This is a genomic window from Nitratireductor aquibiodomus, from assembly GCF_900105565.1.
Taxonomy (GTDB): Bacteria; Pseudomonadota; Alphaproteobacteria; order Rhizobiales; family Rhizobiaceae; genus Nitratireductor; species Nitratireductor aquibiodomus.
The window spans coordinates 1,826,417-2,054,365 of the sequence record NZ_FNSL01000001.1 but is presented as its reverse complement, the minus strand read 5'-3'; the positions used below and the strand labels follow the sequence as shown (position 1 = coordinate 2,054,365).

Below are 227,949 nucleotides of genomic sequence, written 5' to 3'. Positions count from 1 at the left end.
GTAATGCGTCGGCGTGGCGCTGTCGAGCGCATCGGAGGACATCTGCCATCCGTCACGGCGCGGGTGCTCGATCAGAACCGTGCGTTTCGCATCCGCAGCGCCCTTGATCGCATAGGTCGTGGTGATCCGCGAAACCGTCGTCGTGCGCAGGATGCCATCGGTGATGGCCGCCTTTCCGAGGATCTCGTGCGGTTTCGTTTCGGTTGTGATCTCGACCTTGCGGTCGCTGGCGAAGCTCGCCATTCGGCTTTCTCCGGCGGGAATGCCCAGAAGCTGTGCATCGCCCACATAGCCGCTCGCCCCGTCATAGACCGTGACGATGCCGGGCGGCAGGCTTGCCTCGGTGTCGTTTCTCAGAAACACGGCTGCGACCGGGTGGATCCCGCCGTTTTCAGGCTGGAAGACCGAGACCCGCTCTGCCCGGACCTTGGCGTCCACGAACGGCACGGAAAGGCTTTGCCCTGCTGCGAGGTCGATGGCATTCGGCAGTTGGTAAGTGGCGCTCGTCTCGCCCTCGTGCGCCTGGCTGCCATTGGTCGGTGCCGAAGGCTCCATAATGGCCATATCCGCAATCGGGGCGGGTGCGGCTGCTCCTCCCAGGGCGCGCATGCGCCGGGGGGCGGTGTTCATTTCGGCCATCTCGATGCCCGCTGCATCGTCCGGCCGCGGCGGCGCGGCGTTGCCCACGGCAACGGGAATGTCCGGGCGTTCGCTCCAGTAGCGCTGATGCAGCTTCTGGGCGAGCGTTACCGGTGCGCCAGAGGAAAGCGTCAACCCGATGCCTTCCCAGTCTTCGCCGGTCGCGTTTTCGATCACCGCCCAGGCCTGCAGGCGGGCGGTCTCCTCTCCGGCCGAAACCAGCCGGTAGGCGGTCTTCCACACGGGCGCCGGCACCACATAGGAGAGGGCGATGTCGCGCGCGCCCGTTCCCGATAGTGTGACCGCCACGGAGCGGATGGCATCGGTGCGCCCGCGTCCGCTCACCTTTGCGGCCTCCCGCAGCCGCTCCCGCATCGCCTCGTCGCGGATATCGAGCTGGGTGTCGGTTCCAAGCTTGAGAATTTCAACCGTTCCATCCGCCGTCATCACCGAGAGAACCCGCTCGATGCGGGGATCAGTATCGCTGCCCGTCTGTTGCGTGTCGACACCGAGAATCATGCCTTCGACGGTGCGTCCGCCCGAGGTGGCCCGCACGGAGACGCCCTGAAGCGCAGCCGCCAGCGCCGGAACGGATCCCATTTCACCGGGGCTGAAGGGCAGCCGCCGGAACGTCTCCTCGACCGGCGAGAGCCCGTCGAGTGTGACGGCATCGATCGTGCCTGCGGGATCGCTCACTACGAGGCTTTTCAGAAAATCATCCACCTGGTCGAGCGGAATGTCGATGCGCAGCGTGCCGTCTCCGTCGATGCGGGCAGAGCGCCTGACCTCGGCCAGCCCGCCGGATGAGAGCGTGATTCTTTCTATTCTCCCGCTATCGATGATGTCGGCAAGGGCCGGTGGCACAGCCTGAGCAAATGCAAAACAGGCGCCGAACAGGGCGGTGCGGGCAATTTTCCGGTTCACGCCGGGGAAAGGTTTCGCTGTCACGTCATGTCTCCACGCTGCCTTGAGAAAGTCCTGAACGCACCTTCGTTATCAGTGTATCTGGATTGGATCGTGGCGTGTTTGGGGAAAAGTGCGCATCGCAGGCCGGCAGGGCAGCGTCATCGGGCTGGGCGCAGCAACAATGGCGATCCCGACAGGATTCGAACCTGTGACCCTCAGATTAGGAATCTGATGCTCTATCCTGCTGAGCTACGGGACCGCTGAGCCCTCTCATAACGCGATGAAGCCGGTTCGCCAAGATCAAATGGGACGGCGTGCAGGGCGCCGTCCCCTCCGTCATGCCGCCAGGGCGGTCTCGGCCAGGCGCACCCAGTAGCTCACCCCGTGCGGGATCGCATCATCGTTGAAATCGTAGGCCGTGTTGTGCAGTGCGGCGCTGTCGCCATTGCCGATGAAGATGAAGGCGCCCGGACGGGCTTCCAGCATGTAGGAGAAATCCTCGCCGCCCATCGTTGGCGTGATGTCGGTGTCCACATTGGCCGCGCCGGCGATCTCGCTTGCTATCGCGCTCGCAAAGGCGGTCTCGTCGGCATGGTTGAACGTCACCGGATAGTTGGAATCGTAGTCCACCTCCACCGTGGCGCCATTGGCGGCTGCCACGCCTGCGCAGATCGCGCGCATGCGGCTTTCGGCATCGGCGTTCACGTCCTTCTTCAGGGTGCGCACGGTGCCGGCAAGCTCCACGGAATCGGGAATGACGTTGAAGGCGTCGCCGGCGTGGAACTTTGTGACCGAAACCACCACCGAATCGAGCGGATGCACATTGCGCGAAGCGATGCTCTGTAGAGCCGTCACGATCTGGCTTGCAGCGAGAATCGGATCGACCACCGTATGCGGCATGGCGGCGTGGCCGCCGCGCCCTTTCACGGTGATCACGAACTCAGCCGTGGCCGCCATGATCGGCCCGGGGCGGATGGCGAACTGGCCGACGGGCAGGCCCGGCAGATTGTGCATGCCGAACACACGCTCGATGGCGAAGCGCTCCATCATCCCATCCTTGACCATCTCGTTGCCACCACCGCCGCCTTCCTCGGCGGGCTGGAAGATTACCGCGACACGGCCCCTGAAATTGCGCGTTTCGCAGAGATATTTCGCTGCGCCGAGCAGCATGGCCGTGTGCCCGTCATGGCCGCAGGCATGCATCCTACCGGGGATGGTGGAGGCCCAGGGCCTGCCCGTCATCTCCGTCATCGGCAGAGCGTCCATGTCGGCGCGCAGGCCAATGGTCGGCCCGTCGCCGAGATTGCCTTCGATGATGCCCACCACACCGGTCTTGCCGAGCCCGGTCACAACCTCTCCGCAACCGAATTCCGTGAGTTTCTCCGTCACGAAGCCGGCGGTGCGGTGCACATCGAAGAGAAGCTCGGGATGACGGTGGATGTCACGGCGCCATTCGGCGATTTCGGCCTGCAATTCCGCAGAACGATTCAAAATCGGCATGTTTTGCTGTTCCCTTCAAATTTTTGCCGGCATTTTGGCCTTCATGACGAGGCGGGTTTCGCGCAGGTACCGGAGGGGCCGCATTTATCCCGTGGTCATCTTCCTGAAGTCAGCAATAGGTAAGATGTGATCACGCGTGATTGCAAGCTGATCCGGTTGGACCAGCTTGGGCTTTTGTTCGCCCCGCATCGGTATTCTGGAGCGCGAAGCAGGCGCCGGCTTTGTGGTTTTTTGCTATAAGTGCCCGGTTCGCGTTAAATGCACCCGGACGCGCCGATATGGAGCGAACGGGGCTTGAGGCCGGTCGTTGACCATCTGTCGCAGGCACAGGTGACAATAACCGGTATACGGGTCAACAACAGAGCCTGATACTTCAGGCGGACATGAAATTCGGATAATGCGCATGTTTTTCGCAAGGTTTGCCGCGCCGATGGTGGCCGGGGCAGTGATGGGGATGGTCGCGGCAGTCATGCCGGCGTCGGCAGGGCCGACAATCGTTCTCGACGTCAACAGCGGCAGGGTTCTGTCGCATGAAGACGCATTCCAGCGCTGGTATCCGGCATCGCTCACAAAGCTGATGACGGCCTATGTGGCGTTCGAGGCGGTCAGGGATGGCGAATTGCAGTTCAACTCTCCGGTGACGATCTCCAAACGTGCGACGCGGGAGCCGCCAAGCAAGATGGGCTATCCGGCAGGCTCGGTGCTGACGCTCGACAACGCCATCAAGCTGATCATGGTCAAGTCCGCCAACGATGTCTCTACGGCGATTGCCGAGAATGTCGGCGGTTCGGTCGGTGCGTTTGCAAAGCGCATGAATGCGGCCGCCCGCAAGCTTGGCATGTCCGGCACGCACTATGTAAACCCGCACGGTCTCTTCTCGACCGAGCAATACACCACCGCCCGTGATCTGGCGCTTCTCGTGCGGGCCATCCGCACCGAGTTCCCGCAGCACGCGCATTATTTCTCTATGGAGGCCATCCGCACCGGCGACAGGGTTCTGCCGAATTACAACTGGCTGATCGGCCGTTTTCCCGGCGCGGACGGCATGAAGACGGGTTATGTGTGCTCGTCCGGCTTCAATCTCGCCGCCACGGCCACGCGCAACGGCCGCACGCTTGCGACGATCGTGCTGGGTGCTCCATCGCAGGTGGAGCGCGGCGAGGAAGCCGCACGCCTGCTTGCCGAGGGCTTCAAGATTCAAGGGGCGGTCTCGCCCTCCATCACCGCGTTCGCGCCTTATGGCGAAGGTCGCAATGTGGCGGTCGACCTGCGCCCCGAGGTCTGTTCCGAAGCGGCGGTCAAGGCCCGGTTCGAGCGCGGTGATGACGACGGTCTCCTGGTTCAGCGCTCGCCTTACCTGTCGGCGATGGACCACGAGCCGCGCGCCGTAACGATCGCTCTGGGAGGCGCCACCGGCCCGGCACCGTCGGTGCCGCGCTATGCCGATGTTCCGATCCCCACGCCGCGGCCGGACTATCCGCTGAAAAGCGCCACCGCCGACACCGCGCAGGGTGGCTGATCACCATGTCCCGCACCATCGCGTTGACCCTCGTCACGGGCTTTCTCGGCGCCGGCAAGACAACCCTGATCAATCGGCTGCTGCGCGATCCGGCACTTTCGGACACCGCCGTGATCGTTAACGAGTTCGGTGCCGTGGGCATCGACCACCTGCTGGTGGAAGAGGCATCCGACGGCATCATCGAACTGTCGGATGGCTGTCTGTGCTGCACGGTTCGCGGCGCGCTGGTGGACACGCTTCTCGGGCTGGATGAGCGCCTCGCGGATGGCCGTGCAGACAGTCTCAAACGTGTCGTCATCGAAACCACCGGCCTTGCCGACCCGGTGCCGGTTCTGCAGGCTCTCGCCGCGCATCCGGCACTGGCTGCGCGTTACCGGCTGGACGGCGTTGTCACGCTGGTTGACGCGATGCACGGGCGTGAGACGCTCGAAGCGCACGAAGAGGCGCGGCATCAGGTGGCGGTGGCCGACCGGCTTCTCCTCACCAAGACCGATGCTGTTGTGGCGGACGCGCTCTCCGGTCTGGAATCGTACCTCGCAAAGCTTGCACCGGGTCTCCAGCCGGTCGTGGCAGAGGGGATGGAGGCTGCTGCCATCATTGACTGCAGTGCGCTCGACATCGGCGCACGCGCCGCCGGGGTGCTGCGTGATGCCCCGCCATATCATCATCACGATCACGATCACGATCACGACCATGGGCACGACCATCACAATGACCACGGACACAGTGCAGCCTACGACACGATCCTGCTGACGCACGACCGGCCCATTTCAGGCTCGGCGCTCGATAATTTTCTGGACCTTCTGCGCAGCCAGTGCGGACCGCAGATCCTGCGGCTGAAAGGCATTGTCGAACTGCAGGGGCAGCCGGATCGTCCGCTTGTCGTGCAGGGGGTTCGACAGGTTCTGCACGAACCGCGCCTTCTGGCGAAATGGCCTGACGATACGCGCGGCGTGCGTATCGTCATCATCGGCACCGGGCTCGACGAAGCCTATGTGAAGGGGCTGTTCTCGGCGTTCATGGGCGATGCGGCGGTCGACACGCCCGACAGGGCTGCGCTTGAGGACAATCCGCTCGCCATAGCGGGCTTTCGCCGTTGAACCGCGCGCCTCTCGCGTATCAACGCAACGGAGCGTTGCACGTCGTGTTTCGGAAGGGTGCGGGACGGATGGTGATCCGCTTTCCGCGCTTATTTGAATGTCAGGTCATTCAACGCGACTGCTGACCGCCAGCTTGGATCGCCGTGCGTCCATGCGGACGCACAAAGGACGATCTAAACTATAAATGGAGCATCGGAATAATCCGAAAACCGGATTCCACTTTTCGGTCCGATGCTCTAACCGCGTTCCACGAGAAAGCGATGCCCGTCGCTTGTCGCTTCCGTCTCCACGAGCAGATGTCCGTTCTCGTTGCAGAAGGCGGGAATGTCGATCACCGCCAGCGGGTCGGTGGTTTCAAGCCAAAGCCGGCCGCCGCGCGGCATGCCGGCAAGGCGCTTGCGCGCTTTCAGCACCGGCAAGGGGCAGTTTAGCCCCTTGAGGTCGTATGTCTGCGGTGCAACCGTCACGGTCAGCGGCTGAAGATGTTCTGAATGCGGCGCCGCAACGAAGGGGCCTGGCCACCCGTGGCCGGAGCAGGGACGGATGCCGTGCGTTCTGCGCTCGTATCCGGTCGCGCTGTCGGACTCGGAACGACGCCCTCTGCCGGCACCGGTGCCACGGCCGCGGCGGTGCTTTCCGCCGGTTGCTGCTGTTCGGGCTGGCCAGCGACGGCTTCCAGCGCATTCTGAAGGCGTGAGGCAGGCTCTGCCGTATAGGCCGAAGCCGTTGCTGCAACAGCAGGTGTCGATGCCGGCTGAGGCGCCTCGGCGACCGCGGTCGGCGAGGGAATGTTGGGCGGCAGGCGCGAAACCTTTTCGCCCCGCGCGCGGCGTTTGCTCCAATCCGCCACCAGGCGTGCTTCCTCATGCCCGGCGATGGTCTCGGAGCGTGTAGCAGTCGACTGCGCCTTAAGGGCCTTGTTGAAAGCGATGTCGTATTGCGCCTGGTATTGCCGGTAGGCCGTAAGCAGCGATTCGGGCTGGCTCATCGGCGGGCATGCAGCGGTCGGCGAAAGACGCTCTCCGTCCACGGCCTCGCGGTTGAACACATAGCGCTTGCCGCACACATCTACCTTCGGCGGGATCTTGGTCAGCTCGAAGTGGTCGTAACCTTCCTTGAGCATTTTCCAGAAATCGTAATTCGGGTCGCTCCGGTAGCGGGCCATGTTTTCGGCCGTCATGCGGAACGGAAAGGCCTGAACCTGGAACTCGCGCTGCCCGCCCTTGAAGGAGTCGCGGGCGAAGGCGTAGATCTCCGAGATCTGTTCGTCGGTCATCGAGTAGCAGCCGGCGGAGGAGCAGGCGCCATGCACCATGAGGTGCTTGCCGGTGCGGCCATTGGCCTGATCGTAGGCGTTCGGAAAACCGATGTTGAAGGCGAGGTAATAGCTCGACTTCGGGTTCATCTGGCCGGGGCGGACCGTGTAGAAACCTTCCGGCGCCTGGCGGTCGCCCTCAGTGAATTTCGGCCCGAGCTGGCCCGACCATTTGCAAATGTCATAGCTGGCTATGATGTCGTAGCGGCCATTGGTCTTGGCCTTCCAGACTTCCAGCTTTCCCTCTTCCTTGAAGATGCGCATCATCACGGGAGAGGTCTTGCTCATCCCCTTGGCCTTCATCGTCTGCACGACGCGCGCCGGCAACTGACGCTCGGCCTTCGGCGCGATGTCTTCAAGTGTTTCGTTGCATGCAGCCAGCGCAAGCGCTGTCGACAGCAAGAAGGCGTATTTGATCAGGCGTGTCATGGATGGTTGTCGTGTCCCGCCTATTTGGCCCCCGTGCGGAGAATCTAAAATGCCACTCCGCTTATAGAAAATGAACCCTTATGCTTTCGAAAAGATTACCCGGCTCGTTAGGCATTGCAGTCATGCCGTGACCATTTTGTGGCATTTTGTCGGGCTTTGTGGCCTTTTCGCGGCTTATAGAGCATCGGACCGAAAAGTGGAAACCGGTTTTCGGATTATTCCGATGCTCCATTTATAGTCTGGATCGTCCCTTGTGCGTCCGGATGGACGCACGGCGATCGAGGGGAGGAATGTTGTGCGCGCAAGAGGCTGAAGCGTGTTCGCGAGTTGGCTTTCTGCCCGGTAGTTCGCCTTCGTGCCTATGACAAAGCGGTTAAATCATACTCAAACAATCCCTCTTCTTGGCATCCGATACGCTTCCATGTGTCAGAAGTATAAGAATTTTGCTTTTTAAATAAGGAAAACGGCGGGCCTATAGAAAATTTTTCTATACTGACTATTTGTGCCGCACCAAGCAACACGCAGGCGCAGGGGCGCCGCTGGAGATTACAATGCGCAAACTGGCACTAGCAGCAGCAATTTTCGCCGCCACCGTTTCGGCATCCCAGGCAGAGACCATTCGTGTCGGCATGTCGGGAGGCTATTTCCCGTTCACCTTCGTCAAGCAGGACAAGCTTCAGGGTTTCGAGGTGGATTTCATCGATGCCGTGGTCAAGGAGACGGGTGATGACGTGGAATATGTCACCATGAGCTTTTCCGGCCTTGTCGGCGCGCTCGAATCCAACCGCATCGACACGATCGCCAACCAGATCACCATCACGCCCGAGCGCGAGGCGAAGTTCGCCTTCTCGCAGCCCTATGTGATCGACGGTGCGCAGGTGGTCGTGAAGAAGGGCAATGAGGGTGAGATCACCGGACCTGAAAGCCTCAAGGGCCGCTCGGTCGCGGTTAATCTCGGCTCCAATTTCGAGCAGCTTCTGCGCGAACTGCCCTATGCCGACGAGATCGAAATCAAGACCTATGAGAGCAATCTCGAGCAGGACACGGCGCTCGGCCGCGTTGACGCTTTCGTCATGGACCGCGTCAGCGCCAGCCAGGTGATCAAGGAAACGCCGCTGCCGCTGGCGCTCGCCGGCCAGCCCTTCTCCGAGATCCGCAACGCGCTCCCGTTCCGCAACGACGATGAAGGCAAGGCGCTGCGCGACCGCGTGGACGCGGCTATCACCACGCTGAAGGAAAACGGGACGCTGACCGAAATCTCGCAGAAATGGTTCGGCACCGACATTACCCAGTAAACACGTAACACCGATGAGAGCCGGGGACGATGAGACCGCTTGATCTCGACTACATGCTGGGGCTCGTCCCTGTGCTTCTCAAATATGTGCCGCTGACGCTCGCCATGGCGTCGGTGGCCATGGTTTTTGCGCTGTTGCTCGCCTCGCTGATGGCCATTGTGCGCGTCATGCGGGTGCCCCTGCTCGATGGTTTCACACAGATCTTCATCAGCTTCTTTCGCGGTACGCCGCTTCTGGTGCAGCTCTTCCTGTTCTATTATGGCCTGCCGCAGGTGTTTTCGTTCCTGACAGCCATCAATGGCGTCACTGCGGCCATCATGGGGATCACCCTGCATTTCGCGGCCTACATGGCCGAAAGCATTCGCGCCGCGATCCTCGGCGTTGATCGCTCACAGTGGGAGGCGGCGCGCTCAGTCGGCATGACGACATCGCAGATGATGCGACGCATTATCCTGCCGCAGGCGGCCCGCATCGCTGCCCCCACGCTGGTCAACTATTTCGTCGACATCATCAAGAGCACCTCGCTTGCATTCACGCTGGGTGTGACCGAACTGATGGGCGCGGCACAGAAGGAAGCGGCCGGCAGCTTTCTCTATTTCGAGGCCTTCATTCTCGTCGCCATTGTCTACTGGGTCATCGTCGAGGCGCTGACGGTCGTCCAGCGCCAGCTCGAAGCACGGCTCGGAAAGGCGGTGGCGCGATGATCTCGGTCAAGGGGCTCACCAAGCACTTCGGCGCTAATACCGTGCTTGACGGCATCGACCTCGACATTCGTTCCGGCGAGCGGGTGGCGATCATTGGACCCTCCGGCACCGGCAAGTCGACTTTGCTGCGCTCGCTCAACTTTCTCGAAAGGCCGGACGAGGGAACCATCACCATCGGCCCCGTCACCGTCGACGCGCGCAGGGCAGGTTCGGCGGACGAACTGGCGCTCAGGCGGCAGACCTCCTTCGTGTTCCAGAACTACGCGCTCTTTGCCAACAAGACCGCGCGCGACAACATCGCCGAGGGTCTCATCACCGTCCGGGGTTGGGAGAAGGCCAGGGCGCACGCCCGCGCCGAGGAGATTCTTGCAACGATCGGTCTCGCCGACAAGGCGCAGAGCTATCCCGCCGCGCTTTCCGGCGGCCAGCAGCAGCGTGTCGGTATCGGCCGCGCCATGGCGGCAGAGGCCGAGATCATGCTGATCGACGAGCCCACCTCGGCGCTCGATCCCGAATGGGTGGACGAGGTGCTGCAATTGCTCAAGCGTATCGCGGATGCGCGCCAGACCATGCTGATCGTCACCCACGAGATGCAGTTCGCCCGCGACATTGCCGACCGCATCCTGTTCATGGATGGCGGGAAGATCGTCGAGCAGGGGCCGCCCGACACGATGTTCACCGAGCCCAGGGACCCGCGCACGCGCGCATTTCTGCGCAAGGTGCTTTGACCGGGCTGATGAGCCTTACACGGCTGGTATGAGCCCCGGCACGTATCCCGGTCGTGTGCACAGTCATGATTTTCTCCTTAGCATGACCGCATTTCATCCGCGTCTTGTCGGTGGGCGGCTGTCCGGTAGAGTAGGGACCGGTTTTCGGGGGCGGGGGAGTGAGACAATCGTGGCGCGATTTAGATGGACGCTCTGATTACGGCAGCGGGCCGTGCCCTAGCGGCGGGTGACCCTCTGGGCGCGCTCAATCGCATTGCCCTGCGCAGTGATGCGCCGGCACTCGCATTGCGCGGTATTGCCATGGCGCAACTCGGCGATCTGGAACTGGCCAAGGCGCTTCTGCGCCGCGCGGCCCGCGCTTTCAGTCCGCGCGAACACAGGGCCCGGGCACGCTGTATTGTGGCTGAAGCCGAGATTGCCCTTGTCTCGCGCGATCTCGGCTGGCCGGAGAAGGCGCTTCAACGGGCACGCGATACGCTGGAACGTCACGGCGACACCATCAACGCCGCCTATGCCCGCTACCTCTCCGCGCGGCATCTCCTGCTGATCGGTCGTCTGGATGAGGCCGAGCGGGAACTCGATATGCTCGAACCGGGCTTGCTGCCACTGCAGGCGCAGGCCGGCTGCGACATGGTGGTCGCTGGCATCGCCATGCGTCGGATCGAAGCCGCGAAGGCGAAAAGGGCTTTGGAGCGCGCTGCTTCTTCTGCAGGGCAGGCTGGTATTCCAGCGCTGTTAAGCGAGGTCGACGACGCCACTCGGGCGCTGGCGGCGCCGGTGGCGAGGCTGGTGGCGAGCGAGCGGGACGAACTGCTCCTGCTCGAACAGGTGGAGGTGCTTCTTGCGGGGAACATGTTCGTGGTGGATGCCTGCCGGCATGTGGTCCGCAGCGAAGGCGCGATCATCGGGCTTGAGACGCGTCCGGTTCTCTTCGCCCTTGCGCGTGCGCTTGCCGAAGCATGGCCGTCGGACGCGTCACGCGAGACGCTGGTGGCAAAAGCGTTCAGAGGCCGCGTTGCGGACGAGTCCCACCGTGCACGTTTGCGGGTCGAGATCGGCAGGTTGCGCGCGCTTCTCAAGGACCATGCAGGTCTGCGCGCCACGGATGCCGGTTTCGTTCTGACCGTTCCGGAGGGGCGGAACGTGGTTGTTCTGGCGCAGCCTGTGGAAGACAGCCATGCCGATTTGCTTGCCCTGCTTGGCGATGGCGAGGCGTGGTCCAGCGCTGCGCTTGCTCTGGCGCTTGGCGTCAGCTCCCGCACTGTCCAGCGGGCGCTTGAGCGGCTGCGGGAGGGGGGCAAGGTGCGGTCTTTCGGGAGCGGCCGTGCCTGTCGCTGGGTCGTGCCCACACTGCCCGGTTTCCCGACAAACTTGTTACTCCCGGCCAAAATCACCGACGGATAGGCTCGATCCATGATCAATCGGAAAGGAAATGGATCATGACCAGATCAAAAGCAGACATCATCCAGGAACTCGGCCCCTTCCCGGAGGTGGAGGCCGTTCACGGCGTCACCCATGACGGACAGAATGTGTGGTTTGCTTCGGGAGACAGGTTGAACGCCGTCGATCCCGGAACAGAGAAGATCGTTCGCTCGATCGAAATGACGGCAATGGCGGGCACGGCTTTCGACGGCACGCACATGTTTCAGATCGCGGAAGACCGGATCCAGAAAATCGATCCGAAAACGGGTTCGGTTCTGGCAAGCATTCCGGCACCGCAGGACGGAGGCAGCTCCGGTCTGGCCTGGGCCGATGGCGCGCTTTGGGTCGGGCAGTATCGTGAGCGGAAGATTCACAAGATCGACCCGGAAACCGGTGCGATCCTGCGCACGATCGAGTCCACCCGGTTTGTTACGGGCGTCACCTGGGTGGACGGAGAGCTATGGCACGGTACGTGGGAAGGTGACGAAAGCGAATTGAGGCGCATCGACCCCGAAACCGGGGCAGTGCTGACCCAACTGGACATGCCGTCCGGTATGGGCATTTCGGGTCTCGAATCCGATGGTGGAGACCGCTTTTTCTGCGGTGGCGGAAACAGCGGTACCGTCCGCGTTGTCCGCAGACCGCAGCGCGCTTCCGCCGCCTGATCGGGGCCTACAATGTCCGGCCGATGGCGAGGAACTTCTCGCGGCGATGCTCGCGGTAATCCATCTTGCCGTCGGCCATTTCGGCAAAACCCTTCTCGATCTGGTCGCCGGCCGCCGCAATCACCTTTTCCGGTGCCCGGTGCGCGCCGCCGATGGGCTCGGGGATAATACCGTCGATCACCTTGAGGCCCATCAGGTCCTGTGCGGTGATCTTCATGTTGGTGGCCGCATCCTTGGCGCGCGCTGAGTCGCGCCACAGGATGGAGGCGGCACCCTCCGGCGAGATCACCGAATAGATGGCGTGTTCCAGCATGTAGACCTGGTTGGCCGTGGCGATGGCAATTGCACCGCCCGAGCCGCCTTCGCCGATGACCACGGCGATGTTCGGAACTTTCAGACCAAGGCAGCGGGAGGTCGACTGGGCGATGGCTTCCGCCTGTCCGCGCTCTTCCGCGCCAATGCCGGGATAGGCGCCGGTCGTGTCGACGATGCTGATCAGTGGGATGCCGAAACGGTCTGCCAGATCCATCACACGCACCGCCTTGCGGTAGCCTTCGGGCCGGGCCATGCCGAAATTGTGCTTCAGCCGGCTCTGCGTGTCATTGCCTTTTTCCTGCCCGATCACCGCAACGGATTCGCCATTGAAGCGTGCAAAGCCGGCGATCACCGCATTGTCTTCGCCATAGGCACGGTCGCCGGCCAGTGGCGTGAAGTCGGTAAAGAGCCCGCGCACATAATCGAGGCAGTGCGGGCGGTCGGGATGGCGGGCGACCTGTGCCTTCTGCCAGGGCGTCAGCGACCTGTAGATTTCGATAAGCGCGTCCTTGGAGCGCTTCTCAAGGCGTGCGATCTCGTCGGCAACGTCCACCGCTTCGCCGCTTTCGGCGAGCTTTTTCAGTTCAAGGATCTGGCCTTCGAGATCGGCAACGGGCTTTTCAAAATCGAGATAGTTGTACATTCACTCGCCAAATCGAACACGAGACACTGCGATAGAGGCATCTCTTGGTTGAACACGGCCTGCCGCCGGTAATGTGACGCTCCACATAACGTTGATGAAGCTAATCGGCAAGCGGATGGTGCTTTTGAACCAGCTCGGCAAGGCGTTTTTCAAGCACATGCGTATAGATTTGCGTCGTGGAGATGTCCGAATGGCCGAGCAGTTCCTGCACGGCGCGCAGGTCCGCGCCGTTCTGCAGAAGATGGCTTGCAAAGGCGTGGCGCAGCACATGCGGCGAGATTTTTGCCGTGTCGATCCCCGCCCGCGCGGCGACCCCCTTCAATTCCCGTGCAAAGACCTGGCGTGGCAGGTGACCACTCTCGGAACCGGCGGGAAAGAGCCAGGTGCTTTCTGCCCGGGAGGGGCTCGCCTTCCGCACCGCGAGCCAGGCCTGCATGGCCGCGCGTGCCTTGCCCGAAAGCGGCACGATGCGCTCCTTGCCGCCCTTGCCGCGCACAGCAAAGAAACGCTCATCCCGCAGCGCAACCGTCACCGGCAGGCTCACCAGTTCCGAAACGCGCAGCCCCGAAGCATAAAGCACTTCGAGCAGTGCGTGGAGCCGTAACGCGGTAACGTGCTCCGGGGCGCCCGGAGCGGCCTCGCGGGCCTCCGTTTCGGCCCGTTCAAGCAGGCTTCCGGTCTCTTCCTCGCTCAGCGTCTTCGGCAGGCCGCGCCCCTTCTTCGGGCTGTCGAGCACGCCCGTCGGGTCGTCGCCGCGCAGTCCTTCGGCATAGAGAAACTGGAAAAACTGCCTGAGTGCCGAGAGCTTGCGGGTCTGGGTCGTCGCCGCAAAACCCTGAGCCGAGAGGGCGGTGAGGAAATCGCGCAGATCGTCAGCGCCGGCATCCTGCAGGGCCTGTCCCTTTGCCGCCACGTGCTGGGCGGCGTCTTCCAGATCGCGGCGATAGGAGGCAAGCGTGTTGTCGCTGGCGCCGCGCTCGGCGGCCATCATCTCCAGAAAGGCCTCGATCCGCGCGCCGCTGCCGATCCGGGAGGTCATTGTGACGGGTTCAGTTTATCTGCCGGGATCCGCACGCTCATCTCGCCGGTCTGCGGTTCCACGAAGGTCACGAGGGCGACCATCGCACCATAAACCAGCCCGGCCAGCACCGCGATGATCATCAATAGCCGAAAAAGTGTCGGCATGCCTTCAATGCCCCATTCTGACTTCCCCTGCCCAGCCCGTTTATGGGATGCCGGTCTGTCGATTGCAAGCGGGTAACTGCGTTGCCTGCCTGTCAAGCGCTTGACGGATCATGGCTTTTGTGTCGAAACCGGCAGGCAGAGGCGCGAGCATGACAGTCACCGAAAACCTATCCGTTCCAGATATCGAAAATCTCGCCCACCGGCTTGGCAGGCGCTCGCTTGTGTTCGTCGGCCTGATGGGTGCCGGCAAGACGGTGATTGGCCGGCGTGTGGCCGATGCACTGAAGCTGCCATTCATCGACAGCGATCACGAGATCGAGACCGTTTCGCGCATGACGGTGCCGGACCTGTTCGCGGCCTATGGAGAGAGCGAATTCCGCTCGCTGGAGCGTCGGGTGATCGCGCGTCTGCTTAAAAGCGGGCCGCGTGTCGTCTCCACCGGCGGCGGTGCGTTCATGAGCGCGCAGACACGGCGGGCCGTCGCGCGCCGCGGCATCTCGGTCTGGCTGAAGGCCGACCTGCCGACCCTGATGGAACGCGTCGGCCGCCGCTCCAACCGGCCGCTCCTGAACAATGACGATCCCGAAGGGGTCATGCGTCGCCTGATGGACGAGCGCTACCCGCTTTATGCCGAGGCCGACATCGTTGTTCACTCGCGCAACGAGGCCAAGGAGGTCATCGTCGCCGAAGTGATTGCCGCTCTTGACGACCATCTGCAGAACCAGGCCCCGAAAGGGGAGGACGAACACCGGAAGGACACCCGATCATGAACGATGTGAATGCCGCGCCCGCCAAAGTGCGTGTTTCGCTTGGCGCGCGCTCCTACGACATCCTGATCGGGCCGGACCTGCTTCGGCGGGCGGGTGCGGAGATCGCGCGCCGCCTTCCGGGCGTGCGCGCCGCCATCGTCACCGACGCCAATGTCGCGGAAAATCATCTGGCGACACTTCAGGGCAGTCTCGCTGATGCCGGCATCGAGGCGAGCGCCATCATAGTTGCCCCCGGCGAGCGCTCGAAAAGTTTCGCAACGCTTGAAGAGGTGGTGTCCGGCATTCTCGATGCCCGGCTTGAGCGCGGCGACATCGTCATTCCGCTTGGCGGCGGCGTGGTGGGCGATCTGGCTGGCTTCGCGTCCGGCATCGTGCGGCGCGGCATGCACTTCGTGCAGGCACCCACGTCGCTGCTCGCCCAGGTGGACTCCTCCGTTGGCGGCAAAACCGGCATCAACACCGCCCATGGCAAGAACCTCGTCGGCGTGTTCCATCAGCCGCAGCTTGTCATTGCCGATACGGCGGTGCTCGACACGCTCTCGCCGCGCGAGTTCCGCGCGGGCTATGCCGAAGTCGCCAAATACGGCCTCATTGACCGGCCAGAGTTCTTTGCCTGGCTGGAGAAAAACTGGCAGGCGGTGTTTGCCGGCGGGTCCGAGCGGGTTGAGGCGATCGCGCAGTCCTGTCAGGCCAAGGCCGATGTGGTGGCCCGCGACGAGCTGGAAAAGGGTGACCGCGCGCTGCTCAATCTCGGCCACACATTCGGTCACGCGCTGGAGGCAGCCACCGGTTATGACAGCGCGCGTCTTGTGCATGGCGAGGGCGTTGCGATCGGGATGGCTCTGGCGCACCGCTTCTCCACGCAGCTCAATCTGGCAAGTCCCGACGATGCCGAGCGCGTCGAGGCGCATCTCGCCGCTGTCGGCCTGCCGACCCGGCTTTCCGATGTGCCGGGCGGTCTGCCTGGCGCAGAGCAGCTTTTGACCTATATCGCGCAGGACAAAAAGGTGTCGCGCGGCGCGCTCACCTTCATTCTCACCCGCGGCGTCGGCCAGTCTTTCGTTGCGAAAGACGTGCCGACCAGCCAGGTTCTTTCCTTTCTTGAGGGAGCTCTTTCGCAATGACAGCCGAGATGTGGATCACCGGTGGTATCATTCTGGGCCTGATCGCGCTCTCCTTTCTCTTTTCGGGAACCGAGACCGGCATGACGGCTGTCTCACGGGCCAGGCTCCATACGATGGAGGCCAATGGCGACGCGCGCGCCGGCCTGGTCGACCGGCTGATCCAGCGGCGCGACAGGCTCGTCGGCGCGCTGCTGATCGGCAACAATCTGGTCAACATCCTTGCCTCGGCGCTGACAACCAGTCTGTTCCTGAAACTCTTCGGCGATGCCGGCGTGCTCTACGCCACCGTCATCATGACTGTTCTGCTGGTCATCTTCGCCGAGATCCTGCCGAAATCCTGGGCGCTGGCAAAGCCGGAGCTCTTCGCCCTCACCGTATCGCCCTTCGCCCGTGTTGTGGTGCTTCTGTTCGGGTTCCTGTCATCGCTCGCCAATGCGATTGTCCGGCTTCTTCTGGCAATCTTCGGTGTCGACCTGCAAAGCCGCGAATCGATGCTTTCCGCGCATGAGGAGCTGCGCGGCACCGTGGAGGTCCTGCACCGTGAGGGCGCCGTGGTCAAACAGGACCGCGACCGCGTCGGTGGTCTGCTCGACCTGCATGAACTGGAAGTTTCGGACGTCATGATCCACCGCACCAACATGCGCTCGGTCAATGCGGATGAGGCGCCCGAAGTCGTGGTGCGCGAGATCCTTCAAAGCCCCTATACCCGCATCCCGATCTGGAAGGGCTCGACGGAAAACATTGTCGGCGTGGTCCACGCGAAGGATCTGCTGCGCGCGCTGGGCGATGTGCAGAACGACTATACCAGGATCGACATCGCCAAAGTGGCCTCGAAACCATGGTTCGTGCCCGACACGACCACGCTGCAGGATCAGCTCAACGCCTTTCTGCGCCGCAAGGCGCACATCGCCATCGTGGTCGATGAGTATGGCGAGGTGGAGGGCCTGGTAACGCTTGAGGACATCATCGAGGAAATCGTCGGCGATATCGCCGACGAACACGATGTGGAGGTGCAGGGCGTCAAGCAGGAAGCAGACGGCTCCATCGTCGTGGAAGGTTCCGTGCCGATCCGCGACCTGAATCGCGCACTCGACTGGGACCTGCCGGATGAGGAAGCGACGACGATCGCGGGTCTCGTCATCCACGAAACCCAGACCATTCCGGATGAGAAGCAGGCGTTCACCTTCTTCGGCAAGCGCTTCATCGTCATGAAGCGCGACAAGAACCGCATCACAAGGCTGCGGATCAGGCCGCTGGGGTAACCGCCCGGTACTGCCGTATCACCAGCGCGTCGGCTCTCCCGGCGCTGTCGGCTCGATCGCCAGTGCGTGCACGGGGTCCTTGAGCTCTTCGGCAAGCAGTTCGTTGACGGCACGGTGCCGCTCGACGCGGCTCATGCCGGCAAAGGCTTCTGCGACAATCCGCACACGAAAATGCGTTTCGCCGGTTCCGTCGAAATGCTCCTGATGGCCCGCGTGCAGGTGGCTTTCATTGATCACGGCTAGCCGTTCTGGCGAAAATGCGCTGGTCAGCTTGCTTTCTATCGTTGACTGGATGGACAATCGCGTCTCCTCACACCATATGGGGGACATCCCCAAATTCACGTTCGATTCAAGCGCTAGGTCGAACTTTGGCCAAAAGTCAATTCTTGTATCCCGGCGCTGAGCGGCCATACTTCCACACTGATTTGGTGACACGCAGTCCGATATGAAACCCTACTCGAAATATTTCGAGAAAATTCGCATTCGACCCGACCCGCAGGCGGAGGCGAAATCTCGCGCGCCGCGCTGCCAGTGGGATGGCTGTGATGAGCCGGGCATGCACCGTGCGCCTGTGGGGCGTCACGCGGAGGGCCAGTATTTCCGCTTCTGCGTCGATCACGCGCGGCAATACAACAAGGGTTATAACTATTTCTCCGGTCTCAGCGACACGGAAGTCGCGCGCTACCAGAAGGAAGCGCTGACCGGGCATCGCCCGACCTGGAAGATGGGCGGCAGTGGCGAGACCCGAGCGGCGGCCGATTTTTCGACTTATCGCTCCGGCCGCGCTGCCTATCACAACCGGATGGGCGACCCTTTCAACATGTTCGGCGAGCAGCAGGCCGCGCGCAAGCCGCGCGAAAAGCGGCTGAAGCCGCTTGAGGCCAAGGCGCTCGAAACACTGGGCCTGGGCGCACAAGCGACTGGCGAACAGATCAAGTCGCGGTATAAGGATCTGGTGAAGCAGCACCATCCCGATGCGAATGGTGGCGACCGGGGTTCTGAAGACCGGCTCAGAAGCGTGCTTGAAGCATACCGTCTGTTGAAACAGGCGGGTTTCTGTTAAAGCGGGCGTCTGATAAGACGCGTTGAACAAAGTCTGATGAGACGCTCCGGAAAAACGAACAGTTCAAGCGATGCAGGCGAGGGCCTGGCCGCTGGAGGCATGATGAACAAGATTGACCGCGATATCGCCAATTTGCCCGACACGACCGTTTCGGTGAAAGACACGTTCGGCTTTGAGTCCGACATGGTTGTGCCGGCCTATTCCGTGGCCGATTCCCACGTGCCGGATGTCGATCCCGACTATCTGTTCGACAAGCAGACGACGCTCGCGATTCTGGCAGGTTTTGCGCACAATCGCCGCGTGATGGTTTCCGGCTATCACGGCACCGGCAAATCGACCCACATTGAGCAGGTCGCCGCGCGTCTCAACTGGCCCTGCGTGCGCATCAACCTCGATAGCCATGTCAGCCGTATCGACCTCGTCGGCAAGGACGCCATCGTGGTCAAGGAAGGCAAGCAGATCACCGAATTCAAGGACGGCATCCTGCCCTGGGCCTACCAGCACAATGTCGCGCTCGTCTTCGACGAGTATGACGCCGGCCGCCCGGACGTGATGTTCGTCATCCAGCGCGTTCTGGAATCCTCGGGCCGCCTGACCCTGCTCGACCAGAGCCGCGTCATCCGTCCGCATCCCGCTTTCCGCCTGTTCGCCACCGCCAATACGGTCGGCCTGGGCGACACGACCGGCCTCTACCACGGCACGCAGCAGATCAACCAGGCGCAGATGGACCGCTGGTCCATCGTCACCACGCTCAACTATCTGCCGCATGACGATGAAGTCGCCATCGTTCAGGCCAAGAACAAGCACTTCCAGACCGAGAAGGGCCGCGAGACGATCTCGCGCATGGTCCGCGTTGCCGATTTGACGCGCTCGGCGTTCATGAATGGCGACCTGTCGACCGTCATGAGCCCGCGTACGGTGATCATGTGGGCCGAAAACGCCGAGATCTTCGGCGATGTCGGCTTCGCCTTCCGCTTGACCTTCCTGAACAAGTGCGACGAGTTGGAGCGGGCGCTGGTCGCCGAGTTCTACCAGCGCGCTTTCGGTGAGGAACTGCCGGAGAGCGCTGCCAACGTTGCGCTGAGCTAAAGCATTTTGCAGTCAGGTGGAAACACCTGACGTCCGCAGAAATGCGGAAAAACACACAGTTCCAGGAGGAACGGATGCGTTATCAGGGTGGATGTCATTGCGGCGCCGTGCGCTACAGCGTCGAAGTTGATCTCGAGAATCCGATCACCTGCAATTGCTCCTATTGCAGCAAGCGCGGCAGCATTCTCGCCTTTACGCCGCTCGACAATTTCACTCTGGAAAAGGGTGACGAAAGCCTGACGGAGTATCGCTTCAACACCAACACGATCGAGCATCTCTTCTGCTCAGGTTGCGGTATGGAATCCTTCGCCCGAGGCGCGATGCCGGACGGCACGAAAATAGCGGCGGTGAATGTACGCTGCCTCGACGGTGTCGACCTCAACGGTCTCAAACCCCAGGAATATGACGGCCGCGCCCACTGAGCCGATCCCGAGAAAAAGACGACCCGTGAGCCAGACCAACCGAAAGCCCGGACAACCCACCGACGCACCGCTCGACCCGTTCAAGCGGGCCACCACCGCCTGCATGCGCGCCGTTGCGGGCGATCACGAGCTTGAGGTGTCCTTTTCCAAGGACAAGCCGTCGCTCACGGGCAGCCGCGCCCGCCTTCCGGATCTGCCCAAGCGGGCGACCGCCGAGGCGCTCACCGTCACGCGCGGCATCGGCGATTCCATGGCGCTGCGCCGCGCCTGCCACGACACCGATCTGCACCGCCGCCTTGCGCCGGAAGGCAATGAAGCGCGTGCCATTTACGACGCCGTCGAGCAGGCTCGCGTCGAGGCCATCGGTTCGCGCGCCATGCAGGGCATGGGCGACAACATCGCCGCCATGCTTCAGGACAAATATGAGCGCGCCAACCTCGCGGAAGTTTCCGAGAAAGCCGATGCGCCGCTTGAGGAGGCCATCGCGCTGATGGTGCGCGAAAAGCTGACCGGTCGCCCCGCGCCGAAGAGCGGCGAAAAGCTCGTGTCGCTCTGGCGCGACTGGGTCGAGGACAAGGCGGCAGCGGACATGGAAGTGCTTGCCAGCCAGATCGACGATCAGAACGGCTTTGCCCGTGCCGTGCGCGATCTCCTTTCTTCCATCGATCTTGGCGAGGACCTTGCCGAGGAAGAGCAGACCGAGGAAAGCGAGGAAGACAGCGACGCGCCCGAGGCTCAGGAACAGGCAGAGCAGAGCGAAGAGGACGAATCCGGCGGCGAAGACAGCGAGGGCGAGGAATCCAGCGGCGAGAGCGAGGATACCGAGACCGGCGAGAGCGAAGCCGGCGATACCACTGCCGACGATGTGTCCGAAGATGACGAGCTCGATTCGGAAACGCCTGGCGAGGCGCGCCGTCCCGACAGCCCGTTCGACCAGGCCGCCCGCGACATAGACTACAAGGTGTTCACCACCGAGTTCGACGAGACCATCGGTGCCGAAGAGCTTTGCGACGAGGAAGAGCTCGACCGTCTGCGCGCCTTCCTCGACAAGCAGCTTGCCAATCTGCAGGGCGTGGTCGGGCGTCTCGCAAACCGCTTGCAGCGCCGCCTGATGGCACAGCAGAACCGCTCCTGGGATTTCGATCTGGAAGAGGGCGTGCTCGACACGGCGCGCCTCGTGCGCCTCGTGATCGATCCCATGCAACCGCTCTCCTTCAAGCAGGAGCGCGACACCAATTTCCGCGACACGGTGGTGACGCTGGTGCTCGACAATTCGGGCTCCATGCGCGGCCGGCCGATCACGGTGGCCGCCACCTGCGCCGACATTCTGGCCCGCACGCTTGAGCGCTGCGGCGTGCGCGTCGAGATCCTCGGCTTCACCACGCGTGCGTGGAAGGGCGGGCAGGCGCGCGAGAAATGGCTCAAGGAAGGCAAGCCCGCCAATCCCGGCCGTTTGAACGATTTGCGCCACATCATCTACAAGAGCGCCGATGCCCCCTGGCGTCGCGCCCGCCGCAATCTCGGCCTGATGATGCGCGAGGGGCTCTTGAAGGAAAACATCGACGGCGAGGCGCTTCTGTGGGCGCACCAGCGCCTGATGGCGCGGCCCGAGCAGCGCAAGATCATGATGATGATTTCCGATGGCGCGCCGGTCGACGATTCGACCCTGTCGGTCAATCCCGGCAATTATCTGGAGCGGCATCTGCGCGGTGTCATCGAATTGATCGAGACCCGTTCGCCGGTCGAGCTTCTGGCCATCGGTATCGGCCATGACGTCACGCGCTACTATCGCCGCGCCGTCACCATTGTCGATGCGGAGGAATTGGCCGGCGCCATGACCGAGCAGCTTGCCTCGCTCTTCGAGGAAGAGGGCGCGCGCCGCGGCGGCGGCGCGATGCGGCGTGCGGGCTGATCTGCGTCCCTTGGGTCTGCGCCTGTTGCTTGTGGCGCTCACCCTTGCGATCGCCATCCCGGTAAAGGCCCAGGAACCGTCCATCCCCATGGCGGTCAATGCGGTGCCCATCCGCCATTTTGCGGTCGGTTCTCACGATAAGCGCTTCGGACCGCTGGAGTTCGTCGGCGGTCTGTCCATGACCTCGCCGGTCGATCATTTCGGGGCGTTTTCGTCTTTTCGTTTCATCTCGCCCGGCACTGAATTCATCGGCGTTTCCGACACGGGTTTCTGGTTTTTCGGGACTGTGACCCGGGATGCCGAAGGTCGGCCTGCCGGCTTTGCCGAGTTCTCCATGCAGCCCATGGTGGACGGCGACGGCAACTCCACCCGCGAGAAATGGACCACGGATGCCGAAGGCATCGCCGTCCGGGGCGACCTGGCGACCGTAAGCTTCGAACGCGTCCAGCGCATTGCCGAGTTCGAGATCGAGCGCGATGCGATGGGGGCTGCCATCCGCGATCTCGATTATCTGGTGCCGCGAGAGGAGTTGCGCAGCAATCGCGGCTTCGAGACCATCGCCTATGCGCCGCCGGGCGGGCGGCTGGAAGGTGCGCGGGTCATCGTTGCCGAACGCAGCATCGATGAGGATGGCAATTGCTTTGCCGCCATTCTCGAAGGGCCGATGAAGGGCGTTTTCACCGTCGCGCGCTCCGAGGGTTTCGACATTACCGATGGTGCATTTCTGCCGGATGGCGACCTGCTTCTGCTGGAGCGCCGCTTCACCTTCGCCAGCGGTGTCGCCTTGCGCATTCGCCGGATCGACGGCGCAACCATCGCGCCGGGCAGTGTGGCCGACGGCCCGGTGCTCTTTACCGCTGGCATGGATCACCAGATCGACAATATGGAAGCGCTCGATGTCTGGCAGCGCGCCGATGGCGCGACCATGGTCTCGCTCATGTCCGACGACAACCACTCGCTCCTGCAGCGCAATCTCTATCTGGAGTTTCGGCTGCTTGGGGAGTGAGTGGCGAGGGCGCCTGGCTCAACCCTCTCAGCCGCCACGCTTGGCCTGACCATCCGCGCCGAGCACCACGCCAAACAGCGCTTCGGCCTCGTCCGCCGTGTAATACCCCAGCGCCACATCGCGCAAAACCTTTTCCGGCGCACGCTTCAGCGGATCGCCATAGCCGCCGCCGCCCGGTGTTCCGACACAAACCCGGTCACCGGCTTTCAGCGGAATATCCTGTTCCTTGGAAAGATGCGGCGGCACATGCGCTTTGCCATCGCGCCACACCGTCACCTCGTTCACCCTGCCGTCCCTGCCGCCGAGCACGCCCTGCGGGCCGGTGCGACCGTGATCCATGACGAAGGAGGCGCGGGCATCGCCGCGCAGAAGCTCCACCTCATAGGAAAGGCCGAACCCGCCGCGGTGCTCGCCGGCCCCGCCGGAGCCTTCGCGCAGCGCATAGCGCCGGTAGAGCACGGGGAAGGCCTGTTCCATCACCTCCACCGGAGGGGATTTGGAAATGCCGATGGTCGAGCAGCCATTGGTCAGCCCGTCATGGTCGGCATTGCCGCCATAGCCGCCGCCGGAAATCTGGTACATCACGAAATCGCGGCCCCGCGCCGGGTCATGCCCGCCAAGCGCGAAATTGCCGCTGGAGCCGGCAGGGGCCGCCGTCACCTTTTCCGGAAGCGCCTTCACCATGGCCGCGAACACGGCCTCCGCAATGCGCTGCGAGACCTCTGCCGCGCAGCCTGAAACCGGGCGCGGATAGCGCGCGTCGAGAAACGTGCCTTCCGGCTTCTTGATGATCAGCGGCTCGAACGCGCCCGCGCTCAGCGGCACTTCGGGAAAGATGTGGCGCATGGCCAGATAGACGGAGGAGAGCGTTGTGGCGAGCACGCTGTTCATCGGCCCCATGCAGGGCGGGCTCGATCCTTCGAAATCGAAGGTCAGCGTGTCGCCCTTCTTTTCGATGGCGAGCGCGATGGTCAGCGGTTCGTCCACCACGCCGTCGGAATCCACGAAAGCCTCGCCGCGATAGACCCCGTCGGGGATCGGCGCGATCAGCGTGCGCATTTGTGTCGCCGCGCGGGTGCGCAGTTCGGCAATGGCGTGGCGCACCGTCTCGTCGCCATAGCGGTCGAGCACCTGCGCCAGCCGCTCCGCACCCACTTCCAAAGCCGCGCCCTGCGCACGGATATCGCCGATGCGCTGGTCGGCAACGCGGATATTGGAGCAGATGATGGCGTAGATTTCAGGATCCAGTTCGCCCTTTTTAAAAAGCTTCACTGGCGGCAGGCGCAGCCCTTCCTGTTCCACCGCCGTGGCGGAGGCGGAAAAGCCGCCTGGAACCGCGCCACCAATATCGGGCCAATGGCCGGTGTTGGAAAGCCAGCAGAAGATCTTCCCATCGCGCCAGACCGGCATAGCAAAGCGCACATCCATGAGATGCGTGCCGCCCAGATAAGGGTCGTTGACGATGTAGATGTCGCCGGGCTCGGGTGCAGCCGTCTCGCCGCCCGCGATGCGCTCGATGAGCGTGCGCGTGGAATACTGCATCACGCCGACAAAGACCGGCAGACCGGCCGAGCCCTGCGCGATCAGCGCGCCATCCTCGGCGGCGTAGATGCCGTCCGAACGGTCGTTGGCTTCCGCGATGACGGGCGAGAAGGCGGCGCGCGAGAAGGTCAGGTCCATCTCGTCGCACACCTGCTGGAGCGCCGCCTGAATGACGGAAAGCGTGATGGGATCGAGAGAAGAGGTGTTGTTCATCGGCCCGCTCCCACCGTGATGATGATGTTTCCATCGGCATCGGATGCCGCCCGGTCGCCGGGTTCGATCACCGTTGTCGTGTCGAGCTGTTCGAGGATCGCCGGCCCCTCGATCACCGCATCGAGCGGCAGCTTTTCGCGGGCGTAAACCGGCGTGTCGTGCCAGGCACCCGCAAACCAGACCTGCCGGCGCTCGTTCAGCGCTTTGGCCAGCGTTGCCACACGTCCCGCCGGGTCGATCAGGCTGGCAAGATCGATATCCGCGCGCACGCCGATCACCGAGGTGTTGAGATTGACGAGATTGGCGCGGATCTCCGGCAGCCGCACCTTGAAGCGCTTGAAATAAGCCTCTTCGAAGAGCGCCTGCAGCGTATCGCGATCGACCTCGGGGCCGGGCAGCGGCACGTTGATGAGATGCGTCTGGCCGACAAACTGCATGTCCGCCGTGTGCACCAACTCAATGCGTTCCGGCTGGACGGTCTCTTCCGCGATCAGCGCCGCGCCCTCGGCGCGCTGCTCTTCGAGCACGCTTTTGACGAGCGCCACGTCGAGGCTCGCCACGGGGCGGTTCACCGTGCGCACGAAATCGTGCCGGAGGTCTGCCACCACGCAGCCAAGCGCGTTGGTGATGCCAGGACGCGCCGGCACCATCACGCGCGGAATGCCCAACTCGCGGGCAAGGGCCGCCGCGTGTAGCGGTCCCGCGCCGCCAAAGGCAAACAGCGCAAAATCGCGCGGATCGTGCCCCTTGCCGAGCGAAACCATGCGGATCGCGCCCGCCATTTTGATATTGGCGATCTGCAGCACAGCACCCGCCGCTTCCACGCCGGAAAGTCCGAGACGGCTTCCAAGCCTGTCTGCAAAAATCGCCTCCACATCGGAAACGGAAACCGGATTGTCGACGGAGAGAAGTTTTTTCGAGTTCAATCTGCCCAGAAGAAGATTGGCGTCGGAGATGGTCGGCTCCATGCCGCCGCGGCCATAGCAGATCGGGCCGGGCTTTGCGCCCGCGCTCTGGGGCCCCACTTCCAGAAGACCCGCATCGTTGACGCGTGCAATCGATCCGCCGCCGGCACCCACAGTGTGCACGTCCACCATGGGCACGTGGATCGGCATCGCATACTCCACCTCGATCTCGTTGGAGACCGCAGGCCGCGCCCCGCGCACAAGCGCCACATCGGTGGATGTGCCGCCCATATCGTAGGTGATGAGATTGTCGACGCCCGCCCGCCGCGCGGTAAAGGCGGCGGCCATCACGCCCGAGGCCGGGCCGGACATCACCGTCTTGGCGGCCTCACGGGCCACGTGGGCAGCGGAGATCATGCCGCCATTTCCGTTCATCACCAGAAAGTCGCGCGCATAGCCGAGGCCTTGCAACTCGTTCGAAAGCCGGGCGATGTAGCGCTCCAGGATCGGCTGCACCGAGGCGTTGACCGCAGCCGTTACGCCGCGCTCGAACTCGCGCGCTTCGGAAAGCAGCGCATGTCCAGTGGTGATGTAATTGTTGGGCCAGAGTTCGGCGGCGATTTCGGCAGCGCGCTTTTCGTGCGCCGGGTTGGCATAGGCATGGAGAAAATGGATCACCAGTGAAACGCAGCCCTGATCGAGCAGCGCCTTTACCGCCGCGCGCACGCCATCCTCATCGAGCGGTGTGATCACGTTTCCGGCGGCGTCCATGCGCTCATCCACTTCGAGCCGCAGATTGCGCGGCACCACCGGAGTGAAGGTTCCTGTCATGCCATAGGCCTGTGGCCGTGTGCGGCGGCCAAGCTCGATGATGTCGCGGAAGCCGGCGGTGGTGATCATGCCGGTTCTGGCAAGCTGCCGCTCCAGAACCGCATTGGTCGTGGTGGTGGTGCCATGCACGATCAGGCCGATTTCGGAGGCCGGAACCCCGGTCTCGCGTATCGCGTTGACCACGCCAAAAGCCTGGTTTTCGATGGTGGTTGGGGTCTTGGCGACCCGCACTCGCGGACCCATATCAGATCCTTCGCGGGAATCGATCAGGATCAGGTCGGTGAAGGTGCCGCCCACATCGATGCCGACGACGACAGAACCCGAATTGATGCCTTTTTTCTCATTCATGGGTGAAATCCGGAATGTGAAACCTTTGTTGACCCGACGAATTGAAATAGGTGTCGAACGTACGAAACTTGCGTCAAATTCATTTGTATACTAATAAATTTGACAGGCAAGAGCAGCCATTGATACCGCGATTTGGGTTTGCATCCGGACCGGAAACAGGCATAGAGACTTCCGACCGAACGAGGATAGTATTCATGGACAGCGCTGCGCTCCGCGAGAACGACGCCGAAAAGACCCCTGAATTCCCGATTCCCGCCGGCTGCTTTGCCGAGCGCGTGACATCGGTAAAACATTACACGGACAATCTCTTTGCCTTCCGCATCACGCGGCCGCAAAGCTTCCGTTTTCGCTCCGGCGAGTTCGTGATGATCGGCCTGCCCAATGCGGAAAAGCCGGTGTTTCGCGCCTATTCCATCGCCAGCCCCGCCTGGGACGAGGAAGTGGAGTTTTTCTCCATCAAGGTGCCGGATGGCCCGCTGACCCAGCACTTGCAGAAGATCCAGCCGGGCGACACGGTGCTGATGCGCCAGAAGTCCACGGGCACGCTGGTCAATGATGCGCTGACGCCGGCGAAAAACCTCTACATGATCTCCACCGGCACGGGCATCGCGCCCTTCGCGAGCCTGATCCGCGATCCGGAGACCTATGAGAAGTTCGGCAACATTATCCTCACCCACACCTGCCGCGACGTGGCCGAGCTTGAATACGGCAAGGAACTGGTGACTGCTCTTAAAGACGATCCGCTGATTGGTGAGCTGGTCCAGGGGCGCCTGACCCATTTCACCTCCACCACGCGCGAGACCTCGCCCGTCATGGGGCGCATCACGACGCTGATCGAGAATGGAGAGTTGTTCAAGGCGCTCGGCACCGAGCCCTTCGACCGCGAGAACGACCGCGTCATGATCTGCGGCTCCATGGCCATGCTCAAGGATGTGAAGGCACTGGTCGAGAAAGCGGGTCTCGAGGAAGGTTCCAACGCTGAGCCGGCGGATTTCGTCGTCGAACGCGCCTTCGTGGGCTGATTGCTCCTCCGCTGAGTTCGCGAGGGGGAATGCCGTGCTCCCCCTTTGCTCTACTGGTTGACGCGCCTGCGCAGCTCGATGCAAAGCCCTGCTTTGTTGTCTGATGGCTTGACCACAGGATTCATGCCGGCCGGCAGGTGTCAGGAGGCAGGCACGACAGAGACGGGTGTTCTTCAGAAGTTGCGGTTTATGCTGATGTTCTGGCATGGACCCTTGGATCAGGTCCAAGGATCACGAGGGCGTGGGTGAAGGGGGCATAAACGTCTGTGACATGCGCTTCGCCAAAAGAAAACGGCCCGGCATCGCTGCCGGGCCGCAGACCCCACACCGAGCAGTGGCTTACTGCTCGAGGTAATCGTATTTGCCGTCTTTCCACTCGTAGAAGACATAGCCGGGCAGCGTCACGTCGCCCTTGTCGTCGAAGGACAGGTCGCCAAGAACGGTCGAGAAATTGCCGTCATTGAGTGCGGTAACGACCGGATCGTAATCGGTGGAACCGGCTGCCTCGACGGCATCCTTCCAAGCCTGGATGGCGGCATAGGTGTAGAGTGCGTAGCCTTCAGCCGTCTTGCCGGCAGCGAGCAGCTTGTCGACGACTGGCTTTGCGATCTCGTTCTTGCGCGGATCGGGCGAGAAGGTCATCAGCGTGCCCTCGCCGGCATCGCCGGTGATGGCCCAATACTCGTCGGTGACGAGGGCGTCACCCGAGACAAGCACCGTGTCCATGCCCTGCTCGCGCATCTGACGTGCCATGAGGCCAGCTTCCGTGTGGTAGCCGCCGACATAGAGAACGCCAATACCTTCCTGCTTCAGCTTGGAGACGAGCGCGGTGTAGTCCTTCTCACCGGCGGTGTAGGCTTCGTAGAGAGCCGGGGTGCCCCCGGCAGCTTCGTAGGCAGCCATCGTCGCATCGGCAAGGCCTTTGCCATAAGCGGTCTTGTCGTGAACGAAGGCCACTTTCTTGTCGCCGAAATTCTCGACGAGGAACTTGCCGGCGACATCGCCCTGCTGATCGTCACGGCCGCAGACGCGATAGACGCCGGGGCCGGGGCGGTTGTCGGTGAAAGCCGGGTTCGTGGAAGCCGGCGAGATCTGGATGATGCCTTCCTCGGCGTAGACCGACGATGCCGGGATGGACGAACCCGAGCAGAAGTGACCTGCAACGAAGGAAACGCCGGAGCCTGCGAACTGGTTGGCAACAGCGACAGCCTGCTTGGGATCGCAGGCGTCATCGCCCACTTCCAGCTTCAGCATTTCGCCGTTGACGCCACCTGCCTCGTTGATGTCAGCCACGGCCTGCTCGGCACCGGCTTTCATCTGCTCACCGAAGGAAGCATATTGACCCGTCATGGGGCCAGCAACTGCAATCGTGATGTCCGCCCAGGCGGAACCGGTCATCATCAGGCTGAGTGCTGCGCCAGCCATAAGTGCCTTTTTCATGACTTCTCCCTTTAAAACACCAGAAGTTCCCTTGGCTCTCCGGAAATGGTGTTTGGCTTTCCGGTTTGGCCTTTGCGGACCGCAGCGGCCCGCTTAAACGGCATGAAACCCCAATTCAAACAAGAAATAAAGGCTTCATACCGGTTAATCATGAATCCGTTTAGCCTGAACGTTGCCAGCCCAGTGGTCCACTGCGCCGATACTGGAAGCTATACTGTGTCGCCATCTGCCCGGCGCGCGTAATACGCTTGCCGACAAAAGCGATAATCAGCAACACGATCAGGTCGACGATGTAGTAGTGAAGCGAGAGCAGCGTGCCGCTGAACAGCGCGAAATGGATGAAGCGCGTCGCTGCCGCCAGAAGCACGATGTAGAAGGCAAGCTGAGCATCGGCCTGCCAGGTGCGCGCCATGGCGCGGCCCGTAAGGTAGGCGGCACCGCCTGCAAGAAGGATTGTGACGAAGAAGAACTCCCAGAAAGTGACTTCCCAGATCGGTCCATTTGCGTGTTCCATCAGTGCCTCCCGCCTTCGAGATACGCCGCGCGCACTTCTTCCTTCTTGAGAAGCTCCGCGCCGGTGCCGCTCATGGTCACATTGCCGTTGACCATGACATAGCCGCGATGAGCAAGCTTCAGCGCGTGGAAGGCATTCTGCTCGACCAGGAAGACCGTCAGCCCCTCCTTCTCGTTCAATTCGCGGATGGCATCGAAGATCTGCTTCACGATCAGCGGTGCAAGGCCGAGCGACGGTTCGTCCAGTAGCAGAAGCTTGGGCCGGCTCATCAGCGCTCGCGCGATGGCAAGCATCTGCTGCTCACCACCCGACAGCGTGCCGCCGCGCTGGCTGATGCGTTCCTTGAGGCGCGGGAACAGCTTGAAGACCTTGGCGATGTCCTCGTCGAAATACTTCGGATCGACGAGAGCTGCGCCCATTTGCAGGTTCTCCATCACCGTCATGCGCGGGAAGATGCGGCGCCCTTCCGGCGACTGGGCGATGCCGAGACTGACAATGTCGTGCGTCGGCATCATGGTAATGTCGACGCCGTCATAGACGATCTGGCCGTTGCGGGCGCGGGGATCGCCGCAGATGGTCATCATCAGCGTCGACTTGCCGGCACCATTGGCGCCGATCATGGTAACGATTTCGCCGCGATGGACATCCATATCAACACCACGCAGGGCGACGATGTTGCCGTAATAGGTCTCGACGCCGCGCACCGAGAGCAAGGGTTCGTTCTGAGCGCTCATGCCTTGCCTCCCTTACCGGTGGTCTTCTTTTTGGGCTGTGCGCCCCGCTTGCCGGGCACGCTGCTGGCCACCTCGCCCTTGTCAACGCGTTTGGAGAACTCGGTTTCGCCGCCCTTGGCGAGAACTCTGGCCTGCTTGACCCACTCTTCACGCTCGATGCGACCGGGGAAGGCGAGATAGGAACCGACCCATTGAACCTCGGCCTTTTTCCACGCGGCGATCTGGTCGAAATGCCAGACGCCGAGCGCATTCAGCTTCTTTTCGCTGGCGGGGCCGATTCCCTTGACGCGGGTGAGGTTGTTTGCACCGCCCGCGCGCGGCTTTTTGGTGCCGTGCGGCTGGCTGCCGGGATAATCCCCGGCATTGGCGATCTTCACCTCGCTGGCGGCTGGAGCGGGTTTCGGCTTCGCAGCGGTCCTGGCGGCAGTTTTCGGCTTCGCTGCGGTGGATGCAGCACTCGAAGCCTTTGCAGAGGACGCCTTTGTTGCCGTGGATCTGGCTGTCGATGTCTTCGCAGTCGAGGCCTTTGACGAGGGTTTTGCCTTTGCTGCCGTCTTCTTCGCGGCGGGGGCCGCCTTTGATTTAGCAGTCGGCTTTTTCTTTGCGGGCCCGTCGCCTGCAACCTTTTCGATGTCCTCGCGCACTTCGGGCATATCGATCTCGGCCTCGTCGTCGACACCCAGATAGGCGGCGATGACCTTGGGATCGTTCTTGACGAAATCCGCCGGCCCGTCGGAGATCTTCACACCGTAATCGAGCACGATCACATGGTCGGAGATTTCCATCACTACGCCCATGTCATGCTCGATCAGCAGCACCGACACATCGTGCTCGTCGCGGATATATTTCAGCAACTCGTTGAGCTCGGCGGATTCGCGCGGGTTGAGGCCGGCGGCCGGCTCATCGAGGCACAGAAGCTGCGGCTTCGTGCACATGGCGCGCGCGATCTCCAGACGACGCTGCGCTCCATAGGGCAGATCGGCCGCCGGATCGTCGGCGCGATCGATGAGATGCGTGCGCTCCAGCCAGTAGACAGCCCTGTCGACAGCCTCCTTTTGCGCCTTCTTGTAGCTCGGAAGGCCCAGAATCCCCCCGATCGAGAAGCCGGAAGCAACCATCAGCGGGTTGTGCTGGGCGACAAGCAGGTTTTCCAGAACCGTCATACCGCCGAACAGGCGGATGTTCTGGAAGGTGCGCGCCACCTTGGCCTTGTGCGAGATCTCGTGATCCGGCATGCGCTCGAGAAGATAGACCGCACCGTTTCCGGTGGTCTTCCAGCGCTGGCCGCTATCGGTCAGCGTTTCCACATCATCCTGCTGCCGGCCCGGCCCGTGGCGCATCACGATGCGCCCCTCGGTGGGTTTGTAGAAGCCGGTAACGCAGTTGAAGACCGTGGTCTTACCCGCACCGTTGGGGCCGATCAGGGCGGTGATGTCGCCCCGGCCGACATTGAAGGAGAGGTCTCCGACGGCCACGAGGCCGCCGAAGCGCATGGTCAGATGCTCGACGCTCAGGACCGGATCGCGATCCCAGCCGGGCGTCGACTGATCAGAGTTTTTCATGGTCGTTGCCGCGTCCATCAGTGTCCCTCACCCTGAGCCACCATATCGGCGCCGATACGTTTCTTTTCCTTCAGAACCACGGAAGGTTCGCGGGTCGAAATCAGGCCGCGCGGCTTCCACACCATGATGAGCACCATGGCGAGGCCGAAGATCAGCATGCGGTACTGCACCGGATCGAAGCCTGAGCCGAAGACCTGCTGGAGGAAGCCGAGATTGCGCAGCATCTCGATGCCGCCGATCATCACGATCGACGCGATCACCACGCCCACCTGCGAGCCGAGACCGCCCAGAACCACGATGGCGAGAATGATCGCCGATTCCAGGAAGGTGAAGCTCTCCGGCGAGATGAAGCCCTGCCGCGTGGCAAAGAAGGAGCCTGCAAAGCCGCCGAACATGGCGCCGATGGAGAAGGCCGTCAGCTTGGTGTTGCGTGTGTTGATGCCGAGCGAACGGCACGCGATTTCATCCTCACGCAGCGCCTCCCAGGCACGCCCGATGGGCAGGCGGCGCAGACGCATGGTCACGAAATTGGTGATCAGCGCCAGAATGAAGATGATGTAGTAGAGGAAGATGAAGCGCTGGATCGGGTCATAAGCAATGCCGAAGAAATCGGCAAAACCGCCTTCGCCACGTTTCAGTTCCAGACCGAAGAATGTGGGCTTGGGAATGCCCGAGATGCCGTCCGGCCCATTGGTGAACTCGTACCAGTTCAGGAGAACGACGCGAATGATCTCACCGAAGGCGAGCGTGACGATCGCCAGATAGTCACCACGCAGGCGTAGCACCGGGAAGCCAAGCACGATGCCCCAGCACGCTGCGAGAATGCCCGCCAGCGGCAGCGCGAACCAGAAACCCATATCGAGATACTGCGCGAGCAGCGCGAAGGAATAGGCGCCAACCGCATAGAAGGCGACGTATCCCAGATCGAGCAGGCCTGCGAGCCCCACCACAATGTTCAGGCCCCAGCCGAGCATGATGTAGGTCATGATCAGGATGGCCAGGTCGATAAACTGGCGGTCCTTGCCGGGAAAGAAGGTGGTGAAGAAGAAGGGCAGCACGAGCGCAAAGGCAAAGAGCGCCCGCATGAGCCATTTGCCCGTTCCGGCAAAGCGCGAGCCGCTCGGCATCGCGCCGGCAATCTTCCGCGTGATTGGACTGTCGGTCTTGAGCACGAAGAGATTGAGGAGGAGCCGGCCCACAAAGACGACGAGGATCGAGACGATCCATGCGCCCCAGCGCATCTTGAGATCAAGTCCGCCGGGCGCGATGTCCGTGCGGATGCCGATGAAGAAGAAGCCGAGAACGGCGACCAGAAAGCCGGCAGTGGCGGCATCCTTGACCGAAGCGGCAAAGGAATTGGGATCGTTCTGCGGCGCAGCGACCGCCCTGTTAGAACCGTTCGTCGCCATCAGACCTTCTCCACTTCAGGCTGCCCCAGAAGGCCGGACGGCAGGAAGATCAACACGATTGCCAGGATCGAGAACGCCGCGACGTCTTTGTATTCGACCGAGAAATAACCCGACCAGAACACCTCGATAAGGCCGATCAGAAGACCACCCAGCATGGCGCCGGGGAGGGAGCCGATACCACCCAGAACGGCCGCGGTGAACGCCTTAACCCCGGCCAGGAAGCCGATGTAGAAGTCGATCACGCCATAGAGCAGCACAAACATCAGGCCGGCCACGGCGGCCAGCGCGGCCCCCATGACGAAGGTCAGCGAAATGGTGCGGTCGACATTGATGCCGAGCAGCGCCGCCATCTTTCGGTCCTGTTCGCAGGCGCGCTGTGCGCGACCGAGCGGCGTGCGGGTGATCAGCAGCGTGAATCCCGCCATCAGCGCGATGGTCGTCAGGATGATGATGATCTGCATGTAGGAAAGCTGAACCGAAATGCCGGTCGCACTGCCTTCCATCAGCGTGATGCCACCCTGGATCTGCGGCGGCAGCGGCTTGACGCGTGCGCCCTGCGTGATCTGCACGAAGTTCTGCAGAACGATCGACATGCCGATTGCGGTGATCAACGGAGCGAGGCGGAAGGACCCACGCAGGGGTCGGTAAGCGAGCCGCTCGACCGTCCACCCCCAGGCGGACGTGAAGATCATGGCCACGATGAGCACGATGAGCAACACCACGGGCAGAAATGCAAAGCCGAGCACGGTCGTCAGGATGAGGAACATCGCCAGAGCGATGAACGCACCGATCATGAAGACGTCGCCATGCGCGAAATTGATCATTCCGATGATGCCATAGACCATGGTGTAGCCAATGGCGATCAGCCCATAGATGGAACCCAGCGTCAGCCCGTTGATAAGCTGCTGGACGAAATATTCCATGTGATATGCAACTCCCCTGAAATGTCGCCATTCAGGCGCATTTCTTATTCTTTCCCCTTGATAGTCGTAGAGGAATGACGCCCGATTGCAACGGCAAACTTCCCACGACCGGCTCCAGACCGAAGGCCGGTTTCTCCGGCTCTTGTTGACGCGGGAAGCTAGCACTGGACCAATGCAATGTCATTGCATTGACAGGAAAAATTTGAGCGTATCGCGCAGATTCCCTCGGAATTTACGGTAAAGGCGCACCAATATTGCAAGTTTTAGACAAAAAAGAACAAAACAGCGCTACGGAGACCGAAAAGCAAAAAGCCCGCATCGAGTGTCGATGCGGGCCTGGCGAAACACTGGAGAAAACAGGCGGAAATCCGCCTAATTCATTGTCGGAATGACGAATTCCGCACCATCCTTCACACCTGAAGGCCAGCGTGAGGTGACCGTCTTGGTCTTGGTGTAGAAGCGGAATGCATCCGGTCCGTGCTGGTTCAGATCGCCGAAAGCGGACGCCTTCCACCCTCCGAAAGTATAATACGCGATCGGCACTGGAATGGGGACATTCACACCCACCATGCCGACATCCACGCGGGCAGCGAAATCACGCGCCGCGTCACCGTCACGGGTGAAGATGGCAACGCCATTGCCGAATTCATGATCATTGGGCAGCGCCAGGGCTTCCTCATAGGTGTTGGCACGCACAACCGAGAGCACCGGGCCGAAGATTTCTTCCTTGTAGATGCGCATGTCTTTCGTGACGTTGTCGAACAGACAGCCGCCCATATAGTAGCCGTTCTCATAGCCCTGCATTTTGAAATCGCGGCCATCGACGACAAGTTTCGCGCCTTCCTTCACGCCAAGGTCGACATAGCCCTTCACGCGCTCCAGCGCCTGCTGGGTGACGAGGGGCCCGAAATCCGCCGAACCATCGGTCGAGGGGCCGACCTTGAGGCTCTCGACACGCGGGATGAGCTTCTCAACCAGCCTGTCGGCCGTCTCCTGGCCCACGGGTACGGCCACCGAAACGGCCATGCACCGCTCGCCGGCGGAGCCGTAACCGGCACCGATCAATGCATCCACCGTCTGATCCATGTCGGCATCCGGCATGATGATGAGATGGTTCTTCGCACCGCCAAAGCACTGCGCGCGCTTTCCATTGGCGGTGGCGCGGCTGTAGATGTATTGCGCGATCGGCGTGGAGCCCACGAAGCCGACAGCCTTGATGTCCGGATCGTCGAGGATGGCATCAACCGCTTCCTTGTCGCCGTTGACGACATTGAGAACCCCCTCGGGCAAACCCGCCTCAAGGAAGAGTTCGGCAATGCGCATCGGCACGCCCGGATCGCGCTCGGAAGGCTTCAGCACATAGGTGTTGCCGCAGGCGATGGCCGGCGCGATTTTCCAGAGCGGAATCATGGCCGGGAAGTTGAAGGGCGTGATGCCCGCCACCACGCCGAGCGGCTGGCGCATGGAATAGACGTCGATGCCCGGGCCCGCGCCCTCGGTGTATTCGCCCTTCATCATGTGCGGCGCACCGATGCACACCTCGACCACTTCGAGTCCGCGCTGAATATCGCCCCTGGCATCCGGAATGGTCTTGCCGTGTTCGCGGGCGAGAAGCTCGGCAAGCTCGTCATAGTCGCGGTGCACGAGTTCAAGGAACTTCATGAGCACGCGCACGCGGCGCTGTGGATTGGTCTTCGCCCATCCGGGCTGTGCGGCCTTCGCATTCTCGACCGCAGCGCGCACTTCGGCGGCGCTGGCAAGGGCAACCTTGCAGCGCACCGTGCCATCCATGGGCTGCATGACGTCCTGGCTGCGCCCGCTCGTTCCGGCAACATGCCTGCCGCCGATGAAGTGACCGAAATCCTCCATAAGACTTCTCCCTGATTTTGAAGTTGGCGTCATTCTCTCCACTCCCTCCCGGATTTGCAACGTGACACGCACAGCAACCGTTGTGCAAAAAATAAAGTCGAAATAAAATGTCGCGTGCGAAAAATATCGAGCATGGGAGAGCCGATTGAATTGGGACGATGTGCGCGTTTTTCTGGCCGTCGCGCGGGCCGGGCAGATTCTTGGCGCGGCGAAGCGGCTCGGGCTCAACCATGCGACGGTCTCACGCCGGGTGGCTGCACTGGAGGAGTCCATAGGGGCAAAGCTCTTTCACCGGTTGACGACCGGAACCGAACTCACGGCCGCGGGCGAGCAGTTGCTGGCAACCGCCGAGCGCATGGAAGCCGACATGATCGCCGCGCGGGCCGAAATCGCCGGCGAAAGCGAGGATGTGACCGGCACGGTGCGGATCGGCGCGCCGGACGGTTTCGGCGTGGCTTTCCTCGCTTCGCGGCTCGGCGCCCTGACCGAGCGGCACCCGGGACTTTCCGTACAGCTTGTGCCCGTTCCCCGTTCGCTCTCGCTATCGCGCCGTGAGGCCGACATCGCCGTAACGGTGGACCGCCCGACGGAAGGTCGGCTTGTGGCCGCCAAGCTGGTGGATTACACGCTCGGGCTCTATGCTTCCCGTGCCTATGCCAGGAAGCACGATCTTCCGAAGCGCGCTGCCGACCTCGGCCGTCACAGGCTTGTCGGCTACGTGCCCGATCTCGTGTTCAGCCCGACGCTAGATTACGCCGCTGAAATCTCGGAAAACTGGACTGCCGACTTTGCCGTTTCCTCAGCGATGGGCCAGGTGGAAGCGGTGCGCTCCGGTGCCGGCATCGGCATATTGCACACCTTCATCGCGCGCGGGGATGAAGAGCTGATCGCACTCGACTGGGTCGAACCGATCCGTCGCAGCTACTGGACGGTCTATCACGAATCCATGCGCCCGACGCGCCGCATTCAGGTGACGTCAGCCTTCATCGGTGAACTGGTGGACAGGGAGCGGCATCTCTTCTGCTGAGCTGGCGTTTTACTTTCGTTAAAGACTTCCTTCCAGAACGGTCGGTGCAATCGGTTCATACTGGAGGTTTAAACATGGCGCCCCGCATTCTTGCAGCCGCCGCCGCGCTGGCTCTGACTGCCGCAACGGCAGCCGCTCTGGCCAATGACCTGCCGCCACCCGCACAGACTGCGGGGGTAGCCATTCCGGAGGGGCAGATCGGCAAAGCCGTTGAAGCGCTCGACGGCATTATCGAGAAGTCGATGAAGGAACATGGCGTTCCGGGTCTGGCGGTCGCGGTGGTTCGCAAGGACGAAGTTCTGTTTGCCAGAGGCTATGGCGTGCGCAAGGCCGGCGAGGAAGCAGTGGTCGACACCGACACGGCATTCCAGCTCGCCTCGCTTTCCAAACCGGTGGGTGCGACCGTGGTTGCCCAGCAAGTCAGTCAAGGCACAGTTGGCTGGGACACGCCGATGACCGACATCCTGCCCTGGTTCAAACTTTCCAATCCCCAAAGCACGGCGCTCCTGACCATTGGCGACCTTTATGCGCATCGATCGGGCCTGCCCGACCACGCGGGCGACGATCTTGAGGATCTGGGCTACCCGCAAAAGGTGATTCTGGAGCAGCTCCGATACCTGAAGCTTGGCGCGTTCCGGCTCCAGTATGCTTATACGAATTTTGGCCTTACGGCCGCCGCCGAGGCAGTGGCGAGCGTTGCCGGCAAGGACTGGGCCACGCTCAGCGAAGACGCAATCTACAGGCCGCTCGGCATGAACAGTACATCCTCGCGGCTGAGTGACTTTCTGGCGCGGGATAACCGCGCTTTCGGCCACATGCGCAATGGTAATCACTGGGAGGTGCTCTACCAGCGCGATCCCGACGCACAATCGCCCGCCGGCGGGGTGAGCGCCAGCGTGAACGACATGGCGACCTGGCTCCGTATGGTGCTTGGCAACGGTGAATACGATGGGCGCCGGATCGTCGATGCTGCTGCGCTCATGCCGGCACTCAGCCCACAGTCGGTGTCCGGCAGGCCCGAAACACCCGCCGCTCGCGCCAGCTTCTACGGATACGGCTTTGGCGTAGGCGTCTCGCCTGCGGGCCGCGTGATGATCAGCCACTCGGGCGCGTTCGCCCTGGGAGCAGCCACCAACTTCATCATGATCCCGTCGGCTGATATCGGCATTGTTGTCCTGACCAATGCGCAACCGATCGGCCTCGCCGAAGGTATCTCCATGAGCTTCATGGATCTTGTGCAATACGGTGAAATCCAGCGCGACTGGCTGGCCATGTATCCCGTCGCCTTTGCGCCGATGCTGGCGCCGTTTGGCGAATATGCCGGAAAGGAAGCGCCCGCAGACGCGAAGCCCGCACGCACGCTTGCCAGCTACACCGGCACTTTCGCCAATGATTATTTCGGCAACCTCGTTGTCGAAGAAGCGGACGGCGGGCTCGTGATGAAGGTTGAAGGCACATCGAGCAGCTTCCCGCTGCAACACTGGTCGGGCGATGAGTTTGTCTTCTATCCGCTGAACGAGAACGCCATGTCGGGCTCGATCTCGTCGGTCCAGTTCTCCGTTGATGGCGCGCTGGCGAAAGACGTTCGTGTGGAGTATTTCGACCAGTTGAAGGACGGCACGTTCGTTCGGAAATAGTCCGAGCAACCATGACACCTGTTTGAGAAAGCGGCGGGCTCTTTGCCCGGAGCAAAGAAGACGCGATATGACCGACAGTGACGACGAGTATGTGTATGACGAGGTAACCGGCGAATGGATGCCAGCCTCGGAAATGAAAGCGCTTGAGGCGCAGCGAGGCGCGGTCGTCGACGCTGAAGGCAATCCGCTGGCGGATGGCGATTCCGTAACGCTGATCAAGGACCTGAAAGTGAAGGGCGCCGGTCAGACGCTGAAACGCGGCACCGTGATCAAGACCATCCGCCTGACGGACAACAGGGAAGAGATCGATTGCCGTCACGAAGGCATCAAGGGTCTTGTGCTGCGCACGGAATTCGTGCGTAAGCGCTAGCACAGGTTGCGCCTTCCGGACTTCAGCCTGGAGGTCCGGGATGGCCCGCATGGTGTTTTAAATCATCTCGTTTGCACCACGATGCGCGTACTCCGCTGCACCGTGTCGGATATCACCCCGTACGTTCGTCTTGCAGACACAGCGTTCCCGCTGATGTTCAGTTTCACGCAAGTCGGCGGCAGGCCGCCCTGGGAGATATCCATGTCCAGAAAGATCATTGTCACACAGTACATGTCGCTCGACGGGGTTATCGAAGACCCCGTCGGCATGGAAGGTTCCGGCCTTGGAGACTGGACCGGGCCGTTCAGCCGTGGCCCGGACGGAGACGCCTTCAAGCATGAGGAACTGATGGGCTGCGACGCCATGATCTATGGCCGAAAAACCTATGACGGTTTTGCTGCTGTCTGGCCCAGGGTCGATGACGAGGCGGGTTATGCGCGCCGGATGAATGCGCTGCCGAAATATCTCGCATCAACGACGATCGAAGACCCGCAATGGAACAACACGTCGCTGCTCCGCGGCGATCTGGTGGAAGCGGTGCGCGCGCTCAAGGAAACCCCGGGAGGCGACATCCTGATCTTCGGCAGCGGCTCGGTGGCGCATACGCTGATGCCGCACGGGCTGATCGACGAATTCCGGTTGATGGTCTATCCGACCGTGCTCGGCCGTGGCAAGCGGCTCTTCCCTGAAGGGACCGCCACCATGCTGGAACTCGCCGAATGCCGCACTTTCAACGACGGGATCGTGCTCCTGCGCTACACGATGCGCAACAGCTAGTCACACGCCGGCAGGCTTCATACAAAAGGCGTCGCCGGATCGTAGCGGCGCGGCAGGAGGCGGTGGAGATAGGCGAGGCCCTCGTCTGACAGACGGTTTTCATCCGGCCTGAGATAGGTCTCGGGCATGTGGCGGGTCTTGCCGGCTACGGCGTCGAGATCGACCAGACGGCACACCGTCTTTTCGCCATCGAACTGAAGCGCGACGGATCCGTCGCCTTTTTCCACCGAACGGATCGCGAAGGCACCGGCATCGAACGCCTCGCGCGCGTCGATCTCGCTGGTGGTGGCGATGTTGCCGCGCGGCAGATAACCGAACGTGTCGACGCGGGCGCGCTGGCCGGCGAGATCTTCGGCCAGAATGCGCTCGATGGCTTGGCCAAGATCGCTACCGGAGAGCTTGAGATTGCCGTGGGCATCACGCTCCTGCATCTCGGCTGGCACCAGCGTTTCAACGAGCGAGCGACCGTCGGCATCGGCCACGCCCTCCGACATGGCCACGACACAGCGCCCGTGGCGGGCGACCGTCGCCTTCACATCCTCGATGAAGCGACCACGCTCGAAGGCGCGCTCGGGCACATAGACGAGGTGCGGGCCGCTTTCTTCATCGAGCGCCCAGGCGGCAGCGGCGGCCGTGAGAAAGCCCGCATGGCGGCCCATGACGATGCCCACATAGACGCCGGGCAGAGCGCGGAAATCGAGATCGACGCTCAGGAAAGCGCCGGCCACCATTTCACCCGCCGAGATGAAGCCCGGTGTGTGGTCGTTTTCCATCAGGTCGTTGTCGATGGTCTTTGGCGCGTGCATGAAGGTCATGCCACCGCCAGAAGCATCGCGCAGGATTGCCTGCGTGCCGGAGGTGTCGTTGCCACCAATGTTGATGAAGGCATCCGCGCCGACGTCCTTGAGACCTTTCATAATCTCTTCGCAATAGGCCGCGTCGGGCTTGTCGCGGGTGGAGCCGAGCGCCGCACTCGGCGTGGCGGCGATGCGCAGCAACTCGGTCTCGGAGAGATCGGACAGGGTGACGAAGCGGCCATCGCGAATGCCCCGCACGCCATGCAGCGCACCGAGCACCCGGCAGCCGGGATAGAGCTTCATGGCTTCCAGCGTCGCACCGGCAACGGTCTGGTTGATGACGGCGGTGGGACCGCCGCCCTGGGCGATGACGAAGATTTCGGCCATGGTTCGCTCTTTCCTTGCAATCCGGGTCTGCCATTCATGGCATGGCGGGCGCGGGACTGAAAAGAGCAACCGTCCCCACCATGCAGGATTAGCGGAACAGCATGACCGGAATCTTGCAGGAGCGCAGCATCGCCTCCGTCGTGGAGCCGATGATCAGGCTGCGGATGCGCGAGTGGCCATAGGCGCCCATGACGAGCAGACCGAAATTCTCGCTCTCGACGCGCTCGGAGATGACCGTCTCGGGCTGGCCGGGCAGCACTTCGCTTGTCGCTTCGATGCCACCACCGCGCAACACGGCCTCGGCATCGGCGAGCCGGTTGCGCGCCTCGCTGGTGTCGCTTCCCACCGTGAGAAGCTTGACGGCGAGGCCGGCAAAAAGCGGCGAGCGCGCCATGGCATCCACCGCCTTCATGCTGCTTGCTCCACCATCATAGGCGACGAGCACTTTGTCGATCGGCTTGAAGGCGCGATTTGCGACGAAGACGGGACGGTGGCTCGACCGCACCACGCGCTCAAGGTTTGAGCCGAGATGCAGTTTTGCAAAATCCGCCGCCTCGCCGCGCTTGCCGATCACCAGAAGGTCGGAATCCTCCTCCACTTCGGCCACCGTCTCCACCACATCGCCATGGCGAATGCGGCCAGAGACCTTTTCGATACCGGCGGCACGCACGGCAGCCTCGCCATCTTCGAGGATGGCACGGCCGCGCTTCATGGCAAGGCGCGCGCGTTGCTCGTCAAGCTCGGATAGCTCCTTCAGAAGCGATGACCGCGCGCCAAGCGCGATGTTGCCGGAGAGATCGGACGGGGCGCTGCCCGTCTCACGGCGACCAAGGACGTGGAGAAGCTCCACGGATGCTTCAAGCCTGCCGGCGATCCATGCCGCGTGTTCGCACACGCTCTGCGAATAGATGGAGCCGTCGATGAATGCGGTGATCTTTGACATCTATTTCCCCTGTAGCATCGGGCCGAAAAGTGGAATCCGGTTTTCGGGAATACCGATGCTCAATTAAAAATCTAGATCGTCCCTTGTGCATCCGAAAGGACGCACGGCGATCTAGTGGCCCATCAGCTTTTCAAGCGCGCCCGGCTTGTCGTGAATGCCAAGCTTGTCGACGATCGTTTCGCTGGCCTCGTTCATGCCGATGATTTCCACCTCGGCACCGTCGCGGCGGAACTTGAGCACGATCATGTCCAGTGCGCCAACACTGGAAATGTCCCAGATATGCGCGCGCGAAACATCGATGGTGACCTTGTCCAGCCCTTCCTTGAAATCGAAGGCGGCGTTGAAATCCTCAACCGAAGCGAAGAAAAGCTGACCTTCGACGCGATAGGTGCGCTCGCGCCCGTCTTCCGACAGGGTGGAGGTGACGCGGAAGATCTGCGCGATCTTGCCGGCGAAGAAGATGCCGGAGAGAAGCACGCCGACCAGCACGCCGATGGCGAGATTGTGGGTGGCCACCACACAGACGACCGTGGCGAGCATGACCACGGAGGACGACAGCGGATGCTCGCGCAGGTTCTTGATCGACGACCATGAGAAGGTGCCGATCGAGACCATGATCATGATGGCGACAAGTGCGGGCATCGGGATCTGCCGCACCCAGTCGCCCAGAAGCACGATCATGAACAGGAGAAAGACACCGGCGACAAAGCAGGAAAGACGTCCGCGCCCGCCGGATTTCACATTGATCATCGACTGGCCGATCATGGCGCAGCCGGCCATGCCGCCGATAAAACCGGTGGCGGTGTTGGCAAGACCCTGACCGATGCATTCCTGGTTCTTGTTGCTCTGCGTGTCGGTGAGCTCGTCCACCAGCGAGGCGGTCATGAGCGATTCCAGAAGGCCAACCGCTGCCACCGCCGCCGAGTAGGGCAGGATGATCTGGAGCGTTTCCAGATTGAGCGGAATGTCTGGAATGAGGAAGACCGGGAAGGTGGAGGGAAGCTCGCCCATGTCGCCCACCGTGCGCACATCGAGGCCGAAGGCGATGGACACCGTGGTGAGCACGATGATGCAGATGAGCGGCGACGGAATCGCCTTGGTCAGACGCGGAAACAGATAGATGATGGCAAGGCCTGCGGCGACCATCACATAGGTGAGGTTCGGCACGCCGATCAGCTCGGGCAGCTGCGCCATGAAGATCAGGATCGCCAGAGCGTTAACGAAGCCTGTCATGACCGAGCGCGATACGAAACGCATCAAATGGCCGAGCTTCAGGAGGCCTGCCCCGATCTGCAACAGGCCGGCCAGCACCGTGGCGGCGAGCAGATATTGCAGCCCATGCTCCTTCACCAGTGTGACCATGAGCACGGCGGTGGCGGCTGTCGCCGCCGAGATCATGCCCGGCCGGCCACCGGCGATGGCGGTGATGACCGCGATGGAGAAGGAGGCGTAGAGCCCGACCTTGGGATCGACACCGGCAATGATGGAAAAGGCGATGGCTTCGGGGATGAGCGCAAGCGCGACCACGAGGCCGGAAAGGAGATCGGCGCGAATATTGCCGAACCATTCGTCACGGTAATGGGAAAGCGAGAACATGGAACCTTCAGGAGACATGACCTCCCAACCGCCGACAGGCTTCTGCGGCCGGGAAAGACAGAAACGATCGAGGTTGCGCCGGCGGATCAGCGGCCGGCAGAGCCACCCGGAGTTTCACCGGGTCCTAAGCGGATGCGCGGTGTTTAACCCGGATGATGCTGCGGCGCAACACGTGCGGCACAGCCCTTCGCGCATTCGAATGGTCAGCGCGGGTGCAGGCCGCCCTCGTCGGCATCGATGTCGATGGTCAGGGAGACATGCCTGGGTCTGGTGAGCGCAAAAATCACGGCTTCAATCACATCGCGGCCAGTCCCCCTCTGCCCTTTCCGCCTTTGACCGGCGGCCTTCCAGTCGGGGTGGTCTGGCTGGACATCATCGAGATAGGGGGGATTGACGAGGATCGAGCGAAAGTCCGTGCCCGCGAAGGTCTGCCGGAGGCCTTCGGCCAGCGCTGTCTGACCGTGCTTGGCGGCGTAGAACGGCACGGAGACCGACTGCAATGCCGCATTCGGGAGGCCGCTTATGGAACCGATGGTCACAACGTCCGGTGCTTCGGATGCTTCCATCAGGGAACGTAGGCCCTGGGTGAACAGGAAAGTTCCGGCCATGGCAGAGTTGATCACCTGTAGCACGGCGTTATCCTCATAAGGCTCCGTGCTGCTTTCAAGCCACATGGCCGCGTTGTTGATCAGGATGTCGACATGAGACAGGCGCGCTTCAATCTGCTTTACGGCATCCCGCACGCTCGGTGCGTCCGCCAGGTCGAGGGTTACGAGGTCGGGGTGATGCCCGGACAGCCGGGTCACGGCGCGACCAACCGTCTCGAGATCACCCATGCGTCTCCCGCAAAGGATTAAGCGGCACCCGGCCATGGCGAGGCTCGTGGCAAAGGCCGCACCTAGCCCGCGACCAGCACCCGTAACCACGACAATCTTGTCCTCAAGTCCACTCATCGCAGTCCCTCATGCCCATATTCAACCGGCTTCAGATGGCTGATTTGGGCATGCGAGGGGAGAGCGACAAGCTCCCAGAAACGACTAGTCCTTGGGCCTGCGGGCGGGCTTCTTCTTGCCGCCTGCGGGCTTGGCGAATTTCGGCTTGCCGGGTTTGCCATCCTTCTTCGCCCAAGGCTTGGCATCGTCGCGCCAGTCGCCGCCCTTGCGGTGCGGCTTGCCGGCCGGCCTGCGCTTGCCGGCGAAGGGTTTTGGCCCGCTGTTGCGCGACGCGAATTCGGGCGTGCCCTCCAGCTGGACCACGCGAATGCTGCGCTCCAGAACGGCCTGCGGGCCGATGGCCGCAAGGAAGCGGTCGACACAGGCGGCATCGAGCTGAACGAAGGTCTCGTCCTGCTGCATCTTGATAGCGCCGATCTCGCGCTTGGTGATATCGCCGGCACGGCACAGAAGCGGGATGAGCCAGCGCGGCTCGGCATTCTGCTTGCGGCCAACCGACAGGGAGAACCAGACGCTCTCGTCGAATTCCTCACGGCGCGGCGCGCGTTCCTCGCGCATGCCGCCACCATCCTGGATGGTCACTTCCGTGACATCCTCCGGCGCGGAGAGCTTTGCGCGGTGAAGCCTGACAAAGGCCGCCGCGATCTGCTCGGCCCCGTGCTTCTCAAGAAGCGCTTTGACGAAGTCTGCCTCGTTTTCCTGAATGGGATCTTCGAGATGCGGGTCGGCCATCAGGCGTTCGTCATCACGCTGAAGAACCTCGTCGGCGGAAGGCGGGCTGGTCCACTCAAGCCGCACCTTGGCATCGCGCAGAAGGCGCTCGGCCCGGCGGCGGCCATTGGGCGCGACGATGAGCGCGCTGACACCCTTGCGCCCTGCCCGCCCGGTGCGGCCAGAGCGGTGCAAAAGCGTTTCGGCATTGGTGGGCAGATCCGCATGAACCACGAGCTCAAGATTGGGCAGGTCGATGCCGCGGGCTGCAACATCGGTCGCCACGCAGACACGGGCGCGCCCGTCGCGCATGGCCTGAAGCGCATGGGTGCGCTCGCTCTGGCTGAGCTCGCCCGAAAGGGCTACGACCGAGAAGCCGCGATTGTTGAACCGCGCGGTCAGATGGTTGACGGTGGCGCGCGTGTTGCAGAACACCAGCGCATTGCGCGCCTCATGGTAGCGCAGCACGTTGATGATGGCGTTTTCGCGCTCCTGCGGAATGGCGAGGAAGCCGCGATACTCGATATCGCCGTGCTGCTTCTGCTCGGCAGCCGTTGTGATGCGGACTGCATCGCGCTGATAATTCTTCGCCAGATTGGCGATGGTGCGCGAGACAGTCGCCGAAAACATCAGCGTGCGGCGCTCGGCGGGTGCGGCATCCAGAATGAACTCCAGATCCTCGCGGAAACCGAGATCGAGCATCTCGTCGGCCTCGTCCAGCACGACAGCGCGCAGGTCCGACATGTCGAGCGCGTTGCGGCGGATGTGGTCGCACAGGCGGCCGGGTGTGCCGACGACGATATGCGCACCGCGCTCAAGCGCGCGGCGCTCGGTGCGGATGTCCATGCCGCCGACACAGGAGGCGATCACGGCGCCGGTCTCGGCATAGAGCCATTCGAGCTCACGCTTGACCTGGAGTGCCAGTTCACGCGTCGGTGCGACAGCAAGGCCCAGCGGGGCGGCAGCACGATCAAAACGCTCCTCGCCATCAAGCAGGCTCGGCGCCAGCGCGATGCCGAAGGCAACGGTCTTGCCGGAACCGGTCTGCGCGGAAACGAGCGCATCGGCGCCCGCGGGTTCCAGCTCCAGAACGGCCTTCTGTACCTGGGTCAATTCGGTATAGCCGCGCTTGTCCAACGCCCGGCCAAGCGCTGGCACAATGCCTTCGAACTCGGTCATTCATCTTCTTTCGGAAATGAGCGCGCTTTGTGAGATCGTCTGTGGCAGATGGTCTGGAGGGCGCGCAGCGCGGCCATTTCGCCAACGCTTTTGCGCCCTACTACGCGTGTCGGAGGCAAATGTACAGCGTGGTGAAATAAATTCCGCTCACTTCGAACGCTCATCCGGCAGTGGCTTCGTGCTGGTCCCGCGCGGTCAGGCGCATCATGACCAAAGCGAGGAGCATGGTGAGCGCCGAGATGATCGAGAGCGTCACGAACGCATTGAAATACCCCCCGGCACCATCCGCATGGGCGAGAAGGACGACGATCAGGACAGCACCGATTGCGCCGCCGACACGCTGAACGATGTTCACCAGCGTTGCCGCATCGCCCATTTCCTCTTTATGCGCGGCGGCGTAGGCAGCCGTCATGGCCGGCATCTGGCCAAGCGCCATGCCGATGCCCCTGACGACGAGAAGCGGTGCCAGCCACAGGGCCGGGAGCGGCGTGGGCAGAAGGAAGGGCAAGGTGCTCAAGAGGAGCGCAAGTGCGCCGACGAGCGTTACCCGACCGGCACCGAAACGGTCTGTCAGCGCGCCGCCGACCGGCAGGGCCAGAGCGCTGCCGAGCCCCATGGCCAAAAGCAGAAATCCGGTCTCCACCGTGTCGCGGGCCGCGATCACCTGAAGGTAGAGCGGCAGGAGCAGGAGCCCGCCATACATGTTGGCACCGGTCAGGCCGGTTGTAAGCGTGGCCGTGGCAAAGACCGGTCTCCGCAGAAGTGCGAGGTCGATAAGGGGTGGCTGCGCACGTGTGGCGTTTGCAACGAAGCCGGCGACGAGGACGAGGCCGGCGATGACACAGACTAGGTTGGTGCGTGTGAGGCCTTCGGCACCGAATTCGGTCGCGCCATAGAGGAAGAGCGGCAGCCCGGCACCAAGCAGAAGCAGACCCGCAATATCGAGACGCCGCGTCTCGTCCCGGTCGCCGGCTGGCACAAGCCCCTTTGCGAGAAGAAGAGCCGCAACGCCGACCGGAACGTTGATCCAGAACAGCCAGCGCCATGAAGCATGATCGAGCAGGAGTCCGCCAATTGCCGGGCCGACGGCCGGCCCCAGTGCAACGACAAGCCCAAGCGCGCCTATGATGCGGCCAAGCTGCCTGGGACCTGCGGTCGCGCCGATGATCGCCTGTCCCGCCGGTACCATGAGTCCACCGGCCAGCCCCTGAAGGAAGCGGGCCGCGATCAGCGACCACGGCCCGGGCGCGATGGCGCAGAGCACCGATGCTCCCGTAAACCCCGCAAGGCCGAACGCCCACAGGCGGCCATAGCCGAAACGGTTTCCGAGCCAGGCGGCGGCAGGAAGGGAGATTGCCAGCGCGACCAGATACCCAGTGGCAATCCACTGGATCAAAGGCAGCGTGGTGGTGAGATCTTCCCGTATCGTTTCGAGGGCGAGATTGACGACCGTGGAATCGAGCATCGCCATGAACGCGCCGACGCCGGTGACGGCGGCGATCTTCCATATCCGCGCGGGGATGGCCGGCGGCGGTGTCTTGCGATCCGTGCTCACGGGCCGGAACTCTCAACCGGCCCGGAGCTGAAGTCAACGCGCGATCACGTCGCAGCCTGTGCTACCGCACCACTTCGCCGTCTTCCTTGGTGAACGCTTTCACCGCGTCTTCCGGCAGGAGCTCCAGCACGGTCTCGGACGGGCGGCAGAGTTTCGTGCCGAGCGGTGTCTCCACGATGGGGCGGTTCATCAGGATCGGGTGCTCGACCATGAAGTCGATCAGCTCGTCATCGCTCCATTTGTCTTCGCCAAGGCCCAGCTCGTCATAAGGCGTGCCCTTCTGGCGCAGGATCGCGCGGGGCGACACGCCCATGGCGGCGATCAGCGACACCAGTTTTTCGCGGCCGGGCGGGGTCTTGAGATATTCGATCACCTGCGGCTCTTCACCGGCTTCGCGGAGCATGGCCAGCACATTGCGCGAGGTGCCGCATTTCGGGTTGTGATAGATGGTGACGGTCATGATTGTCTCGCTCAGCTCGTGGGAAACCAGTCTCGGGTGCGGTTGGCGAAGGCTACCAGCGACAGCATCACCGGGACCTCGACCAGAACGCCGACCACCGTGGCAAGGGCAGCGCCGGAATTCAAGCCGAACAGGCTGATGGCGACGGCGACGGCAAGCTCGAAGAAGTTCGACGTGCCGATCAGGGCGCAGGGTGCAGCGACATTGAACGGCACCTTCCAGAGGCGGGCCGCGAAATAAGTCAGGAAGAAGATACCGTAGGACTGGATCAGGAGCGGCACCGCGATCAGCACGATCAGGATCGGCCGTTCGACGATGACATGCCCCTGGAAACCGAAGAGAAGCACCACCGTGACCAGAAGCCCGATGACGGAGACGGGTTTGAGCGAAGCAGTGAAATCCGCAACCGCCTTCTGCGCCTCCGCACCCGAGGCGCGGCCGGTCAGCCATTTGCGGGTCAGGAACCCGGCGACGAGCGGGATGACCACATAGAGGCCGGTGGCCAGAAGCAGCGTCTCCCACGGCACGGCGATGTCGGTCACGCCGAGCAGAAGCGCGACGATGGGGGCGAAGGCGAAGATCATCACCACATCGTTGAGCGAGACCTGCACGAGCGTGTAGGTGGCGTCGCCCCGGGTGAGCTGGCTCCACACGAAAACCATGGCCGTGCAGGGTGCAGCACCCAGAAGGATGAGGCCGGCAATGTATTGCTGGGCGTCGGCAGGCTCGATCCATGACGCGAAGACATATTCGAAGAACAGAACGCCAAGGGCTGCCATGGTGAAGGGCTTGATGAGCCAGTTGACGGCGAGTGTCAGGACGAGGCCCTTGGGCCGGTCGCCGATATGGCTGAGGCTCGCGAAGTCGACATTGACCATCATCGGGAAAACCATGGCCCAGATGAGCACGGCAACGACCAGATTGACCGAGGCGTATTCGAGCGAGGCGAGGAAGCCGAACAGGCCGGGCATGAGGTTGCCAAGAGCGATGCCGGCGATGATGCACAGCGCCACCCAGATGGAGAGGTATTTTTCGAAGAAGCCGATGCCGCCCGCCTGGGCTTCATCGCGGTTCAGAATATGGTCGGTCATCAAATGGTTCCTATTGCGAATGGGCCGGCGTACGGCCGATCTCGTCGAGACGGCGCTGCAGGGAAAGCCGGTCGAGCGAGGCGAGCGGCAGCGCCGTAAATACTGAGATGCGGTTGTTGAGCATCCGATAGGTGTCGGCGAAAGCGAGATGCTTCTCGGCCTCGGTGCCCGTCACCGCCGCCGGGTCGGGCAGCCCCCAGTGCGTCGTCATCGGCTGGCCGGGCCAGACCGGACAGGCTTCCTGCGCAGCACTGTCGCAAAGCGTGAAGACGAAATCGAGCTTCGGTGCATCCGGTGTTGCGAACTCTGCCCAATCCTTCGAGCGGGCGAAGGAAATGTCGTGTTTCATGTTTTCGAGCAGTTCCAGCGCGTAGGGATGCACAGAACCCCTAGGCTGGGAGCCAGCCGAAAAAGCTTTGAAACGCTGGGTGCCAACCCGATTCAAAATTGCTTCTGCAAGAATGGAGCGGGCCGAGTTTCCGGTGCACAGAAAAAGCACATTGAACGTTTTATCACTCATGGCGCAGGCCTCCTAGCAGTGACAGGTCGCAGCCTCGATGGCGGGGCGGCACAGGTCAGGGTTTCCGTTGCAGCAATCTTCAAGGAGGAAGGCGAGAAGATCGCGAAAGCCAGTCATGTCGGCCGTGTAGCGAATGATGCGTCCTTCCCGCTCGGCGCGGATCATGCCCGACTGTGAAAGAACCTTCAGGTGCGCGGAGGCGGTGTTCTGGACAACGCCCAGTCTGGCCGCGACCTCCCCCGCCGGCAGACCCTGCGGCCCGGCTTGAACGAGTAGGCGGAACACATCAAGCCGGGTCTCCTGGCCGAGCGCGGCGAGCGCGTCTATGGCTTCGGTTTTCTGCATTATCGAAATATCCGGATTTATCGATATATTGAGCTTGCTTTTCGCATGGTTGCGGAATGGCGTCAAGAGGGATCGGGAATGCGGGGGCGGCTGGGGCCGAGCGTCTACGCATTCTGCCGATGGGTCCAGGGGCAAGCCCGGGACGACGACCTCCCGCTCCCCGCCTGTCGGGAGAAGGTCCCGGCAGGGGGAAGGGGCAGGCGGCGCTTTGCGATCTTCTCCACCTCTGTCGGTATCCCTGTCATTGATTGCGCTCGCCCTCATTTTCACCTGCTCCCCACAAACGGGGAGAAGGGGACGTTCGATGCTGGCCTGCACTCTTCAAACGGAGCATGAGCGAGCACCTGGCCGCGTTCCTGCGCACTCTGCGGCATCTGGAGCCACCGCTCAATGGACCCAGCCTCTCGCTCCCGTCCGCCGGAACGACGAAGATGGAGCCGTCCATCAGGTTGAAGCAGGGGGCGGTACCATGCGAAACGGAAAATCGCCGCGTCAAAATCTGCCAATCTTCCTTCGCGTCAAGAAAGTTTGCACCGCAGCATCGTCCACGCTAATCATACGCGTCGTTTTGGCGCGGAGGGGAGTTTCGCGCCGGGCAATCCCGCACCATCCTTCTCTTCCCGGAGTTCTTGCCAGTGCAGATTAAGAAGATTCTTGTCGCAAACCGTTCTGAAATCGCCATCCGCGTCTTCCGCGCAGCCAATGAACTCGATATCCGAACGGTGGCCATCTGGGCCGAGGAGGACAAGTATTCGCTGCACCGGTTCAAGGCGGACGAATCCTATCAGGTCGGGCGTGGGCCGCACCTTGAACGCGATCTCGGCCCCATCGAGAGTTATCTGTCGATCGATGAGGTGATCCGCGTTGCCAAACTGTCGGGCGCGGACGCTATTCATCCTGGCTACGGCCTTCTGTCGGAGAGCCCGGAATTCGCCGAAGCCTGCGCGGAAAACGGTATTGTCTTCATCGGGCCAAAGCCCGAGACCATGCGCCGCCTTGGCAACAAGGTCGCTGCCCGCAACCTGGCCATCGAGGTCGGTGTGCCGGTGGTTCCGGCCACGGAGCCGCTGCCGGACGATATGACCAGGGTTGCCGAGATGGCCGAGGAGGTGGGCTTCCCGGTCATGCTCAAGGCTTCCTGGGGCGGTGGCGGGCGCGGCATGCGCGTCATCCGCAGCCGCGAGGACCTGGAGCATGAAGTCACCGAGGCGAAGCGCGAGGCCAAGGCCGCTTTCGGCAAGGACGAGGTCTATCTGGAAAAGCTGGTCGAGCGCGCGCGCCATGTGGAGGTGCAGGTGCTGGGCGACACGCATGGCAATGCCGTGCATCTGTTCGAGCGCGATTGTTCCATCCAGCGCCGCAACCAGAAGGTCGTGGAGCGCGCACCGGCACCGTATCTGAACGATGAGAAGCGCGCCGAGCTTTGTGGCTATGCGCTGAAGATCGCCGAGGCGACCGACTATGTGGGCGCCGGCACAGTCGAATTCCTCATGGATGCCGATACGGGCGCATTCTATTTCATCGAGGTCAATCCGCGTATTCAGGTGGAGCATACGGTCACCGAGGAGGTGACCGGCGTCGACATCGTGAAGGCGCAGATCCACATTCTGGAAGGCAAGAAGATCGGCGACAAGGCGTCGGGCGTGCCTGCGCAGGCCGATATCCGCCTCAATGGCGATGCCCTCCAGTGCCGCATTACCACCGAGGATCCGGAGCAGAATTTCATTCCCGACTACGGCCGCATCACCGCCTATCGCGGCGCGACCGGTTTCGGCATCCGGCTCGATGGCGGTACGGCTTATTCCGGCGCCGTCATCACGCGGTTCTACGATCCGCTCCTGGAAAAGGTCACGGCCTGGGCGCCGACGCCCGAAGAGGCAATCGCCCGGATGGACCGCGCGCTGCGCGAGTTCCGCATTCGCGGCGTGGCGACCAACCTGACCTTCCTGGAAGCGATCATCAGCCATCCGGATTTCCGCAACGCTTCCTATACGACCCGGTTCATCGATGAGACGCCTGAACTCTTCACGCAAGTCAGGCGGCAGGATCGCGCTACCAAGCTTCTGAACTATCTGGCCGATGTTACGGTGAACGGCCATCCCGAGGCGCGGGGTCGGGCACTGCCCAATGCCGAGGCGGCCGCACCGCATGTGCCCTATGTGGATATGCCGGTGCCGGATGGCAGTAAGCAGACTTTCGACAGTCTGGGCGCCGATGGGTTCGCCAAATGGATGCGCGAGCAGGAGCGCGTGCTCGTCACCGACACAACAATGCGCGATGCGCATCAGTCGCTGCTCGCCACACGCATGCGCACATTTGATATGGCTCGGATTGCCGGCGTCTATGCCCGCGCGCTGCCAGAGCTTCTGTCGCTGGAATGCTGGGGTGGGGCGACCTTCGATGTCGCCATGCGCTTCCTGACGGAGGACCCGTGGGAGCGTCTTTCACGCATCCGCGAGGGCGCTCCGAACCTGCTTCTGCAGATGCTTTTGCGCGGGGCGAATGGCGTCGGTTACACCAACTATCCCGACAATGTCGTGCAGCATTTCGTCAAGCAGGCGGCCGCAGGCGGCATTGATCTCTTCCGTGTATTCGACTGCCTGAACTGGGTGGAGAACATGCGCGTGGCGATGGACGCGGTGCGCTCCGAAGGCAAACTGTGTGAAGCCACGATCTGCTATACGGGCGATCTCCTCGACCCGGACCGCGCCAAATACGACCTCAAATATTATGTCGGTCTTGCCGGTGAACTTGAGGCTGCCGGTGCCAACATCATCGCCATCAAGGACATGGCGGGCCTCCTTAAACCCGGTGCTGCGCGTGTGCTGTTCAAGGCGCTGCGCGAGGCGACCGACCTGCCGCTCCACTTCCACACGCATGATACGTCCGGCATTTCCGCCGCGACGGTGCTTGCTGCCGTGGAAAGCGGTGTCGACGCGGTGGATGCGGCCATGGATGCCCTTTCCGGCAACACCTCGCAGCCCTGTCTCGGCTCCATCGTCGAGGCGCTCAAGGGGGATGCCCGCGATACCGGGCTCGACCGTGAGTGGGTGCGCCGTATCTCCTTCTACTGGGAGGCCGTGCGCAACCAGTACGCGGCCTTTGAGAGCGATCTGAAAGGACCGGCTTCCGAGGTCTATCTGCACGAAATGCCTGGCGGCCAGTTCACCAATCTAAAGGAGCAGGCCCGCTCGCTGGGGCTGGAAACCCGCTGGCACGAGGTTGCGCGCGCCTATCATGACGTCAATATGATGTTCGGCGACATCGTCAAGGTCACGCCCTCCTCCAAGGTCGTGGGCGACATGGCGCTGATGATGGTCTCGCAGGATCTGACGGTCGCCGATGTCGAGAACCCGGAGAAGGATATCGCCTTCCCGGATTCGGTTGTCTCCATGTTGCATGGCGACCTCGGTCAACCGCCTGCGGGCTGGCCGGCGGCCCTTCAGAAGAAGGTTCTGAAGGGTGGCAAGCCGATCACCGTGCGCCCGGGCTCCCTGCTTGAACCTGCAGACCTTGAGGCCGATCGGACGGCGCTGGAAGAGAAGCTTGACCGCAAGGTCAACGAGTATGAGTTCTCGTCCTGGCTTATGTATCCGAAAGTTTTCACCGACTTTGCCGCAGCATCGGAAAGCTACGGCCCTGTCAGCGTTCTGCCAACGCCGGTCTATTTCTACGGGATGGAGCCGGAGGATGAGATTTTTGTCGACATCGAGCGCGGCAAGACGCTCGTCATCCGCTGTCTTGCCGTCGGCGAGGTGGACGAAAAGGGCATGGTCACCGTCTTCTTCGAGCTCAATGGCCAGCCTCGCCGCGTCAAGGTTCCCGATAGGGTTCACGGTGCATCCGCTTCCGCCGCCCGCCGCAAGGCGGAGGCCGGAAACGAGGCGCATGTGGGGGCGCCGATGCCGGGCGTGGTTTCCACGCTCGCCGTCAAGCCGGGGCAGAGCGTGCAGTCCGGCGATGTGCTCCTGTCAATCGAAGCCATGAAGATGGAAACGGCGCTTCACGCCGAACGCGACGGCACGATTGCCGAGGTTCTTGTGGGCGCCGGCGATCAGATCGACGCCAAGGACCTTCTCGTCGTGTTCGAGAATGGTGATTGACGCCATGGATTGACGTGCTCGATTAAACCGATTTAGATGCGGCGCATCAGGTGGTTTTCCTGATGCGCCGTTTCCTTTTGGAGCCCCACATGTCTTTCCGGAATGCGTCCATCGGGCGCTGGGCCGTAGCGGCCTCATTCTTTGTCAACGGTTTCATGGTGGGTAGCTGGGCACCGCAGATTCCCGTGGTTGCTTCGCGTTTCGATCTGAGTGAGACGGCACTCGGGCTGTTGATCCTCGTTTTCGGCTGCGGCGCGGTGTCGGTTATGCCGCTCTGCGGTTATCTGATCGGTCGTTTTGGTTCCCGCGCCATCCTGCGGATCGCCGCTTTCATATGCACGCTGTCCTTTGCCGGTTTGGTCGCGGCAACGCAGATCTGGCAGATGGTTGCGGCGCTGGTCTTTTTTGGTGCGTTTCTTGGAGCGATGGACATTTCCATGAACGCCAATGCCGTGGCGGTGGAGCGGTCGCTCGGGCGGGCGGTGATGTCCTCTTCGCACGGTTTCTGGAGCCTCGGCGGCTTTGTCGGCGCCGGTGTCGGCGGTCTGCTTCTCGAGCGCTACGGCTACATGGCGCATGCGGGCATGGTGGTTGCATTTGCCTTTGCGCTTGTGCTGATTACGCTCCCCTTTTTGATTGTCGAAGCGCGCCCCGTGGCGGGGCAGGCGGGCCATGGGCGCGGCAGGCTGCCGCGCAACCCCATGATCTATGTAACGGGGCTGGTCGCCCTCATCTGCATGCTGCCGGAAGGCGCGGTGCTCGACTGGGCCGCACTCTACCTGCGGCAGGAAATGGGCGCCGGCATTGCCGAGGCGAGCCTCGCCTTCACGGCGTTTTCAGGCACGATGGCGATGATGCGGTTTGCCGGCGACCGGCTGCGCAACCGTTTCGGTGCCGTGCGCACATTGCGTTATTCGGGGGTCGTTGCGACTGTCGGCATGCTCGGGGCAGGGCTTGCTCCGACGCCCATGCTGGCGACGATCGCCTTTGCGTTAAGCGGGATGGGGATCGCCAACATGGTGCCCATCGTCTTTTCGGCGGCCGGCAATCAACCGGGACTTTCACCCGGAGCAGGCATGAGCGTTGCGACCACGATCGGCTATTCCGGCATGCTTGTTGCCCCCTCGCTTGTGGGGTTCATTGCCGAGCGCACCGGTTTCGCACCGATCTTCATCGCGTTTTCGGTTCTGCTCGCCTGCGTCCTGATGCTGGCCAATCTCGTGAGCTCCGCTGACACGATCGTCGTCCAGCCAGCCGGCGAAGCCTGATCTAAACTATTGATTGAGCATCGGAATAACCCGAAAACCGATATTCACTTTTCGGTCCGATACTCTAGATATTGCCCATCAGCATCAGGATCAGGACGATGACAAGGATCAGGCCAAGTATGCCTGACGGTCCGTAACCCCATCCACGCGAATGCGGCCATGCGGGGATGGCGCCGAGCAGAATGAGGATGAGAATTATGATGAGGATTGTGCCGAGCGACATCGCGTTCTCCTCGCTGTCTTGAAAGCCTTGCAATTCAACGCTTCAGATGGCTTCAGGTTCCCTCAAAACAAAAACGGGCCGGCGCGCTGCGAGGAGCGCGCCGGCCCGCAAATCTGACAGGCTGGGCCTGTTATTCAGCCGGCTTGGGGAAGGGGTCCTCCGGAATGTCGGAAGTCTTCGTCGAAGCCTCCTGTTTTTTACCGCGCCGGAAGAGACGCGCGAACAGGCCGCGCCGCTTCTGTCCGGCCGGAAGGGTTTCTCGCGTGAACACCATCAGGGCCGAAGGGGTCACGATGAGGGTCAGAGCCGTTGCGAAGGTCAGGCCGTAGACGATGGCGCCGGACAGCGAAATCCACCATTGAGTGGAGGGTGCGCCGATGGTGATCTCCTGGTGGAACAGTTCGAGGCCCAGACCAAAGGCGATCGGCAGAACGCCAAGCACGGCAGAGATGGCCGTCAGCATCACCGGACGCGCGCGCTCACGGCAGGTCTGGAGGATGGCCTCCCGCTTTTTCCAGCCCTCGTGCCGCAGCCTGTCATAAGTGTCGATCAGCACGATGTTGTTGTTCACCACCACGCCGGCGAGCGCGATCACGCCGATGCCGGACATGACGATGCCAAAGGGCTGGCCGGTGATGAGCAGGCCGAGGAACACGCCGATAGTGGCCATGACAACGGTCATCAGCACAAGGAAGACGCTGGTGAACTTGTTGAACTGGGCAAGGAGCACCACGAAGATCAGGAAGATCGCCGCGCCAAACGCTTTTGACAAGAAGGCACTTGCCTCCTCGCTTTCCTCGTTCGAGCCGGCGAGCTTCCAGCGCGTTGCGCCGAGATCCATGTCGCTCAACGTCTGGGTGACCTCGGCCTGAACGGCGGAGACCTGATAGCCGCTTGCAATATTGGCGCTGACCACGATGGTGCGCTGACCGTCGATGCGGTTCAGGATGCCGGTCGAGCGCTCGGGTTCGCGTGAGACGAAGTTGGCAATCGGCACCGGCCCCTGCGAAGTCTGCACACGCAGTTGGTCGAGTGCGGATAGGGTGCGTCGGTCCTCGGGCAGGCGCAGGCGGATATCGACAGCGTCGTCGACGCCGGCAGGCCGGTATTCCGAGAGCTTCAGGCCGTTGGTCACGAGTTGAACCACGGTACCCACGGAGACAGGGCTGATCCCGTACTGCGCGGCCCGGGCGCGGTCCACCTTGATCGCCCAGTCGATACCGGGCGGGGGAAGACCATCAGAGATATCGATGACTCCCGGAACATTCGCGATCGCCCGCGCCACATCCGCAGCCTGATCGTTCAGGTTTGCCGGATCCGCTGCCGAAAGGCGAATCTGGATCGGCTGTCCCGTCGGCGGCCCTGCATCGGGCACGCGAACCTCGATTTCAACGCCCGGCGTGCCAGCGAGTTCACGCCGCAGATCGTCGAGAATCTTGCTGGCCGGCTCACGTTCGCGCCAGTCGATGAACTCATACTGGATGACGCCGATGACATCTTCATCGATATCCTGCCCGCCGCCGCGGGTCTTGCCGACGCGGGTGTAGACGGATTCGATGCCCGGCCAGTTGAGCAGCTTTTCCTCGGCGGGCTTTGTCAGCCGGTCCATCTCTTCGAGAGAGAGATTGCCGCGGGCATGCACATACATCAGGCCGTATTCCGGCTCGACATTGGGGAAGAATTCAACGCCGGCGCCGTATTGCGAGTAGGAATAGATGATGCCGCCGAGAAGGCCGACCGTGAGAAGCAGAACGGTTTTCGGGAAGCGGACGGCCTGCTTCACGAGCTTCATATACCAGCCATCCGGCTTCTGTTCTTCCTCGACATGCGCCTTGGCGAAAATCGCGCCGAGAGTCGGGGTGAAGATCAAGGCGTAGATCATGGATGCGCTGAGCGTGACGATCAGCGTGATCGGCAGGTATTTCATGAACTCGCCGACAATGCCCGGCCAGAAGAGGAGTGGCGAGAAGGCGGCGATGCGGGTCATGGTGGCGGCAATGACGGGACCGGCCATGCGTTTGGCCGCCAGTTCGAAGGCCTGCGCCTTGTCCATGCCTTCGGTCATGCGGCGTTCGGCGAATTCGGTCACGATGATCGCGTCGTCCACCAGCATGCCGACTGCCAGAATGAGGCTGAAGAGCACCACCATGTTGACGGTGAAGCCACCGAGCGAGAGCGCATAAATGCCCATCAGGAAGGATGCGGGAACCGCAAGGCCGATCAGCAGGGAGGCGCGGCCGGAAAGGGTGTAAAGGACAACGATGAAGACCAGGATCACGGCGATCAGGACGTGGTTCTGAAGGTCCTTCAGCATATCGCGGATCATCACCGACTTGTCCTGGCTGTAGGACACGGTGATGTTGCCATCGGCGGCCTGCTCGAATTCGGCGGCCGCGGCCTTAACCGAGTCGACCGTTTCGACGAGATTGGCGCCGACGCGCTTCTTGACCTCGATGGCGATCGCGTTTCTGCCATTCAGGCGGGTGATGGTCTCGGCGTCCTTGAACGTGGAGCGGATCGCGGCCAGATCGCGGGCGCGCACAACGGCATCCGGGCTGGAGACGATCGGAAGGTTGGCCACGTCTTCGACCGTTTCGATCAGCGAAGGCACCTTGACTGCATAGCGTCCGGCTTCGCCTTCCAGCGAGCCGGCTGCCACCAGGCTGTTTGAAGCGTTGACACCATTGATCATCTGGTCGAGCTGCAGGCCGTAGGACGACAGTTTCATCGGATCGATGAGAATCTCGACCAGTTCGTCCCGAGAGCCCTGAAGCGTGCCCTCGAGTACGCCGGGAATTTCCTCGATCCGGTCCCTGAGCTCCCGCGCGGCGGTGGACAGGACTCGCTCCGGCACATTGCCGGCCAGCGTTACGACCAGGATCGGGAATTCCGAGATATTGACCTCATGCACCGAAGGTTCGTCGGCGCCCTGCGGCAACTCGCGCCGGGCATCGGCCACTTTGGCGCGCACATCCTCGATGGCGTTAGAGAAATCGTAGCCGGCCTGGAACTCGACAAGGACAAAGCCGCCGCCCTGATAGGCGGAGGAGCGCATTTCCTTGACACCCTCCAGGCTTTTCAGCCGGGTTTCGATGGGGCGAAGCAGGAGCCGTTCCGAATCTTCGGGCGAGATGCCCTGATAGGTCAGGCTCACATAGATGATCGGGATCGGAACATCCGGCTCGGCTTCCTTCGGAATGCTGACATAGGCCAGCGACCCGGCGATCACGAAGAAGAGCAGGATGGATAAGGTCAGCCTGGCGTTCTGAATTGCAATACGGACGATGTCCATCGGGCAGGTCCTGTCTTGTCCCGTCAGCGCGCTGCCGTCGTTCTCCTGATAACGGAGGCGCTCTGTTTCGTTGTCTTGCAGCCTCCCGGGCGGAAACGGGTTCCGCCGTTACGGACTGCCTCAGCGGCTGGTCATTTCGGAGGCGAGGACGCCGGCCAGTTCCCGTATCAGCTTCTGATCGGCAACCTCGGTCTTCACCGCATCGCCCTCGGTCACCAGATCCTGCCCGGAAACGATCACCCGGGCGTCGGCCGGGATGCCCGCAAGAAAGAGGGCGCGCGGCGTGTCGTCGACCAGATCGATGGGGTAGAACACGACCTTGCTGTCGTCATCGACGGCGCGGACGCCGAGTTCACCGTCCTCGTTCAGCGTAACCACGGAGCGCGGCAGGGCTACAGCCTCCACCGGCTCGGCATGGATGTTGATCTCCGCGGTCATGCCCGCTGGAATGTCGCCGTCCGGATTGGGTACCGCCACTTCGATGCGGAAGGTGCGGGTCTGTTCCGATGCTTCACGGCTGACGAAGCGCACTTCGCCTCTGACACTGGAGCCGTTGACAAGCCGAACCTCCGCACCGTCGCCGACATCGACGGAACCGAGATCGTGTTCGCTGACCTCGCCCACGGCAATCACCGGGTCGAGTTTGATCAGCGTGGCGACTTCCTGGCCCTGCATGGCGGAGGAACCGAGCTCCACATCGACTTTATCTATGATGCCGTCGAAGGGCGCGCGAACCGTAATGCGTGCAAGGTCGGCTTCGGCCGCTTCAAGCTGTGAGCGGGCGGTGGCCAACGCAGAACGGGCGCTGTCGAGTTGCAGCCGTGCCAGATTTCCGGACTTGGCCAGACGGTCAGCGGCTTCGGATTCAGCCTCGCGCTGTGCCAGGACCTGGCGCGCGGTTTCGACCGCAGCTTCCTTGCCTTCGGTCTCAAGCCTCAGGATCAGGTCGCCAGCGGAGACATTGTCACCTTTGGAAACCGGCAGTTCTGAAACGACGCCACCGGCACGTAGTGCCAGGGCGGAGCGCTTGTCTGCAGCAGTCTTGCCGGAAACGCGGATGGTGCGTGAATGATCGATGCGCGGCGGCGTGGCGACGGTTACCGTCTGCGCTTCCGCAGGCTTGTTCTCCGGACGCTGCGCAACGGTCTCTGTTTCCTCGCTGGCGCTGCCGACGGAGGAGAATTCCCCCGTAGCGATCCAGGCGGTTGTCGCGACCAGAACGGCAATCGCGGCAAGTTTATGCAACCTTATCTTCGGCATGTCGTTTTCCGATGCGATAGAGCCGGCCGGTCAAGTAAGGACTGGCCCGATATGGGGACTGCCCGCGCAGAATTCAATTCGCCTGGGCGCAAGGGCACGAAGCCCGTATCTTGCGACAAAAGCACGCTCCTATATCGCACGCGCGGGCTTTACAAAAGCCAAAGGCCTATTGCTCCTGACATCAACGAACGTTGGCCTGGAGCCAGAGTGCGGGCGAATAAAGGCAGCCTCTGCGCGCTTGTTGCGCGAGGGTTGGGACATATTGACAAAATCCGTTATTTTGTCAATGGTCATTGAAAGAAAGTGCGTGCAATGAATCTGATCGCCAGATGTACCGATGATCCGAAGCGGGAGCGTATCCTCGATGGCGCCATGAAGGTGTTCCTCGCCTATGGCTTCGCGCGGACCACGATGGACGACATTGCCCGCTCGGCCGAGGTCTCCCGGCCCGCGCTGTACCTTCAGTTCCGCAACAAGGCCGATATTTTTCGCGCCATCGGCGCGTGTGTTCTCGAGCAGTCGCTCGAGGGTGCGCGGCAGGGACTGGCCGAAGACGGCACTTTTGGCGAGCGAATGATGACGGCGCTCGATCGCGCCCTGTTCGGACTGATTGAAACCATCGACCAGTCGGCGCACGGGCAGGAGATTCTCGATATGGAGAACAAGATCGCCGCCGACATCATCGCCGAGTGGCGTGACGGGCTCACCACCATCGTTGAGGCGGCGGTGGCGGACGAGGCAGCCCGGACGCATGCCGATCTTGAGGGGCAAGGGCTCTCAGCGCGCGGGCTGGCGGAGATCCTGCTTGACGGTCTCGAAGGCATGCGCATGCGCGGACTGTGCGGCAAGCCGGCGATAGAAGGCGCGCGACGGCTGGTACGCATTCTCGAGATTTCCATGGCCGCGGCGCAGCCGGGGCGCGGCTGAGGCCTTGATCCGGGACGTTTGCATTCCTGGAATTTCTCTACTGTGCCGTCCAGCCGCCATCCATGGGCAAGGCTGTGCCGGTCATCTGGGCCGCATGGCTGGAGCACAGGAAGATCACCAGTCCACCCAGTTCCTTGATGGTGACAAATTCGCGGGTCGGCTGTCTGGCGAGCATCACTTCGCGTACGACCGTCTCACGATCCATGCCATGCACTTTCATCTGGTCGGGAATCTGCGCTTCCACCAGAGGCGTGAGCACATAGCCGGGACAGATAGCGTTGCAGGTGATGCCGGTCTCAGCCAGTTCCAGAGCGACTGTCTTGGTCAGGCCCACGACGCCATGCTTTGCGGCCACATAGGCGGATTTGAAGGGCGAGGCGCGCAAGCCGTGCGCCGACGCTATGTTGACGATGCGACCGCTGCCGGCCTTCTTCATGTGCGGGATCGCAGCGGCGATGGTGTGGAAGGATGACGAAAGATTGATCGCCAGAATGGCGTTCCACTTTTCGACGGGAAACTCCTCGACCGGAGCGACATGCTGGATGCCGGCGTTGTTGACGAGAATATCGACGCCACCGAAGCGCTTTGCGGCCTGTTCGACAAGATCGCGACAGGCGTTCGCGTCCGACATGTCGGCGCTCGCGTAGGCCGCTTCCACGCCGTGATCATCGGCAAGCTTCTTTGCGAGAGCGTGGTCGTCGGCGCTGTCGGTGAACGAGTTCAGCACGATGTTGCAGCCGCTGGCTGCCAGCGCTTCGGCAACACCGAGGCCGATGCCGGAGGTTGAGCCGGTGATGACAGCCGTCCGATTGTGATTGCCCGGTTCGTCCTGCATGGCATGGCCCTTCGTTGAAGCTGGGGAAACTGAAGTGATGCTGCAACGCAGCAAAGCGACGGATGCAGACGCTGTCAAGCGAGCCGATCTGCGCAAATGCGCTTCTGCGCCATTGACATTCGGGCCGGTCTCGGCCACCTCAAGCCCGATACGGCTGAAAACGGGACAGTTCCCCCATGACCGGAACATTCACGGCCAGCAAATCTGTGAGCGGCTATTTCTCTTCGCCATTCCCGCGGCGTGATGCGGTGGGTGTTGCCGTCGGCAACGTTATTGTCGGCGGGGATGCGCCCGTGGTCGTCCAGTCGATGACGAACACCGACACGGCGGATGTGGACCGCACGGTTGCACAGGTGGCGGCGCTTCACCGTGCGGGCTCCGAGCTGGTGCGCATCACGGTTGATCGCGACGAAGCTGCGGCTGCCGTCCCGCGTATCCGCGAGCGGCTGGAGCGTGTCGGCATTTTCGTCCCGCTGGTCGGCGATTTCCACTATATCGGCCACAAGCTGCTGGCCGATCATCCGGCTTGTGCAGAGGCGCTGGCGAAATATCGCATCAACCCCGGCAATGTCGGCTTCAAGGACAAGAAGGACCGCCAGTTCGCTGCGATCATCGAGACGGCGATCAAATACGACAAGCCGGTCCGCATCGGCGTCAACTGGGGGTCGCTCGACCAGGAGCTGCTGACGCGTCTGATGGACGAGAACCAGAACAATGGCTCGCCCATGACGGCGCAGGAGGTGACGCGCGAGGCCATCGTGCAGTCGGCGCTGCTTTCGGCGGAACTTGCCGAGGAGATCGGCCTCGGCCGTGACCGGATCATCTTGTCGGCCAAGGTGAGCCAGGTGCAGGACCTGATCGCGGTCTATACCGAGCTCGCACGGCGCTCCAACCATTCGCTGCATCTCGGGCTCACGGAAGCCGGGATGGGCACGAAGGGTATCGTTGCCTCGTCGGCGGCGATGGGCATCCTGCTGCAGCAGGGTATTGGCGACACGATCCGCATTTCCCTGACGCCGGAGCCCGGTGGCGACCGCACCCGCGAGGTGCAGGTGGCACAGGAGCTTCTGCAGACCATGGGCTTCCGCCAGTTTCTGCCGGTGGTTGCCGCATGCCCCGGTTGCGGCCGTACGACGTCGACCGTCTTTCAGGAGCTGGCCCAGAAGATCGAAGGCGATCTGCGCAAGAACATGCCGGTCTGGCGCAAGAAGTATCCGGGGGTGGAAAGCCTCAAGGTTGCGGTGATGGGCTGCATCGTCAACGGGCCGGGCGAATCCAAACATGCCGATATCGGCATTTCGCTGCCTGGCACGGGCGAAACTCCGGCTGCGCCGGTCTTCGTCGACGGCAGGAAGGCCGCGACGCTGCGGGGCGAGGACATCGCCGCGGAGTTTGAAAAAATGGTCGGCGACTATATCGAAAAGCGTTTCGGACCCCGCGAGGCGGCGGAATAAAGTTTAGTTTTCCCGGTCCGCCAGGTTTGACGTCACATTCTCGGTGAGCTCGCGCAACAGCTCCGCCAGAAGTTCACGGCGCGCGGCTGGCATTGACGCGAAGAGGGCAAGCTCGCTTTCCATGTCTGCCCGGAAGGCCTCTTCCGCACGCTTTATCCCGGTGCCCGTCAGACCGACGATCATGCTGCGCCCGTCCTCAGGCGAGGGGATACGCTCGACCAGGCCGGCCTTTTCAAGGCGTTTCAGCCTGTGTGTCAGGCCGCCCGAAGTGATCATCAGGGATTTGTAGAGTTCGGTTGGCGTCAGCCGGTAGGGCGGCCCCGCGCGGCGCAGGGTGGCGATGACGTCGAACTCGCCGCGATCAAGATCGAAGGCGGCGAAGGTTTCCTCGATACCGGGGCGGACGAGCATTGAAAGCCGGTAGATGCGGCCGAGAATGCTCATGGGGCTCGTGTCCAGATCGGGAAGCTCGCGCGCCCACTGCGCGCGCAGGCGATCGACATGATCCCCGCCGGTTTTCTCAATGCTCATGAAGGCCCTCAATCGTCTGCGACTCCGAATGGCTCACTATATATCTTGACACAAAGATATATTGCAACTATCTTTGCGTTAAGATACTTGCTCTCAGGCCATCGCCTGCGGACGCTCAAGGAGGAAGGGAGAGACAGCCATGTTTGAGATCATCCGACGCTCACAGCAGAAGCCAAGCCCGAAGGGAACCGTGACGTTCGAGGGAGAACCCTATGGCGGACAGGTTTCGATGTTTGTCATGAACAGTCCGCCCGGCCACGCCACCGGCCTGCACAAGCATCCCTATTCGGAAACCTGGGTGCTGCATTCGGGGGAGGCGGAGTTCACAGTGGGCGATGAGACTGTGCGGGCACATGCCGGCGATATTGTCGTCGTCCCGGCCGACACGCCGCACAGCTTTGCCAATGTCGGATCGGAACGTCTCGACATTGTGTGCATCCATGCGTCGGGGCGCATCGAGCAGGAGAACCTTTAAAGCATGCAGGCGGGGCCGGTGGGACAGGGGGTCACCGGTCTGTCTCAGGCGCTTGCGGTAAGCTGCTCCGGATCGTTGCGCCAGTGCGTGATCTTTTCGGCGAGTTTTTGCGGGGAGATCGGCTTGGGCAGATAATCGTCCATGCCCGCGCCCAGGCATTTTTCGCGGTCGCCCCTCAGAGCGTGCGCGGTGATGCCTATGATCGGTGTATGCGTGCCGCTGGCGGCTTCATGCTCCCGGATCGCGGCCGTTGCCTCGAAGCCGTTCATTTCCGGCATGGAAACGTCCATGAGAACGAGCCGGGGTTTCAGCGTGCGCAGCATCTCCACTGCCGTCTTGCCGTTGCCTGCAATTCTGTATTTCAAGCCCATTCCATCAAGAATCTGGCTGAACACCAGCTGGTTGACCTCGTTGTCCTCGGCGACCAGGACGTCGAGCGGCCCGTTGGCGCCGCGCGACCCCGAGAGACCGCGCTCGAGCGGTGTCGAGGCGTGAATCTGGATTGGCTTCGCCGGCGCAGGGGCATCGCCCTGCGGCTGGTCCGGGAGGGCTCGGCTTACCTGCATCACGGAGACGAGTGTTTCGAGAAGCATGGATGAGCGCGTCGGCTTGTTGAGATGGGCGGCGATGCCACATTCGCTGACGAGACGCGCGGTGTCGGTCTGATCGACCGATGTCAGGAGGACAAGCGGGATGCCAGCGAGTGCCGGATCGGTCTTGATCTTCTTGGCGACGTCGGCGCCGTTCATGTCGGGCATCTGGTAATCGAGGATCACGCAGTCCACGCGGGCGTCGAGCTGGGCAGAGCGCTGAAGGAAGGCAAGGCCAACGGCACCACTTTCCGCGGCTGCGCACTCGAACCCCCAGCTGTTCAGCTGTTCCAGAAGGATCTCGCGGTTGATCGCATTGTCGTCGATCACGAAAACACGGGCCCCGGAAACGTCGACGGGTGCTGTCACCTGTGTCGCGTTTGCCGTGTCGATGGCGAACGGCAGGGTGAAAACGAAGGTCGAGCCTTTTCCGACCTCGCTTGTTGCTTCAATCGAACCACCCATCAGTTCGGCGAGCTTCACGGCGATGGCGAGCCCGAGACCCGTTCCTTCGTGACGGCGGGTGGATGAGGAGTCGACCTGTGCGAACTTGTCGAAAACCGCTTCCAGCTTGTCCGGCGGGATGCCGATGCCGGTGTCTTCTACACGAACCGTAACCTGTGCAGTGTTGCCTTTGGTTTTCCCCGAAACGTCGATCAGTACGTGCCCCCGTTCGGTGAATTTTACGGCATTGCCGACGAGGTTCGTGGCGATCTGCCTGAAACGCCCGACATCGCCGATGAAAGACGCGGAGAGCTCCGGGTCGACCCGAACGATGAGTTCCAGATTCTTTTCGGCCACGCGGGAGGAGACGAGAGCTGCCACATCCTCAATCGCTTCCCTGATCCGGAAGGGCGCCTCGTCCAGTTTGAGCTGACCGGCATCGATTTTGGAGAAATCGAGAATGTCGTTGATGATCGTCAGAAGAGCGGTGCCGGACTTGACGATCACGTCGACGAACATCGCCTGACGCTGGTCGAGATTGGTGCGGGCGAGCAGTTCCGCCATGCCCATGACGCCATTCATCGGCGTGCGGATCTCGTGGCTCATATTGGCCAGGAACTCCGATTTCGTGCGGTCGGCGGATTGCGCTTTTATCTTCTCGGCGGCGAGCGAAATGTTAGCGCTGTGTAGCTCCTGGTGCGCTTTGGAAATGCGGCGGATCATTGGCTCAAAGATGCGAAGCGCAAGCAGGAGGCTTGCGCCAACCATGGCCCCGGCAACGCCGAAGAGACCCCACTGGAGGGTGCCATGGCTTTCGATCATCCCCGCATTGAGCAGATCGGAGATGCGTTTAAGCTCCGGGCGCACCTGCGTGTTGGCCAGTGTCTGCAGTTCTTTGAAAACGCGACGTGCCGTGGCGTTCTCATAGTCGGTGAACACCTCCAGCCTGTTGGCGAGCGAGATGATGTCGCGGATCTGGCTGCGGAGCGCCGGTTCCCCATTCTGGCCAAGCCAGATACGCCGCACCGAAGCCGGGACGGCATGGCCGGTGATGTCGGTAGCGGTCGGGGTGGTTTGCGGAACCGGTGCGCCAGCGTTTCCGCCGACCTGAAGGTTGCTGAGGCGCTGGCTTTCCAGCGTGGTTATTTGCCCGCTGATGGCGAATTCGAGCGCCTGATAGGCGTCCTTCAATCTGGCCAGAGCCATCTCAAGTTCGCTGTGGCTCGCTTCGGTCTCGGCTGCGCCGCCGTTTGAGAGGAGCTCGGCCTGCTCCAGTCGCAGCGCATTGTGAATCACGTCGTTGGTGGCATCGGCCATATGGCTGATGAACGCACCGAAGCGCACCTGGTTCTTGGTGACCTGTGTCTGCCAAAGCAGGAACCCCGTTCCCATGGCAACCGCGACCACGAAGCCAATCAGAAGCACGAACAGGCGCCCGCGCATATACTGCTGTGTACCCACGGTAGGCATTACTCTTCCCAAGACATCCCCATCCCCGTAAGAATTGAATATCCGGATTAATGCCCGATTAACGCTAAAAGAATTTGTTTTTACATGGCCTTCCAAGATCGAAGGCAGCGCAGCGAAATGAAATACGCCGCGCAGAGAAGCAAGGCGAAGCTCACTTTTTCCGGTCAGAAGATAAAGATGCGGTGCGGTCGGGTTATTTCTGCCGGTCGGCCACAAATCGCGCGGTCTGCCGCAGGGTTTCGGCGCGCTCGCCGAATGGCTCCAGAATATCCTCTGCCTGGGCGACAAGCCCATTCAGCTGACGGCGCGTCCAGTCGACGCCGTGCAGGCCTGCCAGTGTCGCCTTGCCGGCAGCGGCGTCTTTGCCGGTCGCTTTGCCCATTGTCTCGCTGCTGGATGTGAGGTCCAGAAGATCGTCGGCCAACTGGAAGGCCAGTCCGATGGCTGCGCCGAATTCACCGAGACGTTCTATATCTGCCGGTTGTGCGCCTCCGATCACGCCGCCGGCCTCGCAGGCGTAGCGAATCAGGGCTCCCGTCTTCATGGCCTGAAGGCGAAGTATTTCTTCTTCACTGAGCCTCGAGCCTTCCGCGGCCAGGTCCAGCGCCTGCCCACCCGCCATGCCGCCGATACCGGAAGCGCGGGCAAGCCGGTTGACGAGCGCGAGCCGCGCTTCTGCTGGCAAGGGCGTCTCGGGGGCGCTCACAATGTCGAATGCGTAGGTCAACAGGCTGTCGCCAGCAAGGATCGCCGCGGCTTCGTCAAATGCGCGATGCACGGTCGGCTGGCCCCGCCGCAGATCGTCATCATCCATCGCCGGCAGGTCGTCGTGGACGAGGGAGTAGCAATGCACGCATTCCAGCGCTGCCGCCACGCGCAGCGCCGCCACGTCGTCGCTTGCATCGAAAAGCGCGGCTGTTTCAAGAATGAGGAAGGGGCGGAGACGCTTGCCGCCGTTCAGCACGCCGTGGCGCATGGCCCTGAGCAGCCGTTCGGGCCTATAAAGCTCACCCTCAAGCGGGCGTGCATCGAGCAGATCGCGCAGGGTGTTCTCCACCAGACTTGCGCCGGCGGCCAGTTTCACCTCGAAGGGGAGTATCATTGTCTCTTCCATGCCCGGAGCGATGCCGCTAATGGGCGCCCGGGTCAAGCCCGATTGCCGGTGCCATTGCGCCGCAGGCATTGGACCGCTATGCGAAAAGCTGTTTTTTAGAGGCGTACATGACACCGGGGGAACAGGTTTGAGCGGCCCGACAGTCGATCCCGAGAAAAAGCCGTCGACCAGAGGCGGCAGACGTCGTGGCCGCAGCGGCAAAACACGGACGGGGGCTGCGCGTCGCTGGCGGGGATGGCTTCTTCGCCGTGTTGTGATTGTCCTTGCCGTTCTGGCACTGACTCCCGCCGGGTTGACCATTCTCTACAAGGTCCCGTTCATTCATCCTGTCTCTACATTGATGCTGCGGGATCTGGCGACGCTTGAGGGGTATGACCGACGCTGGAAATCGCTCGAGGAAATGGGCCCGCTGATCCAGTACTCCGTGATGATGTCGGAGGACGGGCAGTTCTGCGCCCATGACGGCATAGACTGGGCGGCGCTGAACCTTGTCATCAATGATGCGCTTTCCGGGGAAAAGGCCCGCGGCGCTTCCACCATTCCGATGCAGGCGGTGAAGAACCTCTATCTGTGGCAGGGCCGTTCCTTCGTTCGCAAGGGGCTGGAACTGCCCCTGGCCGTCTATCTGGACCTTATGCTTTCCAAGCGGCGCATCCTTGAAATCTATCTGAACATCGTCGAGTGGGGACCGAACATCTATGGTGCTGAAGCTGCGGCGCAGCACTATTTCGGCCGACCGGCTTCCGAGCTTACCCGCCGGCAGGCGGCCCTTCTGGCGGTGACGCTGCCCAACCCGCTGGAGCGCAATCCGGCAAAGCCATCGGGCGGCCTCAACCGGCTCGCCGCAAACATCGAGCAGCGGGCGCGCAAGGCGGGCGGTTATGTGGGCTGCCTGAAACCCTGATTATGGCGATTCTCCAAAAAAATGCGCTGCGCCCCACTGGCCAAAACCCGTTTGGAGGTGTATAGGCACGCCGACTTCCAATTCCCGGCCGAAATGCTGGGCCCTGGATCAAGGGGCCGCAACGGCCTTTGACCGATTAGCGGAGCAGGACAATGGCTGTACCAAAAAGGAAAACGACGCCTTCGAAGCGCGGCATGCGCCGCTCGGCCGATGCCATCAAGGCACCGACCTATGTCGAAGACAAGAATTCGGGCGAGCTGCGTCGTCCGCACCACATCGACCTGAAGACCGGCATGTATCGCGGCCGTCAGGTTCTGGAGCCGAAGGACGCATAAGCGCCTACTCTCCACTGGATTGCGAAAAGACCGGTCTCTGGCCGGTCTTTTTTCGTTTGGGCTATTTGGTAGACTGTGCACGCTTCTGAACGCCCTGAAGCACAGAGAGCGCCTTTTCGGCCTGATTCCCGGGCACGAAGATGTGGTCGTGGTGGAAAGCGGCGATCACATTGCAGGGGATGTCTTCCTCCGCCAGAGCCGTGGCGATGGCCGCGGTGAGCCCGACACCGTCGAGTGCGGAATGGACCATAAGAACGATCCGGCGCATCGGCATGCCGGTGTCGAAGCCAAGCGCCTCTGCGCGCTCAAGGGAAAGCACCAGCGTCGTGCCTTCCTCTTCGATGAAGATGCCCTTTGCATCGCTGAACAGTGTCTGCGCGACGTCCGGTCTGACGCTGCAAAAGATACAAGTGTCTTCACCCAGAACCGGCGTCATACCGGAAAGCATGGCCAGCCTGTCGCGAATGGGGGAGGACATTTGGTGTTTCCCGGGAGGTGGTTTCGGTCCGCGGGTGTATCCGCCGGATCAGGTATCGCCCATTGAATCGATCTTGCGCTGCATTGCCGCGATCTGCTCCCGTAAGTCCTTCAGGTCATCGGACCGGGGGTTGTCGTCACCCGTTTCCGTGTCCGCGGCAGCGGGCTGTTCGGGTGCGCCGGGCATCGGCGTGAACATGCGCATGGCGTTCTGAAACATCTCGATGTTGCGGCGGGTCTGCTCCTCGACCATTTTCATGGGCGCCGACATGCCCATCATGTCCATGGAAGATGTGCCGAACGCTTTGTTCATCTGCTCGCGCATGCGCTCCTGTTCTTTCGAGAAGGCCATCATGGACTGTTCAAGAAAGCTCGGGACGACCATCTGCATCTGGTCGCCATAGAATGCGATGAGCTGGCGCAGGAACGACACCGGCAGCATGTTCTGGCCATTGCGGTCGTTCTCCAGTTCGAAAATGATCTGGGTCAGCACCGAATGGGTGATGTCGTCGCCGGACTTGGCGTCCTGAACGACGAAATTCTCATCGCGCTTCACCATTTCGGCGAGGTCTTCCAGCGTCACGTAGGTGCTGGTGCCTGTGTTGTAGAGGCGGCGATTGGCATATTTCTTGATGACGATCGGGTCGTCCTTGGCTGGCATTACTGACCTCCCCGTAGCACGGTGTCTATGGCGTCGCGTCCGGCCGTCTCTTTGCGTCGACCTGGAAAAACGATGCCCTGGATTCAAGGACCAGGGGCAGGATATGCGCAAAATCCGGTCGAATGAAAGCGGTTTTCGCAGTGGCGAAGACGCGGGCGCTTTCGTTCGGCACTGCGCATGGGTTGCTGCGCTGCACACATCCGTTTGACTCGGCCCTGATTAGCCGCGACAAATGCGGATAAGGACAGTCCGTCACATGGGCTGCACATTTTCGCGTGTATGCCTTTTCCAAGGGAGAACCTTCCATGTCGTCAGCCGAAGCCATTGTCGTCGCCAGCGCCGCCCGCACACCGGTCGGTTCCTTCAACGGGTCGTTCGCCACGGTGCCGGCGCATGAGCTGGGCGCTACCGCGATCCGCGAGGCGCTTTCGCGCGCCGGGGTGGCGCCGGAAGAGGTGAACGAGGTGATACTCGGTCAGGTGCTGACCGCGGGCCAGGGGCAGAACCCGGCGCGTCAGGCGTCGATCGCCGCCGGCCTGCCGAAAGAGACAACCGCCTGGGTGCTCAACCAGGTCTGCGGTTCGGGCCTTCGCACCATCGCCATCGGCATGCAGCAGATTGCAACCGGCGATGCCGACATCATCGTTGCCGGCGGGCAGGAATCGATGACCCTCTCGCCGCATTGCGCCTATCTGCGTGCCGGCGTGAAAATGGGCGATTACTCTATGATCGACACGATGATCCGCGATGGTCTGTGGGATGCCTTCAACGGCTACCATATGGGCATCACGGCGGAAAATGTGGCGCGGCAGTTCCAGATCACGCGCGACGAGCAGGATGCGTTCGCGCTCGCCTCGCAGAACAAGGCGGAGGCCGCGCAGAAGGCCGGGCGTTTCAAGGACGAGATCGTGCCGGTGACCGTCAAGAGCCGCAAGGGTGAGACGGTCGTCTCCGACGACGAATATATCCGCCATGGCGCGACGCTGGAGGGGATGCAGAAACTGCGCCCGGCCTTCGACAAGGAAGGCACCGTGACGGCGGCCAACGCGTCTGGCATCAATGATGGAGCCGCCGCTGTCGTGCTGATGCGTGAAAGCGAGGCGGAGCGCCGGGGCCTGACACCGCTCGTCCGCATCGCTTCGTGGGCAACGGCGGGTGTCGACCCGGCGATCATGGGCACCGGGCCGATCCCCGCGTCTCGCCGTGCTCTGGAGAAGGCTGGCTGGAAGGCGGAAGATCTCGATCTGGTCGAGGCCAACGAGGCTTTTGCCGCGCAGGCCTGCGCCGTCAATAAGGATATGGGCTGGAACCCGGAGATCGTGAACGTCAATGGCGGAGCGATTGCCATCGGGCATCCGATCGGAGCTTCTGGCACTCGCGTTTTCAACACGCTCGCCTTCGAAATGCGCCGCCGGGGCGCGAAGAAGGGGCTGGCGACACTTTGCATCGGTGGCGGGATGGGCGTCGCCATGTGCGTGGAAGCGCTGTAGGCTGGTTGGCGGCGCGCCGCGGGAGACCGTTGCGCGCCAGCCGGATTATCGCTCAGGCACAATAGGGCGAAGGCGGCGGGGAAGATTCATCTCAAGGGAGGCGATCTGCATGAAGACGGCACTTGTTACCGGGGGAACCCGTGGTATCGGCGCGGCGATAGCGACAGCTCTCAAAGAGGCGGGCTATCAGGTTGCGGCGAACTATGCGGGCAATGACGAGGCGGCGTCCCGGTTTACCGAGGAAACCGGCATCGCCACCTATAAATGGTCGATCGCCGACTATGACGCCTGTGCCGAGGGTGTGGCGAAGATCGAAGCCGATCTCGGGCCCGTAGATGTTCTGGTCAACAATGCCGGGATCACGCGCGATGTGATGTTTCACAAGATGACGCCGGAAGACTGGCGCGCGGTGGTCGATGTCAATCTCAACGGCGTCTTCAATATGACGCATCAGGTTTTCGCCGGCATGCGCTCGCGCAAGTTCGGCCGGATCATCAGTATTTCCTCGATCAACGGTCAGAAAGGCCAGATGGGCCAGGCCAATTACTCGGCCGCCAAGGCCGGCGAGATCGGTTTCACCAAGGCGCTGGCCCAGGAGGGGGCGCGTTTCAATGTGACGGTGAATGCGATCTGCCCGGGCTATATCGCCACCGACATGGTGATGGCCGTGCCGGAAGCGGTGCGCGAGAAGATCGTCGCGCAGATCCCGGTGGGGCGGCTGGGCGAGGCGTCGGAAATCGCACGGTCGGTGCTCTTCCTGGCGTCCGACGATGCAGGCTTCGTGACTGGCTCGACGCTGACCGTCAATGGCGGACAATACTTCATCTGATGAAAATCAGGCGTGCCGCGCCGTAAATTTTCGGGACGCTGTGGATCGATCGTGGCGTTCCGGGCCCTCGATTCTGTATCAATTTGAAGCAATTCGGTTAACGGAGCATTCATCCTGCCGGAGCCGAGCTGTGGATAAGGCGTGCGCTATCTGTCGACAGGCAGTGGAAAACACCAGATGTAGCGGTGAACGTACCGGGAACATTGCGATATCACTGATTCGTCTCTGATTCGTTCCGGGTTTGGTCGAAGTGTTAATGCCAGGTCTCCATCTGCACGGTGCGGCTGTTAACAGACGGTCAAATTTTCCTAACAAAATCTTATGCTTGTGCAGGGAAGAACGGACCTGCGTCTCCGCTGCCTGCAAAAGGTTAACGGTCACCCTTCCTTTGCGGCACTTCCCGTTTGGCACAGATTCAGCATCTAGTTCCGCTTCCTCTGCGTCATACAGTATGTTGGGGTGAACAAAACGGGAAATCTGCAAAGTCAGTGATTCGTCGCCGATTCGTTCCAGACTCGTTCCAAACCTTAACGGATGCATGGATATGCGAAGGCATATGGCAGTCATTGTCGGGGGAATGACAGTCTTGCCTTGGAATGCGGAGGCAAAGCGTGCTAACCCGTGTGCTCGCCTTTTTTCGCTGAGGTAGACGGCTTTCCGGGCCCTATGAATTTCCAGAATCAGAACGCCAGCCCCCGGGTGCTTTCGGGGCGTAACGTCACAGCCATCCTCGGCCCTACCAACACGGGCAAGACGCATCTCGCCATCGAGCGCATGGTTGCGCATTCCAGCGGCATTATCGGCTTGCCGCTGCGCCTGCTTGCGCGCGAGGTCTATTCGCGCGTGGTCGCCAAGGTGGGCGAGCATCATGTGGCACTGATAACCGGCGAGGAAAAGATAGCGCCGCCGGGGGCACGCTTTTCGGTGTGCACTGTGGAAGCGATGCCGCGTGAGGCCGATGTGGCCTTCGTTGCGATCGACGAGGTCCAGCTTGCCGCGGATCTCGAACGCGGCCACATTTTCACCGACCGTATCCTGCATCTGCGGGGCCGCGAGGAAACGTTGCTGCTCGGGGCCGGCACGATGCGTGGCATACTGGAAAAGCTCCTGCCGGGCCTCTCCGTCATCACCCGGCCGCGCATGTCGGTGCTCACCTATTCCGGCTCGCGCAAGATCACGCGGCTGCCGCGTCGCTCGGCCATCGTGGCGTTTTCCTCCGACGAGGTTTATGCCATTGGCGAACTGATCCGCCGCCAGCGCGGCGGGGTGGCCGTGGTGCTCGGCGCGCTGAGCCCCCGCACGCGCAACGCACAGGTCGCGCTCTATCAGTCCGGCGATGTCGACTATCTGGTGGCGACGGATGCGATCGGCATGGGGCTCAACCTCGATGTCGATCACGTGGCCTTCGCGCAGAACCGCAAATTCGACGGTTTCCAGTATCGCGATCTTAATCCGGCGGAGCTCGGGCAGATTGCAGGCCGCGCCGGCCGGCACCTGCGCGACGGCACGTTTGGCGTTACCGGCCAGGTCGACCCCTTCGCCGATGAACTGGTCCACCGCATCGAGGCGCATGAGTTCGATCCCGTGAAGGTGCTGCAATGGCGCACCGCCTCATTTGATCTTTCCAGTGTCGATGCGCTCAAGGCGTCGCTCGATACGCCGCCGCCCGTGGACGGCCTGACGCGCGCGCTGCCGGCCGCCGATGCGAAAGTGCTCGAATTCCTTTCGCGTGAAGGGGATGTCCGGGCGCTGGCCGAGGGACGCGAGCGTGTCGGGCTCCTGTGGGAGGCCTGTGTGCTGCCCGATTACCGGCGCATCGCACCGGCCCAGCACGCGGAAATTGTTGGTGCAGTCTTTTCTGATCTGGCGCGAATGGGCCATGTCGATGAAGACTACATGGCCGAACAGGTCAAGCGTGCCTCGTCCACCGAGGGGGACATCGACACGTTATCACAGCGGATCGCGCAGATTCGCACATGGACATTTGTCTCGCACAGGCCCGGATGGCTGGCCGATGCGACACACTGGCAGGAAAAAACACGAGAGATTGAGGACAGTTTGTCCGATGCGTTGCATGAGCGATTGACGAAACGCTTTGTGGACCGCAGGACTTCCGTGCTCATGAAGCGCCTGAGAGAGAATGCAATGCCGGAAGCAGAAATCAGCCCCGTTGGCGAAGTCCTTGTCGAGGGGCATCACGTTGGTGAGATGCTAGGGTTCCGCTTTACCGCCGACCGTTCGGCGGAAGGAGAGGACGCGCGCGCCGTCAAGGCTGCCGCCCAGAAAGCGCTTGCCGCCGAGTTTGAAACCCGCGCGGACCGTTTTGCCGCGTCGGGCAATGGGGACCTGGCGCTCGATTCCGACGGCCTGCTGCGCTGGCTCGGCCAGCCGATTGCCACTCTGGTGGCCGGTGAGGATGCGCTGAAGCCGCGCATCGTGCTCCTGGCCGACGAGCAGTTGACTGGACCGGCGCGCGACAAGGTCGCCGCCCGCGCCGAGCGCTTTGTGACCTATCAGGTCGAATCTCTCCTGAAGCCGCTGGTGGACCTGCGCGATACGGAAAGCCTGTCGGGCATGGCGCGTGGCATCGCCTTCCAGCTCGCCGAGAATTTTGGCGTTCTGAACCGCCGCACTGTGGCTGAAGACGTTCGGGCGCTGGACCAGGACGCGCGTGCATCGCTGCGTCGCCTCGGCGTGCGCTTCGGCGCGTATCACATCTTTGTCCCCGCGCTGATCAAGCCGGCACCGGCCGGTCTCCTGTCGCTTCTCTGGGCGCTCAAGAACGACGCAAAGGACAAGCCGGGCTATGGCGATGTGGTGACCGCGCTTGCCGCCGGCCGCACGTCCATCGTGACCGACCCGGCCTTTGAGAAGGCCTTTTACGGTCTTGCGGGGTATCGCAATCTCGGCCGCCGTGCCGTGCGCGTCGACATCCTGGAACGCCTTGCGGACCTCATCCGTCCCGCGCTTTCCTGGAAGCCGGGAACGGGAGCACGTCCGGAGGGTGGTTATGACGGTGCGGCCTTTGTGGTCACGCCGGCGATGATGTCCATTCTTGGTGCGACTGCCGACGACATGGAGGCGATCCTCAAGGGGCTGGGCTATCGCGGGGAGCCGAAACCGGCCGAAGAGGTGGCGGCGCATCTGAAGGCGCTGGATGAGGCGGCTGCGGAAAAGGATGCCACGCAGAAGGCCGAGGAGGCCAAACCCGCCGAGCCTGTGGCTGAGGGCGCGGACGCTGCCACGCAGACCGAGGCTGCTGCTACGCAGCCGAATGAGGAAGTGGCAGTGGAACCCGCCGTAGCGGAGACACCTGAAGAGCCCTCGGCGCCTGAGGCAGAGATCGAACCGGATGCGACGCCCGAGACGGCGGCTGAAGCACCTGCTTCCGAAACCCCGGCCGAAAAGCCAGCCGGCGAAGAAGAAGAAGAAGAAGAAGAGCCCAAGCCGGTCCTCATCTGGCGGCAGGCCCGTTTTGACGGGCGCAAGCGCCATGGTGCAGGCAAGGGGAACCCGCGTCAGCAGGCGCGCGGGCGTCAGGAGCGTGACGGGGCCCAGAAGCGAGGCAAGCCGCACCGCAAGGATGGCGAAAAGCCGGGCTTCAAGCGCAAGGGCGCACCGCACCGCCCGCGTGAGGAGCGCCCGGCGCGCATTGATCCGGATTCACCCTTTGCGAAGCTCGCTGCCCTGAAGGACCAGCTGAAGAAGTAGCGCCATGCAATGAGCGGAACGGCTTTAGAACGGCAGCGCATCGACAAGTGGCTGTTCTTCGCGCGGGTGGTGAAATCACGCTCGCTCGCCGCCAGGCTCGCCCAGGCCGGGCGGGTTCGCGTCAACCGCAACAAGATCGAGCAGGCCGCCTACCAGATCAAGGTGGGCGACGTGCTCACCATTTCCCTCGACCGGCGGATACTCGTCTACCGTGTCCTCGCGCCGGGCGCGCGGCGCGGTCCTGCAGAAGAAGCGCGGACGCTTTACGAGGACATGACCCCGCCAGCTCCGCCGAAGGAGGCCGTGACCGCGGCGGTGCCGCCAAAGCGCGATATGGGGGCCGGGCGCCCGACCAAGAAGGAACGTCGTGCCCTCGACCGATGGCGCGACGATGGGTGATGCTGAATTGCGGTCTGTGAAGGCTGGAATGGGATTCCGCCTGCGACGATTGCGGCGCAACAACGGGCCTTGCAACGGCTCTTCAAAGGGGATACCTCACCTCTCGACATTCGAAGAAGCTGTCAGCCGAGAGCACCAATGACCTATATCGTCACCGACAACTGCATCAAGTGCAAGTACATGGACTGTATAGAAGTCTGTCCGGTAGACTGTTTCTATGAAGGTGAGAACATGCTCGTCATCCATCCGGATGAGTGCATTGACTGCGGTGTCTGTGAGCCGGAATGCCCGGCAGAGGCGATCAAGCCCGACACGGAGCCGGGGCTGGACAGCTGGCTTCAGCTCAACTCCGAATATGCCGAAAAATGGCCCAACATCACCGCTAAGAAAGAGCCTCCGGCCGACGCCAAGGAATTCGATGGCGTCGAAAACAAGCTGGAACAGTATTTTTCGCCGGAGCCCGGCGAAGGAGACTGAACCCACTTTTTGACCGTGGGGCATAACGCTAAAAGACGGGGCGATCGCGCAGGATTCTGCCGCGACATCTTCGCACATGCGTCAAATTCTTGATTCTTTCGGCTTTTTGTGGTAGCTTCACAAAATCATGCCGGTGACAACACGTCTTTTGATGGCGCACACAGACTAATCACTGAAAGGTGGGGCTCAAAATCCGGACCGGGGCTATCTGGGTCAGGGTGTATTGGTTTGCGTGGCGGGCCTTAGGTGCAGGCGCTGTCACCATCTTCCAGAGCTTTCAATTTTCTATGCGTCCGAGAAGCCGGCAGGCGTATGGGCACGGGGTATCGTCGAGGCGAGACGAAACCTGCATGTCCCACTAGAACAGGAGTGTTAGGCGGATGACCACCCAGCAGAAGAAATCGGCGCAGCGCCAGGGATTCAAGACTGGCGAATATATTGTGTATCCGGCGCATGGCGTCGGGCAGATCGTTACGATCGAAGAGCAGGAAGTCGCCGGTCACAAGCTGGAATTGTTCGTCATCGATTTCCAGAAGGACAAGATGCGCCTCAAGGTGCCGGTCGCCAAGGCGACGTCTATCGGCATGCGCAAGCTTTCCGAAACCGACTATGTTGATCGCGCGCTCAAGGTTGTGCAGGGCCGCGCCCGCGTGAAGCGCACCATGTGGTCGCGCCGCGCCCAGGAATATGATGCAAAAATCAATTCGGGTGACCTGATCTCGATTTCGGAAGTCGTGCGCGATCTCTACCGCGCCGACAACCAGCCGGAGCAGTCCTACTCGGAGCGTCAGCTTTATGAAGCCGCGCTCGACCGCATGGCGCGCGAGATCGCGGCCGTTAACCGCATGTCGGAGACGGAGGCCGTGCGCCTGATTGAGACCAACCTCAACAAGGGCCCGCGTCGCGGTGCGAAGGCCGACAATGAGGAAGGCGAGAAGGAAGAGGCGGCATAAGCTTCCCCTTCAACTGGTTTCAGGGCATCGAACCGAAAGGTGAAATCCGGTTTTCGGATTGTTTCGATGCTCCATCAATCCTCTAGATCGTCCTTTGTGCGTCCGGATGGACGCATGGTGAACTAGAAAACCCGGCTGGCTTCAGCCGGGTTTTTTGTTGCCGGCTTCAATTTTGCCGCTGCTGGAACTTTTCCTGTTTACGACTCGTTACTTTAGGTGATGTCTCGTTGCTTCGGTCGAGATCACCGCAGTTTGCGAAGCCTTGTGACGGCTCTTGTCGGGGTTTTCGGGATATCCGCCATTGGCGTGGCCGCGCGTGTTTGGACGGTGCGTCAACGACGCTCTGACAGAACGAACCGCGCATTGGCCAGAGCCGGTGCGTTTGGGCTTGGAGGTCCGCGAAGCCTTTGTTTAAGGGGGGCGGGCCGTAACGCGGGAGTGCATCATGCAAGACCGGGCGGAACGCAAACTGATTGAAAGTGCCATGAAGGCGCCGTATCTGGCGCTGGAAGAAGAACAGGATCTGGCGAAGCGCTGGTACAGGAAGCACGATCAGCAGGCGCTTCACCAGTTAACCGTGGCCCATATGCGGCTGGTTATTGCCATGGCCGCCCGCTTCCGGAACTTCGGACTGCCGGTGGGTGATCTCATTCAGGAAGGCCATATCGGCCTTCTGGAAGCCGCCGCGCGCTTTGACCCGGAGCGGGGCGTGCGCTTCTCGACATACGCAACCTGGTGGATACGCGCTTCGATGCAGGACTATGTTCTGCGCAACTGGTCCATCGTGCGCGGCGGAACGAGTTCTGCGCAGAAGGCGCTGTTCTTCAAGTTTCGCCGGCTGCGGGCGAAGCTGCAGAAGAGCATGGGAACCTCCAGCGAGATCCACGAGGAAGCGGCCAGGCTTCTCGGTGTGTCGCCGGCAGACGTGGCCATGATGGATGCAAGACTTTCCGGTCCCGATCTTTCCCTCAATGCCCCGATGCGCGATGAAGGGGAGGCGTCCGCAGAGCGGATGGATTTTATTCCTTCCGATGACGATCCAATCGACGAAACGGTTGAGCAGATGATCGATGGCGAACGCCGGGCGCTCTGGCTTACCGATGCGCTCGATGTTCTCGACAAACGCGAACTGAAGATCATCCGCGAGCGTCGCCTGTCGGATGAGGGGGCCACGCTGGAGGCGCTTGGCACGGCGCTCGGAATATCGAAGGAACGCGTCCGCCAGATCGAGAGCAGGGCGATCGAGAAGCTGCGCAGCGTGCTTTCGCGCGAACATCCCGCGCTTGCAGGTGGCGCAGTCTGAGAGACTGTTCGGTAGTGCTGCTGCGTGGCCCGCTTCGGCGTTTCACGCAGTTCCGGACAAACAACCGGTTTCAGCTTTCCCTGGAATTGCCCTACTGGTCGGTGACGATCTTCACCCTGGTCCCCGCTGACGGCGTGGCGCCCGGGCTGAGCGCATTCAGGAGGCGGAACAGTTCGACTTTCCGATCGACGCCGCGCATTTGTGCGGCCAGCGAACCCAGTGTTTCGCCGGGCTGAACCGTAACCACGCGAATGCGCAGGGGCTTGAGGGCCGCACGCTCGGTCTGGTCGAGAACACGGAAGCTCTGGCTGACCGAATCGGCGACTCTTTCAAGATCACCGCTCGTCGCCGGCGCGGCTGTCAGCAGACGATAAACCTGCCCGCCGGAGCGGATCACCGTCACGTCGAACTGCCAGCCGTCGGCACTGGCGCGGCCTTTTGCAGCCGGGTAGCCATTGATGGTGAGCGTGCGGATGGTCTCAGGTTCCAGTCCGGCCACCCAGCCGCTGGTCAGATAGTCGGACAGGGACGTGCCCTGGGGCACCGTTGCGCCATCGAAACGGACCGCGATGTCGTCGGGCCCGACGGCGGTGACCGCCTTTGCGGAATTGTCGATGACGAATCCCTGGGGGACGCGGAACGCGACGCCGAGGCCCGGATGCAGAAAATCGCGCCCGCGCACAAAGCCTTCTTCCGGCGAATCGCCGTAGATCATCCCGTCAATGCCGGCGAGGAAAGACTCGCGGTCGCGCTTGCCTGCCGCGTCCGGCTGTTGCAGTTCGCGGGCATGGCGCTGTGCGAGTTCGATACGGCGCGGCGCATTGGGGTGGCTGGCCAGAAAGTCGAGGCTAGCGTCAGTCGCGCCGCTGACGCTGCGAAAGCCCTGATAGGCGTCCATCGCCTGAAGGAAACGTGCCGCCGCGAAAGCGTCATACCCCGCATGGGAGGTGGTGCGGATGCCGATACGGTCGGCTTCAAGCTCCTGATTGCGGGAGAACTGCGCAAGCCGGAGCTTGCCGCGCACCAGAGCGGCCTGGGCCGCCTGATCGCGTCCGCCGACCACTTCATTGACCACTTTCGACGCGAATTTTTCTTCCGCTTCAAGCTTCTGCCGCTCGATGCCGTGATTGGCGGTCACATGCGCCATTTCATGCGCGAGCACGGCAGCAAGTTCCGCCGAATCGTTGGCGAGCGCGAGAAGGCCGCGTGTGACGTAGAGGTAGCCACCGGGCAGGGCGAACGCATTGACGTTCGGCGAGTTGAGGATGGTGATCCTGTAGGCGGCGCCGGTGTTCTGTTCGTCGAGCGTGAGCGAGCCGACGACCTTGGCCACCATGCGCTCGAGCTTCGGATCGGAGTATTCGCCGCCGTAAGTCTGCAGGATGCGCGGGTGCTGCTGGCGGGCAAGGCGCGCCAGGCGGTTGCCGCGTGTTACCGTGTCCACCGTGACCGGATTGGACGAGGGCATGAAGCTGCCTGTGTCGGTCGGAATCATCTGGCAGCCGGACAGGAGCGCGGTGAGCGTCAGGGCCAGGACAGTTTTGCGCGGCAAGGAACGCGCTGACGGCAGGAAGTTCATGGTAGCGGGCGCTCGATTGGACAGGTGAATGTCCTTCCGGTTGATCTTGTCCAAAGCATGACCGCCATTAATGTGCGAGCCACGCGTTTGGTTCCCTCAGCATTTCGTCATGTCCGATCCGGGGCACGGTCTAGCGTATAAGCTGCAAAAGGGGAATCCATTTCTTGGAGCTTAATTGATTTCCCGGCGTGCGCCTATATAGCGGTTGAAGGCTTCCGACGCTGTGCCTGAAACAAACGCCCCGGTTGTACCCGTCGCCGAGATTCTTCCATCTTCCACGAAGATCATGGTTTTGCAGAGCCGCTCCGCATCGCGCGGATCGTGCGTGGCCATAAGGACCGTCATTTTCTGTTCTGCGTGCAGCGCGGCTATGAGCGCGAGCATTTCGTCGCGCAGCGCCGGTCCAAGCGAGGCGAAGGGTTCATCCATCAGGAGAACCGGACGTTTGCGAATCAGAACGCGGGCAAGTGCCACGCGCTGGCGCTCGCCGCCCGAAAGCGCCTGCGGCAGCCGGTCTTCCTTGCCGGCGAGGCCGGTTCTCGCAAGAGCGTCCGAGACGGCCGCGCGGTCTTCTTCCGTCAGTTTCAGAGAGGGTGAGCGGCCAAGCCCTACATTCTGGGCGACGGTGAGATGCGCGAAGAGATTGTTTTCCTGAAACACCATGGAGACCGGCCGGCGGTGGGGAGTAAGCGCAGAGACATCCTGGCCATCGATGAGGATTCGGCCCGATGCGGGTCGCTCAAAGCCGGCAATCAGGCTGAGCAGGGTCGACTTGCCCGAGCCGCTCGGGCCCATGACGGCGACGATGTCTGACGCAGCGATGGTCGCGTCGAACGCCATCGGACTCCCGCCCGGGTAAGCGAATTGCAACGCCTCCAGAGCGATTCGGGCGCCATGTCCAGCGGCGGTCTTGATCATGTCTTCTCCCTGCCGAGGCGATCGGCGATAAACATCAATCCCAGACACAGCAGCCCGAGAAAAAGGGCAATGCCGGCGGCATCCGCCGTGCGATAGCTGCCCATGCGCTGCAGCAGGAGATATGGCAGGGTCTGCACCTGATCGGAGCCGAACAGGGCAATGACGCCAAGATCGCCCAGCGAAAGGGCCGCGGCAAAGGCGAGTGCGGTGGCGGCGGGGCGTGTGAGCGCCGGCCAGTCGACAAGGCGCAGCCGGGTCCAGCCGGTGATGCCGAGCGACAGGCACAGCCTTTCATGACGGGCGCTCGCGGCATCATAAGCCGGACGGATGGCGCGTATGGCGAAGGGCATGGCCATCACTGCATTGACCGTAACGACCATGGCCGGCGCGAAAGCGAAGACATTGCCCACATGACGCAGGAGAATAAACCAGCCCGCGCCGATGACCAGCGGCGGCACGATCAACACCATGGCGGCGCCGCTGTCCGTTGCGCGCTCCAGCAGGGTTGCGGGCAGGGCGCCGCGCTTCATTTCCAGCGCGCGCCGGGCGGCGACCAGCGCCAGAGAAAGGATGAGGCAGAGAAGCGACGAAAGGCCCGCGAAGACAAGGCTGGTCGTCGTGGCGGAGAAGACCGCGCTTTCGGTCGCAAGGCGCCCGAGATCGGCCCTGAGGCCGGCAATCACGGTCGCGCCCATCGGGCCGGCGACGAAGAACAGGCCGATGAGAATGAGGGTCGCGTTGAGACCGGTTTCGGCGGGTGTGTGCCAGACGATCCGGCGGGGCGCGACAGGCAGGTTCGCGTCGCCGCTGAAGGAAGCGCCGAGACGGCTCATCGCCAGAACGATGCTGCCCGCGAGCGCCACCTGAATGAGGGTGAGCACCAGTGCGCGCGCGGGGTCGAAGTCGAAGCGCAAGGCCTGATAGATTGCCACTTCCAGCGTGGTGGCGCGCGGCCCGCCGCCAAGCAGCAAGACGATGGTGAAGGATGTGACGCATAGCATGAAGACGAGCCCGGCGATGCCGGGCAGGGCAGCGCGCATGGCCGGCCATTCGAGAAACCGGAACGAGGCGCGCGCGCCCATGCCAAGCTGGGCCGAAAGACGCCACTGGTCTGCCGGCACGCTTTCAAGCGCGTTCAGGAAGAGCCGCGTTGCGAGCGGCAGGTTGAAGAAGACATGGGCGACCAGAATGCCCGAAAGGCCATAAATACCGGGCCAGTGCTCGTTGAAGGCGACCGACAGGAACGGTGCAAAGAAGCCTGCACGGCCATAGAGCGCGAGCACGCCAAGGGCTGCCACGATGGCCGGTAGCGCAAGCGGCACGGCGAACAGGCGCAGGATGAAGGCACGTCCCGGAAAGGCAGGGTGCCGTGCCAGCGCCCGCGCCAGAAGGATCGCTGGTAAAACAGAAAGCAGTGTTGACAGCAGCGCCTGCCAGAGCGTGAAGCGCGCAATGCGCAACAGCCAGGCATCGAACGCCTCCAGCGCGCCGGCACCCTGGCCTGCTGCCTCCACGGCGAGACCGATGAAGGCCCCGCCGATCAGCAGGCCGATGGCGGTAAGCGCGAAGCGCCCCGCTGTTATGCGTCTGTCCATGGCGGGCGCGTGTGGGATGGTCAGCGGCTCATCACCGAAAGCCACTCATCGACCCATGCCCTGCGGTTCTTTGCAACCTCCTCAGGTGAAAATTCGAGCGTCTTTTCCGGTTTCACAAGGTCATCGAAGACCGGGTTCAGCGGGCCGGAGATTTCTCCGGCCGGGAACATCCAGTTGGTTTCGGGAATGGCGTCCTGAAAGCCGGGACCGGTCATGAAGGCGAGGAACTTTTGCGCCAGCGGGTTCTTCGCTCCCGCAATCGTCTGTGCTGCCACTTCCACCTGCAGGTAATGGCCTTCCGCGAAGCTGGCTGCCTTGTAGCGCTCCGTATCCTCGGCGATGCGGTGATAGGCGGGCGAGGTGGTGTAGGAGAGCACCATGGGAACCTCACCGCTGGTGAACAGCCCATAGGCCTCGCTCCAGCCGGGCGTCACCGTTAGCACCTTGTCCTGTAGCCGGCTCCAGGCGGTGGCCGCCTCGTCGCCATAGACGGCCTTGACCCAGAGCAGAAGACCAAGCCCTGGCGTGGAGGTGCGCGGGTCCTGAATGGCGATCTTCAGATCACCCTCGCTCTCCACCAGATCCTTCAGACTTTCCGGCGGCGTCTCGATGGCTTCGGTGTCGTAGACGAAAGCGAAATAGCCATAGTCGAAGGGCACGAAAACGTCGTTCTCAAAGTCGCCCGGCACGCTCACTTTCGCCATGTCGATGCCATGGGGCGCGAAGAGGCCGGTCTCCTGCGCCTCATGGATCAGGTTGTTGTCAAGGCCAAGCACGATGTCGGCCCTGGTGGATGCACCCTCAAGCCGGACACGGTTGAGCAGTGCCACGCCATCGGCGACCGAAACGAATTCCACGTCGCAGGCGCATTCCGCCTCAAACGCCTTTTCCACCTGTGGGCCTGGGCCCCAGTCGGACGTGAAGCTCTCATAGGTGTAGACGGTGAGCTTTTCCTGGGCGAATGCCTGGCCGGAAAGAACCAGCGCGCCGAGCGCCAGAGTGGAAAGCAGGGTGGTGGTGCGCATTTGCGCCTCCTCTTTTCTGGTCTGGGAATGAGGCGCTGTCCGAAAAGCGTCTAATCCCTCCGCCGGTATCAACCGGATCAGGTTCCGCGGGTTGGTTGGGTTCTTCCCAAGCCTCTCAGCCGACAATGCGTCGGCACCCCGTTAGAGCGACCGGGAAAATAGGGCGCGGTGCGCAGCTCCGCAAGGGGGGTGAATGGCGCAAACGCCGTTGGCGCTGGCCCGCCGGCATGATATGGGCCTCGCCCATGAGCCGATTTACCCTTCTCCTTGGCGGAGACCTCACCCGGACACCGGCCCTCGATGCCGAAATCGCCGACAGCCGCATCATCGCAGCGGATTCGGGCATGCGCCATGCTGCGCTTCTGGATGTGAAGCCCGAGCTCTGGGTGGGGGATTTCGATTCCGTGCCCGACGGGTTTGAGGATGCCTATGCCGACGTGGCGCGCCGCACCTTCCCCTCCGAGAAGGACAAGACCGACGGCGAGATCGCGATTGCGGCAGCTCTGGAGGCAGGGGCGACAAGCCTTCTGCTGGCCGGCGCCTTCGGAGGCGAACGGGCCGACCACATGTTCCTGCATTTCGCTCAGGCATTGCAGCTCTCCGAGCGCGGCATTGCCGCGAAGCTGACGAGCGGGCATCAGGAAGGCGTGCCGCTCGTCTCCGGGCAGCGCCACAGCTTCGCCTATGCTGATGGCACACTGTTTTCGATCCTCGGCTTTTCGGAGCTTTCCGGCCTCACGGTCGAAGGCGCGAAATGGCCGCTCGATGCCGTGGAGGTGCCGTTCGGATCATCGCTCACGCTTTCCAATGTGGCGGATGGCGGCCTTTCCATCACGCTCATGAAGGGCCGGGCGCTGTTCATGGCGCATCTACTGAATGACGGAGAACGCTGAACCATGGCGCCGCCCCTTTTAAAGCTGGATGACATTCGTTTGACCTTCGGTGGCACGCCGCTGCTTGCCGGTGCCTCGCTGATGGTCGGCCCCGGCGAGCGGCTTGCGCTGGTGGGGCGCAATGGCTCCGGCAAATCGACACTGTTGAAAATTGCCGCCGGGATCGTGGAGTCGCAGGATGGCGAGATTTTTCGCCAGCCGACGGCAACCATACGGTATCTGCCGCAGACGCCCGACTGGCAGGGCTTTGCGACCGTGCGCGCCTATGTGGAGGCGGGGCTTGGGCCTGCCGACGACATCAACCGGGTGGCGCTTGTCATCGACCGGCTGGGTCTCACGGGCGATGAAGACCCGGCGACGCTTTCTGGCGGTGAGGCGCGGCGGGCGGCACTTGCGCGCGTGCTTGCACCGGAGCCGGATCTGCTACTGCTCGATGAGCCGACAAACCATCTCGACCTTGCCACCATCGAGTGGCTTGAGGAAGAGTTGCAACGGACCTCTTCCGCTTTGGTCACGATCTCGCATGACCGCCGATTTCTGGAAAAGGTAAGCCGCGCAACCGTGTGGCTCGACCGGGGTGTGACGCGCCGGCTCGACAAGGGGTTCGCCCATTTCGAGGACTGGCGCGATCAGGTGCTCGAAGAGGAAGAACGCGAGCAGCACAAGCTCGCCCGCAAGATCGAGCGTGAAGAGCACTGGCTGCGCTATGGCGTGACCGCGCGCCGCAAGCGCAATGTGCGCCGTCTGGGAGAGTTGCAGGCGCTGCGCGAGAAACACCGCAGCCACCGCGGCGCGGAAGGCGTGGCGACCATGGCGGCGAGCGACGCTGCCGAATCCGGCAAACTCGTCATCGAGGCGAAGGGGCTCGCCAAATCCTATGACGGGTTGCAGGTGGTCAAGGACTTCTCCACGCGCATTCTGCGTGGCGACCGGGTTGGTCTTGTCGGGCCCAATGGCGCCGGCAAAACGACGCTGATCAACCTTTTGACAGGCAAGCTTGAGCCCGATGAGGGATCGCTGCGGCTCGGTGCCAATCTGGAAATCGCCATTCTGGACCAGAAGCGAGCGCTCGATCCGCTGGAGACGCTTTCTCACTTCCTGACCGACGGGCGCGGCGACAGCGTCGTCGTCAACGGGCAGGAGCGGCACGTCGTTTCCTACATGAAGGACTTCTTGTTCAAACCGGAGCAGGCGCGCACGCCGATCCGCGAGCTTTCGGGCGGTGAGCGCGCGCGGCTGGTTCTGGCCCGGCTCCTCGCACGGCCGGCCAATCTGCTGGTTCTCGATGAGCCGACAAACGATCTCGATATGGAGACGCTCGACCTTCTGCAGGAGCTTGTCGAGGACTTTCCCGGCACGGTGCTGCTCGTCAGCCATGACCGCGATTTCCTCGACCGTACGGTGACGAGCACCATTGCGCCTGCGGGCGATGGCCGCTGGATCGAGTATGCGGGCGGCTATTCCGACATGATGGCGCAGCGCAAGGGCGAGGAGCTGGAGCGGCGCAAGGCGCGCGGCGCCGAGCAGCAGAAGGCGAAGCCCGCCGGCAATGCGGGCGCGCCCAAATCGGCTGCCAAGAAGCTCTCCTACAAGCAGAAGTTTGCGCTGGAGACACTGCCCAAGAAGATTGATGAGCTGGCGGATGAGATCGCGGCATTGGAAGAGAAACTCGCCGATCCGAACCTCTACACGCGGGATGCAGCCGCTTTTCAGCGCTTTTCCAAAGAGCTGGACACCGCGCGCGCCAGCCGTGAGAAGATGGAAGAAGAGTGGCTGGAACTTGAAATGCTGCGCGAGGAGGTCGAGGGCGCATAGCAGCTCTTGCTTTTTTGGACGCCGACTTCAAAGCCCCCTTCTCCCCGCAGGCGGGGAGAAGGAAGCCGTCATTCGCCCGCCTTCACCGCTCGCTAACCGGACTGGTTCAGAATGCCGCGTATGGACCAGGATTTCCTCATTTCCGCAAAGCCCGACCTCCAGAAGGCCCGTACCAGGTGGCTTGCCTCGCTGGCCGATGAGCGGCGTCTTTCGGCGCTGACCGTCGATGCCTATGAGCGCGACACGCGGCAGTTTCTGCAGTTTCTCACAGGGCATTGCGGCGAGGCACCAGGTCTCGCTGACATTGCCGAGCTGCGCCCGGCGGACCTGCGCGCCTTTCTGGCCTTTCGGCGGGGCAGGGGGGCGGGAGCGCGCACGCTCGGGCGCGGGCTTGCCGGGGTTCGCTCGTTTCTGCGTTATCTGGAGCGTCGGGGGCTGGTGAACGCAGCGGCTGCGGCTGCGCTGAAGGCGCCGCGTGCTCCGCGCGCGCTGCCCAAGCCGCTAACGGCCGCCGATGCACGCAAGGTTGCCTCGGGCGAGGGGCAACTTGCCGAAGAGCCATGGATCGCGGCGCGGAATGCCGCCGTATTCACGCTGCTTTATGGAGCCGGACTTCGCATTTCCGAGGCGCTTGGGCTTCTGGGCGGCCAGGTCGGGGAACTGCGCCAGGGCGCGCTCAGGATCACCGGCAAGGGCGGCAAGACACGGCTTGTGCCGGTGCTGTCGGTATCTGCCGAGGCGGTCGCCGAGTATCAGCGTCTTTGCCCTTATCATCTGGAGGCAGACGGGCCGCTTTTTCGCGGCGCGCGTGGCGGCGCCTTGCAACCGGCCATCATTCAGCGCGAGATGAAGCGCATGCGCTCCGCGCTCAACCTGCCGGAGACGGCAACGCCGCATGCGCTCAGGCATTCCTTTGCCACGCATCTTCTTGGGCGCGGCGGCGATCTGCGCGCGATCCAGGAGCTTCTGGGCCATGCGAGCCTCTCCACGACGCAGGTCTATACGGGCGTGGACACGGCGCGGCTTCTCGAAATCTACGATGCCGCCCATCCGCGGGCCTGAAGCCATTGCACGCAATTTATGGTGGCGGATTAACGGTTTCGCCGGGATTTGCCGCTAGCGTGGCACCATGAAAACGCATGCAAAAGCTACCACCGCGACCGAGCGGCTTGTTGACCGCCTTTTTCTGTGCGCTGCTGCCTTTCCGCTTTTCCTGCTTCTGGCGCTGGTCCTCGGCCTGTCGATGGCGAAGCCGGCAAAGGCGGATGAGATTGTCTGTTCGGGCACAAACCTCCTGACGGAACTCGCTGCCGAGAACCCGGCCGCGCTTGAAGAGGTGCGACGACAGGCGGCGGAGACGCCGAATGGCAGCGGACTCCTTTGGCGGGTCGGGAAGGAGGGCGTTGCGCCCTCTTATCTTTTCGGCACCATGCATATGAGCGACCCGCGCGTGGTCACGCTCCCCAGGGATGCCCGCGAGGCTTTCGACGGGGCGGAGCGTGTCGTTATCGAAACCACCGACATTCTCGATCAGTCTAAGATGGCCGCGGCGATGTTCAAACGGCCGGACCTGATGATGTTCACGGGCAAGGAGACGCTGGGCGATCACCTCGATGAGGCGGAGCGTGAGGCGGTGGCGGATGCACTCAAGGCGCGCGGCATACCGTTTGCCAGCGTCAAGAAGATGAAGCCCTGGATGCTGATCTCGCTGGTGGCGCTGCCGGTGTGCGAGATCGAGCGCAAGGAAGCTGGTATGCCGATCCTGGATATCAAGCTCGCAGAGGATGCCCAGAACGCCGGCAAAGAGCTTCTGGGTCTTGAGACGGCGGTTGAGCAACTGGACGCCATGGCCTCCCTGCCCATGGAAATGCATGTGCGCGGCCTGGTAGAGACGCTGGCGCTTGGCGACGGCCTGAACGACGTGATGGAAACCATGGTGTCGCTCTATGCCGAAGGCGAGACCGGCATGTTCTGGCCGCTGATCCGCGTTGCGATCCCCGAACAGCAGGGTGCATCAGGGGATTACGCCGCTTTCGATCGGGCCATGGTCAAGGCGCGCAACGGCACGATGGCCGAGCGGGCGCGGCCTATTTTGAATGAGGGCAATGCCTTCATTGCGGTCGGGGCACTGCATCTGCCCGGTGAGGAAGGGCTCATCGAACTCCTGCGTGCGGACGGTTATACCGTCGAGGGTGTCCGGTAAATTTGGGGTTCCGGCTAACTAATTGCATGTTATCTTTCCGTCGGCGTTGGGGAGCGTCATTTGGAGCGCTGTCATGCAGGACGAAAACCACAAAAAGAAACCCCAACATCGTTCTGCCGGTTCGGAGGGAACACGGGGTTTTGTGATTGGCGCCGTTGGAGCGGCGATCATGATCCTCGCTTTCATGGCGATTTCAGGAAGCGGCTTTTTCGGCGAGGACGTCACCGGGACGTCCGACACCGTCTCCGACAGTGTACCCATGGGCGACGACGGATAGAAAAAGGCCCCGAAGCTTTCGCGCCGGGGCCCTGTTGTCTGTAAATTCCTGTCGGATCACATGTGGATCGGCTTGGCGAAGGTGGCGAGAGCCGCTTCCTTGACCGTTTCCGACATGGTGGGGTGCGCGTGGCAGGTGCGGGCCAGGTCTTCCGACGAGCCGCCGAACTCCATCAGAACCGCTGCCTCGTGGATCATTTCGCCGGCGCCGAAGCCGACGATATGAACGCCCAGCACGCGATCCGTCTTCTTGTCGGCGAGCACCTTCACGAAGCCGTCCGTCTTGAGCATGGAGCGGGCGCGACCGTTGGCCGAGAAGGGGAATTTGCCGGCGTTGTATTCTACGCCGGCCTTCTTCAGCTCTTCCTCGGTCTTGCCGACGGAGGCGACTTCCGGGCTGGTGTAGACCACGCCGGGGATCACATCATAGTTCACGTGCCCGGCCTGGCCGGCGAGGATCTCGGCCACGGCGACGCCTTCATCCTCGGCCTTGTGCGCCAGCATCGGACCGGCAATCACGTCGCCGATGGCGTAGATGCCATCGACATTCGTCTTGAAATGCCCGTCGGTCTTTACGCGTCCGCGCTCATCCAGCTCCACGCCCACGGCATCAAGGCCAAGGCCCTCTGTGTACGGCTTGCGGCCGGTCGCAACGAGAACCACATCCGCTTCGACGGTTTCCGCATCACCGCCCTTTGCCGGCTCAAAAGTGACCTTCGCGCCCTTGCCGGCCTTGGTCACGTCCGTGACCTTTGCGCCGAGCTTGAACTCGAAGCTCTGCTTGCCGAGCATGCGCTGGAACTGCTTGGCGACCTCGCCGTCCATGCCGCCGAGAATCGTGTCGAGATATTCGACCACGGTCACCCTGGCGCCAAGGCGGGCCCAGACGGAGCCGAGCTCCAGCCCGATTACGCCGCCACCGACAACGATCATGTGCTCAGGAACCTTGGAAAGCTCCAGAGCGCCGGTGGAGGAGACGATCACCTTTTCGTCGAACTTCACGTCGACGCCGGGAATGCCGGCGACGTCGGAACCCGTGGCGATGACGATGTTTTTCGTCTCGACGGTCTGTTCCTTGCCGTCGTCGCCCTTAACGCTGACCTTGCCTTTGCCGGCGATGCTGCCAAAGCCGCGAAGGACATCGATCTTGTTCTTCTTCATCAGGAAGTCGAGACCCTTGGTGTTCTGCTCGACCGTCTTGACGCGATGCTCCATCATCTTCTTGAGATTGAGCTTGGGTTTGCTCACCTCAACGCCGAGATCGGCAAGGCCATGGCCGGCTTCCGCGAACATCTCCGTGGCGTGCAGCAGCGCCTTGGAGGGGATGCAGCCGACATTGACGCAGGTGCCGCCATGGGTGGGCAGTTTCTCGACCACTGCCGTCCTTAGGCCGAGCTGGGCCGCCTTGATGGCGCAGACATAACCGCCGGGGCCGGTGCCGATCACGACGAGATCATAGGACATGTTCGTGCCTTTCCTGAATTCCTTTGCGTCGGCTATCGACCGCCGCTGACATTGAGAATGGCGCCCGTGGAATAGGACGCCTCATCGGAGAGAAGCCAGAGCGCGGCGCGGGCAATTTCCTCTGCCGTGCCAGGCCTTTTCATTGGGATCAGACCCGAAAGCCGCTGCGCCCTGTCAGGCTGGCCGCCGGAGGCGTGGATTTCGGTGTCTGTAATGCCGGGCCGCACGGCGTTGACGCGGATGCCTTCCTCAGCAACTTCGCGGGCAAGCCCCATTGTGAAGGTGTCGACTGCAGCCTTGGAGGCTGCGTAATCGACATATTCGCCGGCTGAGCCCAGCACGGCGGCGATGGAAGAGATGTTGACGATGGCACCGCCCTTGCCGCCATGGCGTGTCGACATGCGCTTCACCGCCTCGCGGGCGCACAGCATCGTGCCGATCACATTGATGCGCATCATGCGCTCGAAGCGGGCGAGGTCCATTTCGTCGACGCGCGCCTTGCGGTCGACAATGCCTGCATTGTTGACGAGTGCATCAAGCCGCCCAAAGCGCTGATCGACCATCTCGTACATGGCGAGGATGTCGCTTTCCTCGGCCATGTCGGCCTGAACAGCGAAGGCTTCGCCGCCCGCCTGTTCGATGTCGCGGACGACCGTTTCGGCTGCGTCAGGGTTGGCGACATAGTTGACCGCGACGCGGTAGCCCGCATCTGCGGCAAGCCGGCAGATCGCGGCGCCGATGCCGCGGCTTCCGCCTGTCACCAGAAGTGTTTTCGCTGCCTGCATCATCTCTGTTCCTGAGGCTGGCGGATGCGGAAAGGCGCGAAAGACATCCGCCTTCCGCGCCCCGCCGTTTTCTAGAGGTCGAGGACCAGACGTTCGGGATCCTCAAGCACGTCCTTGATGCGCACGAGGAAGGTCACGGCTTCCTTGCCGTCCACGATGCGGTGATCGTAGGAGAGGGCGAGATACATCATCGGGCGGATGACGATCTGGCCGCCGACCACCATGGGCCGCTCCTGAATCTTGTGCATGCCCAGAATGCCCGACTGCGGGGCGTTCAGGATCGGGGTCGACATCAGCGAGCCGTAGACACCGCCATTGGAGATGGTGAAAGTGCCGCCCTGCATGTCAGCCATGGAGAGCTTGCCATCGCGGGCCGCGAGACCCAGACGACCGATTTCCTTCTCCACCTCGGCGATCGACATCTGGTCGGCATCGCGCACCACCGGCACGACGAGACCACGGTCGGTGCCGACCGCTACGCCAATATGGCAGAAGTTCTTGTAGATGATGTCCGTGCCGTCGATCTCGGCATTCACAGCCGGGATTTCCTTCAGCGCATGGCACACCGCCTTGGTGAAGAAGCCCATGAAGCCGAGCTTCACGCCGTGCTTCTTCTCGAAGAGCTCCTTATACTTCTTGCGCATCTCCATGACCGCCGTCATGTCCACCTCGTTGAAGGTGGTCAGCATGGCCGCGGTGTCCTGCGCGTCTTTGAGACGGCGGGCGATGGTCTGGCGCAAACGCGTCATCTTCACGCGCTCTTCGCGCTCGCCATCCTCGGCCGGAGAGGCCGGGCGGGCTGCTTTGGGCTTTTCAGCCGGAGAGCTTGGAGCGCCTCCTTCGATGGCCGCCAGCACGTCGCCCTTCAGCACCTGGCCGTCCTTGCCGGAACCGGCAACGTCAGAGGCTTTCATGCCCTTTTCGGTCATCATCTTCTGCGCGGAGGGTGCGGGCGGACGTCCGCCATCGTCATCCTTCTTCGCCGCAGGAGCTTCCTTCTCGGCAGGCTTCTCAGCCTTGGGTGCTGTGGTTCCGGCGGACGCACCCTGCTCGATACGCAGAAGTAGTGCGCCGACCTCAACCTCATCACCCGACGAAATCACCATTTCGGTGATCACGCCGTCGACCGGCGACATCACTTCCTGGGCTGCCTTGTCGGTCTCGAGCTCGAGAAGCGCTTCGTCGGTTTTCACCGCGTCGCCGACCTTCTTGTAGATCTCGCCGACCTGGGCTTCGGTGACGGACTCGCCCGCCGATGGAACATTCACCTCGACGATTTTTCCGCCGCCGGCCATGGTTGCCTCCTGGGTTTCTTTGCTGCCGGATGATTTCTCGCCGGCCTGACTGGTCTCTGATTTTGCTTTGCCGGTGCCACTGCCCGCGGCAATCATGCCGAGCAGCGCGCCAACTTCGACGGTTTCGCCTTCCTGAACGGCGATCTCGTCGAGCGTGCCGGCAGCGGGCGCGGGCACTTCAATGGAAACCTTGTCGGTTTCCAACTCGACGAGCGGCTCGTCGGTGGCGATCGTGTCGCCCACCGATTTCATCCAGCGGGCGATGGTTGCCTCGGTAACGGACTCGCCCAGTGTGGGAACCCGAATCTCGGTCGCCATGTCGTTTTTCTCCGTCGCGTTCTATTCGCCGAGCGCGTCTTCGAGGAAAGCCTCGAGCTGCGCCAGATGCTTCGACATAAGGCCGGTTGCGGGCGATGCCGCGGCCGGCCGGCCGGTGTAGCGCACGCGCGTGTTCTTGGCCTCGATGTGCTGCAGGACCCATTCCAGATACGGGTCGATGAAGGACCAGGCACCCATGTTCTTGGGCTCTTCCTGGCACCACACCATCTCCGCATTCTTGAAGCGCGAAAGCTCGTTGATGAGAGCCTTGGCCGGGAAGGGGTAAAGCTGCTCGACACGCAGGAGATAGACATCGTCGATGCCACGCTTCTCGCGCTCTTCGTAAAGATCGTAGTAGACCTTGCCGGAACACATCACCACACGGCGGATCTTCGAATCCTTCACCAGCTTGATCTTCTCGCCGTCCAGATGCTCCGCATCGTCCCACAGGAGACGGTGGAAGGCGCTTTCGCCCGAAAGCTCGGCAAGCGTCGAGACGCAGCGCTTGTGACGCAGCAGAGATTTCGGCGTCATCAGGATGAGCGGCTTGCGGAAGTCGCGCTTCAGCTGGCGGCGCAGGATGTGGAAGTAGTTCGCAGGCGTCGAACAATAGGCGACCTGCATGTTGTCCTCGGCGCACATTTGCAGCCAGCGCTCGAGGCGGGCGGAGGAGTGCTCCGGACCCTGACCCTCATAGCCATGCGGCAGCAGGCAGACGAGGCCCGACATTCTGAGCCACTTGCGCTCGCCTGAGGAGATGAACTGGTCGAACACCACCTGCGCGCCATTGGCGAAGTCGCCGAACTGGGCTTCCCACAGCGTCAGCGCGCGCGGTTCTGCAAGCGAGAAGCCATATTCGAAGCCGAGAACGGCTTCTTCCGAAAGCATCGAGTTGATGACTTCGTAATAGGCCTGCTGCGGTCCCAGATTGTTGAGCGGGATGTAGCGATTCTCGTCGCTCTGATCGTAGAGCACCGAATGGCGCTGCGAGAAGGTGCCGCGCTCGGAGTCCTGACCGGAGAGGCGAACCGGGTTGCCTTCGAGAAGGATCGAACCGAAGGCAAGTGCCTCGGCCGTTGCCCAGTCGATGCCGGCGCCCTCGTCGATCATCGTCTTGCGGTTCTTCAGGAAACGCTGGATCGTGCGGTGCGCCTCGAAGTCTTCCGGGGTTTCGGTCAGTTTTTTGCCGATTTCCTTGAGCGTCTTGACCGGAACCGCAGTCTTGCCACGGCGCTGCTCGTCCGCATGATCGGCCTTCTTCAGGCCCGACCAGACACCGTCCAGCCAGTCAGCCTTGTTGGGCCTGTAGGCCTGCCCGGCTTCGAACTCGGCTTCAAGGTGCGAGCGCCAGTCGGCGCGCATCTTCTCGATGTCAGCCTCGGTGACCAGACCTTCTTCGAGCATCTTTTTCGCGTAGATCTCGCTGGTCGTCGTGTGCTTGCGGATCTTGCGGTACATGATCGGCTGCGTGAATGCCGGCTCGTCACCCTCATTGTGGCCGTAGCGGCGGTAGCAGAACATGTCGATGACGACCGGCTTGTGGAAGGTCATGCGGAATTCGGTCGCAACCTTCGCCGCATAGACCACCGCTTCCGGGTCGTCACCATTCACGTGGAAGATCGGTGCCTCGATCATTTTCGCCACATCGGAAGGATAGGGCGAGGAGCGCGAGAAGCGCGGATTGGTCGTGAAGCCGATCTGGTTGTTGATGATGAAATGCACGGTGCCGGCAACGCGGTGACCGCGCAGGCCCGACAGGCCGAAGCACTCGGCCACAACGCCCTGACCGGCGAAGGCGGCATCGCCATGCAGCAGCAACGGCATGACACGCGCCCGCTCTTCCGGCGGCACCACTTCCTCGCGCTTGCGGCCGAATACCTGGTCCTGTTTGGCGCGGGCCTTGCCCATCACCACCGGGTTCACGATTTCCAGGTGTGACGGATTCGCCGTCAGCGAGAGGTGGACATTGTTGCCATCGAAGGCGCGGTCGGAGGAGGCGCCGAGATGGTATTTCACGTCGCCTGAACCTTCCACATCGTCGGGGGCGAAGGAGCCGCCCTTGAATTCGTGGAAGATGGCGCGGTGAGGCTTTTCCATGACCTGCGAAAGCACGTTCAGGCGACCGCGGTGGGCCATGCCGAGAACGATTTCCTTCAGGCCCATCTGGCCGCCGCGCTTGATGATCTGTTCGAGCGCCGGGATCAGCGCTTCACCGCCGTCGAGGCCGAAGCGCTTGGTGCCCTTGTATTTGACATCGATGAACTGCTCGAAGCCTTCCGCCTCGACCAGCTTCTGGAGGATCGCCTTCTTGCCGTTGGCGGTGAACTCGACACCCTTGTCGGGTCCTTCGATGCGCTCCTGAATCCAGGCCTTTTCGGCCGGGTTGGAGATGTGCATGAACTCGACGCCCAGCGTCGAGCAATAGGTCCGCTTCAGAATGTCGAGCATTTGGCGGATCGTGGCCGTCTCCAGACCGAGCACATGATCGATGAAGATCGGGCGGTCGTAGTCGGCTTCCGTGAAGCCGTAGGCCTCCGGCGACAGCTCGTTGTAATCTTCCAGCGGCTTGGCAATGCCCAGCGGGTCAAGGTCGGCATGCAGATGGCCACGCATGCGGTAGGCGCGGATCATCATGATGGCACGGACGGAATCGCGGGTTGCCTGCAACGTCTCTTCGGGAGAGAGCTTGGTCCCGGCCTTCGCAGCCTTATCCTTGATCTTGCCGTCCAAGTGTTTTTCGACCGCGCCCCAGTCGCCGTCGAGTGCGGAGACAAGCTCGCCATTGGCAGCCTGCGGCCAGTTCTTTTTCTTCCAGGACGCGCCGGCAGCGTTCTTCTTCACATCGGCGGCATCATCCTTGAGTGCGCCGAAGAAGTCGCGCCAGTCTTCGCTGACGGAAGCCGGATTGTCCTGATAGCTGGCGTAGAGTTCCTCGATATAGGCGGCGTTGCCACCATACAGGAACGAGGTGAGCGACATTTGGTCGTTGGCCTGATCTTGCCGTGCCATTTTGATTTCCGGAACCCGCGTTCCGGCTCCTTGGTCGCCGGCAAACAAGGCCGGACAGTCACATTGTTCCCGGCTGCCACGGATGTGGCAAGCCGGGCTTATCGTTCTTCCTCAACCCTTGATCGCTTCGACGAGCGTCTGGCCAAGGCGCGCCGGGGAGGGCGAAACCTTGATGCCGGCTGCTTCCATCGCCGCGATCTTGTCTTCTGCGCCACCCTTGCCGCCGGAAATCACGGCGCCTGCGTGGCCCATGGTGCGTCCGGGAGGGGCGGTGCGGCCCGCGATGAAGCCGGCCATCGGCTTCTTGCGACCCTTTTTGGCCTCGTCGCGCAGGAACTCGGCAGCTTCCTCTTCCGCCGAACCGCCGATCTCACCGATCATCACGATGGACTTCGTCTCGTCGTCGGCAAGGAACATCTCCAGCACGTCGATGAACTCGGTGCCCTTGACGGGATCGCCGCCAATGCCGACCGCGGTTGACTGGCCGAGACCTTCATTGGTGGTCTGGAACACGGCTTCATAGGTCAGTGTGCCCGAGCGCGAAAGGATACCGACGGAACCCTTCTGGAAGATGTTGCCCGGCATGATGCCGATCTTGCACTCGTTCGGCGTCAGGACGCCGGGGCAGTTCGGGCCGATGAGGCGCGAGTTCGATTTCTCGAGCTTCGCCTTCACGTGGACCATGTCCATCACCGGAATGCCTTCCGTGATGCAGACGATGAGCGGGATTTCCGCCTCGATGGCCTCGATGATGGCCGCGCCTGCGCCTGCCGGCGGAACGTAGATCACGGACGCGTTTGCGCCGGTCTTGTCCTTGCCTTCGGCGACGGATGCGAAGATCGGGAGCTCTTCACCGCCCTGGCCGGTCCAGGTGGAGCCGCCCTTCTTGGGGTGAATGCCGCCGACCATCTGCGTACCGTGATAGGCGAGCGCCTGCTCGGTGTGGAAGGTGCCGGTCTTGCCGGTCAGGCCCTGCACCAGGACCTTGGTGTCTTTGTTGACGAGAATGGACATCTTGGCTCAGCTTCCCTTAACGGCTGCAACGATCTTCTTGGCGGCGTCGTCGAGATCATCGGCGGCGATCACGTTGAGACCGCTTTCGTTGATGATCTTCTTGCCAAGATCGACATTGGTGCCCTCGAGGCGAACCACCAGCGGAACCTTCAGGCCCACTTCCTTGACGGCAGCGACAACGCCTTCAGCGATAACGTCGCAGCGCATGATGCCGCCGAAGATGTTGACCAGAATGCCTTCCACTGCCGGATCGGCGGTGATGATCTTGAACGCTGCCGTCACCTTCTCCTTGGTGGCGCCGCCGCCGACATCGAGGAAGTTGGCAGGCTCGGCTCCATAGAGCTTGATGATGTCCATCGTGGCCATGGCGAGGCCGGCGCCATTGACCATGCAGCCGATATTGCCGTCGAGAGCGACATAGGCGAGGTCGTATTTGGAGGCCTCGATTTCCTTCTCGTCTTCCTCGGTCGTGTCGCGCAGGGCGACCACGTCCTCGTGACGGAACAGCGCGTTGCCGTCGAAGGAGACCTTGGCGTCGAGAACGCGCAGACGGCCACTGTCCATGACGATCAGCGGGTTCACTTCCAGAAGGCTCATGTCCTTCTCGGTGAAGGCCTTGTAGAGGATCGGGAACAGCGTCTCGCCGTCCTTCGCCGCGTCGCCCTCGAGCTTCAGCGCCTCGTTGAGCTTCTTCACGTCGTCAGCCGTAACGCCCGTCTCCGGGTCGATGGCGAGTGTGAGGATCTTCTCCGGCGTCTCTTCTGCAACGGCCTCAATGTCCATGCCGCCTTCGGTGGAGACGACGAATGCAGGACGGCCGACCGTGCGGTCGATGAGGATCGAGAGGTAGAGCTCGCGGTCGATGTCCGCACCGTCCTCGATATAGAGGCGGTTCACCTGCTTGCCGGCCGGGCCGGTCTGCTTGGTGACCAGCGTGTTGCCCAGCATCTCGTTCGTGTGCGCGACAACTTCCTCGACGCTTTTCGCAAGCCGCACGCCGCCCTTGGCGTCGGCGCCGAGTTCGGTGAACTTGCCCTTGCCGCGTCCACCGGCGTGGATCTGGCTCTTCACCACATAGAGCGGACCGGGAAGCTGCTTTGCAGCCGCTTCGGCCTCGCCCTTCTCGAACACCGGCACGCCATCGGCCACCGGTGCGCCATAGCTTTTGAGAAGCTCTTTGGCTTGATACTCGTGAATGTTCATTGGAGGCCTACTCCTACTTCTTCAGGTTGGGCGCGATGTTGGCGCAGGCCTCGCAAAGACCGGCAACGGCCTCCACGGACTGTTCGAACATCTTCTGCTCAGACTTGTTGAGATCGATCTCGATGACGCGCTCGACACCGCCGGCGCCGATGACCGTGGGCACGCCCACATACATATCCTTGACGCCATACTGGCCGGCAAGATGCGCCGCGCAGGGCAGGACACGCTTCTTGTCCTTGAGGTAGCTCTCGGCCATGGCGATCGCCGAGGAGGCCGGGGCGTAATAGGCGGAACCGGTCTTCAGCAGGCCGACGATCTCCGCGCCGCCGTCGCGGGTGCGCTGCACGATCTCGTCGATCTTTTCCTTGGAGGTCCAGCCCATCTTCACCAGATCCGGGATCGGAATGCCGGCAACGGTGGAGTAGCGCGTCAGCGGAACCATGGAATCGCCGTGGCCGCCCAGCACGAAAGCCGTCACGTCTTCGACGGAGACCTTGAACTCTTCCGACAGGAAATAGCGGAAGCGAGCCGAGTCCAGCACGCCGGCCATGCCGACCACATGGCTCTTCGGCAGGCCGGAGAACTTCTGCAGCGCCCAGACCATGGCGTCGAGCGGGTTGGTGATGCAGATCACGAAAGCGTTGGGGGCGTATTTCTTGATGCCCGCGCCGACCTGCTCCATGACCTTCAGGTTGATGCCCAGCAGGTCGTCGCGGCTCATGCCCGGCTTGCGGGCAACGCCGGCGGTGACGATGCAGACATCCGCGCCTTCAATGGCTGCGTAGTCGTTGGCGCCAACCATTTTGGCGTCGAAGCCCTCGACCGGCGAGGATTCGGCGATATCCAGTCCCTTGCCCTGGGGGATGCCCTCGGCAATGTCGAACAGGACGACGTCGCCCAGTTCCTTCAAGCCCGCCAGATGTGCGAGCGTTCCACCGATCATGCCGGAGCCGATGAGAGCGATCTTGTCGCGTGCCATGTGGTTAGAATTCCCCCTTGTGTCGAAAGGATAGGTGGTGAGATGGATGTGTGAAGAAAAATCCGCGCGTCGCGTCTTGCCTGTGTCGTGTCACACCGATGCATTCGGGTCCACATCCCGCCGCACTCCTTCAACGAAAGGCGCGGCAAATGCGTGGCGTGGCCCGCTTCATAAGCCTCTTTGGAATAAGCATACTGGCAGGAAAATTCAACCGGTTCTTACACGGTCAGGAATTTCAATCGTTTAGACATTTGTGGGCTTACGTAAAAGTAAGAATTTTGCCTCAATAATGTGCACCGACAAGAGACTCGCTGGCGCTTGTGGTGGTTTGGGCAGCTCTCTGGCTGGTGAGTATCAGCCCGTCTGTCCTGTCCGTTCTCCCGCCGGAGCGGGTTTTTCTTCGTTTCGTGCGTCTGTGCGTTCCAGCCAGTCCCGGCTCTGCATCTCGATGAGGCGCGAGACCGTGCGGTCGAATTCGAAGGCTTCCGTGCCGTTTGCGGCCGTGTAGAGCGCATCGGGGGCAGCTTCTGCGGACAGGAACAGCCGCGCCTCGGCATCGTAAAGCGTGTCGATCAGAAGAATGAAACGTTTCGCTTCGTTGCGCCGCCGCAGGTCCATGGTCGGGACATGGTCGATGAAGATCGTGTCGAAAGCGCCGGCAATAGCCAGATAATCTCGCGCGCCGAGCGGTTTCTCACAAAGATCGGAGAAGGAGAAGCGGGCGGCTGAGCCTGACGCCTGCGGCACGGGCACGGTGCGGCCCTTGACGGTCAGCGCGGCGGGCTCGACGGGGCGACCATCCACCACCGTCTCCCAGGCCTCGTCCATCTGCTTTTTGGCCGAGGCATCGTCCGGTGTCATATAGACGGGAATGCGGTTGAGCTTTCGCATCCGGTAGTCTGTGTCGATGTCCAGCTCCAGAATGCGGGTATGCTGCTTGAGAATGCCGACGAAGGGCAGAAACAGACCGCGGTTGAGCCCATCGCGGTAGAGATCGTCCGGCGCGACGTTGGAGGTGGCGACCAGCACGACTCCCTGGTCGAACAGTGCCGAGAAGAGGCGCGAGAGTATCATCGCGTCGGCGATGTCCGTTACGGTGAATTCGTCGAAGCACAGAACCCATGCTTCCTTCGCCAGCGCCGCCGCCACAGGCGGGATCGGGTCGGTTTCCTGCGTCTCGCCTGCCTTCAGCGCCGCGCGGTGCTGGCCGATACGATCATGCACGTCCGCCATGAAGTCGTTGAAATGCGCGCGTCGCTTGTGCTCGACCGGGACCAGCTCATGAAAGAGGTCCATGAGCATGGTCTTGCCGCGCCCGACACCGCCGTGAACATAAAGCCCGCGTACCGGCTCCCGCGTCTTGTTGCGCTTGGCAAACAGCCAGCCGAGCGCGCTCGACTTGCGCGCCAGGCGCTTGTCGCTGATGTCGGCGATCAGCCGGTCCAGCGCCGTCGCGATCTTCTCCTGTGCGGGATCGTGCGCGATCCTGCCTGTCTCGACCATGTGGCCATAGCGCTGCGTGACGGAAGGATGGGTTACGAGTCCGTCACGCAATGTCATGTCAGGCTTTCACGCTTGGCCGTTCGGCCGAATGATGTTGATGGTCGAGAGTCAGCGCGACAGCGAAATGGGCTGGCCCGATGTGGTCTGGCCGTCGAAGCGGCCTGCGCCGGACGCGTAAAGGCGTGCGAGCACGCCGCCGTTCGCATCGTAGAAGGCAAGCTGCTTGCCTTCGACATTCCACGATTTCACACCGTCGATGGGAGCGGGGCAGCGCAGCGGGCCGGCGCGGTAGCCCGAGCCGAACTTGGTCTGCGGCGTGGCGACCCGGCACGACTGGCCGGCGACATTGACGCTCCATACGCCAGCAACGGCGCCGGTTGAAACGTCGGGTGCATTGGCAGCCGCGTTCGGATCAAGAGCTGCCACCTGCGTTTCCTGCTGGGGCGCTTCAGGGAACTGCGACGGATTTGCGGTCGGGCTCGACGGAGGCGGGAGCTGGTTCGACGTCACCGTGCCGGAGGGCGCGGAGGGCAGTGGGTCAGGGGCCCGCGTGGCCATCGGTGAGAAGCGGTCGCTCTGACAGCCGGCCAGGCCCGCAGCCAGAAGCGTTACAGCCAGAATTGCAAACTTGTTGTGTGGCATGCCGTCTCTCCGTTACAGCGTCCAATGCACTGAAATACAAATGAGTTCCATTTGAAGCGCCAGATCGTGGCGAACTTTTGCAATTATAACAGCCCAGCCATGGTTAAGAACCGGTTTCAGCCACATGGGTCCGCGACTGTTTCTTATTGGCAACACTCCTGAGCGGTGCTCAGCGGGTGTACTGGAACCGGAGACCGCTTTCCGCGTTGAAGCTTCTCAACCGGCGCTGGAGCACCGAATCGGAACGTGGAATCCGGTTTTCGGATTATTCCGATGCTCCATCAACAGCTTCGATCATCCTTTGTGCGTCCGGGTGGACGCACGGCGATCGAGCGCCTTAACGGAGGGCAAACAATGCTGAAATGGATTCTCATTCTTTTGATCGTCGCCGCAGTCGCGGGTCTTCTGGGCATGAACAGCCTTGCAGGAGCGGCAATGACCGGCGCGAAAGTTCTGATCGCCGTGGTTCTGGTTCTCTTCCTTCTCGCGGTCCTCGGTATTGTGGCGATAGCCTGACATCGCGCCGGATCTGATGCACGATTGATGGGGCCGTTCGTCTGGTAATTTTGCCTGTCATCAGCCATATAGGCGCCTGAGACATAAGGTTTTGGAGCCGCAATGGCGCTTGAGGCAGCATTCGCGAAGATGAACGGCCTCGGCAACGCAATCATCGTTGCCGACATGCGTGGCCGTGCGGATCGGGTGACGCCCGAGGCCGCGCGCGCGCTCAACGCCGATCCCGCGACCCGGTTCGACCAGATCATGGCGATCCATGATCCGCGCGTAGCCGGCACCCACAACTATATCGAAATCATCAATTCCGATGGCAGCCAGGCCCAGGCCTGCGGCAATGGTACACGCTGTGTCGTGCAGGCGCTCGCCGCCGAAACGGGGCAGAAAGTCTTCACCTTCCAGACTGTCGCCGGCATCCTCAATGCCGAGGAGCATGAAGACGGCCTGATCTCGGTCGATATGGGCAAGCCACGGTTGGGCTGGCAGGACATTCCGTTGGCCGAAGAGTTCCGCGACACGCGCATGATCGAGTTGCAGGCCGGGCCCATCGATGCGCCGGTGCTGCATTCGCCCTCGGTTGCCTCCATGGGCAATCCGCATGCGATTTTCTGGGTCGAGGGCGATGTCAACGCCTACGATCTGGAGCGCTTCGGACCGCTGCTCGAAAACCATCCGATCTTTCCCGAGCGCGCCAACATCTCCATCGCGCATGTGACGACCGACAATGCGCTGATGCTGCGCACATGGGAGCGCGGGGCGGGCCTGACGCTCGCTTGCGGCTCGGCCGCCTGCGCGGCCGCCGTTTCCGCTGCGCGAACCGGGCGCACGGGCCGTCATGTGACGGTTACCGTTCCGGGCGGACCGCTCGACATTCTCTGGCGGGAAGACGATCACGTCATCATGACCGGCCCCGCCGAATGGGAGTTCTCCGGCCGCTTCGACCCGGCCACCGGCGCGTGGGAGCGTGAAACCGAGGGAGCGGCCTGAAATGGCGGTGGATGTTCTGACATTCGGTTGTCGGCTCAACGCCTACGAATCCGAGGTCATCAAGCGTGAGGCCAAGGATGCCGGGCTTGAGGAACTGGCGGGCGGGGCGGTCGTCGTCAACACCTGCGCCGTCACCGGCGAGGCGGTGCGCCAGGCGCGTCAGGCGATCCGCAAGGCGCGTCGCGAGAACCCGGACGCCCGCATCATCGTCACCGGCTGCGCGGCGCAGACTGAGCCCGGCACCTTCGATGCCATGAACGAGGTGGATCTCGTTCTCGGCAATGAGGAAAAGCTCAAGGCCCACAATTACCGCGCCCTGCCGGATTTCGGCGTGAACCAGTTCGAGAAGGTGCGCGTCAACGACATCATGGAGGTGCGCGAGACCGCATCGCACATGGTCGAATCCATTGAGGGCCGCGCCCGCGCCTTCGTGCAGGTGCAGAATGGCTGCGACCACCGTTGCACCTTCTGCATCATCCCCTATGGCCGGGGCAATTCGCGCTCCGTGCCGATGGGTGCCGTTGTCGATCAGGTGCGCCAGCTCGTCGGCAATGGCTATGGCGAAGTGGTGCTCACCGGCGTGGACCTGACAAGCTTCGGAGCCGATCTGCCGGGCAGCCCGCGCCTTGGGCGTCTAGTGGCAACCATTCTGCGCGAAGTGCCGGAGCTGAAGCGCCTGCGCCTTTCCTCCATCGATTCCATCGAGGCGGATGACGAGCTGATGCGCGCGCTGGCGGAGGAAGAGCGGCTGATGCCGCATCTCCATTTGTCGCTACAGCATGGCGACGACATGATCCTGAAGCGCATGAAGCGCCGCCATCTGCGCGCCGATGCCATCGAATTCTGCGAGCAGGTGCGTGCGCTCCGGCCCGATGCGGTGTTCGGCGCCGACATTATTGCCGGTTTCCCGACCGAAACCGATGCCATGTTCGAGAATTCGCTGAAGATCGTCGAGGAATGCGGGCTCACGCATCTCCACGTCTTCCCCTTCAGCCCGCGCGAGGGCACGCCGGCAGCGCGCATGCCGCAGCTCGACCGCGCGCTGGTCAAGGAGCGCGCCGCGCGTCTGCGCGCCGTGGGTGACGCCGCCTATGCGCGGCATCTCGCATCGCTTGACGGCACCCGTCAGCGCATTTTGATCGAGCGGCCCGGGCTTGGCCGTACGGAGGGATTCACGCTGGCCGCGCTTGAAGGCGGTCAGCCGGGGCAGATTGTCGGGGCGCGGATCACCGGCCATGACGGGGAGCGGCTCACTGCGGTCGCTGTCACACAGGAAGCGGCTTAGCAGGCATGGCGTTCGGATTTATCAAAAAGGTCTTCTCGTTCGGCAAGAAAGAGGTTGAGGAGACCCCGCCCGACGAGGTCACCGAAACCGAAGCGCCGGAGGCAATTCCCGCTTCCGAACCGTCTGAACCCTTGACGGAAGAACCGCCGACCCCTGAAATCGTTCCAGAGCCAGAGCCAGAGCCAGAGCCAGAGCCAGAGCCAGAGCCAGAGCCAGAGCCAGAGCCAGAGCCAGAGCCAGAGCCAGAGCCAGAGCCAGAGCCAGAGCCAGAGCCAGAGCCAGAGCCAGAGCCAGAGCCAGAGCCAGAGCCAGAGCCAGAGCCAGAGCCAGAGCCAGAGCCAGAGCCAGAGCCAGAGCCAGAGCCAGAGCCAGAGCCAGAGCCAGAGCCAGAGCCAGAGCCAGAGTCGAAGGCCGAAATTTCAGACGCGACGCCCCCGCCCCCTTCTCCCCGCGAGCGGGGAGAAGGTCAGGATGAGGGGCAGCGCGACGCCGACGACATCACGCCTGCAGCCGAAGCCGCGCCGACACCGTCCACCGACGACGCTCGCCCGTCATCCGGCCCTTCGGGCCACGTTCTCCCCGCCCCTTCGACGGGCTCAGGAGGTGAGAAGGAAGCGGAGCACGTCGCCGAGGCCGCAACTGCCGCTGCCGCCGGCAAGATCGCCGTCTCCAAAGCAGTCGAGCGCGTGGAAGAGAAGGCTCCCGAGCCGGAAGCGCCGCAGCCGCGCAAGCCATGGTTCCAGCGCCTCCGCGAGGGGCTGTCGCGTTCATCGCGCGAACTGCGCGATTCCATCGCCGGTGTCTTCACCAAGCGCAAGCTGGACGATGACACGCTTCAGGATCTGGAAGACGTTCTGCTGCGTGCCGATCTCGGTCTTGAGACGGCCATGCGCGTCACCGACGCGCTGGCGTCGGGCCGTTACGGCAAGGATGTTTCCGGTGAAGAAGTGCAGGCCGTCATGGCCGAGGAAATCGAGAAGGTGCTGGCGCCGGTCGCCATGCCGCTCGAACTCGACCTGTCGCACAAGCCGCATGTCATCCTCGTGGTCGGCGTCAACGGCACCGGCAAGACAACCACCATCGGCAAGCTGGCCGCAAAGCTCACCGAGGGCGGGCTCAAGGTCACGCTGGGGGCCGGCGACACGTTCCGCGCCGCCGCGATCGAACAGCTCAAGATCTGGGGCGAGCGCACCGGCTCGCCTGTCGTTTCCTCAAAACTCGGCGCGGATGCGGCGGGTCTTGCCTATGATGCCTATGAAAAGGCGAAGGAAGCCGGCTCGGACGTGCTGATCATCGACACCGCCGGTCGTCTCCAGAACAAGGCGGAGCTGATGGCCGAGCTTGAGAAGATCGTGCGTGTGCTCGGCAAGCACGATCCCGATGCGCCGCACACCGTCCTCCAGACGGTGGATGCGACCACCGGGCAGAACGCCCTTAATCAGGTCGAAATCTTCCGCAATGTTGCCGGCGTCAACGGTCTGGTCATGACCAAGCTCGATGGCACGGCGCGCGGCGGTATCCTTGTTTCCATCGCCGCCAAACACAAGCTGCCGGTCTATTTCATCGGCGTCGGCGAGCAGGTCGACGATCTCGAGCCCTTCTCGGCGAGTGATTTCGCCAAGGCGATTGCAGGAGTTCAGTGAGCGTGAGCGAAAAACCCGTCTTTGAACGCGACCCCGCCGACCCGAAGCGCAAGGAGATCAACCCGCTCTTAAAGCTGGTGCTGGAGCTGGGGCCGCTTATGGTCTTCTTCTTTGCCAATTCGCGTGGCGAATGGCTGGTGGAGCGTTTTCCCGCACTGGGCAATCTCGGCGGTCCTCTCTTCGTTGCGACCGCGCTTTTTATGGCCGCCACGGCCATTGCGCTTACAGCCTCCTGGGTTCTCACCCGCACCCTGCCCATCATGCCGCTCGTTTCGGGCGTGGTGGTGTTCGTGTTCGGCGCGCTGACGCTCTATCTGCACAGCGAAATCTTCATCAAGATGAAGCCGACCATCGTCAACACGCTGTTCGGCGTGGTGCTTCTGGGCGGTCTCGCCTTCGGCAAATCGCTGCTTGGCTATGTGTTCGATTCCGCCTTCAAGCTGGATGCGGAAGGCTGGCGCAAGCTCACCCTGCGCTGGGGCCTGTTCTTCATTTTCCTGGCGGTGGTCAATGAGGTGGTGTGGCGGATGTTCTCCACCGACACCTGGGTCGCCTTCAAGGTGTGGGGCATCATGCCGATCACCATCCTCTTCACGATGAGCCAGATGCCGCTCATCATGAAGCACTCGCTGGAAGAGCCCTCGAAGTAAGCCAGAGCATCGGCCCGAAAAACGGAATCGATTATCGGGAAGCACGGCGCTCTAGTTGGCGGCATCCCGCCTTGCGGCGGTGATGGCGTCGTCCAGCCGGCTGTAGAACCGGAGTGCGGGTGGCCGCATCCCGTGGGTGCGCAGCAATTTGCGCACCGGCTGGCTTGCCCCCGCGAGATAGACATTCGTTCCCTGCTGGCGCGCCTTGCGCACGAAACCTTCAATGGTCGCGGCCGCCGTGGAATCGAGAAAGCTCACCGAGCCGATGTCGATGACACAGGCTTTCGGCTGGCCGCCAATCCGGTCGAGTGCAGCCCCCACCGCAGCCGCTGCGCCGAAGAAGAACGCGCCGGCAATGCGATAGACAACCACATCGTCATCCGTCGCGTTCGCCGCCGAATAGGGGCCTTCGCCGCTGTCTGGCTGGTCGGTCAGCGATGAAACGCCATGCTCCACGCGCACCGCTTCCGACATGCGGTGCAGAAAGAGCAGCGCGCCGAGACCGAAGCCCACCAGAATGCCCTCCGTCAGGTCGCGGAAAACCACCAGCAGGAACGTCACCAGAAGCACTACCGCATCGCCCCATGAGGAGCGCAGCAGTGCTGCGAACTGGTGCTTCTCCGCCATGTTCCAGGCCACCACTGCCAGAATGGCGGCAAGGGCTGCAAGCGGGATGAAGCGCGCCAGCGGCGCAGCCACCAGCATGAACGCCAGAAGAAACAGCGAATGCAGCATGCCCGAAACCGGCCCGCGTGCGCCGGCCCGCACATTGGCTGCCGTGCGTGCGATGGTTCCGGTCACACAGAAACCGCCAAACAGCGCCGAACCGATATTGGCCGCGCCCTGCGCCACCAGCTCGCTGTTGGAGCGGTGCCGGCGTCCGGTCATGGAATCGGCCACCACCGCCGAAAGCAGGCTCTCAATGCCGCCCAGAAGCGCAAACGAGAAAGCGGCGGGCAGTACCGCCATGATCTTTTCGGTGCTCAGCTCCGGCAAATGCGGAGCAGGCAGCATTTGCGGAATGCCGCCGAACCGCGAGCCGATGGTTTCCACCGGCAGGCCGAGCGCCCAGGCGACCAGCGTGGCCGCCACCACGGCGATCAGAAAGCCCGGCCAGTGCGGCCGCCAGCGGCGCAGCCCGACGATCACCGCCACCGAGCCGAGCGCCAGCAGAAGTGCTGCGGCGTTCACCGTCGGCGCGGCCTCCGCCAGCGCCTGCAGTTTTGGAATGAAAGGCCCGGGCTCCGCGCCCGTCAGCGTCAGGCCGAAGAAATCCTTGAGCTGGCTCGTCAGGATGATGACGGCGATGCCGGAGGTAAAGCCAACCGTGACCGGGTAGGGCACATATTTGATGAAGGTTCCCAGCCGCAGAAAGCCGATGGCAAGCAGAATGAACCCGGAGAGGAAGGTGGCGAGGATCAGCCCGTCAATGCCGTGCGCCTGCACCGTGGCGAAAACGAGCACGATGAACGCGCCCGCCGGACCGCCGATCTGAAACCGACTGCCGCCAAGCGCCGAAACCAGAAAGCCGCCGACAATGGCCGTATAGAGCCCGCGCTCCGGCGGCACGCCCGAAGCGATGGCGATGGCCATGGACAAGGGCAGCGCGATGATCGCGACCGTCAGGCCGGCAACGATGTCGGCCTTGAGCGCACCAAGGCCATAGCCCTCGCGAAGCACGGTCAGCAGTTTGGGCGTGAAAAGAGCAGTGAAGCCGGGGCGCGTGGCGCTCGCCTGCATGGGAAAGCCTCATACCATCGGCAGCGGAAGGCCGTCGGCGGATTTGCAGGCGGACGCCGTTGCGTTCTCATCGTTCCCGCAGTTCCGGACGCAAAACCCGTTCCCACTTTTGCTGGAACTGCGTTGTCTCAGACGGTTTTCGCCTTTGCCGGGGTTGGCTCTCTGAAGCGTACGCCGCGTCCAGTGCCGAAGCTGGGTGCATGGTCGCCGATCAGCTCGATGCCGGCTGCCCCCAGCGCCTCGACCACCTTGGAAAGCGTGTCGACCACACCGCGCACATTGCCTTCGCTTGCCTCCATCCTCTGGATGGTCGGCAGGGAAACGCCCGAAAGCTCGGCCAATTGCTTCTGGTCGATGCCCAAAAGGGCTCGGGCGGCGCGCATCTGTGCTGCGGTTATCATTGGCGCTCCGTCTTTCGATGCATATACTATGTCTGATAATTGATGTCTAGAACATCAATACTGATGTTCTGAATCCTATCAAGTGCCGAAAAGCCCGATGACACCGCCCATAATGAGCGCGACGCCCAGCCAGTGGCCGGCGTCAATCAGGGTCAGGTCCCAGCCAAAGCCTTCATAGCGCTGGTTGACGGCCACCGTCGTGGCCATGAAGCCCAGCCAGATGAAGGCGCCGGACACGATACCATTCCAGAAAGTGACCTGGTCTGTGCCCAGATGACCGATCACGCCGGCCAGCACCCAGGCCATGATCAGTTCGGCGACGAAGGAGGTGACGAAGAGCGAGGGCTCCATCCTGGCGTCTTCGGGCTTGATGCGAGCGGCCTTCATCCATGGTTTGCCGAGCGCGCCGTAATAGACGGCGCCGAACATGAACGCTGCGATGGCGGCAACGAGGATGGCGAGATAGTTGAGACCGGCGAAATCCATGGGGTTCTCCTCACATGTCCAGCAGGGCGGATTGAACCCGCACTCCACAAAGCGGTCAAGCGAATTGCCAGACGGTAGTACGCTTCACCTCTGCGTCTTCGAGCGCACGGGTCACCGGCACGATATAACTCGCCAGTTCGGCAAGGTGTTCGCGCGGCAGGTAGCTCCGGCCGGGGTCGCCGACAATGACCGTCGCGCCTGCTTCTGACAGGCGCTCGAACCATGGCACCAGCGTGTCGGCCATCGCCCGGTCGTAGAAAACGTCGCCGGCAAACACCACATCCCATTTGCCTGTTGCGCCGGTGAGGTCGTCCTGCGTGGTCTCGAACTGCACATCGTTTGCTGCCATGTTCAGCGCGCAGGCCGGTGCGCTGAACGGGTCGATGTCCGCCGCCAGAACATGTTTCGCGCCTGCCTTCATGGCGGCAATGGCGACAAGCCCGGATCCGGTCGCAAAGTCGAGAACGGTTTTCCCGCGCACGGTTTCGGGATGGTCGAGAATGTAGCGCGAAAGCCCCTGACCGCCTGCCCACGCGAAGGCCCAGAAAGGCGGGGGCAGGCCGATAGCGGCAAGCTCCTCCTCGGTGCGTTGCCACAGATCGTGTGCTTCATCGGCCAGATGGAGCGCGATCTCCGGCACATGCGGCGGGCGCGTCAGCGCCGTGTTGGCGCGGATGAACGCCGCCGCATTGTCCGGGGTGATGCGCCGCACGGGGAAAGGCTCAGGGCGCCTTGTCGAGGCCGCCCATGCGGCAGATCTCGGCCCATTCGTCTGGCCGCACCGGCTGCACGGAGAGCCTCGAATTGTTGACCAGGATCATTTCCGAAAGCGCCGGATTGGTCTTGATCTCGGCCAGCGTGACCGGGCGGGGCATGTCCTCGACGGCGCGAATGTCCACGCATTCCCAGCGCGGGTCATCGGTGGTCGTGTCGGGATGCGCCAGAGCGCATACCTCCACAATGCCCACCACGGAGGTCTCCTTGACCGAGTGGTAGAAGAAGCCGAGATCGCCGAGCTTCATCTCGCGCATGTTGTTGCGTGCCTGGTAGTTGCGCACGCCGTCCCACTGTTCGCCCTCATCGCCCTTTTTCTTCTGCATCTCCCACGACCATGTGGAAGGCTCGGACTTGAACAGCCAATAGGCCATCACGCATTCTCCGGATTGTTGAAGACCCAGTTCCAGGCCCGTATTTCAACGGATTCGAAAAGGCCCGCAAGAGCATAGGGGTCGGCTGCGGCGATCAGTTCCGCTGCGGCCTTGTCCTCGGCCTCCACCGCGACAAGGCTGCCACAGGGCTTGCCGTCATCGTCAAGGAATGGCCCCGCAAATTTCAGGGCACCGTTTTCGTTGAGCCCGTTGAGATAGTTTACATGGTCTGGCCGTGTGCTCATGCGCGTTTCCAGATGGCCGGGCTTGTCCCGGCAGATGATGGCGAAGATCATGATTTTCCCCCTTTTGTCAGGTTTCGCTTTTTAGAGGACGTGAAAGCAGCGCTTCCATGGCGGCCAGCACAGTCAGCCTGCCTTTAAGAAGCTCTGTCACGCTTTCGATAATGGGTGCTTCGAGGCCGCGTTCGCGCACGATGCGCGCGGCGATGCCGGCCGTATGGGCACCTTCGGCTAGTGGTCGGCCTTCAAGGCTCTCACCGCGTCCGAGCGCTGCTCCATAGGCAAAGTTTCTCGATTGCTCCGAGCCGCAGGTCAGGATCAGGTCGCCGAGCCCCGAAAGCCCCATCAGAGTGTCAGGCCGCGCTCCGAAGGCTTCGCCGATGCGCCGCAATTCCACGAAGCCACGGGTGATGAGCGCTGCCGAAGCGCTGGCGCCAAGGCCTGCACCATGGGTTGCGCCGGCGGCGATGGCTAGAACGTTCTTCAACGCGCCGCCAATCTCAACACCCGTCAAATCGTCGGTCGAATAGCAGCGCAGGCGCGGCGCGGAGAGCTGTTCGGCGAGCGTCATCGCCAGACCGGCATTTTTTGCCGCCACTGTCACGGCGGTCGGCAGGCCGCGCGCCAGATCGCTGGCAAAGCTCGGCCCGGACAGCGCGGCCACAGGGTTTTCAGGCAGCATCTCGGAGGCGATTTCGGACATGAGCCTGCCCGTCTCGCGTTCGATGCCCTTGGCGCATAGCACGACGGGGACGCCCTTCGGCACATGCGGGCCGGCATCGGCAAGAACCGCTCGCAGGGTCTGCGCTGGCGTCACGGCAAGAATGCAATCGGCATTCTTGAGTGCATTCTCCATGCTGCTCGTTGCAGCAAGCTGCTGATCAAGCTTCAAGCCGGGCAGGTAGCGTTCGTTGATGTGATCGGCATTGATCGCCTGCGCCAGCGCCTCGTCGCGCGCCCAAAGTTTGGCGCGGTGCCCGCCTGTGAGCATGGTCGCGCCCAGCGCCGTTCCCCACGCACCCGCACCCAGAACGGCGATGGTCCATGGTGTTCTCATGCCTTTGCTCCACGTTTGCCCGCGCCGAAGAGTGGGGCCGATGCCTGATCCAGCGGCCAGCGCGGGCGCGGGGCGAAGCCGAGGGTGTCTTCCTCTTCAAGGCCTGCTTCCAACCGTTCCAGACCGGCCCAGGCAATCATCGCGGCATTGTCACCGCATAGGCGCAGGGGCGGGGCGATAAGCCGGAACCCGGCATTGCCGCAGAGCGTGTCGAGTGCCGCGCGGATTGCCTGATTGGCCGCCACACCGCCCGCCACCACAAGGGTCGGGGTGTTGAGACCGGGGTGCGTTTCTCGGAAGCGGGCGAGACTTCGAGCAACCCGGTCGGTCAGTGTTTCGGTCACCGCCTGCTGGAATGACGCACAAATGTCGGCGATGTCTTTTTCAATGAGCGGTGCAAGCACGGTGGCCTCACGCCGCACTGCCGTCTTGAGGCCGGAGAAGGAAAAGTCCGGCCGAGCCTCCCCCTTGAGCGGACGCGGAAAGGCAAAGCGTTTCGCATCGCCGCCTGCGGCAGCCTTTTCCACGCTGGGGCCGCCGGGATAGGGCAGGCCGAGAAGCTTGGCGGTCTTGTCGAATGCTTCGCCCAGCGCATCGTCAATTGTTGAGGCCCAGCGCTGATAGCGCCCGACACCTTCCACATACACGATCTGCGTGTGCCCGCCGGAAACGAGCAAAAGCAGATAGGGAAAATCGATCCCGTCCGTCAGCCGTGCCGTCAGCGCATGGCCTTCCAGATGGTTGACGGGAATGAGCGGCTTGCCGCTCGCCGCCGCGATCGCCTTGGCGGTGGTCAGCCCCACGATCAGCCCGCCGATCAGGCCGGGTCCTCCCGTTGCCGCGATGCCGTCTATGTCTTGCAGCGAGAGGCCGGCTTCATCCAGGGCCGCCTTTATCACCCCGTCCAGCGCTTCCACATGCGCGCGCGCTGCGATTTCCGGCACCACGCCGCCAAAGGCCGCATGATCCGCGATCTGGCTCAGAACCACATTGGACAGGATTTCGGTTTTCTCGCCCGATTTTTCGATGACAGCCGCCGCTGTCTCGTCGCAACTCGTCTCGATGCCAAGGATGCGCGTCATTCAGCCTTACCCGCTCATGTTGCCGTCGCAGCCAATCCCCGTTAGGGGTGTGATGCATCCGGTTCGGATGCGGGGTTAGCACGGACATGACGGCATGCAAACTGATGTGGTGAAGATCGGAACGCGCGGAAGCGCTCTGGCAGTGGCTCAGGCGGCAGAGGTGCGCGCGCGCCTCATGGCGGCACACGGCCTGCCAGAAGAGGCGTTTGAGATCGTCGTCATCTCCACCACGGGCGACCAGATTCAGGACCGCCCGCTCTCGCAGGCCGGCGGCAAAGGGCTTTTCACCAAGGAAATCGAGGAAGCCATGCTCGATGGCCGCATCGATCTGGCCGTGCATTCCTCGAAGGACATGCCCACGGTTCTGCCTGATGGTCTGGAAATCTCTGCCTTTCTGGAGCGCGAGGATGTGCGCGATGTTTTCATTGGCCGCTCCATTGCAAAGCTCGAGGATCTGCCGCAGGGCGCAAAGCTCGGCACCTCGTCGCTGCGCCGTCAGGCGCTGGTGCTGCGGCTGCGCCCGGATCTCGACGTCGGCATGTTCCGTGGCAATGTTCAGACGCGCTTGCGCAAGCTGGAGGAAGGTGTTGCTGAGGGCACGCTTCTGGCGCTTGCCGGGCTCAACCGACTTGGCATGCCGCATATAGCGACCGAGGTGATGGACCCCGAACGCTTCCCCCCAGCGCTGGGGCAGGGCGCGATCTGTATCGAAAGCCGCATCGGTGATGCACGCATCGGGCCGATGATCGCCGCGATCCATCATGCCGAAACGGGCAATGCGCTGCTTTGCGAACGCGCTTTTCTCGGCGCGCTTGACGGTTCATGCCGCACACCCATTGCGGGCCTTGCCCGCATTGAGGGCGACAGGCTGCGTTTCTCGGGCCTGATCCTCACGCCTGATGGCCGTGAGACCCATGAGATCGCTACCGAAGGCGCGGTTGTGGATGCCGTGCGCCTTGGCGCGGAGGCAGGTGCGGAAATCCGTGAGAAGGCCGGAACGCGGTTCTTCGACAGCTGGCAGTAAGATGCGGCGGGTGCTGGTCACGCGCCCGGAGCCGGGCGCTTCGGAAACGGCAGCCAGGCTTGTTGAGATGGGGTTCGAGCCACTCGTCCTGCCGCTCACGGAGACCGTGCCGCTTCACCCCGCCCTTTCCACCGGGAGTGTGGATGCTGTGGCTGTCACCAGCCCCAACGCCATCCGCCATGCACCGCAATCCATCTTCGACGCTTTGAGAGGTAAACCCGTCTTTGCTGTGGGTCGCCGCACGGGTGACGCAGCGCGTGCTGCCGGGCTCAATGTGGTCGATGACGAGGCGGGCGATGCGGAGCGGCTGGCAACGCGCATCGACGCCGCTTTCACTGCTCCCGCCCATGCAACGGTGCTTTGCGGGCGGGTGCGCCGTGACGTGCTCGAAACGCGGCTTCTTGAGGCCGGACACAGGCCTCGTCTTATCGAGATCTACGACACTCTGCCGTTGACGCCGACCGACGATGAAGTGCAGGCGTGTCTTGGCGATCATCCTGTCGATCATGTGCTTGTCTATTCGGCCAATGGTGCAGTACGGCTTTCCAGTCTCCTGGAACGTCCTGTTCTTCAGCACTGCCTCCACGGTGCGTGCTTCTACTGCCTTTCTTCGCGGATCGCCGGGGCTTTGAGGGTGGAAGCAGGGCTGGAGGTGGCTGTCGCCGACTTCCCGTCGGAAGACAGTCTCCTGGCTCTACTGCCGGCTCTCAGGGGTTAGAATTTTCTGGCGACTGTCAGGTTGACCGTGCGCCGGTCGCCATAGAAGCAGTCGCCGTGTGCAAGGCAGCTCGACACATAGGTCTTGTCGAACAGATTGCGCGCGGCCAACGTCACATCCCAGGTCTCGCCGATGTAGCGCAGGCCGAAGCCCGCCTTGAAGCCCTCCCAGTTTCCCATTGGCCGGTAGCTTGCCCATGCCAAGGCCATGTGGCCGGGGACCGCTTTTATCACGTTATGGGGCGTCACTTTTAGACGTGTGTTGTGCGGGAAGCACAGCATTTTGTTGAGAGGCCGCGTGGGGTGCCCTAAAGACGCGCTCTCTTTTGTCGCTGCCCCTGTTTTCACCACATCCGGGTGTGATAGGAACTTATATGCACTGCACATAGTGCAGGAACCGCCTTTTGCAGTGGAGTTGCCTGATGGTCAAAACGCCGAGAACGCGTCATTCCAAATCCCAGAAGGAGCCGGTGACGATCGATCTGGATCCCGATCAGGTGAAGCGGGAGGCGGTAGACAGGCCTGATGCATCTGGCGAGACAGGCAGACAGACGGCCAGGCCGGAAGCGCAAAAGCCTGCTGAAGCAAAACCGGAGACGGCGAAGGCTGAAGCGGCTGCAAAGTCCACCGGTTCGGACGCATCCAAAGGCGAGACGGCCACAACCGGGTCCAGGGCTAAACCCGCATCGAAGGAGGCCGGCTTCGGGCGTGACGCGAAGACCGGCGATGCCGGTGCGCGCAACGACGATTCTGCCACGAAGTCCGACAAGCCTGCAGCTTCCGCCCCTGCGCCGGCCAAAAGCGGCGGCGGGGCCGGCCGGGCGCTTGCCGGCGGTGTTGTCGGTGGTGTCGTGGCGCTTGCGCTTGCCGGCGGGTTGCAGTGGGCGGGTATTCTGCCAACTCCGGAGAGAGGGAACGATGCAGTCGACCCGGAAGTCGAGACATTGCGCCAACAGGTAAGCGCGCTTGAGAGCAGGTTGAACGAACAGCCTGCCGCCGGCGGCGATAGTGACGCACTTGCAGCCGCATTGAGCGAGGCCCGGGAGCGCGCCGGCGCGACCGAGCAGCGCCTTGCCGAACTGGGCAACGAGATTATGGCGCTGCGTGAATCGGTCTCGTCAGGTGAAGCCGGCGAAGGCCCGGGGCTCGAAGCGCTCTCCCAGAGGCTCGCGGCGCTTGAAGAGCAGACACAGAGCCCTTCTTCTGATGGTGATGCCGGTGCGGCGCTGGAGGGCGTGACCTCGCGGCTTTCCGCTATGGAGACGAGCGTTCAGGGCGCATCCGAAGCGGCCCGCGCGGCAAGTCAGTCAGCGTCCGACAATGCAACGGTCCTTTCCACGCTCAAAAGCGAACTCGATGCATTGAAAGCGCAGGTCGCCGAAGAGGGCGATACGCCGCGCATGGCGCTTGTCATTGCCGCGACGACGCTCAAATCGGCTGTCGAGCGTGGCACGCCCTATGCCAGCGAACTCGAGACCTACACCACGATTGCCCCGGAGAGCGAGGCCGAGGCGCTCGCGCCGCTTGAGGCGAATGCGGCAGCCGGTGTGCCGAGCCGCGCCACGCTTGCTGCCGAGGCGCCCGAAGTGGCGAGCCGCATCGTCGCCGCAGTCACGCGCCAGTCCGGTGAAGGCGAGGGTGGCATCATCGACAGCCTGATGGCGAGTGCCCGTTCGCTCGTGGTGGTGCGGCCCGTGGGGAGCGTCGAGGGCGACGGGCCGGATGCGATCGCTGCACGCATGGAAGCGGCCATTGTCGCAAACGATTATGAAAAGGCACTTGCCGAATATGAGACGCTGCCGGAAGCTGGTAAAGAGGCTGCCGCCGATTTTGCCGAGAGGCTTCGCGCCCGCCAGGCCGCCGACCAGATATTGAACAGAGCGCTCGCTGATGCGCTGAAGGGGGCATAAGCGCAGATGTTCCGAATTCTTTTCTACCTTGTTGTTGTCTTCCTGCTGGGGCTGGGCTTTGCTTGGCTGGCCGAGCGCCCCGGCGATCTTGTCGTCACCTTTGCGGGCTATCGCTATGAGGTCTCCCTCATGGTGGCTGCGGTCGCGATTGTTGCCATTGTTGCGGCAGTGATGATCCTGTGGTGGCTGATCCGCAGCATCTGGACGAGCCCCTACACCGTTGCCCGCTATTTCCGCGTGCGCCGCCGCGATCGCGGCTATCAGGCGCTCTCCACCGGCATGATTGCCGCTGGCGCCGGCGATGGCGGCCTTGCAAGACGCATGAGCCAGCAGGCGGCCAAGCTCATCTCCTCCGATCAGGAGCCGCTTATCCACCTGCTCGATGCGCAGGCCGCGCTTCTCGACGGCGACCGGCAGGCAGCCCGTGACAAGTTCACCGCCATGCTCGACGATCCCGAGATGCGCCTGCTGGGGCTGCGCGGGCTCTACCTCGAAGCCGAGCGGCTGGGCGAGCGGGAGGCCGCGCGCCACTATGCCGAGCGTGCGGTGGAGAATGCACCACAGCTCGAATGGGCGGTGAATGCGGCACTTGAAGGCAAGACCGGCGAGGGTGATTGGGACGGAGCGCTGAAGCTGCTCGACAGCCGCAGGGCGACGGGCAAGGATGCGCGCGAGAGCGTTGCCGGCCGTCGTGCCGTCCTGCTCACGGCCAAGGCCATGGACGTGCTCGACGCCGATCCGCAGGCTGCCCGGACCACGGCTCTGGAAGCGCACAAGCTGCGGCCGGATTTCGTGCCGGCGGCTGTGACGGCGGCCAGGGCGCTCTTCCGCCAGAACGAGCTGCGCAAGGGGTCCAAGGTCCTTGAAACCGTCTGGAAAAAGGAACCGCATCCCGAGGTCGCCGACGCGTATATCCATGCGCGCCCCGGCGATTCCACACAGGACAGGCTGGCGCGCGCCAAAAAGCTTCAGTCGTTAAAGCGCAACAATGTGGAATCGGCGCTGGTCGTCGGTCGTGCCGCCCTTGATGCCGGCGAATACAGGCTGGCACGCGAATCCTGCGAGGCCGCTGCCCGCCTCGGGCCGCGCGAAAGCGTCTATCTGCTTATGGCCGACATCGAGGAAGCCGAGACGGGGGATCAGGGCCGCGTGCGCCAGTGGCTGGCAAAGGCGCTGCGTGCGCCGCGCGATCCCGCCTGGGTGGCCGACGGCTATGTGGCCGAGCGCTGGGCGCCGGTCTCGCCCGTCACCGGCAAGCTCGATGCCTTCGAGTGGCGCATGCCGATGGAACGGCTGGCGCAGGTGGTGGAAGGCGAGGAGGACTTCTCGCCCGCCCCGGCCATCGCGGCGCCGAAAGAGGAAGAAGAAGCGGATGAACCGGCCAAGGTAGAAGCCGAAACGGTGGTGATCGAGGCGGAGCCCGTTGAGGTTGAGAAGCCGAAGGAAGCGGAGCCGGCTGACGCTGCCGCAGAGGCGGTGGCGAAACCGGAAAAGCCCGAGCCGCCTGCGGAAACCGCACCGGTCAACGGGCAGAAGGCAGCGTCCGCAAAGAAGGATAATCCTGCCAAACCGCCACTGCCCGATGATCCCGGCGTGGACCCGGACGACAAGGACAGCTCGACGCAGAGCCCCTTCCGCCTATTCTAAGTTTGAGACACGGCGATTCGCCCCGGGCCTGCCCGGGCCGCTCCGGGGCGGATCGCTCCCCCAATTGACCCGAACCGCAGGCGCTCATGTTCGACAGTATCCTGTCCTTTCTGAAAGACCTTCCAGGCAACAGCCGGCAAACGGCTCTGAAACCGGAAGATGACCCGCGCGTGGCTGCTGCCGCACTCCTGTTTCACGTGCTGGATGCCGATGGTATCCGCGAGGCATCCGAAGTCGAGAAGCTCAAGGAAACCCTGTCCAGCACCTACAATGTGACGGGTGCGGAACTCGAGAAACTCCTCAGGGCCGGGGAGAAGGCGGAGCAGGAGGCGATCGACCTCTATGCCTTCACCAGCGTTCTGAAACGGCATCTGGACGCGGATGCGCGCAAAGCCTTCATCGGCCTGATGTGGGGCATCGTCTTCGCCGATGGCGAGATGCACGAGCTGGAGGATAACCTTGTCTGGCGGGTGGCCGAGCTTATCGGTGTCGACAACCGGGACAGGGTGATCCTGCGTCAGGAAATGCAAGAGAAGTACGCCAAGAGCTGAGCGCCATGGAGATCGACCCGAGCCGCAGGATTTTGATCGTTCTGCATCAGGAAACCTCGAGCGCGGGGCGTGTCGGCCAGGTGTTGCAGGCAAGCGGCTTCTCGCTGGATATCCGCCGCCCGCCGCTGGGCCACGCCTTGCCTGAAACGCTTGAAGGCCACGCGGGCGTGGTGATGTTCGGTGGCCCGATGAGCGCCAACGATCATGATGATTTTGTAAAACGCGAGACCGACTGGCTTTCCGTGCCTTTACGGGAGAACAAGCCCTTTCTCGGTATTTGCCTCGGGGCGCAATTGCTGGTGAAGCATCTGGGCGGCCAGGTGAAAAGCCACGATGATGGACTGGTGGAGATCGGCTGGTATCCGTTGCGCGCCACGGAGGCGGGCCGCAAGCTCATGCATTGGCCCGAAATGGTCTACCAGTTTCACCGTGAAGGCTTTTCCCTGCCGAAGGACGCCACGCTTCTCGCCACCGCCGAACACTATCCCAATCAGGCTTTCCGCTATGGTGAAAATGCCTGGGGGGTGCAGTTTCATGCCGAACTGACCCGCGCCATGATGCAGCGCTGGGTGGTGCGCGGTGCGCATCGTTTCGTCATGCCCGGTGCCCAGCAGGGGCGCGATCATCTGGGCGGGCGACTCATCTGGGACCGGCATCTGAAACAGTGGCTGGTGGAATTTCTGGAACTGATTTTCGGGCGCGAATGCGCCGGAACGCTTCAGACGGGAGACGAAGCGAAGGGGCAGCATCCCGTGGGCCGGCGTATGGTTGGGCGCAGGGGGGTGGCTTAGGCTTAGGAAAGATTGATCGCGGCATTGGCCCCCCTCTGCCCTGTCGGGCATCTCCCCTCAAGGGGGAGATTGGCTGAAGTGCCGAAGGCACCTACCTATCAGCGTTGGAGCGGTTCACCGTTTCACGGAAACGCCACTCCGTTCTATCTATCTGTTTTTTCGTATTTATGCGGACGTCAGTTGATTCCACCTGACTGCAAAAAGCCTTAGTGACTAGCGAAATCAATGACCCGATTGATCTCCCCCTTGAGGGGGAGATGTCCGGCAGGACAGAGGGGGGTATTTAGCGTAAACGTTGTCCCGTGCACTCAATGCCGGCGCGAGAGCTCCCGCGTTGCCGCTTCCAGCCCGGCCAGCGTCATCGGATACATGCGGCCCGAGAAAATCTCCTGGAGCATCTGGATAGAGTGGGTGTAACGCCAGTGCTTCTCCGGCACCGGATTGAGCCACGCGGCATTCGGCCATTGCTGGAGAACGCGGTTTAGCCAGACGTGCCCGGCTTCCTCGTTCCAGTGCTCCACCGAGCCGCCGGGATAGGCTATTTCATAGGGGCTCATCGAGGCGTCGCCGACGAAGATCACCTTATAGTCAGGCCCATATTTGTGGAGCACGTCGAAGGTCGGTGTCACTTCGGAATAGCGGCGGCGGTTGTCCTTCCACACACCCTCATAGAGGCAGTTGTGGAAGTAGAAATATTCCATGTGCCTGAACTCGGCGCGGGCTGCTGAAAACAACTCCTCGACGATGCGGATGTGATCGTCCATCGACCCGCCCACATCGAAGAACATAAGAAGCTTCACCGCGTTGCGCCGTTCGGGCCGGGTTTTGACATCCAGATAGCCGTGCTCCGCCGTCGCCTGCACTGTGCCGGGAAGATCGAACTCCTCTTCCACGCCCTCGCGCACCCAGCGGCGCAGCCGCTTCAAAGCGACCTTGATGTTGCGCGTGCCGAGTTCCACCGCATCGTCGAAGTTCCTGAACTCGCGTTTGTCCCACACCTTCACCGCGCGGCGGTGACGCGATTCATGTTGCCCGATCCGAACGCCTTCCGGGTTGTAGCCATGGGCCCCAAAGGGGGAGGTGCCGGCGGTGCCGATCCACTTGCTGCCGCCCTGATGACGGCTCTTCTGCTCGGCAATACGCTCCTTCAGCGTCTCCATCAGTTTCTCGAAGCCGCCCATGGCCTCGACCAACTTCTTCTCTTCCTCGCTGAGGTGCTTTTCGGCCAGTCGGCGCAGCCATTCCTCGGGGATCGCCTCCGGGGCGACACCATCGCCGCCTGACACCGCTTCGACACCCTTGAAGACATGCGAGAACACCTGATCGAACCGGTCGATATGCCGCTCGTCCTTCACCAGCGCAGCGCGTGCGAGATAGTAGAAGGCCTCCACATCATGGGAGACAAGCTCCTTCTCCATCCCCTCCAGCAGCGAAAGATATTCGCGCAGCGAAACGGGAACGCGCGCGGCTTTCAGCTCGAGGAAGAAGGGAATGAACACTTTAACTAAAAACTTTCAGCTGGCGTTTGGCTCATGTTGGAACAAATCCCATACAACAGGAGCCATGGAAACGCATCAACTGCATTCCCTGATACGCTCGGCGGAGTCCCTCATCGGTTTCTGGTGGCAGGATGACCGTAGGAACTGGTGCGCCTACTGTGGAATTTCGATGCGGCGCCGTGCCGCCACAGGCAAGCCTTTGCCTCTAACCAAGGCAACACGCGATCATGTTGTCCCTCGTGCCTATGCACCCGGGCTGCACACCCTGCCATGCTGTCTTGAATGCAACCGTGCTAAGGGTGCTCAGTCCGTGGCGGAGTTTCTCTCCAGCTCGTACTTCGCAGAAAAGAGGAAGCGGAAGCATCGCCACCAATGGCCCCTTCCTCATCTGTGGTTCGTCGCCGGGCTCGCCTATCTGAAGAAAAGTTACACGCTCAACGGACAGGCCCGTAAGGGCGAGCATAAAAAGGACGGTTGCCGGGCCTAGCGCCGCTGATACTTGATAAATGGCGTCAATTTCGCGATCCGGTCATAGAGTTTGCGGGCGGTTTCGTTGAAGTCCTGCGTCATCCAGTAGACATTTGCCGCGCCTGCCTCATCCGCCTTTTCGTAGACCGCCTCGATCAGCGCCCGGCCGATGCCCTTTCCGCGTACGGCGGGGTCGGCGTAGAGATCCTGCAGATAGCAGTTGTTGCCCACCGTCCAGCAGGTGCGGTGGAGCATGTAATGGACAAGGCCGACAGGCTTTCCATCCACCTCTGCGATCAGGCCATTGGGTTCGTATTCGCCATCATCGAAGAGCCGCTTCCATGTGGTGGCGTAAACCTCGTCGGGCACGCTCGTCTTGTAGAATGTCAGATAGTCCGTCCAAAGCCGGCGCCATTCGGCGTCGTCGGTTTTTGCGAGCGGGCGGATGGTGATGTCGGTCATGGTGTTCTCCCTCATGTTTCCGGCACTGTCAGGCGGCGGTGGCGTTTCTGACAAGGGCCAGGGCGGCGGAGGCTTTGCGCCTATTGCCGCCGCGCCATGAAGGCGAGTTTCTCGAAGAGGTGAACGTCCTGCTCGTTTTTCAGAAGCGCGCCATGCAGGCGGGGCAGGGCATTCTTCGCTTCGCTACGCAGGTCTTCCGGCGCCACATCGTCGGAGACGAGAAGCCTGATCCAGTCCAGCGCCTCGGAGGTTGACGGCTTCTTCTTCAGCCCCGGCACGTCCCGGATTTCGTAGAACTGGGTGAGGGCGGCAGACACCAGGTTCTTCTTGATGCCGGGGTAGTGAACCTCGACAATGTCGGCCAGCGTCTCGGCATCGGGAAAGCGGATATAGTGGAAGAAGCAGCGGCGCAGAAAGGCGTCGGGCAGTTCCTTCTCATTGTTCGAGGTGATGACGACGATGGGCCGGTGGACCGCCTTCACCGTCTCGCCGGTCTCGTAGACAAAGAACTCCATCTTATCGAGTTCCTGCAACAGGTCGTTGGGAAACTCGATGTCGGCCTTGTCGATCTCGTCGATGAGGAGCACCGTTTTGCGGTCGGCCGCAAAGGCTTCCCACAGTTTGCCGCGCCTGATGTAGTTCTTGATGTCGTTGAAGCGCTCATCGCCGAGCTGGCTGTCGCGCAGGCGCGACACGGCGTCATATTCGTAAAGCCCCTGCTGCGCGCGCGTGGTGGATTTGACGTGCCACTCGATCAGATCCAGTCCAAGGGCGGCTGCCACCTGTTTGGCGAGCTCCGTCTTGCCGGTGCCGGGTTCGCCTTTCACCAGAAGCGGACGCTCCAGCGCAATCGCCGCGTTCACGGCCACCATCAGATCCTTGTCGGCGACGTAATCCGCCGTGCCTTCAAAACGCATGCGCATCAGTCCTTGCGGTGTTGTTCCAGCTCAAAAGTCGAGCGCGACCCTATTGGGTGAAATTTGCGCGCGCAAGTGCGCGAATGCCTCTGGCGAAGCAGGGGGCGGAAGACTATATTGCGCATGCGGTCTGCGCTTCCCGACAGGAATCTAATTCCCCGGGGCCTTATCGATCCTTAAGGGAGCTGTCCCTGGTCTCGCCCGTGGGCTTGGCTACACGGCGCCCACCTACTTTGTAGGTTCCCGGGATCGTGTATTCCATCGGTCGCCGTGGATCGCCACTCTTTCCCTTTGCTCTCTGCGGTTTGCCTGATTATCGTCGCGTGATGTCGAGACACGCCACACACCATTCCGCATGAATACCTCCCGCGATCTGAAAAAAGAACTCCGTGCCGCTGCGCTTGCGCGCCGCGATGCGCTGGATGCCGCGTGGCGCGTGGATGTGGGGCAGCGGCTTGCCACCCATGCGGATGCGCTGGCGCCGTCGCCGGGGGGCGTGGTCTCCGGTTTCTGGCCGATGCGCTCTGAAATGGATGTGCGTCCGCTGATGACCGCACTTGCCGCACGTGGTGCACGCATCGCGCTGCCGGCCATTCTCGATAAAACCACCATCGTCTTCCGCGAATACCTGCCCGATGCGCCGATGATCGATATGGGGTTCGGTACTATGGGACCGGGCGAGGGCACGGCGGTGCTCGATCCCGACGTGATGCTGGTGCCGCTCGCGGCCTTCGACGCGCGGGGCCATCGCATCGGCTATGGAGCGGGCTATTACGATCGCGCCATAGCGCGACTGAAGGCAAAGGGCCTCGCGCCGCGCCTGATCGGCATCGCCTTTGACTGCCAGGAGGTCGAGCATGTGCCCGACGAGGCGCATGACCAGCCACTGTCGGAAATCCTTACCGAGGCGGGTCTGCGGCGTTTCAATGGCGGGTAGGGGCATTTGGGCTTTTCACCAGTGCCAGACTTGGTCAAGATCGCCGTGCGTCCATCCGGACGCACAAAGGACGATCTAGACTATCAATTGAGCATCGGAATAATCCGAAAACCGGATTCCACTTTTCGGTCCGATGCTCTAGAAGCGGCGCATGAGATTTTTGTTTCTTGGCGATATGGTCGGCCGCGCGGGCCGCACGGCGGTCTGGGAAAAGCTCCCCGGCCTGATTTCCGATTTCCGGCTGGATTTCGTGGTGGTGAATGGCGAGAACGCCGCAGGCGGTTTCGGCATCACCGAAGAGATTTTCCGGGCTACGCTTGATGCCGGCGCCGATGTGGTGACGACAGGCAATCACGTCTGGGATCAGCGCGAGGCGCTGACCTTCGCCCCGCGCGAGGAGCGCTTCCTGCGGCCGGCGAATTTTCCCAAGGGCACGCCGGGCCGCGGTTCGGGTGTCTACATGGCGAAGAATGGCGCGCGGGTTCTTGTCTCCAACATCATGGGCCGGGTCTTCATGCATCCCGAACTCGACGATCCCTTCGCCTGCGTGGAGGATGTGCTGGCCGCCTGTCCGCTGGGCGATCAGGCCGATGCCGTCATTCTCGATTTTCATGCCGAAGCAACGTCCGAGAAGATGTGTTTCGGTCACTTCGTCGATGGGCGGGCGAGCCTCGTCGTGGGCACGCACACGCACCAGCCGACGGCGGATCACCAGATCCTCAACGGCGGGACTGGCTATCTCTCCGATGCCGGGATGTGCGGCGACTACGATTCCTCGCTTGGCATGGACAAGGAAGAACCGCTGAACCGTTTCACCGCAAAAGTGCCCAAGGGGCGCTTCGAGGCGGCATCCGGCCCTGCCACGATTTGCGGCGTCGGGCTGGAGATTTCCGACCGTACCGGACTTTGCGAGAAGATTGCCCCATTGCGCCTCGGGCCCCGGCTTGAGGAAACCGTTCCCGCCTTCTGGCGTTGACGCTGGGCGCGTGCACGCATAACTCTGCGAAACGCTATATTTGAACAATTGCCAGCGAGGGGTGCTGCAATGGAATGGCTTGCCGGTCACTTTGAGTTTGTCTCCAATCCGGAAGCCTGGGTCGCGCTTGTGACCCTGGTGGTGCTTGAGATCGTTCTCGGCATCGACAATCTGATCTTCATCTCCATCCTGACGAACAAGTTGCCACAGGAGCAGCAGGCGCGGGCACGGCGCATCGGCATCAGCGCGGCCCTGATCCTGCGGCTGGCGCTGCTCGCCACCATTTCCATCATCGTGCAGCTCACCGAGCCCGTGTTTGAGCTGTTCGGCCACGGTTTCTCGTGGCGTGATCTCATTCTCATTGCCGGTGGTCTCTTCCTGGTCTGGAAAGCCACGAAGGAAATTCACCATTCGGTCGATCCCGACGATGGCAAGGAGAACATGATGGGCAAGGTCACGATGACAGCTGGTGCTGCCATCGTTCAGATCCTGCTTCTCGATCTGGTGTTCTCGATCGATTCCATCATCACCGCCGTCGGCATGACCGATGAGATCGCGATCATGTTCATTGCCGTCATCTCGGCCGTGACCGTGATGCTGATAGCTGCCGAACCGCTGTCGCGCTTCATTGCGGCCAACCCGACCGTGGTCATGTTGGCGCTCGCTTTCCTGCTGATGATCGGCATGACGCTTATCGCAGACGGCATGGGCTTTCATGTGCCCAAGGGCTACATCTACGCCGCCATGGGCTTCTCGGCGCTGGTCGAGGGGCTCAACATGCTGGCTCGGCGCAAGCGGGCGCGTGACAAGGCGCTGGCAGAAGGTTCGGCCGAATAGGTACGGCTAAACGCCGTCCAGGATGACGATGGTCGGTCGCCGTGGCAGGTTGTCAAGCGCCACGGTGATCGTCCGTCCCTCGCGGAAATCCAGCTCGAAACCACCGCCCATCCGGCTTGTGAAGGCGCTGAGCGGCGTGGAATGACGGTGCATTGGCAGGATGACGGACGAGGAAAGCCGGCGCGCGATTTCGCTCATGCCGTCGAGCGAGAGCGTCAGTCCGCCATCGACGGGCACCATCACCACGTCGAGCCTGCCGATCGCCGCATAGTCACTGTCGTCGAGCCTGTGGTGCAGGTGTCCCAGATGGCCAATGCACAGGCCGGCAACCTCGAAGATGAAGATGGAGTTGGCGTCCGGCTCCATCGTGCCATAGCGGTGGATGTCGGTCGTCACATTGCGGATATAGACGTCTTCCACGAGAAGTGAATGCCGCGCCGGCCCGCCTTCCGGGTTCCAGCCCGGCAGCACATGCTCGATGGCCGGGTCGGGATTGCGGGTGAAATGCGTGCCATGCGCCTTGTTCATGGTGACGACACGCGGCACCGGACTGGCGCCATGGGCGCCCGAGAAATCGGTGGCGATGGTCACGCCGGCGGGCGTCTCGATGATATAGGTGGAGTGTCCCGCATAGGTGATGTCAACCGGTTCGGCGCTTGCAGCGGTTGGGGTGGCGAACGAGGCGTAGATCACGCCGGGCGTGGCCTGCGCCATGGCAAGGCAGGTGCTTGGCCGCTCGGTTTGCGCCCAGGCGGCGGCAAGTGGTGCGAGCAGAAATGTCAGTAAGCTTGCGGTCAGTCGGAAGGCATTCATCTGCTTCTCCCGTGTGAGCAGGGGCCGATGGTACGGCAAAGCGCGACAACGCGCCACGTTTGGCCGCCGGCGGTTCTGGACGTTGGCCGGCATTTTCACTATAAGGCGGCGTTATTCCGTTGCATTCAAAAGACCGTGAGAAGGAGCCCCATGGCCGGTCATTCCCAATTCAAGAACATCATGCACCGCAAGGGCCGGCAGGATGCCGTTCGCTCGAAGATGTTTTCCAAACTGGCGCGCGAAATCACCGTCGCTGCCAAGATGGGACTGCCCGACCCGGCGATGAACCCGCGCCTGCGCCTGGCCATCCAGAACGCCAAGGCCCAGTCCATGCCGAAGGACAACATCGAGCGCGCCATCAAGAAGGCGGCAGGCGGCGATGCGGAGAACTATGACGAGGTGCGCTATGAGGGCTACGGCCCGGGCGGCGTCGCCGTGATCGTCGAGGCGCTGACCGACAACCGCAACCGCTCTGCCTCCAACATTCGCGCCGCCTTCACCAAGGCCGGCGGGTCGCTTGGCGAGACTGGCTCGGTGGCCTTCATGTTCGACCGCGTCGGAGAGATCATCTATCCGACCGACAAGGGCGATGCCGACACCGTGATGGAAGCCGCCATCGAGGCCGGTGCCGAGGATGTCCAGTCGGATGAGAACGGCCATGTCATCACCTGTGCCTTCGAAGATATTGGCGACGTCACAGCGGCGCTGGAAGCCTCGCTGGGCGAGGCCGAATCCGTCAAGGCGATCTGGCGTCCGCAGACCGGAACGCCCGTCGATGAAGAGCGTGCGCAGTCGATCCTCAAACTGGTTGCCACGCTTGAAGACGACGATGACGTGCAGAACGTCTACGCCAATTTCGAGGTGGATGACGAAACGCTCGCAAAACTCAGCGCGGCCTGACTGCGCTTCTGCCGGGCATGGGTGTCCGGCAGAAGCCGCTGGCGAATGGCTGGACCGCTTCAGCGTTTCGAGGAATCGACAATGCGGTCTGACTGCTTGTTTTCACGCAATTCCGGACGGAAAACCGGTCTCCACTTTTCCTGGAATTGCTATAGGGACGGGGTGGCATGAAAGAGCATCGCGTCGCGATTACCTATTGCACCCAGTGCCAGTGGCTCCTCCGGTCCGCGTGGCTCGCGCAGGAGCTTCTCTCCACCTTTTCCACAGAGCTTTCGGAAGTGGCGCTGCGTCCGGGCACGGGCGGCGTTTTCGAGGTCACCTGCAACGGCATCCTCATATGGGAGCGCAAGCATGACGGCGGCTTTCCGGACGCCAAGACGCTCAAACAGCGCGTGCGCGATGTGATCGACCCGGAGCGCGATCTTGGACACATCGACAAGCAGGCAACAAAAAACCCGCCCTCGTGAGGCGGGTTTTCTGCAACTTCCGTAGCGATAGGGCGGCTTAGATGCCGAGGCCCTGGTAACGCTGCTTGAACTTCGACACGCGGCCACCGCGGTCCATCAGCGACTGCTGACCGCCGGTCCAGGCCGGGTGCGTGGACGGGTCGATGTCGAGCTGAAGCGTATCGCCTTCCTTGCCCCAGGTGGAGCGCGTCTCGTACTCGGTGCCGTCCGTCATGACGACCTTGATCGTGTGATAGTCGGGATGAATATCGGCTTTCATCGGCTTGTCCTGAATTTGGTCGGGGTGACAATCCACTCCGCACTTGCGGCAATTGCACCCATCCTGAAAACTTGAAGCCGTGGCCAAGGAAGGCTACGGCTTCGGAATTGGTTGGCGAGCCTATACATCAGGTCCGGCGACAAGACAAGAGTTGAGCGGCGTACAAATTGCCGCTCTCGGGCATGGTGTGAAAAAGGGAAAGCCAATGGCGCGCACACAAACGGCGTCGGATGAGAGGCAACAGGCAGCGAAGCGGCGGTCTCTTAAGCCGCTCAGGCGCCTTCTGCCCTATGTCGGTCGCTATCGCGGTCTTGCTGCCTGCGCTGGATTTTTCCTCGTCATCGCGGCCATTGCAACGCTCACGCTTCCGCTCGCCGTGCGCCGCATGATCGATCACGGTTTTTCGGAATCGGATTCGATCTTCATTGCCAATTACTTCTCCATGCTGATTGTGGTGGCAGCCGTGCTGGCCGTTGCCTCGGCGGGCCGCTATTTCTTCGTCATCACACTTGGCGAGCGTGTCGTCAGCGATCTCCGGCGCGACGTGTTCGACCATGTGACGCGCTTGTCTCCGGGCTTTTTCGACACGGTTCAGTCGGGCGAGATTGTCTCGCGCATCTCCGCCGATGCGACGCAGGTCAAATCCGCCGTGGGTGCCACAATCTCCCAGGCGCTGCGCAATGTGATCATGGGGCTGGGGGCCGTCGGCATGATGGTCGTCACGAGCCCGCGGCTCTCGCTGCTCGTCGTGGCGGCGATCCCCGTCATCGTGCTGCCACTGGTGGCCTTTGGGCGCTCCGTTCGCCGGCGGTCGCGGTTTGCGCAGGACACGCTGGCCGATGCCACGGCCTATGCGGGCGAGCAGATCGGTGCGATGCGGACGCTGCAGGCCTTTACGGGCGAAGCTGAGGCAAGGGGGAAGTTTTCCGAGGCGATAGAGACGGCGTTTGCGGCGGCGCGTTCTTCCATCTTTGCGCGATCCTTTCTCACCTTCTTTGCCATTTTCATGACCTTCAGCTCGGTCGTGGCCGTGTTGTGGTTCGGTTCGCGTGATGTGCTGTCGGGTGCGATGTCACCGGGCACGCTTGGACAGTTCCTGCTCTATTCGGTGCTTGCGGCAGGCGCGCTGGGTGCTTTGTCCGAAGTCTGGGGCGAACTTTCGCAGGCTGCCGGTGCGGCGGAGCGCATGAGCGAGCTTCTGGCCGAAGAACCGGTCATCACCGCACCAGCCAATCCGGTCGCCTTGCCCGATGCTGCACGTGGGGCCGTAGCCTTCGAGGATGTGTCTTTTGCCTATCCGACCCGGCCGGACCGGTCGGCCATTCACGGTCTTGCATTTTCTGTGGAGCCGGGTGAAACGGTCGCCATTGTCGGTCCGTCAGGCGCTGGCAAGACCACACTCTTCTCGCTGCTCCTGCGGTATTACGATCCCGATTCCGGCGTGATCCGAGTGGACGGCGTCGACGCGCGGAAGGCCGATCCGCAGGCTCTGCGGGGCCGTATGGCAATCGTTCCGCAGGATGTCACCATTTTTGCCGCCAGTGCGGCGGAGAACATTGCCTTTGGCCGGCCGGACGCCACACTTGCCGAAGTCGAGGCTGCAGCCAAAGCCGCACTGGCGCATGACTTCATCAGCGAACTGGCAAACGGGTACGACACACCGGTGGGCGAGCGCGGTGTCACCCTGTCGGGCGGTCAGCGTCAGCGCATGGCCATTGCGCGCGCGATATTGCGCGATGCGCCGATCCTGCTTCTCGACGAAGCGACATCGGCGCTCGATTCGCAAAGCGAGACACTGGTGCAGCAGGCGCTGGAGCATCTGATGAAGGGACGTACCACGCTTGTCATCGCGCACCGGCTGTCGACGGTGCTGAAAGCCGACCGCATTCTCGTGATGGATGGGGGGCGCATTGTTGAAGAAGGCACACATGCCGAGCTCGTGGCGGCAGGAGGCGTCTATGCGCAGCTTGCAAGCCTGCAGTTCAATGCCTTTGGGGAGGCTGCGGAGTAGTGTCGTTTCATGAGGAGTGAAGTCGGCTTCCCCGTCGGGGAACGGGCATGGGTGCCAGGTCATTCCGGGCATGACGAAAGAGCAGGGTGTCTCGCCTTGAAGCGCTTGCAGACCGACACGAGCCCCGTTGCCGGTCCGTTGCGCAGGAAGCTCCTTTTGTCGCCCCTCGTCATCCTCTTTTCGAGGACCCATGTTCTTTCTACCCCTCAGAGGAAGGTGGCGATCTCCTCCAGCGGCTTCTTTTCCATCGCATGTTCGGGAATCGTTGCTCCCTCTTTCGGGTATCCGACGACCATCAAAATATAGGGTTTGTCGTGCGGGTCACGGCCGCACAGTTCGTTGAGAAAGCTCATCGGGTTGGGCGTGTGGGTCAGTGTTGCGAGACCGGCCCTGTGCAGCGCGGCGATGAGAAATCCGGTGGCGATGCTGACCGATTCGGGCACATAGTAATTCTTGCGCTTCACGCCATCGGCAGAGCGGCTGCGGCGTTCGCCGAACACGCAGATCAGCCACGGTGCTTCTTCCAGAAACGGCTTGCTCGCATCGGTGCCGAGTGGCGCCAGTGCCTGCAGCCATTCTTCGCCGGCGCGGCCTTCATAAAACGCCTTCTCCTCGACCTCGGCTGCTTCGCGGATCTGCTTTTTCACGGCAGGGTCGCCAATGACGGCGAAATGCCAGGGCTGATGATTTGCGCCGTTGGGTGCCGTGCCTGCAGCCCTGATGCAGGTCTCGATGATGTCGCGCGGGACGGGCCGGGAGGAAAAGTCGCGCACCGTATGCCGGGTGCGGATCTCGTCGTAGAAGGCCTGCGCCCGCCTGCGCATCTCGTCAAGCGGAAGCTCATTGTAGTCCGGCAGGGGTACGGGACGGTATTCCTGAACTGGCTGCGTGCTCATATGAGCATCTCCTCCCGATTGTCTTATATTATTGTCGGACAATCCAATGTTATGGTTTCGGCGTCAAGTCTTGCCCGGCTTAATCAGTCCGGGTGGTGGAGACCTGCGCGAAATGGTCGTCGGGCAGCGACTGGATCAGGGTTCTTGCGTTTTCGATATGGCCGAGCATCGCTGCTTCCGCGCCGGATGCATCATTGGCCTTTACGCATTCGGTCAGACGCTGGTGCTGCCGGTTGGTTTCAAACACCTGTTGCCTGTCCACCAGAATACGGAACTGCAGCCAATAGAGCGAGTTGGAGAGCCTCGTCAGTGTCTCGTTCAGAAGCGGGTTGTTCGCCGTCTCCCGAAACAGGCGGTGAAAGCGGGCGTTCAGCTCCGAGAACCGGTTCATGTCGCCCGCTTCTGCGGCGGTGTCCAGGCCGTGCTGAATGTCGATCAGGGAAGCGGGTGCCCGGTGAAGCGCGGGAAGGGCGAGTTTCACCGCGAGCGCTTCCAGTGCGCCACGCACCTGAAACAGATTGTCCACCTCGGGGCGTGAGAGCTGCCGCACGGCAACGCCGCGATGGGGTTCAGCCGAGAGGAGCCCGTCCGCAGTCAGACGGCGAAACGCTTCGCGCAGGGAGGAGCGTGAGACGCCGAGCCGGCTGGTAAAATCACTCTCGGTCAGCCGCTGGCCGGGCACGAGCCGCCCGGTGCGCACGGCCTCTGTCACAGCGGTGGCAACGATCTCCACGGTGGATCGGGAATCGGTCTCTTCCATTGGGAGACAGTGTGCCGGGAGCGACCGTCTGGCAAGCCTGTTCAGCGGCCGGCGGCGTGGCGTCCGGCGTTGCGGCCGGAAAAGATGCAGCCGCCCAGGAAGGTGCCTTCCAGTGCGTTGTAACCGTGATAGCCGCCACCGCCGAAGCCCGCCACCTCTCCGGCGGCGTAGAGACCGGGGATGGGCTCGCCGTCCGCATCCAGCACCTGGCTGTCGAGATTGGTGTGCAATCCACCCAGTGTCTTGCGGGTGAGGATGTGTAGCCGCACCGCGATCAGCGGCCCGCTGCCAGGATCAAGAATCCTGTGCGGTCGGGCGGTGCGCACCAGCCTGTCACCGAGATAGGCGCGTGCACCGCGAATGGCGGTCACCTGTGCGTCCTTGGAAAAGGCGTTGCCGATCTCGCGGTCGCGCGCGTCGATCTGCGCCTTGAGCCGGTCATGATCGATCAGCGGTTTGCCTGCGAGCGTGTTCATGGCTTCCACCAGTGATTTCAGATCGTCGCGGACGATGAAATCCTCACCTTTCTCCTTGAACGCTTCAACCGGTGGTGGCGCGCCCTTGCCGCGGCGGCTTTTCAAAACCTCGATCCAGCGCTTCGACGTCAGGTCCGGATTCTGCTCGGAGCCAGAGAGAGCGAACTCCTTCTCGATGATCTTTTGGGTCAGCACGAACCAGGAATAGTCGTAGCCGGTCCCAAGAATGTGCTTCAGTGTTGAGAGCGTGTCGAAACCCGGCATGCAGGGCGCGGGAAGGCGGTTGCCTTCGGCATCGAACCAGAGCGAAGAAGGGCCGGGAAGAATGCGAATGCCGTGATCGGGCCAGATTGGCGCCCAGTTCTTCACGCCTTCCGTATAGTGCCACATGCGATCGGTGTTGATGGTGGCCGCACCCGATTTTCGGGCAATGCCGATCATGCGGCCGTCGACATGATGCGGGACGCCGGCGATCATTGTCTTCGGTGCGGGGCCGAGCCGTTTCGTCGGCCAGTTTCTGCGCACCAGGTCCAGATTGCCGCCAATGCCGCCGGAGGCGACGATCACGGCATCGGCAGTGAACTCGAAATCGCCGACGATGTCGCGTCCTGACTTTTGACCGCGCTCCACCGTCGAAGGTTCCAGGATTTCGCCCGCCACGCCGGAGATCGCGCCCTTCCGGCGTACAAGGCGGCTTGCCTGATGGCGAAACTTCATTGCAATGCGGCCGGTTTTGGCATGGGCGAGAATGCGCCTGGCGAAAGGCTCCACCACACCGGGGCCGGTTCCCCACGTGATGTGAAAGCGGGGTACCGAATTGCCGTGACCATCGGCGAGGCTGCCGCCACGTTCCGCCCAGCCCACCACTGGGAACCAGCGCATGCCCATGGCATGGAGCCATGGACGCATCTCGCCGGCGGCAAAGTCGATATAGGCTTCGGCCACCCTGCGGGGCCAGAAATCTTCTTCACGGTCGAACTGCGCCGAGCCCATCCAGTCCTGCAGGGCGAGTTCGCGGCTATCGGCGATGCGCATCCGCCGCTGCTCGGGACTATCGACGAAGAAGAGCCCGCCCAGCGACCAGAAGGCCTGTCCACCGAGCCCGTTTTCGCCTTCCTGTTCAAGCAGTGCAACGCGCTTGCCGGCGTCGGCCAGTTCGGCTGCCGCCACCAGTCCGGCGAGGCCGGCGCCGACGACGATCGCATCGAATTGATCAGCCATGTCTCCTCCCAAAGCGGCCGATGGCGAGTGTCGGCTGCTTTGGTGGGATGAGCAAGTGCGATTGAGCGCAGCCCCGGTGCCTATGCGCCGTAGCGCTGTTCCAGATGCCTTGTGAAATGGGCCGCATTGAGCGGCTCGCCGGTCGCCTGTTCGATCAGGTCCGGCGTGGAGAGCCGGGAGGCCTGCGACCAGATCTTTTCGCGCCGCCATGCGTTCACCGCCTCGAACTGGCCCCGGGCGAACTGCTCGTTCACGTCCGGAATGTCCTTCTCGATCGCGAACCATTGCTGCGCGGCGATCATGGCGCCGAGCGTGTAGGAGGGGAAATAACCGAAGGCGGCGGAGGGCCAGTGGACATCCTGCATCGGCCCATCCTGCGGCGTGTCGATCGTTGACAGGCCAAGATAGGCTTTCATCTTTTCGTCCCAGGCTTCCAGCAGATCGCGGGCTTCGAGCCTGCCGGCGATCAGATCCTGTTCCAATTCGAAGCGCAGGATGACATGCAGCGGATAGGTCACTTCGTCCGCATCAACACGGATCAGCCCGCGCTCCACATGGTGCACATGGGCGAGGATTTCGTCTTTCGACCATTTTTCGCCGAGATGCTTCTCCACCACCGGCAGCGCCCATTCCCAGAAAGCCGGATTGCGGCCGATCTGCTTTTCGACAAACAGGCTCTGGCTTTCGTGCATCGCCATGCCCCGCGCCCTGCCGAGCGGCCAGTGCGCCCATTCGTGCGGCAGGTTCTGCTCATAGAGCGCGTGGCCGGTTTCATGCAGGATGCCCATCAGCGAAGAGAGAAACTCGTCGGTGCGATAGCGCGTGGTGATGCGCACATCGGTCGGAACGCCGCCGCAAAACGGGTGGTGCGAGACAGAGAGGCTGCCGCGTGTTAGGTCGAAACCGACCGCCGCCATCATCGCCAGTCCAAGCTCGCGCTGCCGCTCGACCGGGTAATTTCCCGACAGCGGGCGCAGCGGATTCTTCGCCCGTTTCTTTTTCTGGATTTCCAGCGCGTTTGGGACGAAATCGACCAGAAACGCCTTCAAATTCTCGAAAACGGGAGCGATTTCCGCCGTTCTGTTGCCGGGGTCGAACTGCTCCATCAGCGCATCATACGGGTCGAGGTCGAGCACGTCGGAGCGACGCGCAGCCTCTTCCCTCGCCATCTCGATAACGCCTTCGAGAGCCGGCAGGAAACCGGCCCAGTCGCCCTTCGGCCGGGCCTCGCGCCAGAGCTGCTCGCAGCGCATGCGGGTGCGTGTCTGGCGTTCCACGAAGTCGGATGGCAGGCAGGTGAGGTTGACGTAGTGGCGGCGGAATTCCGCGACTGCCGTTTTCTGATCGGCGTTCAGGTCTTCCTGCCCTGCCGCCTTGATCCAGTCGGCGATTTCGGGTGCGGTCGCCTGACGATGCGCCATGCCGGCGAGGGTGGACATGGCCTCGGCACGTGCTTCGCCACCGCCGGGCGCCATATGCGTTGCCTCATCCGCACCGAGGATTGCCAGCGCATGGTCGAGCGCTTCCAGCCTGTGGCCAAGGTCATCGAGTTTCTGGAAGGACATGAAGTTCCTCATACGCGTGGAAGGAGAGCAGGGACAGCCCTGCAGAAGGAAAGATCAACGCTCGGTAAGCTTCAGCTCGATGCGGCGGTTGCGGGCACGGGCTTCGGCGGTGTCTTCGGTGTCGAGCGGCTGATATTCGCCGAAGCCGGCGGCAACGAGCCGGTTCGCCGGCACGCCGTTTTCGATCAGAAACTTGACGACGGCCGTGGCGCGCGCGGTTGAAAGCTCCCAGTTGTCGCGGAAGCGTCCGGTGCCGGAAAGCGGCACGTCATCCGTATGGCCGTCGACGCGCAGAACCCAGTTGATTTCGGGTGGGATCTCTTTCTGCAGTTCGAGAATGGCGTCTGCCAGCTTGCGCATTTCCTCGCGGCCATTGGGATTGATCTCCGTGGCGCCGGAGGGGAACAGAACTTCCGACTGGAACACGAAACGGTCACCAACGATGCGAATGTTTTCGCGGTCGGAGAGGATTTCGCGCAGACGGCCGAAGAAGTCGGAGCGATAGCGGTTCAGTTCCTGAACGCGCTGGGCCAGCGCGACGTTGAGGCGGCGCCCGAGATCGGCGATCTTGGTGCGGGATTCGCGGTCGCGCTCTTCAGAAACCTCAAGGGCGGCTTCCAGCGCACCGATCTGTTTGCGCAGTGCTGAAATCTGCTGGTTCAGAAGCTCCACCTGCGACAGCGCGCGCTGGCTGACCTGACGTTCTTCATCAAGGGCGCCGGAAAGTTCACCGATCCGGGCTTCGGCCTGCTCGCTCTGGCCGCTGCCGCTTGCCAGAATCTGTTCCAGCCGCGAGCGGTCGGCGCGAATGTCCTCGAGCGAAGCGCGCAGGTTGGCGATGGTGTCTTCGGCATCCTGGCTGTTGGCCTGCTCAAGAGCAAGAAGCTGCGTCAACTCGTTGATCTGGGCGTTCAGCCGGTCGAGCACGGCATCCTTGCCGGTGATTTCCTGGCTGAGAAAATACTGCGCCAGAACGAAGACGGAGAGCAGGAACATGATGGCGAGCAGCAGCGTCGCCATGGCATCCACGAAACCCGGCCAGTAATCGACCCGCCGGTCTGTGCGGCGTGCGCGGGCGAGCGCCATGTCAGCCTTCCCGCTTTTTCAGTGCAGCAGACAGTTTTTCGAGCGTGGCGCGCATGGCTTTCTGCTCATCGGCCTGGGCTTCCACCCAGTCGCGCATCATCTGCTGTTCCTGGCGCATGTTCTTGACGAGGCCGGATATGCCTTCGGCGAGGTTGGCCATGGAGGCGGTCAGGCGGGGGCTGGACGTGCCTTCTTCCTGGGCGGCGCGCAGCTTGTCGGCAAGCTGCTGCATCTCCTCGGAAGCGCCGTTGCGGCCTTCGGAAAGATCCGAACCCAGATCCGTGACGGAGGAGAGCCAGTTTTCAAGCTCTGTGTAAAACCGGTTCTGAGCCCGGCCAGCCTGCAGGTCGAGAAAGCCCAGGATCAGCGAGCCGGAGAGGCCGAAGAGCGAGGAGGAGAACGCCGTTCCCATGCCTTCCAGCGGCGCGGAAAGGCCGGATTTCAAAGCATCCAGAACGTCGTTGGCATTGCCGGAGGCGGGGTCCAGAGACTGGATGGTGTCGCCGATGGAACCAATGGTCTGCAAGAGACCCCAGAAGGTGCCGAGCAGGCCGAGAAAGACCAGAAGGCCGATCAGGTAGCGCGAGATGTCGCGGCTTTCATCAAGGCGCGTTGCAATGGAATCGAGAATGGAACGCATGGAGCTGGTCGATAGCGCCATGGAGGAGGCACGGCTCAAAAGCGCTTTCATCGGTGCGAGCAGAACGGGATCGGATGCTTCCGAACCCGCACGGAAGGAGTTGACCCACCGCACTTCCCGAAACAGGCGCGTGACCTGCATGAAGGCAAGCAGAATGCCGATCAGGAGAACACCGAGGATCAGGCCGTTCAGGCCGGGGTTGGTCTGAAAGGCGGAAGCGATCTGCCGGTAGAGAATGGCAGCCACGAAGCCTGCTATCGCCAGAAAAACCAGCATGGAATAGAGGAAGACCTGCGGGCTCGAGAGCGTGTGCGGGTCGTAATCGAGCCCAACGGATGGTTCGGCGTCCTCACGCGATTTCAGCAAGGCCATCAGCTCCTCGTATCCATTGCGGTGCAGAACCACTACTGATTCCTGTATCGCGCAGGATTCTAATCGCAAATATGACGAAATTGAAAGTCGCGCACAGCATCATGTGATGCCGGGATCAGCTTTTGCCATCCTGAAGCCCGAGGAGTGACCGCAATGAGCCCGCCAAATCGCGCAGGCAGCGCCAGATGCCCTCGCTCTTCGGCACACTCAGGGTGAGGGCTGCGGATATGCCTGGTGGGTGTGTAGGTCAGCTCTTCTGGGGAGCGGGCCTGGCCAGGGTCTTGAGCAGGGCGCGGTGAATGGCTTCATTGCCGGCGACGATCTGGCCCGTGTCGAACATTTTGTCGCCGCCCTTTTTATCGCTGACAAACCCGCCGGCTTCGCGCACGAGGATGATGCCTGCTGCAATGTCCCATGGGGAGAGCGTGTCTTCCCAGAAGCCGTCCATGCGCCCTGCGGCGACATAGGCGAGATCCAGCGCCGCCGAACCGAGCCGGCGGATGCCGGCCGTCTCGCCCATGACGTTGCGCAGGTCGAGAAGGGCGGTGCCATGATGGCCGCGTCCCAGATGCGGGATGCCCGTGCCGACAACCGCGTCGGACAGCCTGCTGCGGGCCGCAACGCGCAGGCGGCGGTCGTTCAGGAAAGCGCCACCACCGCGTTCGGCAGTGTAAAGCTCGTCCATCGCAGGGTTGTAGATCACACCGGCGACGATCTGCCCCTGACGCTCCAGGGCAATCGAGATCGAGAAGATCGGGATGCCGTGCAGGAAGTTCGTCGTGCCGTCGAGCGGATCGACAATCCAGCGGTGCTGCGGGTCGTCACCTTCGACCGTGCCGCTCTCCTCCATAAGGAAGGAATAGCCCGGACGGGCACGCGCCAGTTCGGCATGGATGATTTCCTCGGCCTTGCGGTCGGCCTGGCTCACATAGTCACCGGGGCCTTTCAGCGAAACCTGCAGGTTCTGCACCTCGCCGAAATCGCGTGCGAGGGAGCGGCCTGCCTTCATGGCAGCCTGAACCATGACATTGATGATCGCCGAACGGGCCATGGGGGAAGAGCCTTTGTGACTTGAAGTTTCGGTAAGCGCGCCGGGCGGACGTTATTCGCCGCGGCGCAGATAGGTGATTTCGTTGGTGTCGACCACGATCTTCTCGCCGGCCTCGATGAAAGGCGGGACCATGACGCGCACGCCATTCTCAAGCACGGCCGGCTTGTAGGAGGAGGCCGCCGTCTGGCCTTTCACCACGGGATCCGCTTCAGCGATCGTGAGCGTGACCTGATCAGGCAGGGAAATGCCGATGGGCTTTTCTTCGTAGAGTTCCACGGTCACGGTCATGCCATCCTGCAGGAACGCGGCGCGGTCGCCGACGAAATCCTTCTGCAGTTCAAGCTGTTCGTAGGTTTCGGAATCCATGAACACCAGCGCATCCTCCTGTTCATAGAGGAAGCTGAAGTCCTTCTGCTCGAGGCGCACGCGCTCGACCGTCTCGGCCGCGCGGAAGCGCTCGTTGAGCTTGGTGCCGTCGATCAGGTTCTTCAGCTCGACCTGGTTGTATGCGCCGCCCTTGCCGGGTTTCACAGCGTTGGTCTTAACTGCAACCCAGAGGCCGCCATTGTGTTCAATGACGTTGCCGGGGCGGATTTCGTTGCCGTTGATTTTCATGTGATCGTCCTGCGGGTCTCAAGCGCGCAGTCACGCGCAATTCGGCGCTTCCAAGACCATAAAACGGGGTTCAAGGCAAGCCGCGCGCCGGATTGTGATCCAGGAAAATCTCAGCGAAGCCGATTTGCGCGCTGGATCGCATCTTTCATTTCTTCCGGCGTGAGGCCGGCAAGGAAATCCTCGTTCTCGGGGTCAATGAGGCCAGCCCGGCGGGCGGAGACATACCAGGCCGCGCCCTCGATGACGTTTGCCTCAACCCCGACACCGGCACGGTAGAGCTTGGCAAGTCGGTTTTGTGCCGCGACATTGCCGCCTTCAGCCGCGCGCTTGAGCCAGCCGAAGCCGGCCTGCGTGTTGCGCGCGCCGCCGCGCCCTTCCACCAGCCAGGTCCCGAGGTCCAGCTGCGCGGTGTCGAAGTTCTGCATTGCCGATCTCTCGAGCCAGCTCCGGGCGACTTTGTCATCTGCCTGCCGGCCGCCAAAGCCGTTGGCGTAAACCTGGGCCATGGCGTACTGCGCGTCGGCGAGACCGGCGTTGGCAGCCTTTTCGTAATAGCTCACCGCACGTTTCTGGCTTTCGAAGCTGGATTGCCGGTCGAGGATCATCTGGGCGAGATTGAACTGGGCGAGCCGGTTGCCCTTGTCCGCCGCAATCTGCATGAGCTCGAACGCCCGGTCCGTATCCTTTTCAACGAAGTTTCCGTCGAGCAGCATAAGCGCATACTGGAACTGGGCTTCAGGAACGCCCTGCTGTGCGGCTTTCGAATACCATTCTGCCGCTTTGGTGGCGCTGCGGGGCATGCCGAGGCCACGCGCATAGATTTCGGCCACAAGGGTTTGCGCGGCTGCGTCGCCGGCTTCCGCACGCGGCAGCGCGAGATTGTGCGCGGTGATGTAGTAGCCGCGCTGGAATGCACCATAGGCGGCGTCCGGCAGTTTGCCGAAACGATCCGGGTCCACCTGGTCGACCGTGGGGGCTGAAAGGGGACGGTCGCCCGGCGGTTGCAGGCGATCGGACATGGGCTCGCTTGCCTGAGGGGCGCCGGAGCCTGCCGTTTCCGGCTCGACATTGCCGGCAGCGCGTGCGTTTCCCGCAAGCCCGCAAAATGCGGCGGCAAGGAGCAAGGCAGGAAGGAAACGTGGGCGCATGATCAGGCTCCCTCAACTTGCTGTGCGGCCCTGTCGAGGATGGAATTGGCTTCGGCCACCGCTGCCGCGGGATCGGTCTCATCGGCAAACACTGCGGCGCAGAGCGCGGTGAAATCCGAACCGCTTGCCGAGACTGGCTCGACAGAGGCAATGGTGTTGCCGCCCATCACGATGCAGGGAATTTCGACCATCTCGGACCACCAGGTGCCGAGGGTCAGATTGCGGGGATGAGGTTCTGGTTTGTTATCGTAGCCAAAGCGGCCGAAGAACAGATAGTCGGGCTGCAACTCTCCATACTGAAGGGCGTCGTCGCGGGTTTTCACGCCGCCGACCCCGATCATCATCCGGTCCTGATATTTCTCGATCACGTCGGCGAGCTCTTCGAGCGATCCCTCGACATGAATGCCGTCGGCCTTGACGCGGGCGGCGATGCGCGGCGCGCCGGCGATCATCACCGCGACATTGCGGGCCTGTGCAATGGGGGTGAGGCGCTCGGCGCGGGCCTGGAAACTGACTTCATCCTGTCCGTAATCGGGGATGATCAGCGAGGCGACGTCTCCCCCTGAGAGTGCGGCCTCCAGATGCGCTTCGTCATTGGCAGCCGTTTCGGGCGGCGGTGCGATCAATACGAGGCGGCAGCGATTGGTCATTTGGCAACTCCTCAAGCCTGTTCGTGATTTGCCCGCGTGGCGAAAAGGCTCCGTCTCACTGTCGTACGCAGGTCCGCGCTAAACCGGTCTGAACCGTTTCTTGCCCGTCAATTTGGTTTGAATGCGGCATAGACGACGAGCGGGGTGAACGACAAGGAAAATTGAAGCACTTCCGGTGACTCTCGCCAAATCCGGGCAGGGGGGCTATGAGAGTCGGGCCCGACAATCGGGGCGCAGACGAGTTTCATGAACGCACTTCTTTCCGATCCGGCATTCTATTTCGCAGCGGTTCCCGCCGTCATTCTCGTGGGGCTTTCAAAGGGCGGTTTCGGCGGGGCTATGGCCCTGCTTGGCGTGCCAATGCTTTCGCTTGTCGTCTCCCCGGTGCAGGCCGCGGCCATCCTGCTGCCGATCCTGATCGTCATGGATGTGGTTTCGCTGTGGGCCTGGCGCGGGTTCATGGATCGCAGAACGCTCTCGATCATGCTGCCCGGTGCGTTTTTGGGTATTGCCATCGGGTGGGCGACCGCGGCGGTTGTGACGGAAGGGCATGTGCGCCTGATCGTCGGCTTCGTTACACTCGCCTTTTTCCTGCGGTGGGTTTTCGAGAAGGTGGCAGGGCGTGCGCACATCGCCAACCAGAGCCGTTCACGCGGTACGTTCTGGGGTGGCGTGGCGGGTTTCACGAGTTTTGTTGCCCATGCGGGCGGGCCGCCCTATCAGGTCTATGCGCTGCCGCTCGGGCACGATCCGCGCGTCTACACGGGGACGAGCGTTGTGTTCTTCGCCATCGTAAACGCGGTGAAGCTCATTCCCTATTTCGCGCTCGGTCAGTTCGACCGCTCGAACCTGACGGCGTCGCTGATCCTGATCCCGCTCGCGCCGCTTGCCACCCTTGCCGGCGTGTGGGTGGTCAAACGCATGAAGCCGGCTGTGTTCTATCCCTTCATGTATGTGATGGTGCTGATCGTTTCCCTGAAGCTCATCCATGACGGCCTGTCCGACCTAATGGGGTGGTGACGGCATCGGAAGCCTGTGCTTAATAAGCAAAAACACTGCGGGAGGATGTTTGTGACCGGGAACGCTTTTGATCGGGATCTCGACAGGAATCCCGCTAACTTTCAGCCTTTGACACCACTTGTGCTTCTGGAACGCGCCGCAAAAGTCTTTCCCAACGAGGTGGCGATCATCCATGGCGGCCAGCGGGTGACCTACGCGACGTTCTGGGAGCGTTCGCTGAAGCTGGCCTCAGCGCTTGTCCGCTATGGCATCGGCAAGGGCGACACGGTTTCCGTCATGCTGTCCAACACGCCGCCCATGCTGGAGGCGCATCACGGCGTGCCGATGACGAATGCGGTGCTGCATTCGCTCAACACGCGGCTGGATGCGGCGATCATCGCCTTTCAGCTCGACCATGCGGAGAGCAGGGTGGTCATTGTCGACCGGGAGTTCTCCGATGTGATGAAGGAGGCGCTGGCGCTGGCGCAGGTCAAGCCGCTGGTGATCGACTATGACGATCCCGAATTTGGCGAGGATGCACCCTATCCGAAGGGTGAGCGCATCGGCAGTGTGGACTATGAAGCGTTCGTGGCATCGGGGGATGCCGGCTTCACCTGGTCCATGCCGGATGACGAATGGGACGCGATTGCGCTGAATTATACCTCGGGCACGACCGGCAACCCAAAGGGCGTTGTCTATCACCATCGCGGGGCCGCGCTCATGGCCTATGCCAACACGGTGCATGCCGGGCTCTCGCGGGGGGCGGTCTATCTGTGGACCCTGCCGATGTTCCACTGCAATGGCTGGTGCTTTCCGTGGACGCTGGCGCTGACGGCGGGCACTCATGTGTGCCTGCGCTGGGTACGGGCAAAGCCCATGTATGACGCAATCGCGGAGCATGGCGTAACGCATCTGTGCGGTGCACCGGTGGTGATGTCGGCACTGCTCAACGCTCCTGAGGCCGAGAAGCGGGATTTTTCGCACACGGTGACCTTCAACACGGCGGCGGCACCGCCGCCCGAGAGCGTGCTTTCGGCCATGGCCGAGGCGGGGTTCACGGTGACCCATCTCTACGGGCTGACGGAAACCTATGGGCCTGCGGTGGTGAACGAGTGGAAAGGCGAGTGGGACGCGCTCGACGGAGCGGGGCAGGCGGCGCGCAAGGCGCGGCAGGGCGTGCGCTATGCGGCGCTCGAGGGGCTGACCGTGATGGACCCGGAAACAATGACCGAGACGCCGCCCGATGGTGAGACCATCGGCGAGGTGATGTTTCGCGGCAACATCGTCATGAAGGGGTATCTCAAGAACAGAAAAGCGACGGACGAGGCGTTTGCCGGGGGCTGGTTCCATTCGGGCGATCTCGGCGTGATGCATCCGGATGGTTATATCCAGCTCAAGGACCGATCCAAGGACATCATCATCTCCGGCGGCGAGAACATTTCCTCGATCGAGGTGGAGGATGCGCTCTATCGGCATCCTGCCATCGCGGCATGCGGGGTGGTGGCCAAAGCGGATGAGAAATGGGGCGAGACGCCGGTGGCCTTCGTGGAGCTGAAACCGGGGCGGGACGCCAGCGCGGAGGAGATCATCGCGCACTGCCGGTCGCTTCTGGCGCATTTCAAATGTCCGAAAACGGTGGTTTTCTCCGAAATTCCCAAGACGTCTACGGGAAAAATCCAGAAGTTTCGCCTGCGGGAGCAGGCCCGGGAATTGTCCTGAACCGGGCAGTGTTGATCTGCATTCGATTCAAGAATTGGCGGGGCTGTTAACCGTCCATTAAGCTTTACATGCGTTTACTGTGTGTATCCAGTGATCTGGATTCTTACCGAGTGGCTGGAGCCATTCTGTTTGACGCCTCCCTGTTTAAACTCCTGAGAGCCGCCTTTGCGGCTCTTTTTTTGTCCAAATTGAGTATTAACCCTTTGTTAAGGAAGAACTTGCCAACAGCTGTGCACAAGCCCATCCTTGAGTGACGTGCCGGCATTGAGAGTCAGGCGCACTTGTGATTGAACGCATCAACCGGCGGTGGCCGGAAAAATTGTATCTGGTGGGGCGTAGGCACAATGATTGAAAACGGGAACGGTCGCGCGACCACGATCAAGCTGGCCGAGCATCGCGTGTTCTCGGATTCCTTCAAGCCTCTTTACAATCAGGGTATGAGCCTGGTCGAAGAGGCGGCGGAGTATCTGGACGGAGACGGGCGTGCGGAAGCGAAACACCTGACCCGGGCCGGGGCTGCACTCTACGCCGCCGAATCCATGCGCCTGACGACACGCCTCATGCAGCTCGCATCCTGGCTGCTCCTTCAGCGCGCGGCCAACTCCGGCGAGATGACCCGTGAGCAGGTGGCGGCAGAGAAATCCAAGGTGCGTCTCGATACGCACTCACCACAAGAACAGGCACAGGGCTGGTCCGACCTTCCCGAGAAATTCCAGAGTCTCGTGGTGCGCTCGATGCGTCTTCAGGATCTGGTGCGGCGCATGGATGAAGAAATCTACGGTGGTGCCCCGGCGCGGGCGGAAGAAGCCGAGCTTTTCGGCAACAATCCAGTCTATGAGCAGATCACTCTCCTGAAAACAGCATTCGGCCACCGCTGAACAGCCAGTCGAACACGATCTCTGTGAGCGGCAGCGCAATCAGCGCCGAGGCGATGATGAGCGTGAAGGCGAGGCGGCGATAGGTCGTGTCGCTGGCGATGCCATAGAGCCTGCCGCCAACGAGCAGGCTGAGCATGTAGGGCGGGATCATCAGGAGCCCCAGCATGACGCGTGAATGCTCGAACAGGCCGGCCGCCCACAGATTGCCGGCGGAGAAGATCTCTGAAATCAGGAAAAGCGTCATCAGATTGGCGCGCACAACCGCGACCGGCAGCGTTGACGCCATCCAGTATATGATGACGGGCGGGCCGGGAATGGCGGCGATGCCTGACAGGGTTCCGGCAATGCTGCCAATGCCGAAAGAGAGGGGAAGGCTGCGCGGCCCGTGATAGCGCCAGCCGCTGCGCAGGGTAAGCGCGCAGGCAAGGATGATCACGCAGATGACCCAGCGCAACACGGTCTCGTCTCCGTTTTTCAGGATGTAGACGCCGAGCGGCACGAACAGCGCCAGGCCGGCAAGCACCGGCAGAACCTCGCGCCAGCGGGCAAGTTTTACGACGGGAAGCGCTACCGGCAGGGTGGGCAGCGAATCGATGATGACGAGCAGGACGACCGCCGTCACGGGGTCGTAGAGCGCTCCGGCGATCGGGGCGACGATCAGGCCGGTGCCGAAACCCGAAAGCCCGCGCACAACGCCAGCCGCCAGCACGGTGGCGATCAGAAGGGCGAGACTGAGGTCGAATTCGGGCAGACTTCCATCTCCTGAAAAGGGCGCTGGCGAGCCCGCTTCTTCGCTCGTGCTGCTTGTGCGTGGCAATGGGCCTGCCCACGGCTATGTTAGTGCCATGAACACACCGATTCGAATTCTCGGCATCGATCCCGGGCTCCGGCGCACAGGCTGGGCCATCATCGATGCGCAGGGCAACTCCCTGCGCTTTGTGGGTGCTGGCACCGTGACGTCCGACGGCAAGGCCGATCTGGCCTCCAGACTGTGCCAGCTGCATGACGGGCTCGATGCCATTCTGCATGACCATCGACCGGATGAAGCGGCGGTGGAGGCGACCTTCGTCAACAAGGATGCCTCGGCGACGCTGAAGCTCGGCCAGGCGCGGGGCATCGCCATGCTGGTGCCGGCGCGGGCCGGTCTTCCGGTGGCCGAATATGCGCCCAATGCGGTGAAGAAAACCGTGATCGGGGTCGGTCACGGCGACAAGAAACAGATTCACATGATGGTGAAGGTGCTGATGCCGAAGGCGCGGTTTGACACGGATGACGCGGCGGATGCGATCGCCATCGCCATCTGTCATGCCCATCACAGGCAATCCGCCACCTCCCGACTGGCCATGGAAGCACTGAAATGATCGGAAAACTGAAGGGCATCATCGACGAGATCGCCGAAGATCACTGCATCATCGATGTGGGGGGCGTCGGGTATGTCGCCTATTGTCCGGCGCGGACGCTGGCAGCACTCGACGGTGAGGGGACGGCTGTGACGCTGTTCATCGAGACCTATGTGCGCGAGGACATGATCCGGCTTTACGGCTTTCGCAGCGCGCTGGAGCGCGAATGGTTCCGCCTTTTGCAGAACAATGTGCAGGGCGTGGGGTCCAAGGTGGCGCTTTCAGTGCTTTCGACACTTTCGGCTTCGGAACTGGCCAATGCGATTGCGCTGAAGGATGCGGCGACCGTGGCGCGTGCGCCGGGCGTGGGCAAGAAGGTTGCCGAGCGCATCGTCACCGAACTGAAGAGCAAGGCGCCTGCCTATGCCGGAGAGGCAACCGGCACGATCGGCCTGAAGCAGGAACTGGGTGAGGGGGCTGCGCCGGCACCGGTGTCCGACGCGGTATCGGCGCTCTCAAATCTCGGCTATTCGCGCGACGTGGCGGCGAATGCCGTCGCTGCCGCAATGAAGGCAGCGGGCGAGGGCGCGGATGCGGGCACGCTGATCAGGCTTGGCCTGAAGGAACTGGCGCGCTAGTCAGGGCCATGAGCGCGCTGTTTGCGCTGTATGATTGTGAAATGGAAGTCTGCGGATGACGGATGGCGACAGGCTGATTGCAGCCGACAAGCGCGGTGAGGACCTGGACTCGACGATGCGTCCGCAGTCGCTGGACGATTTCGTCGGGCAGAAAGCGGCGCGCGCCAATCTGAAAGTTTTCATTGAAGCTGCGCGTGGACGCGGCGAGGCGCTGGACCATGTGCTTTTTGTCGGGCCGCCCGGCCTTGGCAAGACCACGCTGGCGCAGATCATGGCGCGCGAGCTGGGGGTGAATTTCCGTTCCACCTCTGGCCCGGTGATCGCAAAGGCGGGTGATCTGGCGGCGCTTTTGACCAATCTCGAAGAGCGCGATGTGCTCTTCATCGATGAAATCCACCGGCTGAACCCGGCGGTGGAGGAAATTCTCTATCCAGCCATGGAGGATTTTCAGCTCGACCTGATCATCGGCGAGGGGCCGGCCGCGCGCTCGGTGAAGATCGATCTTGCCAAGTTCACGCTGGTGGCGGCGACGACGCGGCTTGGCCTTCTGACGACGCCGCTGCGCGACCGTTTCGGCATTCCCGTGCGGCTCGATTTCTACACGGTCGATGAACTGCAATCGATCGTTACGCGCGGTTCGCGCATTCTCGGGCTGCCGCTTGCGAATGACGGAGCGGAGGAAATCGCACGCCGGGCGCGGGGCACGCCACGCATTGCCGGGCGCCTTTTGCGCCGGGTGCGGGATTTCGCCACTGTGGCGGGCGCAAGCGAGGTGACGCGCAAGGTTGCCGACGAGGCGCTTTCGCGGCTTGAAGTGGATGCGCTTGGCCTCGATCAGCTCGACCGGCGCTACCTCACCATGATTGTGGAGAATTTCGGCGGCGGGCCGGTGGGCATCGAGACGATAGCGGCAGCACTTTCTGAACCGCGCGACGCCATAGAGGACATCATCGAGCCCTATCTGATCCAGCAGGGCTTCATCCAGCGCACCCCGCGCGGGCGCGTGCTCGCCGCCAGGGCATGGCGCCACATGGGGCTTCAGCCGCCGAAGGAATTGGCGGAAGCGCAGATCAGCCTGTTTCAGCAGGGGGATGGGGAATGAACGCCGGCTCGGGCGAAGACCTGACGGTCGGGCTTTCGGGTGAGCTGACCGATTTCGGGCATCGGCTCGTGGCGCGGGTCTATTTCGCAGATACGGATTTCACCGGCGTAGTCTATCACGCACGCTATCTGGAGTTTCTGGAGCGGGGACGCTCGGATTTCCTGCGGCTGGCCGGTGTGCATCATACCGAACTGGCCGATGGGAAGCATGGCGAGGTGCTTTCCTGGGTCGTACGGCGGATGGAGATCGATTTTCGCCAGCCCGCCCGTGTTGACGACATCGTGACGGTGGAGACACGCACCGAGGCAATCTCCGGCGCACGCATTCACATGGCGCAGCGGCTTCTGCGCGGCGAGAACGTGCTGGTGGAGGCAAAAGTCGAAGCGGCCATCATCGGCGCATCGGGACGACCGCGGCGGTTTCCGAAAGAGTGGATCGCGGCGTTCAAGCCGAAGGACAGGTGAAACACATTTCGTGATTGCAGGCGCTTTTGCACATCTCGTCCGCGGGATGCCTGCGCGCGAGAACATCTCCTAACGCTTAATTAACCATAACGGTTCATGAAGAAAACCATGAAATCCGTAGCGAATCCGTGCGCCTTCCTTTCACCAAATTTTACCGGATAAAGGGGCGTTGAAGCATCTCGCGGGGACGCCTCGGATCGGACGCAGGCAACGGCACGCAAGCAGGGGCGCGGCCGAGACCGAGATGTACGCCCCGCCCTGATCTTAAGAGGATGTTGATCCATGGAAAGTGTTACGCTCGCCGCACCGGGTGGGGAGTTGTCGATCTGGGCTTTGTTCTGGCAGGCAGGCTGGGTGGTCAAGCTGGTCATGATCGGCCTGCTTGTCGCATCGGTCTGGACCTGGGCGATCATCGTTGACAAGCTAATTGCCTATGCTCGCATGCGCACGGCCCTCAACCGCTTTGAAAAGACTTTCTGGTCGGGCCAGTCGCTTGAGGAACTCTACCGTGCGCTTTCGGACCGCAAGACCACCGGCATGGGCTCAATCTTCGTGGCCGCCATGCGCGAGTGGAAGAAGAGTTTTGAGAAAGGCGCGCGCTCGCCCATCGGCCTGCAGACGCGCATCGACAAGGCAATGGACCTGGCGCTCACGCGTGAGATGGAGCGGCTTGAGAGCCGGCTCGGCTTCCTTGCCTCCATCGGCTCGGCGGCCCCTTTCATCGGTCTGTTTGGCACGGTGGTCGGTATCATGACCTCATTCCAGGCGATTGCCGGTTCCAAGTCCACCAATCTGGCGGTTGTGGCACCAGGTATCGCCGAGGCTCTGCTGGCCACGGCCATAGGTCTTCTGGCCGCCATTCCCGCGGTTATCGCCTACAACAAGCTGTCATCCGACGCGGGCAAGCTCGCCGGACGGATGGAAGGCTTTGCGGACGAATTTTCGACCATTCTCTCGCGGCAGATCGACGAGAAGGTCGCCGCGAAGGCGGCTTAGGAGCGCACAATGGGTATGTCAGTCGGATCGGCGGGCGGAAGAAACGGACGGCGGCGTGGCCGCCGGGGCTCGCGCTCGGGTCTGATCTCCGAGATCAACGTGACGCCTTTCGTGGACGTGATGCTGGTGCTGCTCATCATCTTTATGGTGGCTGCACCGCTTCTGACGGTGGGCGTGCCGATCGATCTTCCGGAGACGCAGGCCAAGGCGCTGAACTCGGAGACACAGCCAATCACGGTTTCGGTCAACAATGAGGGCCAGATCTATCTGCAGGAGACAGAGGTGCCGATCGAAGAAGTGGTGCCGAAGCTGCAGGCGATTGCGCGCTCGGGCTATGACGAGCGCATCTATGTGCGCGGCGACCGCGCGGCCGACTACGGCACGGTGATGCGCGTGATGGCGCGCATCTCGGCTGCCGGATATCGCAATCTCGGCCTGGTCACGCTGCAGGAAGAAGGCAATTGACCAAATGAAGGCGGGTCTCGTTACATCGGTGACCATGCATGCGGCGCTGCTGGGTTTCGGCCTGTTCTCGCTGTCGGCGCCGCGCGCCTTTGAGGTGGCGGATGTCGAAGCGCTGCCCGTTGACATCATCCCGATCGAATCGATGACGCAGGTGCAGGAGGGCGACAAGAAGGCGGCGCTCTCCGAGAAACCGGCGCCGACACCGACCAAGCGTCCGGATCCGGTGGAGAACGCGCAGAACACGGGCGACAATGATGTCGACCTGAAAACGCCGCCGACACCCGAACCGCGCAACCGCGAGGTGGAGAAGACGGCGGAGCCGCCGCCTGCACCGAAACCGACGCCCAAGCCGGAACCGAAGCCCGAGCCGGAACAACAGCAGGCGGCAGCCGAACCGACGCCGGTGCCCGCGACGGAAGTGCGGCCGGAGCCTCAGCCCAAGCAGGAGGTGAAGCCGGACCCCGCTCCTGAAGAGACGGTGGTGGCGGAAGCACCTGAAGCGACCGAGAGCGTTGCGCTGCCAAACAGCGCGCCTGTGCCGCAGTCGCGGCCACAGCCGCCGAAGGCAAGCACGGCCAAGGCGCCTGAACGGAAGGATGCGGACAAGCCGGCACAGAAGACCGCTTCGAAGCCGAAATCGCAGAACTCCGACGAGCTGTTTGACGAGGTGGCAGCACTCCTGAACAAGGACAAGGCCTCCGGCGGGGGTGCGAAACGCTCTCAGGAACAGGCATCGCTTGGCGGCAGCCGCAGCACGCCGGGCGAGAAGCTTTCACAGAGTGAAATGGATGCGCTGCGTGGCCAGATCCAGCGCTGCTGGAACGTGCCCGCCGGCGCGCTGGATGCCGAGAACCTGAAAGTCTCCGTCCAGATGAGGCTCGACCCAAGCGGGAACATCGAGGGCAGCCCGCGCATTATTGCCGGCGGCAACGGCAACATGGTTGAACGCGCAGCCGCGGAATCCGCACGGCGCGCCGTTCTGCAGTGCGCGCCCTACAATCTGCCGGCAGCGAAATACGATACCTGGTCCGAAGTCATCGTCCACTTCGATCCAAGCGACATGTTTTAACCAGAGCACCATCCATAAGGCGATGGGGGCTTGAGCCTAACCAAAGCGGGAGAGGCAGGAGCAAATGCAGATGATCATGAGAGCGACCTTCCTGATTGCGACGCTGGTCGCCGGGCTTGGCGTTGCGGTGCTGCCGGCACGAGCAGTGGTCGAGATCGACATCAATAAGGGCGTGGTCGAGCCGCTGCCCATCGCCATCACGGAGTTTATCTCCGCCGATGGAAAAGGAGCGGAGATCGCCAGTGTCGTTGAAGCCGATCTGCGGCGATCGGGCCTGTTCGCGCCCATCGAGAAGGGAGCCTTCATCGAGAAGATCTCCAATCCGGATGCGGCACCGCGCTTTCAGGACTGGACGGTGATCAATGCGCAGGCGCTGGTCACCGGCAAGGTCTCCGAGACCCCCGACGGGCGGTTGCGGGCCGAATTCCGGCTTTGGGACACCTATGCGGGGCAGCAGCTTATCGGTGAGCAGTTCTTCACCAGCAAGGACAAATGGCGGCGCGTGGCCCACATCATCGCCGACGCCATCTATCAGCGCCTGACCGGTGAAACCGGGTATTTCGACACGCGGATCGTGTATGTCGACGAGTCGGGCCCGCGCAACAATCGCGTGAAGCGGCTTGCGATCATGGACCAGGACGGGGCGAACCAGCGCTTCCTGACCGACGGGCGCGCAATCGTCCTGACGCCGCGTTTTTCGCCGACGCGCCAGGAAATCACTTACATGTCCTATGAGGGCGGTCAGCCGCAGGTCTATCTTCTGCAGCTCGAGACCGGTCAGCGCGAGCTTGTCGGCAATTTCCCCGGCATGACCTTTGCGCCGCGCTTTTCGCCCAACGGTCAGCAGATCGTGATGAGCCTTCTGCGCGACGACGGCAATTCGAACATCTTTGCGATGGACCTGAGAAGCCGCAACACGACGCGCCTGACGACCTCCAATGCCATCGACACATCGCCTTCCTATTCGCCGGACGGCTCGCAGATCGTGTTCACTTCCGACCGTGGTGGGCGTGCGCAGATCTATGTGATGAGCGCCAGCGGCGGCGACCCGAAGCGTATCTCCTTCGGTGATGGCACCTATTCGACGCCGGTCTGGTCGCCGCGCGGCGACCTGATCGCCTTCACCAAGCAGACCCGCGGTGAGTTTCAGATCGGTGTCATGCGCACGGATGGCTCCGGCGAGCGTATTCTCTCGTCCGGCTTCCTGCAGGAGGGACCGACCTGGGCGCCGAACGGTCGCGTGGTCATGTTTTTCCGCCAGCCGGCTGGCTCGGCCGGGCCGCAGCTCTATTCGATCGATCTGACGGGCCGCAACGAGCAGAAAATTCCGACCGCGAACTATGGTTCGGACCCGGCCTGGTCGCCGCTGCTGGAATAGGACTGCGGCGGCTTCTGCCGGATTCGCCGCGTTTCCGCCGTATTTTAAGCTAGTTTGCGCGAAATAACGGTTCTGATTTGCACCGGTAGGGGTTTGTTAACCGCGTTTCTTGAGGGGTCCTTAACGGCAACGTGGTTACTGATCGTTGAACAAAATATCTCTAATCTGAAGGAGAGGTGGCAATGCTGTCGATTGCAGCTATCGCCAAAAACCCGGTTGGCATCGCCCTGGTGGCGGCCCTTGCCCTGGCCGGTTGTGCTAACAAACAGGTTCCCAACAATGCGGCTGATATCGGCCTTGGCGGTGCCGGTGGTCCTCCCGGATCGCAGCAGGAGTTCACCGTCAGCGTCGGTGACCGGATTTTCTTCGATCTCGATTCGTCGGTGATCCGCGCCGATGCGCAGCAGGTGCTGACGCGCCAGGCGCAGTGGCTGAACAAATACACCAGCTATTCGATCACCGTCGAAGGCCATGCGGACGAACGCGGCACCCGTGAGTACAACCTCGCGCTCGGTGCGCGCCGTGCGGCTTCTGCGCGCGACTTCCTGGTGGCACGCGGTGTTGCGGCCAACCGCATTCGCACCATCTCCTACGGCAAGGAGCGTCCGGTCGCGACCTGCGACGACATCTCCTGCTGGTCGCAGAACCGCCGTGCGGTCACGGTGCTGAACGGCGGCAGCAGCTAAGCGCTTACGCCTGAAACGACAAAAGCCGCGCCGGACCTTGTCCGCGCGGCTTTTTTGTTGCGACAGATCGGGCTGTCAGCCGTTGGCGGCGTCGCGGATCGCCGCGATGTTTTTCGCGTAGGCTCCTTCGCCTTCGCCCTTGAAGACGGCGGAGCCAGCGACCAGGACATTGGCGCCAGCGGCGGTCAACGCACCGGCATTGGCGGGCGAGACGCCGCCATCGATCTCGATATCAATGGGCCGGTCGCCGATCATAGCCTTGATGCGGCGCACCTTCTCGACCACGGATGGGATGAAGGCCTGTCCGCCGAAGCCTGGATTGACGGTCATCAGAAGCACGAGATCGAGCTCGTCGAGCACGTATTCGATGACGCTTTCAGGCGTGGACGGGTTGAGCGAAACGCCGGCCTTCCTGCCGAGGTTTCGGATCGTCTGAAGCGACCGGTGGAGATGCGGACCGGCTTCGGCGTGAACGGTGATGATGTCGCATCCGGCATCGGCGAAGGCGGCGAGATAGGGATCGGCCGGGGTGATCATCAGGTGGCAGTCGAACACCTTGTCGGTGCGGTCGCGGATTGCCTTGATAATGGGCGGGCCGAAGGTGATGTTGGGCACGAAATGGCCATCCATCACATCGAGGTGAATCCAGTCAGCGCCTGCTTTGGCGACGGTTTCGACTTCCTCGCCGAGGCGTGAGAAATCTGAAGCGAGAATGGAAGGGGCGATGAGCGTGTTGCGCGCGGTCATGGCAGTTTCCCGGAACGATGAGACTGGCCTGCCCTAACGCCTCCACCCCGGCTTGTCGAGGTGCCTCACAGATGTGTCACCATCCGATGCGAGGACGGGTGGACGAGGTGAGCAAGCGTGATCGGCTGACCCTTCATCCAGGTGATGCGCTCGCCGATGAAGACCGGATCGCCTTCGCGGACCTGCAGTAGCGAGGCTTCGTCGGCGCTGGCGGCACCGGCCATGAACGTAAACTCCGCGTTGGAGAACGGGGCATGCCCGACGAGCCATTCGTTCGGACCCATCGATTTGAAGTCGGCCCTGCGCGCGTCGGGGACGGTGTTCAGGTTGATCCAGCGGTCTTCATACTGATACGGCACGCGGTCTGCCAGATGCAGGCAGCGCACATGCAGCATGCCCGATTTCGAGAGCAGGCTGAGACGCGCGCAGATGACTTCCGGCGCGTCGGTCTCCTCAGCACTCAGAAGGCGATACTGGTATTCGGAGCCCCGCCCTTCGATCTCCTGGCGGATGCGCGGAATGACGAAGCGGGCCTCACGCACGGGATGAAGCGCGACCCGTGTGCCGGCGCGGCGCTTGCGCTCGAGGATGCCGGCACGGGCCAACTCCTGCAGGGCACGGTTGACCGTGGCACGGGCAGCGCCGAACTCCTCCGCCAGCGCCTCCTCGCCGGGTATGAGCGTTCCCGGCAGCCAGATTCTCTCGGCGATACGGCGGGAGAGCTCGTCGCGGATGGTGCGGAATGAGGCGCGTTGGCTGGTCACAGATGCTCCACCAGTTTCCGGATCGTCTGCGCGTAGCGTGCAGCGATCGCTTCATGTTCGATATGACGGCCTTCGCGGACACAATGGCGTCCCGCAGACCAGACATCCTGTACGGCTCCATTGTCGCCGGTAAAGAGCCACGCGTCCAATGGACCATCGTCGTATGCTGCGCCTGCGAATTCAGTTTGGTCAATGGCGACCATATCGGCCCAGTGTCCGGGCTGGATCGCACCGGACCTGCGACCAAGCGCCTGTGCGCCACCGGCAAGGGCAGCGTCATAGAGCGTGCGCCCACAGGACTGACCGTGCGCGGCCAGAACAACGCGGGCAGTATCGCGCAGGCGCTGGGAATATTCGAGCTGACGCAACTCTTCTGCGACCGTGATGCGGATATTGGAATCGGAGCCGATGCCGAGCATGCCACCGGCACTCTGGTACTGTGGGCCGTTGAAAATGCCATCACCGAGATTGGCTTCGGTGACCGGGCAAAGGCCGGCAACGGCGCCGGTCTCGGCCAGATTGGCGGTTTCCTCTTCCGTCATGTGAGTGCAATGGATGAGACACCAGCGTTCGTCCACGCGGCAATTGTCGAGCAGCCATTCCACCGGGCGCCGGCCATAGGCTGCGCGCACTTCGTTGATCTCAGGCAACTGCTCGGCGATGTGCATGTGGAGCGGGGCCCGGGGGCGCATGGCCTGTGCTTCGCGGAGATCATCGAGACTGACGGCGCGGAGAGAGTGCGGTGCGACACCCAGATGCGCGTCGGCAGACAGATTGGCCACGCATTCTTCGGCGCGCGAAAGCAACTTCTGGTATCGGTCGAGATCGTTGCCAAACCGCTTCTGACCGCCCTCAAGCGGGCGCTGGTCGACACCTCCATGGCGATAGAGGACGGGCAGGAGCGTGAGGCCGATGCCGGTCTGTTCCGCAGCGCCGGCGATGCGGGCGGACAATTCGCCGACATCGCCATAGGGGGCGCCGCCCGGCTGGTGGTGGACATAATGGAACTCGGCCACGGAGGCAAAGCCTGCTTCCTGCATTTCCATGAAGGCAAAGGCGGCGATGGCCTCGATGTCTTCCGGTGAAAGCAGGTCGAGAAAGCGGTACATGATTTCGCGCCACGTCCAGAAACTGTCGCGCCCGGCAGGCCCGCGCCGCTCCGCAAGGCCAGCCATGGCGCGCTGAAACGTGTGGCTGTGCAGATTGGACATGGCGGGCAGAAGGACGGGCACGCGTACCGTCCTGTCGTTCTCCGGCTGTGTGTCGGAGGCGACGCTGCCGATGCGGCCGGAATCGTCGAGCTTTACAAGCACATCTTTTTGCCAACCATCTGGCGTGAGGGCATTCTGCGCAAAAATGGCTTGCATGGAGTGCTGTTCCTGACTTAATTATGTCTATACATATGTGAATAACACTAGACAAAAAAGCGCGGCTAGGCAATATGCCCTGCAAATATGTCCCGCAGGGGGGCGGAGGAAACTTCCTGTCATGAAGCAGAGTGTCATCAGCGGTATCCGGTTGGCAAGCATGTGTGAGGGCGCTGTGCCCTATGGGCTGGTCGAGGAGGCCGGCATCGCCATTGAGAACGGCGAAATCGTCTGGTCGGGCATGCTGAGCGCCATTCCGGACACGTTTGCCGACTGGGAACGAACCGACTTTGGCGGTCGGCTCGCGACGCCGGCGCTGGTCGATTGCCACACGCATCTGGTGTTTGGCGGCAATCGCGCCAAGGAATTCGAGATGCGCCTTGAGGGCGCGAGCTATGAGGAGGTGGCGCGTGCGGGCGGGGGCATCGTTTCGACCGTTTCGGCAACGCGCGGCATGAACGAAGATGCGCTGGTCGAGGACGCACTGAAGCGCCTCGATGCGCTTCTTGCCGAGGGTGTGGCGACGGTGGAGGTCAAATCCGGCTATGGGCTGACCATTGACGATGAGCTGAAGATGCTGCGCGCCGCGCGGCGTCTGGCATCGCTGCGGCCGGTGCGGATCAAGACGAGCTATCTTGCGGCGCATGCGGTGCCGGTGGAGTATCGCGGACGTGAAGACGCCTATATCGACGAGGTGGTGCTTCCGGGCATGGACGCTGCTCATGCCGAGGGGCTGGTTGATGCGGTTGACGGGTTCTGCGAAGGCATTGCCTTCTCGCCGGCGCAGATCGCGCGCGTGTTCGACAGCGCGCACGAACTCGGCCTGCCGGTGAAGCTGCATGCAGAGCAGCTTTCCGATCTGGGTGGCGCGAAAATGGCGGCCTCCTATGGCGCGCTTTCGGCGGACCATCTCGAATATCTGGACGAGGAAGGCGTTGCAGCGATGGCTGCTTCCGGGACGGTGGCTGTTCTCCTGCCGGGTGCGTTCTACACGCTGCGCGAGACGCAGCATCCGCCGCTTGCGGAGCTGCGCAAACATGGCGTGCGCATTGCGATTGCGACCGACTGCAATCCGGGTTCATCGCCGCTTGCCTCGCTCCTTCTGACCGTGAACATGGCCTGCGCGCTCTTCCGCATGACGCCGGAAGAGGCGCTGGCCGGGGCAACGCGCGAAGGCGCGCGCGCGCTAGGGCTCGCCGACGAGATCGGCACCATAGAAGCCGGCAAGCGCGCCGAGATTGCCATCTGGGATGTGGAGCATCCCGCCGAGCTTGCCTATCGCATCGGCTTCAACCCGCTGCATCGCCTTATTGCAGGAGATTTCGCATGACGCTTGTTCTGACCCCCGGTGCGGTCGCCGTTCAGGATCTGGAGCGCATCTGGCGCGACGGCGTTGCGGTGCGCGTCGATCCGGCCTGTCATGCGGGCATCGAGGCGGCGGCTGCACGCATCGATCAGATCGCACGCGGCAATGAAGCGGTCTATGGCGTGAACACCGGCTTTGGAAAGCTCGCCAGTGTAAGCATCCCGCCACAGGATGTGGAGACGCTGCAACGCAATCTCATCCTCTCGCATTGCTGCGGCGTCGGCGCGCCGCTGGATGAGGCCATCGTGCGGCTTATCATGTCGCTGAAACTGCTCTCGCTGGGGCGGGGCGCTTCCGGCGTGCGCATGGAAGTGGTTACGCTGATCGAGGAGATGCTGGCGCGGGGTGTCCTGCCGGTGATCCCCGAAAAGGGCTCGGTCGGCGCGTCCGGCGATCTTGCGCCGCTTGCGCATATGGCGGCGGCCATGATGGGCGAGGGGGAGGCCTTCTTCGACGGTGAGCGGCTTTCCAGCGGCGAAGCGCTACGCAGGGCGGGGCTAACGCCAGTCGTGCTGAAAGCCAAGGAAGGGCTGGCGCTTATCAACGGCACGCAGGTTTCGACCGCGCTAGCGCTGACCGGGTTGTTCCGGGCGCATCGCGCGGCGCGCTCCGCACTTATAACCGGAGCGCTTTCGACCGATGCGGCGATGGGGTCCTCCGCGCCATTTCATCCTGAAATTCATACGCTGCGCGGACATCAGGGGCAGATCGACACGGCTGCGGCGCTCTGGTCGCTGCTTGAGGGATCGCAAATCCGAGAGAGCCATCTGGAAGGCGATGAGCGAGTGCAGGACCCCTATTGCATCCGCTGCCAGCCGCAGGTGGATGGCGCGTGTCTCGACTTGCTGCGCCAGGCGGCGCGCACGCTGACAATCGAGGCCAACGCGGTGACCGACAATCCTTTGGTGCTGTCGGATGGGACCGTGGTTTCGGGCGGCAATTTCCACGCCGAGCCGGTGGCGCTTGCCGCCGACCAGATCGCGCTTGCCATCTGCGAGATCGGCGCGATTGCGCAGCGACGCATAGCGCTTCTGGTCGATCCGGCGCTTTCGTTCGGCCTGCCGGCGTTTCTGGCGAAAAAGCCGGGGCTGAACTCGGGACTGATGATCGCCGAAGTGACTTCGGCGGCGCTGATGAGCGAAAACAAGCAGATGTCGCATCCCGCTTCCGTGGATTCGACGCCGACTTCCGCCAATCAGGAGGATCATGTGTCCATGGCCTGCCATGGCGCGCGGCGGCTTGTTCCGATGACGGAAAATCTCTTCGGCATTATCGGCATCGAGGCGGTTACGGCGGCGCAGGGCGTGGATTTTCGAAGCCCCTTGAAGACGAGCGCCGCGCTTTCCAGGGCGCATGCGGCGATCCGGCGTGCGGTGCCGGATCTGGAGGAGGACCGTTATCTGGCGCCCGATCTGGAAAATGCCATCGAACTGGTGCGCTCTGGCGACCTGAACGCCAGCATTCCCGAGAACATTCTGCCTGAGTTGAGGAGTGAGCCTTGATGGTGGAGATGGATTCTACTGCGATGGCGCCCGCTCCTCATCCGCCTGTCGGCACCTTCTCCCCGCTCGCGGGGAGAAGCACGAGGGCCGCGATGTTGACGCCCCCCTCTCCCCGCTTGCGGGGAGAGGGTAAGGGTGAGGGGCGGACGCTGACGCCGACGCTGGAGATTTGCGAATGAACCCCGTTGATGTGCACCAGGGCTCCTCGCCCGTCATTCTTGGATTACCGCATACGGGCACGTTCGTGCCGGATGCGATCAAGGCGCGGCTGAACGATCAGGGCCGGCTTTTGACCGATACGGACTGGCATGTGCATCGGCTCTATGACGGCCTGCTCGATGGCGCGACCACGGTGCGGGCGACGTTTCACCGCTATGTGATCGATGCCAACCGCGATCCTTCCGGCGAAAGCCTTTATCCGGGGCAGAACACCACCAGCCTCGTGCCGCTGACGGATTTCGACAATCGGCCGATCTGGCGCGAGGGGGAAGAGCCGACGGCTGAGGATGTTGCCAAGCGGCTTGAAGCGTTTCATGCGCCCTATCATGCCGCGCTCGAGGCCGAGATCGCGCGGGTGAAGGCGCTGCACGGGGTGGCGATCCTCTATGATTGCCATTCCATACGCTCGCATTGCCCGTTTCTGTTCGAGGGGCAGCTTCCGGATTTCAACATCGGCACCAATCACGGTGAGACCTGCGCGGCGGAAATCGAGCGGGCGACGGCGGAGATTTGTGCTGCGGCGGACGGCTACACGAGCGTGCTGAATGGCCGTTTCGTCGGTGGCTGGACCACACGGCACTACGGCAGATCGGAGCGCGGTGAACATGCGATTCAGATGGAACTGGCGCAGATCACGCATCTGACGTGCGAGGCCGTGCCGTTCGACTATGACGAAGACAGGGCGGCGCGTCTGCGGCCGCATCTCAAAACCATTCTGACGCGTCTTGCAGAGATCGCGCCATCCTTGAAAGGGAAATGAACATGACCAATCCGCGTCACAACATTCGCGAGGTGAGGGCGCCGCGCGGGAGCGAGCTCAACGCCAAGGGCTGGATGACCGAAGCGCCGCTCAGGATGCTGATGAACAATCTCGATCCGGACGTTGCGGAAAATCCGAACGAGCTGGTCGTCTATGGCGGCATCGGCCGGGCCGCGCGGACGTGGGACGATTTCGACCGCATTGCCGCGACGCTGAAGACACTTGAGGAAGACGAGACGCTGCTCGTTCAGTCGGGCAAGCCGGTGGGCGTGTTCCGCACCCACAAGGATGCGCCGCGCGTTCTGATCGCCAATTCCAACCTCGTGCCGCACTGGGCCAACTGGGACCACTTCAACGAGCTCGATAAGAAGGGCCTGATGATGTACGGCCAGATGACGGCCGGCTCGTGGATCTATATCGGTTCGCAGGGCATCGTGCAGGGCACGTACGAGACCTTCGTGGAGGCTGGCCGGCAGCATTATGGCGGCGATCTCAAAGGCAAGTGGATCCTGACCGCGGGGCTTGGCGGCATGGGTGGCGCGCAGCCGCTGGCAGCCGTGATGGCGGGCGCGTGCTGTCTCGCCATCGAGTGCGATGAGACACGCATCGATTTCCGCATCCGCACCCGCTATGTGGACGAGAAGGCGACCACACTGGATGAGGCGCTGGAGATGATCGACCGCTGGACCAAGGCCGGCGAGGCGAAATCTGTCGGCCTTGTGGGCAATGCGGCGGAGATCGTGCCGGAACTGGTGCGGCGCGGCGTGAAGCCGGACATGGTGACGGACCAGACTTCTGCGCACGATCCGGTGAATGGCTATCTGCCGAAGGGCTGGACCGTGGCCGAGTGGCGCGAGAAGCGCGAAAGCGATCCGAAGGGGGTGGAGAAAGCGGCGCGCGCCTCGATGCGCGAGCATGTGGAGGCGATGGTCGCCTTCTGGAATGCGGGCATTCCGACGCTCGACTATGGCAACAACATTCGCCAGGTGGCGCTGGAAGAGGGGCTTGAGAACGCCTTTGCCTTCCCCGGTTTCGTGCCGGCCTATATCCGCCCACTGTTCTGCCGCGGTGTGGGGCCTTTCCGCTGGGCGGCGCTTTCGGGCGATCCGGAGGATATTTACCGCACGGACGAGAAGGTGAAGGAGCTTTTGCCCGACAATGAGCATCTGCATCGCTGGCTCGACATGGCGCGCGACCGCATCGCGTTTCAGGGTCTGCCGGCGCGTATCTGCTGGGTCGGTCTCGGCGACAGGCACCGGCTTGGCCTCGCCTTCAACGAGATGGTCGCGAAGGGTGAACTGAAAGCGCCGGTTGTGATCGGACGGGATCATCTGGATTCGGGCTCGGTGGCTTCGCCCAATCGCGAGACGGAGGCCATGAAGGACGGTTCGGATGCGGTTTCCGACTGGCCGCTGCTTAACGCGCTTTTGAACTGCGCTTCGGGGGCGACCTGGGTTTCGCTGCACCATGGCGGCGGCGTGGGCATGGGCTTCTCGCAGCATTCGGGCATGGTAATCTGTGCCGATGGCACGGAAGACGCGGCGCGGCGCCTTGAGCGCGTGCTGTGGAACGATCCGGCGACCGGCGTGATGCGTCACGCCGATGCGGGCTATGACATCGCGCGCGACTGGGCGCAGGAAAAGGGCTTGCGGCTGCCGGGAATTCTTGGAAATTAATAGCTCAACAATTCAGAGGGGTTTTCCATGAAAAGGCGTCAATTTCTGAAAACGGCAGGTGTTGCCGGTGTGGCGACGGGCTTAGCGGCTCCGGCCATCGCACAGGACAAGATCACCTGGAAAATGGTCACGGCCTGGCCGAAGAACCTGCCCGGACCGGGCGTGGCGGCGCAGATGCTGGCCGACCGAATCACGGCTCTGTCCGGTGGCCGGCTGGAAGTGAAGCTCTATGCCGCCGGCGAGCTTGTGCCGGGCAATGGCGTGTTCGACGCGGTGTCGGAGGGCACGGCGGAGCTTTATCACGCGGTTCCCTCCTATTGGGGCTCCAAGTCGCGCGGCATTCTTCTGTTCGGTTCGCAGCCTTTCGGTCTGCGCGCTGACGAGCAGCTGGGCTGGCTCGTGCATGGCGGCGGACAGGCGCTTTACGACGAAATGTATGGCCGTTTCGGGCTGAAGCCGTTCCTTTGCGGCAATTCCGGTCCGCAGTGGCAGGGCTGGTTCCGCAACGAGATCAACTCTGCTGACGACCTGAAGGGGCTGCGGTTCCGCACCACGGGTCTTGCCTCTGAAATGTGCGCGAAGCTCGGCATGGCTGTTCAGGCCATGGGCGGCGGCGACATGTTCCAGGGCCTGCAGTCCGGCACGATCGACGCCGGCGAGTTCATCGGTCCGTGGACGGATTCCGCACTCGGTTTCTATCAGGTTGCCAAGAACTACTACTGGCCGGGTGTCGGCGAGCCGTCTTCGGCGGAAGAATGCGCGGTGAACAAGGCGGCCTATGACGCGCTGCCGGAAGACCTGCAACAGGCCGTCGCCTATGCGTGTGAATCGCTCTACAATCCGGTCTGGACGGAGTATACGACCAAGCACGCGGCGGCGCTGAAACAGCTTGTGGCCGAGCAGGGCGTGCAGGTGAAAAAGCTGCCCGAAGACGTGATCGTCGCCATGGGCAACGCCGCTGGCGAAGTGATCGCGGAGTTGCGCGAAGACGATGACGAGCTGGTTAAGCGCATTGTCGAGAGCTTCCTCGAATATCGTGCGGGCATCGCCGAATACATGGTTTATGCGGATAACGGGCAAATGAATGCCCGCGCGCTGGACTACAAGTACGGCGGCTGACAGAACGACCGGGCCGGGCGCATGCGCCCGGCCTCTTTCATTTTGGGGAATCCCGGCATGCTTGAGCTTGCGGACAAACTCGACCGGATCAACCGGTCCGTGGGGGCGGCGGTGCGCTGGCTGGCGCTCGCCATGGTGCTGGTGCAGTTCGGCACGGTGGTGCTGCGCTATGTCTATGGCATCAGCTTCATCTTCATGAACGAGACCGTGCTTTATCTGCATGCCACATTGTTCATGCTGGCGGGCGGCTATACGCTGCTGGTGGACGGGCATGTGCGCGTGGACATTTTCTATGGGCTGTGCGGCCCGCGCGGAAAAGCGCGCATCGATGTTTTTGGGGCGCTGTGCTTTCTCCTGCCGTCCATGTTCATGATCGCGTGGTTTTCCTGGCCTTCCGTGCGCAATTCCTGGGCGATCATGGAAGGGGCTATCTCCGTTGGCGGCATTCCCGCCTCCTTCCTGCTCAAGTCGCTGATCCCGGCCTTTTGCGGGCTGCTCATCATTCAGGGGCTTGCCTGCATCCTGCGCGATCTTGCGCGCCTTCGTGAAGAAAACGCCGCCGCATGACCCTACCGCTCGATATTCTGATGTTTGCGGCGCTTATCGTCGCAATCCTGATCGGCTATCCCGTCTCCTTCATGCTGGCGGGCACGGCGGCGCTCTTCGCCTTTCTCGGCTGGATGACCGGCCAGTTCGATGTGGGGCTTCTGGGCGCGCTGGGGCAGCGGGTTTTCGGAACGCTGACCAATGATGTGCTGATCGCCATTCCGCTTTTCGTCTTCATGGGCGTGGTGCTGGAAAAAAGCCGCATCGCGGAAGAACTGCTTGAAACCATGGGGCGGCTTTTCGGCGGCTTGCGTGGTGGCCTTGGGGTTTCCGTCGTGCTGGTGGGCGCGCTTCTGGCGGCCTCGACCGGCATTGTGGGCGCGACCGTGGTGGCGATGGGGCTGATCGCGCTGCCGACCATGGTGCGCAACGGCTATGATCCTAAACTTGCTTCCGGTGTCGTGTGTACATCCGGCACGCTCGGACAGATCATCCCACCCTCGACCCTGCTCATCATTCTTTCGGACGTGATGTCGACCGCCTATCAGCAGGCGCAGTATGAACAGGGCAAGTTCACCATCGAGACGATCTCGGTCGGCCAGGTGTTTGCGGCCGCGCTTCTGCCGGGCCTGACGCTGGTGGCGGTCTACATCGCCTATCTGATGACGCGCGCGGCGCTGAAACCGGAAACCGCGCCGGCACTGGTGGAAGCGGGCGACCGGCCGAGTTGGCAGGAGGTGCAACGCGCGGTGCTGCCGCCGGTTCTGCTGATCGTCGCGGTGCTGGGCTCCATTCTCGGAGGCATTGCAACGCCGAGCGAGGCGGCGAGCGTGGGGGCCATTGGTGCATTGCTTCTCGCCGGCGTTCGCAGCGAAGGAAACGGGCGTCTGATCGTTCTGGGAGCGGCGGCGCTGGGCGCCGTCGCGGTTCTGGCCGGCCTTTTCCCGGTGCGGCTACAGCGCAGCGATGCCGGGCTCTTCGAATGGCTGATTGCCGCCTTGACGACCGGGCTTCTGGCGCTTGGCGTTGTCGCCATCTTCATTTCCATCGGCAAGGCGCGTCATCGCGGCATACTGACGCCGATCGTCACCAATACCATGACCGTGACGGCGATGATCTTCGCCACCATTTTGACAGCTAGCGTTTTCTCGCTCGTGTTTCGCGGGCTGGGCGGCGATGCGCGGGTGGAGGAGATTCTTCATTCGATGCCGGGTGGCCCGCAGGGCGCGCTGATATTCGTGATGGCTATGATCTTCGTTCTGGGTTTTTTCCTCGATTTCGTGGAAATCTCAGTGATCGTGCTTCCGCTGGTCGCGCCCATTCTAATCCTGATGGGACACGATCCGCTCTGGCTCTCGATCCTGATCGCGATCAACCTGCAGACATCGTTCCTGACGCCGCCTTTCGGGTTCTCGCTGTTCTACCTGCGGGCGGCAGCGCCAAAGGAAATAACGACGGGACAGATTTATCGGGGCGTCATTCCATTCATCATTCTGCAGATCGTCGGGATGGGCGTGATCTGGCTGCTTCCGTCGATTTCCACATGGCTACCGGGAACCATTTTTTAGGATCTGGTCGGCGAACGCTGGCTCAGCCACCGCCCAAGTGTTGATCCAGAACACCCTGTCTGGACCACCGCAGCTTGACAAGGGGTGCCTGGATCATTGATGAGCCGGTAAAACAATTCTAAGGGAGCGCCCGCTCATGCTTAAGACGCCCTATCTCCTGTTTCTTGGTGATGCCCCTGACGCCCTGACTGCAAAGGTTGCCCAAGGGATCAAGGACTGGCGACCGGAGTTCTGTGTGGGCCAGCTGCGCCTTGATGGCTGCAAGGCTGATCTCGGCCTCAAGGACATGACCATCGCCGAGGCGAAGGAAGCTGGCGCACAAACCCTCGTCGTGGGCGCTGCGAACCGTGGCGGCGTGATCGCGCAAAGCTGGGTGGCGACGCTTGTGGAAGCAGCCGAGGCCGGCATGGATATCGCCTCCGGTCTGCACAACCGCCTGACCGCTCAGCCTGCCCTGGTGGCAGCCGCAGAAAATGCGGGCACGCAGCTTTTCGATGTTCGTGTACCCCAGGAAGAATACCCCATCGCCGATGGCAAAAGGCGGACCGGCAAACGCTGTCTGGCGGTCGGAACAGACTGCTCCGTCGGCAAGATGTACACCGCGCTTGCCATGGAACGGGAAATGCGCGAGCGCGGCATGAAGGCCACGTTCCGCGCGACCGGCCAGACGGGTATTCTCATCACCGGCTCGGGCGTTCCGCTCGATGCCGTCGTGGCCGATTTCATGGCTGGTTCCATTGAGCACATCACCCCCGACAACGATGCAGACCACTGGGATCTGATCGAGGGGCAGGGCAGCCTTTTCCATCCATCCTTCTCCGGTGTCACGATGGCGCTGATCCACGGCGGGCAGGCCGATGCGCTGGTGCTTTGCCATGAGCCGACCCGGACGCATATGCGGGGCCTGCCGCACTATCAGCTGCCCACGCTGGAGGCGCTGCGCGACCTGGCGCTGGAGACGGCCCGTGTGGTCAATCCGGACGTCAGGGTGGTTGGTGTCTCCGTAAATACCGCGGCGCTCAACGATGCGGAGGCGAAAGCCTGCCTCGAAGAGATCGAGGCCCGTATGGGCCTGCCGACGGCCGATCCGTTCCGCCAGGGTGCTGGCCGTCTCGTCGACGCGCTGGATTGATGCGGAAGCGGCATTTTCCGGTTCGTGGACAATGCCGCAAGCAGACTTCAACAACCTTGCCCTTCTCAAGCTGACATACCACTCTGCCCGGTGACAATGGCACGGGGCAGATGGCAGCGAGGGCGAGGTTGATATGACCGAGACAGCGACAAGGGACGAGGCACGCCTCTGGCAGACGTTTTCCGTGGTCGGTCTGTGCCTGGGAACACTGTTCTTCGCCGCCTCGCTGACACCGTCGCTCTTGCCGCGCGCTTTTTTCGTTCAGGGCGTGCTCTCGGGCGTCTCGCTTGCCGTTGGCTATGGGCTCGGCGTGCTGCTTGTGTGGCTGTGGCGCTACCTGGAATTGCCGGAGCCTCCGCACGGGCCGCGATATTACGGCAAGCTCGGCATGGCGGCCGCATGTGCGGCCGTGGCAATCTTTTTCCTCTGGAAGGCAGCCGAATGGCAGAACTCCATCCGCGCGCTGATGGAGCTAGAGCCGGTGGATACGGCCCATCCCAGCAAGGTTGGCGGTATTGCACTCATTCTGTTTCTTCTGCTCGTTGCACTCGGGCGGGGCCTGAAACGCCTCTACGTGCTGGTTTCCGACCGGCTCAAGAACTTCGTGCCGCGTCGGGTCGCTTACGTGCTTGGCGTTGTGCTGGTGGGGCTGATCGTGGCCTCGCTGGTGGATCGTGTTCTGCTGCGCTTTGCACTGCGGGTTGCAGATTCAGCCTATGCGGAACTGGATGCGCTGTTTGAAGACGGTATCGAACGGCCGAGCGGTGCCCTGAAAACTGGAAGCGCCGGGTCGCTCATTTCGTGGGAGACACTTGGGCGCACGGGGCGCAGTTTCGTCTCGGAAGGACCGGGCAGCGAGGAGATCGCGGCGTTTACCGGGCGTGCGGCGAAGGAGCCCATGCGGGTCTATGTGGGGCTGCGATCCGCCGACACCGCCGACGCGCGGGCCAGACTGGCACTTGAGGAACTCAAGCGTATCGGTGCGTTTGACAGGAGGGTGATGGTCGTTGTGGCCCCCACCGGAACGGGGTGGGTGGATCCGGAGGCCAGCGTGACGCTGGAATATCTGCATGGCGGCGACACGGTGATGGTCGCGCAGCAATACTCCTATCTGACCAGCTGGTTGTCATTGCTGATCGAGCCGAGCTATGGCGCGGAGGCAGCGCATGAGCTCTTCCGCGAGGTCTACGGCCACTGGACAACGCTGCCGGTGGAGGCGCGGCCGGAACTCTATCTCTATGGGCTCAGTCTCGGGACGCTCAGCTCAGAGCAGTCGACCGATCTTCTGAACATTCTGGGCGATCCGTTCCAGGGTGCGCTTTGGGCTGGCCCTCCCTTCAACAGCCGGCTCTGGAGCCGGTTTACAGCTGAGCGTAATCCCGGAACGCCAGCCTGGCTACCGCGCTATGGCGACGGCTCGGTGGTGCGCTTTACCAGCCAGAGGAATGCACTCGACATTTCGGGTGCCCAGTGGGGGCCGCTACGGATCGTCTATCTGCAGTATGCCAGCGATCCGGTGGTGTTTTTCGATCCGCTTGCTTGGTACCGGCGACCGGCATGGCTGGTGGGTGAACGCGGGCCGGATGTCTCGCCGGAACTGCGCTGGTATCCGATCGTGACCTTCCTGCAACTGGCGCTCGACATGGCGCTGGCGACGACCGCACCGCTCGGATACGGCCACCTCTATGCGCCGGAACACTACATCGATGCCTGGATGGCCGTTACCGACCCGGACGGGTGGTCCGATGCGGAGGTCGAGCGGCTCAAGCAGGCGCTTGCGAAGTAGCTGGCAAACGACTTCAGCCGATTGCCATGGTGACGGCGCGCCTGGCCATGGCGACGATGAGGCTCGCACGGTAGTCGGCGTTTGCGTGGATATCCGTCATCAGACTATCGGCGGGCACGGTGATGCCGTCGAGCGCCGCCGCACTGAAATCCGCGCTCAGGGCGCTTTCGAGTTCGGAGCACAGAAACACACCATCATCGCCAGCGCCGGTGACGGCGGCGCGAACGGTTTCGCCATCCTGCACGACGAAGACGCCGGTCATGGCGTAGCGCGAGGCGGGGTTGGGAAACTTGCCGTACCCAGCCTTCTCCGGCGCTTCAAAGCGAATGGCGGTGATCAGCTCGTCCTCGTCCAGCGCCGTTTCGAACAGGCCGGTGAAGAAATCCCGGGCAGCGATCTCGCGTTTGCTGGTGACGATGGTTGCAGCCAGAGCCAGCATCGCCGCAGGATAGTCGGCTGCCGGATCATTGTTTGCGAGCGAACCGCCAATCGTGCCCATATGGCGGACCTGCGGATCGCCGATCAAGGCGGCGAGATGCGAGAGAGCGGGGCATACGCTTCCGATCTCGCTGTTTGCCGCGACCTTCGCGTGGGTGGTGCCGGCACCGATGGTGACTGTTTTGCCGGCAACAGAGATTGTCTGCAATTCGGCGATATGGCGCAGATCCACGAGGTCGGACGGAGCGGCAAGCCGGGTCTTCATGGCGGGAATCAGCGTTTGCCCGCCGGCCAGGAACTTTCCGTCGTCTGCTGATTCGAGCAGGTCGAGTGCTTCCTGTACAGAACCGGCGCGATGATAAGTGACGTCATACATGATCGATCTCTCCGGCTCAGGCGGCTCTGCTGGAGGCGGTGTTTACCGCTTCGGATGCAGCCATGATCGCCTTGACGATGTTGTGATAGCCGGTGCAGCGGCAGATATTGCCTTCAAGTTCCTCGCGCACGGTTTTTTCGTCGAGCCCTTCCGGGTGACGTCGAATCATGTCTGTCGCAGCCATGATCATGCCGGGTGTGCAGAAGCCGCACTGGAGGCCGTGGTGCTCCCTGAAGGCGGCCTGGACGGGGTGCAGTTCACCGCCATCGGACAGCCCCTCAATGGTGGTGATCGATGCGCCATCGGCCTGCACGGCGAGCATCGAACAGGATTTAACCGACTGACCGTCCATATGGATCGTGCAGGCACCGCATTGCGACGTCTCGCATCCCACATGGGTCCCGGTCAGCCCCAGACTGTCGCGCAGAAACTGCACGAGCAGGGTCCTGCCTTCGACGGTGCCCGAAACCGTCTTTCCGTTCACCGTCATCGTCACGTCTGTCATGGGATACCTGCCTACTGGAATTTTCGGTGGCTAGGGTCCTGACCCTAGATGCGCTGGTCGGCTGCCAACTTAGCGTATGCAGCCATTGTGTCCATGCCCTGTGACAATTCAAGCGCGATGAAGCCGGCAGCTTATTGCGCGCAGGGTCTGCGGGTGATTTGGCCACCCCTTCCCGACGAGAATGGCATAGGCTTCAGAGTAGGCCCTCCATGGCGAATTGGCCTGAATCTCAAAGCTTGTATTGAGCGCGCGGCAGTGAAAGATCATTTCTGACGCCGTGCTTGCCGGGACGCCTGTTGAAATGAATGCGGCGAGAATGATTGCTGATTTATACATGCCTTTTCCTCCTTCAATTATTTTGAATGATAGATTATTTGTGTTCAATAATTTTCTATTTATAGATGAAATGTTATCCCGGCGCCGGGCTCTCCTTCTGAGCCGGACAAGACGTGAATTTCGCGCGGAATGCTTGATCTCACAGGCAAATGAGGCTATCAGGCAGCCGCTCGCCGAGCGCCCTGGGGCTGAGGATCGGTATTCCGGTACGATTGGCAGTGTTGCTCGACAATTTGGTTGCGAAAGCCTGCCGGGGCGGGTATGTGCACGGTGAAGTGCTTCGCGGCCCTGTCGAAAACGGGTCCGGCGGAGCGCGAAAAAGGGCCGCTTTAGCTCAGTTGGTAGAGCATCGCATTCGTAATGCGGAGGTCGTCAGTTCGAGTCTGACAAGCGGCACCATTCATTTTTCCCGAACCGGCTACCCAGTATAACTGAAGACGCATTGTGCGCGTGTGCCCGCAGAGCAGAGTGGCGGGGTTTCTCAATCCTGTTTCTCGCCTTCCAGGCGGCGGCTCCAGTCTTCGACCCTGCCGGAGGCGAGGCGTCTTTGTGCGTAGCGCCGCCATCCATCCGGCAGTTTCGGAAGTGCGGCCATTTCTTCCAGTTCCCCGCGGTCGAGGGTTTTGACATAGAGGATCTGCCACAGGCGCTTCAGTGGCCATTCCGGCAAAGGCCGCTCGATGCGCTCAAGCTTGTCATCGGATGACACCATACCTTCCTGGAGGACACGGTAATACCAGCCGGTGCGGCCGGTTTTCTGGACCTGGTAGGCCATCGTGCCGACGTCGAAGCGGCTGTTGAGCTTCCAGCAGGGCTGGCGGCCCTGCGATACTTCGACGACGGCTTCGCCCAGCCGGAAGATGTCGCCAAGGGCGACGGTTTCCTCGTTCAGCCCGTGGGTGGACAAGTTTTCACCGAAGGCTCCCGGAGATGCCAGCAAAGGATGGTCGCCGATTTCACGCTTCCAGTCGGCGTAGTGGTCGCGCGGGTAGTGATGGACAGCCTTTTCCGGGCCGCCGTGGACCCTGGTATCGGCCTGATGGTCGCCGGCGAAGCCGTTTGCGCCCAGCCATAGCGGACCATCTACGGAACTCTTGGCGATGCCACTGGGGACGTTTCGCTCTCCCAGGGGCGCGATGTTGCCGGTCAGAATTGCCTCAAGAGGAAACTTCTCGATCTTGGTCACGGATGCCCCCTTGTGAGACCTTTTCGCTCGAATGTCAGCATCTCATACGGTGTTGCAGCGCGGGGTTGAAGGTCCAGTTTGCGGAACCGGGTGGTCCGCCGTTGTGGACAAGTTCATCGCACCCCGAATCCTGCCGGAAACTACGTAGATCGGTTGGGCGTTGCCGTTCGAGCAGGGTTTTTGCTACTCTTCATCCCCGTTTTTCGACGGGTGTGATGAAGGGCGGGAATTGTGGTTGTAAAGGCATTGCGCGCAGAAGATCGAAAAGCGGCTTCCGTTTCCCAGGCGCTGTCGAGGGGGCTGCATCTTCTTTCCGTGTTTGCCGACGCTCCTGTCTGGCTTAGCAATTCAGACATTGCCGGCCGCACCGATCTGCCCGCGGCGACCGTTGCGCGGCTGACGAAATCGCTGACCCAGATGGGGTTTCTGCACTATAGCGGCAGTCGCCGGCGCTTCCGGCTGGCGCCCGGGGTTGTTCGGCTTGGCTATGGTGCCAGAAGCGAGACGCAGGTGATTGAGGTCATACGCCCTCATCTTCAGAGGATCGCTGACCGTTTTGGTGTGCACGCGGCGCTTGCCGTTCTGGATGGCGTCGAGGCTCTGCATCTGGAAGTCTGCCATAGCAGTACCACGCTCGTGACCCTTCGGCTTGAGGCAGGTTCGAGAGTTCCTCTGGCCGGCACTCCGATCGGACATGCCCTGCTGGCTGCTCTGGAACCCGCCCGGCGCGAAAGCTGCCTGGTGGACCTGGAGTGTCACCATGCAGCAGAGTGGAATGTGCTTTCGCCGCAGATCGAGCACGGGCTGGTCGAGATTGCAGGCAGTGGATTTACGCTGTCCCTCGGGGGCTGGCATCCTGACGTTCACGGTGTAGCCGTGCCGTTCAAGCCATCCGATCAAGCCGCTGCAATGTCACTTGGCTGCGGTGTCCCAAAAGGGCAGCTGCCCCTGCCGCGTCTGAAGGAACTCGGTGGTGAACTCGTGAAGCTTTCCGCGCTCGTTACTTCAAGCCGCGAAAACTCGCTGCCGGTGCAGTGACGCCACGGAGGCACTGATGCCGCCCGGCTTGGTGGTCGGTCAGGAGTCTTCCAGATATCGCACACCCATTGCCGCGCATTTGCGCTGAATGAGTTCCACGGCTGCAAGCAGATCCTTCATTGGACCTGCCGGATCACGCGCAGCCCGGGTGTTGGCGGGAAGAACAAGTTCCAGTGCCAGAACGGCATTGTTGAGGTGCAGTGGAGCGGCCAGCAGGAGCAGATTCTTGTCTGGAAGCAGCAATCGAAAGCAGCCCGACGCCCGAAAGAAGCAGAAGCTTTCGTGAAGCGCCTCGGTCTCGACGGGACATGGGGATAGTTCGGATACGGATCTGTCCATGCTGGTCTGGCTGGTGAACAGAAGGGCGTGACCCGCCGCGGTTTGCGCGAGCGGATAGGCCGAGCCAACGTGACAGCAGGGGGAGCTTTCGCGATTCAACCCGTTGCAGACGACGAGAAATAGAGCTTCGCCGGCATCGTCCACAGCAAGGGTCGATGTGGCGTTGTGCCGGTCCGCCAGCGCCTGAAGAACAGAACGCGCAATTCCGGCGACAGGGGTTTCACTTAAGAATTTCTTTGAGAGCGCGCCGGCCGTGCGGCCCGGCTGGTAGCGCTCCGCAAATCTGGATGGCTCGACGAAACCATGGAGCTCCAGGGTTTTCAAAAGCCTGGTGGTGGTGTCGTGTCTCAACGAAAACCGTAAAGCCAGTTCATCGGAGGTCATCGGCCCTTCGTCTGACAGGAGCTGGACCAACCCGAGACCGTTTCTTAGAGCGACTGTGCTGCTGTTTCCTTCGTCTGTCTGCTTTTTCACCGTATGTTTTGCCTTGATGGACAGGCCCCCAACTGAATTTTTATGCTTATCGCGCCCGGCATATCAATATGCAGGCACCGGTTCGCGCCGTGAAACGTGCCCTGATCGCAAAAATGTGATCGAATGATCAGTCATCACCTCATCGGAATGCTTCTTGAACCCCGGCGTCAAAGGGGGCTATGGCAGCCATTGTCAGAGACTATGAGGGAGGGAAGCCGGTGGCACGGGAAGTCTGGACACGCCTGGAGGGGGAACGCTGTGTACTCGGTGAGGGGCCGACTTACGATAGACATAGCGACACGGTCTGGTGGTTTGACATTCTGGAAAAGGCTCTGTTCGAGCACTGCTTCGCTGATGGCGTGACGCGCCGGCACATATTGCCGGAGCTCTCCTCCGCGCTTGCCCGTGTCGATGACAACCGGCAATTGCTCGTGACGGAGAGCGGCCTTTATCTGCGCAATGTCGCGGATGGCAGCCTGAGCCTTCACCGCCCGCTGGAAGCGGACAATCTGCAGACCCGTTCCAACGATTCCCGTGTGCATCCCAGCGGGGCATTCTGGATCGGCACGATGGGCAAGAATGCTGAAGAAGGCGCGGGATCGATCTATTGGTATCGCAGGGGCGAGGTGAGGCGGCTCTATTCCGGTATCACCGTTACCAATGCGATCTGTTTTTCGCCCGATGGCAGCGTGGGATATTTCACGGACACGCCGACACTTCAGATCATGCAGGTTTCACTCGACCCACAGACGGGGCTGCCGGTTGGTGAGCCGTCACCATTTGCCGCGCCATCGCGCGACGGAGAGCCCGACGGTGCTGTGATCGATGCCGAAGGCAATCTCTGGGTGGCGCGATGGGGCGGCAATGGCGTGGAGGTCTATTCGCCGGGTGGCTTGCTGCTTCGCAAGATTGACCTGCCGGCGGCACTCACCACCTGTCCGGCCTTTGTCGGGCCGCAGGCGGACAAGCTCCTGGTGACATCGGCATCTATTGGCGTGGACCCGGACAGTTCGGATGCTGCCTCTGCAGGCGGGGTGTTCATGAGCGATCTCGGGGCGCCGGCGGGCAAGCTCGAGCCCGACGTTTTGATCGACTGATCCTCTCTCCGGATTCAGTAACCGCTGAGGCGCGGCAGCCAGGTGGATAGCGCCGGGATAAAGGTCAGGGCGAGCAGGACAACCAGATGCACGACCAGGAAGGGCGGCATCTCCCGGATCATCTCGCTGACGCGTATCTTGACCGCTGAAGACACGACAAAAAGCAATGCACCCACCGGCGGGGTGAGAAGGCCGAGTGTGAGGTTGACGATCACGACGATGGCGAAATGGATCGGGTCGATGCCCAGCGAGTAGGCTATGGGGCCAAGGATCGGCACAAGGATCATGACACCGGGCAGCGGATCCATGAACAGGCCGAAGGCGAGCAGGAGCAGGTTGACCGCGAGCAGGAACAGAACCGGGCTCAGTTCCCAGGCGACAATCGATGAAGCAATGGCCTGGGGGATGCCCTCGATAATGATGATCCAGGCGAACGCGCGCGCGGCAGCGAGGATCAGCAGAATGGCGACGGTGACCAGCGCTGAACGAAAGAGAATGTCCGGCAGGTCGCGGAGCCGCAACGAGCGGTAGATGAACATGCCGCACAGGAGCGCATAGAAAACCGCCACCACCGAGGCTTCGGTCGGCGTGAACAGCCCGCTGCGGATGCCCCCGATGATGAGCACGATGAGGAAGATAGCGGGCAGCGCCTGAAAGCTGGTGCGCATCATCTCGCGCAGGGACGGGCGCGGCGAACTGCTTCTGAAGCCACGCCTGCGGCAGACATACCAGTTGGTCGCGGCCATGGAGAGCGAGATCAGGATGCCGGGAATGATGCCGGCCATGAACAGGGCGATCACGGAGACATTTTCATCCTGCATTGCGTAAAGGATCATGATGATCGATGGCGGGATGATGGGCCCGACGACCGACGCGGAGGCGGTCAGCGCGCTGGCATAGGATTTGTCGTATCCATCCTTCTCCATCATGCGGATCATCATGGCGCCGGGTCCGGCGGCGTCGGCGAGGGCAGAACCCGAGATGCCGGCGAACATGGTGGACGAGACCACATTGGCGTAGCCCAGCCCGCCGCGGAAATGACCCACGAACTGTGATGCAAAGCGCAGGAGAATCTGCGTCATGGCACCGCTCGACATCAGCTCGGCTGCCAGGATGAAGAACGGCACCGCCATGAGCGGGAAACTGTCGAGCCCTGAAAACATCTCCTTGACGATGACGATCTGCGGATAGGTGCTGCCCAGGCTGATTGCCGCCCAGACGGCAAGCGCCAGCGAGAATGCCACCGGCATGCCGATGATCAGAAGGGCGAAGAAGGAAGCAAAGAGGATCAGCGCCACGGCCGTCTATTCCCGGTTGGCTGCAATGTGGGTGTCGCCGCTTTCGGCAAGTGCGGCGGATGGCGTGTCGGTTTCCACTTCAGCAAACCGGTTTTCCATCACGAAGGAGCGGGCGACAAGAAGCAGATGCACGATGAGGAGGCCAAAGCCGATCGGCATGGCGGCATAGATGTAGCTGAAGGAAACGCGCGTTGCCGGCGTCAGCTGGAAGCGGGCGCGATCCATATAATTCAGGCCCATCCAGATCATGATCGAGAAGAATGCCAGAAGCAGACACAGGATCAGGATGCGTAAGGCGCGCTGGCCATTTGTGCCGAGCATTTCCTGGAAATTGCCAACGGCGACATGGCCGCCGGTGCGCAGGGCGAGGCCGGCACCGATGAAGGTCATCCAGATCATCAGGTAGCGGGCGACTTCCTCTGACCAGGTGATGGAGAAATTCGTGAGATAGCGCAGCGATACATTGGCGAACACGATCACCGCCATGGCGCCGAGCAGCAGCACCAGAGCCCATTTGTTCAGGGCTACGAAATATCGCTCAAATGTTTTCACTGATCCTCCCCGACCTGGATGCCCGGGGGCACCGCAGCGTGTTGATCGCATCCTGTTTAGACCAACATGATCAAGCGTGGGAACCGGCAATTGCTCAAAAAACGGCAGGAAGCAAAACTCCGGACAGCCGCCGCATGGACTGCTGCCCGGAGTTTCAGACACATAGACCTTATTCGGTCGCGATGATCTGATCGATCAGCGCCTTGTCGTACTGCTCATAGTATTTTTCATAAGCGGGCTGGACGGCCTGCTGGAAGGCGGCTTTCTGCTCGGCGGTCAGCTCGCCGATTTCCATGCCCTCTTCCTTGAGCTGCTTGACGCCGGAGGTTTCGACATTGTCGACATAGGCGCGCATGGCCTTGACGGCTTCTGTCGCCCCTTCCTCGAATGCTTTCCTGTCTTCATCCGACATACCGTCCCAGAGCTGGCGGGAGACGAGAAGCATGGCCGGCGAATAGACGTGACCGGAGAGCGTCAGATACTTCTGGACCTCGGAAAGCTTGGCCGAGGTGATAACGGAAAGCGGGTTTTCCTGACCGTCGATCGTGCCCTGCTGGAGCGACGAGATGACCTCGGGCCATGCCATCGGCGTGGGAGCGGCACCCAGCGTTTCGAACGCGGTGATGTGGATCGGGTTTTCCATCGTGCGCAGCTTGAGGCCGGCAACGTCATCGGGTTTGCCGATGGTGTTGCGGTTGTTGGTGATATGGCGGAAGCCCTGTTCGCCCCAGGCGAGCGCGACGAGGCCGACATCATCAAACTTTGCGAGGATGTTCTGGCCAATCTCGCCATCAAGCACATTGCGTGCGTGGGTGAGGTCACGGAACAGGAAAGGGATGTCGAACACACCGGTCTCGGGCACGAAGTTGCTGAGCGTGCCGGAGGAAACGATCGTGGCCTCGATCGTGCCGATCTGTAGCCCTTCGATCACCTCGCGTTCGCCGCCGAGGCCGGAGGAGGGGAAGTGACGGAAGGAATAGCGCCCGTCAGTGTTCGCCTCGACCACTTCCTGCCATTTCTCGGCTGCCACGCCATAATGCGAGGTCGGCGCGAGCGCATAGCCGATCTTGATTTCCTGCTGGGCCTGAGCGGCCGATACGCCGGCAAAAATGCCAAGCGCGGTTACAAGTGCCGCTAACGGCCCCGTGTTTCTTGCTGAAAATTTCATGTCTCTCTCCCGTCGTGGAATTTCGTTGCGATTCAGGTCTCCCATTCACTGAAAGCGTCTGGCGCATCCAGCCTATTCAGTCAATGCGCCAGTGCTTGCAGGACCAGCAAGTTTTGCGAATTTGGCCAAAACGCCGTTGCGGTAGCGTGGTTCGGGCTGGCGCCAGTTGGCACGCCGACGTGCGAGTTCCTCGTCGTCGACGTTCAGTTGAAGCAGGCGGCGGCTGGCGTCGATGGTGATCGTGTCGCCTTCCTCGACAAGGGCAATCGTGCCGCCGTCACAGGCTTCGGGGGTAATATGGCCGACGAGAAGGCCCCAGGAGCCGCCGGAAAAGCGGCCATCTGTAATAAGCCCCACCTTCTCGCCGAGCCCGCGCCCGATCAGGGCGGAACTGGGGGCAAGCATCTCCGGCATGCCGGGGCCACCTTTCGGTCCGAGATAACGCAAAACCATGACATCGCCGGGGTGGATCCGGCCGCTCAGGATCGCATCCATGGCCGATTGCTCATCTTCAAAGACGCGGGCTGGGCCGGTGATGCTGGCAGATTTGAGGCCAGTGATCTTGGCGACAGCACCGTCTTCAGCAAGGTTGCCTTTCAGAATCGCGAGATGACCCTCAGCGTAGAGCGGTGCCTCGATGGGGCGAATGACATCCTGATCCGGTGGCGGAGTTGCTGGTATGCCCTTCAGTTCTTCCTCGAGGCTTTGCCCGGTGATCGTTATGCAATCGCCGTTGAGAAGTCCGGCCTCTAGCAGAATCTTCAAAACCTGTGGCACGCCGCCAGCGCGGTGGAGATCGACGGCCATGTAGCGGCCGGACGGTTTGAGATCGCAGAGAACCGGCACTTTGCGCCGGATGCGCTCGAAATCGTCAAGCGTCCACTCGACCTCTGCAGCGCGGCAGATGGCGAGATAGTGCAGGACAGCGTTTGTGGAGCCACCCGTTGCCATCACGAGTGCGATGGCGTTTTCCACGCTACGGCGGGTGATGATGTCGCGGGGTTTCCTGCCCGCGCGCACGGCATCGAGCAGGACGTGGGCCGAGCGGGCAGCGGACTGGCGCTTTTCCTCATGGATATTTGCCATGGTGGAAGAGCCGAGCAGGGACATGCCGAGCGCCTCGAAAGACGAGCTCATCGTGTTGGCCGTGTACATGCCGCCACAGGCACCTGTGCCGGGGATGGCGTTGCGTTCGATGGCGTCGAACTCATCGCGGCTGATTTTACCGGCCCTGAGCGCGCCGACGGCTTCGAAGGCGGAAACGAGATTGAGGTCCTGGCCGTTTAACCTGCCGGGAAGGATGGTGCCGCCGTAGACGTAGATCGCGGGGACATTGGCGCGGGCAATGCCGATCATGCCGCCGGGCTGGTTTTTGTCGCAGCCGCCGATGACAAGTACACCATCCATCCACTGGCCCTGAACGGTGGTTTCGACACAATCGGCGATGACTTCGCGTGAGACCAGCGAGTATTTCATGCCTTCGGTGCCCATGGACATGCCGTCGGAGATGGTCGGCACGCCGAAGGTCTGCGGATTTCCGCCGGCTTCCCGCACGGCTTCCACGGCGGCGTCTGCCAAGGGCTGGAGGCCTGCATTGCACGGCGTGATGGTGGAATGGCCGTTGGCGATGCCGATCATCGGACGCGAAAAATCTTCGTCCCGATAGCCGAGCGCATAGTACATAGCGCGGTTGGGCGAGCGCTCGATGCCCTGGGTGATGGTTTTTGACCGGTCGTTCGCTGGCATGCTTTCTCCTCAGTGGCCAACACCGCTGAGAAGTCAGGCTAGGGAGTGTTTGCTGATATGAGAAATATATTTATAATATCAGATTAATTCAATTCACATATGAGATGGCATGGATATTCGCCAGATTCGGCATTTCGTCGCGGTTGCCGAGGAACTGCATTTCGGTCGCGCGGCCGAACGTCTGGGCATGACTCAGCCGCCGCTCAGCCAGAGCATACAGGCGCTGGAGGCGGTTCTGGGCCTGACACTTTTTGAGCGGACACGGCGCAGCGTGACGCTGACGCCGGTCGGGCACGAGTGGCTGCCCCATGCGCGGCGGGTTCTGGAAGAGGCGTCCGAACTGCCGCGGGTGGCGCGTCGGCTTTCGCGCGGCGAGATCGGCCGCGTGCGTCTCTCCTTCATTAGCTTCGTAAGCTACAGCTTCCTGCCGAAGCTCGTGCGCCGCTTCAAGGAACGGTTTCCCGAGGTCGAGCTGGTGTTGAACGAAGCGACGAGCGACGTGCAGATCGCCGAACTGCTCGATGGTGCCCTCGATGCCGGCATCATCATCGCTCCGCCGCGCGGCGCATTGCACTCGCCTCTGCGGTATCGGCCGGTGGAAACGGACAGGCTGGTGGTGGCGGTGCCGGAGGAATGGGTGATTTCCGGACGTGTGGTGCCGCGCGGCGGAAAGCTCGACTTCAACGCGCTGCGCGATCTGCCGGTCATCCTGTTTCCACGCCATAGCGCGCCGGTGCTGCACGATCTCGTCACACGCTACTATGCCGAGCGTGACGCGGCGCCCGTTCCGGGACAGCAGGCCGTGCAGATGCAGACGATCATCAATCTCGTTTCCAGCGGGCTTGGCATCGCGTTCGTGCCGAGCACGATGCGACGGCTGATCCGACCGGGGGTCGCCTATTTCCGGCTTGCGGAACAGCAACCCGAAATCGAGATCGGGTTTGCGTGGCGCGGCACCGGTGCGAGCGCTGCAGTGCGGCACCTGGCCGGCATCATTGACGAGATGTTTCCGGCGCAATGACTTGCAAAAGGCGGATTGTTCCTCAAAATCGCGCGGATGAACCAGAACACCACCGACAGAAACGCCCAAGGCGACCGGCCCCTGTGGCTCGTCGGTGTGTGGCTGGTGCTGGCGCTTCTAACGGTCGCGGCCGTTGTGGCAAACGAGCGCTGGCAGCTGCTTTCGGAACTCGCGGCTGAAAGCCGGGTGCTGCACAGCGTTGCTTCTCAGCGTGCTGACCAGCATGACGCGCACCTGACCGCTCTCTCGGCGGTAGCGGTTGCCGGCGGGGAAAGCCGCTTCGATCTCTTTCTGGAAGTGGCGGGGACGATCCATCGATTTTATCCACGCATCGTGGCGATAGACCTTGTTCCCCTCAATGCAGGTGAGACGGGCGTGACCACACGAGACAGTGTCGATCCGGCCGTCGATGACATGGTCCGGAGGGCGGCACTGGCGTCCGATGGCGCGCTTGTTCTGCGACCGACACCTGGCGCGCCGGGCCGCTACCTGCTCGTCAAGCGGAGCCCGAATACGGCTGCGGCACGTTTTGGTCTGTCGCTGGACATAGATGCACAGGGGCTGCTGGAATCTGACCGGGATTTCTGGCTGGAACCGTCCGTCAGTTTTTCCCTGACGCTGCCGGATGGTACGCTGCTGGCGGGGGAGCAAATCGAAAGCGACCCGGCTTTTGCACAGAGACTGGGAAGCACTTCGCAGCCGCTCGTTCTTGAGGTCGCGATTCCGCAGACCCTGGCAGTGTTGATGCCCCCTGCGAAACTGGCGCCGGCTCTCATCATGATGTCGGCAGTGTTTCTGGCCGGCGTGGTCCTCTGGCAGCAATGGGCGCGGCGACGTCAGGCAGAACAGGCCGCGCAACTGAGCGCACAGGAAACGCGTCTGGCGCATGCTTCCCGTGTCAATGCGCTGGGTGAAATGGCAAGCGGGATCACTCATGAACTCACACAACCGCTGACCGCCATCTTGAGTCAGGCGCAGGCCGGTAAGCGGCTTCTGGGCAATGGTGACACGGGCGCTGTCGCTTCGGTGCTTGACGAACTGATCGCACAGGCGCGGCGGGGCGCGGACATTCTCGCCCATCTGCGTCAATGGATCAGGCCGGTGCGCGGCAACCCGTCTGCGGTGACGGATCTGAATGCGGCGATCAGCGGTGTGAAAGCACTCCTGCTGCCAGAAGCGCGCAGGCGTGCGGTGGTTCTGAAACTGATGCTCGGGAACGGGCCTCTCCCGGTGCGTGCCGACCAGACGGAACTGGAACAGGTGATTTTCAATCTCGTTCGCAATGCATTCGAAGCTCTGGACAACGCGCCGGGGACCCGGGGTGAGGTGGTCGTTGAAAGCAGCAGGGAGGCGGGTCTGGCAGTCCTCGACCTGCGCGATAACGGCCCAGGCGTCGATCCTGAAATCCGTGCCCAGATATTCGAGCCCTTTGTTACCGGCAAGGATCACGGCACGGGCCTGGGTCTCGCACTCTCACAGCGGCTGGTGGAGCGGATGGACGGCGACATCGAACTCAGGTCTTCGCGGAAGGGCGCCTGGTTTCGGGTTTGCCTGCCCCTCGTGGACGGGCGTGCGAAGGTGGAGATTGCCGCATGAGCAGGCCTGTCTATCTGGTGGATGACGATGAGGCGGTGCGCCGGGCGCTGGTCCTGCTTCTGAGCACGGTTGGTGTGGAGGTGAAGGCGTTTTCCGGCCCTGAATCCTTCCTCGCCGCGTTGGAAAAACTGCCGCCGGGCTGTCTTGTTCTTGATATCCGCATGCCGGTGATTTCGGGTCTGAAACTACAGGAGCGCCTGCTTGCGCTCGGTGTCGGCTGGCCAACCATTGTGATCAGCGGGCATGGTGACATCGAGGCCTGCCGGCGGGCTTTCCGCAACGGGGCGGTGGATTTTCTGAGCAAGCCCGTGGATGAGCAGGATCTGATCGACGCCATCCAGAAGGCGCAGGACATACTGGACCGCTCTGAGCGGGAAGCGGCCGAACGCGCCGAAACGGCGGACCTTCTGGCGAGCCTGACGGGCCGTGAAAGCGAGGTTCTGGAGCGCATTGCCGGCGGCTTCACCACCAAGGAAATTGCCGCTTCGATGGCCGTTTCGCCACGCACGGTGGAAAGCCATCGCGCTTCCATCGGCGCAAAGCTCGGTACGACATCGGCGGCGGAAATGACGCGGCTCTGGCTGCAGGCGAACAGGCATCCGTAGAACTACGGAGCCCCCCGCCAGCGCTACCGATGCGGTGGAGCGGGGCAGCTTGCTAGAAACGGATCATCCAAACCCAAGGAGTTCCCGATGATCCGTTCGATTGTTCTTTCCGCCTCGCTTCTGGCCGCGACCGCCGTTTCGGCTCAGGACCTGCCGACCGCCCCTTACCTGCCGCTCGACATGGCGCAGAAGGCTGCTCAGGCTGCACTCGACGCCTGTGCCGCAGAAGGTTATGCGGTCAGCGTTGCCGTGGTAGAGCGCAGCGGTGCAACCAAGGTTCTCGTGAAAGCCGACAATTCCGGCCCGCACACGACCGGCAGCAGCGTCGGCAAGGCCTTCACCTCCGCAAGCCTTGGCCGTGACACGGCTGGTCTGGCGAACTTCATCGGCGAGAACCCGCAGAATGACGGCCTGCGCGACATGGATTCCCGTCTGGTAATCCAGGCCGGTGGTCTGCCGGTGCGCATCGGTGGCGCTCTGGTGGCGGGCATCGGTGTCGGCGGCGCGCCTTCGGGCGACATTGACGCCACCTGCGCCCGCGCCGGTCTCGACGCCATCGGCGCCGAATAAGCACCCATGCGGGTTGAACAAAAGAGGCGCGGCCTTTCGGTCGCGCCTCTTTCCGTTTCTGCGGTTCGTATTCAGCCTATTTGGGCAGTCGCACGGTGAGCGCCGGATTGTGCGGGAAGAAGTTGTAGGGTTTTAGCGTGATGCCCTTCCACATGGTCGACATGACCGGCCAGTCCTCCATCTGCGGCACATGATGGAAGCCCATCGTGTACCAGGTCACGATGTCGGTGTTGTCGATGCTGCGGTCCTGCTTCACCCATTCGGCCAGCGTGTCCGACCCGTCGCTCTGGAAGGCGTATTCGCCGCCGGCATAGCGTTCGCTGGCCACATAGGGCGTGTTCCAGAACGTATAGTCGATATAGGCGTTGCGCTTTGCGGGCGGATCGTTCTCCGTGTCCAGCGGGCTGTAGGCCACGCTGTTCTGCGGCAGGATCATGTAGCCCGGGGCATGGCCGACGCCGATTTTCCGGCCCATATTCATGATGTGATACATGGCCGGCGTTGCCGGGTTCACGCGATAGCGCGCTTCCATTTCGGTCTTCGGCATTTTTGCCTCGGTCACCCACATGGAGCGGCGTGGCACGCCATCGGGCATGTCGCCCTTCACGAGGCCGGTGCGCATGAAGACATTGTCCTGACCGTCAATGTCGAAATCGAGCCGGAAGTTGAAGAAATGGTCGTGATTGGGCGCGACCAGATTGGGCACGATCAGCGTGCCGTAGCGGGTTTCCTGTTCGGCGGTTGCGTCCTCCATGGAGGTGGAGGCAACGCCCTTCACCGCATCGAGGCCGGTTGCGCCGACCATCACGCGAATGCGCCCATTCTGCTCGAACACATAGTCGATGAGATAGTCGTAATTGCCCACCTGCGAGGCGGAGCGCACGACCAGCTCGCTTGCGGGGCGGCCTTCCGCCGGCACGGACTGTTCCTCGCTTTGCGCGAAGATCTCGTAGTGCCGCCAGACGGGGTCGCCGATATTGCGCTCGAAGATGCATAACGCATCCGGGATCTCGATCGGGTTGCCCAGATCGTCATGCACGGTGGCGGGCAGGAAGCGCGCATAGGAGGGGCAGTCCACGCCCGCGCGCAGCGGGCTCAGGAAGATGCCGAAACCATATTCGCCGCTGTCCATATAGGTGCGCCAGTACCAGCCTTCGTCCGGGTCCATATAGGGCACGAAGACTTCCGACAGATGAGCCTGGTAGAGCACCGAGCGCCAGTCGTCGCGGTCATTGACCTCGATGTTGGAGAGAACCACGCCGGGGCGTTTGTCGACGCGCCAGCGGAAGCGCCAGATGTCCCAGTTCACCATGCTGCCGTCGATGGTGAAGTTGGGATCGCCTTCCTGGCGCAGCGTGGCGGGATTGCTTTCCGGCCGCAGTGCGCCCGTGCGCGCCTCGACCTCTTCTTCCATGTAGCCCCAGGCATCCTGCGGCACCGGGACGACACCATTGTCGATCACCTCGACCACGGATTTGCCGGCGAGATCGACCACGGCGTAAAGCCCCTCAATGGGCTTGGCGTAGAAGTTGGAGCCGGTTGGATTGACATAGCAGGGCACCTTCATCAGGCGCTGGCCAGCTTCCGCCTCCATGTCGAACGAGCCGGCCGTCAGCGGCAGGCAGAACACGTCTCCGGGCTCCAGATCGCGCTTTGCGAGGGCGGCGACGAAGTTTTCGTCGGAAAGCGCCAGATCCATGGCGCCGATGAACTCTTCGAGCAGCACCATGTGCTGGCCGCCAATGGCGCCGAAATCGCTGATTTCGCCGGAAACCAGATCGACCTCGGCCTTGTAGGTCTCGTCGCCCGAGATGACATGGACGGTGGCGGCGCGGGGGCCTTCATCGCCTTCCTTCCAGGCAAGCACGTCGGCCTTTTCCGGTTCTTTCAGCTCGATCAGCGGAAAGCGGGCCTCGTCGGAAATCCGGTCATCGGATTTCATGATGGTGACGACCTCTGCGATCTCCTCTTTCGACAGGCCGTCCAGTGGGTGGGCCAGAGCGCCGCCGCATAAGACGGTGAGCGCCATGGCCGCGCAGGTGGCGGATAAGTGTCTCTTCATCGTATCTCCTCCTCTTGAACCGTGCCGTTACATGATCAGGGTCTGGCCGACGGTGTTCTCCATCAGCCCCGCCTCGGCGAACTGCACGCCGACGCCGGATTGCTTGATGCCGCCAAAGGGGGCGTTGGGCTGGATCATGCCGTGCTTGTTGATCCATGCGGTGCCGCATTCGAGTTGCAGCGCCAGCGCCTTCGCGCGTTCGGTGTTCTGCGACCAGACCGAGCCGCCAAGCCCGTTCGGGTTGTCGTTGGCGCGTGCGATCACCGCCTCCACATCCGTGTAGCGGATGACCGGCAGAACCGGGCCGAACTGCTCTTCATCGACAAGGCGCATGCCGTGCTCGGCATCGGCGACGATGGTGGCGGGGTAGAAATAGCCGGGTCCGCCGGAGGGCGCGCCGCCGGTGAGAATGCGCGCGCCGGAAGCTCTTGCCTCCTCGACCAGCTCTTTCACGCGCTCGAACTGCATGGCGTTCTGCACCGGGCCGAGGGCGACCCCATCCTGCCGTCCGTCGCCCATGGGAATGGCGGCGGCGAGTGCCGAGAGTGCATCGCAGACGGCGTCATAGATGCTGTCATGCACATAGAGCCGCTTGATGCAGGCGCAGGTCTGGCCGTTGTTGAGGAACGCGCCCCAGAACAGCCCTTCGGCGACCGCCTGCGGATCGACATCGGGCAGCACGATGGCCGCATCATTGCCGCCGAGTTCCAGCGTCAGGCGCTTCACCGTTTCGGCAGCCGAGGCCATGATCTTGCGGCCAGTGCCGGTGGAGCCGGTGAACACCATCTTGTCGATGCCGGGATGGGCGGACATGGCCGCGCCGATTTCATCTGCGCCGCACACGATGTTGACCACGCCGGCCGGCAGCACCTGATTGATGATTTCAACGAAGCGGATCGTGGCGAGCGGTGTGTTGGGCGAGGGTTTGATGACCACGCAATTGCCGGCGCGCACGGCGGGAATGATGTGCCAGGCGGCGATCAGCACCGGAAAATTCCATGGCGTGATGGAGCCGACCACGCCAATGGGCTTGCGGTGGACCTCTACGCGGCCCTCATTGTTGTCCTGCAGGACGGAGACCGGCAGTTCGAGGCTTGCGGTGTGCCGTGTCCAAGCGGCGGCGGCTCCGATTTCCCACTGCGAGCCGAAGCCGCCAATGGGCTTGCCCTGCTCGGCGGTCAGCAGCGGGGCAAGCCCGGGAATGCTCTGCTCGACGAGGTCTGCAATCTTCAGGCAGGCGGCCTTTCGGTCGGCATCGCTGGTGGCGGCCCAGCCGGGGAATGCATTGCGTGCGGCTTCTACGGCATCATCAAGGTCACCCGGCGTGCCGAGCGGCATATGGCCTACCAGTGCGCCGTTGGCCGGATCGAGGACGGGAAACGTCTCTGCGCCCGGCGTCGCACGCCCGTTGATGATGTTGTGGAACGGATCGCTGGTCGCTTCCTTTGCCGTATCGGCCATTGTCTTCCTCCTCCCGATAGCGCCGCATTTCAGGCGGCATCAATCGGTCATAGTGGAGGCGCATTCGGCCAACGGTCTTGGACTATTGCGTCGGGTTCTTGGCCGATGACGTCGCTGCGTGAAGGCGGTATTCGCCGGGCGGGACCCTGAAACGCGCCCGGAACTGGCGGTTGAAATAGGACAGGTCGTTGAAACCTGCGTCAAAGGCGATGGTAGAAATGCGCTCCGAAGTGCCGGCACTCTTCTGGGCCATAAGACGGTTGCAGACATAATCGAGCCGTGTGGCGATAAGGCACTCGGACAGGGACAAGCCCGCAGCCTGGAACCGGCGCTGCAGGGCGCGCAGGCTGACCCCCATGGCGGATGCGACGCTGGCTGGTGTGCACGCGGGATCGCGGAAGCGCTGGCGGATATAGGCACGTGCCTTGGTGACAAGCAGTTCATCGCTGGTTCGGGCGGAGGCCAGAGCGCCGGCTTCAAGACCGCACAGATAGGCGCCCATCAGATTGAAGAAGGCTTCGCCGATGAAGTGTTGCTGCGCGGCGGCGTCCTCGGAATTGACGAGGCGGTCGATGGTGGCGCGAAGGGCCATGCCGATCTCGGTGGAGCCCGGGATCGGGCAGCCGCCAAGGGCCGCGGTGCCGAAACGGTGGGCAAATTCGGAGCGGTTCAGGTGCACGGAATACTGCAGGCTGCCGCTGTCGCCATAGAGAAAGCGCGAAGGATAGGCCGAATCGATCATGATGAAGTCGCCCGGCGCAAGCCGCACATCGGCGTCGCCCTGCCGCATGACCGAATGTCCCGATTTCTGCAGAACCAGAAAGAGGTGCTCGGCGGAATCCTGCCGGATGCAGCGCCAGTCCCGGTTGATGCGCGCGGCGCTGTTGCGCACGACCGCCACAGCCAGCGCCTGGCGCTGTTTCAATGTGATGAGCCCGCGCATGTCGCGTGCGCCATCCGGCGGCGACACCAGAAACTGCCCGCAAACATTGCGCACACCAGCCTGAAAGGCATCGAGCGGTGCCAGGCTGTTTGTCTCGTCAGACAGCATAAATTTCCTCCCGCCCTTATCTGCTCTCCATGCAGAAAAGGGCGGAGGAAGCGTAATCAGCTTTCAACAGCTCGGCAAGACGGGCGTGTGTTCCGGTTTTCAGGAACTGGAGGCGTTCGCTTGCCGGCGTCCCGCGATCTGTCGCAGAAACACCGGAAGAGTGATGATGGCGCCGGCCAGGGTGGCATAGAGATCCGGCGCGACAAAGAGGATGGCGGCGATTGCAAGAAGCAGCCGCTCATAGACGCGCAGCGGTGCGAAAAGCCAGTTTGAGAAGGCTGCGGAGAGCATCCAGATGCCGAGCATTGCGCCGATGGTTGCCAGGAAGAACTCGTTCCAGGTGAAGCTGTCGGTGACTAGCAGCATGGAGGGAGAAAAGACGAAGACGAACGGCACCAGCGCCTTGCCCATGCCAAGCCGGAAGGCGGTGTTGCCGGCCTTGAAGGCGTTGGCACCGGCGATGCCTGCCGCCGCATAGGCCGCCAGCGCCACCGGCGGGGTGATGTCTGCCAGAACGCCGAAATAGAACACGAAGAAGTGGGCCACGATCGGTTCGACGCCGAGCAGGTTGAGGATCGGGGCTGCGACGGCGATCATGATCAGGTAGTTCGCCGTGGTGGGGATGCCGCAGCCCATCAGCACGCAGACGATTGCCGTCATGATGAGGGTGAAGAGCAGGGTGAGCGTGGCAACGCTGAAGAGTTCGAAGGGCAGGAATGCGAGGCTGTCTGCCACGCTCTGCGCCCAGCCGGCGGCAACGGATGTGACCATATAGGCGATCTTGAAGCCGACGCCGGTGAGGGTGACAACGCCGATGATGACGCCGACAAGGGCTGCAGCGGCCGTGACCGAGAGCGAGTATTTCGCACCGACGACAAAACCCTCCCATGTCTCACGGATGCTTTCGGTGATGGCGGTCCTGAAGTCGTGACGGATGAAATTCTGGATGACGAGGACCAGAAGGCAGGCTGTGATGCCCCAGAAAGCTGCGAGATACGGGGTCTTGCCCGACAGCAGAATGGCGACCAGAACGAAAAGCGGGAGCGTGGTGAGCCAGCCGGCCTTGAAGACGGTCCAGGCGACTGGAAGCTCGTCTTTCGTGAGGCCTCGCAGGCCGCGGCGTCGCGCTTCCAGGTGCACCTGCACCAGAACGCCGAAGAAATGCATGAATGCAGGCACGAGGGCGGCGGTCAAGATGGTGGTGAGGGGCACGCCCAGATATTCGATCATGAGAAAGGCGACCGCGCCCATGACCGGCGGGGTGATCTGTCCGCCCGTGGAGCTTGCCGCCTCAACGGCGGCCGCGAAATGGCGTGGGTAGCCGATGCGGATCATCGCCGGGATGGTGAGTGAACCGGTGGTGACGGTGTTGGCAATGGACGAGCCGGAGATCGAACCGAGCATAGCGGAGGAGAGAACCGACACCTTGGCCGGTCCCCCCGAATAGCGCCCGGCAAGGGCCGAAGCGAGGTCGATGAAAAGCTGACCAAGGCCGATGCGTGTGGCGAGGACGCCGAACAGAACGAAATGGAACACGTAGGTCGAGATGACGCCGAGAGCGGTACCATAGATGCCCTGGCTGGTCAGATAGAGATGGTTGACGATGTTGTCCCAGCTTGCGCCCGGATGGGCGAAAATGCCGGGCATCGACTGGCCGAAATAGGCATAGGCGATGAACAGAAGGGCGATCACGGGCAGGGGCCAGCCCATGGCGCGGCGCGTTGCTTCCAGCAGAACGACGATCAGCACCGTGCCCATGATGACATCGATGGGAAGCGGGTCGCCGACGCGGAAGGCCAGTTCGTTGAAAATCCAGGGGACGTAGAGCGCTGACACCGCACCTGCGATGGCAAACACCCAGTCGAGAAGGGGCATGCCAAGCGGGGCAAGCAGCCCGCGGCGCGGTTCGCGCGGCTGATGCCACACGGCGAAGAAGACGAAGATCAGGGCAAGGGTGAATGCGAGATGCAGGCCGCGATGCGTTGTCGCCTGCGGAATGCCGTAGCCCGCCGTGTAGTAGTGATAGCAGGAGAGGATGAACAGCGCGCCACCGGCAATCCAGCCTAACAGCGGAGGCAGGGGACGGAAGCGAATTTCTGAATCAAAACGCTCTTCAAGCGCCTTCATTTCTTCTTCAGTCAGCGCTTCCGCGCGTTCGGTTTCAGACGGGTTTCCCATCCTGCCTGCCCTCTCTGGAAATCGTTCTGTTTGTTGCGCCGAACGACACGGACCCGGCCTGTGGGACAGGTCGGGTCCGGTTTTCAGCGTTCATGTGGGGTGGGCGTTACTCGCCCAGGACACCCGCTTCACGATAGAACTTCTCGGCGCCCGGATGCAGCGGGATGCCGACACCGTCAAGCGCGGTCTCGACGGTGATCTGGCGGCCCTTCAGGTGGCCGGCATCCAGAAGCTTGCGGGTGTTGTCGTTCCACAGCGCCTTGGTGATCTCGTAGATCAGTTCTTCCGACTGGTCGGCGCTGGTGATCCACTGGGCACCGACCGAAAGCGTGGTGACGTCCTGATCGACGCCTTCATAGGTGCCAGCGGGAACGGTGTTGGCGGCGAAGAAGCCATGCTCGCCAGTCACCTTGTCCGCTTCGTCGCCGGCAATGGAGACGAGCGTGATGTCGTGCTGGCTGGCCAGCTCGGCAATGGCGCCGGCCGGGAAGCCGCCGACAAAGAAGAAGGCGTCCATGGCGCCGTCGCGCATGCGCTCGGCGGCCTGATCGGGCTTCAGGTAATGCGCTTCCACGTCTTCTTCGGAAAGGCCGTATGCATTGAGGATGATGCGGGCGTCGACGAGCGTTCCGGAGCCCGGCTCATCAAGCGAAACGCGTTTGCCGGCGAGATCGTCCACGCTGTCAATGCCGCTTTCGGCGCTGGCGACGAGGTGGATTGTCTCGGGATAGAGATTGGCGATGGCGCGCAGCTTCTCGACCGGCTCGCGGTCTTCCCAGATGCCGGTGCCGCTGTGCGCCCAGGTGGCAACGTCCGACTGCGAGAAACCGGATTCCAGCGAACCGCCGGCAATGGCGTTCACATTGGCAACGGAGCCATTGGCCGAAAGCGCGGTGGCGATGAGGCCGGGCACGCCGCAGGAGCCGCCTTCATCGCAGGCGCGGGAGCCGGGTGGATTGGAGATGGCATTGGCGATGAGGCCGCCAATCGGATAGTAGGTGCCGGCGGTGCCGCCGGTGCCGATGCGGAAAAACTGCGGCTGCTGTGCAAGCGCCACACCGCTGGCGGCAAGCCCGCAAAGAACTGCTCCAATGATCGCAAAACGCCGTCTGTTCACGTGATCCTCCCGGAAAATAAAATATGTAACCTTGCGTGAGCTAGCATTCATAAAGCCGGCCATCAATCTTTGATAGCACACAAATGGACGTGTGCATCACAATTATCCCGCGACTCTGCTATCGGGACGCGCTCAGGAAACAATCTGTCAGGAGACAATTTTGGCCAAGTGCATTCACACCATGATCCGCGTCGTCAACGAAGAGAAATCGGTCGCGTTCTACAAGACGGCTTTCGGCCTAGATGTCGCAGACCGTTTTGACTTCGAGGGCTTCACGCTCGTTTACCTGCGCAATTCAGAGGCCGATTTCGAGGTCGAGCTGACTGTCAATAAAGGACAGACTGAACCTTACGATCCGGGCGATGGCTATGGTCATCTGGCGGTTGCGGTGGATGATCTCGATGCCGAGCATGCGCGGTTTAAGGCTGCCGGACTGGCGCCACGCGATATCGTCGCCTTCGAGCGCGAGGGCACGTTGCTGGCTCGCTTTTTCTTTGTGCAGGACCCCGATGGATACAAGATTGAAGTGTTGCAGAAACACGGACGCTATCGTTGAGTGCGTAACCGATATGTGGGCTGGAGGAGATATGCCATCTGGCGTGACTTCCAGCCCAAGACAGCAAAAAGGCCCGGGAAACCCGAGCCTGTAAGCTGTTCGTGTCGCAAGGAAAACTGGAGCGGGCGATGAGATTCGAACTCACGACCCCAACCTTGGCAAGGTTGTGCTCTACCCCTGAGCTACGCCCGCTCGGCTTGTCGCTTCCGACGGCGCGCTTATAGTCTGATCTCGCCGGCAAATGCAACAGGAAATCGACAGCCATAATGCGCTTTTTTCAAAACCGTATCCGACAATGGGTGCGGCGTGCCTGCACTGCCGCTTTCCGCTCCTGCGGGGCTTGCGTCTGCGGTGCCGGTACGGCTACGACCGTGGCGGAAAGAACTTCGACTTCATGAGGCTCGGTCGTGCCGAAATCACCCGAAGCGCTGCTGGAATTCTTGGGAAAACTGGGCATTGAGGCTGAGACCCATCGGCATCCGGCGCTTTTCACAGTTTCCGATTCGCAATCCCTTCGAGGTGAGATTCCCGGGGGGCACACGAAGAACCTCTTTCTTAAGGACAAGAAGGACAATTTCTTTCTTGTTACTGTCGATGAGGACGCGCAGGTCGACCTGAAGACGATCCACCACAAGATCGGGGCGGCGAGCCGTGTTTCGTTTGGCAAGCCGGACAAGCTCATGGAACATCTTGGCGTGGAGCCGGGGTCTGTCACTGTGTTTGGTGTCATCAACGACGATCACCACAGGGTGACAGTGGTGCTCGACGCGGATTTGATGGACAATGACATCATCAACGCGCATCCGCTGACCAACGAGGCGACAACTTCGATCGGTCGCGATGATCTCATGCGTTTTCTTGAAGCGGTCGAGCATCAGCCGCTTGTCTTGAAAGTGACAGAGTGATCGCCAACATTTGTGGCGACGAAACGTATTCTATCGGCTGACCGGCACTCCCTGCAGGCCGCGCCGGACGGAAGCAGAGAAGGGGCCTTTATGACCAACGGCGACAATCCATACGGCAAGCCTGACAATTATGGTGCAGGGGCTGCACAGTATACCACCAAGGTCGATTTTGGTGGGGAGACGCCTGCTTCGGCCCCTGTTTCGGCCCCTGGGGCTCCGGCTGGTCAGGGCTTTTCACTTTCCGACTCGCCGCAGACGCCGGCCGCAGACCTGATCAAGGACACGACGACCGCCGGCTTTACGGCCGATGTCATTCAGGAATCGCGCAATCAGCCCGTGCTGGTCGACTTCTGGGCACCCTGGTGCGGGCCATGCAAGCAGTTGACGCCGATCATCGAGAATGCGGTACGCGCGGCCGGTGGCAAGGTGAAGCTCGTGAAGATGAACATCGACGAGCATCCGGCCATTGCCGGCCAGCTTGGTGTTCAATCGATCCCGGCGGTCTTCGCCTTCAAGGACGGGCAGCCGGTGGATGGCTTCATGGGGGCGTTGCCCGAGAGCCAGGTCAAGGCGTTTATCGACAAACTGGTGGCCGGAGCCGGCGGCGACGAGATCGCGGAAGCGCTCGAAGCGGCGAAAGAAGCCGTTGCCAGTGGCGACCAGCAGATGGCTGCGCAAATCTATTCGGCTGTTCTTCAGCGCGAGCCTGAAAATGTCGATGCCATCGGAGGCCTGGCCGATCTGCTCTTCGAGGCGGGGCAGAAGGAACAGGCCGCGCAGGTGCTGGCCAAGGTGCCGGAGAAGCACAGAGAGGCGGCTCCCATTGCAGCCGTACAGGCCAAGATGGCGCTTGCCGAGCAGGTGGCCGATCTGGGCGACAGCGCGGCGCTGGAGCAGCGCCTGGCCGCAGATCCGAACGACCACCAGGCGCGTTTCGACATGGCGCTTCTTCAGAATGCCAAGGGTGACCGTGCGGCGGCTGCCGAAAGTCTGCTGACCATTGTGCGCAAGGATCGCGAATGGAACGAAGACGGCGCGCGGGCGCAGCTTCTCAAGTTCTTTGAGGCGTGGGGCGCTTCGGACCCGGCGACGCTGTCAGCACGGCGCAAACTGTCGTCGCTGCTGTTCTCATAAGTCTTTCGATTATTTGCCTATTGAGAAGACTGCTCCAGATATCGGTTAAAGATCGGGAGACGTCATGTGAAGGCAGGCAATACCTCGTATCGCAGCGGCCGCGATATCGACAGTGTGATTCCCGTGTTTCCATTGTCGGCGGCCCTGCTTCTTCCGGGTGGGCGATTACCGCTGAATATTTTTGAACCGCGTTATCTTGCGATGACGGATCATGCGCTGTCTGGAACGCGTTTGATCGGCATGGTGCAACCGCGTCTCGACGGTGCGAAGAGGGCTGACGGAGAGCCTGAACTCTGCGATGTGGGATGTGTCGGGCGACTGGGCTCTGTTTCCGAAACGGGCGACGGGCGCTATCTCATAACCCTGATCGGCATCTGCCGCTTCAGGGTGCTGGAAGAACTCAAGGTCAGGACCCCGTTCCGTCAGTGCCGTATTCTCCCATTCGAGGCGGACCTGCATGACAGCTCCGATGAGCAGCAGGTGGATCGTGGCGCTTTGTTGAAGGCGTTGCGCGCCTATCTCGATGCCAACAATCTGGAAGCGGACTGGGATAGTGTGCACCAGGCCGAGGATGCAAGCCTCGTCAATGCGCTGTCCATGATGGTGCCGTATGGTCCGGCCGAAAAACAGGCATTGCTTGAAGCGCCAGATCTCAAAACGCGCGCGGACACGCTGATCGCCATAACCGAGATCGTTTTGGCGCAGGGCGATGGCGAGACAGGGCACCGGCTCCAGTAGAGAGCGGGCCTGACGTGGAAACTGGAGCGTTTGTGATGCAGGATGATGACGAAGGCAGAAACGAGGCTGCGCTGGACCCCAAGCTTCTGGAACTTCTCGTCTGTCCGTTGACCAAGGGGGCGTTGCGCTGGGACGCGGAGAACAGCGAGCTGATCTCGAAGAGCGCGAAACTTGCGTATCCCGTCCGAGACGGGATTCCCATCATGCTGCCGTCCGAGGCGCGGCCTCTCGAATAGAGCGGCTCACCGTTTCATGGAAACGATCAACCGCTCTATCTGATTTTCCCATCAATGCTTTGAGGCCATGCCCGGAGTTTTCTACTCGCGGAAGCTCTCACGCGGCGTTGCTGCTTGCCGGCCGCGCGTGGCGCGCAGCGTGGGCAGGGCGAGCATTAGAAGCACGAATGCGCCGGTGGCGAGCTTCAGGTCCGGTGGAGGCATGCCTGCCGCCAGGCACAGCGAGACAAGCTGGTAGTAGACCATCGCACCGGCGAAGGGTGCGAGGAGCTGCCGCCACACGGTCGCCTTGCCGACGATGGCCTCGCCGATCATCAAGGCTGCAAGGCCGTTGATGAGGATGCCGAGGCCCATGTTCACATCGGCGAAGCCCTGCGACTGCACCATCAGTGCGCCGCTGAAAGCGGAGAACGCCCCGGCAAGGCCGATGCCGCCAATGGTTGCTGCCCAGACATTGATGCCCTGTGCTTCGGCCATCACCGGGTTGGCGCCCACGGCACGAACCGCCGTGCCCTTCTCCGTCGTGAAGAAGAAGTTGAGCGCCAGGAATATGGCGAGCGTGATGACGCCCACCGCGATGATCTTGGCGAGCGGGAAGCCCGGCTGCACGAACGGCACCCAGTCGAAGATGGTTTCCGTGCCGAACACCGAAAGGTTGGAGCGGCCCATGATGCGCAGGTTCACGCTGTAGAGCATGGTCATCACGAGAATGCCGGCCAGAAGCGTGTGGATGCGGAAACGCAGATGGATAAAGGCGGTGCAGCAGCCGGCGACGAAGCCGGTGAGCAGTGCCAGTCCGATGGCCGTGAGGGGGCCGAGGCCGGAGGCGAGCGCCACGCCGCAGACGCAGCCGCCTAGCGGGAAGGCGCCCTCGCTGGTGAGGTCGGGAAAGCTCAGCATGCGGAAGGGGATCATGATGCCGGCCACGACGAAGCCGAGGATCAGGCTTTGCGCGAGCGTGACCGGGATGAGTGCGACGAAGCTTGTGAGCGTGGTTTGCAGAAAATCGATCATGGGTCAGCTCGCGAGCAACATGCTGTCGGTCTTGGTGGCGAAATGGCCGATCAGGTCGGGCACGGTCACATTGGCCTTTTCTTTCCCGCCGATTTCCAGATGCACACGGCCGGCATTGAGCATGATGACGCGGTGGCCGTAATCGACGGCATGCTGCATGTTGTGGGTGACCATGAGTGTGGTCAGCTTGAGTGCCTCCACAGCGCGTACGGTCGCCTCCATCACGATGTCGGCGGTGCGCGGGTCGAGGGCGGCTGTGTGCTCGTCGAGCAGCAGGAGGTCGGGTGAGCCGCCCACCGCCATGATGAGCGACAGTGACTGGCGCTGGCCGCCGGACAGAAGATCGACGCGCGTGTTGAGGCGCTCTTCGAGGCCGAGACCTAGAATCGCAAGCCGTTCGCGGTAGTCGGCAAGACGCCTGGCGTTGAGCCCATGGCGAAGCGTGCGCCTTGTGCTGCGCAGTTCTGCCAGAAGCATGTTTTCGGCGACGGTCATGCTTGCAGCGGTGCCGAGCATGGGATCCTGGAACACGCGGGCGATGCGGGTGGCGCGCTTGTGCACCGGCAAAGCCGTTATGTCGTCGCCATTGATGAGAATCTGGCCCGAATCGAGCGAGAGCGATCCGGAAATGGCGTTGAGCATGCTGCTCTTGCCCGCCCCGTTGGAGCCGATCACGACGCCGAATTCGCCAGTTTTGAGGGTGAGGCCGAGCCCGTTCAGGGCGATCTTTTCGTCGGGTTGTCCCCGGTAGAACACTTTGCGTGCGGCACGAATTTCCAGCACCGGCGCCTCCTTGAAGTTGACGCGGCGTCCATGGGGCGCCGCGTCCTGATTTTCTGCCGTATCAGTCGACGATGCAGTCGCAGTCGGCGAGCTCTTCAGGGATATCGAGGCCGAAGGCAGCCATGGCCTTTTTCGAGATGCGCGGCGAATGATCCTCATAGGCCGGGTTCATCGGCGGGATCGACTTGGGGTCCGTCCCATCGAGAATCTGCAGCGCGATCTTGCCGGCGTTGAGGCCGACCTGCTGGTAATTCACGGCAAAGCTTGCCGGAACCACGCCGTCGGACACGGCGCCATCATCGGAGTTGATGATCGGGATGCCGGCCTGCCGCGCGGCAGCCGAAACGGCGGCAATCGCGGGCTGGAGCAGGTTGGAGGCGGGCGTATAGATCACGTCGGCCTTGCCGGCGAGCGACGCGATGCGCTGCTGAATGTCGTTCACATTGTCGACGCCCACGGGCACGACCTCGAAGCCGGCAGCCGGGGCAGCTTCCTGGACTTTCTCAAGCAGTGCCACGTCGTTGGCCTCGCCCGGATTGTAGGGCTGGCCGATGCGCTTTGCGTCCGGAACGAGTTTCTTGGCGAACTCCATGACGGCGGCAACGTCCTGAAGATCGGTTGCGCCGGTCATGCCTTCATCGCCGGCTTCCCAAGAAGGAACAAGCTTGGCGGCCACCGGGTCGGTGACGGCTGAAAAGACGATTGGAATGCCGGATCCGGAAAGCGCCTTCTTGGCGATCTGCGAGACCGGTGTCGTCACGGTGTACATGAGGGCCGGACCCTCGGCCTGCAGCTTAGCGATCATCTGCGGCACGAGCGAAGCATCGAAATTGGTGTGGCTCTCGGAATAGACAACGTCCTTGCCTTCTTCGTAGCCGCTAGCGGCAAGAGCGTCCTTGAAGCCCTGGATCGCCGTGTTGAGCTGCGGGTGCTCACCGAAATTTGCAATGCCGATGCGGATTGGCTCGGCACTGGCAGCGCCGAGGCCGAGAACCACCGCGCCAGCAGCCACAATGCCACGCAGCGATAAGCGTGATTTTACAGTCATGTCATTCCTCCCAGAGGCCGCGTGGGCCTGTAAATCGGGAGCAGCCTGCCGGCTGCGTCCTCGCCCTACATAACAATCAGAGACTGCCCGGTTTCCCACTGCAATCCTTGCCGGACGGCGCTCCGCATGCCACATGCGGATCCTCCCCATCCATTTGAAAGGCCATCATATCGTCGGGGCAATGCCTGTCAAACACTATATATAATCGTTGAATGGGCCAGAAATTATATATACTTTTGTTCCCGAGGAGGAGCAGAATTGCAGCATATGGTGGTGGATGACGCGGAGCCGCTGACGAAGACCGAAGCGGCCTATCATCAGCTTCGGCGCGACATTCTGGCGACACGGTTGATGCCGGGGGCGCCATTGCGGATCGCTGCGCTACGCAAGGCCTATGGGTTTGGCTGGACGCCATTGCGCGAAGCGCTTTCGCGGCTCGAAGCCGAGCGGCTCGTTACTGCCGAAAGCAATCGCGGGTTTGCGGTTGCGCCCGTTTCGCGGGCAGAACTGGAAGATCTCTCCAAGGCCCGATTGGCCGTGGAAACCACGCTTCTGGAGGAATCCATACGCAAAGGCGGTACCGACTGGGAGGCTGCAGTCGTTACGGCACACTACCGCCTGTCGCGCTGTCAGATACCGGCAAAGGGGCTTTCCGATGATGCCCTGCACGACTGGGTGGAGAAGCACCAGGCATTTCACGAGGCACTGCTTTCCGCAGCCGACGCGACCTGGCTGAAGCATTTTTACGCCCAGATATGGGGCCAGCTTTGCCGGCATCACATCTTCCTGACCGTGACGCCGGCGCTTCGCGCCGCCGCAGGCGCGGAGGAAGGGTATGAAGCGGCCATTGAGGCGCTCGACGCGGCCATGTCCCTTGACCAGCACACGCAACTCATGGAGCTTGCTCTAGACCGCAATCTGGAGGGGGCGCTGGCACTGATGAAAGAGCATGTGGGGCTGACCGTTGACGTTTTCACACTTGCCGATCTGGATGGCATGACAGCCGGAGCTGCCGGAACGCAGGCATGAACGCAATCGGCAGGCGTGCCGTATCTGCGGGCGCGGCGCTTTGCTTTTCTGGCGGTGCGGCGTGGGCCCACGCATCCGAGCGCGGCTATGTGCTGCTTCTGCCGACCGACTATTATCTCTTCGGTGGCATGCTTGCGGTTGCCCTGAGCTTTCTCATTCTCGTCTTTCTGCCGGTTCAGGGCGTTGAACGGCTGCTGTCGCGCCGCATTTCGCTTCTTCCCATGCCTCTGGATGGCCGAGCCGTAACCAGCACCCTGTCCTTCCTCGCTCTGGCGGCCATTGTCTATGCGGGGTTTCAGGGTAGTCGTGATCCACTCTCCAACCCATTGCCGCTGGTGATCTGGACCCTGCTCTGGGTGGGTGTCACCGTCGCGCAGGGACTGCTCGGCAATCTCTGGGCGTGGATCAACCCATGGTATGGGCCGTGGCGGATGCTCGTGCGTGCCGGTTTGCCTGAAGGCGGGATCCGGCCTTTACCAGCAGTGCTGGGGCGCTGGCCGGCCTGCCTCACCCTGTTCGGCTTCGCATGGTTCGAACTGGTGTATCTGGCGCCCGCCGATCCCGAGCGACTGGCGGTGGCGGTCTCGCTCTACTGGGGCTTCACTTTCGCGGGCATGGTCCTGTTTGGCCATGAAAGCTGGTGCACACGTGCGGAGTTCCTGTCGCTCTTTTTCGGTATGCTCTCGCGCCTTTCCCTGTTCGCCCTGAGCGGGGAGGGCAGGCGAAAGAGGCTGGTGCTCGGTCTGCCGGGCCACAAGCTTGGAGGCGCGGCGGCACTGTCGCTTTCCGGTGTCGCCTTTCTGCTTCTGGCCTTGAGTTCGGTTTCCTTCGACGGGCTCAAACACACTTTTTTCTGGCTCGATCTTATCGGGATCAACCCGCTGGAATTCCCCGGTCGCTCGGCGGTGACCGGGGAGAGCTCGCTTGGGCTTGTCGTGATGTTCGGGCTTCTTTTCTCCGGTTTCATGGGCGCGGTCTGGCTTGGCTGCCGGCTGGCCGGAAAGCGGGGCGTGCGGAAGCTGGCGGGACTTCTGGCGTGGTCGATCATTCCCATCGCGCTTGCCTATCACTTTTCGCACTATATGGTTGGGTTTACCATCAACAGCCAGTATGCGCTTGCGGCGCTCTCGGACCCGTTGATGCGTGGCTGGAACCTGTTCGGCACGGCAGGCATGCATGTTCAGGCGGGCGCTACGCTTGGCGCGCAATCGGCCTGGATCATCTGGAACGCGCAGGCCGTGGCGATCATTGGCGGGCATGTGCTGGCGGTGGTCCTGGCGCATCTGATTGCCTATCGGCATTTTGGATCGGCACGGCTCGCGACCGTCAGCCAGATCCCGCTTGCTGTCCTGATGGTCGGATATACGGTTTTTGGCCTCTGGCTGCTCTCCGCCCCCACCGCTGGCTGAAAACAGCGGATTGCTGGAATAAATTTTCTTGATACGCGTTTTGGCACGCCCGCAATTCTGCTTTGAGTGGGTTCGTGGTAACTCTTTGTTTCTTCGCGTCTTTATCCCCCATTGCCAATTTCGCTGCAGCGCAAAATGGCTTAAAACACCGCTGTGTTTCCCTTGGGGCATGTCCTGTTGCCAAGGGAATGGATTGGTGATTTAGTTTGTACACAAGTGATTTTTCCGACGCTGGAAAATGCTTCCAACCGTTGGAAATGCTCGGTCAAACGATCACAACAATGGGGAACCGGCATGAGTGAAAATCGCAAGTCTTTGATTAATTTAAACGGCGGTCTGACGCGCAGGTCCGCGCTCAAGGGGTTGGGAGCAGCGGCGGGTCTGGTGGCTGCACCCGGCTTCGTGCGCTATGGCCAGGCGCAGTCTTCCGAACCCATCAAGATCGGTTTCCAGTGCCATCGCACCGGCATCGGCGCGGCCTATGGGCGTTGGTATGAGCGGGTGACGACGGCTGCTGCCAAGCGCATCAATGATGCCGGCGGTATCAATGGGCGTCCGCTCGAGATCATCATCGAGGATGATGGCACGGACCCGAAGCGCGGCGCGGAAGTGGTCGAGAAATTCGCCAACCAGCACAAGGTCGATCTGGTCTATGGCACGCTGTTTTCCCACGTGGTGGTTGGCTCCGCGCCGGCGGCGGGCGAGCTGAAAATTCCCTACTACGTGGTGAGCGAGGGCTATCACGTGGCTTCGGGCAAGATGAACCGCTACTGCGTGCAGCCAGGCATCACCGATGTGAAGGCGCAGGCGCGCTCCATGGCACCGTGGATTGCAGGCAATCTCGGCAAGAAGGTTACGCTGGTCTATCCCGATTATGCGTTTGGCCATGATCACCGCGATTTCTTCACCCCGGCTATTGAGGCGCAGGGCGGGCAGGTGGTGGCCAAAGTGCCGATCCCGCCAACGGAAACCTCGTTCACGCGCTATTTCCCGCAGATCCCGCGCGACACGGATGTGATTTACCATGTGATGGTGGGGCCGGCCGTGCTGACCTTTGTGAAGGAGATGGGCGAGTTCTTCGGCTCCGGTGGGCCGCAGCTCTTCGGCTTCATCGATTCGCTCGAGGCTGTCGACATGGGAAGCCCGGGGCTGGAATTCCTCGAGGGCAGCCATTTCTGGGAAGGCATGCCGCGCTATGCGCAGCCCGACCAGCCGGACTATGTGACTGCCTATCGCGAAGCCGCGGGCATCGACGAGAATGGCGCCAGCGTCAACGATGCCAAGGATGTGTCAACCGCTGCCCATATGTTTGGTTGCTGGGAGACCCTCAACATCATCAAGGCATCGATGGAAGCGTGCGATTACAAGGGGCCGGATGACCGCGCCGCGATGATCGAGGCCACCGAGGCGATGACCGAGATGGAGGCCGGGCCGGACCATCCGCAGGGCAAGAAGCTGTTTAACGGCAAGATCCACCAGGTCTTTGGCGAACAGAGCATCAGCCAGGTGAAGGACGGCAAGCTGGAAGTGGTGCATCGCACCTCCATCGAAGATGGGGCGTATGAGCCCGAGGCCGACTACACGGCAATGCCGTTCTGACATGTTTCGAGGGGCGGCGCTCGCCCCTCACCGTTACCCTCTCCCCGCGAGCGGGGAGAGGGGGCGTCAGCGTTGTGGCCTTCCTTCCGGGTTGGCTGGGGCGTCGGCGAACTTCCTTCGGCTTCTCTCATGAAAGTGCGCTTGTGAATGGCCTTCGGTCCGTATTTTCTCCTCGCTACGCTTGAAGGGCTGGTGACGGCGGCTGTCCTGTCGCTGATTGCGCTCGGCCTTTCGCTTGTCTTCGGTGTCATGCGCGTGGTGAACGTCGCCCATGGCGAGTTCTACATGCTGGGCGCGGTGCTCGCCTGGTGGGTAGCCTCGCTTTTCGGCGGGCACCCGGCAATCGGTTTCATGGTGGCGCTGGTGATGAGCCCGCTCGTCGTCGCCGCCATCGCCTTTGTTGCCGAGCGGCTGGTCTTGAGCCGGCTGAAATATGAGCCGGAGGCAACGATCGTTGCCACGATTGGCCTGCTCTACATCATCCAGCAGCTGGCACTGACATTTTACGGGCCCGAGGCGCGACCGGTGGAGGCGCCGTTCCATTATCGCATGCAACTGCCCTGGTTCGGCTATTCTGCCTACAAGCTGGCCGTGATCGGCTTTTCCATCATCATGATGCTGGCGACGTGGTTTGTGCTCACACGCACGAAGATCGGCCTCGTCATGCGCGCCACCCAGTTCGACCGGGAGACGGCGCAGGCTTTTGGCATTCCGGTCGGGCGCGTCTATGCCGGCGTGTTCGCGCTGGGGGCGGGGCTGGCGGCCATTGCCGCTGTGCTGATCGTGCCGATCCAGCAGGCGCATTATCTGATGGGACACGATCCGCTGCTTCTGTCTTTCATCGTCGTGATCATTGGCGGGCTTGGCTCGTTGCGCGGCACGGTGCTGGCGGCAGTGCTGATCGGCCTGTCGGATGGCATCATCTCGATGTTCTTCTCGCCGACACTCGCCAAGATGCTGGCGACGCTCGCCGTTGCGATGATTCTTGTCTTCCGCCCTCAGGGCCTGTTCGGAGCGGCGGTACGATGACCAGACTGACCCCTTCGACAAAATCCATTGCGCTGCATGTGGGTGTGGTTCTGCTCCTTCTGGCGCTGAACTTTCTCCTGCCGGAATATCATCGCGGCGTGTTCGCGCGTGTTCTGGTGCTGGCGGTTTTCGCCATGGGCTACAATCTGGCGTTTGGCTATACGGGCCTGCTCAGCCTTGGTCATGCAATGTTCTTCGCCGCCGGGCTCTATGGAGCCGGGCTGACCATCTATCATCTGGAATGGAGCGTGTGGCCGGCGTTTGGCGCGGGGCTTGCCGCCGGCGTGGTGGTGGCGCTCGCCGTTGGCTTTCTGGCGCTGCGCACCACGGGCGTTGCGTTCATGATCGTGACGCTGATGTTCGCGCAGGTCCTCTACCTGATGACTCTCTACTTCACGACCTATACGCGCGGTGAGGAGGGGCTCGTTCTGCCGCAGGAAACGCGGGTGCTGGGCTTTCCCGGCGGGGTGCTCGATCTCTCGGATCCGTCGACGCGCTACCTTGTGGCGCTTTCGCTGTTCGCGATCGTTCTGGCGGCCATCCTGTTTCTGGTGCGCGCGCCCTATGGCCGGTCGCTGATCGCCATCCGCGAAAACGAGGAGCGCATGCGCATGCTGGGCTATGACGTTTTCGCCAACAAGCTGATGGCGGTGGTGCTTTCGGGGCTTTTCTGCGCCGCATCGGGTGCGGCCTATGCCGTGCTTTTCGGCTATGTCGGATCAGGCTTTGCGGCAATCCAGTATTCCATCCTGCCGCTGCTGTGGGTGCTGGTCGGCGGGGCGGCGACAACGCTCGGGCCGCTCATCGGCACACTGTTCATGTTCTATGTTATCGATACGGCATCGAGCTACACCACGGCGCATCTCATGGTGGTCGGTCTGGTGCTGATCGGCGTCATCCTGTTTTTCCCCAAAGGCATCATCGGTACGGTGCGTGAAAGGTGGTTGCCATGGCTGCCGTGAAGCCGCTTCTTGAGACCCATGGGCTTGGCCGCTCTTTCGGCGGGCTGCGTGCGGTGGATGGCGTGGATTTTTCGCTGCCGGAAGGTGAGACGCACGCGATCATCGGGCCGAACGGGGCCGGCAAGACCACCTTTGTGAGCCTGATCTGCGGGCGTGTTGCGCCAACCGATGGTCGCGTCGTCTTCGACGGTCAGGACATTTCGCTTATGCCCGCTCACAAGCGAGTCCGCGCCGGCATCGCCTATACGTTTCAGATCACCAGCGTGTTTGCCAATCTGTCAGCCTTCGACAATGTGGCGCTGGCGGTGCAGCGGCATTTGATCGACGATCATGAGAGGGGGCTATCCTCCCGCGCCTTGACCGAACACGGCATGGACGCGCTTCAGAAGGTCGGGCTAGGCGATCACGCCGACAAGGTGGCTGGCAATCTCTCCTATGGCCATCAGCGACTTCTCGAAGTGGCGATGGGGCTGGCGCTCAGGCCGCGTCTACTCATCCTCGATGAGCCGACGCAGGGCCTTTCCGACAGCGAGATCGAGAATTTCATCGCGCTGGTGCGCCAGATCGGCGAGGAGGCGACGGTGCTTCTGATCGAACACAATATGGATGTGGTCATGGCGCTTGCCGAACGCATCACGGTGATGGAACAGGGGTGTGTTCTTGCGCAGGGCGCACCTGCCGAGATCCGCGCGAACCAGGCCGTCCAACAGGCCTATCTCGGAGGTTGAGATGACGGCTGCCCTGACAATGGAACATGTCGACAGCGCCTATGGCCATGTGCAGGTGCTGCGCGGCTTCGATCTGGAACTGCGGCAAGGCGAGGTGCTTTGCCTGCTTGGCCGCAATGGCGCGGGTAAGACGACCGCACTGAAAACGATCATGGGACTGGTGCCGGCCACCGCCGGGCGCATTCTGCTTGGCGATGTGGAACTGACAAGCCTTGCTCCGCACGAGGTGCCGAAGGCGGGGGTCGCCTATGTGCCGCAGGGGCGGCGGCTCTTTTCCGAGCTGACCGTGGGTGAAAACATCGAGATCGGTCTGATGACGCGGGGCAAGGGGGCTGCGACGCGCGACAGCGTGCTCGATCTCTTCCCTGTGTTGCGTGAGCGATTGAAGCAGCGCTCCGGCACGCTTTCCGGCGGCGAGCAGCAAATGCTGGCCATGGCGCGGGCGCTGTGTCTGGAGCCGCAGGTGCTGCTTTTGGATGAGCCGACGGAAGGGCTGATGCCGTCGATGATCGCGCGCATTCGCGAGACGGTGGCCGGGCTGCGCGAGCGCGGGGTCTCCACCATTCTCGTGGAACAGCGGGTGGATGCGGTGTTGCCGGTGGCGGATCGGGTTGCCTTTATCGAAAACGGTCGCAACCGCGAGACGGTGGATGTCGAGCGCCTGCGGGAGGATCCCGAGATGGTGCACCGTTATGTGGGCGTGGCGTGACGCGGGAACCGAAACGGAAGCGCCAAGCACCCTCGCCCTTCGACAAGCTCAGGATGAGGGCTGTTGAGGCGTAGCGCCCTGTCATCATCTCACATGCGGCAGCGCCAAAGTAGCCCTCATCCTGAGCTTGTCGAAGGGCGAGGGCGCTTGGCTCCCAGCTCAGCAAGCCCACCACTCACGCCAGCGTCACACCGGCCTCTTTCATCTTCGCAGTCATCGCGGAAAGTGATCCGCCAAGGTCGATGGCGCGGCAGGCATCCATGATGACGGTGGCCTCAAAACCCTGCCGGCGCGCATCAATGGCAGAATAGGCAACGCAAAAATCCGTTGCGAGGCCGGCAAGCGTCACCCTGGTGATGCCGCGCTCGCGCAGATAGCCTGAAAGGCCGGTAGGCGTTTCGTGGTCGTTTTCGAAGAAGGCCGAATAGCTGTCGATCGCGCTGCGGAACCCCTTGCGGCTGACAAGCTCTGCCTTGTCCCATGCGAGACTCTCGTGGAAGGCGGCACCTTTGGTGCCCTGCACACAGTGATCGGGCCAAAGCGTCTGTGTGCCATAGGGCATCTCGACCGTTTCGAACGGGGCCTTGCCTGCATGTGAGGAGGCGAAGCTGGAATGGCCTTCCGGGTGCCAGTCCTGGGTCAGCACAACGTGGTCAAAGCGCCCGATCAGGCCGTTGATGACCGGAACCACCGCGTCGCCATCTTCAACGGCAAGCGCACCCCCGGGGCAGAAATCATTCTGCACATCGATCACGATCAGCGCCTCGTCGGCCATGCCCTGTCTCCCTCCTTGATGAAATCGACGCGAAGGTGGACCGAATGTTCCCCTTTGACAAGCGTGCTGAGGAGCGTATCATTCGTGTACAAACAAATTTGGGCCCCGCCGTCAGAGCATCAAGAAGGGCTTGGGAACAACGTGACAAGTGGCAGGCAGGCGCAGCATGGACTATGCCAGACCGACCGAACTGGAGGAGGCGCTCGGGCTCTTATGCACGAAGCGCTGGACCATACTTGCCGGAGGCACAGATTTTTATCCCGCCCTCGGCGCGGGCCCGCTGAAAAGCGATGTGCTCGATATCAACGGATTATCCGCGTTGAGCGGTATTGAAGAGACCGAGACCCATTTCGTGATCGGGGCGCGGACGAGCTGGAGTGCAGTGATTGCTGCGGAGCTGCCGCCTGCCTTCGATATGCTCAAACAGGCAGCCCGGGAGGTTGGCTCGGTGCAGATCCAGAACACGGGGACGGTTGCTGGAAACCTGTGCAACGCCTCTCCGGCGGCTGACGGTGTTCCGCCGCTTCGGGCGCTGGATGCGGAGGTGGAACTGCGATCGGTAAGGGGTGTGCGCTATCTGCCGCTCGCGAACTTTATTCTGGGCAATCGCAAGACCGCGCGGGCGGATGATGAACTTCTCACCGCTATCCGAGTGCCAAAACGCGCATCGCAGGGAGCTTCGAGCTTCGTCAAGCTGGGGGCACGGCGCTATCTGGTGATTTCAATCGCCATGGCCGCTGCTCGGGTTGTGCCTGACGGCGCAAAGGTCGTGGAGACGGCCATCAGTGTTGGCTCCTGCTCTGCCGTGGCGCAGCGCCTTTCGGGGCTGGAATCGCGGCTGGAAGGTGCCGAACGATTTGAGATGCGCCAGATCGTGATGGACTACGCGTTCCCGGAGCTTTCGCCAATCGACGATGTGCGCGGCACTGCCGCCTATCGGCGCGAGGCGGCGCGGGAGATCGTGATCCGCGCGCTGGAGCAGGCTTGGCAGGATGCAGGGCACAGCGAGGTGGCGGCATGAGCGGGAAAAGCCTGTCCGTATCTCTGGAAGTGAATGGAAAGACCGTCGTGACGGAGGTCTCTCCGTTGCAGCGGCTTTCATCGGTCTTGCGTGATGAACTCGGGCTGACCGGCACAAAGGTTGGCTGTGATGCGGGCGATTGCGGGGCCTGTTCGGTGATGGTTGATGGTGCGGTGGTCTGCGCCTGCCTCGTGCCGGCGGCCGGTCTTTCGGGCAAGAGCGTGCGCACGGTGGAGGGATTGTCGAATGGCAGCCTCTCGGCACTTCAGGAATCTTTCCTTCGCCACGGGGCGGCGCAGTGCGGGATTTGCACACCGGGCGTTCTGGTGAGCGCGGCAGCGCTTCTGGAGCAGAACCCGACACCGTCTGAGACCGAGGTGCAGGATGCGCTGGGCGGTGTTCTGTGCCGCTGCACCGGCTATCGCAAGATTATCGAGGCGGTGATGAACGCCAACCGCTCCGTGGGTGTCGAGGCCAGTATGGTGGAGCAGGGTCATGCGGTTGGCGCGTCGCCGATCAGGCTCGATGGCGAGCGCAAGGTGAATGGAACGGAGATTTTCGGCGCGGATGAGCGACCTGCCGATGCGCTGTCGGTCGCGGTTGTGCGGTCGCCGCATTGGCACGCCGATTTCGAGATCGGTTACACGGAGGCGTTCATTGCGGCACATCCGGGCATTGTCGCGGTTTTCACGGCAGCCGACATTCCAGGCGAAAACCGGTTTGGCGTCATCCCGCCTTTCGCCGATCAGCCGGCGCTGGCCGAGGGCCGGGCGCGGTTTCGCGGCGAGGCGGTGGCGCTGATTGCGGGCGAGCGCGATGCAATCGAGGCACTCGACATGGATGCCTTTCCGATCCGCTGGCAGGAACTGCCCCATGCGCTGACGCCTGATGAGGCCCGGCGGGAAGGCTTTGCGGATCTGCATGAGGGGCGGACGGGCAATGAGCTGACGCGAGGGTTCGTGGAATGCGGTGACCCGGAAGGCGCGCTTTCCGAAGCCTTTGTCTCGGTCTCCGGTGAGGTCGAGACCTCTTATGTGGAGCACGCCTATATCGAGCCGGAAGCGGGCTATGCGATGATGGATGGCGACATGCTGGTCATCAAGGCCTGCACGCAGGCGCCCTATATGGATCGCGACGACACGGCGAAGGTGCTCGGTCTGCCGCCGGAGAAGGTGCGCATCGTGCCGCTGGCGACGGGCGGCGGCTTTGGTTCCAAGCTTGACGTCTCCCTGCAGCCGCTGGTGGGGCTGGTGGCGCTCAAGACCGGGAGACCGGCGGCGATTGTCTATACGCGCGGCGATTCCATGCGCTCCACCACCAAACGGCATCCGGCAACGATGCGCGCTTCCATTGCCGCCGATGAGGCGGGGCGCGTGACCGGCATGGTGTTCGAGGGGGATTTCAACACCGGGGCCTATGCAAGCTGGGGGCCGACGGTTGCAAACCGCGTTCCGGTTCATGCCTCGGGGCCCTATCGCACGCCGCATTATCGCGCGACGGGGCGGGCGATCCACACCAATGGTCCGATTTCAGGTGCGTTTCGCGGGTTCGGTGTGCCGCAGGCGACGATCATGCAGGAAACGCTCTATGACCGGCTGGCGGAAAAGCTGGGACGCGACCGGCTGGAGTTTCGCATCGAGAATGCGCTTTCCGATGGGGATCGCACCACCTGCGGGCAGGTGCTTTCCGGCGTCGGTATTCGCCAGTGTCTCGAGGCGCTAAAGCCGCACTGGGCGCGGGCGCAGGCCGAGGCGGATGAGGCCAATGCTCGAGAGGGCAGGGTGCGGCGGGGCATCGGTGTCGCGTCGTGCTGGTATGGCTGCGGCAACACCGCGCTGCCGAACCCTTCAACCATTCGCGTGGGGATCACGGCGTCCGGTGCGGTGATACTGCATCAGGGCGCGGTGGATATCGGACAGGGATCGAACACGGTGGTGACGCAGATCTGCGCCGATGCAAGCGGCCTGCCGCTCTCGGCGTTTCGGCTTGTGGGCGGAGATACGGGTGTCACGCCGGATGCCGGCAAGACATCGGCCTCGCGCCAGACCTATGTGACGGGCAAGGCTGCCGAAAAGGCGGGACGTGCCCTGCGGGAAAAGATCCTGCGCTTTGCCAATGTATCGGATGGAGCGAAAATTGCGCTGGAGGATGGCGCGCTGGTGATCAGCGAGGGGACGGAGGGTCGGCGCGTGGCGCTTTCCGATATTGAGGCCGATGCGCATGGTTATGTGTTTTCGGCGGAGGAAACATATGATCCACCCACGACGGCGTTGGACGAGAAGGGGCAGGGTGTTCCCTATGCCGTTTATGGCTATGGCGCGCAGCTTGTGGAGCTCGAAGTCGACACCACGCTTGGCACGGTGCGGCTTCTGAAGATCACCGCGGCGCATGATGTCGGCCGTGCCATCAATCCGCTTCTCGTGGAAGGGCAGATCGAGGGTGGTATCGCCCAGGGCATTGGCCTTGCGCTGATGGAGGAATATGTGCCAGGGCGCACGGAAAACCTGCATGATTATCTGATCCCCACCATTGGCGATGTTCCGCCGATCGAAACCATTCTGGTGGAGGTGCCGGATCCGGAAGGCCCCTTCGGCGCCAAGGGGCTGGGCGAGCATGTGCTTATCCCCACCGCGCCGGCGATCCTCAATGCGATCCGCCATGCGGTGGGTGTCGAAGTTACGAAAGTGCCGGCGACACCGAGCCGTATTCTGGCGGCGATCCGGGCACGGGAGAACGGGTGATGAACGAGCTCACCGAGCGTTTTGAGGTCACGCCGTCGAAGAAGCCTTCGGGCGAAAAGCTGCGCTGCGATGCCTGCCCGGTGATGTGCTACATCGCCGAGGGGCGCACGGGTGCCTGCGATCGCTATGGCAATTTCGGCGGGCGCATTACCCGATGTGATCCGGTGACGATCCTTGAACATGCCGCCGAGGAGGGGGATGCGGTTGTTCCCTTTGAAGGGGAAGTGCCGTGGGATGGTGAATTGGTCAACACGAAGCGCCGCTTCGTGAGCGCGGTGGGCGCGGGCACCACCTATCCGGACTACAAGCCTGCCCCCTTCATCGTTTCGCAGAAGGTGGAGGGTGTCGACCTCGTCACGGTGGTGACGGAGGGCATCTTCTCCTATTGCGGCGTGAAGGTGAAGATCGATACGGACCGGCATCTGGGTCCCGAAGCGGCCACGGTGCGGGCGAATGGAGAGGCGGTCGGCCATGTGACCACCGCCGAATATGGCAGCCAGATGCTCTCGCTCGGCGGGGTGCATCACCTGACCGGCGGATCGAAGGCGGAGGGTCGCGTTACCTGCCAGGCAATGCTTGACCTGTGCAACAAGAAGCCGGTGGAACTGACGATTGACGGGGGCGCGAGCGTCGTGGTGCAGGCCGGCGAGCCGCCGGTGATCGACGGAACGCGCGAAGAGCGCATGCGGGTGGGCTGCGGCTCGGCCACCATCGGCATGTTCGCCACGCAGTGGAAGGGCCTCGTGGACGAGGTCGTCGTGGTCGATGACCACATTACCGGCGTCGTCTCCGAGCATCAGGCGGGCAAGGTGATTGGCTGGGAGGATACCGGCATCAAGATCATCGGCCGCCGTTCCACGCCGGGGCGTTATTTCAAGGTGTCCGACCCGGGGCTCGGATGGGGCGGGACGACCATTGACGACCCGCTCGATATTCTTGGTTCCTTCAATGAGAAGAAGGGTGCGCGGCCAGGCCTCTCGCTGCTCATGGTTTCTACCACGGGCGAGCAGTTTGCCTATTACGAGCTTGATGAGGCGCTTCAGCCGGTCAAAAAGCCCTTTCCGGAGCGGTTGCGCAAATCGGTCGATCTGATCGAGCAGAACTGCGAGCCGGCGCTGTGCACCGTGCTTTTCATGGGTGGGGCGGGGGGCAGCCTGCGCGCCGGCGTGACGGAGAACCCGGTCAATCTGACGCGCTCCGTTCAGGGGCTCAAGACCTATGTCACGGTTGGTGGAGCGCCAGTCTATGTGTGGCCGGGCGGAGGCATCACCATCATGGTGGATGTGATGCGCACGCCGGAAAACGCCTTTGGCTATGTGCCGACGCCGGCGCTGGTCGCGCCCATAGAATTCACGCTCAGGCGGGAGGATTATGTGCTGCTCGGCGGCTATGCGGATGAAATCCGCAGCGTCGAGGACGTGCTGGAAAAGGGTGGCGAATATTTCAACCCGCGTGAGGCGCGGGGGGCTGTGGTTTCCAATCCCTGGCCACCGCTTCAGCAATTGCGCCGGGAACCGAAGCGATGAGTGGTGCGACCGCCAGCTGGCTTGCCGATGGCCGGCGCCTGCATCTGAACCATGGGCCCATCGACCTGATCGTCGAGGCTTTTGGCGAGGAGCGGGAGCGGTTTTTGGCCTATCGGCAGGCCGTGGCGCGGTTTGAGACGATCCTTGAAGAGCTGGTGGCGGAACTGCCCGCACTGCGTAGCCCTGCCGGTGCGAGGGCCCGGCGCTTTTCCGGCTCCACCGCGCAGCGCATGGAAGAGGCGGTGCATGCGCATGTGCCCGCTTTCGTTACGCCCATGGCGGCAGTGGCCGGCAGTGTGGCCGATGAAGTTCTTGCGGCACTTGTGAAAGACCGCGCGATAACGCGTGCCTATGTGAACAATGGCGGCGACATTGCCATCCATTTGGCGGATGGCGAGAGCCTGGACATTGCCATCGCCGGCACGGGCCATGGCCTGGCGGACAGGATTTCGTTGAGCACGGCCGATCCGGTTCGCGGCATTGCGACCAGTGGCTGGCGCGGCCGCAGTCATTCGCTCGGCATCGCCGATGCGGTGACGGTTCTTGCCAGCTCGGCTGCGGCAGCCGATGTGGCGGCGACGCTGATCGCCAATGACATAGATCTGCCGGGGCATCCGGCCGTGAAGCGTGTCCCGGCAAACGAGATTGATCCGGACAGCGATCTGCGCGGTCGTCTAGTGACGCAGGCGGTGGGGTGCCTTTCCGATCCTGATGTCGCGCGCGCGCTTGAAAACGGGCTTTCCACCGCGTGGGCGATGCGGGAGCGCGGTCTCATCGAGGCGGCTGCCCTGTTCCTGCGTGGTGAAACACGCGAATGCGGCACCATTTCTCTGGGGAAGCTAGCATATACCCCTGTGCCGGCTGTTCCATCTCATTCACATGCACAAAAAGGTCTTACCCATGCCTGAGTTCGCCCTGCGCAAGATCGCGCTTGTTACCGAAGAGATATTTCACGAAGGCGGGCCGGTTCCGTCGATGCCGCGCCGCCGTGCCGCCGCACTTGCGCTGGTCAAAAACCCCTTCGCCGGTGGATACGCGAAAGAGCTTGAAAGCGCGATGGAGGATTTGAAACCGCTCGGTATCGACATGGCCGACCGGCTCATTGCTGCGCTCGGGGGGGATATCTCGGTGATCGACGGGTTCGGCAAGGGTGCCATTGTCGGCACGGATGGGGAGCTTGAACATGGCGCACTCTGGCATGTGCCGGGTGGCTATGCGATGCGCGAGCGGCTGGGCGATTCGAAAGCGATCGTGCCTTCTTCGAAAAAGGTCGGCGCGTTCGGGGCGCGCATCGACATTCCGCTCGGGCACATCAACGCAGCCTATGTGCGCAGCCATTTCGATGCGATGGAAGTGGGGATGCCGGATGGCCCGCGCCCGGACGAGATCCTGTTTGTGCTTGCCATGGCCTGCGGACCGCGTATCCATGCGCGCATGGGCGGCTTGAAAGCCGAAGACGTGAAAGGCGAGGACGGTCTCAGATGAGTGCGGAACACGGCAGGCTCAGGGTTCTGGCTGGCGGCAGGTCCGCCGATGCCTATGATCTGAGCGAGCAGGTTGGCTTTGTACTGCGCAAGGCCAACCAGCGCCATCTGGCGATTTTCGCTTCCCGCATCAGCGATCTCACGCCGCCGCAGTTTGCGGCTCTTGCCAAGCTGCATGAGGTGGGCGCCACCTCGCAGAACCAGCTTGGCCAGCTTGTGGCCATGGATGCGGCGACGATCAAAGGGGTGATCGACCGGTTGAAGGCGCGTGACCTGGTGGTGCTAGAGCCCCATGGGCGTGACCGGCGGAGGCTTGTCGTGAGCCTAAGCGACGAAGGCAGGAATCTGATTGAAACGCTGCTTCCGGATGCGCTGGAGGTGAGCGAGGAAACGCTCGCGCCCCTCACGCCGCGCGAGACCGCAACCTTCCTGCGCCTTCTAGCGAAGCTGGCCGAAGGATAACTACTGCCGCTGGTTAAGGGCCGGGCCGGGGCGCAGCAGGGCCAGAAGCGCGCCATAGGGTGCCAGCATGGCAAGGCCGATCAGTATCTTCACCACAAAATCGCCGAGCGCCAGCGAAAGCCAGAGCGGTGCCTCCATGCCTGTGCCGAACAGCGATACGGGGAAGGCAAGCGAGCCATCCTGCAGGCCGAAGGCCGTGTCGAGAAAGGCGAAGCGGGCAGCAAAGGCCAGCGAGAAGAAGAGCAACGTGTCGAGCACGGAGCCGATCAGCGTCGAGATCAGCGGTGCGCGCCACCAGGCGCGGCCGCGAAGCCGGTCGAACACGGCCACGTCCAGCAGTTGCGCAAAGAGAAACGCGGCGCCGGAGGCGATGGCAATGCGCGGGCTTGCGAGCCATACCGAGAGCACCACTGCAAGCAGGAAGCCGGAGAGCACGACGCGCCGGGCGGCACCGGGGCCAAAGCGGCGGTTCGTCAGATCGTTGACGAAAAACGCTACGGGATAGGTAAACGCACCCCAGGTCAACAGATCGCCGAGACCGAAATGCTGAAACGGATACTGGACGAGAAAATTGGAGGCGGTGACGATGAACGCCATGGCGGCCATAAACGGCCAGATCGCATAAAGACGATTCATTTTTTTATCCTGGGTGATGGAACCAGAAAGCCCGCCATCAGCGCATTGTCAGTCAGGCAGAAGCCCATTCCCGAACTGCGCGGCCATGGCGGGCCGATGAATTTTATTGCCGGGCCGCAGCCATGCTGCGGCAGATGCCTCAGGCCGCGGCTTGCTCAGCGATCTTCTTCTCGACCTGCTTCTTGAGCAGACGAGCGCGCTGGGAAAGCTCGTTGGCTTTCGCCTTGACGAGAAACGCGTCGAGACCGCCGCGGTGCTCAACCGTGCGCAGGGCATTGGCGGAAACGCGCAGGCGCACGTTCTGGCCGAGAGCCTCGGACTGAAGCGTTACATGGCACAGATTGGGCAGAAAGCGACGACGCGTCTTGTTGTTCGCGTGGCTCACATTGTTGCCGGTCATTACGGCTTTGCCGGTCAGTTCGCAGGCGCGGGACATTTTTCAAACCTTCATCGTCTTGGCCCGTCCATACCCAACTGCCGCACCTGAAACTGGCGGCGCGCGGTCGGTTGTTGGCGGCCTTATGGAAAAAGTTGCCGTTCCATAGAGATATTTGGCGTGTGGGTCAAGCACCCTGCGACGCGGTTCGGACAATCTCCATGGCCCTTTTCCAAAGATTTGCCTTATTATTCTTCTTTAGGCAAGGGGAGGGACGCGCCGGCTTGCCGGCATGCTGGAGGGCACGGCTCGTGATGCGGTGTGCAGCTACTCGTTTTTCTCTCGCAATCGCCCTGCTGGCTTTGGCGGGAAGTGCCCGCGCGGAGAGCGAGACCCATCGCTTTCGCTACAGTGCGTCGCTGTTTGGCATTCCCATTGGAAAGGCAGATTTCACAAGCCGGCTCGAAGAGAGCCGCTTCGAGGTGTCGGGCCGCTTTGCGAGCGCGGGTGTGGCCCGTCTTTTTGACAGGACAGATGGGACCGTGAGTTCCAAAGGCCGGCTTTCCGGGAGGTCTGTTGTGCCGTCTTCCTACGAGCTGGCCTATGTCAGCGGCGAGAAACGGGAGACGACGTCAATCCGCTACAGCAAGGGGCAGGTTGTCAAAACGGTCATAACCCCGAAGCCGAAGAAACGCGGCAAGGACTGGATCGCCGTGTCGAAAGAGGACCTGGCCGGTGCTCTCGATCCCCTGTCCGCGCTCCTCTCGCCGGCGCAGAATGCGGCGGATGTCTGCAATCGCCGGTTCAGGGTTTTCGACGGTGAGATGCGGGCTGACATTGTGTTTTCGCCGGCTGCGAAGGGCGAACACATTGGCAGGGACCTTGTCACCTGCAAGGCGCGTTTCATTCCGGTGTCGGGTTATCGAAAGGGGCGTTCCACAATCGCTTTCCTGCGGGACAGGGCTCGTATATTGGTTGCTTTCAAACCGCTTGGCACGCGTGGTCATCACACGCCCGTTCAGGCGCGGATCGGAACCAAGATTGGCACGGTCCATATTGAGGGCTGGCCGGTCGATTGAGGCGTTTCGCCCGGGGAGGGGACTTTGGCACGTGCCACGCTGATCGGCTTTACGGCTGTCATCATGTGGGCGCTTCTGGCGCTTTTTACCGCTGGTTCAGGGGCGGTCCCGCCATTTCTTCTTTCTGCCCTTTCCTTTTCGGTGGCGACGCTGATTGGCCTCGTCATGCGGATTGCAGCGCCACCAGCCGGGCTAGCGGAGCCTGTTCCGCCTGTGGTCTGGCTCATCGGTATCGCCGGGCTTTTCGGTTATCACTTCTTCTACTTCACGGCACTGCGCAATGCGCCGGCGGTGGAAGCGAGCCTGATCGCCTATCTCTGGCCCCTGCTGATCGTGCTGGGCTCCGCGCTAATGCCGGGAGAAAGGCTCGGCTGGCACCACATTGCGGGCGCGCTTCTGGGGCTCGCCGGAACGGCGCTGATCATCACCAAGGGTGGCGGGTTCAGTTTTGAAAGCCGCTATGCACTGGGCTACGCGGCGGCGGGAGCCTGTGCCCTGTTCTGGTCCGGTTATTCGCTTCTGTCGCGGCGGTTTCAGGCCGTGCCAACCAGCATTGTCACCTGGTTCTGCGCGGCAACGGCGATCCTTTCAGCGCTTTGCCATGTGGGACTGGAAGAGACGGTGTGGCCGGTCTCCACGACTGAATGGCTCAACGTGCTCGGCCTCGGTCTCATGCCGGTTGGTGCGGCGTTCTATGCCTGGGATTATGGGGTCAAACGCGGCAACATTCAGGTTCTGGGTGCAGCAAGCTACGCCGCGCCGCTCCTTTCGACGCTGATCCTGATTGCCGCCGGTGCTGCCGAGCCGACAGCAAACATCATCGCTGCCTGTCTCCTGATCACATTCGGTGCGGCACTTGCGGCGAAGAACATGATCCTGAGGCCGCGCGGGCGTGAGGCAGACGCGGCATCGTAGAATCAGGAGATATCCTTGCGCTTCCTGATTTCGGCGAAGACGGCCTCGTCGCTCGCGTCTTCCATGCCGAGATTGCGGCGGATTACCGGGTCGTGCCAGCGCAGGAACGGGTTGGTGGCCATCTCCCTGCCGACGGTGGTCGGCAGTGTGGGCCTGCCTTCGCTGCGAAGACGGGAGATTTCCTTTGCGCGCTCCCTGAGCGCCGAGTTGGTCGGGTCAACGGTCAGGGCGAAGCGGGCATTGGTTTCCGTATATTCATGGCCGCAATAGACGATCGTTTCCAGGGGGAGTGCGGCGAGCTTCTTCAGTGAAGCGAGCATGACGGGCGGTTTGCACTCGAAAAGGCGGCCGCAGCCGAGTGCAAACAGCGTGTCGGCAGTGAACACGATCCCAGATTCGGCGAAGTGATAACTCACATGCCCGGCCGTATGCCCCGGTGTCTCGATCACCGTCGCGCCCTGTTTTCCGACCGAAACCGTGTCGCCTTCGCTCACCGTGCGATCTATGCCGGGAATGCGATCGGCTTCCGCTGCCGGACCCGTGATGGTGAGGCCAAAGCGTTCCTTGAGGGCGAGGTTCGCCTCCACATGGTCCGGGTGGTGATGGGTGGTGAGGATCATTGTCGGGCGCCAGCCGGTGCGCTCGACGGCGGACAGGATGGCGCGTTCTTCCGGCGCGTCGATGAGGGCTGTCTCGCCCGTCTCCGTGTCATGGACCAGAATGCCGAAATTGTCGCTCCGGCACATAAACTGCTCGATCTTCAAGGCCATGAATCTCTCCGTTGTCGGCTGGACGATAGGGCGAGGGCGGCGGCTTGTCACGCCGGGTGCGACAATTCTTGCCGGTGTCGTGGAAGGGGGGTACCGTCACAGCCATGATTTCGGACATTGTTGCGCTTCGCGCCTTCTACTCTTCTCTGCTTGGTCGCCTGGCCGAGCGTTCCCTCGCGATGGCGCTGTCGTCCATCTGGTCGAAAAGCACCAGTGAACGGCTGGTGGGTCTTGGCTACACACTGCCCTGGCTCGACCGTTTCGGCGCAGATGCGGAGCGCGCATTTGCCTTCATGCCGGCCATGCAGGGGGCGGTGCCGTGGCCGGCGGGGCAAGCCTCAACCACAGCGCTGGTGTTTGAAGAGGAACTGCCACTCCCCGACTCCTCCGTGGATCGGGTTCTCATGGTTCATGCGCTGGAGCACACGGAAAATCCGCAGCAGGCGCTGCTGGAGATATGGCGTGTTCTTGCGCCCGGTGGCCGCCTTGTGATCGCAGTGCCGAATCGGCGCGGCATGTGGGCGCGTTTCGAAAACACCCCCTTCGGCACCGGTCGGCCCTATTCCCGCACGCAGCTGGCCGAGGCGCTGCGCGAAGCGAACTTTACCGCGACGGCCTGGGGCGACGCCCTGCATTTTCCACCCTCCGAGCGGCGCTTTGTCCTGCGGCTTCATCAATTGCTGGAACAGGCCGGACGGCGCTTCTGGCCGATTTTCGCCGGCGTTCTGGTGGTGGAGGCTGAAAAGCGTCTCTACCAGGGGCTGCCGGTGACAGCCCGCGCATCGCGTCGTGTCTTCGTGCCGGTGCTTTCACCGCAGGGCGCAACGCGCGTCGGCGCCCTCAGGCGCAATCAGGAAAGGGAGTGCTGATCAATGGCGATGGATACCCGGATTACCGAACTTTTTGACATTGAACTTCCGATCCTGCTTGCGCCGATGGCGGGGTCTGCCGGATCGGAGCTCGCGATTGCGGTCTGTGAGGCAGGCGGGCTCGGCTCGCTGCCCTGCGCTCTGCTCACGCCGGAAAAAATCCGCACGGAAATGGGCATTATACGTCAGCGCACCGACAGGCCGGTCAATCTGAATTTCTTCTGCCATGTGCCACCCACGCCCGATGCGGAGCGGGAAGCGGCGTGGCGTGAGCGCCTGCGGCCCTATTATTCCGAGTTTGGAATCGATCCGGATGCCGCACCTCCCGGGGCTGGGCGCAATCCTTTCAACGAAGAAAGCTGTGCCATCGTGGAAGAATTCCGACCGGAGGTGGTGAGCTTCCATTTTGGCCTGCCGGACGCTGCGCTGATGCAGCGCGTTCGTTCGACCGGCGCGAAGATCATTGCTTCCGCCACGACCGTCGCCGAGGCGCGCTTTCTTGAAGAGAATGGCTGCCACGCGATCATCGCCCAGGGGGCGGAAGCCGGCGGGCATCGAGGCGTATTTCTCGAACCGGACATCGCCACACAGCCCGGCACACTGGCGCTGGTGCCGCAGGTGGTTGATGCGGTCTCCGTGCCGGTCATTGCTGCGGGCGGAATCTCGGATGGCCGCGCGGTTGCCGCGTGTTTCATGCTTGGGGCATCCGCCGTTCAGGTCGGGACGGCCTATCTGCAATCGCCGGAAGCGCTCACCAGCCCCGGCCACCGCGATGCGCTTGCGCTTGCGCGCGATGACCGCACGGTTCTGACCAATGTCTTCACGGGCCGGCCTGCCCGCGGTCTCCTGAACCGCTTCGTCAGTGAGGTGGGTCCGGTGAGCGACAGGGCTCCAGCGTTTCCGCTGGCCACAGCGGCGGTGGGGCCACTGCGTGCCGCTGCCGAGAAGGCGGGGGTGAGCGATTTTTCGCCGCTCTGGGCGGGTCAGGCAGCACCGCTCGCCGTTCCGATGCCGGCGGGCGAACTGACCGCCAAACTGGCCCGTGATGCCGAAACGCTTCTTCGAGGATAGCGTTTACCTCAGGGGTAATTGGTTTCATTCGGAAGGCGCTGCAATATGCTCTCAAACAGTGTTTGAGAGAAGGACTTCGCACATGCCAGCCTACGCCATCGGTCATCTTCGCAATGTCGTCATGGGTCCGGCCATCGTCGAATATCTGGAGCGTATCGATGAAACGCTCGAGCCGTTCGGCGGGCATTTCATTATCCACGGTGCGCTGCCGGACGTGAAGGAAGGAAACTGGGAGGGCGACCTGATCGTGATCGCCTTTCCAGATCGCGGGAAGGCCGATGCCTGGTATGCCTCGCCGGCTTATCAGGCCATCAAGACCCTGCGCAGCGACAACTCGGACGGCCAGATCCTGTTGATCGACGGTGTCGACGCCGACCATAGAGCAAGCGATATTCTGTCTGCAGCATGAGGGCGGCGAAGCTTGTCTTACCCGAACACCTCAGAACTTCATCTTGAAGCCACCGGAGATTGTGACGGCGCGGAACTCGAGACCGCCACCATCCTGAAATGCCCCAACCGGCGCGCCGGAAGCGATTTCGGAAATCCGCACATCGCCGATTTTATGGAAATGTTGCTCGAAATTTCCGGCGACAAACAGATTGGCGTTTTTGGTGAGGTTATATTCTACCCGCCCGGAAAGAGAAACGAACGGCAGGGTGCCAAAATCACCGTTGAAACGCACGTCACGCGACCAGTGGTGGTCTTCATCCTCGACTTTGAAGTTGAGGCCCCCGCGCGCCTGGAGGGAGAAGGTCCAGCCTTTGTGCCTTGCGGTGGCTTCTGCCCCCAGGAAGACGCCCGGAAATTTCTGCTGATAGGAGATGCCACGCTCACTGTCGCGGAAGTTTCCTATATCGTCACGGAAGCCATTTTCGCTATAGACAAATGAACCGCCGAAAGTAGTCCATTTGACGTCTGTATATTTGAAACCACCATGCAGATTGAGGGTCAGCGAATCCCTGATCTCAAAATCACGCCCGAGTGCGATATCGCCGGTGAAATAATGGTTTAGCTCCGTATCGGGGTGAATCGAGCGATCGCTCCAGTCGTTGAAGGCATAGCTGGGCGATGCATCGAGCCAGTCATAGTCCTCCATTCGGCTTTTCCCGGATATGCCCACTGTCGCGCTTGCCGCCAGCGTCCACGGGCCGGCAAAACGCGCATGCAAACTCCCAGTCAGAACGGGCGCCTCGCTCTCCCAGAAAAGCGCGCTGACGCGATTTCCAGCAGAGTCGTACACGATCTCTTCAGCCCGGAGAAATGTGTAGCCCACGCCTCCGATGAAGGTGGCTTCACGGTCGCGCGATGCCAACTCTAACCTGTTTGGGACCGAGAGGTCGGCTGCAGGCGCCAACGTCGGCAGAACTGAAAACAAAAATATCGCTGAAATGAAAGACTTGCGCATCGTTTGGAATCCACTGTCAAAATTAAGAGTCGCTAAAAAAATGTAAATAAAGGCACTTCAATATATTTTTTAATGTAATTTTGTTTTATGAAATAATAAGTTGTATTATGAGCCGTATCTCCTTTCTCCCCGAAATCGTTTTGGGGCATTTGCCAATCAGCTTGGCTGAAGGCGAGATCGCGCGGAGGCTAGAGTACCCGCATTTGTGCGGACGTCAGGTGATTCCACCTGACTGCAAAATGCCCTAGCGCCGGCCGATCTCTTCCAGGTCATAGGGCGTGGACTGGTACACCTGGTTGATCCAGTTGCCGAAGAGCAGATGCGCATGGGAACGCCAGCGGTTGAGAGGCGGGCGGCTGGGATCGTTGTCCGGGTAGTAGCCATGCGGTATGGCAACCTCGGTCCCCGTTGCAACATCGCGGTCATACTCCTCCTTGAGCGAGGTGGAATCGTATTCGATGTGGTTGAACATGTAGAGCCGGTTGCCTGTCTCTTCCGTCAGGAGGCAGGGGCCGGTTACGTCCGATTCCATGAGCACCTGGAGGCCTTTGTCGGCGGGAATGTCGGCAGAGCGGACCTCGGTCCAGCGCGAGACGGGGATGGCGAAATCGTCCGAGAAGCCGGCGAGGAAGGGAGAGGCGGGCGCATTGTTGCGGTGCCTGAAGACGCCAAAAGCCTTCTTCTCGAGCGTGTATTTGGGAACGCGGTGGAAATGCCAGGCAGCCGCCATGGCACCCCAGCAGATATAAAAGGATGAGTGGACGTTGGTCAGCGTCCAGTCCAGAATCTGCTCCAGTTCCTTCCAGTAGGTGACTTCCTCGAACGGGAGAAGCTCAATCGGCGCACCGGTGATGATGAAGCCGTCGAACTTGCGGTCACGCACTTCCTCCCAGGTCTGGTAGAAGGATATAAGGTGTTCTTCCGGCGTGTTCTTGGCACGGTGGTTGCCGATGCGCACGAGGGTCAGTTCCACCTGAAGGGGCGAAGCGCCGATCAGCCGGGCAAACTGGGTTTCGGTGCGGATTTTGTTGGGCATGAGGTTGAGGAGCCCGATCTGTAGCGGGCGGACGTCCTGCCGCAGCGCTGTCTGCTCGTCCATCACGGACACACCTTCACGCACGAGAACATCGCGGGCGGGAAGCTGGTCGGGGATCTTGATCGGCATTGTTTTGCTCCAACAAAAAAGACCGGTGGCGAAATCGCGACCGGTCTCAGCAAATTCTGCTTCGCTCGGCCTTTTAGCGAATTGTTTTACGTGGCTGCAAGCCGACCGGCCAAATCACCACGAGTGAAGGTCTTTATTTAGGATGGTGTTTTCTTTGCGTCAATCGCTGTCATGGGCTAAAGCAACGGACGGATTTTCTCCGCAGGGTCGAGGATCCGACTAACCGTTTCCCAAAAACAGGACCATTCAATGAGCACGTCCGTCCGTCCCGAACCGAAGCCCGGTGTCATGGATATCGCCGCCTATGTGCCCGGCCGCGAGAGCGCGCCATGTGCGACGAAGGTGTGGAAGCTCTCCTCGAACGAATCTCCGCTCGGGCCCTCGCCCGCGGCGGTCGAGGCGATTTCCAAAGCGATGGGGCATCTGGAGCTTTATCCGGACGGATCGGCAACCAAACTGCGCAATGCCATTGCGGAGACGCATGGGCTGAACCCGGCCAATATTCTTTGCTCCAACGGGTCCGATGAGCTTCTTGGCCTGCTCGCGCAGACCTATATCAAGCCCGGCGACGAGGCGATTTTCACCGAGCACGGGTTTCTTGTCTACCGCATCCAGACGCTGGCGGCCGGTGGCACGCCGGTGGTGGTGAAGGAAGACAAGGAGCGCGCGGATGTCGACGCAATCCTTGCGGCGGTGACGGAAAAAACGCGCATCGTGTTCCTTGCTAACCCGAACAACCCGACTGGCACTTACATTCCGGTGGACGAAGTGCGCCGCCTGCAGGCAGGCCTGCCGAAGACGGCGCTTCTGGTGCTGGATGCTGCCTACGCCGAATATGTGCGCCGCAACGATTACGAATCCGGCATCGAACTCGTCTCTTCGAGCGAAAACGTCGTGATGACGCGGACCTTCTCCAAAATCCACGGCATGGCGGCGCTGCGCATCGGCTGGATGTACGCACCGGCGCATGTGGTGGATGCGGTGAACCGCGTGCGCGGTCCCTTCAATGTCAATGCGCTGGCCATCGAGGCGGGTGCGGCGGCGATCCGCGACAAGGCGCATGTGGAACGGGCCGTTGCGTACAACGAGACCTGGAGTGCCTGGTTGGTCGAGGAGCTTGGCAAGCTCGGCCTGAGGGTCACGCCCAGCGTTGGCAATTTCCTGCTGATCCATTTTCCCGAGAATGGCGGCAAGTCGGCAGCGGATGCGGACGCCTTCCTTGGGACGCGCGGTTATGTGCTGCGCCGGGTTGTGCCCTATGGCTTCCCCAACGCGCTGCGTCTGACTGTCGGCCCCGAAGAGGCCAATCGCGGCGTCGTTGCCGCGCTCAAGGAATTCATGGAAAGCTGAGTTGTGCCTGAACCACTTTTTGACAAGGTCGCGCTGGTCGGCATCGGCCTGATCGGTTCGTCGCTTGCGCGGGCCGTCAGGCATGGCGGTCTTGCGACCATCATTGCCATTTCAAGTCGCAGTGAGAAGACGCTGGCCAGAGCCCGCGAACTTGGGCTGGGCGATGTCTATGAGCAGGATGCGGCCGAAGCTGTGCGGGACGCCGATCTGGTTATCGTCTCGGTTCCCGTCGGAGCCTCGGGCGCGGTCGCAAAGGCCATCGCTGCAGGGTTGAAACCTGGGGCGATTGTCACGGATGTCGGCTCGACCAAGGCGTCTGTGATTGCGCAGATGCAGCCGCATCTGCCTGACAGCGTGCATTTCATCCCGGGTCACCCGATCGCGGGTACCGAAGATTCCGGTCCGGATGCCGGTTTTGCGGATCTGTTCGAGGGGCGCTGGTGCATTCTCACGCCGCTGCCGGATACGGATGTGGACGCGCTGGCACGTCTGTCAGCCTTCTGGGAAGGCTGTGGCGCGATGGTGGACCGGATGGATCCTGAACATCATGACATGGTGCTGGCCATCGTTTCGCATCTGCCGCATATAATCGCCTACAACATCGTGGGCACGGCGGACGATTTGGAGGCGGTCACGAAGTCGGAAGTCATCAAATACTCGGCCTCCGGTTTCCGCGATTTCACACGTCTGGCAGCCTCCGACCCGACAATGTGGCGCGATGTGTGCCTGCACAACAGCGATGCGATCCTGGAGATGCTGGCCCGCTTTTCCGAAGACCTCTCCGCTCTCCAGCGTGCAATCCGGTGGGGCGACGGAGAGAAACTCTTCGAAATGTTCACCCGGACACGGGCGATCCGGCGGTCCATCATCGAGGCAGGTCAGGATATCGACGTGCCGGACTTTGGCCGACACGCGCTGGCGCACCCCGAAAAGCCGTAAGCCTCATCTTACGGGCGGAATGCTCCCGAGTGGCAGGAAGCCGACGAAGACGCGACCCTGGCGGATGTTCACCGCCAATCTCGGTGCCGCACCGAGATTGGCGAGCCCGGCCGTGATTCCGGCGATCTCATCGCGCTTGTCAGGCACGATCTGGCCAACAAGCTGCGCGATTCTCTGAGGCTCGTTGACCGTCACGCGTAGCTCGGCATCGATCAGGCCGTTTTCGGCTATCCTGATCGGCCCCTTGACGGTGAGGCCCGCATTTCCGCCTGCGATCTTAAGGTTAAGGTTTTCAATGGTGCCCGAACGGCCGCGCAGTTCCGGCACGCTTGTGCTGGCCAGTGCCACACCATCATCCAGAGTGACGAGCAATTCACCGTCGATGGCCGGTATCGCGGTGCCGTTTGTGAGCCCCGGATCGATGGTCAGGGCCTGCGCAATCAGGGCGAGGTCCAGATCAGTCCCGTTTTGACGCGTGTGGGCCTGAATGTTGCCAGCGCGGGCTATTGGCTGACGGTTGTCATCATCAAGCGTCAGAACAACGTTCTTTGCTTCACTGGATAGACGCTCCGGCAGGCTGGCCGTGAGGCGTGCGCTGATGCGCATGTTCTCCCAGTCGGCTTCAATGGCGGGAAGATAGGGCGTTGCGATGCGGGCAGGCGCGTCCAGCTCGCCCACCGTGCGCATTGGCTGATAGACCTGTGCGGCGGAACGGAACGCGCCGGCGCTTACGGACATGCCGTTTTCGGCATCCTCATAAAAGACGCTGCGGCAGAACAGACCTATGCGGAAAGGATAGCCGCGGGCTGTCGGCTCCTCGCAATTGGCGCGCTGGTGGCCGGCGTTCAGGTCCTCGATCGCAGTGATCGTGCGCTGTTCCAGCGTGTCGGCGGCATAGAACCATGCGCCCGTATAGGCAAGGATCACCAAAACGATGAAAAGCGCGAAGAGAAAGAATCGGCGGCTGAAACTGCGTTTGGCGCGTTTTCTTGACGGCATGAGGTCCTCCGGTTAACCCGTTCGCCTCCAGTGATGGCGAGACGGCAACACCCTTTCAAGCATTGGGCAGGCGATATGGACGATTTTTGGGTCTTTGGCTATGGATCGCTGATGTGGCGGCCGGGTTTTGCGCATGTGGAGACCCGCAAAGCCAGACTATATGGCTATCGCCGCGCTCTGTGCATCCACTCGCATGTGCACCGTGGGACGCCGGATCGACCGGGTCTGGTGCTGGGGCTTGACCGGGGCGGGTCGTGCCTTGGCCTCGCTTTCCGTGTGCCGGGCGAGCTTGAAATGGAAGTGGTCGACTATCTGCGCGAACGGGAACTTGTCACGAATGTCTATCTGGAGCGCCGCGTCGGAATCCGTCTGGTAGACGGTGCTTCCGTAACGGCGCTGACCTATGTGGTCGACCGCAGTCACGGCCAGTATGCGGGCAGCCTCGATGTCGATCATGCCGCGCGGCAGGTCAGCGCATCGGTCGGGCAATCGGGCCCGAATGTGGACTATGTGCGCAACACCGTGGAACACCTGAAAGCACTCGGCATCCGCGACCACTGGCTGGAAGCCGTGGCTGCGCGCATTGGCCAGACGGACAATGCCCTCTAAGTGACCCGGGTTTCTGCCTTAGCCTTGCAGGACGCCCAGTTCTCGCAGGCGCCTGCGGGCGGTATCGGGAAGGGGCGGCGGGTTGGATGAGGTTGCGGCTTCCACCAGCATCTCGTCGCAGGCTGCCTCGGTTTCGCTGACCAGTCGCTTCTGAAATTCTTCGCGGGAGAGGCCCGGTTCGATGGGCGGCAGGAAGCGGGCGCGAATGATGCCTGGATGACGCAGGAACTTGCGCCGGGGCCAGAAGAGCCCTGCGGCGTGTGCAACCGGAACCACCGGAACGCCCAGCTGGGCATAGAGTTCGACGATGCCATATTTGTAGGCCGGCTCGGCGCCCGGCGGCCGGCGCGTGCCTTCCGGATAGATGATGAGCTGCCGGTTGCTCTTCATCAGTTCATGCGCCGATTTCACGGCCTGTTTCAGCGCTTTGGTGCGGCTGCCACGGTCGATCGGAATCATACGCATCTTGGCCACATACCAGCCGAAAAACGGAATCCAGACCAGTTCGCGTTTCAGAATGTAGAGCGCGTCGGGAATGTTCGGCAGAAAGGCGATCGTATCCCAGAACGACTGGTGCTTCGGGGCAATGATGCAGGGTCCGTCGGGCAGGTTTTCCAGGCCCCTTATCTCCGAGCGGGCACCCGTGATCACCCTTTGCAGCCAAAGGCTGGAGGCGGCCCAGAATTTTGGCACGAACCAGGCCTTCTTGCGCGGCAGCAGAAAGAAAACCGGTGTCCAGAACAGCATCTGAACGATGAGGTTCAGATAGAAGGCGGCATTGAAAACGGCGGAGCGGATAAAGAGCATGAACTTGGCCCGTTGGGTGTCTTGCGAGGCTCTTACATCAACCGGACGGCGAGGCAAAGCTGCGGAGGGGTCAGTCGCTGTGTGCGCTTGCTTTCTTAAGCTCCGAGGGGCCATTTATGCCAGCGTTGCGGGGAAGTGGGATAACCTCGCGAACGAGCGCGCCGACATACTTCGCATATTCGGTTGCGAGCACCCGGAGCGCATCGGGTTTTGCAAGCCAGGCGCCATTGTCGAGCGGTGTGTTGACCACGGGATAAGGATAGAGCTTTGAATTGGGCAGAAGCCGCTGCATCTCGAGAAGGCTGCGCGGCATGTGATAGTTGTTGGTCACGAGGATGATGCTGTCATAGGCGTTTGCCTGCACCCATTTGGCGCTTTCCTCGGCATTTCCGATCGTGTCAAGTGCTGCATGATCGATATCGACGCAGCAGTCGAAAAGGGCGGCCTCGCTGCCGGTCGCGATGCGGAGGTCGTCGGCCCGCGCGACGGGATTCACGCCGCTTATCAGCAGCCGTTTTCCTTTGCCGGCCTTGAGCAGGTTCACGGCGGCGTCGATGCGTGACTGACCTCCTGTCAGCACGATGATGCCGTCGGCATCGTCGACATCACGCGGGGCTGAAAGGTGGCCGATATGGTCGGCAAATAACCCGAAACCGGCAATGAAGATGAAGCCGCCGACAACACACACCAGCAATGAAAGCCGGACCAGACGGCGCATGCCAAAGTGCCTGCCGCGTTGCGGAGGCTTTCCCGGGCCGTCGAGGCCATGCTGGCGCTCTTGCTTCATGGTGCGATGGTTAGCCGTAAATTACGGCAATGGATAGTCGGCGGGCCGTTGGTGAACAAGACAATCGCCGTTTTTGTATCGTTACATGCTGTCGGGGTGGGTGCTGTCGACACTCTTCAGATAGGATAGAACGGTGACATGCGTGGTCGCTGCCGTCAGTACGGCAATGACGATGACGATGGCACCAACCCCGATATACCCCGAGGGACCTATGGCGAAGTTGCCGAACAGGGCGGTGGCCTGATCGGCTTCAGGCGTCGCCATGTTGCGGGAAGACCACCAGTAGAAACCAATAAAAACGAGGATCGCTCCGATCCCGCCGGCGGCGGCACCCTTCATGCCCGCCAGCAGGAAGTGGCGTCGGAACTGAGAGGCGATGAACGGCGCTTCCGCCCCCACGAAATGCAGAACTTCGATGATGTGGCCGTTTCCGGCCATCGCGCCGCGGGTGGCAAAAATAACGGTCAGGGCGGTGGCGGAAAGCATGAGCACCAGCGCCGACATGCCGATGGTGACTGTCGTGCGCGCCATGGCGACCAGCCGGTCAACCCAGGTGCGATGATCGTCCAGCGTCGCATTGGCGACGGTCTCCTGCAGTTCGGCGCGCATGCCGGCAAAGTCAGGGCGGGACAGAGGATCTACGGTGACGATGACGAGCCGCGGCACGGGCAGGCTGTCGATGTCGAGGCCCGTGCCGAGCCATGGTTCCAGAAGGCGGGCGGTGGCCTGCGCATCGACGATGCTGGCATCGAGCACGCCGGAATAACTGGCCGCGATGTCGCGAGCCTGGGCGAGGGCGGCGGTCATATCGAGCCCTTCCTCGGGCTTGATCTGGATGGTCGCTTCGCGGGCGATCTGCGTCTGCCAGGTTGCCGCCGTGTCGCGCACGAGGGTTACTGCGCCCAGAGTCAGGCAGGACAGGAAGGTCATGATGGCGATGACCAGAACCATGGCGCGGCCAGCCACATTGTCCGGCGGGACGATGGGCATCTGTTTGCGTGAGACTGCATCGCGCGCGCCTGAACTGAGACGTGCGCCGAGATTTTTCAGAAGGCGTCTGGTTTCAGTCATAGATTTCCAGCCTCCCGCCGGACAACACCATGCGGCGCGCATCCACCTGGTCCATCAGGCCGAGATCATGGGTGGCGATGACAACGGCGGTGCCGAGCCGGTTCAGTTCGATGAGGAGGCGCAACAGGCGGCGGGCAAGCTGCGGATCGACATTGCCTGTCGGCTCATCTGCGAGAAGAATGCGCGGCTGCTCTATGAGCGCGCGGGCGATGGCTGCACGCTGCTTCTCGCCGCCCGAAAGGATGGGGGGCAGAACATGCATGCGCTCCCCGAGCCCGACCCATTTCAATAGTTCGATCACGTCGCTGCGATAGGTGGCTTCTTCACGGCCGCGCACGCGCAGCGGGAGCGCGACATTCTCGTAGGTCGTGAGATGATCGAGCAGGCGGAAATCCTGAAACACGACGCCGATGTTCCGGCGCAGGAGCGGCAGCTCCGTACGTGTGATCGCAGAGCGGTCCTTGCCGAAAATCGTGATCAGGCCGCGTGTCGGCTTGAGTGACATGAAGAGCAGGCGCAGCAGTGTTGTCTTGCCCGCACCCGAGGGGCCGCTCAGAAACTGAAACGAACGCTCGGGCAAATGGAAAGAGACATCGCGGAGAATCTCCGGACCCATCCCATATCTATGGCCGACATTTTCAAATCGAATCACGAGGAACCTGCGTTCTGTGAGTGGCGGACGCTGCCTGGACGCATGCTGCCAGACCATCAACCCGCATGGTTAATAGCAAGTTAACTCTTGCTTGATATGCGTGATGTCCATGTACCCCGGAACGGTGGATCACGAAAGGACAGTCTGCCTGCATGAGGCACTCTGACAGCGCACGCCCCGTTTCGGGCGAAATCATGATGCCTGACCGGGTGCGCGCGGCGCAGTCCCGGACCATCGAGGCGTGCAATGCAGTGGATGCGGACTTCGAGACGGTCGTGTCTGCAGGAGGGGCCACCCCGGCTGCGGGATCAGCACCGGCGGCGGAAAGGGCCCTCACAGGCCTCGACATGCTCAAACCGGGCCGCCGCATCCAGTCCGTGAAATCCCCTCGTGCAGGACCGTTGTTCTGGGCGTTTGGAGCGGTGATCACTGCAGGGGCTTTCTGGA

Annotated in this window: 213 protein-coding genes, 3 tRNA genes, 1 other RNA gene, 2 riboswitches and 1 other annotated feature (2 of these 220 only partly in view); of the genes, 111 read left to right on the top strand and 106 right to left on the bottom strand. The window is 62.1% G+C overall.

The annotated features are described in order from the left end of the window. The 3 genes from BLW55_RS09720 to BLW55_RS09710 form a co-directional block, all read right to left on the bottom strand. Positions 1–1,587 carry the 5' portion of a DUF4139 domain-containing protein gene (locus BLW55_RS09720; protein ID WP_244509030.1) on the bottom strand. Its footprint begins 429 nt before the window's first position, so the window shows 1,587 of its 2,016 coding nt (coding positions 1–1,587); it begins with the start codon at positions 1,585–1,587; its stop codon lies beyond the left edge, outside the window. Positions 1,588–1,727: 140 nt separating this feature from the next. Then, a tRNA-Arg gene (locus BLW55_RS09715) sits at positions 1,728–1,804 on the bottom strand. A gap of 77 nt (positions 1,805–1,881) precedes the next feature. Next, the gene (locus tag BLW55_RS09710; RefSeq protein WP_090328580.1) at positions 1,882–3,045 is read right to left on the bottom strand and encodes a M20 aminoacylase family protein; all 1,164 of its coding nucleotides are present in this window, start codon (positions 3,043–3,045) and stop codon (positions 1,882–1,884) included. Between the two features lie 403 nt (positions 3,046–3,448). Between BLW55_RS09710 and BLW55_RS09705 the strand changes: the two genes are divergently transcribed. Further along, entirely contained in the window at positions 3,449–4,564 is a 1,116-nt protein-coding gene (locus BLW55_RS09705; RefSeq protein WP_090329945.1) for a D-alanyl-D-alanine carboxypeptidase family protein, read from the top strand. A gap of 5 nt (positions 4,565–4,569) precedes the next feature. Next, positions 4,570–5,664 carry a CobW family GTP-binding protein gene (locus BLW55_RS09700; protein WP_090328578.1) on the top strand — a complete coding sequence of 365 codons (1,095 nt, stop codon included), beginning with the start codon at positions 4,570–4,572 and terminating at the stop codon, positions 5,662–5,664. 236 nt (positions 5,665–5,900) lie between these two features. Here the strand turns inward: BLW55_RS09700 and BLW55_RS09695 are convergent, their stop codons facing one another. Together BLW55_RS09695 and BLW55_RS09690 are read right to left on the bottom strand one after the other, a co-directional pair. Continuing rightward, complete coding sequence (locus BLW55_RS09695) at positions 5,901–6,131, bottom strand: sulfurtransferase TusA family protein (RefSeq protein WP_040665481.1); 231 nt, start codon at positions 6,129–6,131, stop codon at positions 5,901–5,903. A 2-nt stretch (positions 6,132–6,133) separates the two neighbouring features. Then, positions 6,134–7,408: a L,D-transpeptidase family protein gene (locus BLW55_RS09690; protein ID WP_090328576.1), complete on the bottom strand. Its 1,275-nt coding sequence runs from the start codon at positions 7,406–7,408 to the stop codon at positions 6,134–6,136. Positions 7,409–7,959: 551 nt separating this feature from the next. Between BLW55_RS09690 and BLW55_RS09685 the strand changes: the two genes are divergently transcribed. The 5 genes from BLW55_RS09685 to BLW55_RS09665 all read left to right on the top strand — a co-directional run bounded on the left by BLW55_RS09685 (position 7,960) and on the right by BLW55_RS09665 (position 12,222). Beyond that, a complete protein-coding gene (locus BLW55_RS09685; RefSeq protein ID WP_007010263.1) occupies positions 7,960–8,703 on the top strand; it encodes an amino acid ABC transporter substrate-binding protein in 744 nt (247 codons plus the stop codon). A gap of 29 nt (positions 8,704–8,732) precedes the next feature. Next, positions 8,733–9,407, top strand: coding sequence for an amino acid ABC transporter permease (locus tag BLW55_RS09680; RefSeq protein WP_007010264.1), 675 nt, complete (start codon positions 8,733–8,735; stop codon positions 9,405–9,407). Further along, complete coding sequence (locus tag BLW55_RS09675; protein WP_025029552.1) at positions 9,404–10,135, top strand: amino acid ABC transporter ATP-binding protein; 732 nt, start codon at positions 9,404–9,406, stop codon at positions 10,133–10,135. Before BLW55_RS09680 ends, BLW55_RS09675 begins: the two co-directional genes overlap by 4 nt. A gap of 183 nt (positions 10,136–10,318) precedes the next feature. After that, positions 10,319–11,539 carry an HTH domain-containing protein gene (locus tag BLW55_RS09670; RefSeq protein ID WP_090328574.1) on the top strand — a complete coding sequence of 407 codons (1,221 nt, stop codon included), beginning with the start codon at positions 10,319–10,321 and terminating at the stop codon, positions 11,537–11,539. A 35-nt stretch (positions 11,540–11,574) separates the two neighbouring features. Then, positions 11,575–12,222 (top strand): Vgb family protein, encoded by a 648-nt coding sequence (locus BLW55_RS09665; protein WP_090328572.1) that lies wholly within the window; start codon positions 11,575–11,577, stop codon positions 12,220–12,222. Between the two features lie 7 nt (positions 12,223–12,229). On the opposite strand, the gene BLW55_RS09660 is transcribed toward BLW55_RS09665, so the two are convergent. The 3 genes from BLW55_RS09660 to BLW55_RS09650 all read right to left on the bottom strand — a co-directional run bounded on the left by BLW55_RS09660 (position 12,230) and on the right by BLW55_RS09650 (position 14,365). Then, the gene (locus tag BLW55_RS09660; protein WP_090328571.1) at positions 12,230–13,180 is read right to left on the bottom strand and encodes an acetyl-CoA carboxylase carboxyltransferase subunit alpha; all 951 of its coding nucleotides are present in this window, start codon (positions 13,178–13,180) and stop codon (positions 12,230–12,232) included. A 100-nt stretch (positions 13,181–13,280) separates the two neighbouring features. Continuing rightward, entirely contained in the window at positions 13,281–14,207 is a 927-nt protein-coding gene (xerD, locus tag BLW55_RS09655; protein WP_177175124.1) for a site-specific tyrosine recombinase XerD, read from the bottom strand. A gap of 8 nt (positions 14,208–14,215) precedes the next feature. Then, complete coding sequence (locus BLW55_RS09650) at positions 14,216–14,365, bottom strand: hypothetical protein (protein ID WP_007010270.1); 150 nt, start codon at positions 14,363–14,365, stop codon at positions 14,216–14,218. Positions 14,366–14,514: 149 nt separating this feature from the next. Between BLW55_RS09650 and BLW55_RS09645 the strand changes: the two genes are divergently transcribed. From BLW55_RS09645 to BLW55_RS09635, 3 genes are read left to right on the top strand one after another with little or no spacing between them, the layout of a single operon-like run. Next, positions 14,515–15,135: a shikimate kinase gene (locus tag BLW55_RS09645; protein ID WP_007010271.1), complete on the top strand. Its 621-nt coding sequence runs from the start codon at positions 14,515–14,517 to the stop codon at positions 15,133–15,135. Beyond that, positions 15,132–16,259 carry a 3-dehydroquinate synthase gene (aroB, locus tag BLW55_RS09640; protein ID WP_090328567.1) on the top strand — a complete coding sequence of 376 codons (1,128 nt, stop codon included), beginning with the start codon at positions 15,132–15,134 and terminating at the stop codon, positions 16,257–16,259. The genes BLW55_RS09645 and aroB overlap by 4 nt, the downstream gene beginning before the upstream one ends. Next, complete coding sequence (locus tag BLW55_RS09635) at positions 16,256–17,521, top strand: HlyC/CorC family transporter (RefSeq protein ID WP_007010273.1); 1,266 nt, start codon at positions 16,256–16,258, stop codon at positions 17,519–17,521. The genes aroB and BLW55_RS09635 overlap by 4 nt, the downstream gene beginning before the upstream one ends. Before the next feature lie 18 nt (positions 17,522–17,539). On the opposite strand, the gene BLW55_RS09630 is transcribed toward BLW55_RS09635, so the two are convergent. Beyond that, positions 17,540–17,821 carry a BolA family protein gene (locus tag BLW55_RS09630; protein WP_007010274.1) on the bottom strand — a complete coding sequence of 94 codons (282 nt, stop codon included), beginning with the start codon at positions 17,819–17,821 and terminating at the stop codon, positions 17,540–17,542. Positions 17,822–17,966: 145 nt separating this feature from the next. Here BLW55_RS09630 and BLW55_RS09625 point away from each other — a divergent pair, with 145 nt between their 5' ends. The 5 genes from BLW55_RS09625 to BLW55_RS09605 all read left to right on the top strand — a co-directional run bounded on the left by BLW55_RS09625 (position 17,967) and on the right by BLW55_RS09605 (position 23,013). Further along, positions 17,967–18,584, top strand: coding sequence for a J domain-containing protein (locus tag BLW55_RS09625; RefSeq protein ID WP_090328565.1), 618 nt, complete (start codon positions 17,967–17,969; stop codon positions 18,582–18,584). Between the two features lie 102 nt (positions 18,585–18,686). Then, positions 18,687–19,673 (top strand): cobaltochelatase subunit CobS, encoded by a 987-nt coding sequence (gene cobS / locus BLW55_RS09620; RefSeq protein WP_090329944.1) that lies wholly within the window; start codon positions 18,687–18,689, stop codon positions 19,671–19,673. 74 nt (positions 19,674–19,747) lie between these two features. Then, positions 19,748–20,095: a GFA family protein gene (locus BLW55_RS09615; RefSeq protein ID WP_025029546.1), complete on the top strand. Its 348-nt coding sequence runs from the start codon at positions 19,748–19,750 to the stop codon at positions 20,093–20,095. Further along, complete coding sequence (cobT, locus tag BLW55_RS09610; protein WP_177175060.1) at positions 20,076–22,007, top strand: cobaltochelatase subunit CobT; 1,932 nt, start codon at positions 20,076–20,078, stop codon at positions 22,005–22,007. The genes BLW55_RS09615 and cobT overlap by 20 nt, the downstream gene beginning before the upstream one ends. Continuing rightward, on the top strand, positions 21,997–23,013 hold the full coding sequence (locus tag BLW55_RS09605) for an esterase-like activity of phytase family protein (RefSeq protein WP_425286763.1): 1,017 nt from the start codon (positions 21,997–21,999) through the stop codon (positions 23,011–23,013). Before cobT ends, BLW55_RS09605 begins: the two co-directional genes overlap by 11 nt. A gap of 27 nt (positions 23,014–23,040) precedes the next feature. Here BLW55_RS09605 and BLW55_RS09600 read toward each other — a convergent pair whose 3' ends face one another. Both BLW55_RS09600 and BLW55_RS09595 read right to left on the bottom strand, forming a co-directional pair. Beyond that, the gene (locus tag BLW55_RS09600; RefSeq protein WP_090328560.1) at positions 23,041–24,768 is read right to left on the bottom strand and encodes a hydantoinase B/oxoprolinase family protein; all 1,728 of its coding nucleotides are present in this window, start codon (positions 24,766–24,768) and stop codon (positions 23,041–23,043) included. After that, positions 24,765–26,852 (bottom strand): hydantoinase/oxoprolinase family protein, encoded by a 2,088-nt coding sequence (locus BLW55_RS09595; protein ID WP_090328559.1) that lies wholly within the window; start codon positions 26,850–26,852, stop codon positions 24,765–24,767. The genes BLW55_RS09600 and BLW55_RS09595 overlap by 4 nt, the downstream gene beginning before the upstream one ends. Before the next feature lie 194 nt (positions 26,853–27,046). Here BLW55_RS09595 and BLW55_RS09590 point away from each other — a divergent pair, with 194 nt between their 5' ends. Further along, positions 27,047–27,874 (top strand): ferredoxin--NADP reductase, encoded by an 828-nt coding sequence (locus tag BLW55_RS09590; protein ID WP_007010282.1) that lies wholly within the window; start codon positions 27,047–27,049, stop codon positions 27,872–27,874. Positions 27,875–28,213: 339 nt separating this feature from the next. Here BLW55_RS09590 and BLW55_RS09585 read toward each other — a convergent pair whose 3' ends face one another. The 7 genes from BLW55_RS09585 to BLW55_RS09555 form a co-directional block, all read right to left on the bottom strand. Next, positions 28,214–29,314 carry a branched-chain amino acid ABC transporter substrate-binding protein gene (locus BLW55_RS09585; RefSeq protein WP_007010283.1) on the bottom strand — a complete coding sequence of 367 codons (1,101 nt, stop codon included), beginning with the start codon at positions 29,312–29,314 and terminating at the stop codon, positions 28,214–28,216. Positions 29,315–29,474: 160 nt separating this feature from the next. Next, positions 29,475–29,828 carry a DUF6867 family protein gene (locus tag BLW55_RS09580; RefSeq protein ID WP_007010284.1) on the bottom strand — a complete coding sequence of 118 codons (354 nt, stop codon included), beginning with the start codon at positions 29,826–29,828 and terminating at the stop codon, positions 29,475–29,477. Continuing rightward, positions 29,828–30,562: an ABC transporter ATP-binding protein gene (locus BLW55_RS09575; protein ID WP_090328557.1), complete on the bottom strand. Its 735-nt coding sequence runs from the start codon at positions 30,560–30,562 to the stop codon at positions 29,828–29,830. Before BLW55_RS09575 ends, BLW55_RS09580 begins: the two co-directional genes overlap by 1 nt. After that, positions 30,559–32,142 carry an ATP-binding cassette domain-containing protein gene (locus BLW55_RS09570; RefSeq protein ID WP_090328555.1) on the bottom strand — a complete coding sequence of 528 codons (1,584 nt, stop codon included), beginning with the start codon at positions 32,140–32,142 and terminating at the stop codon, positions 30,559–30,561. Before BLW55_RS09570 ends, BLW55_RS09575 begins: the two co-directional genes overlap by 4 nt. After that, positions 32,142–33,533 carry a high-affinity branched-chain amino acid ABC transporter permease LivM gene (gene livM / locus BLW55_RS09565; RefSeq protein ID WP_007010287.1) on the bottom strand — a complete coding sequence of 464 codons (1,392 nt, stop codon included), beginning with the start codon at positions 33,531–33,533 and terminating at the stop codon, positions 32,142–32,144. Before livM ends, BLW55_RS09570 begins: the two co-directional genes overlap by 1 nt. After that, positions 33,533–34,456, bottom strand: coding sequence for an ABC transporter permease subunit (locus BLW55_RS09560; protein ID WP_025029539.1), 924 nt, complete (start codon positions 34,454–34,456; stop codon positions 33,533–33,535). The genes livM and BLW55_RS09560 overlap by 1 nt, the downstream gene beginning before the upstream one ends. 372 nt (positions 34,457–34,828) lie before the next feature. Next, complete coding sequence (locus BLW55_RS09555) at positions 34,829–36,325, bottom strand: CoA-acylating methylmalonate-semialdehyde dehydrogenase (protein WP_090328553.1); 1,497 nt, start codon at positions 36,323–36,325, stop codon at positions 34,829–34,831. Positions 36,326–36,470: 145 nt separating this feature from the next. Between BLW55_RS09555 and BLW55_RS09550 the strand changes: the two genes are divergently transcribed. From BLW55_RS09550 to BLW55_RS09535, 4 genes are all read left to right on the top strand, one after another. Next, the gene (locus BLW55_RS09550) at positions 36,471–37,352 is read left to right on the top strand and encodes a LysR family transcriptional regulator (protein WP_025029537.1); all 882 of its coding nucleotides are present in this window, start codon (positions 36,471–36,473) and stop codon (positions 37,350–37,352) included. A 74-nt stretch (positions 37,353–37,426) separates the two neighbouring features. Beyond that, positions 37,427–38,989, top strand: coding sequence for a serine hydrolase (locus BLW55_RS09545; protein ID WP_090328551.1), 1,563 nt, complete (start codon positions 37,427–37,429; stop codon positions 38,987–38,989). A gap of 67 nt (positions 38,990–39,056) precedes the next feature. Then, positions 39,057–39,359 (top strand): alkylphosphonate utilization protein, encoded by a 303-nt coding sequence (locus BLW55_RS09540; RefSeq protein WP_025029535.1) that lies wholly within the window; start codon positions 39,057–39,059, stop codon positions 39,357–39,359. Positions 39,360–39,560: 201 nt separating this feature from the next. After that, positions 39,561–40,136: a dihydrofolate reductase family protein gene (locus BLW55_RS09535; protein WP_090329942.1), complete on the top strand. Its 576-nt coding sequence runs from the start codon at positions 39,561–39,563 to the stop codon at positions 40,134–40,136. Positions 40,137–40,153: 17 nt separating this feature from the next. On the opposite strand, the gene BLW55_RS09530 is transcribed toward BLW55_RS09535, so the two are convergent. The 10 genes from BLW55_RS09530 to BLW55_RS09485 all read right to left on the bottom strand — a co-directional run bounded on the left by BLW55_RS09530 (position 40,154) and on the right by BLW55_RS09485 (position 50,673). Beyond that, positions 40,154–41,320 carry a diphosphate--fructose-6-phosphate 1-phosphotransferase gene (locus BLW55_RS09530; protein ID WP_090328549.1) on the bottom strand — a complete coding sequence of 389 codons (1,167 nt, stop codon included), beginning with the start codon at positions 41,318–41,320 and terminating at the stop codon, positions 40,154–40,156. A gap of 88 nt (positions 41,321–41,408) precedes the next feature. Further along, complete coding sequence (locus BLW55_RS09525; RefSeq protein ID WP_090328547.1) at positions 41,409–42,263, bottom strand: universal stress protein; 855 nt, start codon at positions 42,261–42,263, stop codon at positions 41,409–41,411. A gap of 111 nt (positions 42,264–42,374) precedes the next feature. Continuing rightward, the gene (locus BLW55_RS09520) at positions 42,375–43,859 is read right to left on the bottom strand and encodes a SulP family inorganic anion transporter (RefSeq protein ID WP_090328545.1); all 1,485 of its coding nucleotides are present in this window, start codon (positions 43,857–43,859) and stop codon (positions 42,375–42,377) included. A 72-nt stretch (positions 43,860–43,931) separates the two neighbouring features. Next, positions 43,932–43,987, bottom strand: a sequence feature (sul1 is cis-regulatory element that is thought to sense ions involved in sulfur or methionine metabolism; They are found in Alphaproteobacteria). Positions 43,988–44,062: 75 nt separating this feature from the next. Next, positions 44,063–44,812 carry an SDR family oxidoreductase gene (locus BLW55_RS09515; protein ID WP_090328543.1) on the bottom strand — a complete coding sequence of 250 codons (750 nt, stop codon included), beginning with the start codon at positions 44,810–44,812 and terminating at the stop codon, positions 44,063–44,065. An 84-nt stretch (positions 44,813–44,896) separates the two neighbouring features. Then, positions 44,897–46,702, bottom strand: coding sequence for a DEAD/DEAH box helicase (locus tag BLW55_RS09510; protein ID WP_090328541.1), 1,806 nt, complete (start codon positions 46,700–46,702; stop codon positions 44,897–44,899). A 160-nt stretch (positions 46,703–46,862) separates the two neighbouring features. Next, positions 46,863–48,257 (bottom strand): DHA2 family efflux MFS transporter permease subunit, encoded by a 1,395-nt coding sequence (locus BLW55_RS09505; RefSeq protein WP_090328539.1) that lies wholly within the window; start codon positions 48,255–48,257, stop codon positions 46,863–46,865. A 61-nt stretch (positions 48,258–48,318) separates the two neighbouring features. Then, positions 48,319–48,717, bottom strand: a complete 399-nt coding sequence (gene arsC, locus BLW55_RS09500) for an arsenate reductase (glutaredoxin) (RefSeq protein WP_025029529.1) — start codon at positions 48,715–48,717, stop codon at positions 48,319–48,321. Positions 48,718–48,728: 11 nt separating this feature from the next. Then, positions 48,729–49,808, bottom strand: coding sequence for an ACR3 family arsenite efflux transporter (gene arsB, locus BLW55_RS09495; RefSeq protein ID WP_090328537.1), 1,080 nt, complete (start codon positions 49,806–49,808; stop codon positions 48,729–48,731). 10 nt (positions 49,809–49,818) lie between these two features. After that, complete coding sequence (locus tag BLW55_RS09490) at positions 49,819–50,328, bottom strand: arsenate reductase ArsC (protein ID WP_090328535.1); 510 nt, start codon at positions 50,326–50,328, stop codon at positions 49,819–49,821. A gap of 12 nt (positions 50,329–50,340) precedes the next feature. Next, the gene (locus BLW55_RS09485; RefSeq protein ID WP_090328533.1) at positions 50,341–50,673 is read right to left on the bottom strand and encodes an ArsR/SmtB family transcription factor; all 333 of its coding nucleotides are present in this window, start codon (positions 50,671–50,673) and stop codon (positions 50,341–50,343) included. A 635-nt stretch (positions 50,674–51,308) separates the two neighbouring features. Between BLW55_RS09485 and pyc the strand changes: the two genes are divergently transcribed. Beyond that, on the top strand, positions 51,309–54,776 hold the full coding sequence (gene pyc, locus BLW55_RS09480) for a pyruvate carboxylase (protein WP_090329941.1): 3,468 nt from the start codon (positions 51,309–51,311) through the stop codon (positions 54,774–54,776). Positions 54,777–54,865: 89 nt separating this feature from the next. Continuing rightward, complete coding sequence (locus tag BLW55_RS09475) at positions 54,866–56,044, top strand: MFS transporter (protein WP_025029524.1); 1,179 nt, start codon at positions 54,866–54,868, stop codon at positions 56,042–56,044. 64 nt (positions 56,045–56,108) lie between these two features. On the opposite strand, the gene BLW55_RS09470 is transcribed toward BLW55_RS09475, so the two are convergent. The 3 genes from BLW55_RS09470 to BLW55_RS09460 all read right to left on the bottom strand — a co-directional run bounded on the left by BLW55_RS09470 (position 56,109) and on the right by BLW55_RS09460 (position 60,819). Continuing rightward, complete coding sequence (locus BLW55_RS09470; protein ID WP_007010814.1) at positions 56,109–56,267, bottom strand: DUF3309 domain-containing protein; 159 nt, start codon at positions 56,265–56,267, stop codon at positions 56,109–56,111. Positions 56,268–56,397: 130 nt separating this feature from the next. Further along, positions 56,398–59,559, bottom strand: coding sequence for an efflux RND transporter permease subunit (locus tag BLW55_RS09465; RefSeq protein ID WP_090328531.1), 3,162 nt, complete (start codon positions 59,557–59,559; stop codon positions 56,398–56,400). Positions 59,560–59,679: 120 nt separating this feature from the next. Further along, complete coding sequence (locus tag BLW55_RS09460; protein ID WP_090328528.1) at positions 59,680–60,819, bottom strand: efflux RND transporter periplasmic adaptor subunit; 1,140 nt, start codon at positions 60,817–60,819, stop codon at positions 59,680–59,682. Between the two features lie 312 nt (positions 60,820–61,131). Between BLW55_RS09460 and BLW55_RS09455 the strand changes: the two genes are divergently transcribed. Beyond that, a complete protein-coding gene (locus BLW55_RS09455; protein ID WP_090328526.1) occupies positions 61,132–61,746 on the top strand; it encodes a TetR/AcrR family transcriptional regulator in 615 nt (204 codons plus the stop codon). A gap of 37 nt (positions 61,747–61,783) precedes the next feature. Here the strand turns inward: BLW55_RS09455 and BLW55_RS09450 are convergent, their stop codons facing one another. Further along, the gene (locus tag BLW55_RS09450; protein ID WP_090328523.1) at positions 61,784–62,581 is read right to left on the bottom strand and encodes a 3-hydroxybutyrate dehydrogenase; all 798 of its coding nucleotides are present in this window, start codon (positions 62,579–62,581) and stop codon (positions 61,784–61,786) included. Positions 62,582–62,757: 176 nt separating this feature from the next. Between BLW55_RS09450 and ispG the strand changes: the two genes are divergently transcribed. After that, positions 62,758–64,035 carry a flavodoxin-dependent (E)-4-hydroxy-3-methylbut-2-enyl-diphosphate synthase gene (gene ispG / locus BLW55_RS09445; RefSeq protein WP_007007565.1) on the top strand — a complete coding sequence of 426 codons (1,278 nt, stop codon included), beginning with the start codon at positions 62,758–62,760 and terminating at the stop codon, positions 64,033–64,035. Between the two features lie 3 nt (positions 64,036–64,038). Here ispG and BLW55_RS09440 read toward each other — a convergent pair whose 3' ends face one another. Beyond that, the gene (locus BLW55_RS09440; RefSeq protein ID WP_025029518.1) at positions 64,039–64,566 is read right to left on the bottom strand and encodes a MarR family winged helix-turn-helix transcriptional regulator; all 528 of its coding nucleotides are present in this window, start codon (positions 64,564–64,566) and stop codon (positions 64,039–64,041) included. 139 nt (positions 64,567–64,705) lie between these two features. Between BLW55_RS09440 and BLW55_RS09435 the strand changes: the two genes are divergently transcribed. Next, the gene (locus BLW55_RS09435; RefSeq protein WP_025029517.1) at positions 64,706–65,041 is read left to right on the top strand and encodes a cupin domain-containing protein; all 336 of its coding nucleotides are present in this window, start codon (positions 64,706–64,708) and stop codon (positions 65,039–65,041) included. A 44-nt stretch (positions 65,042–65,085) separates the two neighbouring features. Here BLW55_RS09435 and BLW55_RS09430 read toward each other — a convergent pair whose 3' ends face one another. Both BLW55_RS09430 and BLW55_RS09425 read right to left on the bottom strand, forming a co-directional pair. After that, on the bottom strand, positions 65,086–67,545 hold the full coding sequence (locus BLW55_RS09430) for a response regulator (RefSeq protein ID WP_244509029.1): 2,460 nt from the start codon (positions 67,543–67,545) through the stop codon (positions 65,086–65,088). Between the two features lie 193 nt (positions 67,546–67,738). Then, positions 67,739–68,647: a polyprenyl synthetase family protein gene (locus BLW55_RS09425; RefSeq protein WP_007007562.1), complete on the bottom strand. Its 909-nt coding sequence runs from the start codon at positions 68,645–68,647 to the stop codon at positions 67,739–67,741. 139 nt (positions 68,648–68,786) lie between these two features. Between BLW55_RS09425 and mtgA the strand changes: the two genes are divergently transcribed. Then, complete coding sequence (mtgA, locus tag BLW55_RS09420; RefSeq protein ID WP_007007561.1) at positions 68,787–69,563, top strand: monofunctional biosynthetic peptidoglycan transglycosylase; 777 nt, start codon at positions 68,787–68,789, stop codon at positions 69,561–69,563. Positions 69,564–69,715: 152 nt separating this feature from the next. Beyond that, complete coding sequence (gene rpmF, locus BLW55_RS09415) at positions 69,716–69,898, top strand: 50S ribosomal protein L32 (protein ID WP_007007560.1); 183 nt, start codon at positions 69,716–69,718, stop codon at positions 69,896–69,898. 61 nt (positions 69,899–69,959) lie between these two features. Here rpmF and BLW55_RS09410 read toward each other — a convergent pair whose 3' ends face one another. Both BLW55_RS09410 and phaR read right to left on the bottom strand, forming a co-directional pair. Then, positions 69,960–70,376 (bottom strand): ACT domain-containing protein, encoded by a 417-nt coding sequence (locus BLW55_RS09410; RefSeq protein WP_090328521.1) that lies wholly within the window; start codon positions 70,374–70,376, stop codon positions 69,960–69,962. A gap of 48 nt (positions 70,377–70,424) precedes the next feature. Beyond that, positions 70,425–71,036, bottom strand: a complete 612-nt coding sequence (gene phaR, locus BLW55_RS09405) for a polyhydroxyalkanoate synthesis repressor PhaR (protein ID WP_025029512.1) — start codon at positions 71,034–71,036, stop codon at positions 70,425–70,427. A 305-nt stretch (positions 71,037–71,341) separates the two neighbouring features. Between phaR and BLW55_RS09400 the strand changes: the two genes are divergently transcribed. The 7 genes from BLW55_RS09400 to BLW55_RS09370 all read left to right on the top strand — a co-directional run bounded on the left by BLW55_RS09400 (position 71,342) and on the right by BLW55_RS09370 (position 80,198). Beyond that, positions 71,342–72,526: an acetyl-CoA C-acetyltransferase gene (locus BLW55_RS09400; protein ID WP_090328518.1), complete on the top strand. Its 1,185-nt coding sequence runs from the start codon at positions 71,342–71,344 to the stop codon at positions 72,524–72,526. Positions 72,527–72,635: 109 nt separating this feature from the next. Next, positions 72,636–73,355 carry an acetoacetyl-CoA reductase gene (gene phbB / locus BLW55_RS09395; protein WP_090328515.1) on the top strand — a complete coding sequence of 240 codons (720 nt, stop codon included), beginning with the start codon at positions 72,636–72,638 and terminating at the stop codon, positions 73,353–73,355. 666 nt (positions 73,356–74,021) lie between these two features. Continuing rightward, on the top strand, positions 74,022–77,066 hold the full coding sequence (locus BLW55_RS09390) for a helicase-related protein (protein ID WP_090328513.1): 3,045 nt from the start codon (positions 74,022–74,024) through the stop codon (positions 77,064–77,066). 9 nt (positions 77,067–77,075) lie between these two features. Beyond that, positions 77,076–77,465 carry an RNA-binding S4 domain-containing protein gene (locus BLW55_RS09385; protein ID WP_007007555.1) on the top strand — a complete coding sequence of 130 codons (390 nt, stop codon included), beginning with the start codon at positions 77,076–77,078 and terminating at the stop codon, positions 77,463–77,465. 138 nt (positions 77,466–77,603) lie between these two features. Next, a complete protein-coding gene (gene fdxA, locus BLW55_RS09380; RefSeq protein WP_007007554.1) occupies positions 77,604–77,942 on the top strand; it encodes a ferredoxin FdxA in 339 nt (112 codons plus the stop codon). A gap of 380 nt (positions 77,943–78,322) precedes the next feature. Then, entirely contained in the window at positions 78,323–78,895 is a 573-nt protein-coding gene (locus tag BLW55_RS09375) for a CarD family transcriptional regulator (RefSeq protein WP_007007553.1), read from the top strand. A gap of 445 nt (positions 78,896–79,340) precedes the next feature. Continuing rightward, positions 79,341–80,198, top strand: a complete 858-nt coding sequence (locus tag BLW55_RS09370) for an RNA polymerase factor sigma-32 (protein ID WP_007007552.1) — start codon at positions 79,341–79,343, stop codon at positions 80,196–80,198. Positions 80,199–80,289: 91 nt separating this feature from the next. On the opposite strand, the gene BLW55_RS09365 is transcribed toward BLW55_RS09370, so the two are convergent. The 4 genes from BLW55_RS09365 to thiB form a co-directional block, all read right to left on the bottom strand. Then, positions 80,290–81,777: a M48 family metalloprotease gene (locus BLW55_RS09365; protein WP_083213114.1), complete on the bottom strand. Its 1,488-nt coding sequence runs from the start codon at positions 81,775–81,777 to the stop codon at positions 80,290–80,292. Positions 81,778–81,948: 171 nt separating this feature from the next. After that, complete coding sequence (gene thiQ / locus BLW55_RS09360; RefSeq protein WP_090328512.1) at positions 81,949–82,695, bottom strand: thiamine ABC transporter ATP-binding protein; 747 nt, start codon at positions 82,693–82,695, stop codon at positions 81,949–81,951. Next, complete coding sequence (gene thiP, locus BLW55_RS09355) at positions 82,692–84,290, bottom strand: thiamine/thiamine pyrophosphate ABC transporter permease (protein ID WP_090329939.1); 1,599 nt, start codon at positions 84,288–84,290, stop codon at positions 82,692–82,694. The genes thiQ and thiP overlap by 4 nt, the downstream gene beginning before the upstream one ends. 20 nt (positions 84,291–84,310) lie before the next feature. Then, a complete protein-coding gene (gene thiB / locus BLW55_RS09350) occupies positions 84,311–85,315 on the bottom strand; it encodes a thiamine ABC transporter substrate binding subunit (RefSeq protein WP_090328510.1) in 1,005 nt (334 codons plus the stop codon). 37 nt (positions 85,316–85,352) lie between these two features. Next, positions 85,353–85,466: riboswitch (TPP riboswitch) on the bottom strand. A 94-nt stretch (positions 85,467–85,560) separates the two neighbouring features. Between thiB and BLW55_RS09345 the strand changes: the two genes are divergently transcribed. The 4 genes from BLW55_RS09345 to BLW55_RS09330 all read left to right on the top strand — a co-directional run bounded on the left by BLW55_RS09345 (position 85,561) and on the right by BLW55_RS09330 (position 90,226). After that, positions 85,561–86,208 carry a thiamine diphosphokinase gene (locus BLW55_RS09345; protein WP_090329938.1) on the top strand — a complete coding sequence of 216 codons (648 nt, stop codon included), beginning with the start codon at positions 85,561–85,563 and terminating at the stop codon, positions 86,206–86,208. Between the two features lie 3 nt (positions 86,209–86,211). Beyond that, complete coding sequence (locus BLW55_RS09340; RefSeq protein ID WP_090328508.1) at positions 86,212–88,023, top strand: ABC-F family ATP-binding cassette domain-containing protein; 1,812 nt, start codon at positions 86,212–86,214, stop codon at positions 88,021–88,023. A 120-nt stretch (positions 88,024–88,143) separates the two neighbouring features. After that, a complete protein-coding gene (locus BLW55_RS09335) occupies positions 88,144–89,085 on the top strand; it encodes a tyrosine recombinase XerC (protein ID WP_090328505.1) in 942 nt (313 codons plus the stop codon). Positions 89,086–89,152: 67 nt separating this feature from the next. Further along, positions 89,153–90,226 carry a TraB/GumN family protein gene (locus BLW55_RS09330; protein ID WP_090328503.1) on the top strand — a complete coding sequence of 358 codons (1,074 nt, stop codon included), beginning with the start codon at positions 89,153–89,155 and terminating at the stop codon, positions 90,224–90,226. Positions 90,227–90,559: 333 nt separating this feature from the next. On the opposite strand, the gene lpdA is transcribed toward BLW55_RS09330, so the two are convergent. The 9 genes from lpdA to BLW55_RS09280 form a co-directional block, all read right to left on the bottom strand. Beyond that, the gene (lpdA, locus tag BLW55_RS09320) at positions 90,560–91,966 is read right to left on the bottom strand and encodes a dihydrolipoyl dehydrogenase (protein ID WP_090328499.1); all 1,407 of its coding nucleotides are present in this window, start codon (positions 91,964–91,966) and stop codon (positions 90,560–90,562) included. 32 nt (positions 91,967–91,998) lie between these two features. Next, positions 91,999–92,754 carry an SDR family oxidoreductase gene (locus BLW55_RS09315; protein WP_025031491.1) on the bottom strand — a complete coding sequence of 252 codons (756 nt, stop codon included), beginning with the start codon at positions 92,752–92,754 and terminating at the stop codon, positions 91,999–92,001. A gap of 68 nt (positions 92,755–92,822) precedes the next feature. Then, positions 92,823–94,364 carry a 2-oxoglutarate dehydrogenase complex dihydrolipoyllysine-residue succinyltransferase gene (gene odhB, locus BLW55_RS09310; RefSeq protein WP_090328496.1) on the bottom strand — a complete coding sequence of 514 codons (1,542 nt, stop codon included), beginning with the start codon at positions 94,362–94,364 and terminating at the stop codon, positions 92,823–92,825. Between the two features lie 21 nt (positions 94,365–94,385). Continuing rightward, complete coding sequence (locus BLW55_RS09305) at positions 94,386–97,373, bottom strand: 2-oxoglutarate dehydrogenase E1 component (RefSeq protein ID WP_090329937.1); 2,988 nt, start codon at positions 97,371–97,373, stop codon at positions 94,386–94,388. 111 nt (positions 97,374–97,484) lie between these two features. Next, positions 97,485–98,387: a succinate--CoA ligase subunit alpha gene (sucD, locus tag BLW55_RS09300; RefSeq protein ID WP_007007541.1), complete on the bottom strand. Its 903-nt coding sequence runs from the start codon at positions 98,385–98,387 to the stop codon at positions 97,485–97,487. Between the two features lie 6 nt (positions 98,388–98,393). Continuing rightward, positions 98,394–99,590: an ADP-forming succinate--CoA ligase subunit beta gene (gene sucC, locus BLW55_RS09295; protein ID WP_090328494.1), complete on the bottom strand. Its 1,197-nt coding sequence runs from the start codon at positions 99,588–99,590 to the stop codon at positions 98,394–98,396. 13 nt (positions 99,591–99,603) lie between these two features. Continuing rightward, positions 99,604–100,569, bottom strand: coding sequence for a malate dehydrogenase (gene mdh, locus BLW55_RS09290; RefSeq protein WP_007007539.1), 966 nt, complete (start codon positions 100,567–100,569; stop codon positions 99,604–99,606). 354 nt (positions 100,570–100,923) lie between these two features. Then, positions 100,924–102,129, bottom strand: coding sequence for a cell division protein ZapE (gene zapE / locus BLW55_RS09285; RefSeq protein WP_090328491.1), 1,206 nt, complete (start codon positions 102,127–102,129; stop codon positions 100,924–100,926). Between the two features lie 51 nt (positions 102,130–102,180). Then, the gene (locus tag BLW55_RS09280; RefSeq protein WP_007007537.1) at positions 102,181–102,714 is read right to left on the bottom strand and encodes a protease inhibitor Inh/omp19 family protein; all 534 of its coding nucleotides are present in this window, start codon (positions 102,712–102,714) and stop codon (positions 102,181–102,183) included. Between the two features lie 354 nt (positions 102,715–103,068). Between BLW55_RS09280 and BLW55_RS09275 the strand changes: the two genes are divergently transcribed. The 5 genes from BLW55_RS09275 (at position 103,069) to BLW55_RS09255 (ending at position 107,792) form a co-directional block, all read left to right on the top strand. After that, complete coding sequence (locus BLW55_RS09275; RefSeq protein WP_007007536.1) at positions 103,069–103,230, top strand: DUF1328 family protein; 162 nt, start codon at positions 103,069–103,071, stop codon at positions 103,228–103,230. 102 nt (positions 103,231–103,332) lie between these two features. Beyond that, positions 103,333–104,214: a diaminopimelate epimerase gene (gene dapF / locus BLW55_RS09270; RefSeq protein ID WP_090328489.1), complete on the top strand. Its 882-nt coding sequence runs from the start codon at positions 103,333–103,335 to the stop codon at positions 104,212–104,214. Position 104,215: 1 nt separating this feature from the next. Further along, on the top strand, positions 104,216–105,499 hold the full coding sequence (gene mtaB, locus BLW55_RS09265; RefSeq protein WP_090328485.1) for a tRNA (N(6)-L-threonylcarbamoyladenosine(37)-C(2))-methylthiotransferase MtaB: 1,284 nt from the start codon (positions 104,216–104,218) through the stop codon (positions 105,497–105,499). A gap of 5 nt (positions 105,500–105,504) precedes the next feature. Continuing rightward, a complete protein-coding gene (ftsY, locus tag BLW55_RS09260) occupies positions 105,505–107,142 on the top strand; it encodes a signal recognition particle-docking protein FtsY (RefSeq protein WP_090328482.1) in 1,638 nt (545 codons plus the stop codon). Positions 107,143–107,144: 2 nt separating this feature from the next. Then, on the top strand, positions 107,145–107,792 hold the full coding sequence (locus tag BLW55_RS09255) for a septation protein A (protein WP_090329936.1): 648 nt from the start codon (positions 107,145–107,147) through the stop codon (positions 107,790–107,792). Positions 107,793–107,843: 51 nt separating this feature from the next. Here BLW55_RS09255 and BLW55_RS09250 read toward each other — a convergent pair whose 3' ends face one another. From BLW55_RS09250 to tsaD, 8 genes are all read right to left on the bottom strand, one after another. After that, positions 107,844–109,532 carry a SulP family inorganic anion transporter gene (locus tag BLW55_RS09250; protein WP_090328480.1) on the bottom strand — a complete coding sequence of 563 codons (1,689 nt, stop codon included), beginning with the start codon at positions 109,530–109,532 and terminating at the stop codon, positions 107,844–107,846. 128 nt (positions 109,533–109,660) lie between these two features. Next, entirely contained in the window at positions 109,661–109,933 is a 273-nt protein-coding gene (locus tag BLW55_RS09245) for a helix-turn-helix domain-containing protein (protein WP_090328477.1), read from the bottom strand. A 78-nt stretch (positions 109,934–110,011) separates the two neighbouring features. Then, positions 110,012–110,419 carry a DUF1761 domain-containing protein gene (locus tag BLW55_RS09240; protein WP_090328475.1) on the bottom strand — a complete coding sequence of 136 codons (408 nt, stop codon included), beginning with the start codon at positions 110,417–110,419 and terminating at the stop codon, positions 110,012–110,014. Positions 110,420–110,474: 55 nt separating this feature from the next. Beyond that, complete coding sequence (locus tag BLW55_RS09235) at positions 110,475–111,131, bottom strand: class I SAM-dependent methyltransferase (RefSeq protein WP_007008393.1); 657 nt, start codon at positions 111,129–111,131, stop codon at positions 110,475–110,477. Between the two features lie 10 nt (positions 111,132–111,141). Further along, a complete protein-coding gene (locus BLW55_RS09230; protein WP_007008392.1) occupies positions 111,142–111,567 on the bottom strand; it encodes an EVE domain-containing protein in 426 nt (141 codons plus the stop codon). Beyond that, on the bottom strand, positions 111,567–111,863 hold the full coding sequence (locus tag BLW55_RS09225) for a YciI-like protein (protein ID WP_007008391.1): 297 nt from the start codon (positions 111,861–111,863) through the stop codon (positions 111,567–111,569). The genes BLW55_RS09230 and BLW55_RS09225 overlap by 1 nt, the downstream gene beginning before the upstream one ends. A gap of 16 nt (positions 111,864–111,879) precedes the next feature. After that, positions 111,880–112,866: an NAD(P)H-dependent glycerol-3-phosphate dehydrogenase gene (locus tag BLW55_RS09220; RefSeq protein WP_007008390.1), complete on the bottom strand. Its 987-nt coding sequence runs from the start codon at positions 112,864–112,866 to the stop codon at positions 111,880–111,882. Continuing rightward, entirely contained in the window at positions 112,863–113,948 is a 1,086-nt protein-coding gene (tsaD, locus tag BLW55_RS09215; protein ID WP_090328472.1) for a tRNA (adenosine(37)-N6)-threonylcarbamoyltransferase complex transferase subunit TsaD, read from the bottom strand. Before tsaD ends, BLW55_RS09220 begins: the two co-directional genes overlap by 4 nt. A gap of 94 nt (positions 113,949–114,042) precedes the next feature. Here tsaD and hemC point away from each other — a divergent pair, with 94 nt between their 5' ends. Both hemC and BLW55_RS09205 read left to right on the top strand, forming a co-directional pair. Then, positions 114,043–114,972, top strand: coding sequence for a hydroxymethylbilane synthase (hemC, locus tag BLW55_RS09210; RefSeq protein WP_090328469.1), 930 nt, complete (start codon positions 114,043–114,045; stop codon positions 114,970–114,972). A 1-nt stretch (position 114,973) separates the two neighbouring features. Further along, positions 114,974–115,690: a uroporphyrinogen-III synthase gene (locus BLW55_RS09205; RefSeq protein ID WP_177175059.1), complete on the top strand. Its 717-nt coding sequence runs from the start codon at positions 114,974–114,976 to the stop codon at positions 115,688–115,690. Here the strand turns inward: BLW55_RS09205 and BLW55_RS20880 are convergent. Further along, entirely contained in the window at positions 115,687–115,899 is a 213-nt protein-coding gene (locus BLW55_RS20880) for a TonB-dependent receptor (RefSeq protein WP_210184097.1), read from the bottom strand. The genes BLW55_RS09205 and BLW55_RS20880 overlap by 4 nt on opposite strands. 212 nt (positions 115,900–116,111) lie before the next feature. On the opposite strand from BLW55_RS20880, the gene BLW55_RS09195 reads away from it, so the two are divergent. The 4 genes from BLW55_RS09195 to BLW55_RS09180 all read left to right on the top strand — a co-directional run bounded on the left by BLW55_RS09195 (position 116,112) and on the right by BLW55_RS09180 (position 120,588). After that, positions 116,112–117,599 (top strand): COG4223 family protein, encoded by a 1,488-nt coding sequence (locus BLW55_RS09195; RefSeq protein ID WP_090328463.1) that lies wholly within the window; start codon positions 116,112–116,114, stop codon positions 117,597–117,599. Between the two features lie 6 nt (positions 117,600–117,605). Then, entirely contained in the window at positions 117,606–119,246 is a 1,641-nt protein-coding gene (locus BLW55_RS09190) for a heme biosynthesis protein HemY (RefSeq protein WP_090328461.1), read from the top strand. 86 nt (positions 119,247–119,332) lie between these two features. Then, positions 119,333–119,797 carry a tellurite resistance TerB family protein gene (locus tag BLW55_RS09185; RefSeq protein WP_007008384.1) on the top strand — a complete coding sequence of 155 codons (465 nt, stop codon included), beginning with the start codon at positions 119,333–119,335 and terminating at the stop codon, positions 119,795–119,797. Between the two features lie 5 nt (positions 119,798–119,802). Next, positions 119,803–120,588: a glutamine amidotransferase gene (locus tag BLW55_RS09180; RefSeq protein WP_025031564.1), complete on the top strand. Its 786-nt coding sequence runs from the start codon at positions 119,803–119,805 to the stop codon at positions 120,586–120,588. Positions 120,589–120,896: 308 nt separating this feature from the next. Here the strand turns inward: BLW55_RS09180 and BLW55_RS09175 are convergent, their stop codons facing one another. The 3 genes from BLW55_RS09175 to BLW55_RS09160 all read right to left on the bottom strand — a co-directional run bounded on the left by BLW55_RS09175 (position 120,897) and on the right by BLW55_RS09160 (position 123,934). After that, positions 120,897–122,087, bottom strand: coding sequence for a vWA domain-containing protein (locus BLW55_RS09175; RefSeq protein WP_090328458.1), 1,191 nt, complete (start codon positions 122,085–122,087; stop codon positions 120,897–120,899). Positions 122,088–122,570: 483 nt separating this feature from the next. Then, positions 122,571–123,017, bottom strand: coding sequence for a GNAT family N-acetyltransferase (locus BLW55_RS09165; protein ID WP_090328453.1), 447 nt, complete (start codon positions 123,015–123,017; stop codon positions 122,571–122,573). Between the two features lie 80 nt (positions 123,018–123,097). Then, a complete protein-coding gene (locus BLW55_RS09160; protein ID WP_090329934.1) occupies positions 123,098–123,934 on the bottom strand; it encodes an AAA family ATPase in 837 nt (278 codons plus the stop codon). 124 nt (positions 123,935–124,058) lie between these two features. Between BLW55_RS09160 and ssrS the strand changes: the two genes are divergently transcribed. From ssrS to BLW55_RS09140, 4 genes are all read left to right on the top strand, one after another. Continuing rightward, positions 124,059–124,215: non-coding RNA, 6S RNA (ssrS, locus tag BLW55_RS09155), on the top strand. Between the two features lie 74 nt (positions 124,216–124,289). Then, a complete protein-coding gene (locus BLW55_RS09150) occupies positions 124,290–124,871 on the top strand; it encodes a 5-formyltetrahydrofolate cyclo-ligase (RefSeq protein ID WP_090328450.1) in 582 nt (193 codons plus the stop codon). 151 nt (positions 124,872–125,022) lie between these two features. Next, on the top strand, positions 125,023–125,847 hold the full coding sequence (locus BLW55_RS09145; RefSeq protein ID WP_007007096.1) for a TIGR00282 family metallophosphoesterase: 825 nt from the start codon (positions 125,023–125,025) through the stop codon (positions 125,845–125,847). A gap of 69 nt (positions 125,848–125,916) precedes the next feature. Next, positions 125,917–126,684 (top strand): TerC family protein, encoded by a 768-nt coding sequence (locus BLW55_RS09140; protein ID WP_090328447.1) that lies wholly within the window; start codon positions 125,917–125,919, stop codon positions 126,682–126,684. 6 nt (positions 126,685–126,690) lie between these two features. On the opposite strand, the gene BLW55_RS09135 is transcribed toward BLW55_RS09140, so the two are convergent. Next, positions 126,691–127,497, bottom strand: a complete 807-nt coding sequence (locus tag BLW55_RS09135; protein WP_090328445.1) for an MBL fold metallo-hydrolase — start codon at positions 127,495–127,497, stop codon at positions 126,691–126,693. A 150-nt stretch (positions 127,498–127,647) separates the two neighbouring features. Here BLW55_RS09135 and BLW55_RS09130 point away from each other — a divergent pair, with 150 nt between their 5' ends. Both BLW55_RS09130 and BLW55_RS09125 read left to right on the top strand, forming a co-directional pair. After that, positions 127,648–128,397, top strand: coding sequence for a YebC/PmpR family DNA-binding transcriptional regulator (locus tag BLW55_RS09130; RefSeq protein WP_007007093.1), 750 nt, complete (start codon positions 127,648–127,650; stop codon positions 128,395–128,397). Positions 128,398–128,564: 167 nt separating this feature from the next. Next, on the top strand, positions 128,565–128,864 hold the full coding sequence (locus tag BLW55_RS09125; RefSeq protein WP_025029143.1) for an Rdx family protein: 300 nt from the start codon (positions 128,565–128,567) through the stop codon (positions 128,862–128,864). Positions 128,865–128,901: 37 nt separating this feature from the next. Here BLW55_RS09125 and rpmE read toward each other — a convergent pair whose 3' ends face one another. Further along, the gene (rpmE, locus tag BLW55_RS09120; RefSeq protein ID WP_007007091.1) at positions 128,902–129,123 is read right to left on the bottom strand and encodes a 50S ribosomal protein L31; all 222 of its coding nucleotides are present in this window, start codon (positions 129,121–129,123) and stop codon (positions 128,902–128,904) included. A 205-nt stretch (positions 129,124–129,328) separates the two neighbouring features. Here rpmE and BLW55_RS09115 point away from each other — a divergent pair, with 205 nt between their 5' ends. Then, positions 129,329–131,134 (top strand): ABC transporter transmembrane domain-containing protein, encoded by a 1,806-nt coding sequence (locus BLW55_RS09115; protein ID WP_007007090.1) that lies wholly within the window; start codon positions 129,329–129,331, stop codon positions 131,132–131,134. Between the two features lie 206 nt (positions 131,135–131,340). Here BLW55_RS09115 and BLW55_RS09110 read toward each other — a convergent pair whose 3' ends face one another. The 10 genes from BLW55_RS09110 to BLW55_RS09065 all read right to left on the bottom strand — a co-directional run bounded on the left by BLW55_RS09110 (position 131,341) and on the right by BLW55_RS09065 (position 141,614). Further along, on the bottom strand, positions 131,341–132,030 hold the full coding sequence (locus BLW55_RS09110) for a nitroreductase family protein (RefSeq protein ID WP_090328442.1): 690 nt from the start codon (positions 132,028–132,030) through the stop codon (positions 131,341–131,343). 79 nt (positions 132,031–132,109) lie between these two features. Further along, a complete protein-coding gene (locus tag BLW55_RS09105) occupies positions 132,110–132,790 on the bottom strand; it encodes a GntR family transcriptional regulator (protein WP_007007087.1) in 681 nt (226 codons plus the stop codon). A gap of 41 nt (positions 132,791–132,831) precedes the next feature. Then, positions 132,832–134,487 (bottom strand): FAD-binding dehydrogenase, encoded by a 1,656-nt coding sequence (locus tag BLW55_RS09100; protein WP_090328439.1) that lies wholly within the window; start codon positions 134,485–134,487, stop codon positions 132,832–132,834. An 80-nt stretch (positions 134,488–134,567) separates the two neighbouring features. After that, positions 134,568–136,052: a carboxypeptidase M32 gene (locus BLW55_RS09095; protein WP_090328437.1), complete on the bottom strand. Its 1,485-nt coding sequence runs from the start codon at positions 136,050–136,052 to the stop codon at positions 134,568–134,570. A gap of 54 nt (positions 136,053–136,106) precedes the next feature. Next, positions 136,107–137,138 carry a peptidoglycan -binding protein gene (locus tag BLW55_RS09090; protein WP_007007084.1) on the bottom strand — a complete coding sequence of 344 codons (1,032 nt, stop codon included), beginning with the start codon at positions 137,136–137,138 and terminating at the stop codon, positions 136,107–136,109. A 1-nt stretch (position 137,139) separates the two neighbouring features. After that, positions 137,140–138,150: a MotA/TolQ/ExbB proton channel family protein gene (locus BLW55_RS09085; RefSeq protein WP_025029149.1), complete on the bottom strand. Its 1,011-nt coding sequence runs from the start codon at positions 138,148–138,150 to the stop codon at positions 137,140–137,142. Between the two features lie 247 nt (positions 138,151–138,397). After that, positions 138,398–139,201: an inositol monophosphatase family protein gene (locus BLW55_RS09080; RefSeq protein WP_007007083.1), complete on the bottom strand. Its 804-nt coding sequence runs from the start codon at positions 139,199–139,201 to the stop codon at positions 138,398–138,400. 51 nt (positions 139,202–139,252) lie between these two features. Beyond that, entirely contained in the window at positions 139,253–139,816 is a 564-nt protein-coding gene (gene efp, locus BLW55_RS09075) for an elongation factor P (RefSeq protein ID WP_007007082.1), read from the bottom strand. 110 nt (positions 139,817–139,926) lie between these two features. Further along, the gene (locus BLW55_RS09070) at positions 139,927–140,964 is read right to left on the bottom strand and encodes a tetratricopeptide repeat protein (RefSeq protein ID WP_090328434.1); all 1,038 of its coding nucleotides are present in this window, start codon (positions 140,962–140,964) and stop codon (positions 139,927–139,929) included. A gap of 2 nt (positions 140,965–140,966) precedes the next feature. After that, entirely contained in the window at positions 140,967–141,614 is a 648-nt protein-coding gene (locus BLW55_RS09065; RefSeq protein WP_090328431.1) for a thiamine phosphate synthase, read from the bottom strand. 246 nt (positions 141,615–141,860) lie between these two features. Between BLW55_RS09065 and BLW55_RS09060 the strand changes: the two genes are divergently transcribed. The 3 genes from BLW55_RS09060 to rcdA all read left to right on the top strand — a co-directional run bounded on the left by BLW55_RS09060 (position 141,861) and on the right by rcdA (position 145,210). Continuing rightward, complete coding sequence (locus BLW55_RS09060) at positions 141,861–142,634, top strand: sulfite exporter TauE/SafE family protein (RefSeq protein ID WP_007007079.1); 774 nt, start codon at positions 141,861–141,863, stop codon at positions 142,632–142,634. Positions 142,635–142,679: 45 nt separating this feature from the next. Beyond that, positions 142,680–144,332, top strand: coding sequence for an acyl-CoA synthetase (locus BLW55_RS09055; protein WP_090328430.1), 1,653 nt, complete (start codon positions 142,680–142,682; stop codon positions 144,330–144,332). 344 nt (positions 144,333–144,676) lie between these two features. Continuing rightward, positions 144,677–145,210, top strand: a complete 534-nt coding sequence (gene rcdA, locus BLW55_RS09050) for a protease adaptor protein RcdA (RefSeq protein ID WP_090328427.1) — start codon at positions 144,677–144,679, stop codon at positions 145,208–145,210. On the opposite strand, the gene BLW55_RS09045 is transcribed toward rcdA, so the two are convergent. Continuing rightward, positions 145,176–146,027, bottom strand: coding sequence for a sulfite exporter TauE/SafE family protein (locus tag BLW55_RS09045; protein WP_244439605.1), 852 nt, complete (start codon positions 146,025–146,027; stop codon positions 145,176–145,178). The genes rcdA and BLW55_RS09045 overlap by 35 nt on opposite strands. 28 nt (positions 146,028–146,055) lie before the next feature. On the opposite strand from BLW55_RS09045, the gene ruvC reads away from it, so the two are divergent. The 9 genes from ruvC to pal all read left to right on the top strand — a co-directional run bounded on the left by ruvC (position 146,056) and on the right by pal (position 153,348). Further along, positions 146,056–146,571 carry a crossover junction endodeoxyribonuclease RuvC gene (gene ruvC, locus BLW55_RS09040; RefSeq protein WP_007007075.1) on the top strand — a complete coding sequence of 172 codons (516 nt, stop codon included), beginning with the start codon at positions 146,056–146,058 and terminating at the stop codon, positions 146,569–146,571. After that, positions 146,568–147,188 (top strand): Holliday junction branch migration protein RuvA, encoded by a 621-nt coding sequence (gene ruvA / locus BLW55_RS09035; protein ID WP_090328424.1) that lies wholly within the window; start codon positions 146,568–146,570, stop codon positions 147,186–147,188. Before ruvC ends, ruvA begins: the two co-directional genes overlap by 4 nt. A 55-nt stretch (positions 147,189–147,243) precedes the next feature. Next, positions 147,244–148,290 (top strand): Holliday junction branch migration DNA helicase RuvB, encoded by a 1,047-nt coding sequence (gene ruvB / locus BLW55_RS09030; RefSeq protein WP_007007073.1) that lies wholly within the window; start codon positions 147,244–147,246, stop codon positions 148,288–148,290. Further along, positions 148,287–148,754, top strand: coding sequence for a tol-pal system-associated acyl-CoA thioesterase (ybgC, locus tag BLW55_RS09025; RefSeq protein WP_007007072.1), 468 nt, complete (start codon positions 148,287–148,289; stop codon positions 148,752–148,754). The genes ruvB and ybgC overlap by 4 nt, the downstream gene beginning before the upstream one ends. Positions 148,755–149,036: 282 nt before the next feature. Then, on the top strand, positions 149,037–149,750 hold the full coding sequence (gene tolQ, locus BLW55_RS09020; RefSeq protein WP_007007071.1) for a protein TolQ: 714 nt from the start codon (positions 149,037–149,039) through the stop codon (positions 149,748–149,750). 9 nt (positions 149,751–149,759) lie between these two features. After that, positions 149,760–150,215 (top strand): protein TolR, encoded by a 456-nt coding sequence (tolR, locus tag BLW55_RS09015; RefSeq protein ID WP_007007070.1) that lies wholly within the window; start codon positions 149,760–149,762, stop codon positions 150,213–150,215. A 4-nt stretch (positions 150,216–150,219) separates the two neighbouring features. Next, positions 150,220–151,284 carry a hypothetical protein gene (locus BLW55_RS09010; protein ID WP_025029154.1) on the top strand — a complete coding sequence of 355 codons (1,065 nt, stop codon included), beginning with the start codon at positions 150,220–150,222 and terminating at the stop codon, positions 151,282–151,284. Between the two features lie 70 nt (positions 151,285–151,354). Then, entirely contained in the window at positions 151,355–152,662 is a 1,308-nt protein-coding gene (gene tolB / locus BLW55_RS09005; protein ID WP_244423305.1) for a Tol-Pal system beta propeller repeat protein TolB, read from the top strand. A 182-nt stretch (positions 152,663–152,844) separates the two neighbouring features. Beyond that, entirely contained in the window at positions 152,845–153,348 is a 504-nt protein-coding gene (gene pal, locus BLW55_RS09000; RefSeq protein WP_007007067.1) for a peptidoglycan-associated lipoprotein Pal, read from the top strand. A 75-nt stretch (positions 153,349–153,423) separates the two neighbouring features. On the opposite strand, the gene rpe is transcribed toward pal, so the two are convergent. The 3 genes from rpe to BLW55_RS08985 all read right to left on the bottom strand — a co-directional run bounded on the left by rpe (position 153,424) and on the right by BLW55_RS08985 (position 156,226). Further along, on the bottom strand, positions 153,424–154,095 hold the full coding sequence (rpe, locus tag BLW55_RS08995; protein WP_090328422.1) for a ribulose-phosphate 3-epimerase: 672 nt from the start codon (positions 154,093–154,095) through the stop codon (positions 153,424–153,426). A 65-nt stretch (positions 154,096–154,160) separates the two neighbouring features. Then, positions 154,161–154,859, bottom strand: coding sequence for a histidine utilization transcriptional repressor HutC (locus BLW55_RS08990; protein ID WP_007007065.1), 699 nt, complete (start codon positions 154,857–154,859; stop codon positions 154,161–154,163). Continuing rightward, positions 154,856–156,226 carry a formimidoylglutamate deiminase gene (locus BLW55_RS08985; RefSeq protein WP_090328419.1) on the bottom strand — a complete coding sequence of 457 codons (1,371 nt, stop codon included), beginning with the start codon at positions 156,224–156,226 and terminating at the stop codon, positions 154,856–154,858. The genes BLW55_RS08990 and BLW55_RS08985 overlap by 4 nt, the downstream gene beginning before the upstream one ends. A gap of 121 nt (positions 156,227–156,347) precedes the next feature. On the opposite strand from BLW55_RS08985, the gene hutI reads away from it, so the two are divergent. From hutI to BLW55_RS08935, 9 genes are all read left to right on the top strand, one after another. Beyond that, positions 156,348–157,556: an imidazolonepropionase gene (gene hutI / locus BLW55_RS08980; protein WP_090328416.1), complete on the top strand. Its 1,209-nt coding sequence runs from the start codon at positions 156,348–156,350 to the stop codon at positions 157,554–157,556. Further along, complete coding sequence (gene hutH, locus BLW55_RS08975; protein ID WP_090328413.1) at positions 157,553–159,094, top strand: histidine ammonia-lyase; 1,542 nt, start codon at positions 157,553–157,555, stop codon at positions 159,092–159,094. The genes hutI and hutH overlap by 4 nt, the downstream gene beginning before the upstream one ends. Positions 159,095–159,269: 175 nt before the next feature. Next, positions 159,270–160,073, top strand: coding sequence for an N-formylglutamate deformylase (gene hutG, locus BLW55_RS08965; protein ID WP_090328408.1), 804 nt, complete (start codon positions 159,270–159,272; stop codon positions 160,071–160,073). 2 nt (positions 160,074–160,075) lie between these two features. Then, the gene (hutU, locus tag BLW55_RS08960) at positions 160,076–161,749 is read left to right on the top strand and encodes a urocanate hydratase (protein WP_090329933.1); all 1,674 of its coding nucleotides are present in this window, start codon (positions 160,076–160,078) and stop codon (positions 161,747–161,749) included. Between the two features lie 27 nt (positions 161,750–161,776). After that, complete coding sequence (locus BLW55_RS08955; RefSeq protein WP_090328405.1) at positions 161,777–162,868, top strand: TRAP transporter substrate-binding protein; 1,092 nt, start codon at positions 161,777–161,779, stop codon at positions 162,866–162,868. 57 nt (positions 162,869–162,925) lie between these two features. Beyond that, on the top strand, positions 162,926–163,435 hold the full coding sequence (locus BLW55_RS08950; RefSeq protein WP_090329932.1) for a TRAP transporter small permease subunit: 510 nt from the start codon (positions 162,926–162,928) through the stop codon (positions 163,433–163,435). Further along, entirely contained in the window at positions 163,432–164,982 is a 1,551-nt protein-coding gene (locus tag BLW55_RS08945; RefSeq protein ID WP_025029160.1) for a TRAP transporter large permease, read from the top strand. The genes BLW55_RS08950 and BLW55_RS08945 overlap by 4 nt, the downstream gene beginning before the upstream one ends. A 136-nt stretch (positions 164,983–165,118) precedes the next feature. Continuing rightward, a complete protein-coding gene (dgcN, locus tag BLW55_RS08940) occupies positions 165,119–166,114 on the top strand; it encodes an N-acetyltransferase DgcN (protein WP_090328403.1) in 996 nt (331 codons plus the stop codon). Positions 166,115–166,247: 133 nt separating this feature from the next. Then, the gene (locus BLW55_RS08935) at positions 166,248–167,900 is read left to right on the top strand and encodes an alpha/beta hydrolase (protein WP_090328399.1); all 1,653 of its coding nucleotides are present in this window, start codon (positions 166,248–166,250) and stop codon (positions 167,898–167,900) included. A 13-nt stretch (positions 167,901–167,913) separates the two neighbouring features. On the opposite strand, the gene BLW55_RS08930 is transcribed toward BLW55_RS08935, so the two are convergent. Continuing rightward, complete coding sequence (locus BLW55_RS08930) at positions 167,914–168,714, bottom strand: FAD binding domain-containing protein (protein WP_090328397.1); 801 nt, start codon at positions 168,712–168,714, stop codon at positions 167,914–167,916. Between the two features lie 16 nt (positions 168,715–168,730). Further along, positions 168,731–169,219 carry a (2Fe-2S)-binding protein gene (locus BLW55_RS08925; protein ID WP_007007052.1) on the bottom strand — a complete coding sequence of 163 codons (489 nt, stop codon included), beginning with the start codon at positions 169,217–169,219 and terminating at the stop codon, positions 168,731–168,733. A gap of 659 nt (positions 169,220–169,878) precedes the next feature. Here BLW55_RS08925 and BLW55_RS08915 point away from each other — a divergent pair. Then, positions 169,879–169,954, top strand: a tRNA-Thr gene (locus BLW55_RS08915). Between the two features lie 82 nt (positions 169,955–170,036). Here BLW55_RS08915 and BLW55_RS08910 read toward each other — a convergent pair. Beyond that, the gene (locus BLW55_RS08910) at positions 170,037–170,741 is read right to left on the bottom strand and encodes an MOSC domain-containing protein (protein ID WP_090328394.1); all 705 of its coding nucleotides are present in this window, start codon (positions 170,739–170,741) and stop codon (positions 170,037–170,039) included. 231 nt (positions 170,742–170,972) lie between these two features. On the opposite strand from BLW55_RS08910, the gene BLW55_RS08905 reads away from it, so the two are divergent. Beyond that, positions 170,973–171,779 carry an IclR family transcriptional regulator gene (locus BLW55_RS08905; RefSeq protein WP_090328392.1) on the top strand — a complete coding sequence of 269 codons (807 nt, stop codon included), beginning with the start codon at positions 170,973–170,975 and terminating at the stop codon, positions 171,777–171,779. 39 nt (positions 171,780–171,818) lie between these two features. On the opposite strand, the gene BLW55_RS08900 is transcribed toward BLW55_RS08905, so the two are convergent. Next, entirely contained in the window at positions 171,819–172,592 is a 774-nt protein-coding gene (locus BLW55_RS08900) for a MarR family transcriptional regulator (protein WP_143038427.1), read from the bottom strand. 179 nt (positions 172,593–172,771) lie between these two features. On the opposite strand from BLW55_RS08900, the gene BLW55_RS08895 reads away from it, so the two are divergent. After that, the gene (locus tag BLW55_RS08895; protein WP_090328386.1) at positions 172,772–173,689 is read left to right on the top strand and encodes an SMP-30/gluconolactonase/LRE family protein; all 918 of its coding nucleotides are present in this window, start codon (positions 172,772–172,774) and stop codon (positions 173,687–173,689) included. Positions 173,690–173,703: 14 nt separating this feature from the next. Here the strand turns inward: BLW55_RS08895 and BLW55_RS08890 are convergent, their stop codons facing one another. From BLW55_RS08890 to ilvD, 4 genes are all read right to left on the bottom strand, one after another. Next, positions 173,704–174,987 carry a TRAP transporter large permease gene (locus BLW55_RS08890; protein WP_090328384.1) on the bottom strand — a complete coding sequence of 428 codons (1,284 nt, stop codon included), beginning with the start codon at positions 174,985–174,987 and terminating at the stop codon, positions 173,704–173,706. Between the two features lie 6 nt (positions 174,988–174,993). Beyond that, positions 174,994–175,539 (bottom strand): TRAP transporter small permease, encoded by a 546-nt coding sequence (locus tag BLW55_RS08885; protein ID WP_090328381.1) that lies wholly within the window; start codon positions 175,537–175,539, stop codon positions 174,994–174,996. 169 nt (positions 175,540–175,708) lie between these two features. Continuing rightward, positions 175,709–176,707 (bottom strand): TRAP transporter substrate-binding protein, encoded by a 999-nt coding sequence (locus tag BLW55_RS08880; RefSeq protein ID WP_090328378.1) that lies wholly within the window; start codon positions 176,705–176,707, stop codon positions 175,709–175,711. Between the two features lie 72 nt (positions 176,708–176,779). Further along, positions 176,780–178,453 carry a dihydroxy-acid dehydratase gene (gene ilvD / locus BLW55_RS08875; protein ID WP_090328376.1) on the bottom strand — a complete coding sequence of 558 codons (1,674 nt, stop codon included), beginning with the start codon at positions 178,451–178,453 and terminating at the stop codon, positions 176,780–176,782. A gap of 109 nt (positions 178,454–178,562) precedes the next feature. Here ilvD and BLW55_RS08870 point away from each other — a divergent pair, with 109 nt between their 5' ends. From BLW55_RS08870 to BLW55_RS08855, 4 genes are all read left to right on the top strand, one after another. Beyond that, positions 178,563–179,474 carry a LysR family transcriptional regulator gene (locus tag BLW55_RS08870; protein WP_007007041.1) on the top strand — a complete coding sequence of 304 codons (912 nt, stop codon included), beginning with the start codon at positions 178,563–178,565 and terminating at the stop codon, positions 179,472–179,474. Positions 179,475–179,489: 15 nt separating this feature from the next. Beyond that, complete coding sequence (locus BLW55_RS08865) at positions 179,490–181,070, top strand: sensor histidine kinase (RefSeq protein ID WP_244509027.1); 1,581 nt, start codon at positions 179,490–179,492, stop codon at positions 181,068–181,070. After that, positions 181,067–181,675 carry a response regulator transcription factor gene (locus BLW55_RS08860; protein ID WP_090328373.1) on the top strand — a complete coding sequence of 203 codons (609 nt, stop codon included), beginning with the start codon at positions 181,067–181,069 and terminating at the stop codon, positions 181,673–181,675. Before BLW55_RS08865 ends, BLW55_RS08860 begins: the two co-directional genes overlap by 4 nt. Before the next feature lie 87 nt (positions 181,676–181,762). Next, positions 181,763–182,245 carry a GlcG/HbpS family heme-binding protein gene (locus BLW55_RS08855; protein ID WP_090328370.1) on the top strand — a complete coding sequence of 161 codons (483 nt, stop codon included), beginning with the start codon at positions 181,763–181,765 and terminating at the stop codon, positions 182,243–182,245. 76 nt (positions 182,246–182,321) lie between these two features. Here the strand turns inward: BLW55_RS08855 and BLW55_RS08850 are convergent, their stop codons facing one another. From BLW55_RS08850 to BLW55_RS08830, 5 genes are all read right to left on the bottom strand, one after another. Continuing rightward, the gene (locus tag BLW55_RS08850; protein ID WP_090328367.1) at positions 182,322–184,307 is read right to left on the bottom strand and encodes a copper amine oxidase; all 1,986 of its coding nucleotides are present in this window, start codon (positions 184,305–184,307) and stop codon (positions 182,322–182,324) included. A gap of 27 nt (positions 184,308–184,334) precedes the next feature. Further along, on the bottom strand, positions 184,335–185,768 hold the full coding sequence (locus tag BLW55_RS08845) for an aldehyde dehydrogenase family protein (protein ID WP_244509026.1): 1,434 nt from the start codon (positions 185,766–185,768) through the stop codon (positions 184,335–184,337). Positions 185,769–185,850: 82 nt separating this feature from the next. Next, the gene (locus tag BLW55_RS08840) at positions 185,851–186,819 is read right to left on the bottom strand and encodes a helix-turn-helix domain-containing protein (RefSeq protein ID WP_025029176.1); all 969 of its coding nucleotides are present in this window, start codon (positions 186,817–186,819) and stop codon (positions 185,851–185,853) included. A 99-nt stretch (positions 186,820–186,918) separates the two neighbouring features. Next, positions 186,919–188,997 (bottom strand): TRAP transporter permease, encoded by a 2,079-nt coding sequence (locus BLW55_RS08835; RefSeq protein ID WP_090328365.1) that lies wholly within the window; start codon positions 188,995–188,997, stop codon positions 186,919–186,921. 106 nt (positions 188,998–189,103) lie between these two features. Next, the gene (locus BLW55_RS08830; protein ID WP_007007035.1) at positions 189,104–190,114 is read right to left on the bottom strand and encodes a TAXI family TRAP transporter solute-binding subunit; all 1,011 of its coding nucleotides are present in this window, start codon (positions 190,112–190,114) and stop codon (positions 189,104–189,106) included. 160 nt (positions 190,115–190,274) lie between these two features. Here BLW55_RS08830 and BLW55_RS08825 point away from each other — a divergent pair, with 160 nt between their 5' ends. Beyond that, positions 190,275–190,670 carry a VOC family protein gene (locus tag BLW55_RS08825; protein ID WP_090328362.1) on the top strand — a complete coding sequence of 132 codons (396 nt, stop codon included), beginning with the start codon at positions 190,275–190,277 and terminating at the stop codon, positions 190,668–190,670. A gap of 117 nt (positions 190,671–190,787) precedes the next feature. Here the strand turns inward: BLW55_RS08825 and BLW55_RS08820 are convergent. Continuing rightward, positions 190,788–190,862: transfer RNA gene (locus BLW55_RS08820), tRNA-Gly, on the bottom strand. Between the two features lie 215 nt (positions 190,863–191,077). On the opposite strand from BLW55_RS08820, the gene BLW55_RS08815 reads away from it, so the two are divergent. The 4 genes from BLW55_RS08815 (at position 191,078) to BLW55_RS08800 (ending at position 193,683) form a co-directional block, all read left to right on the top strand. Next, entirely contained in the window at positions 191,078–191,575 is a 498-nt protein-coding gene (locus tag BLW55_RS08815; protein WP_007007033.1) for a prolyl-tRNA synthetase associated domain-containing protein, read from the top strand. Positions 191,576–191,665: 90 nt separating this feature from the next. Continuing rightward, positions 191,666–192,709 (top strand): thioredoxin, encoded by a 1,044-nt coding sequence (gene trxA, locus BLW55_RS08810; protein ID WP_090328360.1) that lies wholly within the window; start codon positions 191,666–191,668, stop codon positions 192,707–192,709. A 66-nt stretch (positions 192,710–192,775) separates the two neighbouring features. Then, a complete protein-coding gene (locus BLW55_RS08805) occupies positions 192,776–193,447 on the top strand; it encodes an LON peptidase substrate-binding domain-containing protein (RefSeq protein WP_007007032.1) in 672 nt (223 codons plus the stop codon). Between the two features lie 35 nt (positions 193,448–193,482). Next, positions 193,483–193,683: a Trm112 family protein gene (locus BLW55_RS08800; RefSeq protein WP_007007031.1), complete on the top strand. Its 201-nt coding sequence runs from the start codon at positions 193,483–193,485 to the stop codon at positions 193,681–193,683. Positions 193,684–193,764: 81 nt separating this feature from the next. Here the strand turns inward: BLW55_RS08800 and BLW55_RS08795 are convergent, their stop codons facing one another. The 3 genes from BLW55_RS08795 to BLW55_RS08785 all read right to left on the bottom strand — a co-directional run bounded on the left by BLW55_RS08795 (position 193,765) and on the right by BLW55_RS08785 (position 196,528). Further along, the gene (locus BLW55_RS08795; protein WP_025029179.1) at positions 193,765–194,694 is read right to left on the bottom strand and encodes an ABC transporter permease; all 930 of its coding nucleotides are present in this window, start codon (positions 194,692–194,694) and stop codon (positions 193,765–193,767) included. Between the two features lie 6 nt (positions 194,695–194,700). Continuing rightward, positions 194,701–195,480, bottom strand: coding sequence for an ABC transporter ATP-binding protein (locus BLW55_RS08790; RefSeq protein WP_090328358.1), 780 nt, complete (start codon positions 195,478–195,480; stop codon positions 194,701–194,703). Between the two features lie 61 nt (positions 195,481–195,541). Continuing rightward, positions 195,542–196,528, bottom strand: coding sequence for an ABC transporter substrate-binding protein (locus BLW55_RS08785; RefSeq protein ID WP_090328355.1), 987 nt, complete (start codon positions 196,526–196,528; stop codon positions 195,542–195,544). Positions 196,529–196,795: 267 nt separating this feature from the next. Here BLW55_RS08785 and BLW55_RS08780 point away from each other — a divergent pair, with 267 nt between their 5' ends. From BLW55_RS08780 to BLW55_RS08750, 7 genes are all read left to right on the top strand, one after another. Beyond that, the gene (locus tag BLW55_RS08780) at positions 196,796–197,557 is read left to right on the top strand and encodes a GntR family transcriptional regulator (RefSeq protein WP_090328353.1); all 762 of its coding nucleotides are present in this window, start codon (positions 196,796–196,798) and stop codon (positions 197,555–197,557) included. After that, a complete protein-coding gene (locus BLW55_RS08775) occupies positions 197,554–198,966 on the top strand; it encodes a hypothetical protein (protein ID WP_090328351.1) in 1,413 nt (470 codons plus the stop codon). Before BLW55_RS08780 ends, BLW55_RS08775 begins: the two co-directional genes overlap by 4 nt. A 294-nt stretch (positions 198,967–199,260) precedes the next feature. Then, complete coding sequence (locus tag BLW55_RS08770) at positions 199,261–200,565, top strand: ABC transporter substrate-binding protein (protein ID WP_090328350.1); 1,305 nt, start codon at positions 199,261–199,263, stop codon at positions 200,563–200,565. 147 nt (positions 200,566–200,712) lie between these two features. Next, positions 200,713–201,594, top strand: a complete 882-nt coding sequence (locus tag BLW55_RS08765) for a branched-chain amino acid ABC transporter permease (RefSeq protein WP_090328347.1) — start codon at positions 200,713–200,715, stop codon at positions 201,592–201,594. Beyond that, a complete protein-coding gene (locus BLW55_RS08760; RefSeq protein ID WP_090328344.1) occupies positions 201,591–202,556 on the top strand; it encodes a branched-chain amino acid ABC transporter permease in 966 nt (321 codons plus the stop codon). Before BLW55_RS08765 ends, BLW55_RS08760 begins: the two co-directional genes overlap by 4 nt. Continuing rightward, positions 202,544–203,284 (top strand): ABC transporter ATP-binding protein, encoded by a 741-nt coding sequence (locus BLW55_RS08755; RefSeq protein ID WP_090328342.1) that lies wholly within the window; start codon positions 202,544–202,546, stop codon positions 203,282–203,284. Before BLW55_RS08760 ends, BLW55_RS08755 begins: the two co-directional genes overlap by 13 nt. A gap of 1 nt (position 203,285) precedes the next feature. Continuing rightward, positions 203,286–203,993, top strand: a complete 708-nt coding sequence (locus BLW55_RS08750; RefSeq protein ID WP_090328339.1) for an ABC transporter ATP-binding protein — start codon at positions 203,286–203,288, stop codon at positions 203,991–203,993. A gap of 175 nt (positions 203,994–204,168) precedes the next feature. Here BLW55_RS08750 and pncA read toward each other — a convergent pair whose 3' ends face one another. After that, the gene (pncA, locus tag BLW55_RS08745) at positions 204,169–204,768 is read right to left on the bottom strand and encodes a bifunctional nicotinamidase/pyrazinamidase (protein WP_090328336.1); all 600 of its coding nucleotides are present in this window, start codon (positions 204,766–204,768) and stop codon (positions 204,169–204,171) included. 166 nt (positions 204,769–204,934) lie between these two features. On the opposite strand from pncA, the gene BLW55_RS08740 reads away from it, so the two are divergent. Genes BLW55_RS08740 through BLW55_RS08715 form a run of 6 tightly spaced genes read left to right on the top strand, consistent with a single transcriptional unit; the run spans position 204,935 to position 212,002 of the window. Beyond that, entirely contained in the window at positions 204,935–205,789 is an 855-nt protein-coding gene (locus tag BLW55_RS08740; RefSeq protein ID WP_090328333.1) for an FAD binding domain-containing protein, read from the top strand. Further along, a complete protein-coding gene (locus BLW55_RS08735; protein WP_090328331.1) occupies positions 205,786–208,530 on the top strand; it encodes a molybdopterin-dependent oxidoreductase in 2,745 nt (914 codons plus the stop codon). Before BLW55_RS08740 ends, BLW55_RS08735 begins: the two co-directional genes overlap by 4 nt. Beyond that, entirely contained in the window at positions 208,530–210,056 is a 1,527-nt protein-coding gene (locus BLW55_RS08730) for a 6-hydroxynicotinate reductase (protein WP_090328328.1), read from the top strand. Before BLW55_RS08735 ends, BLW55_RS08730 begins: the two co-directional genes overlap by 1 nt. Further along, positions 210,053–210,964, top strand: a complete 912-nt coding sequence (locus BLW55_RS08725; protein WP_090328326.1) for a UPF0280 family protein — start codon at positions 210,053–210,055, stop codon at positions 210,962–210,964. The genes BLW55_RS08730 and BLW55_RS08725 overlap by 4 nt, the downstream gene beginning before the upstream one ends. Then, positions 210,957–211,541 (top strand): amino acid synthesis family protein, encoded by a 585-nt coding sequence (locus tag BLW55_RS08720; RefSeq protein ID WP_090328323.1) that lies wholly within the window; start codon positions 210,957–210,959, stop codon positions 211,539–211,541. Before BLW55_RS08725 ends, BLW55_RS08720 begins: the two co-directional genes overlap by 8 nt. Continuing rightward, positions 211,538–212,002, top strand: coding sequence for a MarR family winged helix-turn-helix transcriptional regulator (locus BLW55_RS08715; RefSeq protein ID WP_090328320.1), 465 nt, complete (start codon positions 211,538–211,540; stop codon positions 212,000–212,002). Before BLW55_RS08720 ends, BLW55_RS08715 begins: the two co-directional genes overlap by 4 nt. Here BLW55_RS08715 and BLW55_RS08710 read toward each other — a convergent pair whose 3' ends face one another. Together BLW55_RS08710 and rpmB are read right to left on the bottom strand one after the other, a co-directional pair. Beyond that, entirely contained in the window at positions 212,003–212,638 is a 636-nt protein-coding gene (locus tag BLW55_RS08710) for a queuosine precursor transporter (protein WP_090328318.1), read from the bottom strand. Positions 212,639–212,777: 139 nt separating this feature from the next. Next, complete coding sequence (rpmB, locus tag BLW55_RS08705; protein ID WP_007010112.1) at positions 212,778–213,074, bottom strand: 50S ribosomal protein L28; 297 nt, start codon at positions 213,072–213,074, stop codon at positions 212,778–212,780. A gap of 254 nt (positions 213,075–213,328) precedes the next feature. Here rpmB and BLW55_RS08700 point away from each other — a divergent pair, with 254 nt between their 5' ends. Both BLW55_RS08700 and yddG read left to right on the top strand, forming a co-directional pair. Next, a complete protein-coding gene (locus tag BLW55_RS08700) occupies positions 213,329–214,093 on the top strand; it encodes a DUF3108 domain-containing protein (RefSeq protein ID WP_244509161.1) in 765 nt (254 codons plus the stop codon). A 24-nt stretch (positions 214,094–214,117) separates the two neighbouring features. Then, positions 214,118–215,008 carry an aromatic amino acid exporter YddG gene (gene yddG, locus BLW55_RS08695; RefSeq protein WP_090328274.1) on the top strand — a complete coding sequence of 297 codons (891 nt, stop codon included), beginning with the start codon at positions 214,118–214,120 and terminating at the stop codon, positions 215,006–215,008. 2 nt (positions 215,009–215,010) lie between these two features. Here the strand turns inward: yddG and gloB are convergent, their stop codons facing one another. Next, positions 215,011–215,778, bottom strand: coding sequence for a hydroxyacylglutathione hydrolase (gene gloB / locus BLW55_RS08690; protein WP_090328272.1), 768 nt, complete (start codon positions 215,776–215,778; stop codon positions 215,011–215,013). 104 nt (positions 215,779–215,882) lie between these two features. Here gloB and BLW55_RS08685 point away from each other — a divergent pair, with 104 nt between their 5' ends. The 3 genes from BLW55_RS08685 to BLW55_RS08675 all read left to right on the top strand — a co-directional run bounded on the left by BLW55_RS08685 (position 215,883) and on the right by BLW55_RS08675 (position 218,127). Beyond that, positions 215,883–216,647, top strand: a complete 765-nt coding sequence (locus tag BLW55_RS08685; protein ID WP_007010108.1) for a class I SAM-dependent methyltransferase — start codon at positions 215,883–215,885, stop codon at positions 216,645–216,647. A 3-nt stretch (positions 216,648–216,650) separates the two neighbouring features. Next, a complete protein-coding gene (locus BLW55_RS08680; protein WP_090328269.1) occupies positions 216,651–217,718 on the top strand; it encodes an NAD(P)H-dependent flavin oxidoreductase in 1,068 nt (355 codons plus the stop codon). Positions 217,719–217,800: 82 nt separating this feature from the next. After that, positions 217,801–218,127, top strand: a complete 327-nt coding sequence (locus BLW55_RS08675; protein WP_007010106.1) for a DUF1330 domain-containing protein — start codon at positions 217,801–217,803, stop codon at positions 218,125–218,127. A 30-nt stretch (positions 218,128–218,157) separates the two neighbouring features. Here the strand turns inward: BLW55_RS08675 and BLW55_RS08670 are convergent, their stop codons facing one another. After that, positions 218,158–219,123 carry an omptin family outer membrane protease gene (locus BLW55_RS08670; RefSeq protein ID WP_090328267.1) on the bottom strand — a complete coding sequence of 322 codons (966 nt, stop codon included), beginning with the start codon at positions 219,121–219,123 and terminating at the stop codon, positions 218,158–218,160. A 244-nt stretch (positions 219,124–219,367) separates the two neighbouring features. Then, on the bottom strand, positions 219,368–220,288 hold the full coding sequence (gene metA / locus BLW55_RS08665; RefSeq protein ID WP_007010104.1) for a homoserine O-acetyltransferase MetA: 921 nt from the start codon (positions 220,286–220,288) through the stop codon (positions 219,368–219,370). Between the two features lie 53 nt (positions 220,289–220,341). Continuing rightward, a riboswitch (SAM riboswitch) is annotated at positions 220,342–220,419 on the bottom strand. Between the two features lie 118 nt (positions 220,420–220,537). On the opposite strand from metA, the gene hisC reads away from it, so the two are divergent. Beyond that, entirely contained in the window at positions 220,538–221,638 is a 1,101-nt protein-coding gene (gene hisC, locus BLW55_RS08660; protein WP_090328264.1) for a histidinol-phosphate transaminase, read from the top strand. Positions 221,639–221,641: 3 nt separating this feature from the next. Further along, on the top strand, positions 221,642–222,577 hold the full coding sequence (locus BLW55_RS08655; RefSeq protein WP_090328261.1) for a prephenate/arogenate dehydrogenase family protein: 936 nt from the start codon (positions 221,642–221,644) through the stop codon (positions 222,575–222,577). Between the two features lie 3 nt (positions 222,578–222,580). On the opposite strand, the gene BLW55_RS08650 is transcribed toward BLW55_RS08655, so the two are convergent. Further along, positions 222,581–223,576, bottom strand: a complete 996-nt coding sequence (locus BLW55_RS08650; protein ID WP_090328257.1) for a DUF2125 domain-containing protein — start codon at positions 223,574–223,576, stop codon at positions 222,581–222,583. Between the two features lie 75 nt (positions 223,577–223,651). On the opposite strand from BLW55_RS08650, the gene BLW55_RS08645 reads away from it, so the two are divergent. Next, a complete protein-coding gene (locus BLW55_RS08645; protein WP_007010101.1) occupies positions 223,652–224,185 on the top strand; it encodes a gamma-glutamylcyclotransferase in 534 nt (177 codons plus the stop codon). An 18-nt stretch (positions 224,186–224,203) separates the two neighbouring features. Here the strand turns inward: BLW55_RS08645 and BLW55_RS08640 are convergent, their stop codons facing one another. From BLW55_RS08640 to ftsE, 4 genes are all read right to left on the bottom strand, one after another. Further along, positions 224,204–224,992, bottom strand: a complete 789-nt coding sequence (locus BLW55_RS08640) for a lysophospholipid acyltransferase family protein (protein WP_090328254.1) — start codon at positions 224,990–224,992, stop codon at positions 224,204–224,206. A gap of 70 nt (positions 224,993–225,062) precedes the next feature. After that, entirely contained in the window at positions 225,063–225,710 is a 648-nt protein-coding gene (locus BLW55_RS08635) for a YdcF family protein (protein ID WP_007010099.1), read from the bottom strand. A gap of 150 nt (positions 225,711–225,860) precedes the next feature. Further along, positions 225,861–226,850 (bottom strand): cell division protein FtsX, encoded by a 990-nt coding sequence (locus tag BLW55_RS08630; protein WP_090328252.1) that lies wholly within the window; start codon positions 226,848–226,850, stop codon positions 225,861–225,863. Beyond that, positions 226,843–227,502, bottom strand: a complete 660-nt coding sequence (gene ftsE, locus BLW55_RS08625; RefSeq protein WP_007010097.1) for a cell division ATP-binding protein FtsE — start codon at positions 227,500–227,502, stop codon at positions 226,843–226,845. The genes BLW55_RS08630 and ftsE overlap by 8 nt, the downstream gene beginning before the upstream one ends. Before the next feature lie 152 nt (positions 227,503–227,654). Here ftsE and BLW55_RS08620 point away from each other — a divergent pair, with 152 nt between their 5' ends. Next, on the top strand, positions 227,655–227,949 hold the 5' end (the start) of the coding sequence (locus BLW55_RS08620) for a hypothetical protein (RefSeq protein WP_007010096.1). It continues 338 nt past the right edge of the window; only the first 295 of its 633 coding nucleotides appear in the window; the start codon lies at positions 227,655–227,657; its stop codon lies off the right edge, out of view.

Coding starts and splice junctions, on each gene's coding strand:
- BLW55_RS09710 (WP_090328580.1), bottom strand. CDS start 3,045: ATGCCGATTTTGAATCGTTCTGCGGAATTGCAGGCCGAAATCGCCGAA.
- BLW55_RS09705 (WP_090329945.1), top strand. CDS start 3,449: ATGTTTTTCGCAAGGTTTGCCGCGCCGATGGTGGCCGGGGCAGTGATG.
- BLW55_RS09700 (WP_090328578.1), top strand. CDS start 4,570: ATGTCCCGCACCATCGCGTTGACCCTCGTCACGGGCTTTCTCGGCGCC.
- BLW55_RS09690 (WP_090328576.1), bottom strand. CDS start 7,408: ATGACACGCCTGATCAAATACGCCTTCTTGCTGTCGACAGCGCTTGCG.
- BLW55_RS09685 (WP_007010263.1), top strand. CDS start 7,960: ATGCGCAAACTGGCACTAGCAGCAGCAATTTTCGCCGCCACCGTTTCG.
- BLW55_RS09680 (WP_007010264.1), top strand. CDS start 8,733: ATGAGACCGCTTGATCTCGACTACATGCTGGGGCTCGTCCCTGTGCTT.
- BLW55_RS09675 (WP_025029552.1), top strand. CDS start 9,404: ATGATCTCGGTCAAGGGGCTCACCAAGCACTTCGGCGCTAATACCGTG.
- BLW55_RS09670 (WP_090328574.1), top strand. CDS start 10,319: ATGGACGCTCTGATTACGGCAGCGGGCCGTGCCCTAGCGGCGGGTGAC.
- BLW55_RS09665 (WP_090328572.1), top strand. CDS start 11,575: ATGACCAGATCAAAAGCAGACATCATCCAGGAACTCGGCCCCTTCCCG.
- BLW55_RS09660 (WP_090328571.1), bottom strand. CDS start 13,180: ATGTACAACTATCTCGATTTTGAAAAGCCCGTTGCCGATCTCGAAGGC.
- BLW55_RS09650 (WP_007010270.1), bottom strand. CDS start 14,365: ATGCCGACACTTTTTCGGCTATTGATGATCATCGCGGTGCTGGCCGGG.
- BLW55_RS09645 (WP_007010271.1), top strand. CDS start 14,515: ATGACAGTCACCGAAAACCTATCCGTTCCAGATATCGAAAATCTCGCC.
- aroB (WP_090328567.1), top strand. CDS start 15,132: ATGAACGATGTGAATGCCGCGCCCGCCAAAGTGCGTGTTTCGCTTGGC.
- BLW55_RS09635 (WP_007010273.1), top strand. CDS start 16,256: ATGACAGCCGAGATGTGGATCACCGGTGGTATCATTCTGGGCCTGATC.
- BLW55_RS09625 (WP_090328565.1), top strand. CDS start 17,967: ATGAAACCCTACTCGAAATATTTCGAGAAAATTCGCATTCGACCCGAC.
- cobS (WP_090329944.1), top strand. CDS start 18,687: ATGAACAAGATTGACCGCGATATCGCCAATTTGCCCGACACGACCGTT.
- BLW55_RS09615 (WP_025029546.1), top strand. CDS start 19,748: ATGCGTTATCAGGGTGGATGTCATTGCGGCGCCGTGCGCTACAGCGTC.
- cobT (WP_177175060.1), top strand. CDS start 20,076: ATGACGGCCGCGCCCACTGAGCCGATCCCGAGAAAAAGACGACCCGTG.
- BLW55_RS09600 (WP_090328560.1), bottom strand. CDS start 24,768: ATGAACAACACCTCTTCTCTCGATCCCATCACGCTTTCCGTCATTCAG.
- BLW55_RS09595 (WP_090328559.1), bottom strand. CDS start 26,852: ATGAATGAGAAAAAAGGCATCAATTCGGGTTCTGTCGTCGTCGGCATC.
- BLW55_RS09590 (WP_007010282.1), top strand. CDS start 27,047: ATGGACAGCGCTGCGCTCCGCGAGAACGACGCCGAAAAGACCCCTGAA.
- BLW55_RS09585 (WP_007010283.1), bottom strand. CDS start 29,314: ATGAAAAAGGCACTTATGGCTGGCGCAGCACTCAGCCTGATGATGACC.
- BLW55_RS09580 (WP_007010284.1), bottom strand. CDS start 29,828: ATGGAACACGCAAATGGACCGATCTGGGAAGTCACTTTCTGGGAGTTC.
- BLW55_RS09575 (WP_090328557.1), bottom strand. CDS start 30,562: ATGAGCGCTCAGAACGAACCCTTGCTCTCGGTGCGCGGCGTCGAGACC.
- BLW55_RS09570 (WP_090328555.1), bottom strand. CDS start 32,142: ATGGACGCGGCAACGACCATGAAAAACTCTGATCAGTCGACGCCCGGC.
- livM (WP_007010287.1), bottom strand. CDS start 33,533: ATGGCGACGAACGGTTCTAACAGGGCGGTCGCTGCGCCGCAGAACGAT.
- BLW55_RS09560 (WP_025029539.1), bottom strand. CDS start 34,456: ATGGAATATTTCGTCCAGCAGCTTATCAACGGGCTGACGCTGGGTTCC.
- BLW55_RS09555 (WP_090328553.1), bottom strand. CDS start 36,325: ATGGAGGATTTCGGTCACTTCATCGGCGGCAGGCATGTTGCCGGAACG.
- BLW55_RS09545 (WP_090328551.1), top strand. CDS start 37,427: ATGGCGCCCCGCATTCTTGCAGCCGCCGCCGCGCTGGCTCTGACTGCC.
- BLW55_RS09540 (WP_025029535.1), top strand. CDS start 39,057: ATGACCGACAGTGACGACGAGTATGTGTATGACGAGGTAACCGGCGAA.
- BLW55_RS09535 (WP_090329942.1), top strand. CDS start 39,561: ATGTCCAGAAAGATCATTGTCACACAGTACATGTCGCTCGACGGGGTT.
- BLW55_RS09530 (WP_090328549.1), bottom strand. CDS start 41,320: ATGGCCGAAATCTTCGTCATCGCCCAGGGCGGCGGTCCCACCGCCGTC.
- BLW55_RS09525 (WP_090328547.1), bottom strand. CDS start 42,263: ATGTCAAAGATCACCGCATTCATCGACGGCTCCATCTATTCGCAGAGC.
- BLW55_RS09520 (WP_090328545.1), bottom strand. CDS start 43,859: ATGTTCTCGCTTTCCCATTACCGTGACGAATGGTTCGGCAATATTCGC.
- BLW55_RS09515 (WP_090328543.1), bottom strand. CDS start 44,812: ATGAGTGGACTTGAGGACAAGATTGTCGTGGTTACGGGTGCTGGTCGC.
- BLW55_RS09510 (WP_090328541.1), bottom strand. CDS start 46,702: ATGACCGAGTTCGAAGGCATTGTGCCAGCGCTTGGCCGGGCGTTGGAC.
- arsC (WP_025029529.1), bottom strand. CDS start 48,717: ATGACCGTCACCATCTATCACAACCCGAAATGCGGCACCTCGCGCAAT.
- arsB (WP_090328537.1), bottom strand. CDS start 49,808: ATGACCGACCATATTCTGAACCGCGATGAAGCCCAGGCGGGCGGCATC.
- BLW55_RS09490 (WP_090328535.1), bottom strand. CDS start 50,328: ATGAGTGATAAAACGTTCAATGTGCTTTTTCTGTGCACCGGAAACTCG.
- BLW55_RS09485 (WP_090328533.1), bottom strand. CDS start 50,673: ATGCAGAAAACCGAAGCCATAGACGCGCTCGCCGCGCTCGGCCAGGAG.
- BLW55_RS09475 (WP_025029524.1), top strand. CDS start 54,866: ATGTCTTTCCGGAATGCGTCCATCGGGCGCTGGGCCGTAGCGGCCTCA.
- BLW55_RS09470 (WP_007010814.1), bottom strand. CDS start 56,267: ATGTCGCTCGGCACAATCCTCATCATAATTCTCATCCTCATTCTGCTC.
- BLW55_RS09465 (WP_090328531.1), bottom strand. CDS start 59,559: ATGGACATCGTCCGTATTGCAATTCAGAACGCCAGGCTGACCTTATCC.
- BLW55_RS09460 (WP_090328528.1), bottom strand. CDS start 60,819: ATGCCGAAGATAAGGTTGCATAAACTTGCCGCGATTGCCGTTCTGGTC.
- BLW55_RS09455 (WP_090328526.1), top strand. CDS start 61,132: ATGAATCTGATCGCCAGATGTACCGATGATCCGAAGCGGGAGCGTATC.
- BLW55_RS09450 (WP_090328523.1), bottom strand. CDS start 62,581: ATGCAGGACGAACCGGGCAATCACAATCGGACGGCTGTCATCACCGGC.
- ispG (WP_007007565.1), top strand. CDS start 62,758: ATGACCGGAACATTCACGGCCAGCAAATCTGTGAGCGGCTATTTCTCT.
- BLW55_RS09440 (WP_025029518.1), bottom strand. CDS start 64,566: ATGAGCATTGAGAAAACCGGCGGGGATCATGTCGATCGCCTGCGCGCG.
- BLW55_RS09435 (WP_025029517.1), top strand. CDS start 64,706: ATGTTTGAGATCATCCGACGCTCACAGCAGAAGCCAAGCCCGAAGGGA.
- BLW55_RS09430 (WP_244509029.1), bottom strand. CDS start 67,545: ATGCCTACCGTGGGTACACAGCAGTATATGCGCGGGCGCCTGTTCGTG.
- BLW55_RS09425 (WP_007007562.1), bottom strand. CDS start 68,647: ATGATACTCCCCTTCGAGGTGAAACTGGCCGCCGGCGCAAGTCTGGTG.
- rpmF (WP_007007560.1), top strand. CDS start 69,716: ATGGCTGTACCAAAAAGGAAAACGACGCCTTCGAAGCGCGGCATGCGC.
- BLW55_RS09410 (WP_090328521.1), bottom strand. CDS start 70,376: ATGTCCTCCCCCATTCGCGACAGGCTGGCCATGCTTTCCGGTATGACG.
- phaR (WP_025029512.1), bottom strand. CDS start 71,036: ATGCCAGCCAAGGACGACCCGATCGTCATCAAGAAATATGCCAATCGC.
- BLW55_RS09400 (WP_090328518.1), top strand. CDS start 71,342: ATGTCGTCAGCCGAAGCCATTGTCGTCGCCAGCGCCGCCCGCACACCG.
- phbB (WP_090328515.1), top strand. CDS start 72,636: ATGAAGACGGCACTTGTTACCGGGGGAACCCGTGGTATCGGCGCGGCG.
- BLW55_RS09390 (WP_090328513.1), top strand. CDS start 74,022: ATGAATTTCCAGAATCAGAACGCCAGCCCCCGGGTGCTTTCGGGGCGT.
- BLW55_RS09385 (WP_007007555.1), top strand. CDS start 77,076: ATGAGCGGAACGGCTTTAGAACGGCAGCGCATCGACAAGTGGCTGTTC.
- fdxA (WP_007007554.1), top strand. CDS start 77,604: ATGACCTATATCGTCACCGACAACTGCATCAAGTGCAAGTACATGGAC.
- BLW55_RS09375 (WP_007007553.1), top strand. CDS start 78,323: ATGACCACCCAGCAGAAGAAATCGGCGCAGCGCCAGGGATTCAAGACT.
- BLW55_RS09370 (WP_007007552.1), top strand. CDS start 79,341: ATGCAAGACCGGGCGGAACGCAAACTGATTGAAAGTGCCATGAAGGCG.
- BLW55_RS09365 (WP_083213114.1), bottom strand. CDS start 81,777: ATGAACTTCCTGCCGTCAGCGCGTTCCTTGCCGCGCAAAACTGTCCTG.
- thiQ (WP_090328512.1), bottom strand. CDS start 82,695: ATGATCAAGACCGCCGCTGGACATGGCGCCCGAATCGCTCTGGAGGCG.
- thiP (WP_090329939.1), bottom strand. CDS start 84,290: ATGGACAGACGCATAACAGCGGGGCGCTTCGCGCTTACCGCCATCGGC.
- thiB (WP_090328510.1), bottom strand. CDS start 85,315: ATGCGCACCACCACCCTGCTTTCCACTCTGGCGCTCGGCGCGCTGGTT.
- BLW55_RS09345 (WP_090329938.1), top strand. CDS start 85,561: ATGAGCCGATTTACCCTTCTCCTTGGCGGAGACCTCACCCGGACACCG.
- BLW55_RS09340 (WP_090328508.1), top strand. CDS start 86,212: ATGGCGCCGCCCCTTTTAAAGCTGGATGACATTCGTTTGACCTTCGGT.
- BLW55_RS09335 (WP_090328505.1), top strand. CDS start 88,144: ATGGACCAGGATTTCCTCATTTCCGCAAAGCCCGACCTCCAGAAGGCC.
- BLW55_RS09330 (WP_090328503.1), top strand. CDS start 89,153: ATGAAAACGCATGCAAAAGCTACCACCGCGACCGAGCGGCTTGTTGAC.
- lpdA (WP_090328499.1), bottom strand. CDS start 91,966: ATGTCCTATGATCTCGTCGTGATCGGCACCGGCCCCGGCGGTTATGTC.
- BLW55_RS09315 (WP_025031491.1), bottom strand. CDS start 92,754: ATGATGCAGGCAGCGAAAACACTTCTGGTGACAGGCGGAAGCCGCGGC.
- odhB (WP_090328496.1), bottom strand. CDS start 94,364: ATGGCGACCGAGATTCGGGTTCCCACACTGGGCGAGTCCGTTACCGAG.
- BLW55_RS09305 (WP_090329937.1), bottom strand. CDS start 97,373: ATGGCACGGCAAGATCAGGCCAACGACCAAATGTCGCTCACCTCGTTC.
- sucD (WP_007007541.1), bottom strand. CDS start 98,387: ATGTCCATTCTCGTCAACAAAGACACCAAGGTCCTGGTGCAGGGCCTG.
- sucC (WP_090328494.1), bottom strand. CDS start 99,590: ATGAACATTCACGAGTATCAAGCCAAAGAGCTTCTCAAAAGCTATGGC.
- mdh (WP_007007539.1), bottom strand. CDS start 100,569: ATGGCACGCGACAAGATCGCTCTCATCGGCTCCGGCATGATCGGTGGA.
- zapE (WP_090328491.1), bottom strand. CDS start 102,129: ATGACATTGCGTGACGGACTCGTAACCCATCCTTCCGTCACGCAGCGC.
- BLW55_RS09280 (WP_007007537.1), bottom strand. CDS start 102,714: ATGCCACACAACAAGTTTGCAATTCTGGCTGTAACGCTTCTGGCTGCG.
- BLW55_RS09275 (WP_007007536.1), top strand. CDS start 103,069: ATGCTGAAATGGATTCTCATTCTTTTGATCGTCGCCGCAGTCGCGGGT.
- dapF (WP_090328489.1), top strand. CDS start 103,333: ATGGCGCTTGAGGCAGCATTCGCGAAGATGAACGGCCTCGGCAACGCA.
- mtaB (WP_090328485.1), top strand. CDS start 104,216: ATGGCGGTGGATGTTCTGACATTCGGTTGTCGGCTCAACGCCTACGAA.
- ftsY (WP_090328482.1), top strand. CDS start 105,505: ATGGCGTTCGGATTTATCAAAAAGGTCTTCTCGTTCGGCAAGAAAGAG.
- BLW55_RS09250 (WP_090328480.1), bottom strand. CDS start 109,532: ATGCAGGCGAGCGCCACGCGCCCCGGCTTCACTGCTCTTTTCACGCCC.
- BLW55_RS09245 (WP_090328477.1), bottom strand. CDS start 109,933: ATGATAACCGCAGCACAGATGCGCGCCGCCCGAGCCCTTTTGGGCATC.
- BLW55_RS09240 (WP_090328475.1), bottom strand. CDS start 110,419: ATGGATTTCGCCGGTCTCAACTATCTCGCCATCCTCGTTGCCGCCATC.
- BLW55_RS09230 (WP_007008392.1), bottom strand. CDS start 111,567: ATGGCCTATTGGCTGTTCAAGTCCGAGCCTTCCACATGGTCGTGGGAG.
- BLW55_RS09225 (WP_007008391.1), bottom strand. CDS start 111,863: ATGATCTTCGCCATCATCTGCCGGGACAAGCCCGGCCATCTGGAAACG.
- BLW55_RS09220 (WP_007008390.1), bottom strand. CDS start 112,866: ATGAGAACACCATGGACCATCGCCGTTCTGGGTGCGGGTGCGTGGGGA.
- tsaD (WP_090328472.1), bottom strand. CDS start 113,948: ATGACGCGCATCCTTGGCATCGAGACGAGTTGCGACGAGACAGCGGCG.
- hemC (WP_090328469.1), top strand. CDS start 114,043: ATGCAAACTGATGTGGTGAAGATCGGAACGCGCGGAAGCGCTCTGGCA.
- BLW55_RS09205 (WP_177175059.1), top strand. CDS start 114,974: ATGCGGCGGGTGCTGGTCACGCGCCCGGAGCCGGGCGCTTCGGAAACG.
- BLW55_RS20880 (WP_210184097.1), bottom strand. CDS start 115,899: ATGGCCTTGGCATGGGCAAGCTACCGGCCAATGGGAAACTGGGAGGGC.
- BLW55_RS09195 (WP_090328463.1), top strand. CDS start 116,112: ATGGTCAAAACGCCGAGAACGCGTCATTCCAAATCCCAGAAGGAGCCG.
- BLW55_RS09190 (WP_090328461.1), top strand. CDS start 117,606: ATGTTCCGAATTCTTTTCTACCTTGTTGTTGTCTTCCTGCTGGGGCTG.
- BLW55_RS09185 (WP_007008384.1), top strand. CDS start 119,333: ATGTTCGACAGTATCCTGTCCTTTCTGAAAGACCTTCCAGGCAACAGC.
- BLW55_RS09180 (WP_025031564.1), top strand. CDS start 119,803: ATGGAGATCGACCCGAGCCGCAGGATTTTGATCGTTCTGCATCAGGAA.
- BLW55_RS09165 (WP_090328453.1), bottom strand. CDS start 123,017: ATGACCGACATCACCATCCGCCCGCTCGCAAAAACCGACGACGCCGAA.
- BLW55_RS09160 (WP_090329934.1), bottom strand. CDS start 123,934: ATGCGTTTTGAAGGCACGGCGGATTACGTCGCCGACAAGGATCTGATG.
- BLW55_RS09150 (WP_090328450.1), top strand. CDS start 124,290: ATGAATACCTCCCGCGATCTGAAAAAAGAACTCCGTGCCGCTGCGCTT.
- BLW55_RS09145 (WP_007007096.1), top strand. CDS start 125,023: ATGAGATTTTTGTTTCTTGGCGATATGGTCGGCCGCGCGGGCCGCACG.
- BLW55_RS09140 (WP_090328447.1), top strand. CDS start 125,917: ATGGAATGGCTTGCCGGTCACTTTGAGTTTGTCTCCAATCCGGAAGCC.
- BLW55_RS09135 (WP_090328445.1), bottom strand. CDS start 127,497: ATGAATGCCTTCCGACTGACCGCAAGCTTACTGACATTTCTGCTCGCA.
- BLW55_RS09130 (WP_007007093.1), top strand. CDS start 127,648: ATGGCCGGTCATTCCCAATTCAAGAACATCATGCACCGCAAGGGCCGG.
- BLW55_RS09125 (WP_025029143.1), top strand. CDS start 128,565: ATGAAAGAGCATCGCGTCGCGATTACCTATTGCACCCAGTGCCAGTGG.
- rpmE (WP_007007091.1), bottom strand. CDS start 129,123: ATGAAAGCCGATATTCATCCCGACTATCACACGATCAAGGTCGTCATG.
- BLW55_RS09115 (WP_007007090.1), top strand. CDS start 129,329: ATGGCGCGCACACAAACGGCGTCGGATGAGAGGCAACAGGCAGCGAAG.
- BLW55_RS09110 (WP_090328442.1), bottom strand. CDS start 132,030: ATGAGCACGCAGCCAGTTCAGGAATACCGTCCCGTACCCCTGCCGGAC.
- BLW55_RS09105 (WP_007007087.1), bottom strand. CDS start 132,790: ATGGAAGAGACCGATTCCCGATCCACCGTGGAGATCGTTGCCACCGCT.
- BLW55_RS09100 (WP_090328439.1), bottom strand. CDS start 134,487: ATGGCTGATCAATTCGATGCGATCGTCGTCGGCGCCGGCCTCGCCGGA.
- BLW55_RS09095 (WP_090328437.1), bottom strand. CDS start 136,052: ATGTCCTTCCAGAAACTCGATGACCTTGGCCACAGGCTGGAAGCGCTC.
- BLW55_RS09090 (WP_007007084.1), bottom strand. CDS start 137,138: ATGGCGCTCGCCCGCGCACGCCGCACAGACCGGCGGGTCGATTACTGG.
- BLW55_RS09085 (WP_025029149.1), bottom strand. CDS start 138,150: ATGGCCTTGCTGAAATCGCGTGAGGACGCCGAACCATCCGTTGGGCTC.
- BLW55_RS09080 (WP_007007083.1), bottom strand. CDS start 139,201: ATGGCCCGTTCGGCGATCATCAATGTCATGGTTCAGGCTGCCATGAAG.
- efp (WP_007007082.1), bottom strand. CDS start 139,816: ATGAAAATCAACGGCAACGAAATCCGCCCCGGCAACGTCATTGAACAC.
- BLW55_RS09070 (WP_090328434.1), bottom strand. CDS start 140,964: ATGCGCCCACGTTTCCTTCCTGCCTTGCTCCTTGCCGCCGCATTTTGC.
- BLW55_RS09065 (WP_090328431.1), bottom strand. CDS start 141,614: ATGACCAATCGCTGCCGCCTCGTATTGATCGCACCGCCGCCCGAAACG.
- BLW55_RS09060 (WP_007007079.1), top strand. CDS start 141,861: ATGAACGCACTTCTTTCCGATCCGGCATTCTATTTCGCAGCGGTTCCC.
- BLW55_RS09055 (WP_090328430.1), top strand. CDS start 142,680: ATGTTTGTGACCGGGAACGCTTTTGATCGGGATCTCGACAGGAATCCC.
- rcdA (WP_090328427.1), top strand. CDS start 144,677: ATGATTGAAAACGGGAACGGTCGCGCGACCACGATCAAGCTGGCCGAG.
- ruvC (WP_007007075.1), top strand. CDS start 146,056: ATGAACACACCGATTCGAATTCTCGGCATCGATCCCGGGCTCCGGCGC.
- ruvA (WP_090328424.1), top strand. CDS start 146,568: ATGATCGGAAAACTGAAGGGCATCATCGACGAGATCGCCGAAGATCAC.
- ruvB (WP_007007073.1), top strand. CDS start 147,244: ATGACGGATGGCGACAGGCTGATTGCAGCCGACAAGCGCGGTGAGGAC.
- ybgC (WP_007007072.1), top strand. CDS start 148,287: ATGAACGCCGGCTCGGGCGAAGACCTGACGGTCGGGCTTTCGGGTGAG.
- tolQ (WP_007007071.1), top strand. CDS start 149,037: ATGGAAAGTGTTACGCTCGCCGCACCGGGTGGGGAGTTGTCGATCTGG.
- tolR (WP_007007070.1), top strand. CDS start 149,760: ATGGGTATGTCAGTCGGATCGGCGGGCGGAAGAAACGGACGGCGGCGT.
- BLW55_RS09010 (WP_025029154.1), top strand. CDS start 150,220: ATGAAGGCGGGTCTCGTTACATCGGTGACCATGCATGCGGCGCTGCTG.
- tolB (WP_244423305.1), top strand. CDS start 151,355: ATGATCATGAGAGCGACCTTCCTGATTGCGACGCTGGTCGCCGGGCTT.
- pal (WP_007007067.1), top strand. CDS start 152,845: ATGCTGTCGATTGCAGCTATCGCCAAAAACCCGGTTGGCATCGCCCTG.
- rpe (WP_090328422.1), bottom strand. CDS start 154,095: ATGACCGCGCGCAACACGCTCATCGCCCCTTCCATTCTCGCTTCAGAT.
- BLW55_RS08985 (WP_090328419.1), bottom strand. CDS start 156,226: ATGCAAGCCATTTTTGCGCAGAATGCCCTCACGCCAGATGGTTGGCAA.
- hutI (WP_090328416.1), top strand. CDS start 156,348: ATGAAGCAGAGTGTCATCAGCGGTATCCGGTTGGCAAGCATGTGTGAG.
- hutH (WP_090328413.1), top strand. CDS start 157,553: ATGACGCTTGTTCTGACCCCCGGTGCGGTCGCCGTTCAGGATCTGGAG.
- hutG (WP_090328408.1), top strand. CDS start 159,270: ATGAACCCCGTTGATGTGCACCAGGGCTCCTCGCCCGTCATTCTTGGA.
- hutU (WP_090329933.1), top strand. CDS start 160,076: ATGACCAATCCGCGTCACAACATTCGCGAGGTGAGGGCGCCGCGCGGG.
- BLW55_RS08955 (WP_090328405.1), top strand. CDS start 161,777: ATGAAAAGGCGTCAATTTCTGAAAACGGCAGGTGTTGCCGGTGTGGCG.
- BLW55_RS08950 (WP_090329932.1), top strand. CDS start 162,926: ATGCTTGAGCTTGCGGACAAACTCGACCGGATCAACCGGTCCGTGGGG.
- BLW55_RS08945 (WP_025029160.1), top strand. CDS start 163,432: ATGACCCTACCGCTCGATATTCTGATGTTTGCGGCGCTTATCGTCGCA.
- dgcN (WP_090328403.1), top strand. CDS start 165,119: ATGCTTAAGACGCCCTATCTCCTGTTTCTTGGTGATGCCCCTGACGCC.
- BLW55_RS08935 (WP_090328399.1), top strand. CDS start 166,248: ATGACCGAGACAGCGACAAGGGACGAGGCACGCCTCTGGCAGACGTTT.
- BLW55_RS08930 (WP_090328397.1), bottom strand. CDS start 168,714: ATGTATGACGTCACTTATCATCGCGCCGGTTCTGTACAGGAAGCACTC.
- BLW55_RS08925 (WP_007007052.1), bottom strand. CDS start 169,219: ATGACAGACGTGACGATGACGGTGAACGGAAAGACGGTTTCGGGCACC.
- BLW55_RS08895 (WP_090328386.1), top strand. CDS start 172,772: ATGGCAGCCATTGTCAGAGACTATGAGGGAGGGAAGCCGGTGGCACGG.
- BLW55_RS08880 (WP_090328378.1), bottom strand. CDS start 176,707: ATGAAATTTTCAGCAAGAAACACGGGGCCGTTAGCGGCACTTGTAACC.
- ilvD (WP_090328376.1), bottom strand. CDS start 178,453: ATGCCAGCGAACGACCGGTCAAAAACCATCACCCAGGGCATCGAGCGC.
- BLW55_RS08870 (WP_007007041.1), top strand. CDS start 178,563: ATGGATATTCGCCAGATTCGGCATTTCGTCGCGGTTGCCGAGGAACTG.
- BLW55_RS08860 (WP_090328373.1), top strand. CDS start 181,067: ATGAGCAGGCCTGTCTATCTGGTGGATGACGATGAGGCGGTGCGCCGG.
- BLW55_RS08855 (WP_090328370.1), top strand. CDS start 181,763: ATGATCCGTTCGATTGTTCTTTCCGCCTCGCTTCTGGCCGCGACCGCC.
- BLW55_RS08850 (WP_090328367.1), bottom strand. CDS start 184,307: ATGAAGAGACACTTATCCGCCACCTGCGCGGCCATGGCGCTCACCGTC.
- BLW55_RS08845 (WP_244509026.1), bottom strand. CDS start 185,768: ATGGCCGATACGGCAAAGGAAGCGACCAGCGATCCGTTCCACAACATC.
- BLW55_RS08840 (WP_025029176.1), bottom strand. CDS start 186,819: ATGCTGTCTGACGAGACAAACAGCCTGGCACCGCTCGATGCCTTTCAG.
- BLW55_RS08835 (WP_090328365.1), bottom strand. CDS start 188,997: ATGGGAAACCCGTCTGAAACCGAACGCGCGGAAGCGCTGACTGAAGAA.
- trxA (WP_090328360.1), top strand. CDS start 191,666: ATGACCAACGGCGACAATCCATACGGCAAGCCTGACAATTATGGTGCA.
- BLW55_RS08800 (WP_007007031.1), top strand. CDS start 193,483: ATGCAGGATGATGACGAAGGCAGAAACGAGGCTGCGCTGGACCCCAAG.
- BLW55_RS08785 (WP_090328355.1), bottom strand. CDS start 196,528: ATGACTGTAAAATCACGCTTATCGCTGCGTGGCATTGTGGCTGCTGGC.
- BLW55_RS08780 (WP_090328353.1), top strand. CDS start 196,796: ATGGTGGTGGATGACGCGGAGCCGCTGACGAAGACCGAAGCGGCCTAT.
- BLW55_RS08775 (WP_090328351.1), top strand. CDS start 197,554: ATGAACGCAATCGGCAGGCGTGCCGTATCTGCGGGCGCGGCGCTTTGC.
- BLW55_RS08770 (WP_090328350.1), top strand. CDS start 199,261: ATGAGTGAAAATCGCAAGTCTTTGATTAATTTAAACGGCGGTCTGACG.
- BLW55_RS08765 (WP_090328347.1), top strand. CDS start 200,713: ATGGCCTTCGGTCCGTATTTTCTCCTCGCTACGCTTGAAGGGCTGGTG.
- BLW55_RS08760 (WP_090328344.1), top strand. CDS start 201,591: ATGACCAGACTGACCCCTTCGACAAAATCCATTGCGCTGCATGTGGGT.
- BLW55_RS08755 (WP_090328342.1), top strand. CDS start 202,544: ATGGCTGCCGTGAAGCCGCTTCTTGAGACCCATGGGCTTGGCCGCTCT.
- BLW55_RS08750 (WP_090328339.1), top strand. CDS start 203,286: ATGACGGCTGCCCTGACAATGGAACATGTCGACAGCGCCTATGGCCAT.
- pncA (WP_090328336.1), bottom strand. CDS start 204,768: ATGGCCGACGAGGCGCTGATCGTGATCGATGTGCAGAATGATTTCTGC.
- BLW55_RS08740 (WP_090328333.1), top strand. CDS start 204,935: ATGGACTATGCCAGACCGACCGAACTGGAGGAGGCGCTCGGGCTCTTA.
- BLW55_RS08735 (WP_090328331.1), top strand. CDS start 205,786: ATGAGCGGGAAAAGCCTGTCCGTATCTCTGGAAGTGAATGGAAAGACC.
- BLW55_RS08730 (WP_090328328.1), top strand. CDS start 208,530: ATGAACGAGCTCACCGAGCGTTTTGAGGTCACGCCGTCGAAGAAGCCT.
- BLW55_RS08725 (WP_090328326.1), top strand. CDS start 210,053: ATGAGTGGTGCGACCGCCAGCTGGCTTGCCGATGGCCGGCGCCTGCAT.
- BLW55_RS08720 (WP_090328323.1), top strand. CDS start 210,957: ATGCCTGAGTTCGCCCTGCGCAAGATCGCGCTTGTTACCGAAGAGATA.
- BLW55_RS08715 (WP_090328320.1), top strand. CDS start 211,538: ATGAGTGCGGAACACGGCAGGCTCAGGGTTCTGGCTGGCGGCAGGTCC.
- BLW55_RS08710 (WP_090328318.1), bottom strand. CDS start 212,638: ATGAATCGTCTTTATGCGATCTGGCCGTTTATGGCCGCCATGGCGTTC.
- rpmB (WP_007010112.1), bottom strand. CDS start 213,074: ATGTCCCGCGCCTGCGAACTGACCGGCAAAGCCGTAATGACCGGCAAC.
- BLW55_RS08700 (WP_244509161.1), top strand. CDS start 213,329: ATGCGGTGTGCAGCTACTCGTTTTTCTCTCGCAATCGCCCTGCTGGCT.
- gloB (WP_090328272.1), bottom strand. CDS start 215,778: ATGGCCTTGAAGATCGAGCAGTTTATGTGCCGGAGCGACAATTTCGGC.
- BLW55_RS08685 (WP_007010108.1), top strand. CDS start 215,883: ATGATTTCGGACATTGTTGCGCTTCGCGCCTTCTACTCTTCTCTGCTT.
- BLW55_RS08680 (WP_090328269.1), top strand. CDS start 216,651: ATGGCGATGGATACCCGGATTACCGAACTTTTTGACATTGAACTTCCG.
- BLW55_RS08675 (WP_007010106.1), top strand. CDS start 217,801: ATGCCAGCCTACGCCATCGGTCATCTTCGCAATGTCGTCATGGGTCCG.
- BLW55_RS08670 (WP_090328267.1), bottom strand. CDS start 219,123: ATGCGCAAGTCTTTCATTTCAGCGATATTTTTGTTTTCAGTTCTGCCG.
- metA (WP_007010104.1), bottom strand. CDS start 220,288: ATGCCGATCAAGATCCCCGACCAGCTTCCCGCCCGCGATGTTCTCGTG.
- hisC (WP_090328264.1), top strand. CDS start 220,538: ATGAGCACGTCCGTCCGTCCCGAACCGAAGCCCGGTGTCATGGATATC.
- BLW55_RS08650 (WP_090328257.1), bottom strand. CDS start 223,576: ATGCCGTCAAGAAAACGCGCCAAACGCAGTTTCAGCCGCCGATTCTTT.
- BLW55_RS08645 (WP_007010101.1), top strand. CDS start 223,652: ATGGACGATTTTTGGGTCTTTGGCTATGGATCGCTGATGTGGCGGCCG.
- BLW55_RS08640 (WP_090328254.1), bottom strand. CDS start 224,992: ATGCTCTTTATCCGCTCCGCCGTTTTCAATGCCGCCTTCTATCTGAAC.
- BLW55_RS08635 (WP_007010099.1), bottom strand. CDS start 225,710: ATGCGCCGTCTGGTCCGGCTTTCATTGCTGGTGTGTGTTGTCGGCGGC.
- BLW55_RS08630 (WP_090328252.1), bottom strand. CDS start 226,850: ATGACTGAAACCAGACGCCTTCTGAAAAATCTCGGCGCACGTCTCAGT.